This window comes from Thioalkalivibrio sp. ALJ21, assembly GCF_000378605.1.
GTDB lineage: Bacteria > Pseudomonadota > Gammaproteobacteria > Ectothiorhodospirales > Ectothiorhodospiraceae > Thioalkalivibrio.
Genome location: NZ_KB905156.1, coordinates 904,061 through 1,077,390, shown reverse-complemented (window position 1 = coordinate 1,077,390; position 173,330 = coordinate 904,061). Strand labels below are relative to the sequence as shown.

The following is a 173,330-nucleotide window of genomic DNA, read 5'->3' as shown; positions in this document are numbered from 1 at the left end:
GGTGCCTTCCGGCAGCTCCACCGAACCCGTCACATCGGTCGTGCGGAAGTAAAACTGCGGACGATAACCATTGAAGAACGGGGTATGACGACCGCCCTCGTCCTTGCCCAGGATGTACACCTCGGCCTCGAAATGCGTGTGCGGGGTGATCGAACCCGGCTTGCACAGCACCTGACCACGCTGCACTTCGTCGCGCCTGGTACCACGCAGCAGAATGCCCACATTGTCGCCCGCTTCGCCCTGGTCCAGCAGCTTGCGGAACATCTCGACACCCGTGACGGTGGTCTTCTGGGTGTCGCGGATACCGACAATCTCGATCTCCTCGCCCACCTTGACCACACCGCGCTCAATACGACCGGTCACCACAGTGCCGCGGCCAGAGATCGAGAACACGTCTTCCACCGGCATCAGGAAGTCGCCGTCCACCGCGCGCTCCGGCTCCGGAATCCAGCTGTCCATCGCCTCGACCAGCTTGTAGATCGCCTGCGCGCCCACTTCGCTGTCGTCACCTTCCAGCGCCTTCAGCGCGGAACCGGTGATCACCGGGGTGTCGTCGCCCGGGAAATCATAGGAAGACAGCAGATCGCGCACTTCCATCTCGACCAGCTCGAGCAGCTCGGGGTCGTCGACCATGTCCGCCTTGTTCAGGAACACAACGATGTACGGCACACCCACCTGACGCGCCAGCAGAATGTGCTCGCGGGTCTGCGGCATCGGGCCATCAGCCGCAGACACCACCAGAATCGCGCCGTCCATCTGCGCCGCACCCGTGATCATGTTCTTCACGTAGTCCGCGTGCCCAGGGCAATCCACATGCGCGTAGTGACGAATGTCGGATTCGTATTCCACGTGCGCCGTGGCAATCGTAATCCCGCGCGCCTTCTCTTCCGGCGCATTGTCGATCTGGTCAAACGCACGGGCTTCGCTACCGTACTTCTTGCCCAGCACCGTCGTCATCGCCGCCGTCAGCGTGGTCTTGCCATGGTCCACATGACCAATCGTCCCCACATTCACATGCGGCTTCTTACGCTCGAACTTTTCCTTGGACATCTCTCGCTTCCCCGGATCGTGACGCTTTCACAAGCGACGCAGGTTGTACGCTGACTTACACAAAATTGGAGCTCATGACCGGATTCGAACCGGTGACCTCTTCCTTACCAAGGAAGTGCTCTACCGACTGAGCTACATGAGCCTGACTTACCTGGCCAGGGCCGGACCCGAACCGTTCGGATCAACTGGAGCGGGTGATGGGAATCGAACCCACATCATCAGCTTGGAAGGCTGAGGTTCTACCATTGAACTACACCCGCAGAACCCTGGCTTGCCGAACCACCGCCCGCTACAGGCCGCTGGCTTGAAAACCCGATGGTGGAGGGAGGAGGATTCGAACCTCCGAAGGCTGAGCCAGCAGATTTACAGTCTGCCCCCGTTGACCGCTTGGGTATCCCTCCTCGATCAAGCCGCGTATTCTGAACCAGCGCGAAGCACAGCGTCAAGCGGGGATCACATCCCGCGCGCAGATCACGCGGGCATGCGCGCATGTCGCTCATTCTCTACCTGTGATTTCGAGTCATACGGTGCGCCTGACAGTTTCCATTCCACGACAGACGCACGTAGAGTGTGCCTATTCAGGACTTGAAGATTCGCGCGTAGAGGCCCATGCCCAACACGACAACGGCGCCCCGCCTGCCGGGTCTGGCCAAGCGTCTCGTGGACGCCGGCCTGATTGCGGAAGATATCGCTGCCCAGATCGCCGAGGAATCGCGCGCTCAGCAGACCCCTTTGATGCCCCTGCTCGCCAGCAAGGGGCAGGTCTCCGAGGCCCGCCTGGCCGAGGCCGCGGCCGAGGAGTTCGGCCTCCCGGTACTGGATTTGTCGTGCTTTGAGCCCGAGCTGCTGCCCAAGGATCACCTGAACGAGAAGCTGATCCAGAAACACCACGCGCTGCCGATCATGCAGCGCGGCAACCGCCTGTATATCGCGGTATCCGACCCCACCAACCTGGGGGCCACCGACGAGTTCAAGTTCGCCACGGGGATGCCGGTGGAGGCCGTACTGGTCGAGGGGCACAAGCTTGACCGCCTGATCGAAAGCGCCCTGAGCGCTGCGTCGTCGCTGATGGATGACCTGGGCGACGACGATCTCGAAAACCTAGCCATAGAATCGGGTGGCGGCGATGACGGCGACACCTCGGACGCCGCCGACGCGGTGGACGACGCGCCCGTGGTGCGCTTCGTCAACAAGGTGCTGATGGACGCGATCAACCGCAAGGCGTCGGACATCCACCTCGAGCCGTTCGAGAAGGATTTCCGCGTGCGCTTTCGCATCGACGGCGTGCTGCACGAGATCGCCCACCCGCCGAACACCCTGGCGCCACGCATCACCGCGCGGGTCAAGGTCATGTCGCGCATGGACATCGCCGAGCGGCGGGTCCCGCAGGATGGGCGCATCAAGCTGAAGCTCTCGCGCACGCGCGCGATCGATTTTCGTGTCAGCACTCTGCCCACGCTGTACGGCGAAAAGATCGTAATGCGTATCCTCGACCCGAGCAGCACCCAGATCGGGATCGATCAGCTCGGCTACGAGGAGCACCAGAAGGAGGCCTACCTCCAGGCGCTCAAGCGACCTTACGGGATGATCCTGGTCACCGGGCCGACCGGCTCGGGTAAAACGGTGTCGCTGTACACCGGTCTCGGGATCCTGAACACGGCCGACCGCAACATCTCCACCGCGGAAGACCCCTCGGAAATCAACATGCCCGGGGTCAACCAGGTCAACGTGAACCCGAAGGTCGGGCTGACCTTCGCCAGCGCGCTACGCGCCTTCCTGCGTCAGGATCCGGACGTGATCATGGTGGGGGAGATCCGCGACCTCGAGACCGCGGAGATCGCGATCAAGGCGGCGCAGACAGGGCACCTGGTGCTCTCCACGCTGCATACCAACGATGCCCCGCAGACCCTGACCCGACTGGCGAACATGGGGGTACCCCCCTACAACATCGCCTCCTCGATCCTGCTGATCATCGCGCAGCGCCTGGCGCGCCGGCTGTGCCCGAACTGCAAGGAACCGGAGGATCTCCCGGAAGAGGTCCTGCGCAAGGAGGGCTTCACCGACGCCGACATCCAGGCCGGCGTAACGGCGTATCGGGCGGTGGGCTGCGACCAGTGCACGAACGGCTACAAGGGGCGGGTCGGCATCTATCAGGTCATGCCAATCAGCGAAGAGATGCAGCGCGGGATCCTGGAGGGCTACAACTCCATGCAGCTGGCTCAGCAGGCCGCAAAGGAAGGGGTCGAGGACCTGCGTCGCGCCGGCCTGGTAAAGGTTCTGGCAGGGATGACCAGCCTCGAGGAAGTTAACCGCGTGACCAAGGACTAGCACGCCGCGACCCGCTCAGGACGGCTCCGGTTCGGGTCACCAGCACAGGGGGACAGGTAGATGGCCGATTCCGGGACAATCTACGCTTGGGAAGGACTGAACAAGAACGGCGACCGGGTCAAGGGCGAAACCCCGGCCGACAGCGAAGCCGTCGCACGCTCCGAACTGCGCAAGAACGGCATCAATGTCGTCAAGATTCGCAAGAAGCCGAAGTCGTTGCTCTCCGGGGGCAAGAAAAAGATCGTCCCCGCGGACATCGCCTACTTCCTGCGACAGATGACCACGATGCTGCAATCTGGCGTGCCGCTGGTCCAGGCCTTCGAGATTGTCGGGCGCGGCAACGAGAAGCCGGCGATGCGCGATCTCGTGCTCAAGCTCAAGGCCGACGTCGAGGGCGGCGAGACCTTCGCTGCCGCGCTCGCCAAACAGCCCAAGTACTTCGATGACCTGGTCGTCAACCTGGTCGAGGCCGGCGAGCAGGCAGGGACGCTCGAGACCCTGCTCGACAAGGTCGCCACCTACAAGGAAAAGACCGAGGCCCTGAAGGCCAAGATCCGCAAGGCGATGTTCTACCCGGCGGCGGTCATTGTGGTCGCAATCGTGGTCACGGCCATCCTGCTGATCTACGTGGTCCCGCAGTTCGAGGCGCTGTTCCAGGGCTTTGGTGCGGACCTGCCGGTGTTTACCCGCATGGTGGTCGATCTCTCGGATTTCGTGCAGTCCTGGTGGTGGCTAATCCTCGCGATCATGGTCGCGATGGGCTTCGCCTTCGTGCAGACCCGACAGCGTTCACCCCGGTTCGCGCGCTTTCTCGATATCGCAATCCTCAAGGCCCCGGCCTTCGGCCCGATCCTGCGCAAGGCCGCGATCGCCCGCTTCGCGCGGACGCTGTCCACGATGTTTTCGGCCGGTGTACCGCTGGTCGATGCCCTGACTTCGGTCTCCGGCGCCACGGGCAACGCGCTGTATCGCGAGGCCACGCTGCGCATGCGCGACGAGACCTCGGCCGGGGCTCAGTTGCAGTGGTCGATGCGCAATACCGGCGTGTTCCCCAACATGGTCGTGCAGATGGTCGCGATCGGCGAGGAATCCGGATCGCTGGACTCGATGCTGGCGAAGGTGGCGGACTTCTACGAGGCCGAGGTGGACAACGCCGTGGACAGCCTCTCGAGCCTGCTGGAGCCCCTGATCATGGTCGTACTCGGCGTACTGGTCGGCGGCCTGGTGATCGCGATGTACCTGCCCATCTTCCAGATGGGTCAAGTCATCTAGGGAAGCCCTGACCAATGTACACACTCGCGTTGGTACCCCAGGTTTGCCGAGACAAGGCGCGCCGTGCAGCGGGTAGTGGCTCTACCCGCAAGCGGCGCAACGCAGGATCGGGGAACCTGGGGTTCCAACCCCACCAATCATTCAATGCAGGGGCTCGGCCGCCCGTTGTTATCAAAAACGGGCGCGCGCACGGCGTTGCGGCTCCCTTGTGCAGAATGACTGCACGGCAGTCGCCGCGCCTTGTTCGCACGCAAAAGCGACTCGAGCGCGAGCGTGCACATTGGTCAGGGCTTCCCTAGGATGCTCGGCACGGAAGGGCTCCTGTCGCCACCCTGGGCAATCGCGGTCGCAGCGATTTTCGGGCTGCTGATCGGCAGTTTTCTGAACGTGGTCATCGCCCGGCTGCCGGTGATGCTGGAGCGCGGCTGGAATGCCGAGGCACGCGCGATCCTGGAGCAGGAGCCTCCGGCGGACGACACCCCGTTCGATCTGCTGCGCCCGCGTTCGCGCTGTCCCCACTGCGAGCGGCCGATCCGCTCGTACGAGAACATCCCCGTGCTCAGCTTTCTCTGGCTGCGCGGGCGCTGCCCGGGCTGCGGCACGGCCATCAGCTGGCAGTATCCGCTGGTGGAGATCCTCACCGCAGTCCTGTTTGCCCTGACCATCTGGCACTTCGGACCCGACACGACGGCGCTGCTGGCGCTGATCTTCACCGGCGTTCTGATCGCCGCCGCCGGGATCGACGCGCGCACCACCCTGCTCCCGGACCAGCTGACCCTGCCACTGCTCTGGCTGGGGCTGCTGGTCAATATCCCGGGCACCTTCACCGATCTGCAGTCGGCCGTGATCGGAGCGGCCGCCGGTTACCTGGTGCTTTGGCTAATCTTCCACGGCTTCCGCCTGGCCACCGGCAAGGAGGGCATGGGGTACGGCGACTTCAAGCTGCTCGCCGCGCTGGGCGCATGGCTCGGCTGGCAGGCCCTGCCGGTAATCCTGCTGCTGGCCTCGCTGGTCGGAGCGGTGGTCGGCATCCTGCTGATCCTGCTGCGCGGGCGCGACCGCAACATCCCGATCCCGTTCGGGCCGTATCTGGCAGCCGCCGGGTGGCTGGCACTGATCTGGGGCGATACGCTGGTGGCGTTCTACTTCCCACAGGGGCTCTAGTTTTATGCGGCGGGTCGGACTGACAGGCGGGATTGGCTGCGGCAAGAGCCGCGTCGCCGGGCTGTTTGCCAGCCTGGGGGTACCGGTGCTCGACGCCGACCGCATCACCCGCGAACTGCAGGAGCCGGGGCACGACCTGCATGCCGCAATCGTTCAACAGTTCGGGCCAGGGGTGCTCGACGCACGGGGGCACCTGGATCGCGGGGCCCTGCGCACACGGGTCTTCGCACGACCCGACGAGCGCAAGGCGCTGGAAGCGCTGGTCCACCCCGCGGTGCACGCAGAACTGGAACGCCGTCTCCGTGAGCTGCCAGACACCAACGGTTATGCGCTGATCGTGGTACCGCTGCTGTTCGAGGCTGGCTGGGAGCAGGAATTCGACGCGGTCATCGTCGTCGACTGCGAGCCCGAGGAACAGCTCGAGCGGGTCACCCATCGCGATGGCCGTACCCCGGCCGAGGTGCAGGCCATCATGGACTGCCAGTTGAGTCCGGACGAGCGCCGCCAGCGCGGCGACCGGGTGATCACGAACAGCCGCACGACCACGGACGAGGATCTGCGCCGGCAGGTGTCCGACCTGCACGATCAGCTTCGAGCCGCAACGGGGAATGGCTAGCCACATGCGCCTGGCCCGCGATAGGAGGAGAGCTTGCGCACCGACTCCGATTGCTGGCAGGGACGGGTGGAAAGTCCCCCCCGGAATACTGGATACTGCCAGGGTCGTGTTGCCCCGCAACACCGAGAACCCAAGCCGGACGGGCCGCCCGTGACCCAATTACTCACCTTCGAACAACCGCTGCACGAACGCGTGCGACTGCTGTTGCGCCTGGAGGCGCTGGCTCAGCGGTTCGGGGACGCCCTGGAGTCCGGCCGGCCTTTTGACCATCACGAGGCCCTGGTCTCGCTGGTCGACATCTATGCCCTGGTCACCCGCGTCGACATCAAGCGCGAATTGATGGGCGAGATCGAGCGCCAGACTGCCAACCTCAACCGACTCACGCACCAGCCGGGCGTCGACCCGGAGCGTTTCACCGAGACCATGCAGGCACAGAAACGCCTGCACACCGCCCTGGAAGAACAGGCCGGGGCGCTGGATCATCGAGTGCGTGGCAACGAATTCTTCAACAGCGTGCGCCAGCGCATGGCGCTACCCGGCGGGGCCTTCGATTTCGACCTGCCGATCTACCATCACTGGCTGGGCCAAAGCTCCCCGGAGCGCACCGCACTGCTGCTGGAATGGTTCGAGCCGTTGAACACCGTTGCCGAGGCGACCGTCCAGGTCCTGTCCTATATGCGCCGATCCGGGCGCTCGGAGTCCGCGGTCGCCGAAGACGGGTATTTCGAACGCAGCCTGGACACGAGCCATGCATGGCAACTGATTCGGGTCAGTGTCGATCCCGATCTGGGCTACTACCCGGAGATCAGCGCTGGACGCCAGCGCTTCACGGTGCGTTTTTTCTCGCCCGAGGATTTCCGCAGCCGCCCCATCCCCGCCGCACAGGACATCGAATTCCGGCTGTGCTGCTGCGCCCTGTAAGCGGGCTGAACGGGCGTACCACTCAAACCGCCGCTTCACCGGCCTCCATCCCCAGCAGCCCCCGGATGGCCGCGATCCCCTGGGCACCACAGGTCCGCGCCTGCCCCAGATCGGACGCCCGCATCCCGCCCAGGGCATAAACCGGGACCCCGGCCTCGCGCACCTGCGCAGCGAATGACGCCCACCCCATGCCCGGCACGCCGGGATGGGAGACCGTGGAACACACTGGACTCAGGACGGCAAAATCCAGCCCCAGCCGGGCAGCGGCAGTCAGTCCTTCGGCGTCATGCACCGAAGCTGCCACCAGACCCGACACCAAGGGGCGCTCGTCCAGCGCACGCCAGCGCCGTTCGGGAAGATGCCATCCGATACCGGACAGGTCCGCGACCCACTCCCACGGGGCGTTGGCCAGCAGCGGTATGCCGCGACTGCGGGCAAAGCCGTGGAGTGGCTCGACCAAGGCTCGGTAGTCCTTCCGCCCCAGTGATGGCGCCCGGACCTGCAGCATCGCGTCGTCCATAGCCGCCAGCGCGGCCTGGACCTGCTCAACCACGGCCGGGATCTCGGCCCGCACCGCAGGGGATGGTGTAATCACATAGCGCTGCGGCAGAACCAGGGCCTGAAACATCGGGTGATTGGCAGCGGGGAAATCCGCGGGGTCCAGGGTGGCCGGGTCGCGCCAGGCCCATTCCTGCCCTTCGCGGCCATGCACCGCGCCGGACCAGTCCGTTACCCGGAATACGCGCAGGGCCACGGAACACTCGGCAAAGTCATGGCGCACGGTCAGACATTGAACACCGGCGCGCACGACAATCCCCAGCTCTTCGTGCAACTCGCGCACCAGCCCGGCAAAGGCGCTCTCGCCGGCATCGATCTTGCCGCCCGGAAACTCCCAATAGCCGGCCAGGTGCCGGCCGGCCAGACGTCGACTGACCAGCACGCGGCCCTCGGCATCGAGCACCAGCCCCACCGCGACCTCCAGCGGCGGAGTGGATCCGTCCGGCTCAGGACCGGTATTCGGCATTGATACGAACGTACTCGTGGGAGAAGTCGCAGGTGTACTTGCGGGCCGCAGCCGGCCCCCGACCCAGCGCGATGTGGATTTCGATCTCGTCCTGCGCAAAGGCCTGCTGCCCGGCCGCTTCGGTGTAGTCCGGGGAACGGCCGCCGCCGCGAACGATCCCGACGCCATTGACGGTGATAGCGACCTGCTCGATCACCAGGTCCGCGACGCCGGCGCGACCGACCGCGGCCAGGATGCGCCCCCAATTGGGGTCGGAGGCGAACAGGGCGGTCTTGACCAGCGGCGACAGGGCCACGGTCTCGGCCACCCGGGCAGCCTCGGCCTCGTCACGGGCCGACTCCACCGCCACGGTCACGAACTTGGTCGCGCCCTCGCCGTCGCGCACGATGGCCTGCGCGAGCTCCAGGCACAAGTCTCCGAGTGCGCGCGTGAAGGTCTCGCGATCCTCGGACGTGGCCAGCGTCGCGCTGCTGGCGCCCGAGGCCATGCAGACGACCGCATCGTTCGTAGAGGTGTCGCCATCCACCGTGATGGCGTTAAAGCTGGCCGCATTCGCTGCGCGCAGCAAAGGCAACAGGTCCGCTTCGGTGATGGCGAGATCGGTCCCGATGAACCCGAGCATGGTGGCCATATTCGGGTGGATCATCCCGGAGCCCTTGGCGATGCCGGTCAGATTCACGGTACCGCCCGAGAGCTCGATACGGCGACTGCCGCCCTTGAGCACGGTATCGGTGGTCATGATGGCGCGGCCCGCCTGCATCCAGCCATTCGGCACCAGCGCCGCATGCAGTGTGGGCAGGACCTTGGTGATCCGCTCGACCGGTAGCGGCTCGCCGATCACGCCGGTGGAGAAGGGCAGCACCGCACGGGCATCCCCGCCGACCACTGCGGCGACTGCCTCGCAACAGGCACGCGCGGCGGCCAGCCCCGGCTCCCCGGTCCCGGCATTGGCATTGCCCGCGTTGATCAACAGCCAGCGGCCGGGGCACGCGGACTGGTGCTCACGGGCCACGATGACCGGCGCGGCGCAGAAGGCGTTGGTGGTATAGAGCGCCACAATGGTGGCGTCCGGGCCGGCATCGACCAGTACCAGGTCGTCGCGCCCGGCGTAGCGGATGCCCGCCGCGGTAGTCGCCAGGCGGATGCCCGGCACCGGCAGCAGCGTATCCGGTGGTTGCAGACCGACAGCCATCAAAGTGTCCCGGGCAAGATCAGAGCTTGCCGTGGCACTGCTTGTATTTCTTGCCCGAACCGCACCAGCAGGGTTCGTTGCGGCCAAGCTTGGGGCCCTCGCGACGATAGGGGGTGTCACCACTGGCCACAGGCTCGCGCTCTTCCGCCCCGGCGTCCAGCGCGCTGTCCGGGTTCTCGTGCTGGAAGTTCATATCGGACTCGGCCGGGGCCTTTTTCTTCGGCTGCAGCGCCTCGACCTCTTCGGGCGAGCGCAGCTGGATGCGCAGCAGATACTTGATCACGTCGTGCTTGATGCGTTCCAGCAGGGCCTGGAACATCGCGAAGGCTTCTTTCTTGTATTCCTGCTTCGGGTTGCGCTGCGCGTAGCCGCGCAGCCCGATGCCCTGGCGCAGGTAGTCCATCGCGGCCAGGTGTTCCTTCCACTGGGTATCCAGCACCTGGAGCATCATGTCGCGCTGCAGGCGGTTCATCGTGGTATCGCCCAACTGTTCGCGCTTGCCGGCGAGCAGCGTGCGGGCGTGCTCGATGATCCGTTCGCGCAGCGGCTCTTCGTGCAGGTCGTCCTCGTCCTCCAGCCACTGCTTCACGGGCAACTCGATCCCGAACTCGCCGGCCAGGGCCTGCTCCAGACCCTCGACGTCCCACTCGTCCTCGATGGAACCGGGCGGGATGTACTCGCTGATCTGGGCATTGATCACGTCATTGAGCAAGGCCTCGATCGTATCGCTGATGTCGTCGGTGGTCAGCAACTCGGCACGCTGTTCGTAGATCACCCGCCGCTGGTCGTTGGCGACGTCGTCGTACTCGAGCAGCTGCTTGCGGATATCGAAGTTGTGCGCCTCGACCTTGCGCTGGGCATTCTCGATCGCGCGCGAGACCCAGGCATTCTCGATCGCCTCGCCCTCCTTCATGCCCAGGCGTTGCATCAGCCCGCGCACGCGCTCGGAGGCGAACACCCGCATCAGGTTATCTTCCAGCGAAAGGAAGAAACGGCTGGAGCCCGGGTCACCCTGACGCCCGGAACGACCGCGCAGCTGGTTGTCGATGCGGCGGGATTCGTGGCGCTCGGAACCGATGATGTGCAAGCCGCCGGACTCGAGCACGGCATCGTGGCGCTTCTGCCAGTCCGCCTTGATCTGCTCGCATTTCGCAGTGTCTTCCGGGTCCACCTCGGCCAGCTCGGCATCCAGCGACCCACCCAGCACGATGTCGGTCCCGCGGCCCGCCATGTTGGTGGCCAGCGTGATCGCGCCCGGGCGTCCGGCATGGGCAATGATCGCGGCCTCGCGCTCGTGCTGCTTGGCGTTGAGCACCTCGAACTTGATCCCGGTCTTTTTCAGGGCCTGGGCCAGGCGTTCGGAGGCCTCGACGGATGCAGTGCCGACCAGTACGGGCTGGCCGCGATCCACGCACCACTGGATCTCCTTGATGATCGCCTGGTATTTCTCTTCCTGCGTCAGGTAGACGAGGTCCTGCATGTCGTCCCGCACCAGCGGCTTGTTGCCGGGCACCACGACAACCTCGAGGCCGTAGATCGTCTGGAACTCGTAGGCCTCGGTGTCCGCGGTACCGGTCATGCCGGCCAGCTTCTCGTACAGACGGAAATAGTTCTGGAAGGTAATCGAGGCCAGGGTCTGGTTCTCGCGCTGGATCGGGACGCCTTCCTTCGCCTCGATCGCCTGGTGCAGACCCTCGGACCAGCGCCGACCACCCATGATGCGGCCGGTGAATTCGTCGATGATCTGGACCTTGTTGTCACGCACCAGGTAGTCCACGTCGCGGTGGAACAGCGCATGGGCACGCAGGGCGGCGTTCAGGTGATGCAGGACCTGGATCGCGCCGGCGTCATACAGAGACTGGTACTCCTCCAGCAACCCTTCCTCGCGTAACAGCTGCTCGGCCTTCTCGTGCCCGTCCTCGCTCAGGAAGACCTGCTTGGCCTTCTCGTCGACGTAGTAGTCGCCCTCGCTCTCCTCGTCTTCCTGACGGGTGAGCTGGGGCGGGATCTTGTTCATCCGCTCGTACAACTCGGAGCTGTCGCCACTGGGGCCGGAGATGATCAACGGGGTCCGGGCCTCGTCGATCAGGATCGAGTCGACCTCGTCGACCACCGCGAAATTGAGGCCCCGCTGCACCCGCTGGTCGGCGGAAAACGCCATGTTGTCGCGCAGGTAGTCGAAGCCGAACTCGTTGTTGGTGCCGTAGGTGATATCCGCGGCATAGGCCTCGCGGCGGGTCACCGGACGCAGGTGGTCCATTCCGCCTTCTTCGGCCTTGTACTCGGGGTCGTACAGATACGAGGCGCTGTCCACGCCCAGCCCGCCGGAAGAATTGATCACACCGACGCTGAGTCCCAGGGCGTGATACAGCCGACCCATCCACGCGGCGTCGCGGCGGGCCAGGTAGTCGTTGACCGTGACCACGTGCACACCATCGCCGGACAGGGCGTTGAGGTAGGTAGGGAGCGTGGCGACCAGGGTCTTGCCTTCCCCCGTGCGCATCTCGGCGATGCGCCCGTCGTTCAGCACCATGCCACCGATCAACTGCACGTCGAAATGGCGCATGCCAAGGGCATGCACGCTCATGGCGCGGCAGACCGCAAAGGCCTCCGGCAACAGCTTGTCGATGGACTCGCCGTCCTGGGCGCGCTGGCGCAGCTCCGTGGTCTTGTGTTGCAGCTCCTGGCGCGGCAGGGCCTCGGTGGCTTCCGCGAGGGCGTTCACCTGCTCCACCTGCTTGCGATAGCGCTTGATGATGCGGTCGTTGCGACTGCCGAAGAACTTCTGTACGAGCTGCTTGACCATAGGGATCCGTTTGAGGGGGCTTGTATTAAGAGCCAGCCGTTGTCCGAAACCTATCTAGGATAAACCATCCGCCCACCACCTGCGCATGGGCGGATGCCGGAGGGGGTTCGGATTCAGTCGTCGCTGGGCAGGAAGTCGTAGGGATTAACGGCCTGCCCCGCCTTGAGGACTTCATAGTGCAGGTGCGTATCCGTGGCACGGCCCGTGCGGCCCATGCGCGCAATCGTGTCGCCGGCATCCACGCGCTGCCCCGGCTCCACCAGCAACTCCGAGTTGTGCGCGTAGCGGGTACGCAGACCACCCCCGTGGTCAATCTCGACCATCTTGCCGTAGGCATCGCGCTTGCCCGAGAAGACCACGATTCCGCCACCCGCGGCCCGGATATCCGACCCATGGCTCCCAGCGAAGTCCATGCCGGAATGGAAGCGCCGGGCGCCGGTAAACGGGTCGTTGCGATAACCAAAGGCCGAGCTGATCCAGGCCTCATCGCCGACCGGCATCAACTGCGGGCGCAGGGCGTCACGTGAGGCATCCTCGCGCAGTGTGTCGTCGATCAGGGCCACCGAGGTCTGTTGCCGATGGAGCAGGCGCTCCAGGGCGTAGAGGCGTTCATCCATCGCAACGGGGGAATCCGGGCCCTCCAGTTCAGGTCCACCCTGCCCCCCCATCGCGGGCGTCAGCTCGGACAAATCCAGGTCAAGGGTCTCGCCCACCGAGCGCATGCGCAGGTCCACGCGGGCGAGCTGGCGTTCCAGGGCCACCACCCGTTCGGCCAGATGTTTCAGGCCCTCGTGCGCCACCTCTCGCTCGGCGGCCTCGATCACCGCCTGGTCGCTCCCCGGCACCACCGGTACCTTGATAACCTCGCGCTGCTGTTGCCCCACCCAGTAGGCGGCGGCCACGGCCGCCACGACCAGGGCGAACAGGGTTACGGACAGGACGAGGGTGATGCGAAGCGGGAGGCGGGTACAAAGGCCATCCGGTCGTAGTACGATCAGCTGCATGCGTTTCTCAATTACTCTTGTACTGTCGGGCTTCGTGGAGCCACGCCAATGATGCCGCGCCACGCGAACCGCTTTGTCGCGGCGAATCTGAGCGTTCACAGCGACCGCGACCGGGAGCTGGAACGCGCCCTCGCCCCCGTGGTGGGAGAGGAGCTACGGCGCGGACGCCTGGCGCTGACCCGGCAAGGAGAGACCCTGATCGCGGTCTGCGCCGATCGGCCGCTGGCGACCGAGATCCGTTTCCAGCAGCGCGAACTGCTGAAGACGCTCGCGGCGGCCGGAATCGACGGCACCACCGAGGTGCGCATCCGACTCGACAGCACGCCACGCGCGCCACAACCCAAACCGGTCGCGGTTCAACGCGAGATCCCGGAGTCGGCCCGCTCCCTACTGATGCAGACCGCGCGTTCGATCAGCGACCCGGAACTGGCCGGGGCACTGGAACGCCTGGCGGCACTGCCCCCGCAGGGACGCTAGCCCCGCCAGGCCTAGCCGGTGGCGATCGTGGGCGCCAGCTGCCCGAAGGAGATCGGCAGGCGCTCCGAGGGATCCTCGAAGGTAACCTTTTCCCAGGCCGTCTCGTCCGCCGCCAGCTGGCGAATCAACTGGTTGTTCAGTGCATGCCCGGACTTGTGCCCGGTAAACGCGCCGATCAGGCTGTGCCCGAGCAGATACAGATCGCCGACCACGTCGAGGATCTTGTGCTTGACCAGCTCGTTGTCGTAGCGCAGACCGTTCTCGTTCAGGATCTTGTAGTCATCAAGCACAACGGCGTTGTCCAGGCTGCCACCCAGCGCCAGCTGGTTGGCGCGCAGGGCCTCGATATCGCGCATGAACCCGAAGGTCCGGGCACGCGAGACCTCCTTTACAAAGGAGGTGGACGAGAAGTCCAGCTCGGCGCGCTGGCTTCCGTCGGTAAACATCGGGTGTTCGAAGTCGATGCAGAAACCGACCTTGAACCCGTCATAGGGGTCGAAGCGCACCCATTTGTCGCCCTCGCGGACTTCCACGCTGCGCTTCACCCGGATGAATTCCTTGGGGGCATCCTGTTCCTTGAGCCCGGCGGACTGCAACAGGAACACAAACGGCCCGGCACTGCCGTCCATGATCGGGACCTCGGCGGCACTGACATCCACGTGCAGGTTGTCGATGCCCAGCCCCGCGATCGCGGAAAGCAGATGTTCCACGGTGGAGACGCGCACGTCTCCCTTGACGAGCGTTGTCGACAAACGCGTGTCGCCCACGTTCTCCGCCCGAGCCGGGATTTCGACGACGGGGTCCAGATCGCTCCGGTGGAAGACGATCCCGGTATTCACCGGCGCCGGTCGCAGCGTAAGCACGACCTTTTCCCCGGTATGCAGCCCCACGCCTGTGGCCCGGATGCTGTTCTTGAGCGTTCTTTGTCGAATCAACGCGTATAACCTCTTGCTTTTTCAGGTGCAAAGCGGAGCCCGGGCCCTCCCGGGCTCCTCATGCACACAACTATTACCGCATTATTGCAAGTTTCCGCTCTCCCTGCATGCGGCCCCTTGCTCAGTCGGCTTGTTTGCGCAGAAAGGCCGGGATATCCAGCACATCAATGCCTTGCTGCTGGTTGTAGTCGACCGCGAGATTGTCCCCGCCGCGACGCTTCACCGTCGGCTGGTCGAGGTCCACCTCGACGTCGGAGCCGACCGCGCGCTTGGGCTGGGCATCGACCACACGCACCTGCGGGCGTTCCTGCTGGGCCGTCTGGGCACCGAGGCCGGTGGCCACCAGCGTCACGCGCAGCTCGTCGCTCATCTCGGGATCAATCACGGTTCCGACCACCACGGTCGCATCCTCGGACGCCAGGGCCTTCACGGCCTCGCCGACCTCCTCGAACTCGCCGATTCCGACATCCATGCCCCCGGTGACGTTCACCAGAATCCCGCGGGCACCGGAGATATCGACATCCTCCAGCAACGGGCTGGCAATCGCGGCCTCGGCGGCCTGACGCGCACGGTCTTCGCCGGTACCGGTGCCGGTACCCATCATGGCCATGCCCATCTCGCGCATCACGTTGCGCACGTCGGCGAAGTCGACGTTGATCAGGCCCGGGCGGGTGATCAGCTCGGCGATCCCCTGCACCGCACCAAACAGCACGTCGTTGGCAGCCTTGAAGGCGTCCAGCAGCGTGGTGTTCTTGCCCAGTACGGTCAGCAGCTTCTCGTTCGGGATGGTGATCAGCGAATCGACCTGCTCGGTCAGCGCCTTGATCCCGGACACGGCCACCTGCATGCGCTTCTTGCCCTCGAACGGGAACGGCTTGGTGACCACCGCAACCGTCAGGATGCCCATCTCCTTGGCGATCTGTGCAACGACCGGGGCCGCGCCCGTGCCGGTACCGCCACCCATGCCGGCGGTAATGAACACCATGTCCGCACCCTGGAGCAGGTCCTGGATGCGCTCGCGGTCTTCCAGGGCCGCCTCGCGCCCGACCGACGGATCGGCCCCGGCACCCAGGCCCTTGGTGATGTCGCCACCCAGCTGCAGCAGCGTCTTGGAGTCCAGGCTCTTCAGGGCCTGGGCATCGGTATTGGCGCAGATGAAATCCACGCCGTCGAGTTGCGAGTGAACCATGTGCTGTACGGCATTGCCGCCACCACCCCCAACGCCAACGACCTTGATCGTGGCGTTCTGGCTAAAGGTATCCATCAGTTCGAACGTCATGGCTGCGTCCTCTCGGTTCGTGTGTACATGTCAGTCGTTTGCCTATGGCCGGAGAGCGGTCCGACCCCCATAACCCCGGCGGTTCTGGTCATCAGAACTGGCCGGAAAACCAGCGCTTCATGCGCGCCCATACGCCCTGGAACCCGCTGCTCACGGGCCGGGCCTCCTGTTCCGCACGCGACTCGCGGGCGTAGAGCAGCAGCCCCACCCCTGTCGCGTGGATCGGGTTCTTCACCACATCCAGGAGCCCGGTGACGCGTTGCGGCACCCCCAGGCGTACGGGCATGTGGAAGACCTCTTCGGCGAGATCCACCACACCTTCCATTCGGGACGAACCGCCGGTGAGCACGACCCCGGCGGCAATCATTTCCTCGGTACCGCTGCGGCGCAGTTCCGCCTGCACCAGCTGCAGCAGTTCCTCGTAGCGTGGCTCGACCACGGAGGCGAGCGTCTGGCGCGACAGCCGGCGCGCGGCGCGATCGCCAACTCCGGGGACCTCGATGGTCTCGCCCGGGTCGGCCAGCGTGCGCAGCGCACAGGCGTACTTGATCTTGAGTTCGTCGGCGTACTGGGTCGGCGTGCGCAGGGCGACCGCGATGTCGTTGGTCACCTGATCCCCGGCAATCGGGATCACCGCGGTGTGCATGATCGCGCCGTGGGCGAACACCGCGATGTCGGTGGTCCCGCCGCCAATGTCCACCAGGCAGACACCCAGGTCCTTCTCGTCCTCGCTGAGCACCGAATAGCTGGAGGCGAGCTGTTCGAGGATGATGTCGTCCACCCGCAGCCCGCAGCGCTCCACGCACTTGACGATGTTCTGCGCCGCGGACACCGCGCCGGTGACCAGGTGCACCTTGGCCTCCAGCCGCACCCCGGACATCCCGATCGGCTCGCGGATGCCCTCCTGCTCGTCAATGATGTATTCCTGCGGCAGCACATGGAGGATGCGCTGGTCGGCCGGGATCGCGATCGCGCGGGCGGCATCGATCACCCGGTCGACGTCGCCCGCGACCACCTCACCGTCCTTGATCGCCACCACGCCGGTGGAGTTGTAGCTCTTGATGTGGGAGCCGGCGATCCCGGTGTAGACCGAGTGGATCTCGCAGCCGGCCATCAGCTCGGCCTCCTCGACCGCGCGCTGGATCGACTGGACGGTGGACTCGATGTTCACGACCACGCCCTTCTTCAGCCCGCGCGAGGGCGAGGAGCCGATGCCGATGATCTCGATCTCGCCCTCGTCGGTCAGCTCGCCGACGATCGCCTCGATCTTCGAGGTGCCGACATCCAGGCCAACGATCAGTCCGGGTTCCGACTTCTTTGCCATCATCTTTCTGCGTCCTGTCGTTCGTGTCATCGGGCGTTGCCGTCGTTGTTGTCCGCTTCCTCGGCCCAGGCCACGGCCAGCCCGTGCGGATAGCGCAGGTCGACCCGCGCAATCGGGGCATCCTCGCGCGCCCGCAGCGCCGGCGCCGCGCGCACCAGCTGGCCCAGCCGGTTCAGATTCACGTCGCGGCCCATCAGGACCTCGGCGCCATCGGCGAGGTGGATGGTCCAGTCATGCCGCTTGCCCTCGTGTACGCCCACTACCTCGAACCCGGCGTCGGCCAGGCGCGCGGAGACCTCCAGGTAGCGGTGCATCAGCACCACCTGGCGGCCATCCTCACCGGCCAGCGCCGGCAGGAAATCCCATTCGGCCAGGTCCACCGGCCCGAACAGACGCCCGTGACGGTCGACCAGGTGGTCATCACCCCACTGGGCCACCGGGACCGGCTCGGTCACGTGGATTTCCAGGGTGTCGGGCCAGCGCCGACGCAGTTGCACCGCATCCACCCAGGGCATGGCCTGCAGCTCCTCGCGCAGCACCTCGAGGTCCGTACCCACGAATCCCGGCGCATGCGCCCGCACCCGTTCGAGGATCGCGTCCGTGTCGGCATGGCGCGGCTCACCGGTAATCTGGATGGAGCCAATCGGCAGGTGCTGATCCGGGTCGAAGTGCAGCCACAGGCTGAGGCCCAGCACCAGCGCCCCGGCCAGCCCCATGCCGGCGAGCAGGCGCAGCCCCGGCCCGGTCATGGCCTGCAGACGCGACGGACCGGCCGGCCGCCGCGCGGGTCGCGTTGTACGTCGCGCGCTCAACGCAGCCCTCCGCATTCAAAGCTGGAATCGAGGATGCGCAGGCACAGCTCGTCGAAGTCGATGCCCGCCTGCGCGGCAGCCTTGGGAACCAGCGAATGGTCGGTCATGCCGGGGATGGTGTTGACCTCGATCAGGAAGTTCTCGCCGTGTTCGTCCTGCAGAATGTCCACCCGGCCCCAGCCGCAGCCCTCGAGGGCAGCAAAGGCGGCGATCGCCAGCGACTGCAGCTCCAGCTGGGCGCTGCGCGACAGGTCCGGCGGCGGGCACAGGTAACCGGTATCGTCCGCCTCGTACTTCGCGTGGTAGTCGTAGAATCCGGTCGCCGCGCGAATCTCGATCACCGGGAGCGGCTCGTTGCCGAGCACGGCGACGGTGAATTCGCGACCGGTGATCCACTGCTCGGCGAACACCTGGCCCGGCTGCACGCGCGCGGCCTCGAACGCAGCCGGCAGGTCCTCGGCGCGATCGACCCGGGTGATGCCCAGGCTGGAGCCACCGCGCGCGGGCTTGACGATCAGCGGCAGGCCGAGGGCATCGGCCACCGCCTCCGGATCGAAGCCCGGCGTCAGCAGGCGATACGGCGCGCTCGGCAGGTTCGTGCCTGCCCAGAGGCGCTTGCAGGCCAGCTTGTCCATGCCCAGCGCCGAGCCGAGCACGCCGGTCCCGGTGTAGGGCATGCCGGCCATGTCGAGGCAGCCCTGCAGCGTCCCGTCCTCGCCGCACTCGCCATGCAGCGCGATAAACACCCGGTCGTAGCCCTCCAGCGCCATGCAGCGTGCCGTCTCGCGAGTGAGATCGACGGCATGGGCATCGACGCCCTGGCGACGCAACGCGGCCAACACGGCATTGCCGCTATTGAGCGAGACGTCCCGCTCGCCGGACCAGCCGCCCATCAGGACCGCCACGCGCCCATATTCTTCCGGTTTGCGCCTGCTCATTGCCTTCCCTCGGTTGTCTCGTCCATGGGACCCGGTCGACCCAGCAGCCGCACCTCGGGCTCCAGGCGCACGCCAAAGTGCCGCTCGACCTCCCTTTGGGCATGGCGTAGCAGCCACTCGATGTCGGCGGCCTGCGCCGAGCCATCGTGGGTAATGAAGTTCGCGTGCTTGGGGGATATCTCCGCGCCGCCGTGGCGCAGACCCTTTAGTCCCGCCGCCTCGATCAGGCGCGCGGCATGATCGCCGGGCGGGTTGCGGAACACCGATCCGCACGACGGCAGGCCCAGCGGCTGCTTGCGCGAACGCTCGCGCAGGAGCTCCTTGATACGCGCCGTGCCAGCAGCCGGATCGCCCGGCTCCAGTTGCAGCACGCAGCCGGTGAACCACTCGTCGGGGCCCTCGACGCTGCGATAGCCGATGCGGTACTCGCCCGGCTCGCGCTGGTGCTCCTGTCCGTCGGCATCCACGGTGGATACCAACTCGACCAGCGGCCAGATCTCGCCGCCCCAGGCCCCCGCGTTCATGCGCAAGGCACCACCCAGGGTGCCCGGAATGCCGGCCAGGAACTCGCCGCCCACCAGTCCCTGGCGCGCACAGAAACGGGCGGCCTGGGCGCAGGCAAGCCCCGCTCCGAGCCGCACGCGGTTGCCCTCCAGGCGCTCGCGCTCGTTGAGCACGCCGGACAGGTGGACCACCAGCCCATCGATGCCGCCATCGCGGATCAGTACATTGCTGCCCAGCCCCAGGAAGGTCACCGGCATCGCGGGGGCATAACGGGCGTGATCCGCCAGCGCCGACACGAGATCGGCCCGGTCCACCGGCCGGAACAGCCAGTCGGCCGGACCGCCCACACGCCAGGAGGTCAGCCCCGCCAGCGGGGCATCGGGCCGTACCTCGCCCCGAGGGGCGTGGGCGAACGGGCCATTCATGGGTTCCACCGCGCGTGCCGCCATCATGCCGTCCCCCCTGGGCGCTTCGTCGCCCCCAGCTGGTCCGGCAACAGGCTGACCAGCCGGCCGATATCGCCAGCCCCCTGGGTGATCACAACGTCGTTCGGCTTCAGCATCCCGGACAGGACCTCGGCGACGTCGGCCGCATGCTCGACGAACACCGGCTCGACCTGCCCGCGCAGACGGATCGCGCGGGCAAGGCTGCGGCCATCGGCGCTGGGGATCGGCTCCTCGCCGGCGGGGTAGACCTCCAGCAGGATCAGCACATCGGTCTCCGACAAGGCCTCGGCAAAGTCCTCGAACAGGTCGCGGGTGCGCGTGTAACGGTGGGGCTGGAACACGGTGATGCGCCGCCGATCGGGCCAGGCGTCGCGCGCCGCGGCCTGGGTCGCCTCGATCTCGCGCGGGTGATGGCCGTAGTCGTCGACCAGGGTCAGCGGGCCCTGCGCGGTCTCGAGCGCCTGCACCTGGAAGCGCCGCCCGATCCCCTGGAAGCGCTCGAGCGCTGCCTGGATCGCCTCGGGGGCGACCTCCAGTTCATGAGCGACGGCCGCCGCGGCCAGGGCGTTGAGCACGTTGTGCCGCCCGGGCAGATTCAGGGTGACCGGGAACGCGGCCTGCCCCGGCAGCTTCAGGTCGAAGAACATACGCACGCCTTCCTGGCGCACGTTCAGGGCGCGCACATCGGCTTCCGCCTCGATGCCGTAGGTGAGGCGCGGGCGCTCCAGTTCTGGATAGAGGTCGCGCACCTGCGGGTCGTCCGCGCACAGCACGGCGATGCCGTAGAACGGCAGGTGGTGCAGGAACTCCAGGAAGGTCGCGCGCAGATTGCCGAAGTCGTTGCCATAGGTGCCGAGGTGGTCGGCATCGATATTGGTCACGATGCTGATCATCGGCTGCAGGTGCAGGAACGAGGCGTCGCTCTCGTCGGCCTCGGCCACCAGATAGTCGCCCGCCCCCAGATTCGAGTGACTGGCCGTGCTGTTCAGACGCCCGCCGATCACGAAGGTGGGGTCCATGCCGGCCTCGGCGAGCACGCTGGCCACCAGGCTGGTCGTGGTCGTCTTGCCGTGAGTCCCGGCCACGGCGATGCCGTAGCGAAAGCGCATCAGCTCCGCGAGCATCTCCGCGCGCCGCACGATCGGAATCCCGCGGCGGCGGGCCGCCTGCACCTCGGGGTTGGAGGGGTCGATCGCGCTGGAGACGACCAGCACATCGGCCTCGGCGACGTTCTCTTCGGTATGCGCGGGGGCCACCGGAATCCCCATCCCGGTCAGACGCGCGACCATCGCCGACTGCCCGAGATCCGATCCGGAGACCTCGTAGCCCAGCTGATGCAGGACCTCGGCGATCCCGCTCATGCCGGAACCACCGATCCCGACGCAATGAATACGGCGGATGCGGCGCATCGCGTGGCGTGGCAGGCGCGGGGCGTTCATGAGTTCTTCCTCCCGCGCCGGGCATTGGCCATCTCCAGGCAGGCCTCGGCCAGACGCTCGGCAGTGTCAGGGCAGGCCTGTTCGCGAGCCAGGCGCGCACGCTCGCGCAGGGCCTCGCGCCCCAGCGGGCGTACGATCTCGGCAACCCGCTCGGCGCTCAGATCGGCATCCGCCAGGCACCAGGCCGCACCCGCCTCGACGAGGGCGCGGGCATTCGCGGTCTGGTGATCGTCGACCGCATGCGGATAGGGCACGAACAGGGCCGGCACGCCAGCCGCCGCAATCTCGGCCACGGTCAGCGCGCCGGCCCGGCAGATCACCAGATCCGCCCAGCCATAGGCCTCGGCCATGTCCTCGATGAACGGGGTCACTTCGTATTCCAGCGCGGTCTCGGCATAGGCGGCGCGCGCCTCGTCCAGCGTGCGCTCCCCGGCCTGGTGACGAATCACCATCGGCTGCGCGTCGCGGGTCTGCTCGAGCCCCGCCGGCACGATGCGGTTCAGCGAGCGCGCCCCAAGGCTGCCCCCCAGCACCAGCACCCGCAGCGGGCCCGAGCGCTCGTCGAAGCGCTGTTCCGGCTCCGGCAACGCGGCGATCTCCGCGCGAACCGGATTGCCCACCACCGTCACGGTGTGACGCTCCGGGAAGGCATGATCGAAGCCCGCATAGACGCGGTCCGCGATGCGCGCCAGCCAGCGGTTGGTGAGACCGGCGACCGCGTTCTGCTCGTGGATCGCCAGCGGGCGCCCCAACGCGGCGGCCATCAGCCCGCCGGGGCCGGCCGCAAATCCGCCAAAACCGATCACGGCGGCCGGACGCAACCGGGTAATCAGGGCCAGTGCCGCCCACAACGAGATCCCGAGACGCCAGGGCGCCAGCAACAGCCCCATCAGGCCCTTGCCGCGCACCCCGCTGATCGGAAGGGTGTGCAGCTCGATCCCCGCCGCGGGCACCAGGCGCGTCTCGATCCCGCGGGCGCTACCCAGCCAGAGGACCTCGACGCCACGGTCACGCAGGGCCTCGGCGACCGCCAGCCCCGGGAAGACGTGCCCGCCGGTACCGCCGGCCATAATCAGGATGCGCAGGGGATTGTTCATGCCTGCCCCCTCTTGCGCCGCGGCGAGGTCGACTGGCGCGGGGCCGGGATCTGCGCCTCGCGATAGACCCGCATGACCAGACCGATCGCCATCAGCGTGACAATCAACGAACTGCCGCCGTAGCTGAGAAAAGGCAGCGTCATGCCCTTGGTCGGCAGCAACCCCATGTTCACCGCGAGATTGAGCGCGCTCTGCAGTGCCAGCCAGATCGCGACGCCGAAGGCGAGGTGCGAACCGAATGCATGCCCGGCGCGCTCCGCCCAGAGTCCGATCTTCACGCAGCGCCAGACCACGACCGCAAACAGCGCGATCAGGGCGAGCACACCGATAAAGCCAAACTCCTCGGCGAAGACCGCGAACAGGAAGTCGTTATGGGCCTCCGGCAGATAGAACAGCTTCTGCACGCTGTTGCCCAGACCGGTGCCGAACCAGCCACCGGATCCGATCGCGATCAGCGACTGGGTCAGCTGGAAGCCAGTCGCGAACGGGTCCTGCCAGGGGTCGAGGAATGCGGTCAGGCGCGCGACCCGGTAGGGCGCAGCCACGGCCACGAAGGCCATACCCACCGCAATGGTCGCGCCGAGCGCAGCGAACTGCCAGAGCTTGGCGCCGGCCAGAAACAGCATGCCCATGCCGATCGCCAGCATGATGGCCGCGCCACCGAAGTCGGGCTGCAGCAGCAGGAGTACCGTCCCGAAGCCCAGCACCACGAGTGGGCGGACGAACCCCCGCAGGTGCAGCCGCAATGCCGAGTAGTGGCGCACGATGTAGCCGGCCAGGTACATGACCACCAGCAGCTTCACCGGCTCGGCGACCTGGAGGTTGAACATGCCGATCGGGATCCAGCGAGTCGCGCCGTTCACGGTTCGGCCCACGCCCGGGAGCAGCACCGCAATCAGCAGCACCATCACCAGGATCAGCAGCCAGGGACCGGCACGCTCCCAGCGCTCCAGCGGGATCGTCCACATCACGGTCGCCAGCGCCAGACCGATGGCGGCGAACAGGACCTGGCGCTGGAAGAAGTGCCAGGTGTTGCCATAGTAACGCTCACCCAGGTCCATCGAGGCCGAGGCCACCATGATCAGCCCGAGCCCCAGCAGCAACGCGGCCGCGGCCAGCAGCGGCAGATCCACGCTGTTGCGCAGCCCATCGAGCGAGTCGCGCGAGGGCAGGCCGACGGGCAGCGATCCGGTACTCATGCCGCTCGCTCCCGCACGGCCCGCGCGAAGTCGTCGCCGCGAGCCTGGTAGTTCTCGTACATGTCGAGGCTCGCGCAGCCCGGCGACAGCAGCACGGTGTCGCCGGGCTGCGCCCAGGCCGCGGCCTGCGCCACGGCGGCGGTCATGTCGTCCACCCGCTGGACCGGCACCACCGAGGCCAGGGCCCGGGCAATCAGCGGGGCATCCTCGCCGAGCAGCACCACACCCCGGACCTTGCCGGGCACGTAGTCCGCCAGCGGCGAGAAGTCCTGTCCCTTGCCCTGGCCGCCGGCGATCAGCACCAGGGGCCCCGGCGTACCCCGCAGCGCAGCCAGGGTCGCGCCCACGTTGGTGCCCTTGGAATCGTTGATGTAGTCGACCTCGGCTACCCGCGCGATCCACTGCGAACGGTGCGGCAGGCCCGCGAAGTCGGCCAGCGCAGCCAGCGCCTCGCTGCGCGCCTGGGGCGATTCCAGCCACGGCCAGGCCAGCGCCAGAGCGGCCAGGGCATTGGCCCAGTTGTGCTGCCCGCGCAGACGCAGGCGCGCGGTGGACAGCAGCCGTTCCTCCCCACGCACCAGGTCCGGCTCCGCCTCGCCCGTGGTCACGCCAAAGTCGGTCGCGGCCAGCGGGGCATCCAGCCCGAACGAGACCACGCGCAGACCGGCCGGCAGAGGAAGCTCGCGCAGCCAGGGATCGTCGCGGTTGAGCACGCCGCGGGCGGCGCGGTCGAGGATGCGGGCCTTGGCCTGGATGTACGCGGCAAGATCCGGATAGCGATCCATGTGGTCGGGCGAGATGTTCAGGATCGCGGCCCCGTCCGGCTTCAGCTGCTCGCTGCGTTCGAGCTGGAAGCTCGACAGCTCCAGCACATAGACCTCCACCGCCGGGTCCAGGAGATCCAGCGCCGGAGTGCCAAAATTGCCGCCGATCGCGACCTTGCGACCTGCGGCCGTCAGGATCTCGCCCACCAGGGCGGTGACCGTGCTCTTGCCGTTAGAGCCGGTGATCGCAATGACCGGGGCCTGCGCCACAGCAGCGAACAGGTCGATATCGCCGGTAATCACCGCGCCGGCGGCCCGGGCCTGTTCGACGGCCGGGTGTTCCAGCGAGACCCCCGGCGAGACGATCAGGCGGGCGTAGGCGGCGGTATCGAGACCATCCAGCGGTCCGGCCCAGGCCTCGGCCAGCCACGCAGCGTCGGCCCCGGCCGCCAGCGCCGGCGGCTCGCGGCGCGTGTCGGTGATCGCAAAGGTCTCGCCACGCGCACGCAGGAAACGGGCGACGGACTGCCCCGTCGCCCCGGTTCCCACGATCAGATTGTGCGGCTGTGGCTTCGACATGGCGTCAGCGGATCTTCAGGGTCGCAAGACCGATCAGGACGAACACAACGGTCAGAATCCAGAAGCGCACGATCACGCGCGGCTCTGGCCAGCCCTTGAGTTCGAAGTGGTGATGCAGCGGCGCCATGCGGAAGATGCGCCGTCCAGTGAGCTTGAACGAGGCGACCTGCAGCATCACCGACAGCGTCTCCAGCACGAAGATGCCGCCCATGATCAGAAGCACGATCTCCTGGCGGGTCAGGATCGCCATCATGCCCAGGGCCGCGCCCAGGGCCAGGGCCCCGACATCGCCCATGAAGACCTGGGCGGGATAGGCGTTGAACCACAGAAAACCGAGTCCGGCGCCGACCAGCGCGGCGGCGAAGACGCCGACCTCGCCCACCCCCGGCACCGCGGGGATCTGCAGGTAATCCGCGAAGACCGCGTGGCCGGCCGCATAGGCGAATACCCCGAGGGCTCCGGCCACCAGCACCGCCGGCATAATCGCCAGGCCGTCGAGTCCGTCGGTCAGGTTGACCGCGTTGGAGGACCCGACCACGACCAGCCAGACCAGCGGGATGAACAGCCAGCCGAGGTGCAGTTCGAAATCCTTGAAAATCGGGAGATAGAAGCTCGTCTCCACCGGGCTCTGCGCGGTGGCCATGATCACCCCGGCGGCGATCAGCGCGAACAGCGTCTGCCACAGGAGCTTGGCCTTGGCCGAGAGCCCCTTGCTGTTGCCGTAGCGCAGCTTCAGATAGTCATCCCAGCCGCCGACTGCACCAAAGGCCAGCGTGGTCAACAGCACAATCCAGACGAAGCGGTTCGTCAGGTCGCTCCACAGCAGCGTGGCGACCGCCACCGCCACCAGGATCAGCGCCCCGCCCATGGTCGGAGTACCCGCCTTGCTCAGATGCGACTCGGGCCCGTCGTCCCGGACCTGCTGGCCGACGTTGCCAACCGTCAGCCGACGGATCATCGCCGGGCCAATTAGCAGCGCAATCGCCAGCGCGGTGACCACGCCCAGAATCGCGCGCAGCGTCAGGTACTGAAAGACCGTGAAGCCGCTATAGAACTGCGTGAGATACTCAGTCAGCGCGTACAGCATTCGCAGCCCCCCGCGCCGACGGGGCCATCTCCAGCCCTTCGATGATTCGCTCCATGTGCTGGCTGCGCGAGCCCTTGATCAGGACCGTGGTCTCGTCCTCCAGCAGCGCTTCCAGGCGCGTCCGCAGGGCGTCATGGTCGGCAAACCACTCGCCGCCCTCGCCAAAGGCCTCGGCGCTGTCGCGCGCGGCCTCGCCCAGGGCCAGGCAGTAGTCCACACCCATCGCGCGGGCCAGCGCCCCGGTCTCACGGTGCAGCACCGGAGTCTCGGCGCCCAGCTCCCCCATCGCACCCAGTACGAGGATGCGCCGGCCGGGCATCGCGGCCAGCACCTCGAGCCCCGCGCGCAGCGAGTCGGGATTGGCGTTGTAGGTGTCGTCCCAGAGGCGGGCACCGCTGACATGCCAGAGCTCCTGCAGACGCCCCTGCACCGGCGTCCAGCGCGCCAGCCCGTTGGCAATCGCGTCGATCGCCACCCCGACCGCATTGGCCGCAGCGGCCGCTGCGATTGCATTGGCGGCGACATGGCGCCCCGGACTGGCCAGACGCAGGTCTCGACCGGCACCCAGAATGGTCAGCCGAAGGCAGTCGGGAGCCTGCCACATGCCCTCGATCTCGCCGCCCCCCTCCAGGGAAAAGCGCTGGCAATGGTGGTGCTCATTGAGCGACAGCCAGTAGTCCGCGAATGGATCGTCCAGATTGACTACCGCCGTCCCACCCTGCGGTGGCAGACCGGAATAGATCTCGGCCTTGGCGTGGGCCACGCCCTCGAGACTCCCAAAGCCTTCCAGATGGGCGCGGCCGGCATTGGTGATCATTGCGACCATCGGTTCGGTCCAGCGCGCCATGCGGGCAATTTCGCCAGCATGGTTGGCGCCCATCTCGATCACCGCGTAATCGGTGTCCTCGGGCATGGCCAGCAGCGTCAGCGGCACGCCGATCTCGTTATTCAGGTTGCCCTGGGTGGCATGCACCGAGCCCACGCCCTCGAGGATGCAGCGCAGCATCTCCTTGGTCGTGGTCTTGCCGTTGGAGCCGGTCAGCGCGATCACCCGCGCCCGGCTGCGGCGGCGCCAGTGCTGGGCCAGCCGGCCCAGGGCCTCGCCGGTATCGGCCACGACCACCTGCGGGTGCGGGACATCCAGCACGCGCTCCACCAGCAGCACAGCGGCCGGCAGGTCGGCGGCGACATGCTCGTGGCCATCAAAACGGGGACCGCGCAGGGCCACGAACAGACCCCCCTCGAGCGGGTGCCGGGTATCGGTGAACACCCCCTCGAAGGCCTGCTGGCCATCTCCGTTTTCCAGACGGCCGCGCACGGCGTCCGCCAGTTCCTGTCCGGTCATCCGGATCATTGGATACCCCCCCCACTGTCTCCCGCATTCGTCCGAGCGGCGAGCTCGCGCGCCAGCTCGCGATCACTGAACGGATAAAACTGCGTACCCACCTGCTGAGTGGTCTCGTGCCCCTTGCCCGCCAGCAGGATGACGTCGCCCGGGCCCGCCTCGGCCACCGCCGCGCGCACCGCCGCCTCGCGATCGCCCAGCTCGCGGCAGGCCTCGGGCCGGTCACAGCCGGCGAGTACGGCGGCGCGGATCGCGGCCGGGTCTTCGGAACGCGGGTTGTCGTCCGTCACGATCACCTGGTCGGCGCGCGCACTGGCGGCCCGCCCCATGGCCGGACGCTTGGTGACATCGCGATCCCCGCCGCAGCCAAAGACCACGATCAGACGGCCGGCAGTGTGCGGCCGCAGGGCATCCAGCGCCGCAGCCAGGGCCTGTTCGGTATGCGCATAGTCCACGACCAGCAATGCCCCACTGGGCAGCTCGAAGCGCTCCATGCGCCCCGGGACACCGCGCAGACGCGACACCGCATCGACGGCGGCCTGCCAGGAATGACCCAGCGCCCGCAGGGCGGCGAGCGTCGCCAGCAGATTGCCGACCTGGAACAGCCCGAACAGGGCCGCCTGCACCGGCCAGGCCTCGCCGGCCGCCTCCAGCGTGAAGCGAATGCCGTCGGAGCCTGCCTGGACCTCCCGCGCGACCAGGTCGGCGGAGGCCCCGACGGCGCTGTAGGTGAGGATGTGTTCAGCCGTGGTTTCACGGATCAGGCGCTGCCCGAGGGCGTCGTCGGCATTGAGCACCGCAGTCTCCAACCCCGGCCAGGCGAACAGCCGCGCCTTGGCGTCGGCATAGGCCTGCTGGCTGCCATGAAAATCCAGATGGTCCGAACCCAGCCGGGTCAGCACGGCGACGCGCACTGGCAACCCGGCCATGCGCCCCTGTTCAAGGCCGTGGGACGAGGCCTCGATCGAGAGCGCGCGGCAGCCGTCGGCGGCCAGCTGCGCCAGGTGCCGGTGCAGGTCAATCACACCCGGAGTGGTATGACCACAGTCTTCCAGTGCTCCGAGGCGCCCCACACCGAGCGTCCCGACGACCCCCGTGGGGGCACCGAGCTGCTCCAGGGCGCCAGCGAGCAACTGGCTGACCGAGGTCTTGCCATCGGTACCGGTCACCGCGACGACGGGATAATCGGTCGGCCAGGCACCCCACAGGGCGTCACAGATCGCCGGCAACGCGGCGCGCAGACCCGGGAGATGCAGCACCGGGATGCTCAGGGCCGGCGCCGCCTCGGCCTCGTCCCACAGGATGGCCACAGCCCCCTGCTCGGCCGCGGCCCGCGCATGGGCAAGGCCGTGCCCCTGGGTGCCGCGCAGGGCCACGAAGACGGCACCCGGGGTCACCCGGCGGCTGTCCTGGGCGAGGTCGGTTACACGCTGCCCGGCGACCTCGAGCGGCAGCGCTGGCGCCCCGGCGGGCCACAGGCTGCCCAGTGTCGCGACGTTCTGGACCGTATTCGCCGCCATCATGTCGAGCCCTCGCGTTCGGCGGCGAACTGCATGGGGATCTCCGGCATCGCGTCCGGGCGCACGTTGAACATCCGCAGCGCCGAGCCGATCACGTTGCGGAATACCGGCGCCGCCACGGCGCCGCCGAAGTAGGTGCCAGCATTGGGTTCGTCGATCACCACGGCCATCACGAATCGCGGATCCGAGGCCGGGGCCAGGCCCACGAAGCTGGAGATGTAGCGGTCCTCGGTGTAGCCACCGGGGCCGCTCTTGCGGCTGGTACCGGTCTTGCCCGCGATGCGGTAGCCGTCGATCGCGGCCTGACGGGCGGTTCCCTCGGAGCCGATCGTGTGTTCCATCATCGCGAGCACACGCTGGGCGGTTTCCGGGGACATCACACCCGCCGGTTCGCGCAGGTCGTCGGCGGTCTGCACCAGCCGCACCGGGATGCGCTGACCGTCGTTGGCAAACGCGGTATAGGCCGCGGCCATCTGCAGCGGGGTAATGGAGAGGCCGTAGCCATACCCCATCGTGGCCTGTTCGACCTCGCGCCAGGTCGGGAAGTCGCGCAGGCGGCCGCTCACCTCGCCCGGGAAGTGGGTCCCGGTCGACTGGCCGAACCCGGCCTGGTGCAGCACTTGCCAGAACCGGTCCGGCGGCATGTCCAGTGCCAGCTTGGTGGCGCCGACATTGCTGGAGCGCGCGATCAGGGTGGTCAGGTCGATCACGCCATAGTCTCGAAAGTCGCGCACGGTCAGCCGCCCGACACGCATGGTCCCGGGACGGGTGTCCAGGGTCACATTGGGGTCGATGATGCCGGCATCCAGGGCCGCCGCAACGGTGAAGGGCTTGATGACGGAACCCGGCTCCATGCTGTCGGTCAGGGACCGGTTGCGCGCGAGCTCCGAGCGGATCGAACCGCGATTGTTCGGGTTGAAACTCGGCTGATTGACCATCGCCAGGACATCACCCGTACGGGCGTCCAGCAGCACGGCCGACCCGCCCTGGGCATCGTGCTCCGCCACCGCGGCCTTCAGCTCACGGTAGGCCAGATACTGCAGGCGCTGATCGATGGTCAGGCGCAGCGTGCGGCCGTCGCGGGCGGGGCGGATACTGGCCACATCGCGGATCGTGCGTCCGTGGCGGTCGCGCAACACCCGCTTGGCACCCGGCGCGCCCGACAGCCAGTCGTTGAACGCAAGCTCGACGCCCTCCTGCCCGCGATCGTCGATATCGGTGTAGCCGAGGATGTGCGAGGTCGTCTCGCCATGCGGGTAGTAGCGCCGGAACTCACGCGTGAGGCCAAGCCCCTGGATGCGCAGGGCGGTCACCTGCTCCGCCTGGGCCGGCAGCATATGCCGACGCAGGTACATGAACTCCCGGCCGGCGCGCGACTCGATGCGCTCGGCCAGCCAGTCGGCATCGACCTGGAGCGCCTCGGCCAGTTCCGGCCAGCGATCGCGTTGCTCCAGCAAGTCCTTCGGGTTCGCCCAGGCGGTCTGCACCGGGGCGGAGATCGCCAGCGGCTCGCCGTTGCGATCCGTGACCATGCCGCGATGGGCCGATTCGGTCAGCGTGCGTACCTGGCGCTGCTCGCCCTGCTGCGTCAGGAAATCGCGGCTGAGCACCTGCAGATCGATCGCGCGCAGCACCAAAGCCACAAGCACCAGCGCGGAGACCACCAGCAGCACCTTCAGGCGGCCATGGCTGACCTGGCGCTTCAGCGCTCCCATGTGCGCCCCCCGATCACCACGATGCGATCCGGCTCGGGCTTGATCATGCCCAGTTCCTCGAGCGCCTGCTGCTCGATACGGCCCTGCGTCGCCCAGGTCGACTGTTCGATCTGCAGCTGCGTCCACTCCAGGTTCAGCGCGTCGCGCTCCGAAAGCTCCGACTGATGCGCGATAAAGGCCTGGCGTGCCTCGTGCTTGGCCGCCACCACACCGACGGCGGAGGCAAAGACCCCGGTCGCCAGAATGATCAGGATGAAGCCGCGAAAGACCATCAGGTGCGCTCCCCCACACGCAGCACCGCCGAGCGTGCGCGCGGGTTGCGGCGCTGCTCTTCGGCGTCGGCACGCACGGGCTTGCCGATCGGGCGCCACGGGCGCTCGGGTGTTTCGGGCATCACCGGCAGCCCGCGCGGCAGGCGCGAGTCCGGGCGCGGCCCACGCAGCGCCTGCTTGACCATGCGGTCCTCAAGCGAATGAAAGCTGATCACCACCATCCGCGCACCCGGGTGCAGGACCTCCGGGATCGTCTCGAGCCACTGCTCCAGCTCCTCAAGCTCCCGGTTCACATAGATGCGCAGGGCCTGAAAGGTGCGCGTGGCCGGGTGCTTGCCCGGCTCGCGCCCGGGGACCGCGCGGCGCACGATCTCGGCCAGCTGCGCAGTCCGCGTAATCGGGGCCTCGGCGCGCGCCGCAACGATCGCACGGGCGACGCGGCGGGAATGGCGTTCCTCGCCGTAGTGGTAGATCACATCCGCGATCTCGTCCTGCTCCGCGCGGGCCAGCCAGTCCGCCGCACTCTCGCCCTGCGTGGGGTCCATGCGCATGTCCAGTGGACCGTCGTGCTGGAAGCTGAAACCACGCTCGGGGGTGTCCAGCTGCGGGGAGGAGACCCCCAGATCCAGGAATACGCCATCCGGCGCACGATCAGGGAAGCGCCGACGCAGGGTATCGGCCATTGCCGAGAACGGCCCCGGCTCGAAGGAGAAGCGTGGATCGTCCGCAAACGAAGAGGCGGCCGCAGCCGCCTCGGGGTCCCGGTCCATCGCCAGCAGGCTTCCGCCGGCGCCGAGGCGATCGAGAATCGCGCGGCTGTGCCCGCCGCGCCCGAAGGTCCCATCCACATAGAACCCGTCAGCGCGCACGGCCAGCCCCTCCAGCACCGCGTCGCGCAGCACCGGGATATGAGCGACGGTTTCCGTCATGGTCACAACGCAATGGACTCGAGCGCGTCGTCATCCACGTCACCCCCCAGCGCCTGCTCGCAACGGGCATCCCAGCAATCGGCGTCCCAGATCTCGAACTTGTTGCCCTGCCCCAGCAGCACCGCGCGCTTGTCCAGGCTGGCGTACTGGCGCAGCGGCGTCGGCAGCAGGAGACGGCCACTACCGTCCAGCTCGCACTCGGTCGCATGACCGACCAGGAGTCGCTGCAGGTTGCGGACCTTCGGATTCATGTTGGGGCGGGACATCAGACTTTGCTCGATGCGCTCCCACTCGGGGAACGGGTACAGGAGCAGGCACCGGTCGGGGTCTACGGTAATCACCAGCTGGCCGCCACAGGATGCCGCCAGCGTATCGCGATAGCGCGCGGGCATGGCCAGGCGACCCTTGGCATCCAGATTGAGTTGGCTTACGCCTCGAAACATGGCCGGTACCGGTTGCGGTGGTCACCCACCTTTCCCCACCTTTTCCCACTTTTCGACACTATAGGTACGGCTATCTCCAGGAGTCAAGAAAATTGACCCGAAAGAACCAAAAATAAGCGTTGAATCACAGAGACTTAGCGAACACCTGCCCAGCGACGGTGCAGCCAGAAAATAAGACCCCAAAAGCCGCGTCTTGAGGGCCACACTTAAGAAACTACTTCACTATTTTTCGACAGGAACCGCCGACACGGCGAGTCACAGGCTCGGGGATGGGGCCGCAAAGGTGGGAAAAAGTGGGAGCCGGCCGTAAGCCGGGTTCTGTCGTGGACAGTCATTCATCTGGGACGTCCGTCACCGGACGCCTCTAGCAGCCTACCCGGGTGCGATGCGGGCCACACCATGCACCCCTATTTGGCCTTGCTCCGGACGGGGTTTACCCTGCCACGGACTGTTACCAGCCGTGCGGTGCGCTCTTACCGCACCTTTTCACCCTTACCTGTGCCCGAAGGCCATCGGCGGTGTATTTTCTGCGGCACTTTCCGTCGGCTCGCGCCGCCCAGGCGTTACCTGGCGTCCTGCCCTGTGGAGCCCGGACTTTCCTCCGCATCCAGTGGATACAGCGACTGCCAGGCCAGCTCCCGCGCTCCTTTTACGCCCGCACCCGCAACAACGCAAGGAAAAACCCCATCAACCCTCGTCCTTCAGACGCAGGGCGCGGGCATAGACACGGTTGCGCGGCACTCCGGTGGCATCGGCAAGGACCCGCACCGCTCGTTTCAATGGGAGCTCCCCCAGCAAGGCCCCGAGCAGGCGCTCATGTTCGTCAGCCAGCGGGGTATCCTCGGACTCCGGATCGGCCGCCTGCGGAGCCGGCGCGAGGATCAACACGAACTCCCCCCTCAGACGATTGGCATCAGCATCGAGCCAGGCCGGGAGCTCGCCCGCAACACCTCTATAGTGTTCCTCGAACTGCTTGGTCAGCTCGCGCCCCAGGAACACCAGCCGCTCCGGTTCCAGTGCGGCCAGATCGTCGGCAGCGGCACGTACGCGATGCGACGACTCGAACAGGATCGTCGTCACCGGCTGCGCCAGCAAAGCCTCCAGCCGGCGACGGCGGGCCCCACCGGCATGCGGCAGGAAACCCTCGAAGCAGAAACGATCGGACGGCAGGCCAGCGACGGCCAGCGCGGCAAGCGGCGCGCTGGCACCAGGCACCGCACGCACCGGCAGCCCTGCCTCGGCGGCCGCTCGTACCAGACGGTACCCCGGGTCGGATACCAGCGGCGTACCGGCATCCGAGATCAACGCGAGATCGTCGCCTGCCTCCAGCGCAGACAATAAAGAGGGGATGCGCTCGCGCTCGTTATGCTCATGGAGGCTGACCAGGGGCGTCTGCACACCCAGGTGCGCGAGCAACCCGCCGCTGTGTCGCGTATCCTCCGCAGCGATACGCGAAACGCGCGCCAGCACGTCACGGGCACGCGGACTGAGATCGGCCAGATTGCCGATCGGCGTGGCAACCACCCATAACGTGCCGCAATTCGTTGACACAACCTGATGCGCTTTCAATACTGACTCCCCAATACGCTGAGCATCCCGCTATCGTGAACCTATACCTCTCTCCAGCCGCCGGGGGGCGCTACCGGGGCCGCCTGGCCCTGAGCCTGCTCGCCGGCGCAATCCTCGCCGGCTGCGCGACGCCGCGCCCGGACCCCACCCCCACCCCGGAACCGGAGGAAGAACGACCCGAGGTCGTTGACCTGCCGGCCGAGCAACAGGCGCCGATCCTGATCAGCGAGGCCTGGGCGGACCCGCAGCCGGACAACGTGCGCGCAGCGATCGACGCGGTCCTGAGACTGGACGAGCCGGACGGCGACCTGGTCGACCGCGCGGACGCGCTGTGGCGCGACCTGGATGCCCAGCACCGGGAACCGCTGGCCGACCGTGTGCGCGGTGCCCGCCTGGCGGCCACACGCGGCGAGTGGGAAACCGCGCGCGAGCGGCTCGGCGCCGACGACCCGGACGACGAAACCCGCACGCCCGAGGTCTACCGCGAGGGCCTGGGCCTGCATGCCCGCCTGCTCGAGCACGAGCGCGAATGGTATCAGGCGCTGGATGCCCGGTTGCGCCTCGACGGCCTGCTCCTGCTGGAGCCCGATGACCAGACGGTTAATCAGGAACGCATCTGGGGTCTGCTCTCGGCGCTTCGACCCGCCCAGCGGGACGGCCTGGCGGCGGGCGAACATCCGGATGCCGAGCCCTGGGTTCGCCTGTTCACCGGATTGCGCAGCGTCAATTCGGAAGACGACGCCCGGCGCGTGGCCGGACAGTGGCGGGAGCGCTATCCGTCGCACCCGGCCAACAGCCTGCTCCCGGAACTGGTCGCAAGTCACCCGCTCCAGCCCGAGGCGCCGGAGACGATCCTGGTCCTCCTGCCGCTGTCCGGTGATCTCGCCCAGCTCGGCAATGCGATCCTCGACGGCATCACGCGCGCCTACTACGCGGAGACCGGGGGCCATGGTCGACTGGTGGTGCGCGACACACGCGGCGACCCCGACACGGCTGCAGACCTCTACAGGCGCGGCATCGAGGACGGTGTGGACCGGATCATCGGACCGCTCGACCGCGATGCGGTGCGCGCGGTGGCCGCAAGCGAGGAGACGCGCCCGACGCTGCTGCTCAACCGTACCCGGCTCGACGGCAACGGTGCCTTCGGCACGCTGGCACTGAATCCGGAAGAGGATGCCTACGCCGTGGTGGACCGCGCGGTGCGCACGGGTTGGCGCAACCCGCTGGTAATCCTGCCAGAGGGTCAGTTCGGGGACCGCATTGCCGAGGCCTACCAGGAAGCGCTCGCGGACCACGGCCTGCGGCCGCGGGACATCGTGCGCCTGCGCCCGGATGCCGAGGACATCAATGCCCGGGTGGGCAACGCCCTCGGGATTGAGCAGAGCGAGGCACGTATTCGCGATGTCGCCCGCCGGACTGGCCTGAGCCTGGAGGGTGACCCCCAGGTTCGGGGCGATGCCGATCACCTGTTCGTGACCGGAACCTCGCGCCAGATGCGGCAACTCGTGCCACACCTGCACTTCCACGGGGCCCGGCAACTCCCGATTATGGCGACGCCTCATATCTACGCCGGGCAGCCGAACGCCAATCGTGACCGCGATCTCAACGGCATCGTCTTCCCGGACGCGCCCTATCTGTTCACGACCATCGAGCCGCTGAACGGCGAAATGGCCGAAGGGGTGACTGACGAGCTCCCGCGCTTCGTCGCGCTGGGCATGGATGCGATGCGACTGAGCCTGCATGATCGCGCGGTACGCGAAGCCACCCACCATCAAATCGTTGGGGGTGCCGGCACCTGGTCACTGAACCCGATCAGCGGGGACTGGGTGCGCGAGCCGGTCTGGGCGCGCTTCGAGAGCGGCGCACCACGCCAGCTGGGGTCCACCAGCGAAGGCAGCTGACCGATGTTCCGCCCGGGCATGGCCGGCCAGGCCGCCGAGGAACGAGCGGCGCACTACTTGACCGGGCAAGGCCTTACCCTGGTGGCGCGCAACGTGCGACGGCCGTGGGGCGAGCTGGATCTGGTCGCACGCGAGGGCGACACGCTGGTTCTGGTCGAGGTACGCAAGCGCAGCCACCGCGGCTTTGGCGGCGGAGCCGAGAGTATCGATGCCGGCAAGCGCAGGCGACTGCTACGGGCGGCCGAGGGCTATCTGCAGGAGAGCCGCTGGCAAGGCCCCGTGCGCATCGATGTCGTGCTGCTGGACGGTGACGACACGATCGAATGGCTGCCCGACGCGATTCAGGGGGACCGGGCATGACACCGCTGGCACGCGAAATCGAGCAACTCCTTCCGGCCGAGGACCGCCTGCTGGACCCGGCCGATTGCTGGTCCTACGGTGCCGACAACTCCAAGCTGCATGCCCCGCCGGATGCCGTCGCGTTTGCCCGCGACGCCGAGACGGTCGCTGAACTGGTACGGCTTTGCCGCCGCCTGGGCGCACCCGTGACCTGCCGCGGGCGCGGCACCGGCACCACAGGCGCGGCGGTCCCCGACCATGGCGGATTGGTCCTGTCGTTCGAACGCATGAACCGGATCCTGGAGGTCGACCCGGCAAACCGTTGGCTGATCGCGGAACCTGGCGTAACCAACGGCGAGGTGCAGGAAGTGGCAGGAGCCCATGGGTTTTTCTGGCCCCCGGATCCCACGAGCAGTACTTACTGCACGCTCGGCGGCAATCTGGCCTACAACTCGGCGGGCCCCCATGCCGTGAAGTACGGCACGCCACGGGACAACACCCTGGGGCTTGCGGCCGTGGCCGGCACGGGCGAACCGTTTCGCACCGGCGTGCACACCACCAAGGGTGTCGTCGGGTATGACCTGACCAGGCTACTGATTGGCTCCGAGGGGACCCTCGCCGTAATCACCGAGGCCACGCTGCGCCTCACACCAAAACCCGAAGCCACGCGCCTGATTCAGGCCATGTATCGCACCGTGGGCGACGCGGCCGCCGCCGTGTCGCGGCTGATGGGCCGCGCGGAGGTCCCGTCGGCCCTGGAGTTCATGGACCACTCGGCGATTGCCATGATCCGGGACTATGCATCGGACTGCCCGCTACCCCGCGACGCCGGGGCCATCCTGATGATCGAGACGGACGGCACCGAGGCCGGGATCGACGCAACGACGCGCGGCGTCCGCGCCGCCGCCGATGGCGAGGGTTGCCTGCAGACCATCAGCGCGGACACCCCGGAAGAGGCCCAGGCCTTGTGGGCCGTGCGCAAGGCCCTCTCGCCGGCGCTGCGCACCGTCGCGCCGAAGAAGATCAACGAGGACGTAGTCGTACCCGTCTCCCGCATCCCCGACCTGATCGCGGGCCTCGACCGGCTCGCCCAGGCGCACGCGATCAAGATCGTGAACTTTGGGCACGCCGGTAATGGCAACATCCACGTGAATCTGCTGGTGAACCCGGACGATCCGCAGGAGCTCGCCGCCGCCGAACGCTGCCTGGACGAGGTCTTCACCCTGGTGCTGGGCCTCGGTGGCACCTTGTCCGGCGAACACGGGATCGGGCTAGTGAAACGCGCCTTTGTGGGCCGGGAGATCGATCCCGTGGCGCTGAATCTGATGGCCGGGATCAAGCAGAGCTTCGATCCAGACAATATCCTGAACCCCGGCAAGGCGCCGGGGCCAGACATCACGGGAGTTACTTGACGACCTTCAGGGCAGGACCCTTGCGCTTGGCGGCCGGCTTGTCCCCATTCTGATCGGAGCCCGTGGGGCCAGAGTCGTCCGGTCCGTCGCCGCCCGGGCCATCTTCCGGCCCCGGTCCCGGCTCGCTGCCGAACATCATCCCCTGCCCGTTCTCGCGCGCATAGACGGCGAGCACAGCCTGCGTGGGCACGTAGACATCCATCGGGCTGCCGGCAAAACGCGCGGAGAAGGCCACGGCTTCGTCCCCGATATTCAGGGCCTGTACCGCGGACGGACCGATGTTGAGGGTGATCTTGCCCTGCTCGACAAAGGCATCGGGTACCATCGTGCCCTCCACCGTGGCGTCGACCAGGATATGCGGCGTAAAACCGTTATCCGTGATCCACTCCCACAAGGCCCGGAGCAGATAGGGACGCGAAGAGGTCACAGCCTCAGCTCGCGCTCGGCCTCGGTGAGACTGATCTGGAAGGATTCCCGCTTGCAGACGCGATCCGCGTATTCCTGAATCGCAGTCGGCAGGGACTCGAGGTCGATCCCCAGCGACGGCAGACGCCACATGACCGGGGCGATCGCGCAATCCACGATGCTGAATTCGTCACTCAGGAAGTACGGCTTCAGTTCGAAGATCTCGGCCGAGTTCATCAGGCTCTCGCGCAGGATCTTGCGCGCCTTGGTCAGCCCGCCCCCGGACGCCTTCTTCACCGCGTCCAGCCCCTCGTACCAGTCGCGCTCGACGCGATAAAGCGCCAGTCGCGCGGCCGCACGGGAAACCGGGTCCACCGGCATCAGCGGCGGATGCGGGAAACGCTCGTCCAGGTATTCGGTGATCACGTGCGTCCCGTACAGCGCCAGGTCCCGATCCACCAGGGTCGGCACCTCGTTGTAGGGATTGAGATCGGAGAGATCCTCGGGAAGCTCGTCCGGCCCGAGGTTGACGACATCCACCGCGATGTCCTTCTCGGCGAGGATGATACGCACGCGATGGCAGCGCACGCAGTCGTGAGCGGAAAACAGAGTCATTACGGAACGACGATTGGCGACCAGCGCCATAACTTTCTCCCTACCCCGGTCGTACGGCACGCCGCGCCGGGCAGACGGTCAATAACACCGGCGGGCGCTCATCCCTGAGCGCCCGCCGGCGACGGTTCAGGCCGCCTAGTGTACGTCTTTCCAGTACTCCTTTTTCAAGAAGTAGGCCAGCACGGTAAACACGGCCAGGAAGATGAGGACGTACAGGCCGATGCGCTGACGGTCGAGCTGCATCGGTTCGCCCATGTACGAAAGGTAGGTGACGAGGTCGCGCACCGCGCGATCGTACTCGCTCTGGCTCATGGAGCCGTTGCGCACAAGCTCCAGACGCTCGTTGCCGTCATCGTCCTCGACCAGCTCCTGCCAGCCCTGCAGCTCCCACAGCACGTGGGGCATGCCGACGTTGCTGAACACCGTGTTGTTGGCACCCAGCGGACGGTCCTCGTCGATGTAGAAGCTCTTGAGGAAGGTGTACACCCAGTCCTCACCATGAATGCGGGTCGCCAGGGTCAGATCCGGCGGCGTCACACCAAAGGCCTCGTCGGCATAGGAGTCCGACATCGCGTTCTTCATCAGCGAGCCCGGGTTCACCAGGTCGCCATCCTCATCGGTGATGAAGATGAAGTTCTCGGTAACCTGCTCCTCGGTCAGACCGATGTCGCGACCCACGCGGTTGTAGCGCATGTACTGGGTGGAGTGGCAGGCCATGCAGTAGTTCATGTACAGCCGGGCGCCGCGTTGCAGCGACGCCTGGTTGGTCACGTCCACATTGGCTTTTTGCAGATCACCACTGTAGCTGGCGGCCGAGGCCGCCGGCACGGTGAACAGGGCCGCCAGGGCCATAACAGTCGTTGCGATAAACGTTTTCATTACGAAGTCACCCTTTCCGGAACGGCACGATCACGACCCAGACCCCGGGCAAACACCGGGACCACCATGCAGACGAACAGATGCACGGTCGGGATCAGCCAGGACCACATAATCAGGCTTGCGTCACTCGGATCGAAGCGCGTGATGTCGTAGAGGGTGTAGATACCCACGACCACCGCGAACAGGATCAGACTGACCGCCGCAGAGCGCTCCCGACTGAGGAACCACAGCAGGAAGAAGAACGCGAAGTACACGAGCGACCAGCGGAAGCTCATTTCGCTGATCATCGTGGTCGCCTGCTGCAGACCGAGCCAGCCCAGGATCACGAAGGCCACCACGAATGCCGCCAGGTTGAACTTGGCCGCGAACGAGCGATAGCGCATCGACAGAACCGGGTTGCGGTCCAGCCAGGGGATGAAGAACAACATCACCACCGCAAGGCCCATGGCCACCACGCCGAGGAACGGATCCGGCACGGAGCGCAGCACCGAGTACATCGAGGTGAAATACCAGACCGGCGGAATCAGTTCAGGGGTAACCAACGGGTCGGCGGGGATCATGTTGTCCGGCTTCAGGAACAGGCCGCCGCCCATCGGGAAGAAGAACATGATGACCGCGAACACCATCAGGAAGACGCTGACGCCGACGATGTCCTTCACGGTGTAGTACGGGTGGAACGGGATACCGTCCTTCGGGATGCCGTTCTCGTCCTTGTTCTTCTTGATCTCGACGCCGTCGGGATTGTTCGAACCCACTTCGTGCAGCGCGATGATGTGCGCGGCCACCAGCAGGATCAGCACCAGCGGCAGGGCAATCACGTGCAGCGCGAAGAAGCGCGTCAGCGTGGCATCGGACAGCAGGAAGTCACCGCGAATCCAGGTCACCAGATCCGGCCCGATGTACGGGATGGTCTGGAACAGGTTCACGATCACCTGCGCGCCCCAGTAGGACATCTGGCCCCACGGCAGCAGGTAGCCGGCGAAGGCTTCGGCCATCAGCACCAGATAGATCAGCACACCAAAGATCCAGATCAGCTCGCGTGGCTTCTTGTAGGAGCCGTACAGGAGTGCCCGGAACATGTGCAGGTAGACCACCACGAAGAACATCGAGGCGCCTGTGGAATGCATGTAGCGAATCAGCCAGCCCCACTCCACGTCACGCATGATGTACTCGACCGACGCGAAGGCCAGCTCGGCGTCGGGCTTGTAGAACATGGTCAGGAAGATGCCGGAGACGATCTGGATGACCAGCACCAGCAGGGCGAGGGAACCGAAGAAATACCAGAAGTTGAAGTTCTTCGGTGCGTAATACTGAGCCAGATGTTCGTTCCACATCTGGGACAGGGGGAAGCGGGCGTCAACCCAGCCCAGCAGCCCACCCTGCCACTTTTCCGCGGGATTACCGGCCATCAGACAGCTCCTCCGTCTTCATCTTCACCCACGAGCAGCAGGTTGTCCGTGATGTAGTGGTGCGGCGGCACCTCGAGGTTGTCGACCGCCGGCATGTTGCGATAGACGCGGCCGGCCATGTCGAAACGCGAACCGTGGCAACCGCACAGCCAGCCGCCCTGCCAGTCGGAACCCATACCGGGATCACCGATCTCCGGACGGAACGACGGCGAGCACCCGAGGTGGGTGCAGATCCCGATCAGCACCAGGATTTCCGGCTTGATCGAGCGGTGCTCGTTCTGCGCGTATTCCGGCTGCTGGGCCTCGTTCTCGGAGTCCGGATCGCGCAGGCGATCGGTCACCTGGGACAAACCATCCAGCATCTCGTCGGTACGCCGCACGATCCAGATCGGCTGTCCACGCCACTCGATGCTGACGCGCTGGCCGGGCTCGACCTCGGTCACGTCGAACTCGACCGGAGCCCCTGCTGCCTGAGCGCGCGCGCTGGGCTGCAAGGACGCCAGGAACGGAGTCGCGACCGCTGCGACACCGGCACCGCCGACGACTGTCGTCGCGGCGACGAGGAACCGGCGACGGCCTCGATTTACGCCTTGGTTTGCCATGTTTGTCTCTCCAAACAACGTGTTGAAATCGTGTCTCGGCAGCCACTCGATACGCGGACGAGGGTGCGGAGATGCCCGCAGACTACCCCGTGAGCGCGCCGCCCTGGGCGCGCTCACGGGCGAACGGGCAGGCCACCGCGGGGCGGCCAGTAAAATCCGATAGAATTCCCGAACACGCTAATAAGGTCAAGTAGGTGAATGCCTTAAGACCGGGCGGACGGCCTCGCCAGACGCACCCGATCGATTATAAGTCATTCATGATAAAGGCGGGATTTCAGCGCCCCCGGCAAGGGCAGATTGCCCCGCGAATGTGCGCACGCCGGGGCGCCGTTCAGGCTGGGTTGTCGATGTCGATGAACCGGTGCTCCAGCCCGAACCGCTCGGCGCACCACTCCCCCAGGGCAGGCGCCCCGTAGCGCTCGGTCGCGTGATGCCCCGCGGCGAAGTAGTGCACGCCCGTCTCGCGCGCCTCGTGAGTGGTCTGCTCGGAGATCTCGCCACTGATATAGGCATCCACACCCTGCGCCGCTGCCTCCATCAGCAACGACTGTGCCCCGCCGGTGCACCAGGCAACACGCCGAATCGGCCGCTCGCCGCCCGGCACCCACAGGCACTCGCGCCCCAGCACAGCGGAGATGTGGTCACGCAGGCCCGCCCCCGACACCTCGGCGGCGGGGCGCCCGTGCTGGCCCACGCCGTCCTCGCGCAGCACCCCCTCGATCGCGAATCCGAGGCGATTGGCCAGTTGGGTGTTGTTGCCCAGCTCCGGATGCGCATCCAGCGGCAGGTGGTAGGCCACCAGGTTGATATCGTGCTCCAGCAGCCGGCGCAGGCGTTCGCGCTTCATGCCGGTGACCACCTCCGGCTCGCCCTTCCAGAAATAGCCGTGATGCACCAGGATCGTGTCGGCCCCGTCCGCGATCGCGGCCTCGACCAGCGCCAGCGATGCCGTCACCCCACTAACGATGCGACGCACCTCGGCTCGCCCCTCCACCTGCAGCCCGTTCGGGCAATAGTCGCGAAAGCGCTCCGGCTGGAGCTCTTCGTTCAGGGCCTGCATTAATACGTCCCGTTCGATCACGATCGGTTCTCCGGCTGGACCGGGATCGGCGGCTGTGCAGCCCATCCCATTTCGGTATATTCCCTATATGGTGAATTTCTCGCGTTTCCTGCTGCAAGCCGCCCTGACCGGCGTGGCGATCGCCGTGGTCGTCGCCGTGTTCTTTCCGCATGTGCTCGACCGCGATCGGGCCGAGCAGGCGGAGCTGCAAGTCGCCACCCCGCTCTCCACAACCAACGGGGCCGCGGTCAGCTATGCCGACGGGGTCGAGCGGGCCGCGCCGGCCGTGGTCAACATCATGACCTCGCGCGTGCTCGACACCCCCGGCATCCTCGACCTGCACGAGTTCTTTGGCCAGCCCATGCCCCCGGGCGACACCGAGCAGGCCAGCCTGGGCTCCGGCGTAATCATGACCGATCGAGGCCATATCCTGACCAATCACCACGTGATCGAGGAGGCCGACGCGATCGCCGTGGTCCTGCCCAATGGCGACGCCCATCCGGCCGAGATCATCGGCATCGACCCCGATACCGACCTCGCCGTCCTGCGCATCCGCACCGACGAGGTGGCAGTGGCCACGGTTGGCCACTCCCGCGACCTGCGCGTCGGCGACGTCGTACTCGCGATCGGCAACCCCTTCGGTGTCGGGCAGACCGTGACCCAGGGGATCGTCTCCGCCACCGGGCGCAACCAGCTCGGGATTAACACCTTCGAGGACTTTATCCAGACCGACGCGGCGATCAATCCCGGCAACTCCGGTGGCGCGCTGATCAATGCCAAAGGTGAAGTCATCGGCATCAATACCGCGATCTTCTCGCGCTCCGGGGGGTCCCATGGCATCGGCTTCGCGATCCCGGTGGACCTCGCCCGTGACGTGATGACCGAGATCATCGAACAAGGCTATGTCGCCCGCGGATGGCTGGGGATCGAGGTCCAGGCGATGAACCGCGAACTGGCTGATTCCTTCGGGCTGGATGCCCCACGCGGAGTGCTGGTCGCCGGCATCCTGCGGGACGGCCCCGCCCAGGAGGCAGGCATCGAGATCGGCGACGTGATCACCCATCTCAATGGCGACGCGGTCAACAGCCCGCGCGAAGCCCTGAATGTCATTGCACGAACCGATCCAGGCGCCGACCTGTCGATCAAGCTCCTGCGCGACGGCGAGGAAGTCGAACTCGAGGCGACTGTCGCCCAGCGCCCGATCTGATACCCAATGGCACCTCCCGGATATCCGGGAGGTGCCCCTTTCTCTACCCGTTGGCCGGGGAACTGACCGTGGTCAGTACGGCCGTGACCAGAAACACCAGCCCCACCAGCCCGATCTCCAACCCAATGCTGCGCCGCAGCCGCTGCGGGGCCCGGGGTTCGCCCCGCTCGAAAGCCGGTACCAGGCGCCATTTGTTGGATGCCGCCAGTAGCAGGAGCAGGGCCACAATCAGCACCTTGCCGATCAGGAACTGCCCGTAACCGGTCGTGAGCAAAGGTGTGACACCGCCGAGCAGCAGCGCAGCCAGCACAACACCGGCGAGCACCAGCAGGCCGACACCGAACACCGCCACCCGACCAAAGCGATCCAGGATACGTACGGCATCCGCTCCGCCAGGTGGGCGCCCCGCCAGGCGATACAGCGGCCACAACGACCCAACCCAGAAGGCCGCCGCCAGCAGGTGGAGCACCAGCAGCCCGCCCAGCAACCAACGGGGTTCGTCGACCGTGTGCCCGACCTGCACGAAGGCAAGCATGACCAGCAACACGCCTCCGAGACTCAGACCATGCCCGAGCCCCGGCAGGCGTCGGGCATCCAGCAGGATCGCCTGCACCAGCAGCAAACCGCTCACGGCCAGGATCAGCTGAGTCCCCTGCGCGCCCTCGAATACGACGCCGAGCAGCATCGGATCGACTGCGGCGGCACCATTGCCGCCCCCGAGATACCCGGCCTGCAACGGCCACTCGATCAGGGCCAGCACGATCGCGACCCAGGCCGAGATCGCACCCGTGCGGCTGGCCGCCCGACGTTCCGGATCAGGCAGATCCGGAAACGCCAGGCGAAACAGCACCGCCCCGGCCGCCAGCAAGGCACCGGCATAGAAGCCGGCCGCCACCACGATCATGGCGACCGTCCAGGCATCCACACCGGCAAGCGCGGACAGCCAGGCCACGGCTCAGTCCTCCACCGTAAAGCGGAAGGTCCCGGACATCATGTGGCCGTCACGAGCCAGGCCACGCCAGCGCACCTCGTAACGCCCCGGTTCCAGGTCGCCGGCCGGGCGCACATGGTATTCCTCGGTCGGGTCATTGCCGGGCTGGTCTTCCAGGGAGACCCGGCCACGCGGGCCGATCACGTCGAACTGGGTAATGCGCATCGCACCATCGAAGTGAATCCCGATCTCCTCCGGGGTGCCCTGCACCGTGGAACCGTCCTCCGGGACATGCCCCATCTCGCCTTCGTGGGCCAGCAGGGGGCTGGCGAACGCCAGCAGCAGGGCCGCAAGGGCCGAACGCAGGGTATTGCGGGTACGAATCGTTATCATGATTGAGTTTCCTCTTTCTTAAGTGCAGTCGTGTCACAGCCCACCGGCCGTAGGCCACCGGGACCACCTTGCGGTGGCCCTGGCACCCGCGCCGGTGGAAGCTCAGTGGTTGTGGCCTCCGTGGCCATTGTGTCCTCCATGCCCCCCGCGGCCTCCGTGCCCGCCATGGGCATCGCGGCTGGGGGTCGGGAGCCCGTCGGAATCCGCCCCCGCGACCTTGCCGCGGCGCACCGGACTGCCGAAATCAGGATCACTGCTCACGCGGCGGGCCACCTCCCCGTCCGGGTGCCAGTACCAGCCGGGATCGCTGAAGTCCCCGGGCTCCTGGTCATCGCGCACCTTGATCAGGGTGAACATGCCACCCATGCCGATGTTGCCGAACGGCCCCTGGCCCATGCCCATCGGCAGGGTATTCTCGGGCCCGCGCATGTGGCCACCATCGGTGTGGTCCTGGTGATCCGCCATGCCGTGTTCGCCCATGGCCATATAGCCGGGCAGCAGCGTACGGATCTCCTCCTCGAGACCGGACTGATCCACGCCCAGGGTGTTGGCGATGCCGTGCCCCATCGGGTTCATGGTGTGATGCGTCATGTGGCAGTGGAACGCCCAGTCACCAGGTGGTGCGACGAACTCGATATCGCGGGTCTGGCCGACCGCGACGATCTCGGTGGTCTCCTTGCGCCACTGTTCGCGCGGCCAACGCCCGCCATCGGAGCCGGTGACCTCGAACGACACCCCATGCACATGCATCGGGTGGTTCCACATCGACAGGTTGCCCATGCGGATACGCACGCGTTCCCCGGTTCTCGCCACCAGTGAATCAATGGCCGGGAACACCTTGGAGTTCATCGACCACAAGTCGAAATCGACCATGATCGACGGATCGGGCGTGCGGGTACCGGGATGCAGGGCCCAGTTGTGCAGCAGGATCGCGTAGTCGCGATCCACCGGCTCGATCTCGCCGTCCTTCGGGTGGATGATGAACATCCCCATCATCCCCATCGCCATCTGCACCATCTCGTCGGCATGCGGGTGGTACATGTGCGTGCCGTGCTGGTTCAACTCGAACTCGTAGACGAAGGTCTCGCCCGGGTGGATCGGCGGCTGGGTCACGCCCTTCACACCGTCCATGCCGGAAGGCAGATGGATGCCGTGCCAGTGCACCGAGGTGTATTCCGGCAGGCGGTTGGTCACGTAGATGCGAACCTTGTCGCCCTCCACCGCCTCGATGGTCGGTCCCGGGGTGGTGCCGTTGTAGCCCCAGCACCTGGCCACCGAACCGGGCGCGAACTCGTGCTCGATCTCCTCGGCGACCAGGTGAAACTCCTTCACGCCGTTGTTCATCTCGTACGGAAGGGTCCAGCCGTTCGGCGTGTGCACCGGCATGTAGCCCTGCTCGGTGCGTTCGCCGGGCGTGGTTTCGCCCTCGTTGTGGTGCTCGTGACCCGTTTCGGCCATTACCCGGGTCAGGGTAGTTGCCGGCAACATTGCCGCGCCGGCGGCCAGCAGGAAGTTACGCCGTTTCATCAGTGATGCCCTCCGTGACCGTCGTCGCCGTGGTCACCGTGATCGCCATGGTCATGATCCCCGTGATCCCCGTGATCCCCGTGATCCCCGTGATCCCCGTGATCCCCGTGATCCCCGTGGTCTCCGTGGTCTCCGTGACCGCCGTGACCGCCGTGGTCCCCGTGATCCATCGCGGACGGGTCATGCTCGAGTGCGTCGGTTTCAAGATAGCCCTCGTCACCCGGCGCCCCGCCCGGCAGCTCGCCGGCCACGGTGAAGGCCAGGTCGACCCGGGCCCGCCAGTACTCGCCCAGCGCGGCCACCGCGCGCTGCCAGTCGGCCAGCTCCTCCTGCTTGGTCACCAGCAGGTCGAAGACATCGTCGAACATGAAGTTCACGCGCTCCTGCATGCGCTCCAGCTCGATTTCGCGGGCAGGGAGCAGTTCGTAGCGTTTCGTGCCGAACTTGTCCCGGTGATGGGCCAGCCGCACGAAGTGCTGGTGGACATCGGCGGTCACCGCCTGCTCCAGCCGGGCCCGGCGGGCCTCGCCGTCCTCCAGCCGCGCCTCGGCCCGCGCGATGCCGGCCTGGTTCTGGTTGAAGATCGGCAGGGTGAAGGAGATGCCACCGCCCCACAGGCGAGTGCCGTCCGTCTCGCGTTCGAACTCGATACCGGGCTCGATATCCCCCAGCCAGCGATAGCGCCGCACCAGAGCCACACCCTCGGTGAGCCCCTCCAGGGCGTGATCCAGGGCCCGCAGATCCAGACGCTGCTCCAGCGCCTGCTCGACCAGGGCATCGCGATCGTCCACACCGGCCAGCGGCAGCGGCAGCTTGCCGGGGACCTCCCAGTCGTCGACCTCGCCGGGCAGGCCCATCAGGTGAGCCAGGCGCAGCCGGGTCTCACGCTCGCGCTGACGCGCATCCTCGAGTTTCAGACGTGCTTCGGCGGCACGAATGTTCAACTGGGCACGCTTCAGGTCGGTAATATTGCCGGCGTCAAAAAAGCGCTCGCCCAGTAGCGACCCGAGATCCGCCGCACGGGTCTCCAGCGCCTGCACCTGGGCCCGCTGGCGCGCGGCCACCGCGTCATACCAGGCACGCTCGGTGTCCGAGGCCAGGGCCACCATGCCTTCGGCCAGCTGCAGACGGGTGGACTCCCAGTGGGATTCGGCAATGTCCTGACGGGCACTGCGCATCAGCAGGCCGGAGACCCCCCAGGCCAGGCCGACCCCCGTCTCGTTGCCGCCACCGCCCTCGGGGCGCATCACCGACAGCGACAGGGTGGGATTGGAAAACTGGGCGGCTTCGACCACATCGGCGGCCGTCAGATCCAGCTTGGCGTAGGCCTGCTGCATGCGCGGGTTGCGCCACAGGGCCTGATGAATGGCCTCCTCGAGCGTCAGCTCGCCAGAGGGGCGGGGCATCTCCGACTCGGGCAGGTCGATCCCCTGCACCGAGATGTCCTCCGCCAGTTCGGAGCGGTCCAGCTCGGGCGCGGTGACCGCGCAACCGGCGAGGAACAGCACCGAAACGACGGGGAGCAGCAATCGGGTTGCTCGCATCGTGAAAATCTCCTTGATCGGACTTCGATTCCGCATCCCGCGCGAACGCGCGACACGGCCTTGCCATCCGCCACCACCGGGTGGAACCCGGGCATACGGACAGCCCCGGCGCTCGGGCCGGTACAGTCAGATCAGGAGAGGATCGGGGGTCGGTATAACGCGGCCGCAGGCGGACCGCTCTGGAAGGAATACAGCGTAATGGCCTGCGTCACCGGGGCCAGCAGGTGCATACTGGTGATGGACGGCATGCCCTGGCAGTGGCTGCAGGCCGAGCAGCTCGCCAGACAGGCCGCGTCCACGCAATCCACGTGCACGATCACCCCGCTGGCGTCAGAGGAATCGGATGCTTCATGGGCGTGGTCGCCGCCATGCCGAGTATCGGCGTGATCGTCCTGCGCATGGTGATCATGGTGGTCGCCGTGCGCGTGATCATGTGAGTGATCATGGGCCGCGTGATCCGCAGGCTGGTCGCCCTTTGACTGGGCCCCGTGCATCGCATGCCCGGCGTGACCGCCTTCCTCACTCGCGACAGCCGCAAGCGCCGGCAGGCCGGCGATCGCCAGCACCAGCATCCAGCACAGCAGTCGATGGAAGACCCGTTTCACGTCGGCCAAACCCTCATCTCAGGAGGCAGCAGCCCAGTAACCGGGCGATACGCTACCACAACCCGCAGGCCTCAGCGCACCCCCTGTGGGAGCGTGCTTGCACGCGAAGCCCCGTCAAAGCCGGACGCGGGCAGGAGCATTCGCGTGCAGGCACGCTCCCACACACACATTCCCGTCGCCTCATCGGCGAGAGAGTCGCCGCCTACTCCGCCAGCGCGCGCTCGATCACGTCGCGCAGGTCGCGCGACAGTTCGAGCGCGGCGAGGCGCTCGAGTTCCGCGCGCATCTGCTCGCCGCGAACGCTGTCCACCTTTTGCCAGCGCGTCAGCGGCTGGGCCAGGCGCGCGGCGGTCTGCGGGTTCATCGCGTCCAGCTTCTCGACGAAGCCGCCCATGCGGCGATAGCCCTCGCCGTCTTCCTGGTGGAAGTGACGTTCATTGCGCGCCATGAACGGCCCCAGCACCGCGCGCACCCGGTTCGGGTTGGTCCAGCGGAACCCGGGGTGCTCCAGCAGCGCCTCCAGGCGCTCGAAGCCACCCGGGACCTGACTGCCGGCCTGCAGGCCGAAGTACTTGTCCAGCACCAGCGGGTCGTCGCGGTAGCGCTGCTCGAAGTCCGTCAGCAGCACCTCGCGGGCCTCGTGATCCAGCTCGTTCACCGCGTTCAGCGCACCCATGCGCATGGTCATGCTGCGCGCCTTCTGGTACTGCGCCAGGGCCTCGGGTACCGCGGCCTGGTCGCCGGCGGCCACGCGCAGCGCCAGCAGGCGGTTGCGCAGCTGGCGCCGGCCCATCGCCTCGGCGGTGAAGGCCCCGTTGTCCACATCGTCCAGCTTCGGCTGGATCTGCTGCATCGCACCCGCCAGCGGGGCATAAAGACGCTTCTCCAGGTCGTCGCGCTCCATGCGCAGGCGCACCGGATCGACGCGCTCGAACAGCTCGGCCAGCTCGCGCGTGGGCGGCAGCTGCAGGATGGTCGCCAGCAACACGGGCTCGATCGCCGGGTCCTCGATCAGGGCACGCAGGGCGTGTTCGGTGGCGGCCTCCAGCGCGGAGTCCGCGGCGTCGTGCTCGATACGCGCGCGGATGGCGCGACGGAACAGGGTCTGCGCGGCCTCCCAGCGGGCGAAGGCATCATCGTCATGCGCCAGCAGGTGCGCCAGTTCGTCCACGCCCTGGTTGGCGTTCAGGATCACCGGGGCTGAGAAGCCGCGCAGCCAGGAGATCGCGACAGGCTCGGCGGACAGATCCTCGAAGCAGAAGGTGTGCTCGGCGGCGTCCAGCTCCAGCACCCATTCGTCGCGCGCGGCTTCGTCGCCTTCCCGACGCGCGCGGATGCGCTGGCCGTCGGCATCGAGGAAGGCCATGCGCACCGGGATCACCACCGGCTCCTTGTGCGCCTGCCCCGGGGTCGCAGGGGTCTCCTGCGCGAGCGTGATGCGGGCCGGGCCGCCGGGACCGTCGAACGCGGTGCTTGCGGTCACATGCGGCGTGCCGGCCTGGGTGTACCAGCGCTTGAAGCGGGAGAGATCGCGCCCGCTGGCCTCGGCCATCACCGCGACGAAGTCGTCGGTGGTCACTGCCTGGCCGTCGAAGCGCTCGAAGTATAGGTCCAGCCCGCGACGGAAGGTCTCGCGCCCGATCAGGGTGCGCAGCATGCGGATCAGCTCCGCGCCCTTCTCGTAGACGGTCAGGGTGTAGAAGTTGTTGATCTCGGCGTAGTGGTCCGGGCGCACCGGGTGCGCGAGCGGTCCGGCATCCTCCGGGAACTGGAAGGCGCGCAGCATGGCGACATCGTCGATGCGCTTGACGCCGAACAGGGTGCAGTCGGTGGTGAACTCCTGGTCGCGGAAGACCGTGAGCCCTTCCTTGAGCGACAGCTGGAACCAGTCGCGGCAGGTCACGCGGTTGCCGGACCAGTTGTGGAAGTACTCGTGGGCGATCACCGACTCGATGGCAACAAAGTCGCTGTCGGTGGCGGTGTCGGGGCTGGCCAGCACGTACTTGGCGTTGAACAGGTTCAGTCCCTTGTTCTCCATCGCCCCCATGTTGAAGTCGTCGACCGCGACGATCATGTACACGTCCAGATCGTATTCGCGGCCGAAGGCCTCCTCGTCATAGCGCATCGCGCGCTTCAGCGAGGCCAGCGCATGGTCGCAGCGATCGGCGTTGTGCGCCTCCACAAACAGCTCCAGCGCGACCTCGCGCCCGGACATGGTGGTGAAGGTGTCGCGCTGGCAGGCCAGATCCCCGGCGACCAGCGCAAACAGGTACGACGGCTTGGGGAACGGGTCCTCCCACACCGCGTAGTGGCGCCCGCCGTCCAGCTCGCCGGCCTCCACGCGGTTGCCGTTGGCCAGCAGCACTGGGTACTGCGCCCGGTCCGCTTCCAGGCGCACGCGGTAGGTGGTCAGCACATCCGGACGATCGGGGAAGAACGTGATGCGGCGAAAGCCCTCCGGCTCGCACTGGGTACACAGCATGCCGCTGGAGGCGTACAGGCCTTCCAATGCGGTGTTCTGCTCCGGGTGGCAGCGGCTGACAATCTCGAGCCGCACCGCCTCCGGCAAGCCGTGCAGCAGCAGGCCCTCGGCATCCTGCTCCAGCAGGCCCTCGCCCGGCTGCGCCCCATCCACGGTCAGCGACACCAGCTCGACGCCATCGCCGTAGAGCCGCAGCGCCCCGTTCGGCTCCGCCGCCTGCGGATTGCGCCGTACCGCCATGCGCGTGGTCACCTCGGTGGTCGCCGCCGCCAGATCAAAGTCCAACTCCAGGCTCTCCACCACAAACGCCGGCGGCTGGTAATCGCTCAGATAAACCGCCTGGGGACTCGCATCACGCATTCCAAACTCCCGATCAAAAGCTCTGCACAAGGTTTAACACGCCCACACGGCCACAGCCCCAAACCCGGACCACAGCCCCGCCATTGCAACGCCGGGGTTCCTCCCAGAGATTACTCGCTGCGCTCGCCCTCCGGGCCGGCCTGCGGCCGTTCAACGCGCTTCGCGCTTTTGTGCCACGTCGCTGCGCTCCTCGCGATGACGCTACTGGTTTCCCGTCATTGCGAGGCGCCGAAGGCGCCGCGGCAATCTCCCAAAGCTGGCAGAGCGATGGGCTCGCACGCCGTGACAACCCACGGCCGCGCAGCGCACTGCGCGTTCTTGGGATTCGCCCCATCGCAATGACGGCGCCGGGGATCTGGCGCTGCGCGTCCAATCCGTTAGCATACCGCGCATGGAATGGATCGATATCTGCTTCAACCTCACCCACGAATCCTTCAACAAGGAACGCGACGAGGTCCTCGAGCGCGCCCGCGAGGCCGGCGTCTCCTGGATGCTGATCACCGGCGCCGACGCACACCAGAGCGAGAAGTGCCTGGAGATCGCCGACCAGTACCCGGACTGCTGCCGCGCCACGCTGGGCGTGCATCCGCACCTGGCAAAGCAATGGACCGACGCGATCGCCGCGCGGTTCAGTGACCTCGCCCGCGCGGACGACAACGTCGTCGCCATGGGCGAGATGGGGCTGGACTACAACCGCGACCACTCGCCGCGCCCGCAGCAGCGCATCGCCTTCGAGGCCCAGCTGGAGCTGGCCGCGGATCTCGGCCTGCCGGTATTCCTGCACGAGCGCGACGCCCACCACGACTTCGCCCAGATCCTGCGCCGCTGGCGCGACAAGCTGCCGGCCGCCGTAGTGCACTGCTTTACCGGCGAGGCCGACGCCCTGGCCGAATACCTCGACCTCGACTGCCACATCGGCATCACCGGCTGGGTCTGCGACGAACGCCGCGGCACCCACCTGCATCCGCTGGTCCCGCGCATCCCGCGCGGCCGCCTGATGATCGAGACCGACGCCCCCTACCTCCTGCCACGCACCCTGCCCAAGGGCTCCGGCAAGAAGATCGGCAACGGCCGGCGCAACGAACCCGCCTTCCTCCCCCACATCGGTGAATACGTGGCCCAACTGCGCGACGAGACCCCGGAAGACCTCGCCGCCCACACCACCGCCACCGCCCGCGCCTTCTACAACCTCCCCGAAACCGCCGACGCCTGAGAGCAGCGATGGTGCCGTTCCTCGAGCGGTGGCGCAGTGAGCAACATCCAGCGCATTGTCATGGCCTGCAAGGGCGCGCAGGATGGTTGGCCCGATAGCGATTCGTGTGAGGAAGTGCGTATGAAGACTTCGGTGATTCTGACGGTGATCGGGCCGGACCGGCCGGGGCTGGTGAGCGCGGTGGCGGCGCGGGCACGGGCGGCGGGCGGTAACTGGCTGGAAAGCCGGATGACGCAACTGGCCGGACAGTTTGCCGGAGTGGTACTGCTGGAGGTGGATACCGAGAATGCCGACGCGCTGGAGGCCGCGCTGCGCGGGCTGGCAGGCGACTCGCTGCAGGTGCATATCCAGCGCGGCAGCGAGCTGCCCCCGGCGGCGCGGCATCCGGTGGTGCTGGACCTGATCGGGCACGACCGACCGGGGATCGTGCAGGACATCACCGCCGTACTCTCGCGCCACGGCGTGAGCGTCGAGACGCTGGAGACGGCCTGCGAACCGGGCTCGATGACCGGCGAGCCGATGTTCCGCGCGAAGGCCCGCCTGGGCGTTCCCGAGGGCCTGGACCTGAACACCCTGCAGGATGACCTGGAAGCCCTGGCCAACGAGCTGATGGTCGACCTCGAACTCCACGACCCGCTGCAGGAACCACCCGAGGCCGTGGCCTGACCGCTTCCCGACGCGGCGACGGGCAGACTCCCGTTCCAATCAGGGTGCGGCGCGGTGGCGGCGGGCGGCGTCGAGGCGGCGGACGAAGTCCTGCATCAGGGTGGTGTAGAGGGTCTCGCCGAGGACCTTGTCCTCGATGCCGGCGTCGAGGTTGGGGTTGTCGTTGACCTCGATGACCATCACGCCGCGCGGGGTCTGCTTGAGATCGACGCCATAGAGGCCGTCGCCGATCAGGTTGGCGGCCTTCACGGCCGTCTTGACCACGGCGGCGGGCACGTCCGCCAGTGCCAGCGTGCGGAAGCCGCCCTCGCGCGGGCCACCCTTGGCGTCGTGATTGACGATCTGCCAGTGCTTGCGCGACATCAGGTACTGCGAGGCATACAGCGGCTGGCGGTTGAGCACGCCGATGCGCCAGTCGAACTCGGTGTAGACAAACTCCTGGGCGAGGATCAGATCGCTCTCCTTCAAGAGGCGTCGGGCGATGGATTCCAGCTCGGCGCGGTCGTTCGCCTTGAACACCCCGCGCGAGAAGCTGCCGTCCGGGATCTTGAGCACCACGGGATAGCCGATCTGTTCCTCCGCGCGCAGGATGGTCTCGCGGGTGAGGATCACGGTCTTTGGCGTCGGCACGCGATGGGCGGCCAGGCGCTCAGCCAGATAGACCTTGTTGGTGCAGCGCAGGATGGAGTCGGCATCGTCGATTACCACCATGCCCTCGGCCTCGGCCTTGCGCGCGAAGCGATAGGTGTAGTGGTCGATGGCGGTGGTCTCGCGGATGAACAGGGCGTCGAACTCCGCCAGTCGTGGCAGATCGCGCGCCTGGATCAGCTCGACATCCATCCCCTGTTCCTGCCCGGCGCGGGCGAAGCGCTTGAGCGTGGCCGGCGTGGACGGGGCCATCGCCTCGTCCGGGTTGTGCAGGATGGCCAGCTCGTAGCGCGCGCTGCGTGCCCCGCGGCGGCGGCGCCAGGGTTTGGAGAGGTAGCGCTCCAGCGCGGCGAAGAAGGCCGGCTCCTGCTCGGGTTCCAGCGCGTTCAGCGCGAACGAGCGAAGGGCGTGGATCTGCCAGCGTCCCTGAAGCCGGAACTCCACCCGGAACATCGGCGCGGGGAACAGGGCGAACAGCTGGCCGGCGATCTCCTGCAGCGCCGGCTCGTCGCACTGGCCGAACAGCACGGTCAGCTCCAGCCGCTCGGGCTGCACGCCCTGGCGGCTGCGGCCCAGAACGCGCGCCACGCGTTCGTCCAGCTCCTCGGTATCCAGGCTGTAGATGGACTTGCGCGACAGGTCCTGCAGGGTGCGCACGCTGGGGATCACCCGGTGCCCGCGCGCCTCCGCCAGCAGCGAGCCGTAGTACCCGGCGGACAGGTAACGCTGGCTGCGGCACAGGTTGATCACACGCAGGTTGGCCGGGTCGCCGGCAGCGGGGCCACGCAGGTAGTCGTCAATAGCCATGACCGGAAGGTCGGGGAAGTGCGACTTCCAGTCCGCCCGGCGCTCGACCAGGATGCGGTGCTCAGGCATGCGCGCCCTCCGCCGTACGGCGCGGGCCGACGATCACCGCCGCCTGCAGCCCCGCGCGGCCGTAGCGCGCCATGCGCTCGAAGTCCGCACGCGCGATCGGCATGTTCACCGAGTCCACCGCGCGCTCCCCTTGCTCCACGTCCACGAACGGGTCATGCACGTAGACAAAGCGCTCGTCGAAGCCCGTCACCGTGACCCAGTGCGGGAAGCGCTCGGCATACAGCCGCACGCTGCTGATCAGCACCACCGGCACCCCGCCCTCGGCAAAGCGCGCCTCCAGCTGGGATACGTTCACCGGACCGTGCACCACCGGCACCCCCAGCTGTTCCAGCTCCTCGACCATGTCCTCCTGCACCAGCTGCATCACCTCCTTCTTCTCCGCGCTGCGCACGGAATCCGCGAACGCCACGCCGCGATCGCGCACCAGCAGTTCCACCTCGAACCCGCGATGGGCGGCCGCCAGCGCGAGCCCGTACGGCCCGCAACCGCCGTGGCCCGAGGTCATAAAAATCGTGGTGGCATCCCGCCACAGGCGCAGCTCCAGGCGCCGGTCCAGCTTCAGCGCCGGGTCCACCGCGCGCATCGCCATCATCAGCGCGGCCGGGCCGCAGGTGAACTCCAGCGTCTGCGCGTAGTAGGGCGCGCGCACCAGCGCCGGATCGGGGCCGGTCGCCAGCGACTTCTGCAGCCGCAGCGCATCCATGTGGTCCTCGTAGTAATCGTCGATGGTGCCGAAGTCGCGATAGCCGAGCCCGCGGAACAGGGCCAGGCTGGCCGCATTGTCGCGCCGCACCTCCAGGCGCAGATCGGTCCGCCCGTGCTGGCGCGCCGCGTCTTCCGCCGCCTCCACCAGGCGCCGGCCCAGCCCCTGGCCACGCGCCCGCGCGCTGACCGCAATCGAGTACAGCCGCGCCAGCGACGTACCACGACTGAACAGCAGCATCACGTAGCCGAGCAAGCCCTCCCCACCGGGACCCTCCGCCACCAGCGTGACCGCATGCCCACGCGTGAGCAGGTAGCGAAACTGCCGCCGCGAGATGCGATCGATCTCGAACGCCGCATCCTCCAGCGCCACCAGCGCATCCAGATCCTCCAGCGTGGCCGGACGGATCAAGGGCGATTCCGCGGCGGGCGCGACCCGTTGCTTGACCTGCTGGCTCACGCTCCTCTCCCGGCGGCGGCCCGGTCTCCATCGTACTCCACGGCCACGCACGGAGTGACGGAAAGCACCGAGCAAAAGGCTACTCAGATTCAGCCGTTTTCACTGTCTGGAGCTGCGCGATGACCGAACGAATGCGCTGACGAACCTTGCGGTAGTCGATCTCCCCCCAGGCCAGTAGCAACGGGATGAAGTCAGAGTCGCGCGAGGCCTCGATGAGATCCAGCAGACGCCAGATCATCGACCGGTTGCGATCGCGCAGTGTCTCCACCTCGAACGGCGGGTCACGCCGGGCGTTCTCGGCCAACTGATCGAACAGCTCCCGCGCGCGAGCTTCCCGCTCGATGGCCCAGCCGTGGTCCGTAAACACCAGTAAAGGCAACCGACCGTCGTACTCGATCGCCAGCCAGCCATCCACGATGGCACGATCAATCCGCGCGAGGATCGCTTCTTCGGAAAGGGCCCGGTAAAAACCATGTACGGGATTGTCATTCAGGCCGAGTTCCAGGACCTTCTTCGCCCGTGACCCCTTCAACACCTTGGCCAGCAGGTTCCGCCCGCCAAACATGATCAGGTCGTCGGCCGCGCGGAGGATGGCGCGCATCTCCTCGTCCGAGAGATCGTCCGGGCAAGGACGCAGTTGCAAGGAGACGCGTTGACGGGAACGGCTCATATCGCCTCAACCTCCAGAGACACCCCGTTTGCCCACTGAATCTCAATCGAGGACTTTCCAGGTCACGGCCTGATCGTAAAATGCACTCTTGCGGACCTCTCGGGTGCGCTCGAACGCCAGCTGGGAATCGGGCTCGTCCGGGTCGGCGCGTTCTTCGATCAGGCCGAAGGGGTGAGCAAACCGCATGAATGTCCGAAGGGGCCAGACATTACGCAGCACCTCCTGTGCGTTGAAGGGGCCGTCGTATTCGTCCGCCTCGTCCAGCACCATCGGGAAGGCCCGTGCGAAGGCGTTGATGTAGAACGATACGGGGCGCCACTCATCGCCAAAACGCGCAAGCAGATACAGAGAAAACGGCGCCCCCTGCTGGACAGTCGACAGGGACGGATACCCGTCCTGGTAGGCCCAGTTGAACTCGCGGGTATGCCAGCGCAGCAGTTCGCGAAAGATTGACACCCAATCCCCACGCTCGAGTTTCTGTTGCGTCGAGCGGGTCAGTTGCAGCCGCCCGCGGTATTTCCGCCCTAGCCCACTCATCTGCACCAGCAACCGGGTCACATGCAGTTCCGGGAAGTCATCCTCCTTGCGCCGCGACCCGGGGCGCCATTCCGGTTCCAGCCCCGCGGCTTCCACCGCGGCCCACGCATCTGCCACGACTCGAAGCGGAAGATTGCCTTTTGGAGTCAAAGGGATGCCGGCCTCGTCACGAATGGCACCCGCCAGCACGCGGAACAGCACACTCATCACGGTGGTCGGACACTCCGCTACACCCTCGGCAAAACTCACCAGCTCCGGGTGCTCGAACGGTGAATAAAGGAGTGCCCCCATCTGCTCGGGCGACAAGCCCGCGAAGTCATCCAGCGGCCGGGCATTCACCTCGGCGACCGCGGCGGCCACCACCGCATCCCTTTCGGCTCGGTCATCAGGGGAGTCCTGCGCCAAGGACTGTTCGATCGCCGCGACGATCGCGTTCATTTCATCCTCGCGCGGTCGGTTCGGACCGGATTTTTTCATGAATGGATACCTCGCGACCGCGGAGGCTGCCCGGCCGTGTATGGATCAATCCTGAAGATGAGGTTAAACCGGATCACCACTTCCGATCATCCATGCACCGAGACTAACGAAACGCTGCTGCCAGTTCGTCCAGGCCGCCGATGGTGGCCGTGGGCTCCCCACCCCAGGGGTCGAACAGACCCTGCCCGGCCCGGTCGAGCCAGACCGTACGCATGCCCGCAGCCTGCGCACCGATCACGTCGAAGGGGTTGCCTGAAACCAGCCATGCCTGCTGGGGCAGCACATTCGCCCGCTGCAGGAAATGCCGGTACACGCGCGGGTCCGGCTTGAAGCAGCCGATCTCGTCCACGCTGACGAGATCCTCGAAGCGATCCTCCAGGCCGGCGTTCCGCAACAGCCCGCTGACCGTCTCAGTGGTCCCGTTGGAGAACGCGAACAGACGGTGTCCCTCCGCCCGCAACTCGTCCAGGACCGCCCCCGCATCGGCAAACGCCGGGAGCTCTCGATAGCGCCGCAGCAGCTCCGCCTCCTGCTCTGGTTCAAGAACAATACCCAGGGCCTCGCAACAGTACCGCAACGCCTGCTCGGTGCAGGTGTCGAAATCCGCGTACGCCCCCATCAGCCCGCGCCGGAAGGTGTATTCCAGCTGCTTCTCGCGCCAGGCACGCGCCAGCACCGGCGCCCGCTCGCCCATCCACACTTCGAGCGTCGCCGTAATCCCCTGGGTATCGATCAGCGTCCCGTACACATCAAACGCCAGCGTCTGCCGCATAGCCCCTCCCGGGTGTAACCACCAAACCGCCATCTCGCACTACCGGCCGCAAGATGCCAGTATGAGAATTCCGCTTGCGCCGGTCATCGCCCCCAGCGATACCAGGAAGATGGTGACATGAAGATCAAAGACCTTATTGACGAAGCCGAATCCCTGCCCGTGGAAGAGCGCGCTCTGGTGGTCGATTCCCTCCTGCGCAGCCTGAACCCGCCCGATGCGGGCGTGGACCGCAAATGGGCGGAGGTCTCGCGGAAGCGCCTGAAAGAGATCCGCTCGGGCACAGTCGAAGCGATTCCGGGCGAACAGGTCTTCGAGAGGATATGGAGCCGGTTTGAACGATGAGTTTTCGCTTTCACCCGGAAGCGGATCAAGAACTCACCGAGGCCGTTCAGTACTACGAAGAAATCGAGCCCGGCCTCGGGAACGATTTTGCAGTTGAAGTGTTTGCAGCGGTGCAACGCGCCATCGCCTACCCGCGTGCCTGGACCGTTCTGGAGGGCGAAGTGCGGCGCTCATTCGTGAAGCGGTTTCCGTATGGGGTTCTCTACGCAGAGGAGGACGGGGGCATCCTGATTCTCGCGGTCATGCACCTGCACCGCCACCCGGATTACTGGAAGGAACGCACACGGGAAGGCTGATGACTGCCCCCCCAGACAGCGGCAGCCATGCGGCTGGCCAAGGATCTGGACATGCGGGTACGACACGGCACACTGAGTGCGATGTCCCGTCAATCGAAGCACTGGAGTCGTCGATGAGCATGCAGGAGACCATTACCCGGAAGCTGGAGGAGCGCTTTGCGCCCGAGCATCTGGAGGTGGTGAACGAGAGCCACATGCACAACGTGCCGCCGGGTTCGGAGTCGCATTTCAAGGTGACGGTGGTGTCCGAGGCCTTTCGTGACCAGAAGCTGATCGCGCGGCACCGGCTGGTGAACCAGGCCCTGGCCGACGAGCTGGCCGGGGGCATCCATGCCCTGGCGCTGCACACGCTGGACCCGGACCAGTGGTTCGAGCGCGCCGGCAAGGTCGCCGACTCCCCGCCCTGCATGGGTGGCGACGGCGGCAAGGCCTGATCCCTTGCCGCTAACCGAGATCCCCGCGCCCGAATCCGCCGTCGACCACATCCTGCGCGCCCGGCTGGAAGCGCCGGGGCTGATGGACCTGCTCGGCCAGATCGAGGCCAGCCTGAACCCGGCGGCCAGCCACCCGCCGCTGCCGGGCGTCTCCGAGCATCTGGGGCCGGACCGCCACATCGTGCTGTGGCTGATCGACGGCTTCGCCACCCGCTATCGCCGCCACACGCCGCTGCTGGGCGCGGACTACGTGACCGACCTCGAGACCGTGTTCCCCAGCACCACGGCCACCGCGATCACCAGCATCCTGACCGGGCGCACGCCCGCGCAGCACGGCCTGCTCGGCTGGCACACCCGGCTGCCGGCTGCCGAGCGCACGCTGACGGTGCTGATGGGCCAGGAGCGCGACACCGAGGACCGCCCGGCCACGCTCGGCTACCGCGAGCTTACCGGCCGCGTACAGCCGGACCGCCTGGTCGACCGGCTCGGCTGCCACACGACCATGATCGGCCCGGACTGGATCGGCGGCACACCGTACAACCGCATGATGAACGGCTCCGCCGCGTTCATCGGCTTCGAGGACCTGTCCGAGCTGCCGGCACGGGTGGCCGCGCATGTGAACGCGACACCGGGGCCGCATTTCACCTACGTCTACTGGTCGGAGCTCGACCACCTGGGCCACGCCTACGGCCCGGAGAGCCCGGAGGTGGAGCGCCACCTGAAGCAGCTGGACCTGGCCTACACCGCGACCTGCGCGCAAATCCAGCGTCCGGAAAGCATCTTCCTGACCACCGCCGACCACGGCATGCGCACCATGGAGCGCCGCCTGGACCTGCGCGAACATCCGGCGGTGCAGGCCTGCCTGCGCCACCGCCTGACCGGCGAGCCGCGCGCGGCCATCGCCCATGTGCGCAAAGGACGCGACACGGACTTCCTGACGGCCCTGGACGCCGCCTTCGGCGCAGACGTAGCCGCAGTCCCCGCCGCGGACTGGCTGGGGCCCGGCACCCTGGGCCTGCCCCCGGGGCATCACCGGGAGCACCCCGAGCTGCGGGCGCGCGCCGGCGACTACCTGCTGCTGCCCGCGGAGGACGCCTACCTGGTGGACCCGCCGGACGACGACGAGGGGCCGTTCTTCGTCGGCGCCCACGGGGGCCTGTCGCCGGAAGAGCGGCATATTCCCCTGTTTCTTCGGAATATCGGCCAGTCGCGGTAAACTGTCGGGTTCTGTGCCGGCCAAACGGGCTGGCGCTGGCTGAAACAAGACTGTCCCGAGATCCCATGAACGACACCGCCGACCAGACCTACAACAACGCCGCCCAGCACCTGATCGAGCTGGCGAACCGGCTCGCCGATGACGGCCAGGCCGCCGAAACCGGCGACGTCGCCGACGGCCTGCTGGCCGGTGCCGTGCATTTCTGGCTGTACAGCCGCCAGCCCTGCGGCGATCCGTTGTGCGAGGACTGCGCCCCGTTCGCGGACGCCGAGAGCCGTCTGGCCATGTTGCACGAGCTGATCGACGAGCTGGCGCGCGACAGCGACTACTTCCACGCCACCACCGACACCACCGTCGGCCACGCCTGACCCGCTACGCCCGAGCCGATGCCGGTCACGCCCTTTCGCCCCGCGACCGATACCTGGTTCGGCGAGGCCTTCGGGCAGGCGACTGCGATCCAGTCGCGCGGCTGGCCCGCGATCCGGGCCGGCCATCACTGCCTGCTGATCGCCCCCACCGGCAGCGGCAAGACCCTCGCCGCCTTCCTCAGCGCCATTGACCGCCTGACCGGCGAGCCCTCGCCGGATGCCCGGCGCGGCTACTCGGTGCTGTACATCTCGCCGCTGAAGGCGCTGGCCACCGACATCGAACGCAACCTGCGCGCCCCGCTGACCGGCATCGCGCAGACCGCCACGCGCCTGGGCCAGACCGTGGGCCAGACCGTAGGCGAGACCGCAAGCGAGCCGGTGGTACACATCCGCACCGGCGACACCCCGCAGGCCGAGCGCCGCGCCCAGGCGCGCGAACCCGGCGACATCCTGGTGACCACCCCCGAGTCGCTGTACCTGCTGCTGGGCTCGAAGGCCGCCGAAAACCTCGAATCCGTCCACACGGTCATCATCGACGAGGTACATGCGCTGGCCGGTAACAAGCGCGGCGCGCATCTCGCCCTGTCGCTGGAACGGCTGGCCGAACGCTGCGGGGAGGACCCGCAGCGCATCGGGCTGTCCGCCACCGTGTACCCGGTGGAGGTGGCGCGCGGCTTCCTTGGCGGCGACCGCGAGGTGGAGGTGATCGACGCCGCCGAGCCACCGCGCCTGGACCTGGAGATTCTCGCCCCCGAGGAGCCGCCCGCCGAGCACGCAGCACCGACCGTCGAGGGGCCGGAGGCGACAAGCCCCTCATCCGGCCCGATCCCGTCCGGCTCCATCCTCGGCGCGGTCTACGGCCAGGGCACCGGGCAGCTCCCTACCGGTGGCGGCGACCGCGCCGCACGACTGGAGCCGCGCCTGCTGGCCGCGATCCTGGAGCACCGCTCCACCATCGTGTTCGTGAACAGCCGCGGGCTGTGCGAGCGCCTGGTCCAGCGCATCAACGAGGCCTGGCGGGAGCAGCAGCCGGAGGATGTCGAACCTGTAGAGGACCTGGTCGCCGCCCACCACGGCAGCGTGTCCCACGAGCGCCGCGCCGAGATCGAGGGCCGGCTGAAGACCGGGCGCCTGCGCGGCATCGTCGCGACCAGCTCGCTGGAGCTGGGCATCGACATGGGCGCAGTGGACCTGGTGATCATGGTCGAATCCCCCGGCGCGGTCGCGCGCGGGCTGCAGCGCGCCGGGCGTGCCGGGCACGGCGTGGGCCAGGTCTCGCGCTCGCTGCTGCTGCCGCGCTTTCGCGGCGACCTGCTCGAATGCGCGGTGATCGGCGAGCGCATGCAGGCCGGCGCGCTGGAACCGATCCACGCCCCGCACAACCCGCTGGACGTACTCGCCCAGCAGATCGTCGCGATGGTCTGCGAACGCCCGCGCACGGTGGACGAGCTGTACGCGCTGGTCCGCCGCGCCGCGCCCTGGCGCGAGCTGTCGCGGCCACTGCTCGAGGCCACGCTGGACATGCTCTCCGGCCACTACCCGAGCACCGACTTCGCCGACCTGCGCCCCTGGCTCGCCTGGGACCGCGCCCGCGACGAGCTGACCCCGCGCCGGGGGGCGGCACTGGCCGCGCGTCTGAACGCCGGGACCATCCCCGACCGCGGGCTGTACGGCGTGCATGTCGGCGAGGGCGGGCCGCGCATCGGCGAACTGGACGAAGAGATGGTGTTCGAGCTGAAGACCGGCGAGAACGTGACCCTGGGTGCCAGCACCTGGCATGTGGAGGCGATCACCCGCGACCGCGTGCTCGTCTCCCCCGCCCCCGGCGAGGTCGGCAAGCTCCCGTTCTGGCATGGCGACGGCCCCGGCCGCCCGATCCAGCTCGGCCAGGCCATCGGCGCCGCCACCGAGCGGCTGGCACGCATGGGCCGCGCCGAGCGCGCGGCCTGGCTCAGGGAACACGCGCCACTGTCGGAGGCGGCGGTGGAGACCCTCAGCGACTACATCGACGAGCAGCGCGAGGCCACCGGACAGCTGCCCTCCGACCAGCGCATCGTGGTCGAACGCTTCCGCGACGAGGTTGGCGACTGGCGCGTCTGCATCCTGACGCCATTCGGCGCGCGCGTGCACGCCCCCTGGGCGCTGGCCCTGCAGGGCGCGCTGAACAGCCGCTCCGGCTTCGAGGTGCAGGTGATGTACACCGACGACGGCATCGTGCTGCGCCTGGCCGACAGCGAGGACCTGCCTGAGCTGGACGCCTTGTTCCCCGACCCGGAGGAACTGGAGGAGGCGGTCACCCGCGAGCTGGGCAACTCCACCCTGTTCGCCAGCGCCTTTCGCGAAAACGCGGCGCGCGCCCTGCTGCTGGTACGCAACCGCCCCGGCCAGCGCACCCCGCTGTGGGCGCAGCGGCTGAAGTCGCAGCAGCTGCTGGCCTCGGTGCGCGAGTACGCGAGCTTCCCGGTGGTGCTGGAGACCTACCGCCAGGTGCTGGCCGACGTGTTCGACCTGGGCGCCCTGCGTCAGATCCTGCGCGGCGTGCAGGAACGCCGCATCCGCGTGCACGAGGTGGAGACGCCGCAGGCCTCCCCGTTCGCCCGCAGCCTGGTGTTCGCCTATGTCGCGGCCTACATCTACGAGCAGGACGCGCCCATGGCCGAGCGCAAGGCCCAGGCGCTGACGCTGGACCGCGGCATGCTGGCCGAACTGCTGGGCCAGGCCGAGCTGCGCGAGCTGATCGACCCCGAGGCCCTGGCCGAGCTGGAGGCCGAGCTGGCGCACGCCACCGAGGCGACCCGGGTGCCGGGCGCCGACGCCCTGCACGACCTGCTGCGCCGGCGCGGGGACCTGAGCACGGACGAGGTCGCGGCCGCCTGTGCCGAGGCGCCGGGGCCGTGGCTGGAACAGCTCGCCCGCTCCCTGCGCGCGGTGGAGGTGCGTATCGCCGGCGAGCCGCGCTGGATCGCCGCCGAGGACGCCGCGCTGTACCGCGATGCCCTCGGCGTGGTGCCCCCGCCCGGCCTGCCCGCCGCCTTCCTAGAACCGCCGCAGCGGCCGCTGGAACAACTGCTGCGCCGCTACGCCCGCACCCACGGCCCGTTCCGCAGCGAGGACCTGGGCGCACGCTATGGCCTCGCGCCGGGCGCCCTGCTGCCGGCGCTCGAGAGCCTGGAACGTGCCGGCGTGCTGCTGCGCGGCGAGATCCGCCCGCAGGGCACGGGCGAGGACTGGTGCGAACTGGACATCCTGCGGCGGCTGAAGCGCCGCACCCTGGCGCGGCTGCGCGACGAGGCGGCCGCGGTGGACGCCCGCGCGCTCGGCCGCTTCCTGCCCGCCTGGCAGGGCCTGATCGAACCCGGCCGCGGGGCCGGCGCCCTGCGCGACACGCTGACGCAACTGGAGGGCATCGCCCTGCCCTGGTCCGCCTGGACTGCCCATGTGCTGCCGATGCGGGTGCGCGACTTCTCGCTGGATGCGCTGGACCGCATCACCGCCTCCGGGGAGTTCGTCTGGGTGGGGAGTGGCGCACTGGGCCAGCGCGACGGGCGCATCCGCTTCCTGCGCCGCGAACAGGCGATGGTGCTGCTGGAACCGGAGGCCGATGCCACGGATACCCCCGCCAGCGACGACCCGCTGGCGCAGGCGATCCTGGAGGCCCTGGACCGGCGCGGCGCCTGCTTCTACCTGGAGCTGGAACACGCGGCCCGCAGCGCACAGCCGGACGCCCGCCAGGACGCGATCGAGGCCGCGATCTGGGACCTGGTCTGGGCCGGGCAGATCACCAACGACACCTTCGCGCCGCTGCGCAGCCTGGGCCAGCGCAAGACGTCCGCGCGCGGCCAGCGACGCCCGGGACAGGGTCTGGCCGGTGGGCGCTGGTCACGGGTCGCCGAGCTGATCGACCCCGGCGTGCCGCTGACCGAGCGCGCCCGCGAACAGGCCGAGAACCTGCTGGCCCGGTACGGCGTGGTCAGCCGCGAGATGGCGCGCGCCGAGGGCCTGCCCGGCGGCTTCGGCCGCGTGTACCCCGTCTACCGCGCGATGGAGGATGCCGGCAAACTGCGCCGTGGCCACTTCGTGGAGGGCCTGACCGGCGCGCAGTTCGCCCGCGCCGGCGCAGTGGACCGCCTGCGCGCCCTGGAACGCACGGCCGACGACACCCCCGAGCCGCAGTGGCTGGCGAGCGTCGACCCGGCCAGCCCCTGGGGCCAGCTCCTGCCCTGGCCGCAGCCGCCGGAAGCGGCCGAGGGCCGCCTGCGCCGGGTCGCCGGGGCGCTGGTCGCACTGGCCGGTGGCCAGCCGCTGCTGTACCTGGCCGCCTCCGGTCGCCAACTGTTCGTCTGGGAGACCATCCCCGGCATCGACACCGACGAGGCCCACGCGGCACTCGTCACCGAGGCGATCCGCCAGCTCGCCGGGAGCCGCTGGCTGCCAAAGCGCCGCGGCGTGACCATCGAGAGCATCAACGGCGAACCGGCGCGCCAGTCCCCGTTCGCCGCTGCGCTGCGTGCCGGCGGTGCACTAGGCGAGGTGCGCGGGCTGCGTCTGGAGTCTCCGACGGGGCAGCGTTATTGATGCGATTCGCTGCGCTCATCGGCATCCTACCGTGACATCGGCGCGACGTAGGGTGCGTTGAGCCCTGCGAAACGCACCGTTCGCCCGGAATCTCTCGAGGCTCGAACGGCTGCCCCAACCCATCGACATATCGCAGTCGCCCATCACACGAGCCGGGGCAAAAAACGCCTGTCTGGCTGGACACTCGCACCACCGGTACGGCAGAATCCCGTTCATTCAATGCACCTTCCATTTTTGGTGCAATCGCGTCCATTCACGACAGGATCGCTGCCGATTCCGCCCATCATGCCTTCTATCCTTCTACTCAACGGCCCCAACCTGAACCTGCTGGGACAGCGGGAGCCGGAGCGGTACGGACACCATACGCTGGCGGATATCGAGACCGACCTGACTGCGCACGCCCAGGCTGCCGGCGAGACCCTGGCCTGCTTTCAGAGCAACCATGAAGGCGAGCTGATCGACCGCATCCATGCGGCACGCAGTGAGGGGGTACGCCGCATCCTGATCAACCCGGGCGGCCTGACGCACACCAGCGTAAGCCTGCGCGACGCACTGCTGGGCGTCGACATCCCGTTTTACGAGATTCACATCAGCAACATCCACGCGCGCGAGGCGTTTCGCCATACCTCGCGCCTGGCCGATATCGCCGCCGGCACCCTGAGCGGGTTCGGCGTAATCGGCTACCGGATGGCGCTGGACGCGGCAATCGCGGCCCTCAAGGAGTCATAGACACCCCATGGATATTCGCAAGGTCAAGAAACTGATCGATCTGCTCGACGAGAGCGGCATCCACGAGATCGAGATCCACGAAGGCGAGGAGTCGGTGCGCATCACCCGCTCGCCGAGTGGCTCGGCCGTAGCCGCCGCCCCGGCAGCGATGCCCGCCCCGGCACCAGCCGCCGCCCCGGCCGCTCCGGCGGGCGAGGCCGCGGCACCGGCGGCGCCGGAAGTGGATGGCCACCCGGTCACCGCGCCGATGGTCGGCACCTTCTACCGCGCCCCGAGCCCCGGCGCGAAACCCTTTGTCGAGGTCGGCCAGACGGTCGAGGTCGGCGAGACGCTGTGCATCATCGAGGCGATGAAGATGCTCAACCCCATCGAGGCGGACCAGGCCGGCACCATCCGCGACATCCTGGTCGAGAACGGCAACCCGGTGGAATACGGCCAGCCCCTGTTCATCATCGGCTGACGCCCCCGACTTCGCTGCCTACAGGTCCGAGCATGTTTGAGAAGATTCTGATCGCCAACCGCGGCGAGATCGCCCTGCGGGTCCTTCGCACCTGCCGCGAGATGGGCATCGCGACGGTCGCGGTGCACTCCAGCGCCGACCGCGACCTGAAGCACGTGCGCCTGGCCGACGAGTCGGTCTGCATCGGGCCGGCCGCCTCCGGCGAGAGCTACCTGAACATCCCCGCACTGATCGCCGCGGCCGAGGTCACCGATGCCGGCGCGATCCACCCCGGCTACGGTTTCCTGTCCGAGAACGCGGACTTCGCCGAGCGCGTGGAGTCCTCGGGCTTTGCCTTTATCGGCCCGCGCGCCGAGACGATTCGCCTGATGGGCGACAAGGTCTCGGCCAAGCAGGCGATGCTGGATGCCGGCGTACCCTGCGTGCCGGGTTCCGGCGGCGCGCTGACCGACGACGCCGACACCAACATGGCGCTGGCCCGCGAGATCGGCTACCCGGTGATCATCAAGGCCGCCGCGGGCGGCGGTGGCCGCGGCATGCGCGTGGTGCACACCGAGGGCGCGCTGCTGCATTCGATCTCGCTGACCCGCAGCGAGGCCCAGCAGGGGTTCGGCAACGACACCCTGTACATGGAGAAGTACCTTGAGCAGCCGCGCCACGTGGAGTTCCAGATCCTCTCCGACAGCCACGGCAACGCCATCTGCCTGGGCGAGCGCGACTGCTCGATGCAGCGCCGTCACCAGAAGGTGATCGAGGAGGCCCCGGCACCGGGCATCACCGACGAGCAGCGCCAGGCCATGAGCGAGCGGCTGGTGCGGGCCTGTCAGGAGATCGGCTACCGCGGTGCCGGGACCTTCGAGTTCCTCTACGAGAACGGGGAGTTCTACTTCATCGAGATGAACACCCGGCTGCAGGTCGAACACACGGTGACCGAGCAGGTCACCGGCATCGACCTGGTACGCGAACAGATTCTCATCGCGGCGGGCGAGCCGCTGTCCATGACCCAGGATCAGGTGGAGATCCGCGGGCATGCGATCGAGTGCCGCATCAACGCCGAGAACCCGGCCACGTTCATCCCCAGCCCGGGCACCATCCAGCAGTATCACGCCCCGGGCGGGCTCGGCATCCGCATGGATACCCACATCTACAATGGCTATGCGGTGCCTCCCTACTACGACTCGATGATCGGCAAGCTGATCGCCCACGGGTATGACCGCAAGATCGCGATCGCCCGTATGCGCGGCGCGCTCGGCGAGATCGTGATCGACGGGATCGAGACCAACATCGCCCTGCACAGCGAGTTGATGAACGACGCGAACTTCCAGAACGGTGGGACCGATATCCACTACCTGGAGAAGAAGCTGAAGTCGCTGACCTGATGAGCCTCGCCGAGCTGCAGTGCCAGATTGCCCCGGAGCAGGCCGAGCCCCTGGAGGACGCCCTGTTCGAGCTTGGCGCCGTCAGCGTTGAGCTGCACGATGGCGCCGACGAGCCGCTGTTCGAGCCCCCGCTGGGTACCCATCCGCTTTGGTCCAGCGTGTGCCTGAAGGCCGTGTTCGCCGACGCCACCCAGGCCGAGCTGGCCGCCGCCTCGCTGGAGCGCCGCCAGCCGGCGCCGGAATCCATCTCCGTGGTCGCGATCGAGGATCAGGACTGGGTCCGCGCGGGGCTCGACGGCCTGGGCGCCATCCACTGCGGGGGCCCGCTGTGGATCGTGCCCTCCTGGGAAACCCCGCCCGACGTCGAGGATGGCGTGTTCGTGCATCTCGACCCGGGCCTGGCCTTTGGCACCGGCAATCACCCGACCACGGCGATGTGCCTGAAATCGCTGGCGGCGAACCCGCCACGCGATCAGGAGGTGCTCGACTACGGCTGCGGCTCGGGCATCCTCGCGATCGCTGCGTTGAAGCTGGGGGCACGGCATGCGGTGGGCACCGACATCGATGGCCAGGCCGTGCAGGCCACCTACAGCAATGCGGCGGCAAACGACATCTCCGAGGACCAGATCGAGGTCGGACTGACCGATTACCCGGTACCCGATGCCGGCTTTGACCTGGTGATCGCCAATATCCTGGCCAAGCCCCTGATCGACCTCGCCCCGGAACTGGCCCGCGCGGCCCGCCCGGGGGCGCGCCTGCTGCTGGCCGGCCTGCTGGAGCGCCAGGCCGACGAGGTCATGGCGGCCTACGCGGACGCCTTCGACATCGGGATCGAGGACACCCGCGAGGGCTGGGCCCTGCTCAGCGGGCGCCGGCGCTAGCGTATGAGCGCGCGCCCGGTCTGCGAGCATGTACAAGGGTCCGTATTTCCCTGGTACGGCTGACCGGAGCCCCTCGCGATGCTCGCCCGCTGTCCCCATTGTGGCGTTGCCCACACCCTGACCCGCGGCGAAGAGCTACGACTGGACCGGGCACATTGTGATGCCTGCGGTGCGGACTTTGCACTGTTCGTGGCACTCGAGATCGGCGGCGCCGGCGAACGGGCAACCGGCCCCGGCATCTCGGCGGTGCGCCACACTGCCTCCCTGGATATCGAGCGCAGCCCCCGGCGCCAGGCACTGGAACTCGATATCGATACCCGCCCCGGGCAGGCCACGGCATTTCCGGGGCGACGCCCGGGGCGGGCCTTCGCCGCCTTTCTGGCCCTCCTGCTGGTCGCCCTCCTCGCCCTGCAACTCCTGCTGGCGCCGCCGGTGCCCCCGGGGACCTGGAGCGGACTGGACGACGCCCGCGCGAGCCTCTGCGCCGCGCCCCGGGTCGAGGATCTCTGCCCGCGGTGGGAACCTGAGCGCGAACCGGAACGCATCCGCGTCTCCTCCCCTGACCTGCACCTCGCCAACGCGGGAGACCTGTCCATGCGCTTTGAGTTGGAAAGCCCACTGCAACAGGCGTGGCCGGTGATAGACGTTTGGCTGTCGGACCGACTGGGGACACCCCGCGGCCATTGGCGACTCCATCCGGCGGACGGCCATGCCAACCTTCAGGCACCGATGGCGGCGGGTCACCGCTATGCGATCGAGATCGAATTACCTGATACCGGGCCGCACATCACCGGGGCCCACATCACGCTGCACTGACCCCGCCCTGCTCAACGCTGCTAGACTCTCGGGTTTTACCCTGCTGGTTCGAAATCTCGCATGCAGCTCGGCCCCCACCATTTCCCCGACCCGCCCGTGTTCCTGGCCCCGATGGCCGGGGTCAGTGACCGGCCGTTGCGCCTGATCGCGCGGCGCCTGGGGGCCAGCGCGGCCGTCTCGGAGATGGTCACCTCGGACACGCGCCTGTGGGGCAGCGACAAGAGCCGGCACCGGCTAGACCACCGCCAGGAGCCCCGCCCGCGCATCGTGCAACTGCTGGGAAACGAACCCGAACCGCTGGCCGAGGCCGCGCGCGAGAACGTACGCCGCGGCGCGGACGTGATCGACCTGAACCTCGGCTGCCCCGCCAAGAAGGTCTGCAGCAAGGCCGCAGGCTCGGCCCTGCTGGGGGAACCGGAGCGGGTACGCGAGCTGCTGACCGCACTGGTGGAAAGCGTCAAGGTCCCGGTCACGCTGAAGATGCGCCTGGGGCTGGATCGCGAGCGGATCAACGCCGAGACCATCGCGGGCATCGCGCAGGATTGCGGCATCGCGATGCTGACCGTGCACGGGCGCACGCGCGCCGACGCCTACCGTGGCACGGCCGACTACGAGGCCATCGCGCGTGTGGTACGGGCCGTTTCCATCCCGGTGCTGGCCAACGGCGATGTGATCGACATCGGCAGCGCGCGCCGGGCGCTCGCAATCACCGATGCGGCTGGATTGATGATCGGGCGCGGGGCACAGGGACGCCCCTGGCTACCCGGCCAGATCCGCGCCGCCCTGGCCGGCGAACCGGTGCCAGCCGACCCTGCATGGGATGCGCGTCTTGCGCTGATCGAGGAGCATTTGCGGGCATTGCATGCGCAATACGGCGAAATGCAGGGCGTACGTATCGCACGCAAGCACCTGGGCTGGTATCTTCAGCACATGGGTCTCGGGGAGGACCCAACCCGGGCGGCACGGGCTTCCCTTCTCGCCGCCACTACCGCTAGTGAACAGCTTGGGCGCCTGCGCGCCATTCTGTCAGGAATCACAAGCGAGGCTGCATGAGGATGGACGTACCCTCTTTCGAACAAGAACAAAGCGGGGAACCGGCATCATCGGGCAACCTCGCGTCTGGCTGCGTACTTGCCGAGTCGGTGCGCAATGCGCTGGACCAGTATTTCGAGACGCTGGACGGGCAGAGTAGTCACGACCTCTATGCGCTCGTAATGAACGAGGTCGAGCGCCCGCTACTGGCCTGCGTGCTGGAGCGCTGCAACGGCAACCAGAGCCGGGCGGCGGCGCTTCTGGGGCTCAACCGCGCCACGCTGCGCAAGAAGCTGCGTGCCCATGGCCTGATCAGCGAGAACGGCCACGGCCACGGGAACGGGAACGGCGCCCAGCGCTAACCCACCCCGCCGTACCCGGCACACGCCCGCCACCTGACGGACGTGAGCGCAATCATCGACCGACCTATCCCTTCCAGCCGAGGCGCTGCAGCGCCGTGCGGTGCAGTTCCGACGTCGCGGCCGCCAGCACGTTGGTGGTCTGCAGGTCCAGCTCGCCGCCGGACAGATTGGTGAAGGTCCCGCCCGCCTCGCGCACGATCACGGCCAGCGCCGCGATATCGAGGATATTCACATCCGACTCGATGATCAGGTCGATGCTGCCGCGCGCCAAAAGGTGGTAGTGGTAGAAGTCGCCATAGCCGCGCGTACGATTGACCTCGGCCATGATCCCGCCCAGCGCCGTCCAGCCTTCGGGATTCTGCGCAAGGGTCTTCAGGTTCCCGGTGGACAGCGAGGCGCGGCCCAGCTCGGTGGTCGGGGCGACGGCAATCTTTTCGCCGTTGAGGAAGGCGCCCTGGCCCTTTTCCGCCCAGGCGCGCTCGCCGAACTGCATGCCGTTGGACAGCCCGAGGATCAGCTCGCCCTTGTGCATCAGCGCGATCTGGGTGGAGAAGAACGGGTACCGGCGCACGAAGCTCTTGGTGCCGTCGATCGGGTCGATCAGCCAGACATAGTCGGAGTCCATGTCCGACTGACCGGTTTCCTCGCCGTAGAAGCCGTGATCCGGGAAGCGCTCGCGGATCACCTGGCGGATCGCCTGTTCGCTTTCCACGTCGGCGCGCGTCACGGGCGTGTCGTCGGGCTTGGTCTCGACGTCGACGCCGGCGGCGTAGTAGTGACGGATGACCTTGTCCGCGGCATCGGCGGCGGCCTGGGCGGCCTCCATAAACGCGCTCTGCTGCATGCTGCTACCCCTTCAAAAAAAGGAGCCATCTTACCATGGCGTCCCCAGCGGCTCTGGCCAGTAAACGGTCGGCGGTTGTCCCGGCTCGGGCATGCCCCGATAATGCCGCCATCTTTTCGAGGAGTCCGACATGCCCAAGAACCTGCCCGACGTCAGCAATCTCGAACGCCTGGAACTGTTCGGCGAGGACTACAACCCGAGCGCGACCATCGAGAACGTGGACGGCCAGACCCTGTCGCTGCAGATCTACTACCAGCTGGCGCTGGACTACGGTGGCATCGGCCCGAAGGCCGCCAACTCCGGTTTGCTGATGTACGGCAGCCATGCCGACGATGCCCGCGCCAACCCGGGCAAGCACCCGAACATCGACCGCCTGTTCGAGATCCTCGACAAGGGCTACTACCTGTCGGTGAAGGCCGTACCCAAGCGCAAGAGCCGCGCCAGCTAGTTCTTCTGAAAGGCGCTACCCCGCTTCAGCGGGCAACAAGGAACGCGCCTTCCGCGCATCACGGCAGGCGGTTGGTGTGGATCACGCGCCAGCCGCGCGTCGGATGGCGATGCAGCCGGGTCCGGCTCGCATACTCGCATTCCAGCTGGAACAGCCGCTCGTCCGGCACCCCCATCACCCAGCCGACCAGTGCGCGAATGACCCCGGCGTGCACGATCACCAGCACGCGTTCCGCCGACTGCCCCCCGACCGCGGTTTCGAAGGCCGCCTCCACCCGCCGGCGAAAGGCCCCCAGCGGCTCCGCACCGGCCGGCCGCGAATGCACCGGATCGGCATAGAACGCCCGGTACTCCTCCGGCCGTTCGCGCTGCAGATCGACCCGGGTGCGTCCCTCCCAGTCACCAAAGCCGACCTCGCGCAGGCCCGGCTCCAGATGCAGGGACAGGTCACGCTCGTCCACCAGGCGTTCGGCGAACGCCCGGCAGCGGCGCATCGGCGAGCTGACGACCGCCTGCCAGCCGTCATCGTCGCGCACGGCGTGTTCCATCTGCGTCCACCCCTGCGCGCTGAGCGGGTCGTCGCAGCCATGGCCACGATAGCGCTGCCCGCCCTCCGGTTCGCCGTGTCGCAACAGATCCACAATCATGCCGTGTCCTCGCTCAGGCAGGCCTCCAGGCAGGCCCAGTCGAAATGCGGGCCCGGATCGGTTTTGCGCCCGGGGGCGATGTCGCAGTGGCCCACCAGCGCATCCGGGGTAATGGCCGGAAAGCGTTCGCGCAGCCAGCCGATCAGGCGGGCCAGCTCGGCGTACTGCACCGGCGTGAATGGGTCGTCGTCGGTGCCCTCGAGTTCGATGCCGATGGAAAAATCATTGCAGCGCTCGCGGCCACGCCATTGCGATACACCCGCATGCCAGGCCCGCCGGGAGAACGGCACGAACTGGGTTGCTATCCCCTCCCGGTCGATCAGCACATGGGCGGACACACGCAGATCGGCGATCTGCGCAAAGTACGGGTGAGCACCGGGGTCGAGCCGATTCCGGAACAGCTCGGCTACGTGCGGACCGCCGAACTCGCCCGGCGGCAGGCTGATCGCATGCACGACGATCAACTCGGGTTCCATCCCCGCGGGGCGCGCGTCCTGGTTCGGGCTCTTGAGCACGCGAGCCGGCGGCCACCAGTCACGATCGACGGTCACGGCTTCGGTCACGGGGCCTCCTCGGGCGGGCGCCGCAGACAGGCCGCGAGGGCCTCGCGCAGCAACGGCAGGCGTGGCGGGGCCTCGAGGCGGCCGTGGTAGGTACCGGCGCGGAAGACGAACAGCGCCGGGAGGTGGAAGACCTCGAACTCGCGCACCAGGGCGGTATCGGTCTCGGCATCCACTACGAACAGGGCGGGTGCGTCCGCCTCCTCCCGCCAATCGGCCAGGACTCGCCCCATCACCTTGCAGGCGCCGCAGCCCTGACGCGTAAACAGGATCACCGCCGCCTCGGGGATATCCATCAGGCGCTGGTGAAAGTCGAACTGGGTCAGGCTCGGGAGCGAGACCCGGTGCGCGGCCCCCGCTGCGGCCGGCGGTACATTGGTCAATGGATTACCCTCACCGCTGCAGTCTTTATGAATCGGGTTGCGTGGGTTAGTTTACGCGCCCCGCTGCGAAGGAATCGACCACCCCGGTGTCCGAACTCAACCCGCAACAACAGGCCGCCGTGACCACCACGGACCGCCCCCTGCTGGTACTGGCCGGTGCGGGCTCGGGCAAGACCCGCGTGATTACCGAAAAGATTGCGTACCTGATCGAGCAGCGCGGGCTGGAGGCCCGCCGGATTGTCGCGATCACCTTTACCAACAAGGCCGCGCGCGAGATGCGCGAGCGCGTCCAGGGGCGCCTGTCGAAGGAACAGGCACGCGGGCTCGGCGTCTCCACCTTCCACACCTTCGGGCTGAACTTCCTGCGCCGCGAGCTGGCTGTGGCCGGGCTGCGCGCGGGCTTCTCCATCCTCGATCCGGGCGACTGCCGCTCGCTGCTGCGCGAGATCACCTACCGCGACGACACCGGCTCCGAGGTCGACGCCCTGATTGGCCACATCAGCCGCTGGAAGAACGACCTGATGACGCCGGAGGAGGCGCTGCACGAGGCCAGCCAGATGAGCGACGCACCGGAGGCGATCGCCGCGGCCAACCTCTACCCGCGCTACGAGGACGCCCTGCGCGCCTACAACGCGGTGGACTTCGACGACCTGATCAAGCGCCCGGTGGATTGCCTGCGCGCCGACGCCGAGCTGCGCAACCGCTGGCAGGACCGCATCCGCCACCTGCTGGTGGATGAATACCAGGACACCAACTCCGCGCAGTACCAGCTGGTGCGCCTGCTGGTCGGCGTCAGTGACGGCCTGACGGTGGTCGGCGACGACGACCAGTCGATCTATGCCTGGCGCGGCGCTCGCCCGGAGAACCTCGCGCGCCTGCAGCAGGACTTCCCGCGCCTGGAGGTGATCAAGCTGGAGCAGAACTACCGCTCCACCAACCGCATCCTGCATACCGCGAACGCGCTTATCGCCAACAACCCACATGTGTTCGAGAAACGCCTGTGGAGCGCGCTCGGCGAGGGCGAGAAGATCGAGGTGATCGGCTGCTCCGACGCCGACACCGAGGCCGCGCGCGTGGTCTCCGAGTTGATGCGCCGGCGCTTTCGCCTGAACGCGGGCTGGGGCGACTTCGCGATCCTCTACCGCAGCAACCACCAGTCCAGGCTGTTCGAAAAGCTCCTGCGCGAGCAGGGCATCCCCTATCGCCTGAGCGGCGGGCAGTCGTTCTTCGAGAAGGCCGAGATCAAGGACCTGGTCGCCTACCTGCGCCTGCTCGCCAACCCGGACGACAACACCGCCTTCCTGCGCGTGGTCAACGTGCCGCGCCGCGAGATCGGCCCGGCGACGCTGGAGAAACTGGGCCACTATGCCAACCAGCGCGGCACCTCGCTGCTGCAGGCCGCGCGCGGAGCCGGCCTGTCCGAGTACATGGACGCCCGGGCGCAGGCACGCCTGGAACGTTTCACCGACTGGGTCGACGGCTTCCAGCGCCGCGGCGAGGACGAGGCCCCGGACGCCTTGCTGCGCGCCCTGGTCGAGGACATCGACTACGAATCCTGGCTGTTGGAGAACAGCCCCAACCCGCGGGCCGCGACTCGGCGCATGGAGAACGTGCGCGAATTCATCGACTGGATCGGGCGCATGGGGGGCGGCAACACCACCGCGGAGTACGGCGATGACGAGGCGGACGACGAGCAGACCATGGACCTGGCCGACATCGTCAACCGCATCAGCCTGATGGACATCCTCGACCGCAACCGGGAGTCCCAGGACGGCGACGAGTCCGTGCAACTACTGACCCTGCACACGGCCAAGGGCCTGGAGTTCCCGCATGTCTGTCTGGTGGGTTTCGAGGAGGAACTGCTGCCGCACCGGGTCAGCGTGGAGGACGATTCCATCGAGGAGGAACGGCGTCTCGCCTATGTCGGGCTAACCCGCGCCCAGCAGACCCTGTTGATCACCTACGCCCAGAACCGGACCCGCTACGGCGAAACCCTCGAATGCGAGCCCTCGCGCTTTCTCGACGAATTGCCGGAAGAACACCTCGAATGGCCGGACGCCAGGCCGCCGGATCCCGAGACCCAGAAGCTCACCGCCCAGGCCCACCTGGCCGGCCTCAAGGCCATGCTCGGCAAATAGCCACTGCAGGCCGGGGAGCCATCGCTCATCACCACTGGGGCGCCCGGCCCATTCCGGACACCCCGGCCCGCTCCCCCCTTCGTGTTCTCGGCATCTCGCCGTGCGCGCCCAGCGCCTCGGGCGGCCTAAAAGTATGAAATTTGTCACACCCTTCTTTTGATTCTTATATCAAAGCCCCCACCTCAATTGAAGCCGCAAATGCGATCCATACGGATCTGATGCCCCCCGTCCGGCCTCCGGCATCGACGGCCTCAGTGGTGCAGCTTCAGCCCAACCTTGGTGATGCGGGCGCCGTCCATCTCGCGGATCACCAGGCGCATCGGGCCAAGATCGACGGCGTCACCAACGACCGGCTCGGCCTGGAGTTCGCGGCGCAGGTAGGCCTCCAGGGTGTCGCCCTGGTGCTCGGGCGGGACCGGGGCGCCGTAGGCCATGCCGACCGCGCCGAGCTGGGCGTCGCCATTGAGGGCGAACTCCCCGAACACGCTGCGCTCGGTCAGACGCTCCGGTACCTGGTCCTGCGGGACGAACAGGCGGTCGAGGTCATGCAGGTCGGCCGGGGCGACCATGATGTAGAGGTGGTCGCCGGCATGCAGATCGAGCAGCTCGAGCGTGTCCAGCAGCTTGCCCTCGCGCAGGTGGGCCACGACCCGCGCGCTGCCCGGCAGGCGGAAGTTCGACCACGCCTCGCGCACCACCGGCGTGGTCTCGGCCAGGCGATAACCGACCAGCTCCATCTCCTGCTGCCCGGGGATGTCCAGCTCGGTGCGCTGTACGCGTGCAGTGGTCGGCGGCAGCTCCAGCCCCAGCCAGCGCGCCGAGGGCGCGACGGTCCAGCCCTGCACCAGCAGCGAGATCAGCACCACAAAGAACACCACGTGGAAGAAATATCCGGCCAGTTCCAGCCCGGCGAGCAGCGGGAACAGCGCCAGGATGATCGGTACCGCACCGCGCAGGCCAACCCAGGCGATGAAGACCTGCTCGCGCCAGGGGAAACGGAACGGGTACAGGCAAAGCCATACGGCCAGGGGCCGGGCAACCAGGATCAGGACCGCGGCGACGAGCCCCGCATCCAGGGCCACCGGCGGCAGGCCCGAGGGAGTCACCAGCATGCCGAGCATCAGGAACATCCCGATCTGTGCGAGCGAGGCGATCCCGTCGTGGAAGCGCTTGATGTTCTGCGAGGCCTCCAGCGGGCGGTTGCCGATCAGCAGCCCCGCCAGGTACACGGCGAGAAAGCCCGAGCCGCCCACCAGGCCGGTCAGGCCGAAGATGGCCAGCGCCCCGGCCATCGCGAACAGCGGGTACAGCCCGCCCGCCATCGGCACCCGGTTGATCAGCGCCAGCAGGGCGAAACCGCCCGCCACACCGAACAGGGCGCCCAGCCCCATCTGCTGGACAAACTCGACGGCGACGACCACACCGAACTGCTGATCCGGCATCAGCAGCAGCTCGATCAGCACGATGGTCAGAAAGATCGCCATCGGATCGTTGGAGCCGGACTCGATCTCGAGCGTGGCACCGACACGGCTCTTCAGTTCGAGCCCGCGCGAGCGCAACAGCGAGAACACCGCAGCCGCGTCGGTGGACCCCACGATGGCCCCCAGCAGCATCCCCTCCAGCCAGGACAGGCCCAGCCACCAGACGGCGAACACCCCGGTCAGCCCGGAGGTAACGAGCACCCCGAGCGTCGCCAGCCCCAGGGCTGGCTTCAGTCCGATACGGAAATTGCGGGCCGGTGTGCGCATCCCGCCGTCGAACAGGATAATCGCGAGCGCGGCCGAGCCGACCAGATAGGCCAGGGTGATATTCTCCACCTCGAGACCGCCCGGGCCCTCCGGCCCGAGCAGCATACCGATCACCAGGAACACCAGCAGCAGGGGCACGCCCAGCCGCGAGGTGATCACGCTCGAAAGGATGCTGCCCAGCAGCACAATGGCCGCCAGGAAGATGATCTGGTTGGAGAGGTCCATGCGTCGATCATACCGGAAGCCCCCCACAATCCGCCCAGCCGGCACGGTGCGCGTTATGGCCTGCGGGCTGGTTGTCGCGCTGGGTCTCGCAGCGGCGCCGGCCGCCGCCGAGCGCGGCGTCGACGCACTGCACTTCGAGTTCGAGAACGACCTGTTCGCCGGCGAGGACCGCTACTACACCAATGGCTTCCGCATCGGCTGGACGCGCAGCGAGGAGCGCGTACCCCCCTGGCTGCAGCGGGTCGCCGACGCCCTGCCGTACTTCGTCGACCGCGAGGAACGCGGCCGCCTGAAATCGGCCATCCACCTGGGCCAGAACATGTACACCCCGGAGGATATCGAGCGCTCCCCCGCGGACCCGGACGACCGCCCCTACGCCGGCTGGCTGTACCTGAACTTCAGCCTGGCCGAGGATCATGGCGACCGCCTGGACCGGCTGCAGGTCACCGTGGGCACCGTCGGGCCCGCCTCGCTGGCCGACCGCACACAAAAGGAAGTCCACAGCTGGTCCAGCGCACCACAGCCACAGGGGTGGGACGACCAGATCGGCAACGAGGCGACCCTGATGGTGGGCTACGAGCGCCAGCTGCGCGGACACTCGCATCGCGCCGAGGGCGGCTGGGGCTGGGACCTGACCCCGCACTGGGGCGCGACCGTGGGCAGCCCGTTCACCTTCGCCAATGCGGGCGCGATCGTACGCGCCGGCCGGAACCTGCCGCGCGACTACGGCCCGCCCCGGATCAACCCGGCGCTATCGGGTTCGCATACGTTCGAGACGGTCGGCTCCACGGGCGGCTATCTGTTCGCGGGGGTGGATACCCGGCTGATGGCCTATGACCTGTTCCTGGACGGCCCCCTGTTTCGCGACGGGCCCTCGGTGGACAAGCACCCGGCAGTGGGAGAGCTGACCGCCGGGTTCGTGTTCCATGTGGGTGGGGTGCGGCTGGGCTACACCCACGTCTGGCGCTCACGCGAGTTCAGTGGCCAGGCCAAGCGTGCAGCGGAATTCGGCTCGCTGCACGCCACCTGGCAGTTCTGACCTCCGGCCACGCGCCTCAGAACACCGCGGCCTCGACATCGGGGTAGGTTGTGGCCACCGAGCGGTCGATCTTGTCCTCAAAACCCGGGTAGTCATCAATGATGTCCGCCATGCGCTCGCGCACGAGGGGCACGGTCTCGAAGTCGGCCAGCCCCTGCTCCACGCCCTCCTCGATCGCGTCCCAGAGGGTGACCAGATAGTTCTGCAGGCGCGGCAGGGTCTCCGCCCCCTCGATCCGGCCGTGGCCGGGCACGACCACATCGGGTTCCAGCGCGATCAACTCGTCCAGCAGATCGATCCACTGCGCGACGTCGCCGTCCCAGACCGAGGGTGCGCGATCGCTGTACACCACATCCCCAGCCAGCAGGACCTTTGTCTGCGGCAACCAGACGATCAGGTCACCCGGGGAGTGGGCGCCACCGGAGGGAAAGATCACCACCTCGGTACCGCCCAGGTCACGTGTGATGCGCTCGTCCACGGGGGTGTTGGGCAGCAGTGGTGTGGTATCGCCGGTCGCGCCATCGGTCATCTCGCGAAAGTTCTCGACCCAGGTCTCGGCCTCCGCCTCCATACGCTCGATGGCCTCGGGGCCAGCCATGATCTCCGGCTCGTCCTCGGCAAAGGCATGATTGCCCAGCCAGTGGTCACCATGACTATGGCTGTTCACGACCCAGCGCACCGGGAGGTCGGTCACCTCGCGGATGGCCTCGCGCAGGGCCACACCCATGGTCTCGGACGAGCCCGTATCGAACACGAGCACCCCGTCGTCGGTCACCACGAACGCCATGTTGGCGTTCCAGCCGAGATTCTCGCGGCTGGGGAAATCGCGCGCCGATGTCATCACGGCATAGACCCCGGGGGCCACGGCCTCGGGCTGCATTTCGTAGTCCTCGGGCGCCGCCGGCTCGCCAGCCGGTGACGCCGTCGTGAAGGCGAATGCCATCACCAGGCCCGTCAGTACCACACCCAATGGCTTCCATCCCTGCATCGCAATCACCCCCGAATATTCCCGATCGTGAAGAATAGACCCGCCAGACCCCACAAAGTGCGCTGCGCCGCCTACGCGGCCGAAACTGATAGCATCGGGGCCTCCCCCAGGGAAACACTGATCAATGTACACGCTCGCGTTGGTACCCCAGGTTTTCCGAGACAAGGCGCGTCGTGCAGCGGGTAGTGGTTCTACCCGCAAGCGGCGCAACGCAGGATCGGGGAACCTGGGGTGCCAACCCCACAACTTAATGAACGAAGGGGCTCGGCCGCCCGTTGCTATCAAAAACGGGCGCGCGAACGGCGTTGCGGCTCGCTTATGTAGCTCGGCTACACTGCGCTCACCGCGCCTTGTTCGCACGCAAAAGCGACTCGAGCGCGAGCGTGTACATTGATCAGTGTTTCCCTAGGATGGAGACTGCAGGTGCGCAAGATTTCCCGGACCTTCCTGACCGGCCTGGCGGCCATCCTGCCCCTGGTCATCACCCTGGCCCTGCTCTGGTGGCTGGGCACCACGGCCGAGACGGTACTGGGCGGGCTGCTGCGCGCGATTCTGCCCGATGCCCTGTATTTTCCGGGCCTGGGCATCCTCGCCGGGCTGGGGCTGGTATTCGCGCTGGGCGTGCTGCTACAGGCTTATGTGGTGCGCGGCCTGTTCGACTGGGTGGAATCGCTGATGCAGCGCATCCCGGTGATCAAGACCATCCACGGGACCGTGCGCGACGTGACCAACCTCCTTTCCGGCGACATCCACCAGCGCTTCGGACAGGCCGTACTGGTCACCTTCCCGGGCAGCGACTTCAAGCTGGTCGGCTTCGTCACCCGCGAGGACTTCGAGGGACTGCCGGACAACCTGGGCGGCCCGGAGACGATCGCGGTCTACATGCCGATGAGTTACCAGATCGGCGGCTACACGCTGATGCTGCCGCGCGATCGCATCGAGCCACTGGACCTGTCGCTGGAGGACGCGATGCGCTATGCCCTGACCGCCGGCGTCTCCGCGCGCCAGGACAAGGGAACCGGGTAGAATTCGCTGCATGATGGACCACGACCACCAGCCACGGATTCTGATCGGCGTCAGCGGCGGCATCGCCGCCTACAAGGCCTGCGAGCTGGTGCGCGAGCTGAAGCGCGCCGGCTGCGAGGTGCGCGTGGTGATGACGGCCGGCGCCCGCGCCTTCGTGACCCCGCTGACCTTCCAGGCCCTGTCCGGCGCGCCGGTGCGCACCGAGCTGCTGGACGCCGAGGCGGAATCCGGCATGGATCACATCGCCCTGGCGCGCTGGGCCGACCGCATCGTGGTCGCCCCGGCCAGCGCCAGCCTGATCGCCCGCTACGCCCAGGGCCTGGCGGACGACCTGCTGAGTACGCTGCTGCTGGCCACGACCGCGCCGGTCGCCCTGGCACCGGCGATGAACCATCGCATGTGGGCCCACCCCGCCACGCAGGCCAATATTGCAACCCTGAGCGAGCGCGGCGTAACCCTGATCGGGCCGGACAGCGGTGACCAGGCCTGTGGCGAGCAGGGCGAAGGCCGCATGCGCGAGCCTGCCGCGATTGCGCGGGAGCTGCTGCAGCCGGCCCACGCCCCGCTGGCCGGGCGCCACGCACTGATCACCGCCGGCCCCACCTTCGAGCCGATCGACCCCGTGCGCTTTATCGGCAACCGCAGCTCCGGGCGCATGGGCTTTGCCCTGGCCGCGGCCGCGCGCGACGCGGGCGCGCACGTGACCCTGGTGCATGGCCCGACGGCCGAGGCCGTACCCGCGGGCGTCGCGGGCATTGCCACGGAAACGGCCGCCGCCATGCACGCCACGGTGATGGATCGACTGCCCGAGACCGACATCCTGATCGCGGCCGCGGCCGTGGCCGACTACCGCCCGGCCGAACCGCAGGCGCAGAAGATCAAGAAGTCCGACCCGGTGATGCACCTGGCACTGGAGCGTACTCGGGACATCCTGGCCGAGGCGGCAACACAGGCGGCCTCGCTCCCCCGGCGCCCGTTCCTGGTCGGCTTCGCGGCCGAGACCGAGCACCTGCGCGAACACGCCGAGGCCAAGCGCCGCGCCAAGGGGCTCGACCTGATCGCCGCCAACCGGGTCGGCGAGGGCCGCGCCTTTGGCACACCCGACAACGAACTGCTGTGCCTCTGGGAGGGCGGCGAGCGCCGGCTCCCCAGCCAGCCGAAGACCCAACTGGCACGGGCGCTGATCGACCTGATCGTCGAGCGCCTGGCCGAATGCGAAACGGATTAAGGAACCCCGAATGCCCGCCCGCGAGATTGACCTGAAGATCCTGGACCCGCGCATGGGCGCGGACTTCCCGCTGCCCGCCCCGGCCACCGACGGCTCGGCCGGCGTCGACCTGCGTGCGATGATCGAGGCCCCGCTGACGCTGGAGCCGGGCACCGCCGAACTGATCCCGACCGGGCTTTCGATTCATATCGAGGACCCGAGCTACGCCGGGATGATCCTCCCCCGTTCCGGGCTGGGCCACAAGCACGGTCTGGTGCTGGGCAACCTGGTCGGGCTGATCGACGCCGACTACCAGGGGCCGCTGATGGTTTCCTGCTGGAACCGGGGTACCCAGGCGTACACCCTGGAGGTGGGCGAGCGCCTGGCGCAGCTGGTGATCGTCCCGGTGGTGCAGCCGCGCTTTCGCGTGGTCGAGGACTTCGAGGAGAGCGCCCGTGGCGTCGGCGGCTTCGGCTCCTCCGGCCGCGGATGACCGCGACCCGATGATCCCTCAGCCCGAGGGGTAGGACACGCCCAGACCACCCAGGCCGCAGTAGCCGTTGGGCACCTTTGCCAGGTACTGCTGGTGGTAGTCCTCGGCGAAGTACCAGGCGTCCAGCGGCTGAATCTCCGTGGTGATGGCGCCACGCCCCGCGGCGTCCAGCGCCGCCTGGTAGCGCTCGCGGCTGACCTCGGCCGCCGCCTGCTGTTCGGCGGAGTCCACATAGATCGCGGAGCGGTACTGCGTGCCGACATCATTGCCCTGGCGCATGCCCTGGGTCGGGTCGTGCCCCTCCCAGAACACTCGCAACAGCGTATCGATCGACACCCGGGCCGGATCGAACACCACACGCACCAGTTCCGTGTGCCCGGTCTGCCCGGAACAGACCTCCCGGTAGGTCGGGTTGCGGGTGTAGCCACCGCCATAGCCCACACTGGTCGAATACACACCGTCGGTCTGCCAGAACAGCCGTTCTGCTCCCCAGAAGCAGCCCATGCCCACATGCAGCACCTGCATGCCGTCCGGATAAGGCGGCGCGAGTGGCGTGCCCAGCACCATGTGCCGTGGCGGGACCGGCAGCGGCTCGTCGCGCCCGGGCAGGGCCTCCTCGGGCGCGGGCATGCGCGGCTCGGAAAACGCAAACATCACAAGGGCTCCTTCCGGAAACGTGGATTCGTCAGCCGGGGTCGGCCGGGGTCAGCCGGATCAGCTCGCCCGGGTTGTGGTCGGTCAGCACGTAAATCGCGCCATCGTGCACGCGCACATCGCGGATGCGGCGGCCAAGATCGGGGAGCAGGTCTTCCTCGTTGACCAGCTCGCGGCCCTCGAAGGTCAGCCGGCGCAGGGTCTGGCCCCGCAGGCCACCCACCAGCAGATCGCCATCCCAGGCGGCAAAGGCGGAATCACGCAGGATCGCCATGCCGGACGGGGCAATGGCCGGCGTCCAGTAGTGGATGGCGGACTCCATCCCCTCCTTCTCGGACTCGCCGGTACCGATCGGGCCGCCGGAGTAGGCGCCGCCATGCGAGATCACCGGCCAGCCGTAGTTCAGGCCGGGCTCGATGATGTTCACCTCGTCGCCACCGCGCGGCCCGTGCTCGTTCTGCCAGAAGGTGCCGGTCTCGGGATCGATCACCATCCCCTGCGGGTTGCGCACGCCGATCACCCAAAGCTCGGGATGTGCGCCATCCTCGTCCACGAACGGGTTGTCGTCGGGCACCGAGCCATCATCGTGCAGGCGCACGATGCTGCCGGCATGGTCGTCCTTCTTCTGGGCGCGATCCTGGTCGCCACGATCGCCAATGCTGACGTACACATAGCCCTCGTCGTCGAACACGATGCGCGAGCCGAAGTGGCGCCCGCCACGGGCCGCCGGCTCGGCGGAGAACAGCACCTCGACCGCCTCCAGCGCCCCGTCCGTGAACTGCCCGCGGGCCAGGCGCGTCGTCTGACCGCCCTCCACCTGCGCGGAATAGGTGAAGTACAGCCAGCCGTTGTCCTCGTAATCCGGATGCAGGGCCAGATCCAGCAGCCCACCCTGGTTCTGCGAAACCAGGTCGTCCGGCAGGCCGGAGACCATCTCGCCGCGCCCCTCGAGGTTCTCCGCGTCGGGGAAATAGCGCAGCTGCCCGGGCCGCTCGCTGATCAGCGCCCCGCCATCCGGCAGAAAGGCGATCGCCCAGGGGTGATTGAGCCCCGAGTGCAGGACCTCGCCCCTCAGCTCGCCGTCGGCGGTGGAGAATTCCTCGGCCGCGATCCCGGCCGAACCCCCGCAGGCCACCAGAAGCCCGCCCAGCAACGGGGCCGCCAGCAACCGACCCGGATATCGCTTGTCCATGTCCCTGCCCTCGTTAGGTCCGTACCCGTTGGTGGCCCGTACCCGCCGCCGGGTTCCCTGGGGTACCAACGCGAGCGTGTACATTCATCCGTGTTTCCCCGGCTGGCAGGACGGACACCAGTAGGTGGAGCGCAGGTGCTCGCCCGCTAGCGCCCGCTCCACCGGTGTCCCGCAGGTGCGGCAGGCCTGCCCGCCGCGCCCGTACACGTTCAGGTACTCGTCCGTCTCGGCCCGGTCACGCGTGATGCGCGGGCCCGGCTTGAGGTTGCGCCGCAGCAGGCGCGCCGCCTCGCAATAGAGCGCCAGGAGCTCGTCATCCGTGATCGCGCCGACCGGGTCGAGTGGATGTCGTCCGTGCAGGAACAGCACCTCCGACTTGTAGATGTTCCCGATGCCGGACGCCAGCGACTGATCCAGCAGCACGTCCAGGACGGGTCGCGCGGCGTCGCTGTGGACACGCACGCGCCGGACGACTGCGGCCAGGTCCACCTCCGGGTCCAGCAGGTCCGGCCCCACGCGCGCATCCAGCCGCTCCGGGTCGCCGCGCCCCTCCGGCTGTGGTTGCCAGGCGAGTTCGCGCGGATGGAAACAGACCAGCACCCGGTCCACCAGCCGCAGCACGGCCCAGGCCTGATGCTCCGGCTTGTACCAGGCGGCCCCGGGCGCATACTGGTGCCAGGTCCCGTACATGCCCAGGTGCGTGCGCAGCTGCCAGGCGCGGCCTGCGGCGTCATCCAGCTCGATCAGCAGATGCTTGCCGCGCGCGCTCACGCCACGCGCAGCCATGGCCCCATGCTCCACCAGTGCCGCACCACGCCGGGACCGGGTCGACACGGCCTCCAGCGCGGCGCCGGTCAGTACCGGACCCAGCGCCCGGGCCAGCTTGTGGATGGTGTCGCCCTCGGGCATCGCGGATGGACGTTCAGCGCTTGCGGCTGGGGTAGAGCGGGGCCTCGCCCTCGGGGCGGGTGCGGAACAGGCGCATGGACCACAGGTACTGGGCCGGGGCCTGCGTGATCCCGCGTTCGATCGCCCGGTTCATCTGCCGGGCGTCGGCATGATCGTCGCCGCTGGGGAAGTCCTCGAGCAGGGGCCACAGGCGCATCACGTACTGGTCCGCCACCGAGTCGTACCAGGCGAAGCTGGGCAGCACGGCCGCCTTCGACATGCGCGCCAGGCGGCCCAGCGCGGTGAGCGTCGCCTTGGGGACACCGAAGAAGTCGACGAACACCGCCCCCTCGGCCCCCAGATCCTCGTCCGGCAGGTAGTAGAAGAAACGGCCGCGGCGGAGCTGGCGAATGGCCGGACGCAGGCCCTGCTCGCGGGCGAAGATATCGCCCGAGTAGCGTGTACGGCTGCGATGGTTGATCCACTCCAGCACCGGATTCTTCATCGGCTTGGCAAACGACACGCCGTCGTACATCTGGCTCATGCGCACGCCGCCGTAGTCCAGCGCCAGCGAATGCGGGGCGAGGACAATCACCGGCGTACCGGCCGCCTGCAGGCGCTCGTAGTGCTCCAGCCCCTCGATGCGGATGCGCGCGGCGTGCTGGCCGGGCTTGCCGAACCAGAGCAGGCCGTAATCCAGCACGGTCTGCGCCTGGTAGCGGTAGTAGGCCTCCATGCGCTTCTCGCGCTCGGCCGGAGTCATCTCGGGGAAACACAGCTCGAGGTTGCGCTCCACCACCGCGCGGCTGCGCCCGGCACCCCTGCGAATCAGCCGCCCGAGCCCCCGGGCCAGCGCATGCACTGCCGGGCGCGGCATCTCCTGCAGCACCCAGGCGACGCCCAGCAGCAGCCAGCTGCCCCAGTAGCGCGGGGCGAAATGACGGCCGGTCAGCGGTGCCTGATAGGCGCCTGCCTCCTGGCCCGAGCGGGTCTCCCCGGCCTGTTCGCTCATGCGCCCCCGCCCGCGTCGAGCTGCTTGCGCGCGCGCTTCGCATAGACCTCCATCTCTTTCGCCGCCTGCAGGTCGCCCTTCTCGGTGGCGATGGCTATGCCGCGTTCGCAGGTGGACAGCGCGGCCTGCGGCCGCTCCAGGTCAACGAGGGTCTTGGCCAGCAGCTTCCAGGCGGCGGAATACCCGCCATCCAGTTCCAGCGCGCGTTCCAGGTGGGGGATCGCGGCCTCTTTCTGGCCGTCGGTCGCCAGGGCGTTGCCCAGCGAAAAGCGCAGCATCGCGGAGTCCTGTCCGCCATCCAGCATGTTCTGGAAGCGTTCGATCATGTCACTCATAGGGCTCCTCCTTCTGGATATCTTCAGGCTAACGCCGCCAGAAGGCGGGCGACAGAAGCACCAGCACGGTAAAGATTTCCAGCCGGCCCATCAGCATCGCCAGCACCAGCACCCACTTGCTGAAGTCGTTAATCGAGGCGTAGTTGGCCCCGACCTCGCCCAGCCCGGGGCCAAGGTTGTTCAGGGTCGCGGCCACCGCGGAGAACGAGGTGACCTGATCCAGCCCGGAGGCCATGATCAGCAGCATCATCACCACGAAGACCATCACGTAGGCGGCGAGAAAGCCCCAGACCGCCTGCACCACGCGGTCGGGCGCTTCCTTGCCGTTCACCTTCACCGCGATCCGGGCATGGGGATGGATCAGGCGCTTGATCTCGCGCAGCCCCTGCTTGACCAGCAGCAGTACGCGCACCACCTTCATCCCGCCGCCGGTGGAGCCGGTGCAGGCCCCGATGAACGACAGGAAGATCAGCAGCACCGGCAGGAAGCCCGGCCACAGATAGAACGCGTCGGTGGTGAAGCCCGAGGTAGTCGCCACCGACACCACGTGGAAGACCCCGCGCCGCAGGGCGTCGTTCGTATCGGCGGCAAAGCCACTCCACAGCATGTAGCCGACCACGATCACGGCGGCGGAGACCAGCAGGATCAGATAGGTGCGCAGCTCCTCGTCGCGCCGGTACGGCTTCCAGGTCGCGCGGTGCAACACCAGAAAATGCAGCGCGAAGTTCATCCCGCCAAGGACCATGAACACGATCGCCACCGTCTCGATTGCCACCGAATCGAAGTGCCCGATACTGGCGTCGTAGGTGGAGAACCCCCCGATCGCGATGGTCGAGAATGCATGCCCGACCGCGTCGAAGGCCTCCATTCCGGCGGCCCAGTAGGCCAGCGCGCAGGCCACGGTCAGGCCCAGGTAGATGTACCAGAGATTGCGTGCGGTCTCGGCGATGCGCGGAGTCAGCTTGTTGTCACGGATCGGGCCGGGGGTTTCGGCCTTGAACAGCTGCATGCCGCCCACGCCCAGCAGCGGCAGGATCGCCACCGCCAGCACGATGATCCCCATGCCCCCCAGCCACTGCAGCTGCTGGCGATACCACAGGATCGCGCGCGGCAGGTCGTCCAGGCCGGTAAGCACCGTCGCCCCGGTGGTGGTGAGACCGGACATCGACTCGAACACCGCGTCGGTGAACGAGACCGGCAGATTCGGGTCCAGCACCAGGGGCGCCGCCCCGGCAATGCCCAGTCCCAGCCAGAACAGCACGACCAGAATGAAACCGTCGCGCACCTGCAGGTCGCAGCGTGCCCGGTACAGCGAGCCCCACAGGATCCCGCCGATCAGCAGCAGCAGCGCGAACGCCTGCAGGAACACCCAGGCGGTGGACTCGCCGTAGAGAAACCCGATCGCCGCTGGCGGCAGCATGGTCAGGCTGAACAGCGTCAGCAGGACCCCAAGCAGGCGGGCGGTGGATGCGAAATGCAGCATCGGCCAGGACGACCTAGAAGAACAGCGCGGAGGGCTGGAACAGGCGCTGCACCTGCTTGACCTTGCGCCGGTCGGTCAGGAACAGGATCACGTGGTCGCCGGCCTCGATCACCGTGTCGTGGTGCGGGATGATCACGTCCTCGCCACGCACCACCGCGCCCACACTCGTGCCCTCGGGGAAATCGATCTCCTCGATCTGCCGGCCGACCACCTGCGAGGTGCGGGCATCGCCGTTCACCACCGTCTCGATCGCCTCGGCGGCGCCACGACGCAGGGTATGCACGGTGGCCGTTCCGCCCTCGCGCACGCGCGCCAGCAGCGCGCTGATCGTCGCCTGCTGCGGCGAGATCGCGACGTCAATCGTGCCGCTTTGCAGCAGGTCCACATAGCTCGGACGGTTGATCAGCGACATCACCTTGCGCACGCCCCAGCGCTTGGCCAGCATGCCGGCAAAGATGTTGGCCTGGTCGTCATTGGTCACCGCACAGAAGACGTCGTTGTTCTCGATGCCGATCGATTCGAGGAAGCGGTCGTCCGCACTGTCGCCATGCAGGACCAGCACATTGCTGGGCAGCGAGCGCGCCAGGTGGTCGGCGCGATCCGGGTCGCGCTCGATCACCTTGACCCGGTAGCGCTTGCTGAGCGTCTCCGCCAGGCGCTCGCCGATATTGCCGCCGCCGGCGATCATGATGCGCTTGTAGGGCTTTTCCAGCTTGCGCAGCTCCGAGGTGACTGCACGGATGTTCTTCTTCGCGGCGACGAAGAAGACCTCGTCGTCGGCCTCGATTACGGTGTCGCCATCCGGCTGGATGGAGCGGTTCTTGCGAAAGATCGCTGCCACCCGCGTATGGATGCCGGGCATGTCGCTTTGCAGGTTTTTCAGCTCGTGCCCGACCAGCGGCCCGCCGTAGTAGGCACGCACGCCGACCAGCGAGACCAGCCCCTCGGCGAACTCCAGCACCTGCAGCGAGCCCGGATGCTCGATCAGACGGTGGATGTGGCGGGTGACGATCGCCTCCGGCGAGATCAGCATGTCCACCGGCATCGCATCCTGGGCGAACAGCTCCGGGGTCTCGTGGTAGTCCCGCGAGCGCACGCGGGCGATCTTGGTTTCGACGTTGAACAGGGTGGAGGCAACCTGACAGGCGATCATGTTCACCTCGTCGGAGTCGGTCACCGCAATGACCATCGAGGCGTCCTGCGCCCCGGCGGCCTCCAGCACGCTCGGGTGCGAGGCGAAGCCGTTCACCGTCTTGATGTCGAACTGGTCCTCCAGCTCCGCCAGACGCTCGGCGCGGGAGTCGACGATGGTGATGTCGATGCCGTCGGCGCTCAGGGCCTCGGCTAGTGACTGGCCCACCTGCCCGGCGCCGAGGATGATGATGTGCTTCATGCGTCTCCCGTCCCGGAGATGTCAGGGCGTCGTGCCAGGGAAACGACTGGCGTCTCAGCCGTCGGCCTTCACCCGTTTTGGATCGATGCCCAGTGCCTTGAACTTGCGATAGAGGTGGGTGCGCTCCAGCCCCACCCGCTCGGCCAGCCGTGTCATGTTGCCTTCCGAGCGCTCCAGTTGCTGGATCAGATACTCGCGCTCGAACTGCTCGCGCGCCTCGCGCAGCGGCAGGTCGGGGATCGCCAGTGCCCCATCCTCGAACTCCTCGCCGCGCTGCGGCTGGCCGGTCAGGGTGCGCTCGACCTCGTCGCGGGTGATCTCGTCACCGGAGCCGAGGATCATCAGTCGCTGCACCAGGTTACGCAGCTCGCGCACGTTGCCGGGCCACTGATACTGCTGCAGCCGCTCCAGCGCCGGGCGCTGGAACAGCCGCATCGGCAGGCCTTCCTGCTGGTGCAGATGGCGCATATGGTAGTCCAGCAGCTCCGGGATGTCCTCCGCGTGCTCGCGCAGCGGCGGGATCGCCAGCGGCAGGACGTTCAGCCGGTAGTACAGGTCCTCGCGAAACCGGCCCTGCTCCACCGCCTCGCCAAGATCATGCTGGCTGGCGGCAATCACCCGCACATTGACGCTGATCGGCTGATCGCCCCCGATCCGGGTAATGCGCTGGGTATCCAGGGCATGCAGCAGGCGCCCCTGCGTCTGCATGTCCATCTCCGCGACCTCGTCGAGGAACAGCACGCCACCGGCGGCCTGCTCGAGCAGCCCGTAGCGCACCCGATCGCCCTGCTCGCTGCCGAACAACTCGGCCACGGCCTCGTCGCCCGACAGCGAACCGACCGAGACTACGATGAACGGGCTGTCCCGCCGCGCACTACGCGCATGCAGCAACCGGGCAAAGGTCTGCTTGCCCACCCCGGGCTCGCCGGTAATCAGCACCCAGGTGTCGTGTTGCGCCATGCGCTGCACCTGGTCGCGCAGGTTCACCATCACCGCGCTGCCCCCGACCGGATCAGCGACCGTGCCGGCATGGCGCTTCAGGCCCACGTTCTCGCGCTGCAGGCGGGCGGCCTCCAGGGCGTTGTTCAGCGTAATCAGCAGCTTGTCTATCGACAGCGGCTTTTCGATGAAGTCGTAGGCGCCCAGGCGGGTGGCATCGACGGCGGTCTCCACGTTGCCGTGGCCGGAGATCATCACCACCGGACAGGGCAGACCTTCGTCGTCGCCCCACTCCTTGAGCAGGGAGATCCCGTCGCCATCCGGCATCCAGACGTCGAGGAGGATCAGATCCGGCCGGCGGCTGCGGCGCTGGGCCTTGGCCTCGGCCACCGAGCCGGCCAGCGCCACCTGGTAGCCCTCGTCCTCGAGGACATCCTGCAGCAGCATCCGGATATCCGGTTCGTCGTCGACGACCAGTACGTACGGTTCGCTCATTCCGGTTCCTCGTGGGCCAGGGCCTGCGGGGTATGTTCGACCGGGATGCGAATGCGGAAAACCGCCCCACCTTCGCCCGCCGGTTCATTATGGCACTCAATCATGCCGCCATGTTCCTCGACGATCTTCTGCGCGACCGCCAAACCGAGACCGGTTCCACGCGGCTTGTCGGTGGTGTAGGGCTCGAAGATGCGTTCCAGCAGCTCGGGCTTGATCCCCGGGCCCGTGTCGGTCACCCGCAGCTCGATATGCGGCCCAGTCGGATCGTCCAGATAGGCAGTGGCGATATGCACCACGAAGGCCTCCTGGTCTTTGCCAGCCTCCAGCGCGTTCTTGATCAGGTTGTGCAGCAGCTGTCGCAGGCGTCCGGCGTCACCCCGAATCCCGGGCAGGTCCGGCTCGAGGTCGGTCTGCACACGGGAATGGCCGTCGGAATCGACATACAGCTCGCAGACATCCTGGATCAGCTGGTTCAGGTCCACCGATCCCAGCTCCAGGCGCGGGGCCTGGGCGTAGTCGCGGAAGGCGTTGACCAGCGTCTTCATTGCCTCCACCTGCTGAATGATCGTGCCCGTCGCGCGATCCAGGACATCGCGGTCGGCCCCGTCGAGGACCTTGCCCAACCGGCGCGACAGACGCTCGGCGGATAGCTGGATCGGGGTCAGCGGGTTCTTGATCTCGTGTGCCAGACGCCGGGCCACCTCGCCCCAGGCCGCATCGCGCTGCGCCTTCAGGAACTCGGTCATGTCATCGAACACGATCGCGTGCAGGCCTCGGCTGGAGCCCGAGGTCGGCAGCCAGACGGCACGCGTCATCAGCACCTTGCGCCCGGAACGGGTAAACACGACGACCTGCCGTGACCACTCGTCTTCCTGGCGCGCCAGGGCATCGTTGATCGCCTCGAAGAATTGCCCGACCAGCGGACACTCGGCGCCCAGCTCGGAGATCGGACGCGTGCGAGCGCCCTGCAGGTCGCACTCCAGGATTTGGCCGGCGGCCTCGTTCGCGGTACGAAGGCGCAGACTGCCATCCAGCGCGAGCACGCCGGAGCGCAGGTGCTGCAGGACACTCTCCAGGTAGGCGCGCTCGGCATCCAGCAGGCGGCGGTTGCGCTCGGCCTCGTCACGCGCCTCATTCAGCGTGCGCGTCATGGCGTTGAACGACTGCACCAGAAAGCCCAGTTCGTCCGCCCGCTGCACCGCGAGCCGGGTGGAATAGTCGCCAGCGGCCACCAGCCGTGTCCCCTGCACCAGATCGGAGATCGGACGCACCATGCGCCTTGCCACCAGCAGCCCGGCCCACAGGGCCGCCATCAGCGAGATCGCCAGCGCCAGCGACAGGGTGAAGATAAAGCCCTGGATGATCGGGCCGCGCAGGTAGGCGAATTCGCGGTAGCCGGCAAAGGCGTCCTCCACGCGTTGCGACAAGGCCGACATGCGCGGGTCGACCGGGTAGATCCCCTGCAGGATGCGGTTCTCCGCCCCCGGTCTTCGACTGCTGGTGGTAGCCACCACGCGAATGACCAGCGAGCCGTCGGTCTGCGGTTCCAGGCGCGAATACGGCTGCTCCGGGCGCACGCGCATCAGGATATCGGCCCCCGGGGGACTCGGCAGGCGGCGGATCGGGCTGTCGGTGGAGGAGGCAATGATGCGGTTGTTGGAGCCGACCAGCGTCAACTCCTGGGCCCCAACCTGACGGCGGTAGTCATTCAACGCCAGCGGAACCAGGCCCTCCGAGACCCCTTCCAGCTCGCTCATCATCTCCTGCGTCTCGGTCGCCAGCTGGCGCACACGCAGATCCAGCGACGAACGCGACAGCTCCAGGGCATCCTCCAGCGCGGAGTCCACGCGCACGTCGAACCAGGAGTCCACGCCCTCGTTCAGGAACTCGAAGGAGAAATAGTAGACGACCGAGACCGGCAGGACCGCCACCAGCATAAAGCCCCCGACCAGCCGCAACGTCAGGCGACTGCCGGGCACGCCCTGGCGATACTGGGCGACCATGCGCACGAACTGGTGGACGATCAGGCCACCCAGTACCAGCAGGATCGCGGCGTGGAATACCAGCAGCCACAGGAACAGCTGCTCGAAGCGGGCCTGGTCCTGCGCCGCCCCGCCCATGACCACCAGCGAGGTCAGCAGCAGCAGGAACAGCAGGCCCATGCCCAGCAGGCCCCATGGGAAGCGTCTTAGGGAAACGCTGATCAATGTACACACTCGCGTTGGTAACCCAGGTTTTCCGAGACAAGGTGCGCCGTGCAGCCGGTAGTGGTTCTACCGGCAAGTGGCGCAACGCAGGATCGGGGAACCTGGGGTACCAACCCCACCAGCGATTGAATGCCGGGGCTCGGCCGCCCGCTGTTATCAAAAACGGGCATGCGCACGGCGTTGCGGCTCCCTTGTGCAGAATGACTGCACGGCAGTCGCCGCGCCTTGTTCGCACGCAAAAGCGACGAAGCAGCGAGCGTGTACATTGACCAGCGTTTCCCTAATCCAGGGACCATCGATGCCACTCCCGCCGGGTGGTGAGGTCACCGCGCAGACCGGCATCCAGCTGCAGCGGCAAGGGCAGCGCCGAATACACGAGCAACAGCCGCGCGGCCATGTTGTAGTCCTCCGGCCGCTCGCGCACCGCCCCCGGGACGCCATGCATCGGCAGGCGCCCGAGTCGGCGGGCCACATACTCCAGGGCATCGCCCAGGGTCGGCTTGAGCTCCATCCGGTCGTCGTTCACGTCGGTTACCAGGTAATACCGGTTCAGCGCAAAATATTGCAGCTTGACCCGGCGTGTCTCGTGCTGCACGGACTCCCGGCCCAGCCAGCGATCCCGTTCGATCCGGGCCTCGGCCTCGAACTCCAGCGTGACCCCGTTGGCCAGCGCGTCTTCCAGCACTTGCGGCAGTCGCATGTCGAGCACGAGGCGCACCAGCAGGGTGTCATCGTCCATCCACATGTGCCGGGCGTCGCGGATCTCCAGGGCCTGCGCCGTACCCGGGGCCAGCGCCAGCACGAGTGACCATGCCAGCAGGAATCCGATCGGCGACCGCCCCGCGCGCATGCCCTAGTCCTTTGTCAACAGCGCGTAGTAGAAGCCATCGCCGCCTTCCAGCCCCAGCGGCAGCGCCCAGCCGACCGAGCGAACGTGCGCGCCGGCGATCGGTGGACCGCCCTCGGGCTCCAGCGCTCGGGCAGCCGGCATCCGCTCGAGAAAGTTTGCGACCACCGCGTCGTTCTCCTCGGACAACAGTGAGCAGGTCGCATACAGCAGGCGTCCGCCGGGACGCAGCAGCCCCCAGGCGGCCTCCAGAATGCGCGCCTGCTCCGCCGCCAGGCGCGGAATATCGTCGGCGCGGCGCAGGGTCTTGATGTCCGGGTGACGCCGGATCACCCCGGTCGCGGAGCAGGGGACATCCAGCAGGATCGCATCGAAGGGCTGGTCATCCCACCAGGCATCAGGGTCGGCGACATCGGCCGCGGTCAGCTGCGTGGCGAAGCCCAGGCGGTCGAGGTTTTCGCTCACCTGCACCAGGCGCTCGGCGTCGCTGTCCAGCGCAGTGAGACGGAGATCGCCACCCGCCCGTTCCAGCAGATGACCGGTCTTGCCGCCCGGGGCCGCACAGGCATCCAGCACGCGCTCGCCCGGCTGCGGATCAAGCAGGACCGCCGCCCATTGCGCAGAGGCGTCCTGCACCGAGAGCCGGCCCTCGGCAAAACCGGGCAGCCGGGCGACGTCGGCGGGTTCGGCCAGTGTCAGGGCAGCCCCCAGCTGAGGATGCGCCTGTGCCGGGTGCCCCGCCGCGACCAGTGCCTGGAGGGCGTCCTCGCGCGAGGTGCGAGACAGGTTCACGCGCAGGGTCATGGGTGCGGGACGGGTGGCCGCCTCCAGCAACGTCTCCCAGTCGTCGGGCCAGGAGGCCTGGATCGCCTCCAGCAGCCATTCCGGAACGGCGTAACGCAGCGCCGGGTCTTCCCGGACTGCCGCCTCCAGCGCATCCTGCTCGCGCTGCGCGCGCCGCAGGACCGCATTGATCAGCCCCACCGCACCGGGGCGATGGATGGCCCGCGCCAGCTCCGCGGTCTCGCGCACGGCCGCGTGGTCGCGGGTGGAGAAATGCATCAGCTCGGCCAGCCCCTGCGCCAGCAGCACACCGATCACGGCGTCTTTCTTGCGCAGCGGGCGCTCCAGGAAACCGTTCACCAGTGCCGACAGCTGTGGATACCAGCGAAGCGTGGTATAGGCCAGCGCCTGCACCCAGGCCGCGTCGCGGGCGTTCAGCCCCTCGGTTGCGTGCTCCACCGCGCGCGTCAGGGAATGCCCCTGCAATACGACACCCTCGGCGGCCTCCAGAGCTCGCTGACGCGGGGAGCGCGAGTCCACCCGCGAGGGTACGATCCGTCCGGCGCGCTTGCCCGCCATCGCTCAGCCGCCCGTGAGGCGCTGCCCCACCAGCGCCGTAGTATTGGCCCAGTCCGCGGCCGCGACCGGGCGCTTGCCCGGCAGCTGCACGGTCTCCAGACGCAGTCGGCCCTCCCCGGTGCCGACTTCCACCCCGTCGCGACCCACGGCACGGATGGTGCCGGGCTCCGGGTCCGCCGGCCCGGGCAGCGGGCGCGCAGCATGCACGCGGATCACCTGCCCGCCCCAGCGCGCCTGGGCGACCGGCCAGGGGTTGAAGGCCCGCACCTGGCGATCCAGTTCCACCGTCGGGCGGGCAAAGTCCAGCCAGGCCTCGTCCTTCTCCAGCTTGTGCGCGTAGGTCGCGCCGGCATCGTCCTGTGGTTCCGGCTGCGAACGCCCCGCGAGGATCTCGGGCAGCCGCTCCAGCAGCAGCTCGGCGCCCAGCGTGGCCAGCGCGTCGTGCAGCTCGCCGGTGGTCGTCGTCGCCGTGATCGGGGTCGAGCGACAGGCGTGCACCGGCCCCGTGTCCAGGCCGGGCGCCATCTGCATCAGGCAGACCCCGGTCTCGGTATCGCCGGCCAGGATCGCGCGGTGGATCGGCGCGGCGCCGCGCCAGCGGGGCAACAGCGAGGCATGGATGTTCAGCCCGCCCCGGCCGGGGATTTCCAGCACCGCGCGCGGCAGGATCAGCCCATAGGCCGCCACGATCAGGATATCCGGGCGCCAGGCGGCCAGTTCGGCCCGGGCCTCGGGCGATTTCAGGGATTCCGGCTGCAGCACCGGGATACCGGCCGCCTCGGCGGCGACCTTGACCGGGCTCGGGCGCAGCTGACGACCACGCCCCGCCGGGCGATCCGGCTGGGTGTACACGGCCACGGGCCGCGGGCCGCGCTCGATCAGGGCCTCCAGAGCGGGGACCGCGAAGTCCGGCGTGCCGGCGTAGACCACGCGCGGCCGTGGAACATCCTTGTCGCTTTGCGTCATCAGACGGCGGGCGCCGCGGCCTTGTCTCCCGCGCCAGTCCGCGCGCCCTGCTTCTCCAGCTTCTTGCGGATGCGGTTGCGCTTCAGGCTGGAGAGGTAGTCCACGAACAGCTTGCCGTCGAGATGGTCGATCTCGTGCTGGATACAGACCGCCAGCAAACCATCAATATCGAGCTCGTAGGGCTGGCCGTCACGGCCAAGGGCACGCACTCGGATGCGGTCGGCGCGCTGCACGCGCTCGTAGAAACCGGGTACCGACAGGCAGCCCTCGTCCATCTCCTCCTCGCCGGAGGTCTCGAGGATCTCGGGGTTGATCAGCACATGCGGCTCGGTCTGGTCATCGGAAACATCCGCGACCAGCACCCGCTTTTGCACGTTGATCTGGGTGGCCGCCAGACCGATACCCGGCGCGTCGTACATCGTTTCCAGCATGTCGTCGACCAGGGTGCGGATCTCGTCGTCCACCGTCTCGACCGGCTCCGCCTTCAGGCGCAGGCGGGGATCCGGGAAATGCAGTATTTCGCGCTTGGCCATGAAAAACCTCAAACTTTGTACTGTACAGATGCCGCAATTCTGCTAACGTTGGACCGCAATATCCGCGGAATTGCGTCATCCGCATGGGGCCGGGCTATAGCAAAATAAGGCTCGGGGAGCGCGCGGATCTGACAGGGGACAGCAATGTACAAGACCAGGGCGACCACGACCTTCGTTCTGCCGGGCATTTTACTCAGTGTAACGCTGTTGCTCGGCGCCTGCGCAGCCACCCAGACCGAAGAGGGGGCTGCCACCGCCGAGGACACCGAGGCCACGCAAGTGGCCCGCAGCGAGGACACCTCCCGCGAAACCGCCCGGGCTGCCGAGACCCCGGAGCCGGAACCCGAGATCCGCGAATCCGCTCCCGAACGCTACGTGGTCCGCGAGGGCGACACCCTTTGGGATATCGCCGCGATGTTCCTGCGCGATCCTTGGTACTGGCCGGAGATCTGGCTGGTGAACCCCGAGATCGAGAACCCGCACCTGATCTATCCGGGCGACGTACTCAGCATCTACTACGTGGATGGCGAACCGCGCATCACCGTGGATGGCGGCCCGCGCGTGCGCCCGACCAAGCGCCTTTCACCCGAGATTCGCGTAGTCGATCGCGATGAGGACGCGACCCCGATCTCCACACTGCAGTCGTTCATGTTCCGCCCGCAGGTGCTGGACGACGAGACACTGGAGAACGCCCCCTACATCCTGGCCTCGCAGGACGAGCGCGTGATCTTCGGCCCGGGCGACCGCGTCTACGTGCGCAACGCCGAAGACACCCGGCAATACGACCTCTATCACATCGTGCGCCGTGACGGCGAGCTGGTAGACCCGGACACCGGCGAGAACCTGGGTATTGCGACCCTGCCGATTGGCGAGGCGGAGATCGTCGAACCCGGCAACGTGGCGCGCGCGAACATCCGCAAGGGCGAGCGCGAGGCGATCCGTGGCGACCGCCTGGTCCCGTTTGCCGACGAACAGGACATGCTGTTCGAGATCGGACGCCCGCCAGAGGACCTGGAGGGCACGATCATCTCCCTGTTCGACGCGATCAGCCAGATCGGCCAGCTGCAGGCTGCGATCATCAACCGTGGCGAGCGTGACGGCATCGAGAACGGCCAGGTGATGACCGCCTACACCGCCGGCCGCCAGGTCCGCGACCCGATTAGCGACCGGGCGAACGAGGTCGTGACCCTGCCCGAGGAATCGGTCGGCACCGTGATGGTGTTCCAGACCTTCGAGAAGGTCTCCTACATTCTGGTCACGGAGTCCGACCGCACCCTGCGCGAGGGTGACAAGGTCCGCCATCCGTCGCACTGATCCGCTCGCACGGGCATCCGCACCACCGATGACCGACGATCGGGACCGCGCGGCGCATCAGCGCGCCTGGCTGGAACTGATCAACATCCCGGGGCTCGGCCACCAGCGCCTGCTGCATCTGGTCGAGGTCTTTGGCGGTCCCGGCGCCGCCCTGGCCGCCTCTCCCGGCGAATGGCGACGTCACGGGGCCGAGCTGGACATCGACCCGGCGGCCCGCACCGTAGGCGCCGATGCCGACCAGGCCTGGCTCGACCAGGACGAACGGCATCACCTGCTCTGCCGGGATGACCCCGACTACCCGCCGCTGCTGGCCGAACTCCCCGACCCGCCTCCCGTCCTGTACCTCAATGGTGACCCGAGCCTTCTGCATCGGCCGCAAATCGCAATCATCGGCGCCCGCGAGTGCACGCCGCAGGGCGAACGGCTGGCCGGCGAGTTCGCGCGCGAGCTCGCCGGTGCCGGCGTGATCGTGACCAGCGGCCTGGCGCGCGGCATCGACGGGGCCGCCCACGAGGGGGCCCTGGCCGCCCCCGGCGGCCGCACGATCGCGGTCGTCGCGACCGGCCCGGACCGCATCTACCCGGCGCAGCATCGTCGCCTCGCCCACCGCATTGCGGATCACGGCCTGGTCGTCTCCCTGTGGCCGACCGGCACGCGGCCGCTGGCGCGCAACTTCCCGCAGCGCAACCGGGTGATCAGCGGCATGGCCCTGGGCACGGTCGTGGTCGAGGCCGCGCTGAAGAGTGGATCGCTGATCACCGCCCGCCTGGCGGCGGAACAGGGCCGGCAGGTCTACGCGGTGCCGGGCTCGGTACTGAGCCCGGTCAGCCGCGGCTGCCATCGTCTGATCCGTGACGGGGCGCAACTGGTGGAATCGGCCGACGAGGTGCTGGAGGACCTCGCGGACTGGCTTGGTGTCGCCCCCGGGGAGACACCCGAAACACCGCCGGAACCGGCCCGGGAACCACTGGATCCGGAGCAGGAACGCGTGCTGAACGCGATGGGTTTTGACCCGATCCCGCTGGAAACCCTGCGGGATCGCACCAAATTGACCATCGAGCGCCTTTCATCCATGCTGGTTTTGCTGGAACTCAACGGCCGTGTGGCCGCCCTCGACCACGGGCGCTACCAGCGCCTCGACGCAGGATCCCCTGAATCATGAACGAAAGCGTGCTGGATGTGCTCATGTACCTGTTCGAGCACACCATGGACGAGGAATCCGACGAGGAGCCGGATCGCGCGGAACTGGAACGCCACCTGGTGGAGGCCGGTTTCGCCCGCCCCGAGATCGACCGCGCCCTGGGCTGGCTGGACCGCCTGATGAGCGAGGCCCCCCTTACCGGCCGCGGCGGCGACGGCGCGGCCCAGCGCATCTACGCCCCGGAAGAGCGCAAGCGCCTGGATACCGAGGCGCACGGCTTCCTGCTGCATCTGGAACAAAACGGCCTGCTGACCGCCGGCACCCGCGAGCTGGTGCTGGATCGTGTGATGGAGCTGGACGCCGAGGAGATCGACCTCGACCAGCTGCGCTGGGTGGTGCTGATGGTGCTGTTCAACCAGCCCGACGACGCGATCGCCTATTCCCGCCTGGAAGAGGTGATGCGCGACGATGCCGGCCCATCGGCCGTGGATTATCTGCACTGAGTACACCGTCCTCCGCAGACAATGCGGTAGCCAAGGGCGTTTTCCTCCTCTAGTCTTTAGCGCCCGTGAACCCGGTCGCTGCCATGCGACCGGGATCGCCCCGATACGGAACCCGCTGCCACGGAGACGGTCCCGAGCGACATGAGCAAGCACCTCGTCATCGTAGAGTCGCCCGCCAAGGGCAAGACCATCGAGAAGTATCTCGGCCCGGACTATCAGGTCATGGCCTCCTATGGCCATGTGCGCGACCTGGTCCCCAAGGAAGGCGCGGTGGACCCGGAAAACGGGTTCCGCATGAAGTACGACGTGATCGAGCGCAGCGAGAAGCAGATCGAGGCGATCGCCAAGGCGCTGAAGAAAGCCGACGACCTGATCCTCGCGACTGACCCCGACCGTGAAGGCGAGGCAATCTCCTGGCATCTCTACGAGGTGCTGCGTGACCGCGGCCTGCTGGACGATCGCGGCGTGCATCGGGTCGTGTTCCACGAGATCACCAAGAAGGCGATCCAGCAAGCGATCGAGGAACCGCGCGACCTGGCCAAGCCGCTGATCGATGCCCAGCAGGCGCGCCGCGCGCTGGACTACCTGGTCGGCTTCAACCTCTCCCCGCTGCTGTGGCGCAAGATCAAGCGCGGCCTGTCCGCCGGGCGCGTGCAGAGCCCGGCGCTGCGCATGATCTGCGAGCGCGAGAACGAGATCGAGGCATTTGTCCCGCGCGAATACTGGACCCTGGATGCGAAGGCCGAGCGCCAGGGCCAGCCGTTCACCGCACGCCTGACGCACCTGGACGGCAACAAGCTGGACCAGTTCGACCTGAACAGCGCCGACCTCGCGCACGATGCCCAGAAGCGTCTGACCGAGGCCGCGAATGGCGAGCTGCGCGTCGCCAAGGTCGAGAAAAAGCAGCGCCGCCGTAACCCGGCCGCGCCGTTCACCACCTCGACCCTGCAGCAGGAGGCCTCGCGCAAGCTGGGCTTTACCGCATCGCGCACCATGCGCACCGCCCAGCAACTATATGAAGGCATCGATCTGGGCTCCGGAGCGATCGGTCTGATCACCTACATGCGTACTGACTCGGTGGCCCTGGCCGGCGAGGCGATCGGCGAGATTCGCGGCCTGATAGAGGAGCGCTACGGGGCCAACAACGTCCCCGACAGCCCGCGCCAGTACAAGACCAAGTCGAAGAACGCGCAGGAGGCCCACGAGGCCATCCGCCCGACCTCTGTGCGCCGTCTGCCGAACGAGGTCCGCGCTCGCCTGAGCAGCGACCAGGCCCGGCTATACGACCTGATCTGGAAGCGCACCGTCGCCTGCCAGATGATCCACGCGACCTTCGACACCGTGGCCGCCGACCTGGTCCCGGGCGACAGCCAGCACCAGTTCCGTGCCACCGGCTCCACCCTGGTCGACCCCGGCTTCATCGCCGTCTACCAGGAGGGCCGCGACGACGCGCAGGATGACGACGAGGACAAGCGCCTGCCGGAGATGGCCGAGGGCGACACGGTCCAACTCGACGAGGTCACCGCCGACCAGCACTTCACCGAGCCGCCACCGCGCTACACCGAGGCCAGCCTGGTGAAGACGCTGGAGGAATACGGCATCGGCCGTCCGTCCACTTACGCCAGCATCATCTCCACGCTGCAGTCGCGCGAATACGTGGAGATGGACGGCAAGCGCTTCATCCCGACCGATACCGGCCGGATCGTGAACAGCTTCCTGACCCAGCACTTCGACCGCTACGTGGACTACGACTTCACCGCGAAGCTGGAAGATGAGCTGGACGCGATTTCGCGCGGCGAGAAGGACTGGGTCCCGGTGCTGGAGGATTTCTGGGGCGACTTCCGCGACCGGGTGAAGGAGAAGGAAGAGAACGTCACCCGCGCCGAGGCCGTGCAGTCACGCGAGTTGGGCCCCGATCCGCAGAGCGGGCGCCCGGTCAGCGTGCGCCTGGGCCGTTTCGGACCGATCGTGCAGATTGGCACCAAGGACGACGAGGAGAAGCCGCGCTTCGCCGGCCTGCTGCCCGGGCAGAAGATGGACAAGATCACTCTCGACGAGGCGCTGGAGCTGTTCAAGCTGCCGCGCGACCTCGGCGAGACGCCCGAGGGCGAGCCGGTGATGGTGAACATCGGCCGCTTCGGGCCGTACGTGAAGTACGGCTCCAAGTACGCCTCCCTCGGCCCGGATGACGACGTCTGGACCATCGAGCTGCCACGCGCGCTGGAGATCGTCGCCGAGAAGAAGCAAAAGGACGCCGAGCGCTTCATCAAGAGCTTCGACGAGGAAGGCATCCAGGTGCTGAACGGGCGCTACGGGCCCTACGTCACCGATGGCAACAAGAACGCCAAGATCCCGAAAGAGACCGACCCCAAGTCCCTGACGCTTGCGCAGTGCCAGGAGCTGATCGCCGCCGCCCCGGAACGCAAGGGCCGCGGCCGCAAGGGGGCGTCCAAGTCGACCGCCAAGTCTTCCGGGAAGACCGCATCCAAATCGTCGACCGCGAAGAAGACGTCCACGAAAAAGGCGGCCACCACCAAGAAGGCCGCCAGCAAGACGGGCACGAAAAAGACCGCCGTCAAGAAGAGCACCTCGAAGAAGGCCCCGGCGAAAAAGGCCACGACCGCCAAGTCCGGTGGCGCGAAATCCGACAGCGGTGACAACGCCGGCGACAGCCGCCTGAGTGCCCAGCCCTCCGGCGACCGTGGATCCGAATAACGCCCCGTTGCTGTCCCCCGAGATCGAACCCGTCGCACAGTGCGTGTGCGATGGCGGCGTGATCGCCTACCCCACCGAGGCGGTCTTTGGTCTCGGCTGCCGCCCGGACAACCCCCGGGCGATCGATCGCATCCTCGAGATCAAGGGTCGCCCGGCCGCCAAGGGGCTGATCGTAATCACCGACCGGCTGGAGCGCCTCGCGCCCTGGCTGGCGCCGCTGCCGGCCGAGCACCGCGCCGAGATCGATGCCAGCTGGCCGGGGCCGACCACCTGGCTGCTGCCCGTCACCGATGCCTGCCCGCCGCTACTGCGCGGTGAACACGACAGCCTCGCGGTACGCGTCACCGCCCATCCGGGGACGCGCGCGCTGTGCGCGGCCGCCGAAAGCGCGCTGGTCTCCACCAGCGCCAACCGCGCGGGCGCGGAGCCCTGCCGCAGCTGGGATTGCGTTGCCTCACAACTCGGGGCCGGCATCGATGCGATCCTGCAGGCAGAATGTGGCGGGCGCACCGCACCCAGCGCGATCCGCGACGCCCGCACCGGGGCCTGGCTCCGGGGCGCGCCGGAACCCGACACCCATACCGACAACTGATCAACCGGGACGCAGCATGAGCCAGGACAACGTCTCCATCGACCGCGTGATCGACTACCTGCAGGGCCTGCAGGAACGCATCTGCCAGGGCCTCGAGGGGCTGGACGGCCAGGCCCGCTTCGAGGAGGACGCCTGGGAACGCCCGGCCGGCGGCGGCGGCCGCACCCGCGTGCTGCGCGAGGGGCGGGTCTTCGAGCAGGCCGGGGTCAACTTCTCCCATGTGATGGGCGACAACCTCCCGGCCTCGGCCACCGCGCACCGCCCGGAGATGGCCGGGCGCTCGTTCCAGGCCACCGGCGTGTCGCTGGTGATCCACCCGCACAACCCGTATGTGCCGACCTCGCACGCGAACGTGCGCTTCTTCATCGCGGAGAAACCCGGCGAGGCGCCGATCTGGTGGTTCGGCGGCGGCTTCGACCTGACCCCCTACTACGGTTTCGACGAGGACTGTATCCACTGGCACCGCACGGCCGAGGCTGCCTGTCGCCCGTTCGGCGAGCACCTCTACCCGGCGCACAAGAAGTGGTGCGACGAGTACTTCCACCTCAAGCACCGCGACGAGCCGCGCGGCGTCGGCGGGCTGTTCTTCGACGACTTCAGCGAGGGCGGCTTCGAACACGCCTTCGGTTACATGCAGAGCGTCGGAAATGCCTACCTGGATGCCTATGGTCCGATCGTCGAGCGTCGCCATGCGACCGAGTACGGCGAGCGGGAGCGCCAGTTCCAGCTCTACCGGCGCGGGCGCTATGTCGAGTTCAACCTGGTCTACGACCGAGGTACCCTGTTCGGCCTGCAGTCGGGCGGGCGCACCGAGTCGATCCTGATGTCGCTGCCGCCGCTGGTGCGCTGGGAATACAACTACCAGCCGGAGGCCGGAACGCCCGAGGCCGCCCTGTACGAGCGCTATTTGAAACCGCGCGACTGGCTGGCCGAGGCCGCTGGCTGACTACGCCAACAAGGATGACCCGCATGACCGCACCGATCGCCCCCTATCCCGCCGGCCGCCCGCGCCGCATGCGTCGCGACGCCTTCTCCCGCCGCCTGATGCGCGAGCACCATCTGCGCGCGGACGACCTGATCCTGCCGATATTCGTCACCGAAGGAGAGGGGGTGCGCGAGGCGGTGCCGTCGATGCCCGGCGTGGACCGCGTCACCATTGACCTGCTGCTGGAGGAGGCGGCCTCGGCCGTGCGCCTCGGCATCCCGGCACTGGCCCTGTTCCCGGTCGTCCCGGGCGAAAAGAAGAGCCTGGATGCCGCCGAGGCCTGGAACCCCGAGGGCCTGGCCCAGCGCGCGGTACGCGCACTGAAGCAGGCCCACCCCGAGCTCGGCGTGATCACCGACGTCGCCCTGGACCCGTTCACCACCCACGGCCAGGACGGCATCATCGACGACGACGGCTTTGTTGTGAACGACATCACCGTCGAGGCCCTGGTGAAGCAGGCGCTGTCGCATGCCGCGGCCGGCGCCGACGTGGTCGCCCCCTCCGACATGATGGACGGACGCATCGGCGCGATCCGCACCGCGCTGGAGGACGGCGGGCACGTGCACACGCGCATCCTCGCCTACTCCGCCAAGTACGCCTCGGCCTTCTACGGGCCGTTCCGCGACGCGGTGGGCTCGGCCGGCAATCTGGGCAAGGGCGGCAAGGAGACCTACCAGATGGACCCGGCCAACGGCGACGAGGCCCTGCACGAGGTCGCGCTCGACCTGGCCGAGGGCGCCGACATGGTGATGGTCAAGCCGGGCATGCCGTATCTGGATGTGGTCCGCCGCATCCGCGACGAGTTCCAGCGCCCGACCTTCGTCTATCACGTCTCCGGCGAGTACGCGATGCTCAAGGCCGCCGCCGAACGCGGCTGGCTGGACGAGCGCGCCTGCGTGCTGGAGGCCCTGACCGGCATGAAGCGCGCCGGGGCCGACGGCATCCTCACCTACTACGCCCGCACCGTGGCCGAATGGCTGGCGGAGGACGCGGCCCGATGAGCGAGCCGCGCCCCGATCGTTATGGCGTGGTCGGCAACCCGATCCGCCATTCGCTGTCGCCGCGCATCCATGCCCTGTTCGCCGAACAAACCGGGCAGCACCTGACCTACGAGGCCCTGCTGGGCACCCCGGGTCAGTTCGCCGAGGAGGTCTGGGCGTGGTTCTCCTCCGGGTTCCGGGGCCTGAACGTGACCGTCCCGTTCAAGGAAGAGGCCTTCGCCCTGGCCCGGGTACTGACCGATCGCGCCCGGCGGGCCGGTGCGGTCAATACCCTCTGGCGCGACGACGAGCGCCAGCTCCACGGCGACAACACCGACGGCATTGGTTTCTGCCGCGATCTCGACCGCCTGGGTGGCGAGGTGCCCGGCCGGCGCATCCTGATCCTCGGGGCCGGCGGCGCAACTCGCGGGCTGCTGCAGCCCCTGCTGGAGCGCCATCCCGCGGAATTGGTGATCGCCAACCGCACCGCGGCGCGGGCCGAGGCGCTGGCCGAGGACTTCGCCGACCTGGCGATCGAGACCGAACTCTCCGCCTGCGGCCTCGACACCCTGCCCGCCGATCCGTTCGATCTGGTCATCAACGCCACCGCCGCCGGCCTGTCCGACGCGGGCCTGAACCTGCCCGCGACACTGGTGCACCCGGATAGCCTGGCCTACGACCTGGTCTACGGCCCGGGTGCAGCCCGATTCCTCGACTGGGCCCAGGCTGCCGGCTGCCGGCAGACGGCGGACGGCTTGGGCATGCTGGTCGAGCAGGCCGCCGAGGCCTTCGCGATTTGGCGCGGCATCCACCCCGACACCACCCCGGTATTGCGCCAACTGCGTCACGAAAACGACGCGGCCTGACGCCCGGTTCACCTTCCGTTCAAGCAACGGCGCAATCCTGTCCCCGAGCGCGCCCATGGGCGCAGACTGAAACCCGGGAGTTCCTTCCCGGCTGGGGGGCAAGCATGATCTCGCGCATTGGTGTTCTGTTACTGGTCGGTTTTCTGACCTTCGCCATCGGCTGTACGACTACGGATCCCTATACCGGCGAGGAGCGCGTATCGCGCACTGCGATCGGAGCCGGCGTGGGCGCCGCGGCAGGCGCCGTGGTCGGCAGCATCACCAGCCGCCGCAACCGCACGCAGCGCGCGATGATCGGGGCGGGCATTGGGGCGTTGGCCGGCGGCGCGATCGGCAACTACATGGACCGCCAGGAGGCCGAGCTGCGCGAGCAGCTTCAGGGGACGGGCGTCAGCGTGACCCGCGACGGCGACAACATCATCCTCAACATGCCAGGGCATATCACCTTCGATGTCGATCGCACCGACATCAAGCCGGAGTTCGAGGACGTGCTGGACTCGGTGGCGCTGGTCCTGGCCGAATACGACCAGACCGGGATCGAGGTCGCCGGCCATACCGACATCACCGGACGCGTCGAGTACAACATGGACCTGTCCGAACGCCGTGCACAAAGTGTCGGGCGCGCCCTGATCCGGCGCGGGGTCCAGTCGGTGCGAGTCGACACCATCGGCTTCGGCCCGCATCAGCCCGTCGCAACCAACGAGACCGCCGAGGGCCGCGCGATGAACCGGCGCGTCGAACTGACCCTGTTCCCGCTGACCGCGGACTGAGCGCAGCCTACCAGCGGGGTCGCGCCGGGGATTGTCCGGCCCGCCCCCTTCCGCATCCATCCGGCGCGCCGGGCTGGTAAGCTTGGCCGCCATGGACGCACGTGCACGCCTGTGGGAACTGGCCCGACTGGTCCGCCTGGACCGACCTGTCGGCATCTATCTGCTGCTGTGGCCGACCCTGTGGGCGCTCTGGATCGCGGCCGAGGGCTGGCCGCCGGGTTCGCTGATCTTCATCTTCGCGGCCGGCGTCGTGCTGATGCGCTCGGCCGGCTGTGCGATCAACGACTACGCGGACCGCGACTTCGACGCCCATGTCGCCCGCACGCGCGACCGCCCGCTGGCACTGGGCACCATCACCCCGAACGAGGCCCTGGCAACCTTCGCCGTGCTGGCGCTGACCGCCTTTGTGCTGGTGCTGTTCACCAACCTGCTGACCATTCTCTATTCCCTGGTCGCGGTGGTGCTGGCCGCCACCTACCCCTTCGCCAAGCGCTTTCACCACTTTCCGCAGGTGCACCTGGGCGCGGCCTTCGCCTGGGCCGTGCCCATGGCCTTTACCGCGGTCACCGGGGATCACCCGCCGCCGCTCGCCTGGCTGCTGTACGTGACCGTGCTCGCCTGGACCGTGGTGTATGACACCTTCTACGGGATGGTGGACCGAGAAGACGACCTGAAGATCGGGGTGAAGTCCACCGCCATCGCGTTCGGCGAGATGGACCGTCTGATCACCGCGGGGCTCCAGGTGCTCGTCTGGCTGGGGCTGTACCTGATCGGCCAGCATGCCGGGCTCGGCGGCTACTACACGGCGGGGCTGGTGATCGTGGCGATGCTGATGTTCTACCAGCAGTTCCTGATCGCCGAACGCGAGCCGACCGACTGCCTGCGGGCATTCAAGAACAACCATTATCTCGGTGCCGTGGTCCTGCTCGCGATGATCGCAGACCATCATCTGGGGGGCTAACTCGGTTACGCGCGGGCAAGCGCCAGACCCTCGACCGATGCCGCTCCCGCCGCCCGCAGCGCACGGGCCAGCGCATCCAGGGTCGCCCCGGTCGTGACCACATCGTCCACCAGCAGCACCCGCTCGCCCGCCAGTTCCGCCTTCACGGCAAATGCATCGCGCAGGTTCCGGCGCCGCTGTGGACCGCTCAGCGTCTGCTGCGAAGGCGTGGCCCGTACGCGGCGAACGCATGCGGTATCCAGCGGGAGCCCCAGGACCTCGGCGACGCACCGCGCCAGCGGCTCGCACTGATTGAACCCGCGCTCGCGCAGGCGCGAGGGGTGCAATGGAACGGGCACCACGCGGGTAGGCAACGGTGTCGGCACATCCCGGCGTTCGCGGGCTGCCTGTGCGGCCAGGTCCACGAGGATCCGTTCAGCGCGGGCGTGGCCGCTGCGCTTGTAGGCCAGCAGCACCCGATCCAGCGGCCAGGCATAGGCCCATGGCGCCCGCAGGGCGTCTACTGCCAGCGGGCGGCGCTGACAGGCGGGGCAGGCCACTGTCGCCGGCAGGGGCGCCGCGCAACCCGGGCATGGGACCTCCACCCGCACCAGGTCCTCGCGGCAGGCAGGACAGATGGCCCCGCCCTCCGGCAACGGGACCAGACACAAGCCACAGTGGTCGGGGTACAGCGCCCGGGCCGCCCAGGCGCTCAGCGCACGCAGCGCGCCCGATCGCTCTCCAGTTTGCCCCGGCGTGGCTGAAGGGGAATGAGCCATGATGGTATGCTTCCGCTTTTGCTTTCAGGGTAGTCCATGGCGACCAAGACCGTCTCCGCACGCAGTTCGCGGCGCGCCGCCGCGATGTTCGACGTCGGCAATCTGATTAGCGTGTCGATTGCCGGCATCCCGCTGTTTGTGGTCAGCAGCGAGGGGGTCGGAGTCGGCTTCATCATTGCCGCGATCATGGGCATCGTGCCGCTGGTGCTGTGGTTTGGCGCCTCCATGCTGGTCTACGCCCTGAACAAGCACCACCCCGATCCGCGCGTGGGCCATTTCACGCAGTGGGCGGCCTATCGCTACTACGCGCTGATGGGCCTGCTGATCGGGGTTGCCACCTTCTTCCCGCCGGATCTGGCCTACTACCGCGCCTACTGGGCCGTGGCCGCCGCCATCCTGCTGCCGTGGACGGTCTACGCCCTGTACCGCATCTACCGCGAACCCTGGGCCGATGTCGCCATCCCGGCGGAAGCCGACAAGGAGCCACACTCATGAGCGAGCCCCGCCACGACTGGAACACCGACGAGGTCGAGGCCCTGCTCGACCTGCCGCTGAACGACCTGATCTTTCGCGCGCAGACGGTGCACCGTGAACACTTCGACCCGAACGCGGTGCAGGTGAGCACGCTGCTGTCGATCAAGACCGGGGCCTGCCCGGAGGACTGCGCCTACTGCCCGCAGAGCGCGCACCACGACGTGGAACTGGAGCGCGAGCGCCTGCTGCCGCTGGAGGAAGTGCTCGAGGCCGCGCGCAACGCCCGCGCCCAGGGCGCGACCCGCTTCTGCATGGGGGCCGCCTGGCGCAACCCCACCGACAAGAACCTGGAACGCGTGATCGAGATGGTGCGCGCGGTCAAGGACGAGGGGCTGGAGACCTGCATGACCCTCGGCATGCTGAAGGCCGAGCAGGCGAAACGCCTGTCCGAGGCGGGGCTGGACTACTACAACCACAACCTCGACACCTCGCCGGAGTTCTACGGGAACATCATCTCCACGCGCACCTACGAGGACCGCCTGGAGACCCTGGAGCACGTGCGCGAGGCCGGCATGAACGTCTGCTGTGGCGGCATCCTCGGCATGGGCGAATCGCGGCGCGACCGCGCGCGCCTGCTGCAGCAGATGGCCAACCTGCCGAAGCACCCGGAATCGGTCCCGATCAACCAGCTGATCCAGGTCGAGGGCACGCCGCTGCACGGGATCGAGGACCTCGACCCGCTGGAGTTCGTGCGCACCATCGCCGCGACCCGCATCCTGATGCCGGCCTCCTACGTGCGCCTGTCCGCCGGGCGCACCGAGATGTCCGACGAGATGCAGGCCCTGTGCTTCCTGGCCGGCGCCAACTCGCTGTTCTACGGCGACACCCTGCTGACCACACCAAACCCCGGCGAGAACCACGACCTCGCGCTGTTCGAACGCCTGGGCCTGCGCCCGGAGACCGGACCAGAGGCCTCTGCGGAATCGGATCGGCCCGCCTCCGCATCGGCCTGAGCCAGACGAGCGGAGGGCACAACAGTGGGCGGCGGATTCCCCGATCATTTTTCCGCCGTGGCGGGGGACTATGCCCGCCACCGTCCGGACTACCCCGCCGAGCTGTTTGACTGGCTGGCCGCGCACACCCCGCGCCACGAACGGGCCTGGGACTGCGCCAGCGGCAACGGCCAGGCCGCGCAGGGCCTGCAGCCGCACTTCCCGCAGGTCGTGGCGACGGATGCCGCCCCGGCCCTGCTGGCCGCCCTGCCGGCGACCACCGGCATCGACCGCATCGCCTGCGCCGCCGAGGCCTGCGCGCTGGCCGACGCCTCGATAGATCTCGCCTGTGTCGCCCAGGCCGCGCACTGGTTCCGCCACACCGAGTTCCATGACGAGGTCGCGCGCGTCCTGCGCCCGGGCGGCCTGCTGGCGATCTGGGGCTACGGCATCCTGCGCGCCGAGGACCCGGCGCTGGATCGCCTGCTGACCGACTTCCACGACACCACCCTGGCGCCCTGGTGGCCGGAGGAGCGCAGCCACATCCGCAGCCACTACCGCGACCTGCCCTTCCCCTGGCCGGAGATCGAGACGCCCGAGTTCCGTATCGACCGCGAGTGGGACCGCGACACCCTGCTCGGCTATCTCGGCACCTGGTCCGCCATCCGCCGCGCACAGGCCGCCGGCCAGGATCCGCTGGCCGCACTGGAGCCAGCCCTGCACGCACTGTGGCCGAACGCGGACATCACCGCCCGCGTGCACTGGCCGATCTTCCTGCGTGCCGGGCTGCGGCCGTGAGTGAGCGACTCACCATGAGCCATTCACCATGAGCGAGTCGCTGCAGGCCTTCCTGCAGGCCCGTCTCGACCGCGTGCGCACGGACGGTCGCTGGCGCCGGCTGCGCACGCTGGGTGGGCCGCAGCAACCGGAGCAGGTCATCGACGGCCAGCCGGTTGTTGCCTTCTGCTCCAACGACTACCTGGGTCTGGCGGCGGATCCGGCCGTCGCCGCCGCCGCCCGCGAGGCCCTCGACCGCTACGGGGTCGGGGCCGGGGCCGCCCATCTGATCAACGGCCACACCCGCGCCCATATGGAACTGGAACAGGCGCTGGCGCGCTTCACCGGGCGCGAGCGCGCACTGCTGTTCTCCACCGGCTACATGGCTAACCTGGCGCTGGTACAGACGCTGGCCGGCCGCCGAGACACGGTGTTCGAGGACCGCTGGAACCATGCCTCGCTAATCGACGCCGTGCGCCTGGCCGGCGCGCGCAGCCAGCGCTATCGCCATGCCGATCCCGGGCATCTGCGCGAACGTCTGGAGCAGGCCCCCGATCGTGGTCACCGTCTGATCGTGACCGACGGGGTGTTCTCCATGGACGGCGACATCGCCCCGCTGCCGGAACTGGCCTCGCTGGCACGCGAGTTCGATGCCTGGCTGATGGTGGATGATGCCCACGGCCTGTCGGTGCTGGGCACGACCGGCGGCGGCAGCTGCCAGCACCACGGCCTCGGCGCGGACGACGTCCCGATCCTGATGGGCACGCTGGGCAAGGGCTTCGGCACCGCCGGGGCCTTCGTCGCCGGCTCCGAGGCCCTGATCGAGGCCTTGATCCAGACCGCGCGCCCCTACATCTACACCACCGCGATGCCTGCCGCCCTGGCCGCCGCCACGCTGACCTCCGTGCGCATCGCCGAGGCCGCCGAGGATCGCCGTGCGCACCTGCAGGACCTGCTGCAGCGACTGGGAGCGGGCCTGGACCGGCTCGGCCTGCAGCACCCTCCACCCCTGACCCCGATCCAGCCGGTCCACATCGGCGACGCCCGCCGCGCCAGTGCCGTGGCCGAGAGGCTGCTGGCCGCCGGCTTCCTGGTGCCGGCTATCCGTCCACCGACGGTCCCCGAGGGCCAGGCGCGGCTGCGCATCACACTATCCGCGGCCCATACCGAGGCCCAGGTCGATGCCCTGCTCCGCGCGCTGGAACAGGCCCTCGAGCAGGCGACTCCGTGAACCAGTCCGCAGCCCGGCATTGACGCCCTTCACGTTTCCAACGACCGCCATTCCCCGTTAAAGAACCGTTCAGCAACCCCGCGCGAGTCTGGAGCCGAGCACGGTCGAAAGGAGACGGACCATGGCACGGAAACGCAACCATTCCCGACGCGGTGTACCCACTCATCTGAAGGCGCTGGCGGCTGCGATGCTGTTCGGCTTCGCCGCCGACACACTGGCCTCCCCGCCGCCCTGGGCACCGGCCCACGGCTGGCGCGCGCAGAACGACCCGGGGTATGCCGGCTACCACGGCTACAGTTACGACCGCTGGGAGCACGACTACGGCGTGATGGACGGGCGCTGCAACCGCGACGCGATCGGCGCGGCGATTGGCGGCGGTGCCGGCGCGGTCATCGGCCATCGCGTCGGTGACGGCGATCCGGTGGCCATCCTGATCGGGGCGGCCGGCGGCGCGGTCCTGGGCGGCATGATCGGACGGCAGATGGACCGCAATGACCAGGCCTGCATGGGGCACGCCCTGGAACTGGCCGAGCCCGGACAGCCCGTGCACTGGGACAACGCCCATGGTCAGCCAGTGCACATGACGCCGGGGCGCGTTCGCGATAACGGCTGCCGGGACTTCGAGATGACGATCGACGGCGAGCGCCATACCGGCATGGCCTGTCCGGACGAACCAGGCCACTGGGAGATCCGCGGGTAAGCGCGCCGTCGCCCCAAGTGCCCCGGGGGCCTTGAACGCCCCCGGGCACCATCGCCTATCCTGCAGGGCCAACCTGCCCTGACCCGGCCGGCTACAGCCTCTGTCCGGTCACCCCAGGGCCGCAAAGCACGGAATGGCTCACTCCATGGCCCGGACCCTGCCCGTCAATAAGTCCCCGTCCACACCGGAACGCGTGATCGTTCTGGACGTGCTGCGCGGGGTCGCGATCCTCGGCATCCTGGTGATGAACATCCAGTCCTTCGGGCGCATCTCGAGCGAATACATGAATCCAATGGCACTGGGCCCCCTCCCGCTGGGAGACTGGGTCACCTGGATCGTGGTCCACGTGCTGGCGGACGAGAAATTCATCAGCATGCTGACCCTGCTGTTTGGTGCCGGGATCGTGCTGATGGCCTCGGGCTCGCGCCATCCGGCCGACACCTTCGAACAGCGCTTTCGCCGCCGCATGGGCTGGCTGTTCCTGATCGGGCTGGCACACGGGCTGATCCTGTGGCCCGGCGACATCCTCGCGGCCTATGCGGTGTGCGGGCTGGTGGCCATGCACTTTCGCGACCACCCGCCGATGACGCTGCTGGGCCTCGGGGTCGCGCTGATCGGCGGGCTGACCGCGCTCTGGCTCGTGCTGAGCGCGATCCTGATCTTCCTTGTTCCCGAGCACTGGCTGCAGACGCTCAACGAGCGCTACTGGCAGCCCGGCGCCGATGTCGTCAGCGACGAGCTCAACCGGATGTCCCTGCACTGGCTGGCGGCGACCGGCGAGCGGGCGACCGGGGCACTGACCGCGCAGCTGTGGATGTTCTTCTCCGAGCGCCTGTGGCAGATGCTCGCGATGATGTTCATCGGCATGGCCCTGCTGCGGCTCGGCTTCCTTCACGGGAGCTGGTCGCTGGCCGGCTATCGGCGCGTCGTGCTGCTCGGACTGGGCATCGGCATCCCTCTGGTACTGGCGGGGTTGTGGTTCAACACGGCCGTGGATTGGGATCTGCGCTACTCGATGTTCCTGGGCCGTATCGCGAATCTGTGGGGCAGTGTCGCGATCGCCCTGGCCTGGGTCGCCCTGGTGATCCTGCTGGCCCACCCCGACGGGCGTCGGCGGATCCTGCCAGGCGTCATCCGCGCCCTCGAGGCGGTCGGGCGGCTCGCGCTGACCAACTACATCGGCCAGTCGATCCTCGCCGCGATGATCTTCTACGGGATCGGGCTCGGCCTGTTCTCGCAGTTCGGGCATCTCGAGCTGCTCGGCATCGTGCTGGCGATCTGGGCCGTGCAGATCACCTTCTCCCTGCTCTGGCAGCGCTACGTCGGGACCGGGCCGATCGAGACCCTGTGGCGGCGCCTGGCGCGCTAGCCAGGGTCTATAGCAACCCCCGTTCGGCCATCGATATCGGGGTGTCGGCGATCACCACGTGATCGAGGATCCGCACATCCACCAGCCCGAGGGCCTCGGTCAAGCGCCGGGTGATCGCGATATCCGAGCGCGAGGGCTCGGCCACCCCGGACGGGTGGTTGTGGGCCAGGATCACCGCGGCCGCATTGTGGCGCAGCACGCGCCGCACCACCTCGCGGGGGTGCACGGCGGCGCCGTCAATCGTGCCGCGGAACAGCTCCTCGAACGCGATCACCCGGTGGCGGTTGTCCAGGAACAGGACCGCAAAGACCTCGAAGGGATAGTCACGCAGGCGGGCTGCGAGGAACTGACGGGTGGCGGTCGGCGAAGTCAACGCATCGCCACGGTCCAGATCGGCGGCCAGGTGCCGCCGCCCCATCTCGAGCACCGCCTGCAGCTGGGCATATTTGGCATCCCCCAGCCCCGGCGCCGCGCAGAACCCCGCCTGATCGGCCTGCAGCAGGGGCCGCAGCCCGCCGAAACGGTTAAGCAAATCGCGGGCGACATCGACCGCGCTCTTGCCGGCCACGCCGGTGCGCAGAAAGATCGCCAGCAGTTCCGCATCCGAAAGCGCGGCCGCGCCCCGCTCGATCAGCTTCTCCCGCGGACGCTCGGCCGCGGGCCAGTCGGTAATCGCCATCCCCACCTCCCTGTGGTTCGGTCGTTTGGTTTTTTCGGTCCAGGCTGTCTCGGTCATCCCGACCGTAGCGAAGAACCGTAGGATGCGTTGAGCAAAGCGAAACGCATCGATTCGGACACCAATGACAACCTTGATGCGTTTCGCTGCCGCTCAACGCATCCTACGACCCTGGTGGTAGCCGTTGGTCAGTCCTCGAAGCGGGAGATGTCGCGCACCGCACCGAACGCGGCGGAGGTCGTCATCAGGGCGTAGGCGCGCAGGGCCTGGGTGACCGGGCGTTCGCGCGACTCGGGCTTCCAGGCCTTCGCGCCACGGGCCTCCATGGCCTCGCGCCGGGCCGCCAGGGTGGCGTCGTCCACGTCGATGCGGATCTCGCGCCCGGGGATGTCGATCACGATGGTGTCGCCCTCCTCGATCAGGCCGATGGAGCCGCCCTGCGCGGCCTCCGGCGAGACGTGGCCGATGGACAGCCCGGAGGTGCCGCCGGAGAAGCGCCCGTCGGTGATCAACGCGCATTCCTTGCCCAGCCCCTTGGACTTCAGATACGAGGTCGGGTAGAGCATCTCCTGCATGCCGGGGCCGCCCTTCGGGCCCTCGTAGCGGATGATCACGACGTCACCCGCCTGGATGCGGTCGCCGAGGATCGCCTCGACGGCCGCGTCCTGGCTCTCGAATACCCGCGCGGGACCCGAGAATTTCAGGATGCTCTCGTCGACGCCTGCGGTCTTCACGATGCAGCCGTCGGGGGCCATGTTGCCGTAGAGCACGGCCAGGCCGCCGTCCTGCGAGTAGGCGTGTTCGATGTCGCGGATGCAGCCGTTCTCGCGGTCGATGTCGAGGCTGTCCCAGGTCTTGTCCTGGCTGAACGCGACCTGCGTGGGCACGCCGCCCGGCGCGGCCTTGTACAGGGTCTCGGAGGCAGCGGCGTGGCGCATCACGTCCCACTGCTCCAGCGCCTGACCCATGGTGTCGGCGTGGACCGTCGGGACGTCGCGATGAATCAGCCCGCCACGATCCAGCTCGGCAAGGATGCCGACCACGCCACCGGCGCGGTGCACGTCCTCCATGTGGTAGAGCTGAGTGGCCGGGGCCACCTTGCACAGGTTCGGGACCTTGCGCGACAGGCGGTCGATGTCGGCCATGGTGAAGTCGACCTCGCCCTCGCGCGCGGCCGCCAGCAGGTGCAGCACGGTGTTGGTGGAGCCGCCCATCGCGATGTCCAGGCTCATCGCGTTCTCGAAGGCCTCGAAGGTGGCGATCGAACGCGGCAGCACGGATTCGTCATCCTGCTCGTAATAGCGCTTCGCAAGCTCGACCACGCGTCGACCGGCCTGTTCGAACAGCGACTTGCGCCCGGCGTGGGTGGCCAGCAGCGAGCCGTTGCCCGGCAGCGAAAGGCCCAGGGCCTCGGTCAGGCAGTTCATCGAGTTGGCGGTGAACATGCCGGAGCAGGAACCACAGGTTGGGCAGGCGGAGCGCTCGATGGCCTCCACCTCCTCGTCGCTGGCGCTGGAGTCGGCGGCCTTGACCATCGCATCCACCAGGTCGAGGTGGATCACGTTGTCACTGCCCGGGACCTTCACCTTGCCGGCCTCCATCGGGCCGCCAGAAACGAACACCACCGGGATGTTCAGGCGCATCGCGGCCATCAGCATCCCCGGGGTGATCTTGTCGCAGTTCGAGATGCACACCAGCGCATCCGCACAGTGGGCATTGACCATGTACTCGACCGAATCGGCGATGATCTCGCGCGAGGGCAGCGAATAAAGCATCCCGCCGTGGCCCATCGCGATGCCGTCATCCACCGCGATGGTGTTGAACTCCTTGGCCACGCCTCCGGCCTTTTCCACCTCACCGGCAACCAGCTGGCCCAGATCCTTCAGGTGCACGTGCCCGGGCACGAACTGGGTGAAGGAATTGGCAATGGCGATGATCGGCTTGCCGAAGTCGCCATCCTTCATGCCTGTGGCGCGCCACAGGGCGCGGGCGCCGGCCATGTTGCGGCCGTGGGTGGTGGTGCGAGAACGGTAGACGGGCATGATCGGGTCTCGTGAACGTTTATGCAGAAGCGGAATCGTACATAATGACTCGTACAAACCCCAGTATCCCGAGGTCCAGGCAATGAAAATCGAGGTCGAGAACATCAAGTGCGGCGGCTGTGCCAGCTCCATCCGCAAGGGCCTGATGCAGGTCGAAGGCGTCACTGAAGCCAAGGTGGACGTGGAAGGCGGCGCCGTGGAGGTCCAGGCCCCGGACAGCGCCCGCGAGGCGGTCGCCGCGAAGCTGGCCAGCATGGGCTACCCCGAGGTGGGCTCGGTCTCCGGTCTGCGCTCCGCCAGCGCCAAGGCCAAGTCCTTCGCCAGCTGCGCCGTGGGGCGCATGAGCGGCGACTAGCCGGCAACAGGCGAGATGCGCTCATTCCCGCGTATCGCGCCCGCCCTCGTGGCGGGCGCAGCTTTGCTGGGGGTCCTGCTGCTGTGGGGCGCGACCCAGGCCGATTCCGGCCTGCCCGTCGCCGAACTCAAGGTCGGCGAGCGCACGCTGACCATCGAGATCGCCGCCGACGAGCCGGCCCGCCGCCAGGGCCTGATGTACCGCGAGGAACTGGCCGACGACCGCGGGATGCTGTTCGTCTGGGACCGCCCGGCACGTTACGCGATGTGGATGCGCAACACCTACATCCCGCTGGACGTCGCGTTCATTGATACCGACTACCGCATCACCAACATCGAGACCATGGAGCCGCAGACCACCACCCTGCACGAAGCCGAGCGCGACGTGCTCTATGCGCTGGAGGTCAACGCGGGCTGGTTCGCGGAAAACGATGTCAGCGCCGGCGACCGGATCGACGATCTCCCGCGCGCACTGGGCAAGAAATAGCTCAAATCTCACACTGATGCGCCCACCGCGTGCTTTCCCTACACTGTCCGACAAGCCCATCCGCGCGCGGACACGCCCGTGAACCCTCCCGCCACCGCCAGTGCCACGCCCGGCGCACCCAGTGAAACCCGGGCCGCCCCGCACCCCTCGGAACTCGACTGGTTCCGCGGGGCGGTGCCGTATATCGCCGCGCACCGGGGCCGGACCATGGTCATCGCGCTGGCCGGCGAGGCCGCGCTGGCACCGGAATTCCCGGAGCTGATGCGCGATATCGCCAAGCTGCACGCCCTCGGTGTGCGCGTAGTGCTGGTCTATGGCGTACGCCCCCAGATCGAGGCCCGGCTGGCCGAGCGCGGCCTGACGCCGCAGTACGCAGAGGGCCTGCGGGTCACCGACGCGCCGGCACTGGAGGCAGTCCTGGATGCAGTCGGCCGACTGCGCCTGCAGATCGAGGGGCTGCTTTCGCGCAGTCTGGGCCAGCCGGGCACCGGCAATGCGCGGCTGCGCGTGGCCAGCGGCAATTTCGTCACCGCGCGCCCCCTTGGGGTACGTGGCGGCGTGGACTTTCACTACACCGGCGAGGTACGCGGGGTCGATACCGAGGCCCTGCGCAACCTGCTGGACCGGGAACAGGTGGCGCTGGTTTCGCCGCTGGGGTACTCACCCACCGGCGAGGTGTTCAATCTCTCCGGCGAGGACGTGGCGACCCAGGTCGCGATCGCACTGAACGCGGACAAGCTGATCTTCCTGACCGAGGCGGGGGTCCTGCGCGATCCGCAACACGGGGTCCTGGGCCAGCTGACCGCGCCCGCCGCGGAACGGCTCCTGGCGGAATCGGACGATCTGCCGGAAGAACTGGCCAATCACCTCAAGAGCGCGATCGATGTGTGCCGCCAGCGCGAGATGCGCGTCCACCTGGTGGATCGCCATGACGATGGCGGGCTGCTGATCGAGTTGTTCACCCGCCAGGGGATCGGCACCCTGGTCTCGCGCGAACCGCTGGAGCGGCTGCGTCAGGCGACGATCGACGATGTCGGCGGTATCCATGCCCTGCTGCAGCCGCTGGAGGCCGAGGGCATCCTGGTCCATCGCGCGCGCGAACATCTGGAACTGGAGATCGAGCGCTTCCAGGTGCTGGATGCCGACGGACTGATCATCGGCACCGCCGCGCTGTATCCGTTTGGCGAAGAGGCCGCGGAGATCGCCTGCCTGGCCCTGCACGCCGACTATCGCGGCAGCGGCCGGGGCGACCGCCTGCTGGCGGCCATGGAGTCGCTGGCGCGGGAACAGGGCGCACGACAGCTGTTCGTACTGACGACCCGCACCGCGCAGTGGTTTCAGGAGCGCGGCTACACGACCGGCCAGGTCGATGATCTGCCGCCCGAGCGGCGCGCGCACTACAACCAGGCGCGCAACTCCCGTGTCTACACGAAACGGCTCCAGCCCTGACCTCTGCTGCCTGCCGCAACAGCGCCGTCAGCGCCGGCGGTGGGTGACCTCCTCGTTCGAACCCCCCTCGGTCTCGGGCCGGCGATTGATCGGATAGCTGTCGGCGGGCCCGACGAAGGGCTGGATCAGCATGCGATCGAGCCGCTCCCAGGCGGGATCACGGAACTGGTTGAGCCCGATGGTCATCCCGTCATGCCCATCCTGCGGCTGCGCGCGGTAGGTCCCCATGATCCGGTCCCAGAGCGAGAGATTGAATCCAAAGTTGGAGTTGGTCTCGTGCGGATACCAGGAGTGGTGGACGCGGTGAAAGTCCGGCGTGACGACGAACCAGCGCAGCACCCGGTCCACCGCCGCCGGCATGCGCACATTGGAGTGGTTGAACAGGGCCAGCGAACTGAGGATCACTTCGAAGATCAGCACCGCCAGGGCCGGGGCGCCGATTGCGACCACCACCATGGCCTTGATGCCGAACGACAGCAGGATCTCCAGCGGGTGGAAGCGCAGGCCAGTGGTCAAGTCGAAGTCGAGATCCGCGTGGTGCATGCGATGCAGCCGCCACAGCGACGGGATGGCATGAAACATCACATGCTGCGCCCAGATAGCGAAATCGAGGACCACGACCGCAATCAGCACGACCAGCCAGAAGGGCAGATCCAGCACCTGTAGCAGCCCCCAGCCCTGGGCCTCGACAAACAGCCCCAGACCCACCAGCCCCGCCGGAAACAGGAACCGGGTCAGCAGCGTGCCGGTAATCACCACACCCCAGTTGTTCGACCAGCGATAGGCCTTGCCCACCGACAGGGGACGCCGCGGCCCCAGGATCTCCCAGGTCGCCATGATCGCCAGAACGGACAACAGGATGCCGATTCGAACAATCGGCTCCTGCGTCAGAAACCAGTCCGCCATGCGTCTTCCAAGCTGCGGGCGCAACTGCGCCCCTGTCTACTGACCGAAACGCGCCTCGTTGCGTTCATGGGCCTCCTGGGCCGCCACGCTCAGGGTCGCGATCGGACGGGCCTCCAGGCGAGCGATCCCGATCGGCTCCCCCGTCTCCTCACAGTAGCCGTATTCACCCAGATCAATACGCGCCAGGGCCGCATCGATCTTGTTCAGCAGCTTGCGGTAGCGATCGCGCGTGCGCAGCTCCAGCCCGGCGTCGGCCTCGTGGGTCGCGCGGTCGTTAGGGTCCGGTTCCTGCCAGCTCTCGGTGCGCAGGTGCTCGAGCGTCTGCTCGGACTCCTCGATCAGTTCCGCACGCCAGGCCTCAAGCTTGGCGCGAAAGTAGTCCAGCTGACGCGGATTCATGTAGGGTTCGTCCTCGGACGGACGATACCCGGACTCCAGGATGGATTCGGCTTCTTGGCTCATATCGGCCCCTCGCCGGACCGTCTTCCGACACCATGTCGGAACGGACCCGGCACGACGACAGGTACACCCGATCCAGTATAGGGCACTTCCCCGCGCGGACGGCAAACGCCGCGCAACAATCGCCGGACTTCATGGGAACCCATGCACACCATGAGAACCACGCAGCGCCTGATCCAGATCAGTGATACCCACCTGGGCCGCGACCCCGGACCAATCCGGGCCGGTTATCCGGATAGCGACACCCAGCTGGAACGAATCCTCGACGCCCTGCCTCGGGAGCCGGCGGCGGATGTCCTGCTGCTGAGCGGCGATCTGGCCGAGGACCCGGAACCCGCCACCTACATGCGGCTGACAGAACTGCTGCGCGCGCGACACGAACCGATGCTGGCGCTCGCCGGCAACCACGACGATTCGCAGACCCTGCGCGCGACCCTGGAGTCCGGGACCTGCCAGGTCCATGGCGAGAGGATGCTGGGGCCCTGGAAGCTGATCGGCCTGGATTCCAGCACCCCCGGCGAGGCGGCCGGGTGTCTGGACGCGTCAGAGTGCGAGCGCCTGGAACGAAGCCTGTCGGCCGATCCGGACCGCCCCACCATCGTCGCCCTGCACCATCCACCCGTGGCCATCGGCAGTGCCTGGATGGATCGGCTGGGGCTGCTCGATCCGGACGCGCTGTTCACGGTGCTCGACCGCCATCCGCAGGTGCGCGCCTGCCTGTTCGGGCACATCCACCAGGACTTCCGGACCCGGCGGGGTGCGATCGAGCTACTAGGCTGCCCTTCGACCTGCGTGCAGTTCATGCCGGGCTCCGAAGCGTTCGCCTTGGATGCGGCCCTGGAAGCCGGCTACCGCATCCTGGATCTGCACCCGGATGGGCGATTCGATACACAGGTGGTCCGCGTACCGGGGACCCGTATGGCCATGGAACCCTCGGCATGAATACGCCAGACGCTCGCACCCAGGCCCTGCAGCGGTGGCTGGAAACCCTGGCCGGGGATTTCGATGATCTGCGGCTGCTGCGTGCGGATGCGAGCTTTCGCCGCTATTTCCGCGCACGGCGGGACGGGGTATCGGTCGTGATCATGGACGCCCCGCCCGAACGCGAGGCGACCTGGCCCTTCGTGCGGATTGCGCGGCTGCTGGAGAACCTAGGGCTGCGGCCGCCCCGAGTACTCGAACACGACGCCGACTGGGGCTTTGTGCTGCTGGAGGACCTGGGGGACCGCACCTTCACCCGGGCCCTGGCCGAAGGAGCGGACGAATGGTCGCTGTACCAGCGCGCCCTGGATACGCTGGCCACGCTGCATCGGCGCTGGCCCGAGCAAGGCCGCGCTGATCACATTCCCCCCTATGACCGCGAGCGCCTGCTGGCAGAGACGGCCCTGTACGCGGACTGGTACTGGCCTCGATTGAGCGGGCAGGTCATGCCGGAGGCCATGCGTGCGGAGTTCGACAGTGCCTGGCACCAGGTGCTGGATGCCCTGCCGCGTCTCCCGGACACGCTGGTGCTGCGCGATTTCCACGTCGACAACCTGATGCTGCCTCCCGGCGACGAGCAGGCCTGCGCGCTGCTGGACTTTCAGGATGCGGTGGTCGGCAGCCCCGCCTATGACGTGGTGTCGCTGCTGGAAGATGCGCGCCGCGAGGTCTCGGCCGACACGGTCGCCCGCGGGCTCGAACACTATCTGGCGAACGCGGACATCCCCCGCGCGTCATTCATGGCGCACTATCACGTGCTGGGCGTGCAGCGCACGGTGAAGATCCTGGGCATTTTCGTGCGCCTGGCCGAACGCGACGGCAAGCCCCGCTATCTTGAGCACCTGCCGCGCCTGCATCGGTTGTTGGAGCAGGGCCTGCGCCACCGCGAACTGGGACCGGTCGCCCGCTGGTTCGCCGCCCACACGGACAGGGAGCACGCCTGATGCGCGCGATGATCCTGGCCGCCGGCCGCGGCGAGCGCATGCGGCCGCTGACCGACCATTGCCCGAAGCCACTGCTACCGGTCGCCGGGCGCCCGCTGATCACCTACACCCTGGAGCGCCTGGTCGGGGCCGGCTACCGCACGGTGGTAATCAACACCGCACACCTGGGCGCACAGATCCGCGAGGCGCTGGGGGCCGAGTACGCAGGCACGCGACTGTTGTACTCCGAGGAACCGGAAGGGGCACTGGAAACCGCGGGGGGCATCCGCCAGGCCCTGCCCCTGCTGGGCGACGCGCCGTTTCTGGTGGTCAATGGCGACGTCTGGTGCGAGCACCCGCTCCACCCTCCCGCCGAACCACCGCTCGCGGAAAGCGGCCGGCTCGCGCACCTGGTGCTGGTAGACAACCCGCCGCACCACCCGCAGGGCGATTTTCGGCTGTCCGGCGGGCGGGTCTCACTCGATACGGGCACGCCACTGACCTTCAGCGGCATCGGCTGGTATCACCCCGCGCTGTTCGCCGACCTGCCCGAAGGGCGCCGCCCACTGGGGCCCCTGTTGCGCGAGGCCATCGACAGTGGTCGGGTGAGCGGAGAGCACTACCAGGGGGACTGGCGCGACATCGGCACCCCCGAGCGCCTCGCGGCACTGGAGACGGACATCGACCGGCGCCGCGGTTACGGCTTGATATAGGTGTAGCCCGCGCGCTGCAGCCGGGTCAGTTCGCCGATACCCGAGGGCACGCGGTCCTCGGGCTGGGCATCATGCAGATCGTCCAGCTCGATCCCCCGCTTGTCCAGGGTGTTGCCACAGACCAGGAACCGCACGTCCTGCATCTTCAGGGTATCCACGGTACTGCGAAGGTCAGGGTCACCCTTGGCGTGCTGCAGCAGACTGACCCCGCCACCGTGCATCACGACCTTGATCTCCAGGCGATCCACGCCACTCCCGTCGATATGATTCTGCAGGTTGCGCAGGGCGTTGAGGTGCAGCGCCGGGTCATCGGCATTGATGTGGTACACCACCTGCAGCGTGTCGTCGGCCTCGGCGACCTCGCCGCCGTCTCGCTCGAACGAGAACAGGGCCCAGGTGCCCCCCAGCGACAGGACGAAAAGCGCCCCGGCCAGGAACCAGCCGGGGCGCGCGGGAAACGAGAATGGCTTCATCGCCGGGCCAGGGCCTCGGGTCTACCCGTGGTATCCAGGTTCATACCTTGATGTAGATCCAGCCTTCGGCCTGGCGGCGTGCGGCCTCGGCCACGCCGGAATCGATCCGTTCGGCCTGCGGGAGGATGTCCACCGTGCCGCCCTCCTCGCGCGCCAGACGATCAAGGGTCTGCGCGCAGGCCGTGAACCTCAGACTTGCATATTCCTGGCTAAGCGCCGCGACACGCTCGGGATACGGGGCCCGGTCCGTGCGCAGGAAGTCCATCGCGTTGTTGTGCACCACGACCTGCACGTTCAACTCGCGACCATCGGCCGCCGCGTCGCGGTACATCGCCTCGATGTCGTCCAGCAGCTCGGCCATGGATTTCGGGTCGGCCTCGTTGATATGCAGCAGGATCTGGTCGGTCTCGCTTGCCGCGACGACCTGCGGCGCGGAACCGCTGGCCTGATCACCACCGGCAATCAGCGCCGTCTCGCCGGCATCACCACCGATCCATGCAGTCGGTTCGCCGCTCGCGAGAAATCCGGCATCGCGCGTAATCTCGTAACCTGCCAGGGACCCCAGCACCAGCGCCACGACCCCGGCCGCCATCGACGGGAACCAGTGGGTGCGTGAGGATCGGGTGATCCGGCAGTGCCCGGCACCAGACTGGGCCGTTGGCAGGTCCTGATAGGCCATACCCACCAGCTCCTTGAGCTGGTGCATGTCGCAGACCTCGCGGCTCAGGCGTTCGCTGGAGGAGATCAGCTTCAGCGTGTTGAGACGATCCTCGGGCGAAAATTCGCCATCGACGAACGCATTGAGAATCTCCTCGCTGGGGCGATCCTGCGCATTGAGACGGTGTTCAGCCATGCCGATTCCTCACTACCTGAAGATGGGGTCCACCGGCCGCTTGCCCCTGGTCGGCCTGCTGTTCCAACAGCACCTTTTTCAGTTGCGCCCGAGCCCGGCTCAGACGGCTCATTACGGTCCCGATCGGCACATCCAGCACCTCCGAGACCTCCGAGTATGCGAACCCCTCCAGGTCCACGAGCGACACCACCTGCCGGTGATCCGCGCTCAACTGCGCCATCGCGCGGTGGACATCCGACACCATCCGGTTGCGTTCGGTCTGCATCTCCGGACAGTCCTCGCAGGGCAGCTCCATGCTGTCCACGTCCACCGTATCCTTCTGCCGCCGCCCCCAGTCCCGGTAGCAGTTGGTCATGATGCGGAACACCCAGGCCTTCAGGGCGCTCTCGTCCTGCAGCGATTTCAGCCGGGTCAGGGCCTTCATCATCGCTTCCTGCACCAGGTCATCGGCCAGGGCGGCGTCGTGACACCAGGCAAAGGCCATGCGGTACATCTGCGGTCGAAGGTCACAGACCTTCTGACGCAGCCGCCTCTGTGCGAACCAGGTCGCCATGTTGTATTTCCTCCATCCGCAGGGCCGTACGTGCGGCCTTGCTTGTTCTTGTACCTTGTAGGACGCTACCCAACGCAGCGCTATTCCGGTCCAGACCGTTCTCTTTGTGGCCTGTGTCCCGAATCCCCCAGCCTCAGGATACCCAATGCCCTTCGATCCGCAACAACTGGAAGCCTCCTTTGCGTTCGACCCCGAGACCACCCGCGACCTGCGCGAGCGCTGGGCGCGCCTGATCACGGACGCCGTCTGGGGGGACCTGAAGACCGGGACGATCGGGGCGGTACCCCGCCTGCGCAAACGCCTGCTGGAGCTGGGCGAGAACCTGCGATCGCTGCTGTCCGACCGCGCCTGGATCCCGCACGAACGCGAACGCGTAAAGGGGGCGATGGCGGCCGCACTCAACCTGCGCGACAGTCTGCAGCAGACCGACCGTGCGGCGAAACTGCTGAACGGCGGCGAGGACTTTGCGGCCTTCGAGGCCGACTACCTGGCCTTTCGCAAGGCGCTGCTGACCTTCCTCGAACAGCACGAACAGGTCTGGGGCGACCTCCTGGAAAGCCTCTACGACGACGCGCCGGACGAGGACTGATCTTGGGCCAGGAGATCGCCGACGAGCACTTCGACGCAAGGGACTACGAGCGTTTTCGCGCCGCCCTGGGCCGCGAGACGGCGCTGCTGCACGAATGGCTGGAACTGCAGTCGGATGGCCCCGAAGTCCCGCCACGGCTCGGGTTCGAGATCGAGGCCTGGCTTTGCGACGCGGCCGGCCGCCCCCTGCCGGTCAACCAGGGGGTCCTCGAATCCATGGACAGTCCACTGGCCACGCTGGAACTCGCCCAGTTCAACCTCGAGCTCAACTCGTCGGTCTTCCAGATAGGCCCCGGGTGCTTTGCCGCGATCCTCTCGGAGCTGAACGAGACCCTGCGCCAGGCGCGCCGCGCCGCACGCCACCACCAGGCCGAACTCCTGATGGCCGGCACCCTCCCGACCCTCCAGCCGGCGGACCTCGGCCTGCACCACATGTCCCCCCAGGCGCGTTATCGCGCGCTGAATACGGCAGTGCTGGAACAGCGTGCGCAACGGCCGCTCCAGCTCGACATCGTTGGACGCGAGCATCTGCAGCACGCCCACCGCGACGTGATGCTGGAGGCCCTGGCCACCTCGTTCCAGGTCCACACGGAAACGCGTCCCGCGATCGCCCACCGCGCCTACAACGCCAGCCTGGTGGCCAGCGCCCCGGTACTGGCCGCGGCCGGCAATACCCCGTTCGTGTTCGGTCATGACCTGTGGTGCGAGAGCCGTATCCCGGTGTTTGAGCAGTCGGTCGAGGTGGGTGGCTTTGCCGACAGCGCGCGCGGCCCGATCCGCCGCGTGACCTTTGGCACGGGCTATCTGCATCGCTCGATCGGCGAACTCTTTACCGAGAATCTGGAGCACTTTCCGGTCCTGTTGCCGGCCAGGCTCGATGCCCCGCCGCGGGAGCTGCGTCACCTGGCCCTGCATAACGGGACAATCTGGCGCTGGAACCGGCCCATCGTGGGCGTCGACGAACATGGCCGACGCAACCTGCGACTGGAGTTCCGCTGTCTTCCGGCCGGGCCAACACTGATCGACATGCTGGCGAACACGGCGTTCGCGATGGGGCTGACGGAGCACCTGATTCACGAATCGCCCGACGGCACACTGGGCACACCCTTCTCGGAGGCACGCGACAACTTCTACAATGCCGCGCGCTACGGACTGGACGCCCGGCTGCGCTGGGGACACGCGGAGCCGGAGCCGGCCCCCCGGCTGATCCGGCGGCACCTGCTACCCCGGGCCGCCGCTGGCCTTGAGCGCCTGGGCGTGGACCCCGCCGAGTCCAACAGCCTGCTCGGAATCATCGCGGCGCGCACCGCCACGCGGCAGACCGGGGCCCAGTGGCAGCGCGACTGGGTCGAACGTCACGGCCGTGACTGGTCCGGTCTCGTACGCGCCTATCGCGGCTGGCAGAACACCGGTTCGCCGGTCCACACCTGGGGACTCTGACTCAACCCATGACCCAAGACCTGCCCGAACTCCACGAACTGCCCGAGGGCTTTCTCGACGCCACCCCGCAGAACCTGCACGAGTGCGTACCGGAGCCCACACTGATCCACCTGGAGGGGCAACGCAGCCCGGCCGTCGCGGTCGTCCTGCTGCTGCACGGCAACGAGCCCGTGGGCCTGCAGGCCGTCCAGCAGCTACTGCGGTACTACACCGGGAAGCCCCTGCCGCGGGCACTGACACTGATCATCGGCAACCCGCGGGCCGCGGCCGTCAGCCAGCGCCATCTCGACGAGCAGCCAGACTTCAACCGCATCTGGCCCGGCACCGAGCAGGCGGGATCGCCGGAGGCCGAGCGCTTCGCCGAGGTCTGTCGCCGCCTGGAACAGCGCGGGTTGTTCGCCGCGGTCGATCTGCACAACAACACCGGGCGCAACCCGCATTACGCCTGCATCAACCGCCTGGACCCGGCCTTCATGAACCTGGCGGCGCTGTTCGGGCGTACGGTGGTCTATTTCACGCGCCCGCGCGGCGTTGCCTCGATGGCCCTGGCACGGATCGCCCCCTCGGTGACACTGGAATGCGGCCCGCCGAATGACGAGTCGGGCATCCAGCACGCCGTCGAGATGCTGAATGCGGTACTGCACCTGGATCACTTTCCGGAGCATCCACCGCGTGCCGAGGATATCGAGATTTTCCACACCGTGGCCCAGGTGCGGGTGCGACCCGGGCTGCAGGCCGGACTGGACGCCCAGCACGATGTCCGCCTCGAACCCGACCTGGATCGCCTGAACTTCCAGTTGCTCCCGGCCCGTTCAACGCTGGTACGGATCCGTCCGGAGGTGGACAGCCCGCTGGTCGCGATCGCCGAGGACGGCAGCGAGGTGACGGCTGAATACCTGGAAACCCGCGGCGACGAGATCCGGCTCAAGCGCGCGGCGATGCCGTCGATGCTGACGCTGGACTCACGGGTGATTGCGCAGGACTGCCTGTGCTACCTGATGGAGCCGCTGGCCCTACCCTGAGGCAAGGAATCGGCCCCTGACGCCTCAGGGGCAGACCCCGCTTTTCCTACTTCTTGCTGCTGGTCCGGCGCTTGGTCGCGGTGGTACCGGTCTTGCCATCGTTGAGGCTGATGATCTGCGTCTTGCTGGTGCGGTGGCGGTAGATCTCGCGCAGGTAGCGAATCGCCTGCTTGACGTTCTCGCGACTCAGCCGGATGTCGTTGATCGAGACGAAGCTCTGCTCGTCGCTGCACATCTCGCGATATTTCTTCTCGTACATCGGCTTGATCGCATACCAGTTGGTATCGAGGATGCGCGTCGGGTTCTCGAACTCGTTGAGCATCTCGTCCACGCGCTGCTCGTCGAATTCCTCGGCCCGAATCAGGTCCAGGACCGCATGGTCGAGTGTGTCGTCGAAGCGGGTCTTGTCATTGGCGAAGCAGCGCTTGATGTAGGCCACGAACAGGGTCAGGAAGTCGTCCGACAGGCAGGGGCTCTTCACCACCAGGGTAGTCAGCGACAGGTTGGCCGAGGCCCCGATGACCAGGGCATAGCGCTTGAGCGTGGTGTTCGGGAACAGCCCGTTCAGGTGCGTCTTCAGCCGGTTCAGGTCCATGTAGGACAGCTTGTAGTCCTTCGGCAGCGACAGGATCGTGACGATGGACGAGCAGTTCTTGAAGAAGTGCAGGTCGCGCAGATGGACCGCGTCCATGCTCGACTCCTTGTACTTCTTCAAGGCCTCGCGGTAGCGCGGGGCATCGATCGGCAGCAGGCTAATGCCCTCGATCGCCTCGGTCTGCTTGTTGAAATGCGGCAGATCGATGGACCGGTAAAACAGGTCATCGATATCCAGCGAACCCTGCCCGACCGGGGCCTGCTCACCGGTCGCCACCTCGGACTCCGCGTAGGCCACGGCCACCGGCCCCGCCAGGCTCATGAACAGGTCATTCGCATCCAGGCGGATCGTCTCGCCGATGTCGACCCCCGCGCGGCGGAAATAATCTTCGTCGTAGTCAGTGGTGACCGCCTGCGCGGTCAGGATGTTGAAGATCTGCTGAGAGATGTACTGGTTGGCGTACTTCTCCATGGCGTTGACGTCGACATTGCGGATATTGCCGTCGTCGGTCTCCTCCGCGTAGCGCATGATGTCGTTGGAGATCAGCATCATCGCGTTCCAGGGACGTATGCGGTGCATCATGTCCTCGTCGCGCGTCTCCTCGGCCTCGAAGTTGTAGGAGAAGTCCCATTCCTCCGCGAGATACTTGCACAGCAGGCGCCCGGCATTGATGTGCAGCGCCTCGGACATCTCCACCCTGTTGTCCTGGATGTTCGGCAGGATGCAGATTCCGGCGGCAAAGATCGGCTCGAACACGAACGAGTGGTCGCGGTTGGCCTTGTCGCGCTTTTCCAGCTTCGGGTCGAAGGTCTTGCGCATGTAGGAGTACTGCTGCGCCAGCCCGAATTCCGAGGCCATGCCGGAGCCCGTACCCCCGCCCGCGCTGAAGATGTAGAAGTACAGCCGCGACTGGTTGGCCTTGATGCCGCAGGAGTCGATCAGATAGGAGTGGATGAACTTCCAGTCTTCGTTGGAGAACTGGTCGGTGTCCTTGTTCAGGATGATGCGCGCAAGGTACTGGCCCAGGATGGGCGCGTTACCGGCCCCGCCGGCATGCACCTCGGACAGATCCATGATCTTCATCTTGTTGTAGTTGTCGATGAAGTTGTCCTGCCCGGCACGACTGGAGAAGCGGATGCGCCCCTCGATGTCCTTGTCGAGGTCGCCCAGCATCACCATCGGCTCGATCAAAAACACCGGCTTCACGGCATTGGACGGCGGCAGGTTCAGGCTCTTGCGAATCCAGCGCAGCGGCCGCATCTCCTTCTCGCGGCCACCATTTTCCTCGTTATCCAGCTCGCGCATGTATTCCGAACGCGCGCTGTGGACCAGCGCGGCTACATCGAGAGCCACGTTGGAGCCGCAGCGCCCGACGCCGATCAGGCACACCGACGGGAAGCACTGCTGCTTGTGTTCATCGGCGGCGCCCCCCTTGGTCAGCCGCGGGAAGACCGTGCTGCGCAGGTGATCGAGATTCTCGAGGATCCGGTCGAGGTCGCGCTCGGTAAAGTAGTGCGGCTCTGCGCGATCCTGGGTGGTGCGCATCGACGCGCGACTGGCACCCGCGGCCGGCATGGCCATGCGCGGCCGTGATGGGGGTGCCGCCACGACCCCTTCAGTCAGGGCGTTGTCCGCATCCTCGGGCGGGTTCTCCGGCGTCGTATCGCTGGGCTTGGACGTGGACATGCCTGTACTCCTGTGTGAATCGCCAAAAATGAGCGCTGGTTCCTTGCGCCTCGCACTAAAGCATGGCGAGGGCGGGGTTTCAACCAGACAGGAGCCACGGGCCGACCGACCACGTATGTCAGGGGATCAGGCGATTGGGAAGCGTTCGAAGTATCGGCAGGCCGTCAGACTAAAGACGGGCGATGCGGGGACGCATCGTCTGAAAAAATCAGCCGTCGCGCTCGACGCGCTCGAGCACCTGGGAGACGTGGTCACCCTTGCGGTAATTCGGCAGATCACGCTGCATGTCGGCCAAGGCCTTTTCGCGCGCCTGCTCGCTGTCATACCAGCGGTAGGACTCCCAATCGGGACCCAGCAGGTGCGGCATACCCATGGTGCTGCCTTCCGGCAGGCGGATGCGGATTCCGTAACGTTTCATGGAGTTCGTCCGATATTGGTCGCAATGAGCCGGGCCGGCCGGGGCGCAGTCTAGCCGAGCCCTGGAAGGCCAGCAACAAACCGACGCAGCCCCCCCCCAGAACAAGAAAGGGGCTGCCGAAGAAGCAGCCCCTTTCGGGAAGACGGTGGTGGCTACGCCCTGATTCGAACAGGGGACCCCATCATTATGAGTGATGTGCTCTAACCAGCTGAGCTACGTAGCCACGCGGGCTGCGAATTCTCCGGAGCCGCCCGCTCAAAGTCAAGTAGATGCGCGAAGCGGGTCAGATCTGCAGGCGCTCGACCACCCGTCCGTTCTGCAGGTGCTCCTCGAGGATCTCGTCGATATCGCGCTCGTCGTGATAGGTGTACCAGACACCCTCGGGATACACGACCGCGATCGGGCCCTCGTTGCAGCGGTCCAGGCAGCCGGCGGTATTGACCCGCACCTGCCCCTTGCCGTGGATCCCCATCGCCTTGGCGCGATCCTTCGCGTAGGCGCGCATCTCGGTCGCCCCGTGGTCCTCGCAGCAGTTGCCGTCTTCGCGGCAGTTGGTGCAGAAGAAGATGTGGCGTTCGTAGTAGCCCATCGTGTGCTCCGTCATTCAATCAACGCATCATAGCGCGGGATGCGAAAAGTCCGGTTACTGGAAGCGATAGACCAGACTCACGTCGGTAATGGTGTCGGTATTCTCGGTGCCCGGCTCGACATCGGTGTTGTGCTTGACCGTGAAACTGGTGCGCAGTGCCAGCCGGCTGGTCATGTCCGCGGTGAGCGAGAGGATGTTTTCAATCTCGGTGTTGTCCGAACCATAAAGGATCAGCAGTTCGTCGGTCAGGCGCGCATTCTCGGAGAAGTCCCAGCGAAAATTGCCGCCAAAGCGGGCCACCGGCTCGCGTTCGGTGCTGCCCTCCATGCGCTGCTTGTACTGCCGCATACCGCCACCCACTTCGGCGTCCAGCTTGACGGTCTCGCGATCCACCAGCCGGCGACCGTAACCGCCGGTCAGCGAACTCTGGTACACATAACTGCTGAACCGGTCACGCTCGTAGCGTGCGGCACCGAACAGGTAATCGTGTTCGCCCAGCTTGCGGTCCAGCTGGTAACTGCCGACATAGCGCTGCCCGGTCGTGTCGTCGTCTTCCTCGTGGTAGTACCCGTCCAGACGCAGCCGATTGCGCCATTCTTCCGCCGTGTGCTGCGAGCGGAAGCGGGCATTGGCCGTAGTCGACTCGGTGTTCCCTGTGGTCTTGGAGGCCCCGAGCTCGATACTGGTCTCCCAGCCTTCTGCATCCCAGGCGATGGCGGGCAGGGCTGGTATGCTCACCAGCATGAACAGGGCAAGCGAGGAACGAACAGGGTGGGCAAAACGCAGCATGAAACCTCTCCCGGGACAGAGTAATGGGGACGAAACCCTAGCAAAGCCCCTCGGTGCGTCGGACCAACCGCCCCGGTTTCAGGGTCTTTCCGCGGCTGACCAGTGCGTCCACTGCGGGCTGTGCCTGCCGCACTGCCCCACCTATGCCTGGCACCGAGTCGAAGGGGACTCTCCGCGCGGGCGCCTGACCCTGATGCAGGGGCTGGCCCAGGGCCGACTGGAGCCGCAGGCGCCCCGCCTACGCGAACACCTGGAGGGTTGTCTCGGTTGCCGCAGCTGCGAGGCCGTCTGCCCGGCACGCGTACCGTTCGGCGCATTGATGGATCGCGCACGCGAGATCCTGGAGGAAAACCCGCAGGAGGACCGCCCCGCCACCGCCCGTTGGCGCCAGTCCCTGCAGGCCTCGGCTCTGCGCCACGAGTCACTGCGCGCCCTCGGTGGCATGGCCGCCCGCATCGCCCAGAAGACCGGGGTGCAGCGCTGGCTGCGCCCCGGACAGCGGTTGTGGCGCACCCTGGACCATACCCGTGCCTCGCTCGCCCCGGCGCCGCGACTGGCGGACACCGTGGCCCCGGAACACGCGGATGCCCTGCTGTTTACCGGTTGCATGGATCGTTTCTTTACCGGACCGGACCTGGAGGCCGCGCTCGCCGTACTGAATGCGCTGGGGTTCCGGGTCGCGGTACCGCGCGACCAGGTTTGCTGCGGGGCACTGGAACAGCATGGTGGGCGGCCACAGGCCGCGCGCGCCCTGCAACAGCGAAACGCAGAGGCCCTGGCCGGCGAGATGCCCGTGATCGCGCTGGACAGCGGTTGCGAGGCCACGCTGCGCGAAACCCCCGAGGGCAGCCTGGGGGGACGCAGCGTGAGCCTGACCCGGTTCCTGAGCGAATACATCAAGGCTGACGCCGCGCCTCCGACCTGGCGCGACAGCCCGGTACGCATCGCACTGCACCTGCCCTGCACCCTGCGCAACGTGACGCGCGAGACCCACGACCTGACCGCACTGCTGCAGCGGCTGCCAGGCGTCACCCTGGCGGACGTGTCCGGCGCCCCGAACTGCTGCGGTGCGGGTGGCGCCGCGATGCTCGCGCTGCCGGAGATGTCCGACGGGCTGGGCGCGGCTACGCTGGATGCGCTGACTGCCGATGCCCCGGATGTGATCGTGAGCGCAAATGTCGGCTGCAGCGTCCACCTGCGCGCCCTGGCCGAAGATCACAGGGGCCCGCCCATCCTCTCGCCAGCCCGCTTTCTGGCCAGCCGGCTCGGCTCCGGCCCCTCCCGGACCTGACGGCCGCAATCGCTTGCGTTACGCTTTAGTTATTCCCTGCGAAACGGGCACCCCCATGCGCAAACTCAGCCCCCTGGATCACCTGATCGGTCAGGCCGACGCCTTCGTCAAGGTCGTGGCCGGCCACGCCCGTTCCACCGGCCGCCCGTCGCCCGGGGGTGATGACTGGCCACACCTGGAAGAGGAAGACCGCCAGCTGTCGACGCGCCTGATGCGGGTCAACCATGCCGGCGAACTCGCCGCCCAGGGGCTGTACCAGGGGCAGATGCTGACCGCGCGCAATCCACAGATCCGCGAACACCTGGACCAAGCCTCGCGCGAGGAAGGCGACCACCTGCACTGGTGCGCGCAGCGCGTGCACGAACTGGGCGGCCACACCAGCCTGCTGGGGCCGTTCTGGTACATCGGTTCGTTTGGGCTCGGCGCCGTGGCGGGACTGGCAGGGGATGCCTGGAGTCTGGGCTTTATCGACGAGACCGAGCGTCAGGTCGAACGCCACCTGGACCGCCACCTGGAGCGCTTGCCGAAGAGCGACGAGACCTCCGCCCGTATCCTCGAGCAGATGAAGCAGGACGAGGTGGAACACGGGGCGCATGCGATGGCGCTGGGCGGCAAGCCCCCACCCTGGCCGGTACGCAATGTGCTGATGCCGCTCACCTCGACCGTGATGACACGCACCGCCTACTGGATCTGAGACCTGCTCCGGAGCGCTGGACCCGCCAGCGCTATTCGTCGGCCGGGATGTCGCAGCGGTTGGGCAGATCGAAGTGCTCAATGCCCTCGAGGATACCGCGCGCATAGGTCGCATCGGCAAAGAAGATGCGCTGGAAACCGCGCAACCCTTCCAGCTCCGGCTGGTGATTCCCGACCACGACCCCGAGCAGCCGCCCGCGCAGCATGTCCTCGTCATTGCCGGAGTCCCCGGCGACCAGCACATGTTCGAGCGGGATGCCCCACTTGTCGGACAAGTAGCGCACCGCGAGCCCCTTGGAGGCGCGCACCGGGAGCAGATCCAGATAACGCTTGTGCGAGTAGATCACACGCGCATGCAGGTCTTCGCGGTACAGGCGGGTCTCGATGCTCTCGGCATCCAACTCCCCCGGAGGATCGACGAAGAAGCTCACCTTGAACGCCCGCTGGTCCTCCTCGGGCTGCAGCTCCAGCCCGGGCACCTTCAGCAGACACTCGCGCAGGCGATCGGGCTCCCAGCGATGACTGATATGCCGCGCCCAGCCGCGATCCTCGGTGCGCTCCGTCCCGTAATGGATCTCGCTGCCCACCGAGGTGATCCAGACGTCCGGCGCGGGCACCCCGTGCTCTTCCAGCACGGCCGCGGCGGAATCCACCCGCCGGCCCGTGGCCACGCCGAACACCACCTGCTTGCGGTGGCGCTTGAGCCAGGCGACAAAGGCCCGCGTGGCCTTGTCGTTGCCCAGCAGGGTGTTGTCGATGTCCGTAATCACGGCACGATCAGCCTTGGCCAGCCGGCCGGAGGTCGAGCGCTGTTCGCGCCGTGTCTGGCGCACCTCCTTGCTGAGCGCCTTGACGAGCTTCACGTATTTCTCGGCATGCCCGTCCCAGGAGTAGTGCTGGCGCACGCCCTTCAGGCCTGCGCGCGAATAGCGCTGCCAGCGCGGGCGGTCCGCGAGGATGCCCTGGATCGCATCGGCAATCCCTTCCGGGTCCAGCGGGTCGACCAGCAACCCATTGTGGCAGCGCGAGATGATCTCTTCGGGGCCCCCGTCGTTGGTGGCGACGATCGGGGCCCCGCTGGCAGCAGCCTCGATCAGGGTCAGGCCAAACGGCTCGGTCAGCGCCGGATTGACGAACACCCCCTTGCTGGACGCGACCAGGCGGTAGAGGTCGGGCACGTCCTCGGGGCTGTGGTGCTTCGGGTAGGCCACGCGGCCGTAGAGGTCGTGGCGGTCGATGCGCAGCAGCAGGTCCTTTAGTACGTCGCGCGCCCCCTTGTCGAGGTCGCGGATGTCGTCGCGATTACCGGCCACGATCACCAGATTGGCGTTCTCGCGCAGCCACTCGTTGCCGGCGTAGGCCTCGACCAGGGCGCGGATATTCTTGCGCTCGTCGGCCCGGGAGAGCGCCATGATCAGCGGGCGATCGGGCTTTTGCAGGAACCGCCGGATCTCGGGCCAGATCGGTGGCTTGCGCTGGCCGCGTTTGGGCGGATAGAAGCGTTCGAGGTCGGTCCCGGGCGGGATCACCTCCATGCGCTCGGGCTGGTAGTTGTCGTAGGTCGCGTACTGCTCCCCGATCTCCTGGCGGGTGCTGGCGATCACCCGATGGGAATGGGCCAGGGCCTCTTCCTCGGCGTGGATGCGGGTGGCGATATCGTAGCGCGACTCGATGTCGGCATCGGACATCCCGCCCTCGCGCAGGCGCTCGCGCTTGACCCGTCCCAGGGAATGCCCGGTCTGGAGCATCGGCGCGCCCAGCAGGTTGGACAGGCGCACCGCCACATGCCCGGCATCGGCGTAGTGCCCGTGAATCACGTCCGGGCGCAGCCCGACCTCGCGGATATGCCCGAGGGCGTTGTCGGCGAAGCAGTCAAGATAGGGCCAGAGCTTTTCCTTGCGCAGGTAGCGTTTGGGCCCGCAATCCAGACGCACAATAAAGGCGCCGTCGCCCAGCGACTCCTCGCGTTCGGAGTAATCGTCCGCGACCCGGCCGTCGACAATGCGCCGTGTGAGCAGATCGACCCGGCCCACCTGCGGGTGTCGCGCCAGCGCGCGCGCCAGCTCGACCACATAGAGTGTTTGTCCGCCGGTGTCGGCGTCGCGTCCCAGTTCCAGATCCCGGCCCCGGATCAGGCCGTGGACACTGACCAGGACAAGGTACAGGCCCTCGCCGTCACGGGCCTTGCTCTGGGTCTTTTTCATCGACGCACATGCCTCATGGCAATTCGGGTTCGGGGCTGTCGAACAGGCTCATGGTATCGGGATTGTCGAGCAGGGCCTGCGACACCAGCACGGCGGTAGCCGACCAGGTCTGCTGGTAGTTTGCGCGCCGACCGATCAACCGACCGTGACGGCCGTCGTAGTACTCCGGCCAGTCATCGCGGTGCAGCCGCTCCGCCGCCACCGCATGCACGCTGCGCGCGAGATCCGGGCGCCCGACCCGCAGCGCGGCACCGGTAAACGCCCACAGCAACGCCGGCCAGTTGCCGCCATTGTGATAGGACCACGGAGTGTTCTTGGGGTCGGAGCCGGTCAGCAGGCGCCATTCCTCGCCGCTCATCGCCGGGTAGCAGATCTTCACCGGCATGGTCCCGATCAAGTCCTCGAAGCGCTGCTCGAAGGTCTGCATGATCGAGCGCGACTGGCGCTCGTCGGCCAGGCCAAACAGGACCGCCAGCAGATTGCCGAAGCTGAAGAAGCGAAAATCCATGCGTCCCGGCCCCAGGTTGCCGACCAGATACCCACTCTCCGACGGCAGCCAGTCCACCAGCCAGTCGGGGATGCTCTCGGGATAGATGTTCAGCGCATTCTCCGACTCGTGGCCGAAGTGCTCGGTGCGGTAGCGGTGGATATCGTTCAGGCGTTCCAGGTCCAGCCAGTAGTAATGGCGGATGTAATCGGACAGTTGCCGGGTACGGATCGCGGACTGCTCGCAGAGCTGTTCGGAGTCGGTATCGCAGGGTTCCAGCATCGCCAGCGAGGCCTTCAGCATGCCGTAGAACAGCGCCTGAATTTCCAGCGGGTGGCCGAACACGCCCATGCGCCGGTCGATCATAAAGCTGCCGTCCGGCACCAGCAGGGTCGGGAAGACCTCGAAACGGTCCTGCAAACAGATACTGAGGATCAGCCGGATGCCGCGCTGCACATCCTGGCTCTTGATGAAGTCGTGATCTCCGGTGCGGTTCTGATAGGCGCGCAGCAGCAGCACCCACCACATCATCGAGTCCACCGGGGCTACGCGACCGATCGCGCGGTCACCGAAATCCGCGGCCAGGGCCTCGCGACCGTTTTCGTCGGTGAACACGCGAAAGCTCGCCGGCATCACGCGCGGCAGGCGGCGGTGACCTTCGATCTCTTCCTGGGTATCGCGAATCTGCAGGATCAGCGAAAGGAAGTCGCGCACCACCTCGGGCTCGTCGTTCAGCAGATAGACGAGCCCGGAGGGCACGAAATCGCGGATAAAGCAGTCGGCGTAGTTATCCGCGGGCGCGCGGGCATCCAGGCTGGCGACGGTTCCCACCGCGCGGCCTTGATAACGCACCTCGGCATCACGAAGAAGCTGGAAGGCGGACTCCAGCGTCGGGTTTCGGGCATCAGGCGGAAGCTGGTTCATACCCCTGAGTCTAAGGGAGACACGGGTCGGATGTGCACCGCCCCAGAGAAACCACGGTTCAGACCTCCGGGTGCACGGGCATGGGCGGCTCGGCGGCCGGACGGGCGAACAGGTATCCCTGGCAGTAGTCGACCCGGTCCCTGAGCCAGCGCCACTCCTCCACCGTTTCGACCCCCTCGGCGACGGTCTGGATCTCGAGTTCGCGCGCCAGTTCGATGATCTTGCCGAGAATCTTCTGCTGATAGATATCGCGGTCGATGCCACTGACCAGCTGGCGGTCGATCTTCACGTAGTCCGGGCGCAGCTGCGAAAGCATGTTCAGCGAGGCGTAGCCCGCGCCGAGATCGTCCAGCGCCACCTGGAAACCGGCCCGGCGGTAACGATCGACGATGCGTGAGAGGTGATCGACATCGGTCACGTAGTCGCTCTCGATCACCTCGAACACGAAACCGCTCGGCCCATCCCCGTCCGGACGCGACAGGATTTCGCGCACCGTCGTCTCCAGACAGAACGCCGGGTCGTAGATCGCCGTGGGGTTAAAGTTGATGAACAGCCTGCTCCCGATCCCGCGTTCGGTAGCACGGCGGATCGCATTGATCCGCGCCGAACGATCGAGATGAAACAGCAACTCGGCCGCCCGCGCCGTCTGGAACAATTCATTCGGCGGGATCACGTCGCCAGCGGGCGTGCGTGCACGCACCAGCGCCTCGTAGGCGAACACCTCTTCGGGTTCGGCGGCGTGCACGATTGGCTGAAAATGAAAATCCAGCGTGTCGTTTGCGAGGATCGCTGCCAGATCGCGGGCGTTGTGGCGGGCGATCAGCGTAGACAGCAGGTGGGTGTCCTGCAGATGGGCAAGGTTGAAGGTCTCGTCGCCCGGGACGAAGGTCGCCCGACAACCGGACTGTTCCGAACCGCTCAAGGCCTGCTCCAGACGCACCAGGGTGTCCCCCAGCCCCCCGTTATTGTCGACCGGCATTGCAAGGATGCCGGAGACGGGCTCGCTGCAGGGCAGTTGCTCTTCCACCATGCGGCTGCGCAAGGCGGCGCGGGTATGCGCCAGGACCGGCGCGAGATAGAGGGTGCCGGATTCCGCCGGCAGGAGATCGATTCGTTCGCAATCCGGGCAACTCACGACCACCTCCAGCGGTCCATCGTGTCCAGGTCGAGAATACCCGGGCGGTGCTACGATCCCGGTCATTCTCGGTTTCTACGCACCATAGCACCACCCGGAGGCTGCAATGAATAACCCAGATCATCCCGACGACGACCTGCGCGCACGCCTGACACCCGAGCAGTACCGGATCGCCCGCGAAGGCGGGACCGAACGGCCGTTCACCGGGGCCTATCACGACCACAAGGCGGATGGCGTCTATCACTGCGTGGCCTGCGGTGCCGCGCTGTTCGACTCCACCACCAAGTTCGATTCCGGTTCCGGATGGCCCAGCTACACGGCCCCCGCCGCGCCCGACGCCGTGAGCGAGTACCACGACCGTTCGCTGGGCATGGAGCGCACCGAGGTCCGCTGCGCGAGCTGCGATTCGCACCTGGGACACGTCTTCCCCGACGGTCCACCCCCGACCGGGCTGCGCTACTGCATCAACTCCGCCGTGCTCGATTTTCGCCCACGCGACTGAGCACGCTGCCGTCCCAGTGGAAAGGAATCCCGTGTCCTCTTCGATTACCCCGCGCGAACGCGTGAATGTCCTGCTGCTGGCCACGGCCCAGGCCCTGTTCCTGATCGCCGCGGTCACCGTAATGACCCTGAGCGGTGTGGTCGGCGAGCGCCTGGCGGCCGATCCGGCCCTGGCCACCCTGCCAGTCGCCGCGATGATGGTCGGCACCCTGATCACCACCCTGCCGGCCTCGCTGTTCATGAAGCGCTTCGGGCGACGCACCGGCTTCCTGCTGGGCACCAGCGTGGGCGGGGCCGGTGGCGCCGCGCTGGCCGCGGCCGGAGTCTTCGCCGAGGCCTTCTGGCTGTTCGTGCTGGGCAACCTGCTGCTGGGGGCCTACCAGGCGTTCGCGATGTACTACCGCTTTGCCGCCGCCGACGTGGCCAGCCCCGCCTTTCGCCCGCGCGCGATATCGCTGGTCATGGCCGGCGGGGTCGTGGCCGCCTTCCTCGGCCCGTGGAACGCGCACCACGCCCAGGCCCTGCTGCCGGGCACGCCCGAGGCCGGACCCTACCTGGTCCTCGGCGCCCTGGCCCTGCTGGCGATGGCCCTGCTGGCCTGGCTGCGCGTGCCCACACCGCCGCCAGAGGAACGCGGGCCCGCCCGGCCGATGGCCGAGATCCTGCCGCAGGGTCGTTTCCTCGTGGCCCTGACCGCGGCCGCGTTGGGTTATGCGGTCATGGTGCTGCTGATGACGGCGACGCCGCTGGCCATGCGCCAGGCGGGCTTCGACATGGGCCAGATCGCCCTGGTGATGCAGTGGCATGTGCTCGGGATGTTCGCGCCCTCGTTCGTGACCGGCCACCTGATTACTCGCTTAGGGGTCACGCGCATCCTGGCGCTCGGCAATGCCCTGGTGCTGTTCAGTGTGGCGGTTGCCGCGCACGGGGAGACGCTGGGGCATTTCTGGCTGGCGCTGTTCCTGCTGGGGGTCGGCTGGAACTTCCTGTTCATTGGCGGCAGTACGCTGCTGACGACCACGCACACCGCCACAGAGAAGGGCAAGGTCCAGGGCGTGAACGACCTGACCATCTTCACGCTGGTCACCGCCGGGTCGCTGCTGGCCGGCGCCCTGCTGCGGCCACTGGGATGGGATGGCCTGAACCTGGCGATGCTGCCGGTGATCGCGCTGCTGACCATTGCCATTGCCTGGCTCTGGTTCGATGACACCCGCACCCAGGCGCGCACCTGACACGCCGAACGCGAACCCCGAACGCACGAGGTTTCCCACTCGCTGGTTGGCTGGCCCTGGTTCGGCATCCGGTGTTTACGGTGGCTTCGTCCAGCCGCCTGCCCGGCGCTGACTCGCGAGCGCACGGCAGTATGCAGACCAAAGGCACGTAAACACTAAGGCCGATCCAGGGCCAGCCACAGCAAGGCAGGTGGCCCGGCAACGGGAAATCAGGGTTCGGCGCGGGGGGCGGATGAGGCGCGGGCACCGCGGCGTTCGCCGTCGACGTCGGTGACTTCGGCGTCGAGGTCGTGCAGGCGGCGGGTGGTCGCCAGCGGCGAGGTGGTGCCGCGCGCGACCAGGCTGTAGGCCGCCGGAATCACGAACAGCGTGAACAGCGTGGCAAACAGCACACCGGAGAACACCGCCACCCCGATCACGAAGCGCGTCTCCTCGCCCGGCCCGGAGGCCAGGATCAGCGGAATCGACCCGGCCACCGTGGTCAGCGCCGTCATCAGCACCGGCCGCAGGCGCATACGGGCCGCCTCGACCACAGCGGTGTCGAAATCTCGCCCGCGGTCACGGAGCTGGTTGGCGAACTCGACTATCAGAATACCGTTCTTGGCCGCCAACCCGATCAGCATGACCATCCCGATCTGGCTGTAGATATTCAGGGTCTGGCCGGTCAGGTGTAACCCAAGCAATGCCCCGACCACCGCGAGCGGCACTGTCAGCATGATCACGAATGGGTGCACAAAGCTCTCGAACTGGGCGGCCAGCACCAGGAACACGACCAGCAACGCCAGCGCAAAGACGAACAGGATTGCCTCGGAGCCCGTGCGCAGGTCCAGCGACTCGCCCTTGTAGTCGATCCCGGCCTCGGCCGGGAGCAGCTCGGCCGCCTTCGCATCCAGGGCATCCAGCGCCTGGCCGAGCGTCATCCCGTCCTGCAGGCCGGCCGTCAGGGTGACCGCGCGGGCTCGATTGTAACGCTCCAGTGAGGAGGGACCGGCAAATTCCTCGTAGGTGACCAGGCTCGACAGCGGCACCATGGAACCGGCTGCCGAACGCACATAGAGGTTGTCGATGTCCCCCGGGGTGCGGCGCTGGTCGGTCAGGCCCTCGATGATCACGTCATACTCCTCGCCGCGATCGACAAAGGTGGTCACGTCGCGCCCCCCGAGCACGATGTCCAGCGTGCGCCCGACATCGCGCATGGACACACCGAGGTCACCGGCACGGTCACGGTCCAGGCGCACATTGATCTGCGGCTGGGTGGGCTCGTAGTCGAGATCCACGCGGGTGAGGCCGTCGATGCCCTCGGCCGCCTCGCGCATGATCTCGCCCCACTCCTCGAGGGTGTCGTAGTCCGGGCCGGAGATCACAAACTGCACGGGGGGACCGATACGTCCGCGCGAGAGACCCTGGCGCATGACCACGCGCGCTTCGACCCCCGGCATCTCTTCGACGATGCCCCGCACCTCGTCGATCACCTCCTGCCCTGACATGTCGCGGTCGTCCCAGTGCTCGAGGATGGCGATCACAAAGCCGTTGTTCATCAGCTCCGATCCGCCAAATCCACGTGGCGTACGCACCAGGGCCCGACGGATGGGGCCGTCCTCGATCAAGGGTTGAATGCGGGTCTCGATCTCGGCCATCTGGCGGCTCATGTAGTCGAAATTGGCCCCCTCCGGCCCATCGACCATCACGAAGAAGGCACCGCGATCCTCCTGCGGTGCGAACTCCTCGGGCAAGGTGTCGAACAGATACCAGGCGGCCGCGAGCACCAGGGCAAGGATCGGCACGATCAGCCAGGCGCCCTTCAGGCCGGTCTGCAGCGCACGCCCGTAACCACGTTCCAGGTAGGAAAAGCCGCGACTGATAAAGCGCGCCGCGCCGGTGTCATCGTCGCCCTTGTGCATCAGTCGACCGGACAGCACGGGCGCGAGGGTGAGTGCGACCAGACTGGAGAAGAACACGGCGATCGCCATCGCGATCGCGAACTCGGTAAACAGGCGGCCGACCGTGCCCTCGAGGAAGGCCAGCGGCACAAACACCGCGATCAGCACCGAGGTAGTTGCCACGATCGCGAAGCCCACCTGCCCGGCACCGCGATAGGCCGCCAGCAGACCGGGCTCGCCCCGCTCGATGCGCCGGTGGATGTTCTCCAGCATCACGATGGAGTCGTCCACCACCAGCCCGACCGCGAGCACCAGCGCCAGCAGGGTCAGCAGGTTGACCGAGAACCCGAACAGGTTGATGCCGATGAAGGCCGCCGTGATCGCCACGGGCACCGTCACCGCCGGGATGATGGTCGCCCGCCAGCTCCCCAGGAACAACCAGATCACGAACACCACCGCCGCCGTCGCCACGGCCAGGGTGATATAGACCTCACGGATCGCCCCTTCGATGAACACCGACTCGTCGTAGGTGGTCACCAGCGAGGTGCCCTCCGGCAGGCTGTCCTGCAGATCGGCGGCCAGGGCCTTCACCCCGTTGGCGACATCCAGCACGTTCGCATTCGACTGACGGATGATCCCCAGGCCGATCATGTCCTCGCGGTTGCCGCGGAACTCGCTGCGTTCGGTATCGGCGCCGATGTTCACCGAGGCGACGTCGCTCAGCCGCACCAGCTGCCCTTCCTCGCCGCGCTTGAGCACGAGGTTGGAGAAATCCTCCGGGGTGCGGTACTGGCGATCGACCCGCACCGTGAACTCGCGCTCCACCGACTCCAGGCGCCCGGCCGGGAGCTCGACGTTCTCCTCCTCCAGGGCATCGGCGATGTCGGTCACGGTCAGTTCGCGCGCTGCCAGGGCCTCGCGGTCCACCCAGATCCGCATCGCATAGCTGCGCGCACCGCCGCGACGCACCAGCGCGACACCATCCACCACCGAGATGCGATCGATCAGGTGACGCTCCGCGTAATCCGCCAGCTCCAGCTGATCCATCGTGGTACTGGAAAGGTTCAGCCAGAGAATCGGGTTGGCGTCGGCATCCGCCTTGGTCACCTCCGGCGGGTCGATATCCTCGGGCAGGTCGCGCATCGCGCGGCTGACGGCTTCGCGCACGTCGTTGGCTGCCGCGTCCAGATCGCGGTTCAGGTTGAATTCGATGGTAATGCGGGACTGGCCGTCCTCGCTGGTGGATTCCACATAGCGGATGCCCTCGATCCCCGCGACCCGGTCTTCCAGCCGCTGGGTGACCTCGCGCTCGATGATGTCGCCACTGGCGCCCGGGTAGACGGTGTCAATCGTGACCACGGGCGGGTCCACGTCGGGGTATTCACGTAGCGGCAGGTTGTCGTAGGCGATCAGGCCGAAGGTAATCAGCAGCAGGTTGAAGACAATCGCCAGGACCGGACGGCGATTGGCGACATCCGAGATAATCATTGCGCGTCACCGGCCTCGCCGGTTTCCAGGAACTCGGGCATGCGCGGCGGCAGTACGCGCACGGACTGTCCGTCCCGCACCCGGGACACGCCCTCGGAGACAACCACATCCCCGGTTTCCAGCCCGGAGAGGATCTCGGCAAAGCCCGGCATGCGGCGCCCGATACGGATCCGTACGCGCTCTACCGTACCGTCATCCAGATGGCGGAAGGTGAAGTGCTGATCGGCCACCTGCTGAACCGCGCCCTCGGGGATGGCGACCCGCTCGACCGGATCCAGCGCCAGGCGCATATTGACCAGCATCCCCGGGCGCAGGATGAGGTCAGGGTTGTCCACCGTCGCACGTACCGTCAGCGTCCGGGTCGACACATCGAGGCGGTTGCTCACCGCCGAGACCTGCCCCTCGAATACCCCGATCGCACTGCGACCATGGACCGTGCTGCCCAGCGGAATCGCGGCCGCGTGCCGCTCGGGGACCGCGAAATCGACCCTCACCCGCTCGATATCGTCCAGCTCCGCGATCGGGGTACCGGGGCTGACCAGCGAACCGGGACTGACCTGGCGCAGGCCCAGCCGGCCGGAGAATGGGGCACGGATCGTGCGGTTGGCCACGCGCGCCTCGGCGGCCGCCAGCCGGGCCTCGGCCTCACTCAGGCGCGAGCGCTGCTGGTCCACCTGCTGCTGTGTCACCACGCCATCGGCCACGCGATCGCGCACACGCTCCAGCTCGCGCTCGGCCTCTTCAACCTGAACACGCGCCTCGCGCAGGGCCGCCTCGGCCTCGTCCGCATCCAGGCGGACCAGGACCTGCCCCGCCTCGACCTCGTCGCCGTCGTCGAACAGGACCTCGACCACGCGCTCGGTCACGTTCGCCGTGACCAGCACTGATTCGTTGGCGCGAACCGTACCCAGGGACTCGACAATGGTTTCGAAGGTGCGCGGCTGCACGACGGAGGTCCGTACCGGGGTGCGGCGATCCGCCTCTTCGGGGGCCTCGTCGGCAGCCTGCGCGCCACCGTTGGTCGGCTGGAATTCGCCCTCGAGCCCGTACCAGGCAGCCACGCCCAGCGCGAACACAGCTACCAAGCCCAGCAACCAACCAATCGCCTTCACCCAGCCAACCCCTCGCTAAAAAGCGGGCCCGAGCAAGCCCGGGCCACCGTAATCCGCGCCAATAGTGTAACGACCGTCACATTTCCGCGGCGTTCCGAAGTTCGGCCGGGAGACCTCCCAGCGGCCGACCGTGCGGCGCACTGTAATCGATCACCGGGCCCTTCGGCACAATGCCGCTGGGGTTCAACATCGGGTGGCTGCCGTAGTAGTGCGCCTTGATGTGATCCATGCGCACGGTCTCGGCCACGCCGGGGCGCTGATAGAGCATGCGCAGGTAGGCCGACAGCGCCGGGAAGTCGATGATGCGCTGGCGGTTGCACTTGAAATGGCTGTAGTAGACCGGGTCGAAGCGCACCAGCGTGGTAAACAGCCGCCAGTCGGCCTCGGTGATCCGGTCGCCCACCAGGAACGGCTGGCGTGCCAGGCGCTCCTCCAGCCAGTCGAGGGTATCGAACAGGCGGTCCCAGGCCGCGTCGTAGGCCTTCTGGCTGGTCGCGAATCCGGAGCGGTAAACCCCGTTGTTCACATTCTCGTAGACGCGCTCGTTGACCGCGTGGATCTCCTCGCGCAGGTCCTCCGGGTAGAAATCCAGCGTATTGCCGGTGATGCCGTCGAAGGCGCTGTTGAACATGCGCACCAGGTCTTCCGACTCGTTGTTCACGATCCGGTCGGTCTGGGTGTCGAACAGCACCGGCACGGTCACGATACCCGTGTATTTCGGATCGGTGCGGGTGTAGAGCTCGTGCATGTAGCGTGAGCCGTGCACGCGGTCACCGGTGCAGCCGTCGCAGTCATCGAAGGACCAGCCGGCGTCGCCCATGTAGTGATGCACCACCGACAGCCCGATGTGCGGCTCCAGGCCCTTCAGCTTGCGCAGGATCAGCGCGCGATGCGCCCAGGGGCAGGCATAGGAGACGTACAGGTGATAGCGCCCGGACTCGGCCGGGTAGCCGCCCTCGCCCAGCGGACCCGCGGAGCCATCGGCGGTGACGTAGTTGCGATACTGCTGGTCCTGGCGCACGAACTCGCCGTTCTCGTCGGACTCCTCTTCCAGCCAGCCTTCGCGCAGTTCGCCGTTGATCAGGAGACTCATGGGGTTCCCTCTGTAGCGGTCCAGCCGCCACCGTTACGGATGATGGGTTTGATTATCCTGTCGAAAAATTCGGAGATAAATCGCGTTATTTCCGCTTGAAGATTCGAAAATATCGAATCAGCAACAAAACGCTGAGGCTCAGGAGGCACGCAGCGTGCCGTCGAAGTAGCGGGCAAGGAAGGTATCGAAGTCCAGGGTATCGGCGGCCTCGATCGCGGCCTGCTCCGCCAGGCTCTGGCGCGCCAGGGCCTCCAGCGTCTCGGCGCGCGGCAGCGGACCGTTGAAGCGAAACGCCTCGCGGTGCTGCGCGGACAGGCGGCTGGCGTAGCGGTAGAAGCCCTCCTCGCGCGCCATCATGTCCTCCAGCATGCGCGCCGAGGGAGTCAGATCGGCCTGTTCGACCTTGCCCCACTGCTCGCTCAATGCACGGCGGTATGGGTCGCCCGGCAGTTCCTGATCGAGGATCGTGGCGACCGGGCGCATCAGGGCCAGCAGCTCGCGCGCCCAGTTCTGCAGCGCGACCTCTCCATCGGGGCGGCGCAGCACAAGCCCCGGACGCCGGCCGTAGTGCGCCACGTCCAGCAGGTTGGCATCGATTGCGTCCAGCTCGCCCGGCTCCAGCAAGGGGCTCGGCTGCAGCAGGCAGGCCAGGGCGAATACCTCGAGAAAACGCAGCTGGGTCTCGTCCACCCCCAGCGGGTGCTGCGCGTTGATGTCCACCGAGCGCAGTTCGACGTACTCGATCCCGCGTGCCTCCAGTGCATCAGTGGGCTTCTCGAAGCGCTCCAGCGGCTGCTTCGGGCGTACGGTGGAGTAGTACTCGTTCTCGATCTGCAGGATGTTGGCGTTCAGCTGGCGGTATTCGCCGTCGACCTTCACGCCGATGCGCTCCCACTCCGGGCTGGGCGTATTGATCGCGCAGCGCAGCGACTCGACATAGCCGGCCAGCGAGTTGTAGTCCGCCTTGATGCCGGTGTCCGCCTCCTTGCGGTTGGTGTAGCCGATGTCACCCATGCGCAGGCTGGTGGCGTGCGGGAGGTAGGAGGTGTCGTCGTCAAAGTCCTCCAGCACCGCGCCGTGGCCCTCGAGGAAGGAATTGCACACCGCCGGCGAGGCCCCGAACAGATACGGCACCAGCCAGCCGAAGCGCAGCAGGTTGCGGATCATGCCCATCATGCGCTCGTCGCGGAACGCACGGTCGTCGTGCTCGCCCAGCACCTGTGCGAGCGCGGGCCAGAACTCGGGACGCGGGGAGTAATTGAAGTGCACCCCGGCAATCACCTGCATCTTGCGCCCGTAACGGTGCCCCAGACCGATGCGGTAAACGGTCTTCATGCGTCCGGCGTTGGACGTGCCGTACTGCGCGACCGGGATCGCATTGTCGTCTGCGGTCACGCAGGGCATGGAGGTGGACCACAGGGTCTCGTCGCCGACATTGGCCGCGGCGAAGGCCTGCAGGTCGTGCAGAAAACCCAGCGTCTCGCGCACATCGTCGAATGGCGGGGTGACCAGCTCCAGCAGGGCCTCGGAGTAGTCCGTCGTGATATTCGGGTGGGTCAGCGCCGATCCCAGTGCTACTGGGTGCGGGGTTAGGGCCGGCGACCCTTGCGGGCCGACGCGCAGCGTTTCTTTCTCCAGACCAATGCGCCCGTGCAGGCCGGTGCCCGCCAGGCGCTCCGCCAACTGCGCGACCAGTCCCTGCAGATTGCGTTCGTCGGTTCCCACTGGGGTGCGTTTCCTGCCTGTCTGCAAACCCGGCGAACATACCGGAATGCGCCCCCGGGGTCACATGCAACCGGCACGGGGTTGCGGGAAGCCCGACGCCCGCGCAACCTTGCCGACAACTATTTGTGCTGACCGGAAGCCACCGAGATGCCCCGTAACGATTTACCCAATGACCTGATGGAACGCCTGAGCGCCCGTGCCCGCCGCGAAGGCCAGGACCCGCAGGCCCTGCTCGAGCGCTGGCTGGATACGCCGGCGAGCGCCGCCAGCCTCTATGTCTCGGCGCCGGTAAACGCCCTGGTCGAGGGGCTTTATCGTGAGGACACGACGATCGCCGACATCCTCGATCGTGGCGATTTCGGGCTGGGTACCTTCAATGACCTCGACGGCGAGATGGTGGTCCTGGACGGAGAGGTCTTCCAGCTGCGCTCGGACGGCCGGGCCTACGCGGTCACCCCGGAGACGCGCACGCCCTTCGCCTGCGTCACGCGCTTTCGCCCGTGGAGCGAGGAAACCATCGACACCCCGATGGACTACGACGGGCTGCTCGCCCTGTTCGACCGCCTGATCCCGTCGCACAACATGGTCTACGCGATCCGGCTGGACGGCGTGTTCGATTATGTACGCACCCGCTCGGTCCCGCGCCAGGACGCCTACCGGCCGCTGGTGGAGGTTGCCCGCGAGCAGCCAGAGTACGAATTCGAGGGCATCGAGGGTTCGATGGCCGGCTTCTGGACCCCCGCGTTCATGCAGTCGGTCGCGGTGCCCGGCTACCATCTGCATTTCGTGGACGCCGACCGCCGCTGTGGCGGCCACCTGCTGGAGGCCCGCCCGCGATCCATCCGCATCGCCCTGCAGCACCTCCCGCGCGTGGATCTGGGCCTGCCCATGACACTGGACTATCTGACCGCGGACCTGTCGCGAGACACATCCGAGGACCTGAACGAGGCCGAACACTGACCTGACCGTTCACACGCGCCTTTGCCTGCGCCCGCTCCGAACATTAGGATTTACTTATTAATTGGCAATCGGAGCGCCCGTGGACCAGGAAATACCACACCGCAGCTGGGACGAGATCGTGGTGGATGCCCTGCGCAAGCCCGCTGCCTGGCTGTTCCTGCTCGGGCTGGGCGCGGGCGCCGGAATGGTGCACTGGGGCGTCGAGCCAGGGCCGCCCGAAGGGGTCCTGATGGTCACCCTGCACAATGACAGCGAGATCGCCATCCGCGCTGTTCATTTCGACTTCGGACACGACCTGTCCGAGTCGTCACTGCGCGAGGGCGAGATCGGACCCGGAGAACGCCGCCGTGTGGCCCTTAACCACCCGCCCGGGGCCGGCTTCAACGTGGAAATCCGCTACGCCGACGGCCATGTACAGGAATTCTGCGCCAACCGCGGCGTGGAGGGCCGGAATCAGGAGGTGCGGGTCTACCGCTGATACCCCGTCGCGCGGCGCACAGCACGACACGGCACAAGTGGATAGCCGGCTCGCCGTGGCCTATAAGCTAAAGCTGCGGGGTGCAGGCGATGCCACAACAAACGGCCGGTATGCTCGACTTCTTTGCGCGGGGGCGCGAGGCGCCGTTCCTGCAGGAGGTCCGCGCGCGCGAAACCCCGCCGATCCCGATGATTGAGAACGCCCACCCGCCGGGCCGCATGAGCACGCCGCCGGTGCGCGAGTTGATGATTAGCGACACCCGCGGGGCGCCCTTTCGCTTTCGGTGCGACATCGGCGCCGGGGCTTTTTCCGGCTGGGCAGACCTGAAGGAGTTCGTGGTGATCCCACCGAACGTCCCTACTTACTGCCAAATGCACGACCCCGCCAGGATGCGTTTTGTCGGTATACCAGCGGGGCTCGCCCGCGCCTGTCTGGAACGCGACTCCGATGACCCGCTGGACTTTGGCCCGCTTCATACCCGCACACAGGCCGACCCTCTGGTGAGTCAGGCCCTGGCGGCCCTTTGGCAGGAGATGGGGCGGCAGGATCCGGCCGCACGTCTGTTCGTGGAGAGCATGATCGCGGTGCTGGTTGTGCGCCTTGCCCGTCTCGCGGATCAGCACCAGGAGCTGGAGGCGCGCCGCGCCGGCCTCGCGCCGCACCAGTCGGCACGCGTCATCGAGTACATGCGCGGCCATCTGGATCACCGCGTCACACTGGGCGATCTGGCCGCCCTGGCGGGGCTGTCGCCCTGGCACTTCGCGCGCGCCTTTCGCGAGACGCACGGCCTGCCGCCGCATCGGTACCTTACGCGCCTGCGTCTGGAACGGGCCCGCGACCTGCTGGCCGACAGCCCGCTAAGCGTGACCGAGATCGCCAGCGCGACCGGGTACTCGCCGCAGCAGCTGGCCCGCCACTTCCGCCGAGCCTTCGGCGCAAGTCCGGCCGCCTACCGGCGCCTCCACACGGGCAGCGCCACTTAAGGCCACACGGCCTTTCCGGCGCCAGCCTCGACCTGACCCACTCGCCAGCGGCGGGGCATTTGCCGCAAGAAAGCGCCATCCGGCGCAAGTTTGTAACCGCGCGGGGCGGCCCCGCCTCCTAGGCTCGAGACAAAGCCATCCGGCGCCACCCCGAGGCCGGTCCATGTCTTCCGTCCCGCAAACCAGAGCAACGCCACGGACTGCCGAGGCCTTCGGCGAGCACCTGATCGAGGTGCTGAACCACGGCGCATTGTGTCTGATGCTCTCGGTCGGACATCGCACCGGGCTGTTCGACCAGATGCGCGACCGCCCCGCCGCAACCTCGGAGGAGATAGCCACGGCCGCGGGCCTCAACCCGCGCTACGTGCGCGAATGGCTCGGCGCGATGGCCACCGGCGGCTTCGTCACCGTGGATCCGGAGGGCCCGCGCTTCGCCCTGCCTGCAGCGCATGCCGCCTGCCTGACCCGGGCCGCCGCGGCCGACAACCTGGCGGTGTTCGCCCAGTACATCGGCCTGCTGGGCGGTGTGGAGGACCGGATCGTGAACGCCTTCCATACCGGCGAAGGCATCGGATACGAACACTACGTCCGCTTCCACGAGGTGATGGCCGAGGACAGCGGCCAGTCTGTCCTGTCGTCGCTGGAGAGCGACATCCTGCTGCTGGTGCCGGGCCTGACCGATCATCTCGAGCGCGGCATCCGCGTACTGGATGTCGGCTGTGGCAGAGGACGCACCCTCAACCGGCTGGCGATGCTCTACCCCCGCAGCGAGTTCACGGGGCTCGACCTGTCGGCGGAGGCCATCGAGCAGGCCCGTGCCGAGATGCAGACCATCGGCCTGGACAACGTGGTATTCATCCAGGCGGATGCCGCGGCGCTGGAACGCCACGTGCCGGCGCGCCAGTTCGACCTGATCACCACTTTCGACGCCATCCACGACCAGGCCGATCCGCTGGCGGTCCTGCAAGGCATCCACCGCGCGCTCGCGCCCGAGGGGATCTACCTGATGCAGGACATTCGCGGCTCCGGCGCGATCCACGGCGATCTCGACCACCCCCTCGGTCCCTTCCTCTACACCGTCTCCTGCATGCACTGCATGCCGGTATCGCTCGCCCAGGGCGGCCCGGGGCTGGGCGCGATGTGGGGCGAACCCCGGGCCCGCGAGTACCTGGCGCGCGCCGGCTTTCACGACATCCAGGTCCATCGACTCCCCCACGACCCACAGAACAACTGGTACGTGGCCACCCGATAACCCCGCGAGGAGGGATCACCATGACCGACACAAGTCTCTACGAACGCCTGGGCGGCGAGGCACGCATCCACGAACTCGCCAGCACCATCTTCGACAAGCACACGCAGAACACCACCATCCGCAACCGCTACGTCGACGCAGATCGCAATGACGTGATCCGTCTGGTGACCGAATTCATCTGCAACGGCACCGGTGGGCCGCAGGCCTACAGCGGACGCGACATGCTGACCACCCATCGCGGCATGAACATCAGCGAGGAGGAATTCGTCGCGGTGGTCGACGACATCGTCGAGGCCCTGGATGAACACGGGGTCGGCCAGCGCGAAAAGGAGGAACTGCTGATGATCTCCTGGTCGCTGAAGCCGGAGATTGTGCGGGTCTGACACCAAAGGAGGAACGAACCATGAAAACCCATTCACCCATCACAGCCCTTGCGCTGCCTGCCGCGGTCGCCGCGACCCTGGCCCTGACCGCCCCGGCGATTGCCGCCGAACCCGACGACCACTTCATCATTCACGACGCCGAACAGTCCCGCGAGGAACTGGCACGGACCATTCGCGAGTTTGCCGAGAACGAGGAGGACTGGATCTTTCTGGCCGAATTTGGCCTGGCCGGTGGCGACATCACGGCCCTGAAGGTCTGCTATCTGCCACTCGGCCCGGACATCGTGGATGCCGGTCTGCACGTCGGCGCAATGATGCCCTGCGGCCATGTCGGCCTGTACGAGGAGAACGGCAACACGAAACTCTCGATGCTGCACCCGAAATTCATGACCACGCTACAGCCGCATCCGAGTCTGGAGCGGGCAGTGGAACGCGCCGAGCCGGCCTTCGAGACACTGCTGGACCATGCCCTGGGGCCGCGCCCGCAAGGCAATGAGCCGTAGCCATACGCCAACGATCCGCGGCGGTGCGGCCCACGCCTGGCCACAGGCACGGGTCTCCGGACAGAGACGGTCCGGAGACCCGCCAGCCGGAATAGTCCTGAAGGAGACGCTGGTTTAATTGCGCAAACCGCTTGTCACAGAACCGTCACCTTCGCGTTGTACGCTGGCGCGATGAAGCACTCACTTTCACGCCACTGGGCCGGGGCCGGCGCCGATCTCTGGCTTCTGCTGCAAACGGTCGACGAAGTGGAAAAGGCACAGCGACTGGCCCGGGTCGCCGGCTGGGTGCTGGCGCTCGCCGGTGCGGTCGTCGTCGCACTCGGCCTGCTGATGCAGCACACCCCGACGATGCTGGAGGGGACCCTGGTCGCACTGCTCGCCGTCATCGGCGGCTGGCTGCGCAGCCGCATCGCCGCCACGCTCCTGATGCTGCTGATGGCGCTTGGACTGGCCACCGGCCTGGCGGCCGGAGCGGCGACAGGAGGCCTGCTACTGCAGGTGGCCCTGTTCGGTGTGGCCCTGCGTATGGTCGAAGCGACCTTTCGCTTTCGCCAGCGGCATACACTCGAACAGCGCCATAACGGTCAATAGTTCCCAGAGCAAACGGGGCTTCACCGCGGAGACTTGAACCCGTCCCGTGGGCCAGACAGGATGAGGCTTTCCATCCGCGAAGGAACCGCGCACGCGATGTCTGTCGTCGCCCGTCTGCAAACCCGCCTGCGGCGCTTTATCTGGCCCGGCTGGGCCACCCGTGTCCTGGGGTCGCTGTCCATCCCGGGGCTGATTCTGGCCACGCTGTTCTTCGCCGCCTCGCTGACCCCGAGCCTGATCCCGCGTACCGACGACGTGCAGGGCATCCTGTCCGGTCTGTCGCTGGCCGCGGGCTACGGGCTGGGTGTATTTTTCCACTGGCTGTGGTCCTACCTGGAGCTTCCCGAGCCCAGCGAGCGCGTACACAACACCCTGGTGCTGATCGCCGGCGGCGGGGCCGCACTGATCGTGCTGGCCTTTCTGTGGCAGGCCACCGAGTGGCAGAACACCATCCGCGAGCTGATGGATCAGGAGCCGGTGGACGGGGGCTTCCCGGTCCGCCTGGGGCTGATCGCCGCGGCCGTGTTCGCAGCGACCCTGGCCGTCGCCCGGCTGTTCCAGTTGCTGGTGCGCTTTCTCGCGCAGCACCTGCGGCGTTTCATCCCGCGCCGGCTGTCGAACGTGATCGGTGTGGTGGCGGCCGCGGCGGTTTTCTGGGCCGTAATCGACGGCGTCGTGCTGGAGTACGGCCTGCGCACAGCCGATCGCAGCTTTCAACAGTTCGACGTACGCGAGTACCCCGGGGCCGAGCAGCCAACCAACCCCTCCCGAACGGGCAGTACCGAGTCGCTGATCTCCTGGGAAGAAGGCCTGGGTCGTCAGGGCCAGCGTTTCGTCAACGACGCCCCGGCTGCGGCCGACATCGCGGACTTTACCGGTGAAGAGGCCCTGGATCCAATTCGGGTGTACGTCGGGCTGAATGCGGCCGAGGAAATCGAGGAACGGGCCCGCCTGGCCCTGCAGGAACTGCTGCGGGTGGATGCCTTCGACCGCTCGGTTCTGATCCTGGCGACACCGACCGGGCGCGGCTGGGTGGACAACCGCGCAATCGCGCCGGTGGAGTACCTGCATAACGGCGACATCGCAACCGTCGCCGTGCAGTACTCCTACCTGCCGAGCTGGCTGTCGCTGATGTCGGAATCCCAGTACGGCCACGAAACGGCCCAGGCCGTGTTCGCGGAGATCTACAGCTACTGGAAACAGCTCCCCGCAGATGCACGCCCGGAGCTTTACCTCTATGGCCTGAGCCTGGGGGCGCTGAACTCCGAACGCGCGGCGGACCTGTACGACGTGATCGGCGACCCGTTCAACGGTGCGCTGTGGGCAGGGCCACCCTTCCGCAGCGAAACCTGGCGCGACATCACGCGCCAGCGTCAGCCGGATTCCCCGGCGTGGCTGCCGCGTTTTCGCGACAGCTCGGTGGTGCGCTTCACCAATCAGCAAAACCACCTCGACATCCCCGGTGCCTCCTGGGGTCCGATGCGCATCGTCTACCTGCAGTACGCAAGCGACCCGATCACCTTCTTCGAGCCGCAGGCGCTGTACCGCAAGCCCGAGTGGATGCAGTCACCGCGCGGCCCGGATGTCTCGCCAGACCTGACCTGGTACCCGGTCGTCACCATGCTGCAGCTGGCCGTGGACGTGGCCATCGGCGATGCCGCCCCGCGTGGCTACGGACATGTCTATGCCACCGAGCACTACATTGACAGCTGGCAGGCGGTGACGGCCACGGAGTGGTCGGAAGACGAACTCGAGTGGCTGAAACGCCACCTGACCGACTAGTCGGAAGCCCCCTGTGGAATCAGGCCGCGCTTGCGGAGATTGCGGCCGGTGATGCTGACCGCGCCCGCCACGCATCCCGCGTACAACAGCGCAACAACACCCAAAATTCCGAGGAACACGGGGTCCAGTGCGTTGCCTTCGGCCCATACCAGCAAAAATGCAACGGGAAGTTGCGTACCCAAGAGCACGGCCACCATCACCGCAATCACCCGCCACTTCTCGGAGCGCGACAGATAGCGCCCGTTCCTGCGCCCGAAGGCCTCGCACGGCCACATGACCGCCAGCATGAGTATCGCAATGCCAAGTGGCGTACCGAGCTCCTCCAGCTCGAAATACGCAATCACCACCATTGCCGCAATCGACAGCGAGAAATAAAGCAGTACAAACCGCGTCAGCAGATTCTTGATAGACATGATCCCCTCCCTGGGCGTGCATCGACCGCACCATCCTGTGCGGCCCGAATGACATCTGAAATACTCCGGCCCCGCGATCAGGGCACGTCGCTACTTCTCGGCAAACTCGGCGTCCTCGATGAGCACGGGATAGGTATAGCCCGCGCCGAAGTCACGCTCCAGCACCAGCGTCCCCGTCACCGAGACACGATCGCCGACCTCGGGCAAATCGGTGGACGTAATCGTGATGTAGTCACCCTCGCTGCCGGTTCCGTCCACGAAGTGGATGAAGTTCACCCCCATGATGTCTTCGTTGACCCGGCCGACGATGCCCTCCAGGCGCACCGGCTCGCCTTCGAGTTCGGCCGGCGCCTGATTCAGCTGCTCGACCGTATGGACCTCATCCGCGGCCACTAAGGGCGCCCATAGGGCCGCCACCAGCAACCCCGCCACGATTCCTGCTTGCTTGCGCATCCACTCCACTCCATCGCTTGTCTGTGGCAGCCACACGGGCCACCTGAACGAACGATTCTGGCATAGAACGACCTCACCCGCGCACCCCAAGCACAGATGAACTGTGCCACCATTCGGTGCGCCCGGATCCGCTCGATTCCGGCGCACTCACAACAATAAAGGGAGAACACCCATGCACCGAAAAACTCGTCTTTTCGCCGCCCTGACCGGAGCCTGTGCATTCCTGACTCTGACCGGTACCGCCCAGGCCAACGCCTTTCATGGCCCCTACGTCGGCGGCCAGCTTGGCTGGGTGGGATACGACATTGACTACCGGGAGAGTGGAGATGAGCGCATCTCCGGTCTGAGCGCATCAGGCTTCACCGGAGGTGTGATGACCGGCTGGGGTACGGTTATGGACAATGGGCTTTACCTGGGCATCGAGCTTGACGCTCAAACCGAAGACGCCGACCTGACCGTACGACTGGATGATGCCGAGCTGGGAGTGGACAGCAAATACAGCTACGGCATTACCGGCCGGCTGGGCACCACCGTCAATGACACCGTCCTGCTTTACGGGCTGGCCGGCTACCAGCGTTCGCGCCTCGATTATCGCCTGACCGACACTGACGAGGATGTGTCCATTCGCTTCAAGGACAACCTGAATGGTGCACGCATCGGACTGGGTGTTGAATATCAGCTGGAGAGTCGCCTGTTCATGCGCGCCGAGTATTCCTACACCTTTATGGAAAACGAACGCTACCGGGTTGAGGGCGAAACCCTGCGGGTTGACCCCGATGCCCAGCGCTTCATGATTGGTCTCGGCTACCGCTTCTAGCGGGACCCTGCCCCGCCACCCAAGCGGGTGGCGGGACTTCATCCGACGGGCACCGTGCCTCGTTGATGCCCCGTCAGATGCCGCTTCAAGCCCTCCGCGGCCCTGTTGACGATCAGATACAGACAAGGGACTACCAGCAACGTCAGGATTATCCCGGCAATCAGGCCGCCGACCACGGTCAGCGCCAGCGGGCGCATGATCTCCGCACCCTCGCCCAGGCCGATCGCCAGCGGCAGCATGCCGAGCACCGTGGTCAGGGTGGTCATCAGGATCGGACGCAGGCGCAGCGCGCCGGCCTCCACTACCGCCCGTGCCGGACTCAAGTCACGCAGCCGCCGGCCCTGTTCGATGTACTCGACGAGCAGGATCGCGTTGTTGACCACCACCCCGATCAGCAGGATCGCCCCGATCATCACCGGCGCGGAGACCGGCGTATTCGTGGCCCACAGGATCGCGACCACGCCAATCAGCGACAGCGGGGCCGCCGCCACGATCACCAGCGGGTTGGCCAGACGCTCGTACTGCACCGCCAGCACCACCAGCACCAGGAAGATCGCCAGCGCCACGACGGTGGCCATCTCGCGCTGGGTCTCCTGGATGGTCTCCCACTCGCCCCCGATCAGCAGACTGTAGTGCTCGGGTACCTCCACCTCGGCCAGACGCTGTTCGACCTCGGCCATCACCGAACCGACGTCGCTGACCTCGGTATTGATATCGCCGTTCACCCGCACCACCCGGCTCTGGTTCTCGCGCTCGATATGGGCGGGCCCCTCGCCGATCTCGAACTCGGCCACGTCGGCCAGCCGTACGGGATCGCCGTTATCACGGAACAGGATCATCCGTCCCAGTGTGGCCGTGTCCTGTACATCCTCGCGCGGCAGGCGGACGCGCAAGTCGTATTCGCGGTCATCGCGTACATACTGGGTCGGTACCGCACCCTCCACCGCATCGCGGATCGCCTGACCGACCGTGCCCACCTGCAGGCCCAGCGCGGCCGCGCGCTCGCGATCCACGTGTACGCGCAGAATCGGGCTCTGGTCCTCGCGCCCGACCTCGACGCCCTCAAGGCCCCGGATGCCCTCCAGGCGCCCCGCGATCTCGCGGGCGATGGTGCGCATCTCGGTCAGATCCGCCCCCACCACGCCGATCGACAGGTCGTCGCCAGTCACGCTGAACTGCAACCCGTCGATACTCGGCGGGCGCACGGTAATCCGCGCCCCGGGCAGGTCCAGTTCGTCCATCGCCGCCTGTGCCTCGGCCACCCATTGCCCGGCGGTCATTTCACGCTGTCCGGCCGGGGTGAGCTGCACCGTGAGATTGGACGTCCCCGGACGCTCGTTGACCACGCCACCCCCCAGGTGCCCGCCGACCATGGCGAACACGCTCTCGACATGCGGCAGCTCCTCGAGTGCGGCCTCGATGTCGCGGGCGGCGGCATCGGTCTCGTGCGGCGGTGTACCCGGCGGCAGGACCATGCGCACGCTGACCTGACCATCGTCCACCTGCGGCAGAAACTCGGTGCCCAGCTCCCCGCCGACCTGTACCGCACCAACCAACAGGACCCCGGCGGCGCCCAGCACCACCCAGCGCGCGCGCAGCACCTTCGGCAGCAGACGCCGGTAACGTCGGCGCAGGCCCTGCACCCCGCGGTCGAAGCCGCGCAGCAGCCAGGTCCGGTCCAGCCCGCTCTCCCAGCGGATGCGCGCGAGCAGGGCCGCCAGCATCGGCACCAGCGTGATCGCCGTGGCCAGCGTGGCGATGATCGCGAACGACAGCGTCAGGATCAGCTCGCGGAAGATCAGCGCCCCGATGCCCGTAATCAGCAGGAACGGGAGTACTGCCGCGAGATTGGTCAGCGTGCCGGCGGTGACCGCCGAGACGACCTCGCCCGCCCCGTGGTGGGCGGCCTGCTCCGGCGATTTTCCGAGCTTGTCACGATGGCGGATGATGTTCTCCAGCATCACGATCGCGTTGTCGAGCAGCAGCCCCACGCCCAGCGCCAGCCCGCCCAGGCTGATGATGTTCAGGGTCAATCCGCCCAGCCCCATCATCGCGAAGGTCGCCATCAGCGCGATCGGGATCGACAGCCCGATGATGAAGCTTTTGCGCAGACTGCCGAGGAACAGGAACACCGCCAGCATCGCCAGCACGCCACCGAGGACTGCAGCAGTGCCCACGGAGGACACCGCGCCACGGATAAACGGGGCCGAGTCGCTGACCACCTCCCACTGGATGTCCTCGGGGATAAACCCGGAGCGCTCCAGCCGCTGGAGCGTCCCGCGCACGGCATCCACCGACTCGACGGTATTGGCCTCCGGCAGCTTGAATACCGATACGCGCGCGGCCGGGGTGCCATCCAGGCGGATGAACAGGCGCTGCTCGCGGTGGCCGTCGCGCACCTCGGCCAGCTCGCCCAGGCGCACATGCGCCGACTGCGGCCCCGGCAGCGGGATCAGCACGTTGCGCACATCGTGCTCGGAGGTGAACAAGCCCTCGGTCTTGGCCATCACGTCAAAGGTGTCGGAGGTCACCCAGCCACCAGCCACCTCGCGGTTCTCGTCCGCCAGGGTCTCGCTGATCGCGGCCAGCGACAGGCCGTAGCCGCGCACCCGTTCCTGGTCGAGGATCACCTCCAGCTCGCGCTGCTGGCCGCCGGAGGCCTCCACCGAGGAGATCCCGTGGATGGCGATCAACTGTGGCGCCAGCTCGTGCTCCACCCAGTCACGCACCGCGGTCTCGGAACGCACGGTGGAGGAGAAGCCAGCCTCCCAGATCGGATCCTGCGACGGGTCGAACTTATACAGGCGCAGGGATTCGAAATCGTCCGGTAACTGGGTGCGCGCCAGCTCGAGGTGACGCGCCGCATCCTGCAACGCCAGATCCAGGTTGGTCCCGTACTCGAACAGCAGGTTGACGTTGGTGCGCCCTTCGGAGGCGCGGCTGTAGATCCGGGTCAGGTTCTCGGTCGCCGCAAGATTGCGTTCCAGCACCCGTGTGACCTGCTCCTCCATGACCTCCGGGGCGGTGCCCGGGTGGTTCACCGTGACCCGGATGTGCGGGTACTCGACATGCGGCAGCAGGTCCACCGGCAGGCGATCGACAAAGAACATGCCGAGCACGATCACCACCGAGGCCAGCGCCATGATCGCGACCGGCCGGCGGATGGAGAAGCTGGTCACCCGCCCGTGCGGGCGCTGGGAGTCCCCCGCATCGGCCATGCCCTAGCCCCGCCAGCCGACAATGCGCACGCGCTGACCCTCGCGCATGTCGATCGGATTGGTCGCCAGCACGATCTCGCCTTCCTCCAGACCCTCGGTAATCTCGGTCCAGGGGCCCCGGGTCACGCCGGTCTCGACCGTGCGCCGTTCCAGCTGTTCATCCACCACCACGTACACATAGCGCGCGTCATCGTCCTCGCCGATCGCCGCGGCCGGCACCGCCAGGGCGTTCGGGCGCTCATCAACGGTCATGCGGATGCGTGCGAGGTTACCCGGACGCACGCCGTTGTCGGCGGCCTCGGCCGGCAGCGCGATCTCCACCGTCACCTGCTGGGAATCCGGCGAGGCCGCCGGGAAGATGCGACGAATCTCGGCGACGTAGTCAGCATCAGGAAAGGCGTCCAGCCGAATGGGCACGTCCTGGCCCACGACCAGGTCGCGCACGTCCAGCTCGGACACCCCGGGTCGCAGCACCAGCGTAGTAATATCGACCAGCTCCAGCAGCGCATCGCGCGCAGCGACGGCCTCTCCAGGCTCCACCATCCGCTCGGTGATCACGCCGTCGCGGCCAGCAGCGAGCGCCCCGTAATCGACCCGCGCCTGCCACAGGGCCTGCTCGCTCTCGGCCGAACGCAGCGCGGCGCGGGCCCGTTCGTAGCTGGCGCGGCTGGAAATCCCCTCGTCACGCAACTCGGAACTGCGCGCGTATTCCAGCTGCGCCTCTTCGGCATGGGCCTCGGCGCGCGCCAGCTCCGCCCGTTCCTCGGAGACATCCAGTTCCACCAGGGTCTCGCCCTGCTCGACCCGGTCTCCTTCCTCGACATGGACGGCCTCGACCACGCCATCCGCACGCGCCGCCAGACGCACCCGCGCCATCGGCTCGACCCGCGCGGAGAGGCGCAGCTCGCGCGACAGATCCCGCGGCTGAATCTCCAGCGCCGCGATGGGCGTGGCCGCCTCGGCGCCATCGTCCGCCGAGTCGGACTCGGCGGTATCCGTGCAGCCCGAAAGCAACACCAGCCACAAAGCCCCAAAGGCGAAACCCGCAATCTTGCTCACACACCCTCCGACAACCGAGCAGCCGCTCGCCCTGGTCTCTGGTCCGTCCCCATCGTAGCGCCCAGGGGAAACATATGCCGGCTCGACCCGGCGGCAACCAGGGCGCAAACATGCGACGATGACCGCATGCACGATACACCCCATTATCCGTTGCGCGGTCTGCTCAAGCGGCTGATCGAGCCCTTTGCGGCGGGTCATTCCGGCCACCTGGTACTGGGCCCCGATGAATGGGAGACCCTGCGACGCCAGGTTCCGTTCATCGCAAGTCTGTCGCCCGAGGAGGCCGAGCGCCTGAAAGCGCTGATCGAGGAGATCCTGGCTACCAGGGAATTCGTGGGCATCGAGTCCGAGCCGACACCAGGGCAGTGCCGCATGATCGCCGCCTACGCGGCACTGCCGGTCCTGGAGCTGGGGCTTGCCCCCTACCGTGACTGGCGCACGCTGGTGCTGTATCCGGATACCTTTGTGCCGGAACACGAATGGGTGGACGAGGACGGCATCGTGCATCAGGGGGCCATGCCGCAGTCCGGCGAGGCCTGGGAGCGCGGACCGGTCATTCTGTCCTGGGCCGATGTCGTTCGCGACGGTGCCGTCGTGGTGCACGAGATGACCCACGTACTGGATGCCGGCAACGGCGACGTGAACGGCTTCCCGCCCCTCGCGCGCGATCACTCCGCCGCAGACTGGACCCGCGACTTCACCGCGGCCTACGAGGCGTTTGTCGAGGCCGTGGAGAACGACACCCCGGAAGACCAGCTACCGCTTGACCCCTACGCCGCGACCGCCCCGGAGGAGTTCCTGGCCGTGGCCGCGGAGGCCTTCTTCTTCGAGCCGCAGGGGCTGCGCGAGGCCCTGCCGGCGGTCTATGATCACCTGGCCCGGTATTTTCGCCAGGAACCGCACCGTCGCGCGGCGGCCATCGCCACGCAAGGGACCCACTTGCCACACGAGATCTCCGCATGAAGACCCTGTCACCAAGCCTTTTCCTGCTCGCCATGCTGTGGTGGATCATCCCCGGCAGCGCTGTCGCGGTCGACGACCTCGACAGCCGCTACGTGACCCTGGAACCCGTGGTGGTCAACATGGAGTCCTCCGACCGCGCCCGTTACCTGCAGGCCAAAATCCAGCTCGAGGCTGCGGAGATGGAGGATGCCCGCGAGATCCGCGGACACATCCCGGCCGTGCGCGACCGGCTCATTCGCATCCTGGGGGGCCGCTCGCCCGACAGCCTGCGCGGCAGCACGGCCCGCGAGGACTTGCGCCAGGAGGCGATGGAAGAGCTCAACGAGCTGCTGGAGGAACTGACCGGCGCCCCGCGCATCGAGGCCCTGTACTTCTCGGACTTCATCCGCCAGTAGTAACGCGCGCCACCGGCCGGACAAAGAAGACCCCGGCAGCCAAGATCTGCCGGGGCCCAAGCTGCCCGACGGAGGACCGGGCCGGGGTCCCGCCAGGGACCCAGTTCATCCTGCCAAGATCAGTGCGGCCGGTGCAGCAGCGGCATCTCGCCACGCTCGACCATGTGCCGGATCAGGGTCGCCCGGCCAGGTTCTTCCTGCTCCAGCTCGGCAGCACACTGTGAATCCTGGTGCGTGGCCTCGGCCAGCAGCACCTCGAGCTCACGCAGGTCTACCTTCGGCTGCTGCAGATCCTCCGGCTTCGGGTTCTCCACCATGTGGGTCTCCCAGAACATGCGCGGGTGCCAGCAGTGCAATTGCGCATCCGGGTGCTGAAAGAGTTCGACACAACGACGATTGAGTTCCTGTGCATTCATTGCGAATGACTCCTCGTGCCGGTGTATTCACTCTCCTGTATAGACCCCCGAATACCCGAGTGCAAGGCTCGGATATTAGACCTGACCCACAGAATCCCCGCGCGCTGACTCGAGCGCCTCCAGCGCCTCCATCCATTCAGCCTCGGCGTCCTCCAGACGCGCACGCAACTCGCCCTGCTCACGGGTCAGCTCGGCCAGCCGCCCCGCATCATCTCCGGTGTACAGTGCGGGATCGGCCATCTCGCCCTCGATCGCCTCCAGCTGCTGCTGCAACTCACTACAGGCCTGCTCCGCCGCATCGGCCCGCTTTTGCAGTGGACGCAGCGCCGCGCGTGCCTGAGCAGCCTGCTGGCGGCGCTCCTTCTGCGAACGCGGTGCTTCCGGCGCGCGCGACGCTGATGGCGCGGAGGTGTCCGGCGTCTCCCGTTCGCGCTGCAATTCGCGCGCGTAGTCATCCAGATCGCCGTCAAACTCGGTCAGACAGCCATCCTCGACCCGCCAGAAGCGGTCGCAGACACGTGCCAGCAGTTCGCGGTCGTGCGCCACCACAACCAGTCCGCCGGCATAATTCTCCAGTGCCTCCGCCAGGGCCTCGCGCATGTCGAGGTCCAGGTGGTTGGTCGGCTCGTCGAGCAGCAACAGCGCGGGTGCCTGCCAGATGAGCATCGCCAGCACGAGACGCACCCGCTCGCCGCCGGAGCACTGCCCGACGGGGTCGTCCGCACGCTCGCCGGGAAACCCCATGCCGCCCAGGAAGTCACGCAGGCGCTGTTCCGGTGCGGCGGCATCCAGCCGTGTCAGATGGGTCAGGGGCGAGGCCGCAAGGTTCAGCTGCTCGCGCTGATGTTGGGCGAAGTAGCCCACCCGCAGGCTGGGCTCGACGCGCCGCTCGCCCGCCGTCGGCGCGAGCGTGCCTGCGAGCAGGGAGAGCAGTGTCGACTTCCCGGCGCCGTTGGGTCCCAGCACGCCGATACGATCCTCCGGGCGCAGCCGCAGGTCGGTCGCCCGCAGGCGGCAGGTCTCGCCGTCGCAGACCTCCGCCGCCTCCAGCGCCAGCAGTGGATCGGGCAGGTGCCCCGGCGTCGGGATCTCCAGGTGGATCGGGCGCGCGGCGCGGATTACCGCCACCTCGTCCAGCCGCTCGAGGCGCTTCAGTCGACTCTGGGCCTGGCGCGCCTTGCTCGCCTTGGCGCGGAAACGGCGCACGAAGTCCTCCAGGTGCGCGCGCTCGGCGGCGACTTTCGCCGCCGCCGCCTCGCTTTGTGCCGCGACCTCCGCGCGTCGTTTCTCGGCCTGGGTGTAACCCCCGCTGTAAAGCTCGATCCGTCCGCGCTCGATATGCGCGATGTGCGTGACCACCGCATCGAGGAAACGCCGGTCGTGGGCGATCACGATTACGGTGCCCGGATAGCGCGCCAGCCAGCCTTCCAGCCAGACGATAGCCTCCATGTCGAGGTGGTTGGTCGGCTCGTCCAGCAGCAGGAGGTCCGAGCGGGTCATCAGGGTCCGTCCCAGACCGAGCCGCATCCGCCAACCACCGGAGAAGTCGCTCATCGGGCGATCGGCATCCTCCGGCGCAAACCCGAGACCGGCCAGCAGCCGACGCGCCCGCGCCTCGGCGGACCAGCCATCGACCGCATCGATGGCCGCATACAGTCGCGCGTGTTCCGCACCGTCCTCGACTGACTCCAGCTGCCACTCCAGGTCGCGCAGCTCGACATCGCCATCGAGTACATAGTCGACCGCTCGACGAGGGCTGCCCGGGACCTCCTGCGGGAGGTGGGCCACCACCCACTCCGCCGGAACCTCGACATGGCCCGCATCCACGGAGAGTTCGCCTTGCAATGCGGCCAGCAACGAGGACTTGCCGCAGCCATTCGCCCCGGCAAGCCCTACGCGCCAGCCGGCGTGAACAGTCAGATTGCTGTGCTGCAGCAGCACCTGCCGGCCACGCCGCAGCTCGATATCGGAGAGTCGGATCATGGGCGTAGTGTAGGGAAACGGTTACCCGCACACACACGGGGGTTCGCGTTTAAAGCCCCTCCCGATCCATGCGTCAATTTTTTGCCACCCTTTGCCGCCGGAGGCGGCTCTGCCTTGCCACCCCGGCAGACAGGCGCCGATTTTCTGTCACCGCGCCCAAGCGAATAGATCCATCATTCTGTTTATTAAAGCCTTTCATTAAGTGGCACAAAATTCGCTTTATCTTGACCCCAAGACTTTTGGATACGGCGAGGCTGCCATGAATCGCGACGGAAACGCAGGGAATCTGCGCCTGGTATCGGGCAAGGGGAAATCCACCGAGCACCCCGAGGCCCCATTTGACGCGCTGGCCTTCGTCCAGTCCCTGACCGCGACACTGGAATTCGACGCCGTCCTTCAGCGCCTGCAAGAACAGCTCCATACCCTCCTGCAGCATTCCGGGTGGATCTTCTACACCGATGGCGACGACCAGTCCTGGTCGGGCGGCGAGGATGACCGCCACCGCATCGAATACGGGCTTAGCTACAACGGCGCCACCATGGGCTCCTTGATTCTGATGCGCGGACGCCGTTTCAGTGATGCAGAACAGCAGCAGATCGAGGCGCTGCTCGGGCTGGCAGCCCCCGCCCTGCACAATGCCCACCGGTTCCGGCGGCTGATGTCCAACCTGGAGAGCGACGAACTCACAGGGCTGGGCAACCGCCGCGCCTTCGAGATCCAGGGCGCCAAGTGGCTGGCCGACTGCCGCCGGCAGGACCGCCCACTGTCCGTGCTGGCCATCGACCTGGACCACTTCAAGCGCATCAACGACGACTACGGCCATGCGGTGGGCGACGAGCTACTGCGCCGCGTAGCGGACACGCTGCGTACGGCCACACGGCAGTCAGACCTGCTGGTGCGTATGGGCGGAGAGGAATTCCTGGCCGTCTTGCCGGGGGCCGACCTGGCCTGCGCCATGGAGTGCGCGGAACGCATCCGCACGGCGATTGCGAGTATCCGCGCCACCGCGACCGCCGATGATGCATCAGCCCTGCAAAGCGAGGGCATGGTCAAGGTCACCGCCAGCATCGGAGTCGCGAGCGTGGGCCGCAGCACCACGCTGCAGGCCCTCTATCAGAAGGCCGACGAAGCGCTGTACGCCGCCAAGCAGTCCGGACGCAATCGCGTCCTGGCGGGCAACTGACCCACAACCGAAGCTGTACTCAGGGGTTCTCGCCGGGCTGAATGAAATCCACACAGGTGAGCGCCGTGGCCAGGATGGCCTGGCGCAGGGCCTCGATCGCCTCCGGCCGCGGGAAACTGGTACGCCAGGCCAGCGCCACCCGGCGGCTGGGCGCCGGGTCCTCGAATCGACGCACGGCCAGCAGGCGCTGGGCGTAGCGATCGGCCCCCACCGCAGTACACGGCAGAATGGTCACGCCCATACCCGAGGCCACCATATGGCGAATGGTCTCCAGCGAGGAGCCCTCCATATTGCGTGGCGTACTGCCGTCGGCGGTGACCGTCCTCTGGCAGGCGGGGCAGCGCTCCAGCACCTGATCACGGAAGCAATGCCCGGCACCGAGCATCAGCAAGGTGGCATCCGCCATGTCCTCGAGGGTCAGCGTCTTCTTGTCCTGCAGGGGGTGACCGCCCGGCAGCACAGCGACGAAGGGCTCGTCGTACAGCGGCAGCGTGACCACCCCCGGCTCTTCGAACGGCAACGAAATGATGATCGCGTCCAGTTCGCCGTGCTTCAGTCGCTCGCGCAATCGGTCGGTGTAGTTCTCTTCGATCACCAGCGGCATTCTGGGTGCGCGCTCGCGCAGCACCGGGATCAGCTCGGGCAGCAGGTACGGGCCAATGGTGTAGATGGCCCCGAGTCGCAGGGGACCCGCCAGCTGGTCCTGACTTTGCACCGCCACCGCACGCAGATGCTCCACCTCGGTCAGCACCCGGCGGGCCTGGGTCACGATTTGCTCGCCGGCCGGGGTCACGCTGACCTCGCCACGGCCACGCTCGAACAGCGTAACCCCCAGTTCATCTTCAAGTTTGCGAATGGCGACGGACAAAGACGGCTGACTGACATGACAAGCCTCGGCCGCTCGACCAAAATGGCGTCGGTCGGCCACCGCAACGACATAGCGCAGCTCGCTCAGCGTCATCGTTCGGGGCCTCGATGCCCCGCACCGTTATCGCCATCCACCAGGCGCCCGTCATCAGGCAGGTCGAGGGTGACATGGCGCAGGCGACGGCCGTCCAGCGAGATCTCGCCGACATGTCGGCTGGCCCCATCGGTAGCGAATTCAAAGCGGTATTGCCGCCACCAGGCCAGGCCTCCGGGCCGGCGTCGAATGGACTGGCGCGTGCGTACCACGCTGCCATCCAGCAACTGTACGCCGGCCTGCTCGCAACTGCGCCGCGCGATCTGCCGCACCCGTTCGTGGGTGCGCCAGGAGTCGTTCACGTAAAAGGCCACCAGAACCAGGGCGAGGATTATCAGCAAAGCCGTCATGGACGGGTATGATACCCACATTCCATTTCTTGCCGACGACCGCCCTGCACTCGACGTCCCATGTCCATCAGCATAAATGCATTCAATCAACTCGCCGGAGAGCTCCGTTCTGTTGGCCAGAGCGAGCTGCTACCTCGCTTCGAGGCCGGGATCGCGGTGGACTACAAGGCCGATGGCTCGGTGATCACGCAGGCCGACCATGCCGTCGATGCACGACTGCGCGACCTGCTGGGGACCGCGATCGCAGGCGAACCCGTACTGAGCGAGGAGCAATCGCGGCAGGAGCAGGCCCGCGTACTCGACCAGGCACCCGCCTTCTGGCTGGTCGACCCGCTGGACGGCACCAGTAACTTCGCCGGCGGCATGCCCTTTTTCGCGATCTCGATTGCGCGCATCGAGGGCGACCGCGTCACCCACGGGGCGACCTACGACCCGGTACGGGACGAACTCTTTACCGCAAGAGAAGACGGGCCCCTGCTGCTGAACGATGCGCCTCCCCCGGCAGCCGCCCGCGCCCCGGCCAGCCGCCTGGACAAGGCCATCGCCCTCGTCGACTACAAGCGTCTGGGCCCCGGCCTTGCGGCAGCCATGGCCACCGACGCCCCCTACCGCTCGCAGCGCAACCTGGGGGCTTGCGCCCTGGAATGGGCCTGGTTGGCGGCCGGGCGCGCCGATCTGTACCTGCATGGAGGGCAAGCCCTGTGGGACAGCGCCGCCGGGACCCTGATGCTGGCCCGCGCCGGCGGCACGATGAGCAATCTTGAGGGAGAGGCCGCGTTTGGCCGTTCCCTGGACAAGCGCTCGGCCATCGCGGCCCGTTCGGCCGCGTTGTTCGATCAATGGCGGGCGTGGACCGCCCCACGCCGACAGCTCTCCATGGCGTCCAACTCGTGAAATCTCGAAAGCCAAACAACGGGCGTTTGTCGGCGGGGGATTTCACCCCACGCTATCTCCCCATCGCCTGGAAGATCGTCGCGGTCGTCGCCATCCTCACCCTGCTGGGCATCGGCACCCTTTCGGTGGTGGTGCTGAACCAGGTCACCAATGTCCTCAACAACCAGATCCAGGCCCAGGCCGAGCTGACCCTGGCGCCCGTCGCCCGCACCTCGGCCGAACTGATGCTGGCCGAGGACTACCTGACCCTGGAGACCCTGCTGAACTCGCTGGTCGAAGACGGGCGCGTCGAGTCGGTCACCGCCTACGCCATCGATCGCGGCGTGATCGCCTCGGCTGGCACCCCGCCTTCCCCCGGGGGAGGCATCAGCGAGGGGGTGTGGCCACTGGCGGGCCCGGTAGAGCCCTACCAGCGCGAGGTGCACTTCCAGGATGTCCAGGTCGGGTACATCGAGGCGCACATCGACACGACGCCCATGCAGGAACTGATCCGCAACACCATCAATGCGGGGATTGCGACGGCGATCGGGGTCTTTCTGCTCAGCCTGATCCTGGCGATCGACATCAGCAAGCGCCTGGTGCGTCCGCTGGAGCGCCTGGCACATGCCATGCGCGAACGCATACGCCATCCAGTCGACGAGCACGGGCGGCCCCTGCCGATGGTGCACGAAGACGAGATCGCCCAGCTGACCGACGCCTTCAACAACATGGCCCAGGACCTGCTGCGCAAGGACCAGGTCGAATCGGCCCTGCGCCGTTATGTCTCCGACGCGATCGCGCAGGACATCCTGGAGAATCTCGACCGGATCGAGCTCGGAGGGCGGGCGGTCGAGGGCTCGGTGCTGTTCGCGGACATCAAGGGCTATACCGCGCTGTCGGAACGCTGCACCCCGGAAGAACTCGGCCGCATGCTGAATGAATTCTTCGGTCCGATGGCGGAATGTATTGCCCGTCACGGTGGGACGGTAGACAAGTACATGGGCGACTGTACCATGGCGGTGTTTGGCCTCGGCGGTGACGAAAACCATCGCCAGACGGCCGCACGAACCGGACTCGCGTTGCTGGAAACGGTCGCCGCGATCAACGCCGAACGCGAGGCCCGGGGCGAGGAACGCGTCGAATTCCGCATTGGCTTGAACGCGGGCGAGATGCTGGCCGGCAACATGGGCGCACAGGATCGCATGCAATTCACCGTGGTCGGCGACACCGTCAACGTGGCGGCTCGCCTGGTCACGGTCGCGCCATCCGCCGGCATGGTAACCACGCAGTGCTTCATGGAGCATGAGCAGGTGAAAGGGCAGTTTGAAACCGAACACTGGGGGACGCACGAGTTACACGGCGTCAGCGAACCCGCCGAGGTGATTCGTATCCTCGCGGTGGCGGACGCCCATTGATGAGGCTCCCCGGCACGCGACTGGGCCTGCTGCTGGCCACCCTCGCCCTGCTTTTTTTCCAGGGCTGTGCCGGCATGCAGCCCTTCATGACGGCGGAAGACCAGATTGAAGCCGCCGTCGAGGAAGGCGAGTACCAGCGCGCCCTGGAGCTGATCGAAGAGCACGACCCCGAGCCAGCCGCCGAATGGGCCTCGCGCCGCGAGCAGATCGAGATCATGGCACAGGAAGCAGCGGAACAGGCCATGAAGGACGCACGGGCTGTTTCCGCCGAGGGTGCGGTCGCGGAGGCCCTGGGAATCCTGGAAGACGCCGAGTCCCGCCTGCCCGAGAGCGAGGAGCGTGCCCGCTTCATTGACCAGCTCGAACGCCAGCGCCAGGTCGGCCTGCGCACCCTGCAGCAGCGCCACGATGTCCTCGAGGCCCGCAACCTGGTTCAGCAACTACGCCTGCTGGAAATTATGCGCCCCCTGGTTCCGGATACCGATCAGCTGCCTGCGGATCCGGACGCCCTGAGCGAACGGGCCCCCGCCCTGGCCGAGGCCCTGGAGCAGTATGCCGACGACAGCGAGGGGCGCGAGCGCCTGGACCTGCTGCGCCTGGCACAGGATTTATCCCCGGTCAGCGAACGGGCCGCCCGTATCCGCGAACTCCAGGAAGAGATGCGCACACGCGAGGAAGACAAGGACCGCGAAGAGCAGGCCGAACGCCTGTCCGCGATCAACGCGCAGCTGCGCCAGGCACTGCAGGCCGGCGAATTGCAGCGGGCAGCTCAGTGGTGCCGTAGTGGCGACATCCGGCTGGACGAAGATGCCTCCGGCCCCGACCAGGCCGCCCAGCGGGCGCGCATCTCCCTGTGCGAGGAGTGGCGCGAACAGCGCGACCAGCGCGCCGAGCACCTGTTGGAAGAAGGTCGCCGCCAGTACACGGCCGGCCAGATCCAGGAGGCGGTCAACACCTGGGAAGAAGGACTTGCGCTGGCCCCCAGTCATTCCGGGCTGGCCACCGCGCGCGAGCGGGCCCTGCGCGTACTTGAACGTCTGGACACCCTGCGCATCCCCGAGGCCCCGGCGCCGGTCGACCCGGAGGCCTCCCCCATCCCCGACACCGAGGATGCCGAGGATGCCGAGGGGGACGAGGAGTCGGAGTCCTGATATCCACAACCTGGCAGGTCGTCGCCATGCGGCGACCCTGCTAGGATTGCCGCGCCCGCCTAACCGGAACCACCCCCTGCGATGAGTGCTTCTGTCCACGAGCTGATCACCGACGAACCCCACCGCGTCCTGCAGCTGGGCGATACCGAGGTCGTGGTACTGGGCACCGCGCATGTATCGCGCGCCAGCGCCGACAAGGTGCGTGCCCTCGTGGACACCGGCGAGTTCGATGCGGTGGCCATCGAACTGTGCGAGAGCCGCCAGCGCGCGATGCTGGATCCCGATGCGGTCGGGCGCATGGACCTGTTCAGCGTGATGCGCCAGGGGCAGGCCCCGATGATCGCCGCGAGCCTGGCCCTGGGCGCCTATCAGCAGCGCCTGGCGGAACAGTACGGAATCGAGCCGGGTGCCGAGATGCGCGCGGCAATGGATGTGGCGCTGGATCGCGGCCTGCCGCTGGCGCTGATCGACCGCGACCTCGGCCTGACGTTGCGCCGCACCTACCGCGCCGTGCCCTGGTGGCAGCGCATGGGCCTGGTCGGCGGGCTGTTCGGCTCGGTTCTCTCGCGCGAGAAAATCGACGAATCGGAGATCGAACGGCTGAAGGAAGGCGACATGCTGGAGTCCACCTTCAGCGAATTCGCCGAACAGTCGGAGGACCTCTATCGCACGCTGATCCATGAGCGCGACCAGTACATGGCGGCCCACCTGCGGCGCCTGGCCGAGTCCGGCAACCACCGCCGCATCCTCGCCGTGGTCGGTGCCGGGCACCTGTCCGGGATCGCGACCCAGGCGGAAGACGAACTGACGCCGCCCGATGCCATCCTGGACTCCCTCGACCAGCCACCCCCCAAAGCGCGCTGGCCCAAGATCCTGCCGTGGGTGATCGTCGGCGTGATCCTGACCGGCTTCGTAATCGGTTTCCTGCGCAACCCGGACATCGGCCTGCAAATGGTGATGGACTGGGTGATGATCAACGGCGGCCTGGCCGCCATTGGCGCGATTATCGCGCTGGCACATCCGCTGACCGTACTCACGGCGGCGCTGGCTGCACCCCTGACCTCCCTGAACCCGACCATCGGCGTGGGCTTTGTCGCAGCCGCGGCCGAGCTGTTTCTGCGCAAACCACGGGTCGACGATTTTGCGCGCCTGCGTCAGGACACCACCACCCCGCGGGGCTGGTGGCGCAACCGGGTCTCGCGCGTGCTGCTGGTTTTCCTGCTAACAACGCTCGGCTCCGCGGCCGGCACCTATATCGGTGGCGCGCGCGTGTTCAGCCACCTGTTCGGTAGCTAATCTACTCCGGGATCCGCAGGACCAGCTTGCCGCGACGCCCGCCGGCCTCGATGCGCCGGTGCGCCTCGGCCGCCTCGGCCAGTGGCAGGCTGTCCTCCACGTTGACCTGCAGGCGCCCGCTGGCCAGGCGCGCGAGCCCCTCGGCCACCAGCGTGGCCTGGTGCTTCAGGCGCCGACGATCCCCTTCCAGCATCGGGGTCAGCATCAGCTCCAGGCTGATGCTGGGGTTGCTCAGGCGCGCCGCATTCCAGTCCACGTCGTCCGGCGGCGCCAGAAGGGTCACCAGGTCACCGCCGTAGGCCACCTGTGCCAGCCCGTCGCGAAAGACCGGCCCGCCCACGGTATCCAGCACGATGTCGAAACCGCGACCGTCGGTGTAGCCCCGGATCGCTTCCTCGGCATCGGGCCGGGTCAGGTCGACCACGTCGCCGCCCAGGCCGGTGACCAGACACTGCGCCTCCTCGCGCCGCACCAGCCCCAGGACGCGGGCCCCGGCCGCGCGCGCGATCTGCACGGCCATCTGCCCCACCCCGCCGGCAGCGGCATGCACCAGTACGGTCTGCCCGCGCTGCAGATCGGCGCGTTCGAACAACGCCTCCCAGGCCGTGAGCCAGGTCAGCGGCAGCGCCGCGGCCTGCAGGTCCGTCACCGCGGCCGGCACCGGCACCACGGCCGCCTCCGGGACCACAACCTGCTCGGCATAGGTACCCGGGTCCGCCCCCACGCCACCAAAGCAAAAGGCCACGCGCTGCCCCGGTCGGACATGGCGCACACCACTGGCGCAGGACTCGACCACGCCGACGCCGTCACAGCCGGGCGTGTTGCGTGGCGCACCGGGCACCAGCATGCCCCGCGTCCGAACCTTGGTGTCGACGGGATT

At 67.4% G+C, this 173,330-nt stretch carries 163 protein-coding genes, 4 tRNA genes and 1 other RNA gene (1 of these 168 cut by a window edge); 76 read left to right on the top strand and 92 right to left on the bottom strand.

The window, feature by feature from the left end; genetic code table 11:
• The 4 genes from tuf to F579_RS0111190 all read right to left on the bottom strand — a co-directional run.
• Window positions 1-1,050, bottom strand: a 1,050-nt coding sequence (gene tuf / locus F579_RS0111205; protein WP_019025624.1) for an elongation factor Tu, incomplete at its 3' end; no start/stop codon positions are given.
• 66 nt (window positions 1,051-1,116) lie between these two features.
• Window positions 1,117-1,192, bottom strand: a tRNA-Thr gene (locus F579_RS0111200).
• 44 nt (window positions 1,193-1,236) lie between these two features.
• Window positions 1,237-1,310 (bottom strand) — tRNA-Gly (locus F579_RS0111195).
• Window positions 1,311-1,366: 56 nt separating this feature from the next.
• Window positions 1,367-1,451 (bottom strand) — tRNA-Tyr (locus tag F579_RS0111190).
• A 208-nt stretch (window positions 1,452-1,659) separates the two neighbouring features.
• Here F579_RS0111190 and pilB point away from each other — a divergent pair.
• The 5 genes from pilB (at window position 1,660) to zapD (ending at window position 7,351) form a co-directional block, all read left to right on the top strand.
• The gene (gene pilB, locus F579_RS0111185; protein WP_012983546.1) at window positions 1,660-3,378 is read left to right on the top strand and encodes a type IV-A pilus assembly ATPase PilB; all 1,719 of its coding nucleotides are present in this window, start codon (window positions 1,660-1,662) and stop codon (window positions 3,376-3,378) included.
• A gap of 60 nt (window positions 3,379-3,438) precedes the next feature.
• Complete coding sequence (locus tag F579_RS0111180) at window positions 3,439-4,650, top strand: type II secretion system F family protein (protein ID WP_019023146.1); 1,212 nt, start codon at window positions 3,439-3,441, stop codon at window positions 4,648-4,650.
• A 300-nt stretch (window positions 4,651-4,950) separates the two neighbouring features.
• A complete protein-coding gene (locus F579_RS0111175) occupies window positions 4,951-5,814 on the top strand; it encodes an A24 family peptidase (RefSeq protein WP_019023147.1) in 864 nt (287 codons plus the stop codon).
• 4 nt (window positions 5,815-5,818) lie between these two features.
• Window positions 5,819-6,430, top strand: a complete 612-nt coding sequence (coaE, locus tag F579_RS0111170) for a dephospho-CoA kinase (protein ID WP_019023148.1) — start codon at window positions 5,819-5,821, stop codon at window positions 6,428-6,430.
• A 150-nt stretch (window positions 6,431-6,580) separates the two neighbouring features.
• Window positions 6,581-7,351: a cell division protein ZapD gene (gene zapD / locus F579_RS0111165; RefSeq protein ID WP_019023149.1), complete on the top strand. Its 771-nt coding sequence runs from the start codon at window positions 6,581-6,583 to the stop codon at window positions 7,349-7,351.
• 22 nt (window positions 7,352-7,373) lie between these two features.
• Here the strand turns inward: zapD and F579_RS0111160 are convergent, their stop codons facing one another.
• The 4 genes from F579_RS0111160 to F579_RS0111145 form a co-directional block, all read right to left on the bottom strand.
• Window positions 7,374-8,375 (bottom strand): Nudix family hydrolase, encoded by a 1,002-nt coding sequence (locus tag F579_RS0111160; RefSeq protein ID WP_019023150.1) that lies wholly within the window; start codon window positions 8,373-8,375, stop codon window positions 7,374-7,376.
• The gene (argJ, locus tag F579_RS0111155) at window positions 8,356-9,567 is read right to left on the bottom strand and encodes a bifunctional glutamate N-acetyltransferase/amino-acid acetyltransferase ArgJ (protein WP_019023151.1); all 1,212 of its coding nucleotides are present in this window, start codon (window positions 9,565-9,567) and stop codon (window positions 8,356-8,358) included. The genes F579_RS0111160 and argJ overlap by 20 nt, the downstream gene beginning before the upstream one ends.
• A gap of 19 nt (window positions 9,568-9,586) precedes the next feature.
• The gene (gene secA / locus F579_RS0111150) at window positions 9,587-12,373 is read right to left on the bottom strand and encodes a preprotein translocase subunit SecA (RefSeq protein WP_019023152.1); all 2,787 of its coding nucleotides are present in this window, start codon (window positions 12,371-12,373) and stop codon (window positions 9,587-9,589) included.
• A gap of 113 nt (window positions 12,374-12,486) precedes the next feature.
• A complete protein-coding gene (locus F579_RS0111145; RefSeq protein ID WP_019023153.1) occupies window positions 12,487-13,377 on the bottom strand; it encodes a M23 family metallopeptidase in 891 nt (296 codons plus the stop codon).
• A gap of 48 nt (window positions 13,378-13,425) precedes the next feature.
• On the opposite strand from F579_RS0111145, the gene F579_RS0111140 reads away from it, so the two are divergent.
• Window positions 13,426-13,854 carry a DciA family protein gene (locus F579_RS0111140; protein WP_019023154.1) on the top strand — a complete coding sequence of 143 codons (429 nt, stop codon included), beginning with the start codon at window positions 13,426-13,428 and terminating at the stop codon, window positions 13,852-13,854.
• Window positions 13,855-13,865: 11 nt separating this feature from the next.
• Here F579_RS0111140 and lpxC read toward each other — a convergent pair whose 3' ends face one another.
• The 19 genes from lpxC to rsmI form a co-directional block, all read right to left on the bottom strand.
• A complete protein-coding gene (gene lpxC / locus F579_RS0111135) occupies window positions 13,866-14,789 on the bottom strand; it encodes a UDP-3-O-acyl-N-acetylglucosamine deacetylase (RefSeq protein WP_012983556.1) in 924 nt (307 codons plus the stop codon).
• A gap of 121 nt (window positions 14,790-14,910) precedes the next feature.
• Complete coding sequence (ftsZ, locus tag F579_RS0111130) at window positions 14,911-16,068, bottom strand: cell division protein FtsZ (RefSeq protein ID WP_012983557.1); 1,158 nt, start codon at window positions 16,066-16,068, stop codon at window positions 14,911-14,913.
• Window positions 16,069-16,159: 91 nt separating this feature from the next.
• On the bottom strand, window positions 16,160-17,395 hold the full coding sequence (ftsA, locus tag F579_RS0111125) for a cell division protein FtsA (RefSeq protein ID WP_012983558.1): 1,236 nt from the start codon (window positions 17,393-17,395) through the stop codon (window positions 16,160-16,162).
• Between the two features lie 23 nt (window positions 17,396-17,418).
• Window positions 17,419-18,141: a cell division protein FtsQ/DivIB gene (locus F579_RS0111120; protein ID WP_019023155.1), complete on the bottom strand. Its 723-nt coding sequence runs from the start codon at window positions 18,139-18,141 to the stop codon at window positions 17,419-17,421.
• Window positions 18,142-18,200: 59 nt separating this feature from the next.
• The gene (locus F579_RS0111115) at window positions 18,201-19,142 is read right to left on the bottom strand and encodes a D-alanine--D-alanine ligase (protein WP_019023156.1); all 942 of its coding nucleotides are present in this window, start codon (window positions 19,140-19,142) and stop codon (window positions 18,201-18,203) included.
• The gene (gene murB, locus F579_RS0111110; protein WP_019023157.1) at window positions 19,139-20,098 is read right to left on the bottom strand and encodes a UDP-N-acetylmuramate dehydrogenase; all 960 of its coding nucleotides are present in this window, start codon (window positions 20,096-20,098) and stop codon (window positions 19,139-19,141) included. Before murB ends, F579_RS0111115 begins: the two co-directional genes overlap by 4 nt.
• The gene (gene murC / locus F579_RS0111105) at window positions 20,095-21,531 is read right to left on the bottom strand and encodes a UDP-N-acetylmuramate--L-alanine ligase (protein ID WP_019023158.1); all 1,437 of its coding nucleotides are present in this window, start codon (window positions 21,529-21,531) and stop codon (window positions 20,095-20,097) included. The genes murB and murC overlap by 4 nt, the downstream gene beginning before the upstream one ends.
• Complete coding sequence (gene murG / locus F579_RS0111100; protein ID WP_019023159.1) at window positions 21,528-22,628, bottom strand: undecaprenyldiphospho-muramoylpentapeptide beta-N-acetylglucosaminyltransferase; 1,101 nt, start codon at window positions 22,626-22,628, stop codon at window positions 21,528-21,530. The genes murC and murG overlap by 4 nt, the downstream gene beginning before the upstream one ends.
• Window positions 22,625-23,827, bottom strand: coding sequence for a putative lipid II flippase FtsW (gene ftsW, locus F579_RS0111095; RefSeq protein WP_019023160.1), 1,203 nt, complete (start codon window positions 23,825-23,827; stop codon window positions 22,625-22,627). The genes murG and ftsW overlap by 4 nt, the downstream gene beginning before the upstream one ends.
• On the bottom strand, window positions 23,824-25,170 hold the full coding sequence (murD, locus tag F579_RS0111090; protein WP_019023161.1) for a UDP-N-acetylmuramoyl-L-alanine--D-glutamate ligase: 1,347 nt from the start codon (window positions 25,168-25,170) through the stop codon (window positions 23,824-23,826). The genes ftsW and murD overlap by 4 nt, the downstream gene beginning before the upstream one ends.
• A 4-nt stretch (window positions 25,171-25,174) precedes the next feature.
• Window positions 25,175-26,257 (bottom strand): phospho-N-acetylmuramoyl-pentapeptide-transferase, encoded by a 1,083-nt coding sequence (mraY, locus tag F579_RS0111085; RefSeq protein ID WP_019023162.1) that lies wholly within the window; start codon window positions 26,255-26,257, stop codon window positions 25,175-25,177.
• On the bottom strand, window positions 26,238-27,611 hold the full coding sequence (gene murF / locus F579_RS0111080) for a UDP-N-acetylmuramoyl-tripeptide--D-alanyl-D-alanine ligase (protein ID WP_019023163.1): 1,374 nt from the start codon (window positions 27,609-27,611) through the stop codon (window positions 26,238-26,240). Before murF ends, mraY begins: the two co-directional genes overlap by 20 nt.
• Complete coding sequence (locus tag F579_RS0111075) at window positions 27,608-29,125, bottom strand: UDP-N-acetylmuramoyl-L-alanyl-D-glutamate--2,6-diaminopimelate ligase (protein ID WP_019023164.1); 1,518 nt, start codon at window positions 29,123-29,125, stop codon at window positions 27,608-27,610. The genes murF and F579_RS0111075 overlap by 4 nt, the downstream gene beginning before the upstream one ends.
• Window positions 29,122-30,837, bottom strand: coding sequence for a penicillin-binding protein 2 (locus F579_RS0111070; RefSeq protein WP_019023165.1), 1,716 nt, complete (start codon window positions 30,835-30,837; stop codon window positions 29,122-29,124). The genes F579_RS0111075 and F579_RS0111070 overlap by 4 nt, the downstream gene beginning before the upstream one ends.
• A complete protein-coding gene (gene ftsL, locus F579_RS0111065; RefSeq protein WP_019023166.1) occupies window positions 30,825-31,109 on the bottom strand; it encodes a cell division protein FtsL in 285 nt (94 codons plus the stop codon). Before ftsL ends, F579_RS0111070 begins: the two co-directional genes overlap by 13 nt.
• On the bottom strand, window positions 31,109-32,038 hold the full coding sequence (gene rsmH, locus F579_RS0111060) for a 16S rRNA (cytosine(1402)-N(4))-methyltransferase RsmH (RefSeq protein WP_038029621.1): 930 nt from the start codon (window positions 32,036-32,038) through the stop codon (window positions 31,109-31,111). The genes ftsL and rsmH overlap by 1 nt, the downstream gene beginning before the upstream one ends.
• Window positions 32,039-32,040: 2 nt before the next feature.
• Complete coding sequence (gene mraZ, locus F579_RS0111055) at window positions 32,041-32,481, bottom strand: division/cell wall cluster transcriptional repressor MraZ (RefSeq protein ID WP_019023168.1); 441 nt, start codon at window positions 32,479-32,481, stop codon at window positions 32,041-32,043.
• Between the two features lie 292 nt (window positions 32,482-32,773).
• An RNA gene (gene rnpB / locus F579_RS14750) (RNase P RNA component class A) lies at window positions 32,774-33,120 on the bottom strand.
• Between the two features lie 48 nt (window positions 33,121-33,168).
• Complete coding sequence (gene rsmI, locus F579_RS0111050) at window positions 33,169-34,005, bottom strand: 16S rRNA (cytidine(1402)-2'-O)-methyltransferase (protein ID WP_019023169.1); 837 nt, start codon at window positions 34,003-34,005, stop codon at window positions 33,169-33,171.
• An 80-nt stretch (window positions 34,006-34,085) separates the two neighbouring features.
• Between rsmI and F579_RS0111045 the strand changes: the two genes are divergently transcribed.
• From F579_RS0111045 to F579_RS0111035, 3 genes are read left to right on the top strand one after another with little or no spacing between them, the layout of a single operon-like run.
• The gene (locus F579_RS0111045; RefSeq protein WP_019023170.1) at window positions 34,086-35,951 is read left to right on the top strand and encodes a penicillin-binding protein activator; all 1,866 of its coding nucleotides are present in this window, start codon (window positions 34,086-34,088) and stop codon (window positions 35,949-35,951) included.
• 3 nt (window positions 35,952-35,954) lie between these two features.
• Window positions 35,955-36,311, top strand: coding sequence for a YraN family protein (locus F579_RS0111040; RefSeq protein WP_019023171.1), 357 nt, complete (start codon window positions 35,955-35,957; stop codon window positions 36,309-36,311).
• Window positions 36,308-37,702: an FAD-binding oxidoreductase gene (locus F579_RS0111035; RefSeq protein WP_019023172.1), complete on the top strand. Its 1,395-nt coding sequence runs from the start codon at window positions 36,308-36,310 to the stop codon at window positions 37,700-37,702. Before F579_RS0111040 ends, F579_RS0111035 begins: the two co-directional genes overlap by 4 nt.
• Here F579_RS0111035 and F579_RS0111030 read toward each other — a convergent pair.
• The 6 genes from F579_RS0111030 to F579_RS0111005 form a co-directional block, all read right to left on the bottom strand.
• Window positions 37,695-38,129 carry a ClpXP protease specificity-enhancing factor gene (locus F579_RS0111030; RefSeq protein ID WP_019023173.1) on the bottom strand — a complete coding sequence of 145 codons (435 nt, stop codon included), beginning with the start codon at window positions 38,127-38,129 and terminating at the stop codon, window positions 37,695-37,697. The two genes, F579_RS0111035 and F579_RS0111030, sit on opposite strands and share 8 nt — an antisense overlap.
• Window positions 38,126-38,752, bottom strand: coding sequence for a glutathione S-transferase N-terminal domain-containing protein (locus tag F579_RS0111025; protein ID WP_012983578.1), 627 nt, complete (start codon window positions 38,750-38,752; stop codon window positions 38,126-38,128). Before F579_RS0111025 ends, F579_RS0111030 begins: the two co-directional genes overlap by 4 nt.
• A 105-nt stretch (window positions 38,753-38,857) precedes the next feature.
• Window positions 38,858-39,601: a cytochrome c1 gene (locus F579_RS0111020; protein ID WP_012983579.1), complete on the bottom strand. Its 744-nt coding sequence runs from the start codon at window positions 39,599-39,601 to the stop codon at window positions 38,858-38,860.
• Window positions 39,601-41,010, bottom strand: a complete 1,410-nt coding sequence (locus tag F579_RS0111015) for a cytochrome b N-terminal domain-containing protein (RefSeq protein ID WP_019023174.1) — start codon at window positions 41,008-41,010, stop codon at window positions 39,601-39,603. The genes F579_RS0111020 and F579_RS0111015 overlap by 1 nt, the downstream gene beginning before the upstream one ends.
• Entirely contained in the window at window positions 41,010-41,612 is a 603-nt protein-coding gene (petA, locus tag F579_RS0111010) for a ubiquinol-cytochrome c reductase iron-sulfur subunit (RefSeq protein WP_026300959.1), read from the bottom strand. The genes F579_RS0111015 and petA overlap by 1 nt, the downstream gene beginning before the upstream one ends.
• A gap of 331 nt (window positions 41,613-41,943) precedes the next feature.
• Window positions 41,944-42,693 carry a Nif3-like dinuclear metal center hexameric protein gene (locus tag F579_RS0111005; RefSeq protein ID WP_026300960.1) on the bottom strand — a complete coding sequence of 250 codons (750 nt, stop codon included), beginning with the start codon at window positions 42,691-42,693 and terminating at the stop codon, window positions 41,944-41,946.
• A gap of 67 nt (window positions 42,694-42,760) precedes the next feature.
• On the opposite strand from F579_RS0111005, the gene F579_RS0111000 reads away from it, so the two are divergent.
• On the top strand, window positions 42,761-43,879 hold the full coding sequence (locus F579_RS0111000) for a S1C family serine protease (RefSeq protein ID WP_026300961.1): 1,119 nt from the start codon (window positions 42,761-42,763) through the stop codon (window positions 43,877-43,879).
• 43 nt (window positions 43,880-43,922) lie between these two features.
• On the opposite strand, the gene F579_RS0110995 is transcribed toward F579_RS0111000, so the two are convergent.
• The 6 genes from F579_RS0110995 to pepN all read right to left on the bottom strand — a co-directional run bounded on the left by F579_RS0110995 (window position 43,923) and on the right by pepN (window position 51,721).
• Window positions 43,923-44,831: a copper resistance D family protein gene (locus F579_RS0110995; RefSeq protein WP_019023178.1), complete on the bottom strand. Its 909-nt coding sequence runs from the start codon at window positions 44,829-44,831 to the stop codon at window positions 43,923-43,925.
• Between the two features lie 3 nt (window positions 44,832-44,834).
• Window positions 44,835-45,203, bottom strand: coding sequence for a copper resistance CopC family protein (locus F579_RS0110990; protein WP_019023179.1), 369 nt, complete (start codon window positions 45,201-45,203; stop codon window positions 44,835-44,837).
• A gap of 102 nt (window positions 45,204-45,305) precedes the next feature.
• Entirely contained in the window at window positions 45,306-46,730 is a 1,425-nt protein-coding gene (locus tag F579_RS0110985) for a multicopper oxidase family protein (RefSeq protein WP_019023180.1), read from the bottom strand.
• Window positions 46,730-48,259: a TolC family protein gene (locus F579_RS0110980; protein WP_019025622.1), complete on the bottom strand. Its 1,530-nt coding sequence runs from the start codon at window positions 48,257-48,259 to the stop codon at window positions 46,730-46,732. Before F579_RS0110980 ends, F579_RS0110985 begins: the two co-directional genes overlap by 1 nt.
• A 146-nt stretch (window positions 48,260-48,405) precedes the next feature.
• Window positions 48,406-48,846, bottom strand: a complete 441-nt coding sequence (locus F579_RS0110975; protein WP_051076689.1) for a hypothetical protein — start codon at window positions 48,844-48,846, stop codon at window positions 48,406-48,408.
• Between the two features lie 235 nt (window positions 48,847-49,081).
• Window positions 49,082-51,721 (bottom strand): aminopeptidase N, encoded by a 2,640-nt coding sequence (gene pepN, locus F579_RS0110970; protein WP_019023183.1) that lies wholly within the window; start codon window positions 51,719-51,721, stop codon window positions 49,082-49,084.
• A gap of 391 nt (window positions 51,722-52,112) precedes the next feature.
• On the opposite strand from pepN, the gene F579_RS0110965 reads away from it, so the two are divergent.
• A complete protein-coding gene (locus tag F579_RS0110965) occupies window positions 52,113-52,934 on the top strand; it encodes a TatD family hydrolase (RefSeq protein ID WP_019023184.1) in 822 nt (273 codons plus the stop codon).
• A gap of 120 nt (window positions 52,935-53,054) precedes the next feature.
• Complete coding sequence (locus F579_RS0110960; protein WP_026300963.1) at window positions 53,055-53,600, top strand: glycine cleavage system protein R; 546 nt, start codon at window positions 53,055-53,057, stop codon at window positions 53,598-53,600.
• 39 nt (window positions 53,601-53,639) lie between these two features.
• Here the strand turns inward: F579_RS0110960 and F579_RS0110955 are convergent, their stop codons facing one another.
• From F579_RS0110955 to F579_RS0110935, 5 genes are all read right to left on the bottom strand, one after another.
• Entirely contained in the window at window positions 53,640-55,124 is a 1,485-nt protein-coding gene (locus tag F579_RS0110955) for a RimK family protein (RefSeq protein WP_019023186.1), read from the bottom strand.
• Window positions 55,117-56,286 carry a GNAT family N-acetyltransferase/peptidase C39 family protein gene (locus F579_RS0110950; protein ID WP_019023187.1) on the bottom strand — a complete coding sequence of 390 codons (1,170 nt, stop codon included), beginning with the start codon at window positions 56,284-56,286 and terminating at the stop codon, window positions 55,117-55,119. The genes F579_RS0110955 and F579_RS0110950 overlap by 8 nt, the downstream gene beginning before the upstream one ends.
• 79 nt (window positions 56,287-56,365) lie before the next feature.
• On the bottom strand, window positions 56,366-56,956 hold the full coding sequence (locus F579_RS0110945; RefSeq protein WP_019023188.1) for an RQC-minor-1 family DNA-binding protein: 591 nt from the start codon (window positions 56,954-56,956) through the stop codon (window positions 56,366-56,368).
• A 42-nt stretch (window positions 56,957-56,998) separates the two neighbouring features.
• A complete protein-coding gene (locus F579_RS0110940) occupies window positions 56,999-57,970 on the bottom strand; it encodes a hypothetical protein (RefSeq protein WP_026300964.1) in 972 nt (323 codons plus the stop codon).
• 103 nt (window positions 57,971-58,073) lie between these two features.
• A complete protein-coding gene (locus F579_RS0110935; RefSeq protein WP_019023190.1) occupies window positions 58,074-58,742 on the bottom strand; it encodes a haloacid dehalogenase type II in 669 nt (222 codons plus the stop codon).
• Window positions 58,743-58,859: 117 nt separating this feature from the next.
• Here F579_RS0110935 and F579_RS0110930 point away from each other — a divergent pair, with 117 nt between their 5' ends.
• The 13 genes from F579_RS0110930 (at window position 58,860) to F579_RS0110870 (ending at window position 71,632) form a co-directional block, all read left to right on the top strand.
• A complete protein-coding gene (locus tag F579_RS0110930) occupies window positions 58,860-59,084 on the top strand; it encodes an addiction module protein (RefSeq protein ID WP_018876504.1) in 225 nt (74 codons plus the stop codon).
• Window positions 59,081-59,380: a type II toxin-antitoxin system RelE/ParE family toxin gene (locus F579_RS0110925; RefSeq protein ID WP_019023191.1), complete on the top strand. Its 300-nt coding sequence runs from the start codon at window positions 59,081-59,083 to the stop codon at window positions 59,378-59,380. The genes F579_RS0110930 and F579_RS0110925 overlap by 4 nt, the downstream gene beginning before the upstream one ends.
• Before the next feature lie 113 nt (window positions 59,381-59,493).
• Window positions 59,494-59,814 carry a BolA family transcriptional regulator gene (locus tag F579_RS0110920; protein WP_017925236.1) on the top strand — a complete coding sequence of 107 codons (321 nt, stop codon included), beginning with the start codon at window positions 59,494-59,496 and terminating at the stop codon, window positions 59,812-59,814.
• A gap of 82 nt (window positions 59,815-59,896) precedes the next feature.
• Window positions 59,897-61,030 carry an alkaline phosphatase family protein gene (locus F579_RS0110915; RefSeq protein ID WP_231365765.1) on the top strand — a complete coding sequence of 378 codons (1,134 nt, stop codon included), beginning with the start codon at window positions 59,897-59,899 and terminating at the stop codon, window positions 61,028-61,030.
• 65 nt (window positions 61,031-61,095) lie between these two features.
• Entirely contained in the window at window positions 61,096-61,398 is a 303-nt protein-coding gene (locus tag F579_RS0110910; protein ID WP_018862566.1) for a hypothetical protein, read from the top strand.
• An 18-nt stretch (window positions 61,399-61,416) separates the two neighbouring features.
• Window positions 61,417-65,973 (top strand): DEAD/DEAH box helicase, encoded by a 4,557-nt coding sequence (locus F579_RS0110905; RefSeq protein WP_019023193.1) that lies wholly within the window; start codon window positions 61,417-61,419, stop codon window positions 65,971-65,973.
• A 285-nt stretch (window positions 65,974-66,258) separates the two neighbouring features.
• A complete protein-coding gene (gene aroQ, locus F579_RS0110900; RefSeq protein ID WP_019023194.1) occupies window positions 66,259-66,702 on the top strand; it encodes a type II 3-dehydroquinate dehydratase in 444 nt (147 codons plus the stop codon).
• A 7-nt stretch (window positions 66,703-66,709) separates the two neighbouring features.
• Complete coding sequence (gene accB, locus F579_RS0110895) at window positions 66,710-67,162, top strand: acetyl-CoA carboxylase biotin carboxyl carrier protein (RefSeq protein ID WP_018138960.1); 453 nt, start codon at window positions 66,710-66,712, stop codon at window positions 67,160-67,162.
• Window positions 67,163-67,194: 32 nt separating this feature from the next.
• Window positions 67,195-68,541 carry an acetyl-CoA carboxylase biotin carboxylase subunit gene (accC, locus tag F579_RS0110890; protein WP_019023195.1) on the top strand — a complete coding sequence of 449 codons (1,347 nt, stop codon included), beginning with the start codon at window positions 67,195-67,197 and terminating at the stop codon, window positions 68,539-68,541.
• Window positions 68,541-69,422: a 50S ribosomal protein L11 methyltransferase gene (gene prmA, locus F579_RS0110885; RefSeq protein WP_019023196.1), complete on the top strand. Its 882-nt coding sequence runs from the start codon at window positions 68,541-68,543 to the stop codon at window positions 69,420-69,422. Before accC ends, prmA begins: the two co-directional genes overlap by 1 nt.
• A gap of 78 nt (window positions 69,423-69,500) precedes the next feature.
• On the top strand, window positions 69,501-70,238 hold the full coding sequence (locus F579_RS0110880) for a DUF3426 domain-containing protein (RefSeq protein WP_019023197.1): 738 nt from the start codon (window positions 69,501-69,503) through the stop codon (window positions 70,236-70,238).
• A gap of 60 nt (window positions 70,239-70,298) precedes the next feature.
• A complete protein-coding gene (dusB, locus tag F579_RS0110875) occupies window positions 70,299-71,291 on the top strand; it encodes a tRNA dihydrouridine synthase DusB (RefSeq protein WP_019023198.1) in 993 nt (330 codons plus the stop codon).
• A gap of 2 nt (window positions 71,292-71,293) precedes the next feature.
• A complete protein-coding gene (locus F579_RS0110870) occupies window positions 71,294-71,632 on the top strand; it encodes a helix-turn-helix domain-containing protein (RefSeq protein WP_019023199.1) in 339 nt (112 codons plus the stop codon).
• 64 nt (window positions 71,633-71,696) lie between these two features.
• Here F579_RS0110870 and F579_RS0110865 read toward each other — a convergent pair whose 3' ends face one another.
• Entirely contained in the window at window positions 71,697-72,476 is a 780-nt protein-coding gene (locus F579_RS0110865) for an inositol monophosphatase family protein (protein WP_019023200.1), read from the bottom strand.
• Window positions 72,477-72,606: 130 nt separating this feature from the next.
• On the opposite strand from F579_RS0110865, the gene F579_RS0110860 reads away from it, so the two are divergent.
• Complete coding sequence (locus F579_RS0110860; RefSeq protein WP_019023201.1) at window positions 72,607-72,924, top strand: DUF2322 family protein; 318 nt, start codon at window positions 72,607-72,609, stop codon at window positions 72,922-72,924.
• A gap of 58 nt (window positions 72,925-72,982) precedes the next feature.
• Here F579_RS0110860 and F579_RS0110855 read toward each other — a convergent pair whose 3' ends face one another.
• From F579_RS0110855 to F579_RS0110845, 3 genes are read right to left on the bottom strand one after another with little or no spacing between them, the layout of a single operon-like run.
• A complete protein-coding gene (locus F579_RS0110855; RefSeq protein ID WP_019023202.1) occupies window positions 72,983-73,570 on the bottom strand; it encodes a histidine phosphatase family protein in 588 nt (195 codons plus the stop codon).
• Entirely contained in the window at window positions 73,567-74,133 is a 567-nt protein-coding gene (gene ampD, locus F579_RS0110850) for a 1,6-anhydro-N-acetylmuramyl-L-alanine amidase AmpD (protein WP_019023203.1), read from the bottom strand. The genes F579_RS0110855 and ampD overlap by 4 nt, the downstream gene beginning before the upstream one ends.
• A complete protein-coding gene (locus F579_RS0110845) occupies window positions 74,130-74,513 on the bottom strand; it encodes a thioredoxin family protein (protein WP_019023204.1) in 384 nt (127 codons plus the stop codon). The genes ampD and F579_RS0110845 overlap by 4 nt, the downstream gene beginning before the upstream one ends.
• Before the next feature lie 86 nt (window positions 74,514-74,599).
• Between F579_RS0110845 and F579_RS0110840 the strand changes: the two genes are divergently transcribed.
• Window positions 74,600-76,651: a UvrD-helicase domain-containing protein gene (locus tag F579_RS0110840; RefSeq protein WP_019023205.1), complete on the top strand. Its 2,052-nt coding sequence runs from the start codon at window positions 74,600-74,602 to the stop codon at window positions 76,649-76,651.
• Between the two features lie 251 nt (window positions 76,652-76,902).
• Here the strand turns inward: F579_RS0110840 and F579_RS0110835 are convergent, their stop codons facing one another.
• Window positions 76,903-78,624 carry a potassium/proton antiporter gene (locus tag F579_RS0110835; RefSeq protein ID WP_019023206.1) on the bottom strand — a complete coding sequence of 574 codons (1,722 nt, stop codon included), beginning with the start codon at window positions 78,622-78,624 and terminating at the stop codon, window positions 76,903-76,905.
• On the opposite strand from F579_RS0110835, the gene F579_RS0110830 reads away from it, so the two are divergent.
• Window positions 78,623-79,663, top strand: a complete 1,041-nt coding sequence (locus F579_RS0110830) for a lipid A deacylase LpxR family protein (RefSeq protein ID WP_026300965.1) — start codon at window positions 78,623-78,625, stop codon at window positions 79,661-79,663. The two genes, F579_RS0110835 and F579_RS0110830, sit on opposite strands and share 2 nt — an antisense overlap.
• Before the next feature lie 16 nt (window positions 79,664-79,679).
• Here F579_RS0110830 and F579_RS0110825 read toward each other — a convergent pair whose 3' ends face one another.
• Window positions 79,680-80,627, bottom strand: a complete 948-nt coding sequence (locus F579_RS0110825) for an MBL fold metallo-hydrolase (protein ID WP_019023208.1) — start codon at window positions 80,625-80,627, stop codon at window positions 79,680-79,682.
• A gap of 447 nt (window positions 80,628-81,074) precedes the next feature.
• Between F579_RS0110825 and F579_RS0110820 the strand changes: the two genes are divergently transcribed.
• The 3 genes from F579_RS0110820 to dut are packed head-to-tail and all read left to right on the top strand — an operon-like array spanning window position 81,075 to window position 83,377.
• Window positions 81,075-81,677, top strand: coding sequence for a DUF502 domain-containing protein (locus tag F579_RS0110820; protein ID WP_019023209.1), 603 nt, complete (start codon window positions 81,075-81,077; stop codon window positions 81,675-81,677).
• Window positions 81,678-81,687: 10 nt separating this feature from the next.
• A complete protein-coding gene (coaBC, locus tag F579_RS0110815) occupies window positions 81,688-82,905 on the top strand; it encodes a bifunctional phosphopantothenoylcysteine decarboxylase/phosphopantothenate--cysteine ligase CoaBC (RefSeq protein WP_019023210.1) in 1,218 nt (405 codons plus the stop codon).
• A gap of 10 nt (window positions 82,906-82,915) precedes the next feature.
• The gene (dut, locus tag F579_RS0110810; protein WP_019023211.1) at window positions 82,916-83,377 is read left to right on the top strand and encodes a dUTP diphosphatase; all 462 of its coding nucleotides are present in this window, start codon (window positions 82,916-82,918) and stop codon (window positions 83,375-83,377) included.
• A gap of 18 nt (window positions 83,378-83,395) precedes the next feature.
• Here the strand turns inward: dut and msrA are convergent, their stop codons facing one another.
• The 13 genes from msrA to def all read right to left on the bottom strand — a co-directional run bounded on the left by msrA (window position 83,396) and on the right by def (window position 97,683).
• Entirely contained in the window at window positions 83,396-84,031 is a 636-nt protein-coding gene (gene msrA, locus F579_RS0110805; protein WP_019023212.1) for a peptide-methionine (S)-S-oxide reductase MsrA, read from the bottom strand.
• A 31-nt stretch (window positions 84,032-84,062) separates the two neighbouring features.
• The gene (locus F579_RS0110800) at window positions 84,063-85,223 is read right to left on the bottom strand and encodes a PQQ-dependent sugar dehydrogenase (RefSeq protein WP_019023213.1); all 1,161 of its coding nucleotides are present in this window, start codon (window positions 85,221-85,223) and stop codon (window positions 84,063-84,065) included.
• A gap of 84 nt (window positions 85,224-85,307) precedes the next feature.
• Window positions 85,308-86,132 (bottom strand): Fpg/Nei family DNA glycosylase, encoded by an 825-nt coding sequence (locus tag F579_RS0110795; RefSeq protein WP_019023214.1) that lies wholly within the window; start codon window positions 86,130-86,132, stop codon window positions 85,308-85,310.
• Window positions 86,133-86,145: 13 nt separating this feature from the next.
• A complete protein-coding gene (locus F579_RS0110790; RefSeq protein ID WP_019023215.1) occupies window positions 86,146-87,123 on the bottom strand; it encodes a lysophospholipid acyltransferase family protein in 978 nt (325 codons plus the stop codon).
• The gene (locus tag F579_RS0110785; RefSeq protein ID WP_018138937.1) at window positions 87,120-87,458 is read right to left on the bottom strand and encodes a tetratricopeptide repeat protein; all 339 of its coding nucleotides are present in this window, start codon (window positions 87,456-87,458) and stop codon (window positions 87,120-87,122) included. The genes F579_RS0110790 and F579_RS0110785 overlap by 4 nt, the downstream gene beginning before the upstream one ends.
• 28 nt (window positions 87,459-87,486) lie before the next feature.
• Window positions 87,487-88,941, bottom strand: a complete 1,455-nt coding sequence (locus F579_RS0110780; protein WP_019023216.1) for a TrkH family potassium uptake protein — start codon at window positions 88,939-88,941, stop codon at window positions 87,487-87,489.
• Window positions 88,942-88,954: 13 nt separating this feature from the next.
• Entirely contained in the window at window positions 88,955-90,334 is a 1,380-nt protein-coding gene (gene trkA / locus F579_RS0110775; RefSeq protein ID WP_019023217.1) for a Trk system potassium transporter TrkA, read from the bottom strand.
• Between the two features lie 54 nt (window positions 90,335-90,388).
• Complete coding sequence (locus F579_RS0110770; RefSeq protein ID WP_012983630.1) at window positions 90,389-91,768, bottom strand: sigma-54 dependent transcriptional regulator; 1,380 nt, start codon at window positions 91,766-91,768, stop codon at window positions 90,389-90,391.
• Entirely contained in the window at window positions 91,765-93,975 is a 2,211-nt protein-coding gene (locus tag F579_RS0110765) for an ATP-binding protein (protein WP_038029634.1), read from the bottom strand. Before F579_RS0110765 ends, F579_RS0110770 begins: the two co-directional genes overlap by 4 nt.
• Before the next feature lie 280 nt (window positions 93,976-94,255).
• The gene (locus F579_RS0110760; RefSeq protein ID WP_018993198.1) at window positions 94,256-94,825 is read right to left on the bottom strand and encodes a DUF4390 domain-containing protein; all 570 of its coding nucleotides are present in this window, start codon (window positions 94,823-94,825) and stop codon (window positions 94,256-94,258) included.
• Window positions 94,826-94,828: 3 nt separating this feature from the next.
• On the bottom strand, window positions 94,829-96,184 hold the full coding sequence (gene rsmB / locus F579_RS0110755; protein ID WP_019023219.1) for a 16S rRNA (cytosine(967)-C(5))-methyltransferase RsmB: 1,356 nt from the start codon (window positions 96,182-96,184) through the stop codon (window positions 94,829-94,831).
• Between the two features lie 3 nt (window positions 96,185-96,187).
• A complete protein-coding gene (fmt, locus tag F579_RS0110750) occupies window positions 96,188-97,150 on the bottom strand; it encodes a methionyl-tRNA formyltransferase (RefSeq protein ID WP_019023220.1) in 963 nt (320 codons plus the stop codon).
• Complete coding sequence (gene def / locus F579_RS0110745) at window positions 97,150-97,683, bottom strand: peptide deformylase (protein ID WP_019023221.1); 534 nt, start codon at window positions 97,681-97,683, stop codon at window positions 97,150-97,152. Before def ends, fmt begins: the two co-directional genes overlap by 1 nt.
• A gap of 144 nt (window positions 97,684-97,827) precedes the next feature.
• On the opposite strand from def, the gene F579_RS0110740 reads away from it, so the two are divergent.
• The 10 genes from F579_RS0110740 (at window position 97,828) to ubiA (ending at window position 108,510) form a co-directional block, all read left to right on the top strand.
• Complete coding sequence (locus F579_RS0110740; protein ID WP_019023222.1) at window positions 97,828-98,997, top strand: LysM peptidoglycan-binding domain-containing protein; 1,170 nt, start codon at window positions 97,828-97,830, stop codon at window positions 98,995-98,997.
• 28 nt (window positions 98,998-99,025) lie between these two features.
• Window positions 99,026-100,159: a DNA-processing protein DprA gene (gene dprA, locus F579_RS0110735; protein WP_019023223.1), complete on the top strand. Its 1,134-nt coding sequence runs from the start codon at window positions 99,026-99,028 to the stop codon at window positions 100,157-100,159.
• A complete protein-coding gene (locus F579_RS0110730) occupies window positions 100,156-100,641 on the top strand; it encodes a DUF494 family protein (protein WP_017925210.1) in 486 nt (161 codons plus the stop codon). The genes dprA and F579_RS0110730 overlap by 4 nt, the downstream gene beginning before the upstream one ends.
• Before the next feature lie 141 nt (window positions 100,642-100,782).
• Window positions 100,783-103,356 carry a DNA topoisomerase I gene (locus F579_RS0110725; protein WP_019023224.1) on the top strand — a complete coding sequence of 858 codons (2,574 nt, stop codon included), beginning with the start codon at window positions 100,783-100,785 and terminating at the stop codon, window positions 103,354-103,356.
• Entirely contained in the window at window positions 103,343-103,948 is a 606-nt protein-coding gene (locus F579_RS0110720; protein ID WP_026300966.1) for an L-threonylcarbamoyladenylate synthase, read from the top strand. Before F579_RS0110725 ends, F579_RS0110720 begins: the two co-directional genes overlap by 14 nt.
• 16 nt (window positions 103,949-103,964) lie before the next feature.
• Entirely contained in the window at window positions 103,965-104,894 is a 930-nt protein-coding gene (gene hemF / locus F579_RS0110715) for an oxygen-dependent coproporphyrinogen oxidase (protein WP_019023226.1), read from the top strand.
• Between the two features lie 23 nt (window positions 104,895-104,917).
• Entirely contained in the window at window positions 104,918-105,934 is a 1,017-nt protein-coding gene (hemB, locus tag F579_RS0110710) for a porphobilinogen synthase (RefSeq protein ID WP_019023227.1), read from the top strand.
• On the top strand, window positions 105,931-106,779 hold the full coding sequence (gene aroE / locus F579_RS0110705; protein ID WP_019023228.1) for a shikimate dehydrogenase: 849 nt from the start codon (window positions 105,931-105,933) through the stop codon (window positions 106,777-106,779). Before hemB ends, aroE begins: the two co-directional genes overlap by 4 nt.
• A 104-nt stretch (window positions 106,780-106,883) precedes the next feature.
• Entirely contained in the window at window positions 106,884-107,549 is a 666-nt protein-coding gene (locus tag F579_RS0110700; RefSeq protein WP_019023229.1) for an OmpA family protein, read from the top strand.
• A gap of 91 nt (window positions 107,550-107,640) precedes the next feature.
• On the top strand, window positions 107,641-108,510 hold the full coding sequence (gene ubiA / locus F579_RS0110695) for a 4-hydroxybenzoate octaprenyltransferase (RefSeq protein WP_019023230.1): 870 nt from the start codon (window positions 107,641-107,643) through the stop codon (window positions 108,508-108,510).
• Window positions 108,511-108,515: 5 nt separating this feature from the next.
• Here the strand turns inward: ubiA and F579_RS15460 are convergent, their stop codons facing one another.
• Window positions 108,516-109,268, bottom strand: coding sequence for a ComF family protein (locus F579_RS15460; protein ID WP_255349421.1), 753 nt, complete (start codon window positions 109,266-109,268; stop codon window positions 108,516-108,518).
• Between the two features lie 36 nt (window positions 109,269-109,304).
• On the opposite strand from F579_RS15460, the gene F579_RS0110685 reads away from it, so the two are divergent.
• The 6 genes from F579_RS0110685 to F579_RS0110660 all read left to right on the top strand — a co-directional run bounded on the left by F579_RS0110685 (window position 109,305) and on the right by F579_RS0110660 (window position 114,811).
• Window positions 109,305-109,763 (top strand): hypothetical protein, encoded by a 459-nt coding sequence (locus F579_RS0110685; RefSeq protein WP_019023232.1) that lies wholly within the window; start codon window positions 109,305-109,307, stop codon window positions 109,761-109,763.
• Window positions 109,760-110,755 carry a biotin synthase BioB gene (gene bioB, locus F579_RS0110680; protein WP_019023233.1) on the top strand — a complete coding sequence of 332 codons (996 nt, stop codon included), beginning with the start codon at window positions 109,760-109,762 and terminating at the stop codon, window positions 110,753-110,755. Before F579_RS0110685 ends, bioB begins: the two co-directional genes overlap by 4 nt.
• Before the next feature lie 24 nt (window positions 110,756-110,779).
• A complete protein-coding gene (locus tag F579_RS0110675) occupies window positions 110,780-111,532 on the top strand; it encodes a methyltransferase domain-containing protein (protein WP_019023234.1) in 753 nt (250 codons plus the stop codon).
• 28 nt (window positions 111,533-111,560) lie between these two features.
• Entirely contained in the window at window positions 111,561-112,742 is a 1,182-nt protein-coding gene (gene bioF, locus F579_RS0110670) for an 8-amino-7-oxononanoate synthase (protein ID WP_019023235.1), read from the top strand.
• Window positions 112,743-112,863: 121 nt separating this feature from the next.
• The gene (locus tag F579_RS0110665) at window positions 112,864-113,442 is read left to right on the top strand and encodes a glycine zipper domain-containing protein (protein WP_019023236.1); all 579 of its coding nucleotides are present in this window, start codon (window positions 112,864-112,866) and stop codon (window positions 113,440-113,442) included.
• Window positions 113,443-113,587: 145 nt separating this feature from the next.
• Window positions 113,588-114,811 carry a DUF418 domain-containing protein gene (locus F579_RS0110660; RefSeq protein ID WP_019023237.1) on the top strand — a complete coding sequence of 408 codons (1,224 nt, stop codon included), beginning with the start codon at window positions 113,588-113,590 and terminating at the stop codon, window positions 114,809-114,811.
• 7 nt (window positions 114,812-114,818) lie between these two features.
• Here the strand turns inward: F579_RS0110660 and radC are convergent, their stop codons facing one another.
• Both radC and ilvD read right to left on the bottom strand, forming a co-directional pair.
• Window positions 114,819-115,490: a DNA repair protein RadC gene (radC, locus tag F579_RS0110655; protein WP_019023238.1), complete on the bottom strand. Its 672-nt coding sequence runs from the start codon at window positions 115,488-115,490 to the stop codon at window positions 114,819-114,821.
• A gap of 185 nt (window positions 115,491-115,675) precedes the next feature.
• Complete coding sequence (gene ilvD / locus F579_RS0110650) at window positions 115,676-117,529, bottom strand: dihydroxy-acid dehydratase (protein WP_019023239.1); 1,854 nt, start codon at window positions 117,527-117,529, stop codon at window positions 115,676-115,678.
• Between the two features lie 82 nt (window positions 117,530-117,611).
• Between ilvD and F579_RS0110645 the strand changes: the two genes are divergently transcribed.
• From F579_RS0110645 to argA, 3 genes are all read left to right on the top strand, one after another.
• On the top strand, window positions 117,612-117,884 hold the full coding sequence (locus F579_RS0110645) for a heavy-metal-associated domain-containing protein (protein ID WP_017925193.1): 273 nt from the start codon (window positions 117,612-117,614) through the stop codon (window positions 117,882-117,884).
• Between the two features lie 15 nt (window positions 117,885-117,899).
• Window positions 117,900-118,370 (top strand): DUF192 domain-containing protein, encoded by a 471-nt coding sequence (locus F579_RS0110640; RefSeq protein WP_019023240.1) that lies wholly within the window; start codon window positions 117,900-117,902, stop codon window positions 118,368-118,370.
• Window positions 118,371-118,577: 207 nt separating this feature from the next.
• Complete coding sequence (gene argA, locus F579_RS0110635; protein WP_019023241.1) at window positions 118,578-119,819, top strand: amino-acid N-acetyltransferase; 1,242 nt, start codon at window positions 118,578-118,580, stop codon at window positions 119,817-119,819.
• A 27-nt stretch (window positions 119,820-119,846) separates the two neighbouring features.
• Here argA and F579_RS0110630 read toward each other — a convergent pair whose 3' ends face one another.
• A complete protein-coding gene (locus tag F579_RS0110630) occupies window positions 119,847-120,725 on the bottom strand; it encodes a sterol desaturase family protein (protein WP_019023242.1) in 879 nt (292 codons plus the stop codon).
• Between the two features lie 36 nt (window positions 120,726-120,761).
• On the bottom strand, window positions 120,762-121,187 hold the full coding sequence (dksA, locus tag F579_RS0110625) for an RNA polymerase-binding protein DksA (RefSeq protein WP_019023243.1): 426 nt from the start codon (window positions 121,185-121,187) through the stop codon (window positions 120,762-120,764).
• A 141-nt stretch (window positions 121,188-121,328) separates the two neighbouring features.
• On the opposite strand from dksA, the gene F579_RS0110620 reads away from it, so the two are divergent.
• From F579_RS0110620 to murU, 3 genes are read left to right on the top strand one after another with little or no spacing between them, the layout of a single operon-like run.
• Window positions 121,329-122,126: a phosphodiesterase gene (locus F579_RS0110620; RefSeq protein ID WP_019023244.1), complete on the top strand. Its 798-nt coding sequence runs from the start codon at window positions 121,329-121,331 to the stop codon at window positions 122,124-122,126.
• The gene (locus F579_RS0110615) at window positions 122,123-123,109 is read left to right on the top strand and encodes an aminoglycoside phosphotransferase family protein (protein WP_019023245.1); all 987 of its coding nucleotides are present in this window, start codon (window positions 122,123-122,125) and stop codon (window positions 123,107-123,109) included. The genes F579_RS0110620 and F579_RS0110615 overlap by 4 nt, the downstream gene beginning before the upstream one ends.
• Window positions 123,109-123,801: an N-acetylmuramate alpha-1-phosphate uridylyltransferase MurU gene (gene murU, locus F579_RS0110610; protein ID WP_019023246.1), complete on the top strand. Its 693-nt coding sequence runs from the start codon at window positions 123,109-123,111 to the stop codon at window positions 123,799-123,801. Before F579_RS0110615 ends, murU begins: the two co-directional genes overlap by 1 nt.
• On the opposite strand, the gene F579_RS0110605 is transcribed toward murU, so the two are convergent.
• From F579_RS0110605 to F579_RS0110595, 3 genes are read right to left on the bottom strand one after another with little or no spacing between them, the layout of a single operon-like run.
• Window positions 123,786-124,274: a DsrE family protein gene (locus F579_RS0110605; protein ID WP_019023247.1), complete on the bottom strand. Its 489-nt coding sequence runs from the start codon at window positions 124,272-124,274 to the stop codon at window positions 123,786-123,788. The genes murU and F579_RS0110605 overlap by 16 nt on opposite strands.
• 40 nt (window positions 124,275-124,314) lie before the next feature.
• A complete protein-coding gene (locus tag F579_RS0110600) occupies window positions 124,315-125,127 on the bottom strand; it encodes a hypothetical protein (protein WP_019023248.1) in 813 nt (270 codons plus the stop codon).
• The gene (locus F579_RS0110595; protein ID WP_019023249.1) at window positions 125,120-125,680 is read right to left on the bottom strand and encodes an RNA polymerase sigma factor; all 561 of its coding nucleotides are present in this window, start codon (window positions 125,678-125,680) and stop codon (window positions 125,120-125,122) included. The genes F579_RS0110600 and F579_RS0110595 overlap by 8 nt, the downstream gene beginning before the upstream one ends.
• Before the next feature lie 145 nt (window positions 125,681-125,825).
• On the opposite strand from F579_RS0110595, the gene F579_RS0110590 reads away from it, so the two are divergent.
• The 3 genes from F579_RS0110590 to F579_RS0110580 are packed head-to-tail and all read left to right on the top strand — an operon-like array spanning window position 125,826 to window position 128,730.
• On the top strand, window positions 125,826-126,269 hold the full coding sequence (locus F579_RS0110590) for a hypothetical protein (protein ID WP_019023250.1): 444 nt from the start codon (window positions 125,826-125,828) through the stop codon (window positions 126,267-126,269).
• A 2-nt stretch (window positions 126,270-126,271) separates the two neighbouring features.
• A complete protein-coding gene (locus F579_RS0110585; protein WP_019023251.1) occupies window positions 126,272-127,708 on the top strand; it encodes a glutamate--cysteine ligase GCS2 in 1,437 nt (478 codons plus the stop codon).
• 8 nt (window positions 127,709-127,716) lie between these two features.
• A complete protein-coding gene (locus F579_RS0110580) occupies window positions 127,717-128,730 on the top strand; it encodes a M14 family metallopeptidase (RefSeq protein WP_019023252.1) in 1,014 nt (337 codons plus the stop codon).
• Between the two features lie 46 nt (window positions 128,731-128,776).
• Here the strand turns inward: F579_RS0110580 and F579_RS0110575 are convergent, their stop codons facing one another.
• The 5 genes from F579_RS0110575 to F579_RS0110555 all read right to left on the bottom strand — a co-directional run bounded on the left by F579_RS0110575 (window position 128,777) and on the right by F579_RS0110555 (window position 132,807).
• The gene (locus tag F579_RS0110575; RefSeq protein ID WP_019023253.1) at window positions 128,777-131,011 is read right to left on the bottom strand and encodes a hypothetical protein; all 2,235 of its coding nucleotides are present in this window, start codon (window positions 131,009-131,011) and stop codon (window positions 128,777-128,779) included.
• Window positions 131,012-131,219: 208 nt separating this feature from the next.
• Entirely contained in the window at window positions 131,220-131,429 is a 210-nt protein-coding gene (locus tag F579_RS0110570) for a hypothetical protein (protein ID WP_017925179.1), read from the bottom strand.
• A 146-nt stretch (window positions 131,430-131,575) separates the two neighbouring features.
• A tRNA-Met gene (locus tag F579_RS0110565) sits at window positions 131,576-131,652 on the bottom strand.
• Between the two features lie 60 nt (window positions 131,653-131,712).
• A complete protein-coding gene (locus F579_RS0110560) occupies window positions 131,713-132,018 on the bottom strand; it encodes a ferredoxin (protein WP_019023254.1) in 306 nt (101 codons plus the stop codon).
• A 54-nt stretch (window positions 132,019-132,072) separates the two neighbouring features.
• A complete protein-coding gene (locus F579_RS0110555) occupies window positions 132,073-132,807 on the bottom strand; it encodes a YdiY family protein (RefSeq protein WP_019023255.1) in 735 nt (244 codons plus the stop codon).
• Between F579_RS0110555 and F579_RS0110550 the strand changes: the two genes are divergently transcribed.
• Both F579_RS0110550 and coq7 read left to right on the top strand, forming a co-directional pair.
• Window positions 132,806-134,098 carry a (Fe-S)-binding protein gene (locus F579_RS0110550; RefSeq protein ID WP_081616922.1) on the top strand — a complete coding sequence of 431 codons (1,293 nt, stop codon included), beginning with the start codon at window positions 132,806-132,808 and terminating at the stop codon, window positions 134,096-134,098. The genes F579_RS0110555 and F579_RS0110550 overlap by 2 nt on opposite strands.
• A 55-nt stretch (window positions 134,099-134,153) precedes the next feature.
• The gene (gene coq7 / locus F579_RS0110545) at window positions 134,154-134,792 is read left to right on the top strand and encodes a 2-polyprenyl-3-methyl-6-methoxy-1,4-benzoquinone monooxygenase (RefSeq protein WP_018138905.1); all 639 of its coding nucleotides are present in this window, start codon (window positions 134,154-134,156) and stop codon (window positions 134,790-134,792) included.
• Window positions 134,793-134,823: 31 nt separating this feature from the next.
• Here coq7 and F579_RS0110540 read toward each other — a convergent pair whose 3' ends face one another.
• The 3 genes from F579_RS0110540 to F579_RS0110530 are packed head-to-tail and all read right to left on the bottom strand — an operon-like array spanning window position 134,824 to window position 139,541.
• Complete coding sequence (locus F579_RS0110540; RefSeq protein WP_019023257.1) at window positions 134,824-136,995, bottom strand: HAD-IIB family hydrolase; 2,172 nt, start codon at window positions 136,993-136,995, stop codon at window positions 134,824-134,826.
• Window positions 136,996-137,008: 13 nt separating this feature from the next.
• Window positions 137,009-138,406 carry a glycoside hydrolase 100 family protein gene (locus F579_RS0110535; protein ID WP_019023258.1) on the bottom strand — a complete coding sequence of 466 codons (1,398 nt, stop codon included), beginning with the start codon at window positions 138,404-138,406 and terminating at the stop codon, window positions 137,009-137,011.
• A 58-nt stretch (window positions 138,407-138,464) separates the two neighbouring features.
• Window positions 138,465-139,541, bottom strand: a complete 1,077-nt coding sequence (locus tag F579_RS0110530; protein ID WP_019023259.1) for an EAL domain-containing protein — start codon at window positions 139,539-139,541, stop codon at window positions 138,465-138,467.
• Between the two features lie 106 nt (window positions 139,542-139,647).
• Between F579_RS0110530 and msrB the strand changes: the two genes are divergently transcribed.
• Both msrB and F579_RS0110520 read left to right on the top strand, forming a co-directional pair.
• Complete coding sequence (gene msrB, locus F579_RS0110525) at window positions 139,648-140,043, top strand: peptide-methionine (R)-S-oxide reductase MsrB (protein ID WP_019023260.1); 396 nt, start codon at window positions 139,648-139,650, stop codon at window positions 140,041-140,043.
• A gap of 31 nt (window positions 140,044-140,074) precedes the next feature.
• Window positions 140,075-141,274, top strand: a complete 1,200-nt coding sequence (locus F579_RS0110520; RefSeq protein ID WP_019023261.1) for an MFS transporter — start codon at window positions 140,075-140,077, stop codon at window positions 141,272-141,274.
• Window positions 141,275-141,483: 209 nt separating this feature from the next.
• Here the strand turns inward: F579_RS0110520 and F579_RS0110515 are convergent, their stop codons facing one another.
• From F579_RS0110515 to gshA, 4 genes are all read right to left on the bottom strand, one after another.
• A complete protein-coding gene (locus tag F579_RS0110515; RefSeq protein WP_019023262.1) occupies window positions 141,484-144,642 on the bottom strand; it encodes an efflux RND transporter permease subunit in 3,159 nt (1,052 codons plus the stop codon).
• Window positions 144,639-145,754: an efflux RND transporter periplasmic adaptor subunit gene (locus F579_RS0110510; RefSeq protein WP_026300969.1), complete on the bottom strand. Its 1,116-nt coding sequence runs from the start codon at window positions 145,752-145,754 to the stop codon at window positions 144,639-144,641. The genes F579_RS0110515 and F579_RS0110510 overlap by 4 nt, the downstream gene beginning before the upstream one ends.
• Window positions 145,755-145,830: 76 nt before the next feature.
• A complete protein-coding gene (locus tag F579_RS0110505; protein WP_019023264.1) occupies window positions 145,831-146,847 on the bottom strand; it encodes a glutathione S-transferase family protein in 1,017 nt (338 codons plus the stop codon).
• A gap of 138 nt (window positions 146,848-146,985) precedes the next feature.
• A complete protein-coding gene (gene gshA / locus F579_RS0110500) occupies window positions 146,986-148,572 on the bottom strand; it encodes a glutamate--cysteine ligase (RefSeq protein WP_019023265.1) in 1,587 nt (528 codons plus the stop codon).
• A gap of 147 nt (window positions 148,573-148,719) precedes the next feature.
• On the opposite strand from gshA, the gene budA reads away from it, so the two are divergent.
• From budA to F579_RS0110460, 8 genes are all read left to right on the top strand, one after another.
• The gene (gene budA, locus F579_RS0110495) at window positions 148,720-149,532 is read left to right on the top strand and encodes an acetolactate decarboxylase (protein WP_026300970.1); all 813 of its coding nucleotides are present in this window, start codon (window positions 148,720-148,722) and stop codon (window positions 149,530-149,532) included.
• A gap of 79 nt (window positions 149,533-149,611) precedes the next feature.
• On the top strand, window positions 149,612-150,010 hold the full coding sequence (locus F579_RS0110490) for a hypothetical protein (protein ID WP_019023267.1): 399 nt from the start codon (window positions 149,612-149,614) through the stop codon (window positions 150,008-150,010).
• A gap of 110 nt (window positions 150,011-150,120) precedes the next feature.
• Complete coding sequence (locus F579_RS0110485) at window positions 150,121-150,993, top strand: helix-turn-helix domain-containing protein (RefSeq protein ID WP_019023268.1); 873 nt, start codon at window positions 150,121-150,123, stop codon at window positions 150,991-150,993.
• A gap of 163 nt (window positions 150,994-151,156) precedes the next feature.
• Window positions 151,157-152,245: a class I SAM-dependent methyltransferase gene (locus tag F579_RS0110480; RefSeq protein ID WP_019023269.1), complete on the top strand. Its 1,089-nt coding sequence runs from the start codon at window positions 151,157-151,159 to the stop codon at window positions 152,243-152,245.
• A 20-nt stretch (window positions 152,246-152,265) separates the two neighbouring features.
• Window positions 152,266-152,628 (top strand): group 1 truncated hemoglobin, encoded by a 363-nt coding sequence (locus tag F579_RS0110475; RefSeq protein WP_012983690.1) that lies wholly within the window; start codon window positions 152,266-152,268, stop codon window positions 152,626-152,628.
• 20 nt (window positions 152,629-152,648) lie between these two features.
• A complete protein-coding gene (locus F579_RS0110470; protein ID WP_019023270.1) occupies window positions 152,649-153,131 on the top strand; it encodes a DUF302 domain-containing protein in 483 nt (160 codons plus the stop codon).
• Window positions 153,132-153,302: 171 nt separating this feature from the next.
• Window positions 153,303-153,722 carry a hypothetical protein gene (locus tag F579_RS0110465; RefSeq protein ID WP_019023271.1) on the top strand — a complete coding sequence of 140 codons (420 nt, stop codon included), beginning with the start codon at window positions 153,303-153,305 and terminating at the stop codon, window positions 153,720-153,722.
• Window positions 153,723-153,818: 96 nt separating this feature from the next.
• The gene (locus F579_RS0110460; RefSeq protein ID WP_019023272.1) at window positions 153,819-155,504 is read left to right on the top strand and encodes an alpha/beta-hydrolase family protein; all 1,686 of its coding nucleotides are present in this window, start codon (window positions 153,819-153,821) and stop codon (window positions 155,502-155,504) included.
• Here the strand turns inward: F579_RS0110460 and F579_RS0110455 are convergent.
• Both F579_RS0110455 and F579_RS0110450 read right to left on the bottom strand, forming a co-directional pair.
• Entirely contained in the window at window positions 155,501-155,917 is a 417-nt protein-coding gene (locus F579_RS0110455) for an ABZJ_00895 family protein (RefSeq protein WP_018137916.1), read from the bottom strand. The genes F579_RS0110460 and F579_RS0110455 overlap by 4 nt on opposite strands.
• Window positions 155,918-156,007: 90 nt before the next feature.
• The gene (locus tag F579_RS0110450; RefSeq protein WP_019023273.1) at window positions 156,008-156,370 is read right to left on the bottom strand and encodes a hypothetical protein; all 363 of its coding nucleotides are present in this window, start codon (window positions 156,368-156,370) and stop codon (window positions 156,008-156,010) included.
• Between the two features lie 172 nt (window positions 156,371-156,542).
• On the opposite strand from F579_RS0110450, the gene F579_RS0110445 reads away from it, so the two are divergent.
• Window positions 156,543-157,187: an outer membrane protein gene (locus F579_RS0110445; RefSeq protein ID WP_019023274.1), complete on the top strand. Its 645-nt coding sequence runs from the start codon at window positions 156,543-156,545 to the stop codon at window positions 157,185-157,187.
• A gap of 38 nt (window positions 157,188-157,225) precedes the next feature.
• Here the strand turns inward: F579_RS0110445 and F579_RS0110440 are convergent, their stop codons facing one another.
• Both F579_RS0110440 and F579_RS0110435 read right to left on the bottom strand, forming a co-directional pair.
• Window positions 157,226-160,405, bottom strand: coding sequence for an efflux RND transporter permease subunit (locus F579_RS0110440; RefSeq protein ID WP_019023275.1), 3,180 nt, complete (start codon window positions 160,403-160,405; stop codon window positions 157,226-157,228).
• A 3-nt stretch (window positions 160,406-160,408) separates the two neighbouring features.
• A complete protein-coding gene (locus F579_RS0110435) occupies window positions 160,409-161,425 on the bottom strand; it encodes an efflux RND transporter periplasmic adaptor subunit (protein ID WP_038029798.1) in 1,017 nt (338 codons plus the stop codon).
• A 165-nt stretch (window positions 161,426-161,590) separates the two neighbouring features.
• On the opposite strand from F579_RS0110435, the gene F579_RS0110430 reads away from it, so the two are divergent.
• Both F579_RS0110430 and fliL read left to right on the top strand, forming a co-directional pair.
• On the top strand, window positions 161,591-162,427 hold the full coding sequence (locus tag F579_RS0110430; RefSeq protein WP_019023277.1) for a zinc-dependent peptidase: 837 nt from the start codon (window positions 161,591-161,593) through the stop codon (window positions 162,425-162,427).
• On the top strand, window positions 162,424-162,822 hold the full coding sequence (gene fliL, locus F579_RS0110425; RefSeq protein WP_019023278.1) for a flagellar basal body-associated protein FliL: 399 nt from the start codon (window positions 162,424-162,426) through the stop codon (window positions 162,820-162,822). The genes F579_RS0110430 and fliL overlap by 4 nt, the downstream gene beginning before the upstream one ends.
• A gap of 119 nt (window positions 162,823-162,941) precedes the next feature.
• Here fliL and F579_RS0110420 read toward each other — a convergent pair whose 3' ends face one another.
• Both F579_RS0110420 and F579_RS0110415 read right to left on the bottom strand, forming a co-directional pair.
• Window positions 162,942-163,238, bottom strand: a complete 297-nt coding sequence (locus tag F579_RS0110420; protein WP_012983699.1) for a hypothetical protein — start codon at window positions 163,236-163,238, stop codon at window positions 162,942-162,944.
• Between the two features lie 75 nt (window positions 163,239-163,313).
• The gene (locus F579_RS0110415; RefSeq protein ID WP_019023279.1) at window positions 163,314-165,221 is read right to left on the bottom strand and encodes an ABC-F family ATP-binding cassette domain-containing protein; all 1,908 of its coding nucleotides are present in this window, start codon (window positions 165,219-165,221) and stop codon (window positions 163,314-163,316) included.
• A gap of 259 nt (window positions 165,222-165,480) precedes the next feature.
• Between F579_RS0110415 and F579_RS0110410 the strand changes: the two genes are divergently transcribed.
• Window positions 165,481-166,404: a GGDEF domain-containing protein gene (locus tag F579_RS0110410; protein ID WP_019023280.1), complete on the top strand. Its 924-nt coding sequence runs from the start codon at window positions 165,481-165,483 to the stop codon at window positions 166,402-166,404.
• A gap of 19 nt (window positions 166,405-166,423) precedes the next feature.
• On the opposite strand, the gene F579_RS0110405 is transcribed toward F579_RS0110410, so the two are convergent.
• A complete protein-coding gene (locus F579_RS0110405; RefSeq protein WP_012983702.1) occupies window positions 166,424-167,365 on the bottom strand; it encodes a hydrogen peroxide-inducible genes activator in 942 nt (313 codons plus the stop codon).
• Window positions 167,362-167,715: a DUF3301 domain-containing protein gene (locus tag F579_RS0110400; protein WP_012983703.1), complete on the bottom strand. Its 354-nt coding sequence runs from the start codon at window positions 167,713-167,715 to the stop codon at window positions 167,362-167,364. Before F579_RS0110400 ends, F579_RS0110405 begins: the two co-directional genes overlap by 4 nt.
• A gap of 60 nt (window positions 167,716-167,775) precedes the next feature.
• Here F579_RS0110400 and F579_RS0110395 point away from each other — a divergent pair, with 60 nt between their 5' ends.
• The 4 genes from F579_RS0110395 to F579_RS0110380 all read left to right on the top strand — a co-directional run bounded on the left by F579_RS0110395 (window position 167,776) and on the right by F579_RS0110380 (window position 172,450).
• Entirely contained in the window at window positions 167,776-168,609 is an 834-nt protein-coding gene (locus F579_RS0110395) for an inositol monophosphatase family protein (protein WP_019023281.1), read from the top strand.
• A 26-nt stretch (window positions 168,610-168,635) separates the two neighbouring features.
• Complete coding sequence (locus tag F579_RS0110390) at window positions 168,636-170,003, top strand: adenylate/guanylate cyclase domain-containing protein (protein WP_017925157.1); 1,368 nt, start codon at window positions 168,636-168,638, stop codon at window positions 170,001-170,003.
• Window positions 170,003-171,154, top strand: a complete 1,152-nt coding sequence (locus F579_RS0110385; RefSeq protein WP_019023282.1) for a hypothetical protein — start codon at window positions 170,003-170,005, stop codon at window positions 171,152-171,154. Before F579_RS0110390 ends, F579_RS0110385 begins: the two co-directional genes overlap by 1 nt.
• An 81-nt stretch (window positions 171,155-171,235) precedes the next feature.
• Entirely contained in the window at window positions 171,236-172,450 is a 1,215-nt protein-coding gene (locus F579_RS0110380; protein ID WP_019023283.1) for a TraB/GumN family protein, read from the top strand.
• Window position 172,451: 1 nt separating this feature from the next.
• Here F579_RS0110380 and F579_RS0110375 read toward each other — a convergent pair whose 3' ends face one another.
• On the bottom strand, window positions 172,452-173,330 hold the 3' portion of the coding sequence (locus tag F579_RS0110375) for a zinc-binding dehydrogenase (RefSeq protein ID WP_019023284.1). Its footprint extends 120 nt past the window's final position; only the last 879 of its 999 coding nucleotides appear in the window; the start codon falls outside the window, past its right edge; its stop codon occupies window positions 172,452-172,454.

Bases quoted from the DNA above. Each gene is read 5' to 3' on its own strand.
- pilB (WP_012983546.1), top strand. From the start codon at position 1,660: ATGCCCAACACGACAACGGCGCCCCGCCTGCCGGGTCTGGCCAAGCGT.
- F579_RS0111180 (WP_019023146.1), top strand. From the start codon at position 3,439: ATGGCCGATTCCGGGACAATCTACGCTTGGGAAGGACTGAACAAGAAC.
- F579_RS0111175 (WP_019023147.1), top strand. From the start codon at position 4,951: ATGCTCGGCACGGAAGGGCTCCTGTCGCCACCCTGGGCAATCGCGGTC.
- coaE (WP_019023148.1), top strand. From the start codon at position 5,819: ATGCGGCGGGTCGGACTGACAGGCGGGATTGGCTGCGGCAAGAGCCGC.
- F579_RS0111160 (WP_019023150.1), bottom strand. From the start codon at position 8,375: ATGCCGAATACCGGTCCTGAGCCGGACGGATCCACTCCGCCGCTGGAG.
- argJ (WP_019023151.1), bottom strand. From the start codon at position 9,567: ATGGCTGTCGGTCTGCAACCACCGGATACGCTGCTGCCGGTGCCGGGC.
- secA (WP_019023152.1), bottom strand. From the start codon at position 12,373: ATGGTCAAGCAGCTCGTACAGAAGTTCTTCGGCAGTCGCAACGACCGC.
- F579_RS0111145 (WP_019023153.1), bottom strand. From the start codon at position 13,377: ATGCAGCTGATCGTACTACGACCGGATGGCCTTTGTACCCGCCTCCCG.
- F579_RS0111140 (WP_019023154.1), top strand. From the start codon at position 13,426: ATGATGCCGCGCCACGCGAACCGCTTTGTCGCGGCGAATCTGAGCGTT.
- ftsZ (WP_012983557.1), bottom strand. From the start codon at position 16,068: ATGACGTTCGAACTGATGGATACCTTTAGCCAGAACGCCACGATCAAG.
- ftsA (WP_012983558.1), bottom strand. From the start codon at position 17,395: ATGATGGCAAAGAAGTCGGAACCCGGACTGATCGTTGGCCTGGATGTC.
- F579_RS0111120 (WP_019023155.1), bottom strand. From the start codon at position 18,141: ATGACCGGGCCGGGGCTGCGCCTGCTCGCCGGCATGGGGCTGGCCGGG.
- F579_RS0111115 (WP_019023156.1), bottom strand. From the start codon at position 19,142: ATGAGCAGGCGCAAACCGGAAGAATATGGGCGCGTGGCGGTCCTGATG.
- murB (WP_019023157.1), bottom strand. From the start codon at position 20,098: ATGATGGCGGCACGCGCGGTGGAACCCATGAATGGCCCGTTCGCCCAC.
- murC (WP_019023158.1), bottom strand. From the start codon at position 21,531: ATGAACGCCCCGCGCCTGCCACGCCACGCGATGCGCCGCATCCGCCGT.
- murG (WP_019023159.1), bottom strand. From the start codon at position 22,628: ATGAACAATCCCCTGCGCATCCTGATTATGGCCGGCGGTACCGGCGGG.
- ftsW (WP_019023160.1), bottom strand. From the start codon at position 23,827: ATGAGTACCGGATCGCTGCCCGTCGGCCTGCCCTCGCGCGACTCGCTC.
- murD (WP_019023161.1), bottom strand. From the start codon at position 25,170: ATGTCGAAGCCACAGCCGCACAATCTGATCGTGGGAACCGGGGCGACG.
- mraY (WP_019023162.1), bottom strand. From the start codon at position 26,257: ATGCTGTACGCGCTGACTGAGTATCTCACGCAGTTCTATAGCGGCTTC.
- murF (WP_019023163.1), bottom strand. From the start codon at position 27,611: ATGATCCGGATGACCGGACAGGAACTGGCGGACGCCGTGCGCGGCCGT.
- F579_RS0111075 (WP_019023164.1), bottom strand. From the start codon at position 29,125: ATGATGGCGGCGAATACGGTCCAGAACGTCGCGACACTGGGCAGCCTG.
- F579_RS0111070 (WP_019023165.1), bottom strand. From the start codon at position 30,837: ATGGGAGCGCTGAAGCGCCAGGTCAGCCATGGCCGCCTGAAGGTGCTG.
- ftsL (WP_019023166.1), bottom strand. From the start codon at position 31,109: ATGGTCTTTCGCGGCTTCATCCTGATCATTCTGGCGACCGGGGTCTTT.
- rsmH (WP_038029621.1), bottom strand. From the start codon at position 32,038: ATGACGGAAACCGTCGCTCATATCCCGGTGCTGCGCGACGCGGTGCTG.
- mraZ (WP_019023168.1), bottom strand. From the start codon at position 32,481: ATGTTTCGAGGCGTAAGCCAACTCAATCTGGATGCCAAGGGTCGCCTG.
- F579_RS0111040 (WP_019023171.1), top strand. From the start codon at position 35,955: ATGTTCCGCCCGGGCATGGCCGGCCAGGCCGCCGAGGAACGAGCGGCG.
- F579_RS0111035 (WP_019023172.1), top strand. From the start codon at position 36,308: ATGACACCGCTGGCACGCGAAATCGAGCAACTCCTTCCGGCCGAGGAC.
- F579_RS0111025 (WP_012983578.1), bottom strand. From the start codon at position 38,752: ATGGCGCTGGTCGCCAATCGTCGTTCCGTAATGACTCTGTTTTCCGCT.
- F579_RS0111020 (WP_012983579.1), bottom strand. From the start codon at position 39,601: ATGAAAACGTTTATCGCAACGACTGTTATGGCCCTGGCGGCCCTGTTC.
- F579_RS0111015 (WP_019023174.1), bottom strand. From the start codon at position 41,010: ATGGCCGGTAATCCCGCGGAAAAGTGGCAGGGTGGGCTGCTGGGCTGG.
- petA (WP_026300959.1), bottom strand. From the start codon at position 41,612: ATGGCAAACCAAGGCGTAAATCGAGGCCGTCGCCGGTTCCTCGTCGCC.
- F579_RS0111000 (WP_026300961.1), top strand. From the start codon at position 42,761: ATGGTGAATTTCTCGCGTTTCCTGCTGCAAGCCGCCCTGACCGGCGTG.
- F579_RS0110990 (WP_019023179.1), bottom strand. From the start codon at position 45,203: ATGATAACGATTCGTACCCGCAATACCCTGCGTTCGGCCCTTGCGGCC.
- F579_RS0110985 (WP_019023180.1), bottom strand. From the start codon at position 46,730: ATGAAACGGCGTAACTTCCTGCTGGCCGCCGGCGCGGCAATGTTGCCG.
- F579_RS0110975 (WP_051076689.1), bottom strand. From the start codon at position 48,846: ATGCTGGTGCTGGCGATCGCCGGCCTGCCGGCGCTTGCGGCTGTCGCG.
- pepN (WP_019023183.1), bottom strand. From the start codon at position 51,721: ATGCGTGATGCGAGTCCCCAGGCGGTTTATCTGAGCGATTACCAGCCG.
- F579_RS0110965 (WP_019023184.1), top strand. From the start codon at position 52,113: ATGGAATGGATCGATATCTGCTTCAACCTCACCCACGAATCCTTCAAC.
- F579_RS0110960 (WP_026300963.1), top strand. From the start codon at position 53,055: ATGAAGACTTCGGTGATTCTGACGGTGATCGGGCCGGACCGGCCGGGG.
- F579_RS0110955 (WP_019023186.1), bottom strand. From the start codon at position 55,124: ATGCCTGAGCACCGCATCCTGGTCGAGCGCCGGGCGGACTGGAAGTCG.
- F579_RS0110945 (WP_019023188.1), bottom strand. From the start codon at position 56,956: ATGAGCCGTTCCCGTCAACGCGTCTCCTTGCAACTGCGTCCTTGCCCG.
- F579_RS0110940 (WP_026300964.1), bottom strand. From the start codon at position 57,970: ATGAAAAAATCCGGTCCGAACCGACCGCGCGAGGATGAAATGAACGCG.
- F579_RS0110935 (WP_019023190.1), bottom strand. From the start codon at position 58,742: ATGCGGCAGACGCTGGCGTTTGATGTGTACGGGACGCTGATCGATACC.
- F579_RS0110930 (WP_018876504.1), top strand. From the start codon at position 58,860: ATGAAGATCAAAGACCTTATTGACGAAGCCGAATCCCTGCCCGTGGAA.
- F579_RS0110925 (WP_019023191.1), top strand. From the start codon at position 59,081: ATGAGTTTTCGCTTTCACCCGGAAGCGGATCAAGAACTCACCGAGGCC.
- F579_RS0110920 (WP_017925236.1), top strand. From the start codon at position 59,494: ATGAGCATGCAGGAGACCATTACCCGGAAGCTGGAGGAGCGCTTTGCG.
- F579_RS0110915 (WP_231365765.1), top strand. From the start codon at position 59,897: ATGGACCTGCTCGGCCAGATCGAGGCCAGCCTGAACCCGGCGGCCAGC.
- F579_RS0110910 (WP_018862566.1), top strand. From the start codon at position 61,096: ATGAACGACACCGCCGACCAGACCTACAACAACGCCGCCCAGCACCTG.
- F579_RS0110905 (WP_019023193.1), top strand. From the start codon at position 61,417: ATGCCGGTCACGCCCTTTCGCCCCGCGACCGATACCTGGTTCGGCGAG.
- aroQ (WP_019023194.1), top strand. From the start codon at position 66,259: ATGCCTTCTATCCTTCTACTCAACGGCCCCAACCTGAACCTGCTGGGA.
- accB (WP_018138960.1), top strand. From the start codon at position 66,710: ATGGATATTCGCAAGGTCAAGAAACTGATCGATCTGCTCGACGAGAGC.
- accC (WP_019023195.1), top strand. From the start codon at position 67,195: ATGTTTGAGAAGATTCTGATCGCCAACCGCGGCGAGATCGCCCTGCGG.
- prmA (WP_019023196.1), top strand. From the start codon at position 68,541: ATGAGCCTCGCCGAGCTGCAGTGCCAGATTGCCCCGGAGCAGGCCGAG.
- F579_RS0110880 (WP_019023197.1), top strand. From the start codon at position 69,501: ATGCTCGCCCGCTGTCCCCATTGTGGCGTTGCCCACACCCTGACCCGC.
- dusB (WP_019023198.1), top strand. From the start codon at position 70,299: ATGCAGCTCGGCCCCCACCATTTCCCCGACCCGCCCGTGTTCCTGGCC.
- F579_RS0110870 (WP_019023199.1), top strand. From the start codon at position 71,294: ATGGACGTACCCTCTTTCGAACAAGAACAAAGCGGGGAACCGGCATCA.
- F579_RS0110865 (WP_019023200.1), bottom strand. From the start codon at position 72,476: ATGCAGCAGAGCGCGTTTATGGAGGCCGCCCAGGCCGCCGCCGATGCC.
- F579_RS0110860 (WP_019023201.1), top strand. From the start codon at position 72,607: ATGCCCAAGAACCTGCCCGACGTCAGCAATCTCGAACGCCTGGAACTG.
- F579_RS0110855 (WP_019023202.1), bottom strand. From the start codon at position 73,570: ATGATTGTGGATCTGTTGCGACACGGCGAACCGGAGGGCGGGCAGCGC.
- F579_RS0110830 (WP_026300965.1), top strand. From the start codon at position 78,623: ATGCGTCGATCATACCGGAAGCCCCCCACAATCCGCCCAGCCGGCACG.
- F579_RS0110835 (WP_019023206.1), bottom strand. From the start codon at position 78,624: ATGGACCTCTCCAACCAGATCATCTTCCTGGCGGCCATTGTGCTGCTG.
- coaBC (WP_019023210.1), top strand. From the start codon at position 81,688: ATGATGGACCACGACCACCAGCCACGGATTCTGATCGGCGTCAGCGGC.
- dut (WP_019023211.1), top strand. From the start codon at position 82,916: ATGCCCGCCCGCGAGATTGACCTGAAGATCCTGGACCCGCGCATGGGC.
- msrA (WP_019023212.1), bottom strand. From the start codon at position 84,031: ATGTTTGCGTTTTCCGAGCCGCGCATGCCCGCGCCCGAGGAGGCCCTG.
- F579_RS0110800 (WP_019023213.1), bottom strand. From the start codon at position 85,223: ATGGACAAGCGATATCCGGGTCGGTTGCTGGCGGCCCCGTTGCTGGGC.
- F579_RS0110795 (WP_019023214.1), bottom strand. From the start codon at position 86,132: ATGCCCGAGGGCGACACCATCCACAAGCTGGCCCGGGCGCTGGGTCCG.
- F579_RS0110790 (WP_019023215.1), bottom strand. From the start codon at position 87,123: ATGAGCGAACAGGCCGGGGAGACCCGCTCGGGCCAGGAGGCAGGCGCC.
- F579_RS0110785 (WP_018138937.1), bottom strand. From the start codon at position 87,458: ATGAGTGACATGATCGAACGCTTCCAGAACATGCTGGATGGCGGACAG.
- F579_RS0110780 (WP_019023216.1), bottom strand. From the start codon at position 88,941: ATGCTGCATTTCGCATCCACCGCCCGCCTGCTTGGGGTCCTGCTGACG.
- trkA (WP_019023217.1), bottom strand. From the start codon at position 90,334: ATGAAGCACATCATCATCCTCGGCGCCGGGCAGGTGGGCCAGTCACTA.
- F579_RS0110770 (WP_012983630.1), bottom strand. From the start codon at position 91,768: ATGAGCGAACCGTACGTACTGGTCGTCGACGACGAACCGGATATCCGG.
- F579_RS0110760 (WP_018993198.1), bottom strand. From the start codon at position 94,825: ATGCGCGCGGGGCGGTCGCCGATCGGATTCCTGCTGGCATGGTCACTC.
- rsmB (WP_019023219.1), bottom strand. From the start codon at position 96,184: ATGGCGGGCAAGCGCGCCGGACGGATCGTACCCTCGCGGGTGGACTCG.
- fmt (WP_019023220.1), bottom strand. From the start codon at position 97,150: ATGACGCAAAGCGACAAGGATGTTCCACGGCCGCGCGTGGTCTACGCC.
- def (WP_019023221.1), bottom strand. From the start codon at position 97,683: ATGGCCAAGCGCGAAATACTGCATTTCCCGGATCCCCGCCTGCGCCTG.
- F579_RS0110740 (WP_019023222.1), top strand. From the start codon at position 97,828: ATGTACAAGACCAGGGCGACCACGACCTTCGTTCTGCCGGGCATTTTA.
- dprA (WP_019023223.1), top strand. From the start codon at position 99,026: ATGACCGACGATCGGGACCGCGCGGCGCATCAGCGCGCCTGGCTGGAA.
- F579_RS0110730 (WP_017925210.1), top strand. From the start codon at position 100,156: ATGAACGAAAGCGTGCTGGATGTGCTCATGTACCTGTTCGAGCACACC.
- F579_RS0110725 (WP_019023224.1), top strand. From the start codon at position 100,783: ATGAGCAAGCACCTCGTCATCGTAGAGTCGCCCGCCAAGGGCAAGACC.
- hemF (WP_019023226.1), top strand. From the start codon at position 103,965: ATGAGCCAGGACAACGTCTCCATCGACCGCGTGATCGACTACCTGCAG.
- hemB (WP_019023227.1), top strand. From the start codon at position 104,918: ATGACCGCACCGATCGCCCCCTATCCCGCCGGCCGCCCGCGCCGCATG.
- aroE (WP_019023228.1), top strand. From the start codon at position 105,931: ATGAGCGAGCCGCGCCCCGATCGTTATGGCGTGGTCGGCAACCCGATC.
- F579_RS0110700 (WP_019023229.1), top strand. From the start codon at position 106,884: ATGATCTCGCGCATTGGTGTTCTGTTACTGGTCGGTTTTCTGACCTTC.
- ubiA (WP_019023230.1), top strand. From the start codon at position 107,641: ATGGACGCACGTGCACGCCTGTGGGAACTGGCCCGACTGGTCCGCCTG.
- F579_RS15460 (WP_255349421.1), bottom strand. From the start codon at position 109,268: ATGGCTCATTCCCCTTCAGCCACGCCGGGGCAAACTGGAGAGCGATCG.
- F579_RS0110685 (WP_019023232.1), top strand. From the start codon at position 109,305: ATGGCGACCAAGACCGTCTCCGCACGCAGTTCGCGGCGCGCCGCCGCG.
- bioB (WP_019023233.1), top strand. From the start codon at position 109,760: ATGAGCGAGCCCCGCCACGACTGGAACACCGACGAGGTCGAGGCCCTG.
- bioF (WP_019023235.1), top strand. From the start codon at position 111,561: ATGAGCGAGTCGCTGCAGGCCTTCCTGCAGGCCCGTCTCGACCGCGTG.
- F579_RS0110665 (WP_019023236.1), top strand. From the start codon at position 112,864: ATGGCACGGAAACGCAACCATTCCCGACGCGGTGTACCCACTCATCTG.
- F579_RS0110660 (WP_019023237.1), top strand. From the start codon at position 113,588: ATGGCCCGGACCCTGCCCGTCAATAAGTCCCCGTCCACACCGGAACGC.
- radC (WP_019023238.1), bottom strand. From the start codon at position 115,490: ATGGCGATTACCGACTGGCCCGCGGCCGAGCGTCCGCGGGAGAAGCTG.
- ilvD (WP_019023239.1), bottom strand. From the start codon at position 117,529: ATGCCCGTCTACCGTTCTCGCACCACCACCCACGGCCGCAACATGGCC.
- F579_RS0110645 (WP_017925193.1), top strand. From the start codon at position 117,612: ATGAAAATCGAGGTCGAGAACATCAAGTGCGGCGGCTGTGCCAGCTCC.
- F579_RS0110640 (WP_019023240.1), top strand. From the start codon at position 117,900: ATGCGCTCATTCCCGCGTATCGCGCCCGCCCTCGTGGCGGGCGCAGCT.
- argA (WP_019023241.1), top strand. From the start codon at position 118,578: ATGGTCATCGCGCTGGCCGGCGAGGCCGCGCTGGCACCGGAATTCCCG.
- F579_RS0110630 (WP_019023242.1), bottom strand. From the start codon at position 120,725: ATGGCGGACTGGTTTCTGACGCAGGAGCCGATTGTTCGAATCGGCATC.
- dksA (WP_019023243.1), bottom strand. From the start codon at position 121,187: ATGAGCCAAGAAGCCGAATCCATCCTGGAGTCCGGGTATCGTCCGTCC.
- F579_RS0110620 (WP_019023244.1), top strand. From the start codon at position 121,329: ATGCACACCATGAGAACCACGCAGCGCCTGATCCAGATCAGTGATACC.
- F579_RS0110615 (WP_019023245.1), top strand. From the start codon at position 122,123: ATGAATACGCCAGACGCTCGCACCCAGGCCCTGCAGCGGTGGCTGGAA.
- murU (WP_019023246.1), top strand. From the start codon at position 123,109: ATGCGCGCGATGATCCTGGCCGCCGGCCGCGGCGAGCGCATGCGGCCG.
- F579_RS0110605 (WP_019023247.1), bottom strand. From the start codon at position 124,274: ATGAAGCCATTCTCGTTTCCCGCGCGCCCCGGCTGGTTCCTGGCCGGG.
- F579_RS0110600 (WP_019023248.1), bottom strand. From the start codon at position 125,127: ATGGCTGAACACCGTCTCAATGCGCAGGATCGCCCCAGCGAGGAGATT.
- F579_RS0110595 (WP_019023249.1), bottom strand. From the start codon at position 125,680: ATGGCGACCTGGTTCGCACAGAGGCGGCTGCGTCAGAAGGTCTGTGAC.
- F579_RS0110590 (WP_019023250.1), top strand. From the start codon at position 125,826: ATGCCCTTCGATCCGCAACAACTGGAAGCCTCCTTTGCGTTCGACCCC.
- F579_RS0110580 (WP_019023252.1), top strand. From the start codon at position 127,717: ATGACCCAAGACCTGCCCGAACTCCACGAACTGCCCGAGGGCTTTCTC.
- F579_RS0110575 (WP_019023253.1), bottom strand. From the start codon at position 131,011: ATGTCCACGTCCAAGCCCAGCGATACGACGCCGGAGAACCCGCCCGAG.
- F579_RS0110570 (WP_017925179.1), bottom strand. From the start codon at position 131,429: ATGAAACGTTACGGAATCCGCATCCGCCTGCCGGAAGGCAGCACCATG.
- F579_RS0110560 (WP_019023254.1), bottom strand. From the start codon at position 132,018: ATGGGCTACTACGAACGCCACATCTTCTTCTGCACCAACTGCCGCGAA.
- F579_RS0110550 (WP_081616922.1), top strand. From the start codon at position 132,806: ATGAAACCTCTCCCGGGACAGAGTAATGGGGACGAAACCCTAGCAAAG.
- F579_RS0110555 (WP_019023255.1), bottom strand. From the start codon at position 132,807: ATGCTGCGTTTTGCCCACCCTGTTCGTTCCTCGCTTGCCCTGTTCATG.
- coq7 (WP_018138905.1), top strand. From the start codon at position 134,154: ATGCGCAAACTCAGCCCCCTGGATCACCTGATCGGTCAGGCCGACGCC.
- F579_RS0110540 (WP_019023257.1), bottom strand. From the start codon at position 136,995: ATGAAAAAGACCCAGAGCAAGGCCCGTGACGGCGAGGGCCTGTACCTT.
- F579_RS0110535 (WP_019023258.1), bottom strand. From the start codon at position 138,406: ATGAACCAGCTTCCGCCTGATGCCCGAAACCCGACGCTGGAGTCCGCC.
- msrB (WP_019023260.1), top strand. From the start codon at position 139,648: ATGAATAACCCAGATCATCCCGACGACGACCTGCGCGCACGCCTGACA.
- F579_RS0110515 (WP_019023262.1), bottom strand. From the start codon at position 144,642: ATGATTATCTCGGATGTCGCCAATCGCCGTCCGGTCCTGGCGATTGTC.
- F579_RS0110505 (WP_019023264.1), bottom strand. From the start codon at position 146,847: ATGAGTCTCCTGATCAACGGCGAACTGCGCGAAGGCTGGCTGGAAGAG.
- budA (WP_026300970.1), top strand. From the start codon at position 148,720: ATGCCCCGTAACGATTTACCCAATGACCTGATGGAACGCCTGAGCGCC.
- F579_RS0110485 (WP_019023268.1), top strand. From the start codon at position 150,121: ATGCTCGACTTCTTTGCGCGGGGGCGCGAGGCGCCGTTCCTGCAGGAG.
- F579_RS0110480 (WP_019023269.1), top strand. From the start codon at position 151,157: ATGTCTTCCGTCCCGCAAACCAGAGCAACGCCACGGACTGCCGAGGCC.
- F579_RS0110475 (WP_012983690.1), top strand. From the start codon at position 152,266: ATGACCGACACAAGTCTCTACGAACGCCTGGGCGGCGAGGCACGCATC.
- F579_RS0110470 (WP_019023270.1), top strand. From the start codon at position 152,649: ATGAAAACCCATTCACCCATCACAGCCCTTGCGCTGCCTGCCGCGGTC.
- F579_RS0110465 (WP_019023271.1), top strand. From the start codon at position 153,303: ATGAAGCACTCACTTTCACGCCACTGGGCCGGGGCCGGCGCCGATCTC.
- F579_RS0110460 (WP_019023272.1), top strand. From the start codon at position 153,819: ATGTCTGTCGTCGCCCGTCTGCAAACCCGCCTGCGGCGCTTTATCTGG.
- F579_RS0110455 (WP_018137916.1), bottom strand. From the start codon at position 155,917: ATGTCTATCAAGAATCTGCTGACGCGGTTTGTACTGCTTTATTTCTCG.
- F579_RS0110450 (WP_019023273.1), bottom strand. From the start codon at position 156,370: ATGCGCAAGCAAGCAGGAATCGTGGCGGGGTTGCTGGTGGCGGCCCTA.
- F579_RS0110445 (WP_019023274.1), top strand. From the start codon at position 156,543: ATGCACCGAAAAACTCGTCTTTTCGCCGCCCTGACCGGAGCCTGTGCA.
- F579_RS0110440 (WP_019023275.1), bottom strand. From the start codon at position 160,405: ATGGCCGATGCGGGGGACTCCCAGCGCCCGCACGGGCGGGTGACCAGC.
- F579_RS0110430 (WP_019023277.1), top strand. From the start codon at position 161,591: ATGCACGATACACCCCATTATCCGTTGCGCGGTCTGCTCAAGCGGCTG.
- fliL (WP_019023278.1), top strand. From the start codon at position 162,424: ATGAAGACCCTGTCACCAAGCCTTTTCCTGCTCGCCATGCTGTGGTGG.
- F579_RS0110420 (WP_012983699.1), bottom strand. From the start codon at position 163,238: ATGAATGCACAGGAACTCAATCGTCGTTGTGTCGAACTCTTTCAGCAC.
- F579_RS0110415 (WP_019023279.1), bottom strand. From the start codon at position 165,221: ATGATCCGACTCTCCGATATCGAGCTGCGGCGTGGCCGGCAGGTGCTG.
- F579_RS0110410 (WP_019023280.1), top strand. From the start codon at position 165,481: ATGAATCGCGACGGAAACGCAGGGAATCTGCGCCTGGTATCGGGCAAG.
- F579_RS0110405 (WP_012983702.1), bottom strand. From the start codon at position 167,365: ATGACGCTGAGCGAGCTGCGCTATGTCGTTGCGGTGGCCGACCGACGC.
- F579_RS0110400 (WP_012983703.1), bottom strand. From the start codon at position 167,715: ATGACGGCTTTGCTGATAATCCTCGCCCTGGTTCTGGTGGCCTTTTAC.
- F579_RS0110395 (WP_019023281.1), top strand. From the start codon at position 167,776: ATGTCCATCAGCATAAATGCATTCAATCAACTCGCCGGAGAGCTCCGT.
- F579_RS0110385 (WP_019023282.1), top strand. From the start codon at position 170,003: ATGAGGCTCCCCGGCACGCGACTGGGCCTGCTGCTGGCCACCCTCGCC.
- F579_RS0110380 (WP_019023283.1), top strand. From the start codon at position 171,236: ATGAGTGCTTCTGTCCACGAGCTGATCACCGACGAACCCCACCGCGTC.